Source organism: Exobacillus caeni (assembly GCF_005747095.1).
In the GTDB taxonomy this organism is placed as follows: domain Bacteria; phylum Bacillota; class Bacilli; order Bacillales; family Guptibacillaceae; genus Exobacillus; species Exobacillus caeni.
Genome location: NZ_SWLG01000001.1, coordinates 517,587 through 712,649 on the forward strand (window position 1 = coordinate 517,587; position 195,063 = coordinate 712,649).

Genomic DNA, 195,063 nt, shown 5'->3' on the forward strand with positions numbered 1-195,063 from the left:
TTAAAATTTTAGAAGGAACGACTGCAAGCGTTCCTCCACAGGGCGGACGTAAACACCCTCATCAAGAGTTTATTCAAATCGATACAACAAATATCCTGTTTATCTGTGGAGGTGCCTTTGACGGTATCGAACAGATCATTAAACGCCGCCTTGGTAAAAAGGTAATCGGTTTTGGAGCCGACGGTAAGCAGCAGGATCTTAAGCAGGGCGAGTATTTACAAAAGGTATTGCCGGAAGATTTACTTCGCTTTGGCTTGATCCCTGAGTTTATCGGACGTCTTCCTGTAATCGGAAGCCTTGAACCGCTTGATGAAGAAGCACTTGTTGAAATTCTTACCAAGCCGAAGAATGCGCTTGTTAAGCAATATCAAAAACTGCTTGAAATCGACAATGTTGAGCTTGAATTTGAAGATGGAGCACTTGTGGAAATTGCAAAACAGGCAATCGAGCGTAAAACTGGCGCGCGTGGTCTTCGTTCCATTATTGAAGGGATTATGCTGGATGTTATGTATGACCTTCCTTCAAGAGAAGATATTGAAAAATGTATTATCACCAGTGAAACGGTAACAGATAAAACCGCTCCTCGTCTTGTGATGAGCGATGGAACCGTTATTGAAGGAGAAAAGGACTCACCTAGAGAAAGTGCATAAGAAAGCAAAAGTCAATCATCTCTGTTGATGGTTGGCTTTTTGTTTTCACACTATAAGAAAGATAAGGTAAGATCGGCGAGGTAAAGATAGGGTTAAATATAAGATATTAATCCATGATATGGGCTTTAACCTGAGGATTCGCCAATCGGCATGATTTTTAAATGGGAAAATAAGCCGGTCCAAATCAAATTTTCCGTTTAGTCCATCCTGTGCTAGGAGATACTATGCCTAATTGACTTATTAGCTGCAGGAGGGACTTGTATGAACTGGACTGGTATAGCTTTAGTGGTTCAACTTTTTTTTGGAGTAGTAATCGGGCTTTACTTTTGGAATCTTCTTCGTAACCAAAGGACTCAAAAAGTCTCCATTGATAAAGAGTCACGCAAGGAAATGGAACAGCTTCGAAGACTTCGGAGCATCTCACTCAGTGAACCGCTGGCTGAAAGGGTTAGGCCTTCAAGCTTTGCGGATATTGTGGGTCAAAAGGATGGCATCCGTTCTTTGAGGGCTGCAATTTGCGGACCAAACCCACAGCATGTTATTATTTATGGCCCGCCTGGTGTAGGAAAAACAGCGGCTGCACGCCTCGTATTAGAAGAAGCGAAGCGGAACAAGAATACTCCTTTTAAAACCAGTGCCGTCTTTGTTGAACTGGATGCAACTACAGCCCGCTTTGATGAGAGAGGAATCGCCGATCCATTGATTGGTTCTGTCCATGATCCTATTTATCAAGGGGCAGGTGCAATGGGGCAGGCAGGAATTCCTCAACCGAAACAAGGTGCTGTAACAAACGCTCATGGCGGTGTATTGTTCATCGATGAAATCGGAGAACTTCATCCTATTCAAATGAATAAGCTTTTAAAAGTTTTGGAAGATCGTAAAGTTTTTTTGGAAAGTGCTTATTATAATGAAGAAAATACCAATATTCCTCCTCACATCCATGATATTTTTCAAAATGGATTGCCGGCAGATTTCCGGATGATCGGTGCAACAACAAGGACCCCGGAGGAAATCCCGCCTGCTATTCGTTCACGGTGCCTGGAAATCTTTTTTAGAGAATTAAATCAAGAAGAAATTGCTGCAATTGCGAATAGAGCCGCGGAAAAACTTAAGTTAAACATCGAGCCTAACGGAATCGATAAAATAACCAAATACGCTAAAAATGGAAGAGAAGCGGTTAACTTGATGCAGATCGCGGCCGGGCTAGCTATTACGGAAGATCGTGATTGCATACACCTGTCGGATGTGGAGTGGGTTATTCATTCGAGCCAGCTCTCTCCTCGGCCAGAACGCAAAATCCATCTTTATCCGGAAATTGGCCTTGTAAATGGATTAGCTGTATACGGACCAAACACCGGTTCTTTATTGGAAATTGAGGTTACGGCAACAAGGGCGAAAGAAAAAGGAAAAGTAACCATCACTGGAATCGTTGAAGAAGAAAGTATAGGAAACCAGAGCAAATCGGTACGAAGAAAGAGTCTTGCGAAATCTTCGGTCGAGAACGTTTTAACAGTGTTGGAAGGAATGGGTATACCGTCATTTGAGTATGATATCCATATTAATTTCCCAGGAGGTGCGCCGGTTGATGGGCCTTCTGCAGGTGTAGCGATCGCTACAGGAATATACTCTGCGATCAAAAGGGAAAAGATCGACAATCAACTCGCTATGACTGGTGAGATCAGCATTCATGCTAATGTAAAACCTGTAGGCGGTGTATTTGCTAAAGTGCTTGCCGCCAAACAAGCCGGTGCCAAAAGAGTTATCATACCAAAAGAAAATTACCAGGAAATTTTAAAAGAAATTAAAGAGATCGAAATTATACCGGTTGAGAGACTAGAGGAAGTGCTGGAAATCGCATTTCCAGGGGATGTGCTTCAAAACCAGGAAGTTATCCCTGCATCATCAGAATTAAAGGATTCCCCGCCAACAAAAATTTAATGGCGGGTACTCTTGTTTAAAAAGAAACGTATTAGAGAAATACATAAAACATAGGTATGGGAAATTAGACAAAGTCTGGAGATATAGGATAAAATTTATAAAAGCTCCTCTTTGTAATGCTGAGCAAATTTTTTGCGGTAATGAAGAGAAAGAGTGTTAAATGGATAAGTATATCCATGCCTTTTATATTACTGCAATCAGGTCGGTTTTAGAGAAACGTAGAGAATGTAAAAGTCAGTGTATTTGGAGGTGCCCCTGGAATGAATAATGAACTAAAAACGATTCCGCTTCTTCCCTTAAGAGGACTGCTTGTCTATCCTTCTATGGTGCTTCATCTTGATGTTGGACGGGAGAAGTCTGTACAAGCACTTGAAAAAGTGATGGTAGATGATCACCAAATTTTCTTATCTACACAAAAAGAAGTGGGAATTGAAGAACCAACGGAAGAAGATATTTATGAAGTAGGAACGATCGCAACCGTCAAACAAATGCTTAAGCTGCCGAACGGAACGATTCGAGTTCTTGTTGAAGGGTTACAGCGTGCAAAAATTGAGCGCTATACAGATAAAGAGGAATACTATGAAGTAGATGTACAGCTGGTAGATGAACGCGAAGAAGCTATGGCTGAAGAGATTGCTCTAATGCGAGCAGTTCTTGATGCTTTCGAACAATATATCAAAATTTCAAAAAAGGTAACAGCAGAAACGTTTGCTACCGTCGCTGATATCGAGGAACCAGGAAGGCTTGCAGATATCGTTGCTTCCCACCTATCGCTAAAAATTCGACAAAAGCAAGAAATCTTGCAAACATTCGATGCGAAAGAACGTCTCGAGAAGCTACTCGATATTTTAAACAATGAAAAAGAAGTTCTTGGCCTGGAAAAGAAAATCGGCCAGCGTGTTAAACGTTCGATGGAAAAAACGCAAAAGGAATATTACCTGCGTGAACAAATGAAGGCCATTCAGAAGGAGCTTGGTGAAAAAGAGGGCAAAACAGAGGAAGTATCGACACTTAAGGATCAGATCGATGAGTCCAATATGCCTGAAAATGTTAGAGAAGCTGCATTGAAAGAACTTGACCGCTATGAAAAAATCCCTCAAACCTCTGCTGAAAGTTCAGTGATACGAAACTATATTGACTGGCTGCTTCAACTGCCATGGTCCAAGGAAACAGAAGATAACCTGGATATCGACCATGCAGAGAAGATTCTTAATGAGGATCATTATGGGCTCGAGAAAGTGAAGGAGCGTGTGCTGGAGTATCTTGCTGTCCAACAGCTTACGAAATCTCTAAAAGGGCCAATTCTTTGCCTTGTAGGTCCTCCAGGTGTTGGTAAAACATCTCTGGCAAAATCGATTTCCCGGGCGGTAGGCAGGGAATTCGTAAGAATATCTCTTGGCGGTGTTAGAGACGAGGCAGAAATACGCGGCCACAGAAGGACTTATGTCGGAGCAATGCCGGGACGAATCATGCAAGGCATGAAAAAGGCAGGAACCATTAACCCGGTCTTCCTGTTAGATGAAATCGATAAGATGTCGAATGATTTTAGAGGAGATCCTTCCGCTGCTCTATTGGAAGTACTTGATCCGCAGCAAAACAATACATTCAGTGATCATTACATTGAAGAGCAATATGACCTTTCAAAGGTTATGTTTATTACGACAGCCAATACGATGACTACGATTCCGGAACCTTTGCTAGACCGGATGGAGGTTATTCGGATCGCAGGATATACTGAAATTGAAAAGCTTCATATTGCGAAACAATATCTGGTTCCGAGGCAGAGAGAAGACCATGGGCTGCAAAAGGGCCAGTTCCAGATCAGAGATGAGGCAATAGTGGAAGTGATCAGACATTATACAAGAGAAGCCGGTGTGCGAAATCTTGAACGGCAGATTGCAACACTTTGCCGAAAAGCAGCGAAAGTGCTTGTGTCCGGCGAAAAGAAAAAAGTTGTGCTTACTGACAAAGCGATCGAAGAGTACCTTGGCAAGCCGAAGTTTAAATACGGTGAGGCTGAAACAGAGGACCAGGTTGGAACTGCAACTGGTCTAGCATACACAACAGCTGGAGGAGACACGCTGTCTATCGAAGTCTCTATCTACCCTGGTAAGGGCAAACTGATCCTTACAGGGAAACTAGGCGATGTTATGAAAGAATCAGCTCAAGCTGCGTTTAGCTATATCCGTTCTCGCGCGAACGAATTGAAAGTGGATCCTGAGTTTCTTGAAAAAAATGATATTCACATCCACGTGCCAGAAGGAGCTACTCCGAAAGACGGCCCGTCAGCAGGTATAACGATAGCAACCGCATTAGTTTCAGCCTTGACCGGTAAAGCAGTCAGAAAAGAGGTAGGAATGACCGGTGAGATTACGTTACGTGGGCGAGTACTGCCGATCGGCGGCCTAAAAGAAAAATCTCTAAGTGCTCATCGTTCCGGCCTTACAAAAATCATTATGCCGAAGGATAATGAAAAAGATCTGGATGATATTCCGGAAAGCGTTCGCAAGGATTTGACCTTCGTCCCGGTTTCTCATCTTGATGAAGTCCTAAAACATGCTTTAGTAGGGGAGAAAAAATGAAAGTAACAAAATCGGATTTTATTATTAGTGCAGTTAAACCCGATCAGTATCCAGAGGACGATCTGCCGGAGATTGCACTGGCAGGGAGATCAAACGTTGGAAAATCTTCCTTGATCAACACACTGCTCAACCGAAAAAATCTAGCCAGAACTTCACAAAAACCCGGGAAAACCCAGACCTTAAATTTTTATTTGATCAATGAAGTACTGTACTTCGTTGATGTTCCGGGTTACGGTTTTGCGAAGGTATCTAAAAAAGAAAGAGAAGCCTGGGGCAAGATGATCGAAACCTATCTTGCAAATCGAGAGGACTTGCGTGCTGTCATTTTGATCGTTGACCTGAGGCATTCGCCATCGAATGATGATGTCGTAATGTACGATTGGCTGAAGCATTATGAGATTCCCGTTATTGTAGTTGCCACAAAAGCAGATAAGATTCCAAAAGGCAAGTGGCAAAAGCATCTTAAAGTTGTACGGGAAACGCTTAAAGTAGAACCGACCGACCAGCTCGTTGTATTTTCTGCTCAAACAGGAAAAGGAAAAGAAGAAGTTTGGAGTGCGATACAATCTACCATTTAAAAGAAGGCTATATGCGAATATCGCATATAGCCTTCTTTTTTTATCAGGTAAGACAGGGAGTTTCTTTGTGCAGCAGGATGAATGGTTATGCATTAAACCCCAACAATAGCAGCTGTTGTTAAACGCTTTTAATAAAAGAGGTTTAATAAAGATGAATAACGGGTAAAGAAAAATACACTTTTATAGCATTTTGGAGCAAACAGGGACAAGCAGGAGGTGAGAACGGATGAAGGCGAAATATTAAGCAATATAGTAAAATACGAAAATTGAAAAAATTTAGACTAGCTGGTAAGATAGGACCATGACACTTTACATAATGCGGTTAGCTAACTTCATTAGAAGTAAAAATAGAAGGGGGACAAACAACCAAATGATGAAGAAAAAAACATTATCAGTATTCACAATGATTCTTATGGTATTCGGTCTCGTCCTTGCTGCCTGCGGAGGAAATAACGGAGGCAACAACGCTGGAGGAGATGGGGGAAACGGTGAAGGCGGCGGAGAAGCAAGCGGCCTCGAGTTAACGGAAGAAGGAAAGTTTAAATATGTTGTATCTGGAGAATTCCCTCCGTTCAGTACGGTTGATGAAAATGGAGACCTGAGCGGTTATGATGTTGCTGTTGGTAAAGCGGTAGCTGAAAAGATCGGCCTTGAACCTGAAGTAGAAAAATTCAAGTTCGCCGGCATGATTTCAGCGATCAAATCAGGCAGATTCGATGCAGCGGTAGCGAGCCATACGATCACGCCTGAACGTGAAAAAGAAGTAAACTTCAGTGAACCGTATTACTATTCCGGCCCGGTTTTATTCGTTCAACCAGGAAGTGACATAAAGAGTGTAGAAGATTTAGATGGTAAAAATGTTGCGGTGTCAAAAGGTTCTACTTATGAAAAGTCAGCTCAAGAATACACAGACGATATCAGCCAGTATGATAGTGACCAAACAGCACTTCGCGCGCTAAGCGAAGGGAAGCATGATGCGGTTATCACTGATGACATCACTGGTAAGCAGGCGATCGAGAAAGATTTTAAAATCGAGAAAGTAGAACAGTTAGGTGTAAGTGAACAGGCGATCGCAGTAGCTAAAGATGATAAAAAGCTGCTCGAAGCAATTAACAAAGCACTGCAAGAATTAAAAGAAAGCGGAAAATTAGCTGAACTCAGTAAAGAATACATCGGTGCAGACATTACTCAACAACCAGAATAAAACCTGTAATGTGCGCATGTAACAGTGCGCACATTCCTTGCTTAAAAAGGAGATGAATAAACTTGCCAAGCATATCCCATTTACTTGAGACATTCGCTAATAGTTATCCAATTTTCTTAGAAGGAATGTGGCTGACACTTCGACTGACAGCTATTTCTATTCTGATCGCAGTATTTTTCGGACTATTTTTTTCACTTCTTAAGATATCCAATGTAAAGGTTCTAAATTGGATCGCAGATGTATACATCGGTGTTATTAGAGGAACTCCCCTGATCGTACAGATCTTTATCTTTTATTTCGGTCTTTCCAACCTCGGAATTTCCGCATTTTGGTCGGCAGCACTTGGACTTGCTCTTCATAACGGTGCTTATATCGCTGAAATATTCCGTGGATCGATTCAGTCGATCGAAAAAGGACAGATGGAAGCAGGACGTTCTCTTGGAATGAGTCACACGCTTACAATGAGAAGGATCATTTTGCCTCAGGCATTCCGCCGAGCTCTTCCTCCATTAGGTAACCAGTTTATCATTGGTTTAAAAGACTCCTCACTTGCTGCCTTTATTTCTTTATCAGAATTGTTCAGTATTGCAACAACACAGGGGGCAAGAACTTTTGATGAAATGACATATTTAATGATCGTTGCATTCTACTATTTAGTGCTTGTTCTTGCATTCACAGTTCTAGTAAATATGCTTGAAAGAAAACTAGCTGCCAGCGATTAACAGAGGGAGGAGGAATTTACATTGGCTGAAAAAAGAGAAATGATCAAGGTAGAAAAGCTTAACAAGTCTTTTGGAGACTTACACGTGTTAAAAGATGTGGATATGACAGTAAAAGAGAGCGACGTGGTCGTGCTGATAGGAGCCAGTGGTTCTGGTAAAAGTACATTGCTGCGCTGCTTGAACTTTTTAGAAATAAAAAATAGCGGAACGATAACGATCGAAGGAAAGCAGATCGAACCTGATAAAGATGACCTGAACAAGGTTCGCCAGACGGTCGGCATGGTGTTTCAGCACTTTAATCTTTTTCCTCATAAAACCGTACTTGAAAACGTTATTGAGGCACCGCTGATGGTGAAAAAGATGAAGAAAGATGAAGCGGTAAAAGAAGGCAAAGAGTTACTTGCAAAGGTCGGGCTGGCTGAAAAGGCAGATGTTTATCCTTCCAAATTATCAGGCGGACAAAAACAGCGTGTCGCAATCGCGCGCTCGCTTGCAATGAAGCCGGACATAATGCTGTTTGACGAACCGACATCTGCTCTTGATCCGGAACTTGTCGGAGAGGTGCTTTCCACGATGAAAGAGCTTGCAAGGGAAGGTATGACAATGGTAGTCGTTACCCACGAAATGGGCTTTGCACGTGAAGTAGCAGACTGGGTCTGTTATATGCATGGCGGCAGGATCGTCGAACGCGGGCATCCTGATGAGTTGTTTGATAATCCTACTGAACAGCGAACACAGGATTTCTTAAGTTCCATCCTTTAGGCGTTAAAACAAAAAAACCAGAGCGACTATCTTTCAATCGCTCTGGTTTTTTATTTCTTTTTGAACCAGATTAAATAAATGCCAAAAGCGATTAAAATTATCGGCCAGAGTTCGCCAATAAAATTAAAAGTAGTTTGAAGCCATAGTTGAAAGCCTGTGTAAAGCAACTCGAAAAGGGAAATGATAAGTAAGGCCATGCCTGTGAATAAGCCGCCTTTTTTTGTCTTATAATATGTAAATAAGAATGCAAGACTTACAATCAACGTATACATTCCCCAGGAGTTTGGCCAAAAAGGTAAAGAATTAAGCGCAAAAAAGTGGACTCCGAGACCGATAAGGATAATTCCCGGGAAAATATTTTGGTACTCCTTCACGAGAAAAGCCTGGAACAAAAAGGCGAACCCTATAATGATTAAAATTAAAGGCCAGCTGGCCAATTGATCCATATATGGTACATTAAAGTTTTCTAACAGAAAAAAAGAACCTATCCCGATTAATAGGATACCTAAGAAAACACCTTGCTTTTTCAAATCAAATCCCCCCGGTTATTGTCAGAAAAGTTCATCTTTTGATATATCCTGTTACTTCTGGTACATTAATAATGATGTGTTTTTCTTATTGAATTGCTATTTTATCATATCATAATGCTTCATACACTGTTCACATTTTTACGATATGTGAGAAATGTCACATGATATAATGACGTTAGATGGTAAGATTAAGATGATTTTGTTCGGTAATTGTAGTTAACAACCTGTTCGGTCAGGTTTTAAGAATATGTTGGGGGTGGGAAGATGCACATCCTTGTAGTCGGGTTGAACCATAAAACAGCCCCTGTAGAAATTCGTGAAAAGCTTTCGTTTAACGAAAATGATCTACCAGAGGCTCTAACAAAACTGAGGAATTCTAAAAGTATTTTAGAATGTGTTATTGTTTCAACTTGTAACCGTACAGAGGTCTATATTGTGGCAGACCAGTTGCATACAGGGAGATATTACACAAAGGCGTTTCTTTCCGATTGGTTTGAGATTGAGAAGGATGAGTTTTCTCCTTTCTTGGTTATCAGGGAGAACGAGGCGGCGATCGAACATTTATTCCGAGTAGCCTGTGGTTTAAATTCCATGGTACTTGGTGAAACACAAATCCTTGGCCAGGTTCGGGACAGCTTTTTACTTGCTCAGGAAAATAATACGACAGGCACTATTTTCAACCAGTTATTCAGGCAGGCTGTTACGCTGGCGAAACGCTCTCATTCGGAAACAGAAATTGGCGAGAACGCTGTTTCAGTAAGTTATGCTGCGGTAGAGCTGGCAAAGAAGATATTTGGCGGCCTTGAGCAGAAAAAAGTACTGATCGTTGGCGCCGGGAAAATGGGTGAGTTGACTGCGAAGCATTTGCAAAGTAATGGAGTGAAAGAGGTGACGGTAGTAAACCGTACACTTGAAAAGGCTCAGGAACTGGCAGAGAAATTCTTCGGACAGGCTAAGGCCATGAACTTGCTCCAGAGTGCGCTATCGGATGCAGATATCGTGATCAGTTCAACGGGTGCTACAGACTACGTTATTACGCCTGAACTCGTGAAACCGATTCTAAAGAAACGAAAAGGTCGCCCACTATTCATGGTCGATATCGCCGTGCCAAGGGACCTTGACCCTTCACTGTCAGACTTTGAATCCATTTTCCTTTATGATATAGACGATTTGGAAGGAATTGTGGAAACAAATCTTGAAGAACGCCAGAAGGAAGCAGAAAAGATCGAACTGATGATTGAAGCGGATCTTGTTGCTTTCCAGGAATGGTTAAATACACTTGGCGTTGTTCCGGTGATTTCTGCTCTTCGGACAAAAGCTCTGTCCGTCCAGGCCGAAACAATGAACAGCATAGAAAGAAAACTTCCTAACTTAACTGATAGAGAGAAAAAAGTTCTCAGCAAACACACAAAAAGCATCGTGAACCAGCTGTTAAGAGATCCGATTCTTCGGGCAAAAGAAATGGCAGCTGAACCGAATGCAGCTGAAGCTCTTGAAGCATTTGCGAAAACTTTTGCAATCGAAGAAGAAGTGAAACAGGAGATTGCAAAGCAAAGGGCGAAAGAGTATAACAAGACAGAAAAAGGTGAGACTTGGGAGTTATCTTCTGCCATTGAGGCAACGCAATTGCGCTCCTAGGAGAGGAGACATTACGGTGGCGAATGTCAAATGGATCTATGATTTAACAATTATCCTTTATGCACTCAGTGTCCTTGGATATTTTATCGATTTTTTACAAAACAACCGGAAGGCTAATCAGCTAGCTTTCTGGTTGCTTTCTATTGTTTGGGGATTGCAAACTATATTCCTTGTTATTCAGGTGATTAAGATTGGCGGTTTTCCAATCTTGACCCCATTTGAAGGCCTCTTTTTTTATGCCTGGGTCATTGTCACGTTATCTTTGTTAATCAACTGGTTTTTCCGTGTTGATTTTTTTGTTTTTTTTGCAAATGTCCTCGGATTTATCATTATGGCTATTAATTTGTTTGCAGCAAAAGGCGAGGCTTCTTTTGTTTTAAAGGAACAGCTCATGTCGGAGCTGTCTATTATTCATATCACGATGGCTTTCATTTCATATGGGGCATTTTCCCTCGCCTTTATTTTCTCGATCATGTATTTAATCCAGTACCAGATGCTGAAAGAAAAAAAGTGGGGAAAACGCCTGCAACGATTCGGGAATCTTTCATACCTGGAAAAAATGGCTTACTTGTGCAGTATGGTGGGGGTCCCTCTATTATTGCTAAGCTTAATACTGGGAGTCGTATGGGCATCGATAAAAGTTGCAGATTTCAGCTGGCTTGATGCCAAGGTAATCATCTCTTTCATTGTACTCCTGGCTTACAGCACTTATCTTTACCAGAAGGTAGGAAGAGGCATAGAAGGAAAATCTCTTGCACTATGGAACGTTGGCGCATTCCTTATCGTACTGATCAATGTCTTCCTTTCAGGGACGCTTTCAGATTTCCATTTCTGGTATGTGTAAGAGATTCGGTATAAAAAAGTAGAATTTGGAGGATCAATAATGAGAAAAATAGTAATCGGATCCAGAAGAAGTAATCTAGCGTTGACACAAACAAAGTGGGTTATTTCCCAGCTGGAAAAGTTAAACCTTCCATTTACATTTGAAATTAAGGAGTTCGTTACAAAAGGTGACCGTATCCTGGATGTAACCCTTTCAAAAGTAGGTGGAAAAGGATTGTTTGTAAAAGAGATCGAGCAGGCAATGCTTGACGGAGAGATCGATATGGCAGTCCACAGCATGAAGGATATGCCTTCCGTATTACCTGAAGGGTTAACGATCGGTTGCATACCGGAAAGGGAAGACCACCGCGATGCCATCATCGCAAAAGGGTATGATTCTTTTGAAGAATTGCCTGAAGGGGCAGTGGTCGGAACCAGCAGCCTGCGCAGACAAGCGCAAATCCAGGCAGCTCGTCCGGACTTAAAGGTTAAATGGATACGGGGAAACATCGATACAAGGCTTCGAAAGCTTGATGAAGAAGATTATGATGCGATTGTTCTTGCAGCTGCTGGTTTGCATCGAATGGGCTGGTCGAAGGATGTTGTAACGGAGTATCTGCCGCTGGATGTTTGTTTATCAGCAGTAGGGCAGGGAGCGCTGGGCATCGAATGCCGTGAAAGCGATAAAGAGCTGCTAGACCTATTAAGCCGGCTAAATGACGATTATACAAACCGTACTGTTATGGCGGAGAGAGCGTTTCTTCATTCCCTTGAAGGAGGATGCCAGGTGCCGATCGCCGGTTATGCAGAGGAACGTGAGGGTACCCTGATGCTGACAGGGCTTGTGGGAGAGCCTGATGGTTCTCGAATCATTAAAGAGAGTCTTAAGGGCGATGATCCGGTTGAGCTTGGGAAAACTCTCGCTAACAATTTAAAAGACAGAGGCGCGAAAGAACTGCTGGACCGTGTGAAGGATGAGCTTGATCAATGACCCTTCCTCTTGAAGGAAAACGAATCGTTGTGACGCGGTCCAAAGAGCAGGCCAGATCGTTTTCAAAAAAAATAAAGGACCTTGGGGGGATTCCTCTCGAGGTGCCTTTGATTGCATTTAAAGAGACTGCTTCCACTTCAAGGGAGGCAGATGGTTTTACATATGTTCAAGACTTTGATTGGGTTGTTTTTACAAGCACGAATGGGGTTCGTTTTTTCTTTGAAAGATACAAGGAATTGCCTGCCGGTGTGAGAGTGGCAGCTGTAGGCCCAAAAACTTCCCGTGCTTTAGAAAGGCGTGGCATCAAAGTAGACTTGCTTCCTGAGACCTTTGTAGCGGAAGGGTTGGTCGAGGCTGTTCAGCGAGAATTTTCCGGCGAAGAAAGGGTATTGCTTCCAAGAGGCAATCTTGCCAGAAAAGAACTCCCATTACAGTTAAAACAGATGGGGATAGAAGTGGAAGAACTTGTTGTCTATGAAACGGTCATAGAGAATACTTCTAAACCGCTTCTCGAGGATATGTTGCTAAATGAAAAAGCAGATATTCTTACTTTTACAAGCTCATCGACTGTTCATCACTTTGTTCAATTGGCAGATGATATACACTGGCGACCGCTAATTGCAGGGATGAAAGTAGCTAGTATTGGACCGATTACTGAAAATACGTTACGCTCTTATCAGATTGAACCAGAAATTATAGCCCAAAAATATAACATAGATGGCCTTATCGATGCGATAGTTGATTTTTATTCAACTAATTAGGAGGAAAAGACAATGGAAAAAGCATTTAATAGACACCGTCGCTTGCGCCGGACTGACAGCATCCGATCAATGGTGAGGGAAACATTTTTACGGAAAGAAGATTTAATCTATCCTATTTTTGCAGTTGAAGGCGAAGATATCAAAAGGGAAGTCCCTTCAATGCCGGGAGTTTTTCATTTTTCCATGGATCGTATAAATGAAGAAATGGACCAAGTTTATAAGCTGGGAATTCCATCGGTTATGGTTTTTGGAGTGCCGAAGGAAAAGGATGAGGTCGGTTCTCAGGCATACTGCGATACCGGAATTGTACAACAAGCGATCTCTCATATTAAAGAACGGTATCCAGATCTTACGGTTATTGCGGACACTTGTCTTTGCCAGTATACAGACCATGGGCACTGCGGTGTTGTTGAAGAAGGATATGTTAACAACGATAAGTCGCTTGAGTTGCTTGCTAAAACTGCTGTATCACAGGCAAAAGCGGGTGCTGATATCATTGCACCGTCTAACATGATGGACGGCTTTGTTGCTGCGATTCGAAAAGGGCTTGATGAAGCTGGCTTTGAAGATATTCCGGTAATGTCCTATGCAGTGAAGTATTCTTCAGCATTTTATGGCCCGTTCCGTGATGCTGCCCACAGCACTCCTCAGTTCGGAGACCGCAAAACATATCAAATGGACCCTGCGAACAGACTTGAAGCGATTCGCGAAGCAGAGTCTGATATTAAAGAGGGAGCAGACTTCTTAATGGTCAAACCGGCACTTTCTTATCTTGATATCATTCGCGAACTAAAAGACCGCTTCCCGCTTCCGATGGTTGCTTATAACGTTAGTGGAGAATATTCCATGATTAAAGCAGCGAGCCAGAACGGATGGCTAAATGAACAGGAAGTCGTTATGGAAAAGCTGACAAGCATGAAACGTGCAGGAGCAGACTTGATCATTACTTACTTTGCAAAAGATGTGGCGAAGTGGCTTAGCGAATAAAAAAGTACTTGTAGTCTAGTTCAGTTGAATTCAAAAAGGAGTGATTCGATGCGGAGTTACGATAAATCCAGAGAAGCATTCAGTAAAGCGAAGGAAGTTATGCCAGGCGGTGTTAACAGTCCGGTAAGAGCTTTTAAATCTGTAAACATGGACCCGGTATACATGGAAAAAGGAAAAGGGTCAAAAATTTATGACCTGGACGGCAACGAATACATTGATTACGTTCTGTCATGGGGACCACTCATTCTAGGGCATGCCAACGAACAGGTCGTATCCCGTCTTAAAGAAGTGGCTGAAAAGGGAACGAGTTTTGGAGCTCCACATGAACTTGAAACAAAACTTGCAGAACTTGTCATAGAGCGTGTGCCTTCTATCGAAATCGTCCGTATGGTTAACTCCGGAACAGAAGCGACAATGAGTGCGCTTCGTCTGGCAAGAGGCTATACCGGCAGAAATAAAATCATTAAGTTTGAAGGCTGCTACCATGGCCACGGCGATTCTCTTCTTATTAAAGCAGGTTCAGGGGTTGCAACGCTTGGTCTTCCTGACAGTCCGGGTGTTCCGGAGGGAGTTGCTCGAAATACGATTACAGTCCCATATAATGATCTTGAAAGCATCCGCTATGCTTTTAAAGAGTACGGGGATGATATTGCAGGCGTTATTGTTGAGCCTGTCGCAGGCAACATGGGAGTTGTTCCCCCGCAGGAAGGCTTCCTTGAAGGGCTTCGCGAAATTACGGAAGAACATGGTTCATTGCTAATTTTCGATGAAGTGATGACAGGATTCCGTGTAGGATATAACTGTGCTCAAGGCTATTACGGTGTAACTCCCGATCTAACTTGCCTCGGAAAAGTAATCGGAGGGGGACTGCCGGTCGGAGCTTATGGCGGCAAGAAAGAAATCATGGAGCAGATAGCACCGAGCGGTCCGATCTATCAGGCCGGTACGTTAAGCGGAAACCCGCTGGCAATGGCAGCAGGTTATGAAACACTTTCCCAATTAACTCCGGAATCTTATGAGGAATTTGAACATAAAGCTGAACGTCTCGCAGAAGGATTGTCACTTGCTGCAGAGAAGTACAATATTCCACACAGCATAAACCTGGCAGGATCTATGGTAGGCTTCTTCTTTAACGAGGAGCAAGTAACCAATTATGACAAAGCTGCTGCTTCTGATCTAACAATGTTTGCTGAGTACTTTAGAAATATGCTCGATGAAGGAATCTCACTGCCCCCTTCTCAATTTGAAGGCCTCTTCCTTTCTACTGAACATTCGGAGGAAGACATCAACAAAACGATCGAAGCTGCAGAAATTGCATTTTCTAAATTAAAGAAGTAAGGGGAAAACCGCTCTTTATGAGCGGTTTTTTTATGTTAGCGTGCATAACTGAACCTCTAATAAATCGCTATGAACGTCCATCAGATGGTTCTGAAACTCTAATATTGTGTTGTGAAGCTCCAATATAGAGTCTCCATGAAAAATACACCCTCTACTTCCCTTTTCATTAGTAGACCAGGTTAGACAAATTACTCCAGTCAAACAGCAACCTATCAAATTAAAATGCTGATACAACCCTTCCATGAACTTTTATACATAATCTTATTTCTCCGTTCATAAAAGTGTAATGTATGGATAAAGTCTGAAAGGAGGAGAAACGCATGTCCAATGAACAATCATCTCAATTGCATTTCTCCATAGAGGAGTCAGTATGGTTAAAGAGAGGACAGGAAGTAGAAGAAATCTTATCCATTTCCCTGGATCCTGACATTACAATACACGATTACGATGATTATGTTTCTGTAAAAGGAGCTCTCGTACTTTCAGGAGAGTTTTTGCCAAGGGAAGGAGATGAAGTGACAGAAGAAGATTATCAAAATCCCGCAGCTTATCGTTCGATCCAGGAGATTTCTTATTTAGATGAGGGAACAGCTGCCATTTCACATCGCTTTCCTGTAGATATTACAATACCTTCCAATCGTGTCGGAGATCGAGAACAAATTTTTGTAACAGTGGAATCATTCGATTATGCAGTTGAAGAAAACAATTGTATCAAGCTTGCTGCGGACGTTTCTATAAGCGGCATACAGGGGGATCGGCAGAAAGCTGCACAGTCGGAAGAAGACGAAGCGGAACTGCAGGCAGAAAATATGTTTGCTGAAGAACGTTCCTCTCTTAACCAGTGGGAAGTCGATGTGAAATTTGAAGAAGAAGAACAAGAAGAGCAAGAAAACGATTTGTTTGTTAGAGAACAAGAATCTCCCCATGTCGGAGTGAGTAGTCGAAATACGGAAGATGAGTATTACGAAGAAGTGCAGTACGGAGAAGAACAGCAATATGAAGAAGAGCAGTATGAAGAAGAACAGCAATATGAAGAAGAACAGCAATATGAAGAAGAACAGTATGAAAAAGAGCAATACGTAGAGCGGAAAGCCTATCAGAAACCGGAATACGAACAAAACGAGTCTTTAAAGGCATTAACAAGAATGTATGCGAGAGACGATTCTTATACTGTCCAGCAACATGAGGCGGACCCAGCATATCGAAAACCTGATGCGGCAAATTATGAGGAAAACATGCAGGCAGAAGAGAGACGGGAACAGGCGCAGGATGCTTACGAGGATACCGGGCAAGAGCCAGTTAGAGAAGAAAATGCACTGTATTTAACAAAAATGCTAACAAAAGAAGAAGAAAATTTTTCAAGAATGAAGATGTGTATCATCCAGGCAGGGGAATCTCTTACTGAAATCGCTGAACGCTATCGTCTTCTGCCAAGCCATCTTGCGAGAGTGAACCAAATGGATGATGAAGAGGAAGTACAGGAAGGGCAAATTTTATATATTCCTGTTAATAAATAAAGAACTTCACCCTATGAGAAGGGGTTATGGTATGAAGCTATTAGAGAAAATAGAAGCTGCTTACGGATTCAAGCATTGCCATTGGATTGAAGAACCGCATATATTCCAAACCAGTTCAGGGAAAAAGAGAGTGATGTATTGGGATGATCGGGAGTTAATGCAATGGCATATAGAATGGCGAGACCATATTGGATCTCGCTATCATGTTTTCATAGATCGGATGATAAAAACAGAAATAAATGAACGGTATTTTTCCTGGAATCAAAAATGGATCACGGTGCATGATGAAATAGAGGAACCGCTTGTCTTTTCGGTTGCGGTAGAACAATGGGGAGAAATGATTGCAGCGGTGCTTCAAGCAGGGGAATATGTACCGTGCAATACGAATCTGGTGCAGAAAAAGGAACTTGATTACACCAGCTATGTGAAAAAGCTTGGCCAAATAAAAAAAGAGAAACGCGAGAAGGCAAAACTACTTGTCTTTTTAATTCCAGATGTGAAAAAGCGGTATGTTAAATCACAGGAACTCTTTTCTAAAGTGCGGTCTCCTCTTCCGATTATTGACAACATTTCTTCACCTGAACTTGGAAAAGAAGTGTACTCAAATCTATATTTAAAAGGGACAAACGGTTACCCTATATCAGGAATTCTACCGATCAAAGCCTTTTTGCTTACATGCTGGAAAACTTACGGACCGAAAATAGTAGAAAAACTGTTAGAAGAAATTGAGAAGCATTGTTCTTTTAAAGAACAGTACGGCAAAATGCTTCTCGCAGAAGCGCTTTTGCCCCTGGAATGGATGGAATGCATCGAGACAATCGAAAAGGCAGAGAACGATGAGACCATCCAGCGCTCGTTAATTGCTCTAGAAGAAAAGTGGGAGCGAAGCAGAGAATTTTCCGCGTTTATCCTAAAATGGCTACAGCCTGTTGATGAGAAGGTGGCCTTATGAGTGAGAAGATTGATTCTAAAAAATATAGTTCGTTGTTGTTTCAATATGATCTTTATCCAGAAAGAGTTATCAAAAAAAAGAATGTCTTAAAAGTCTTTACTAAGAATGGGACCTATGCCTTAAAAAAGACCAAGTTGACCCGGTCGCAGGCTGAATGGCTGTTTCATGTACATGAAAGGCTAGCTTATATCGGATATAAATATTATATTCCGCTTTATCGTACAAAATATGGCGATCCGTTTGTGTTTGACCAGTATAACACTTATTATTTAATGCCATGGGTAGAAGATGACAGGCATTATGCAAATAGAGAAGCAATGATGATATCTAATTTAGCAGCCCTGCACAACCAGACTGTGAAAGAACAAGAATACTCAGAAGAAATCATCTCAAATTCTTATCAACAGTTGACAAAACGCTGGGAAGGCCGGCAGCTCGAGATGGAACGCTATATTGAATCCGTGGAAAAAAGGGTGTATCTCTCTCCTTTTGAGCAATCATTTGTAACCAATTTTCATCGGTTAATGCACATGACGGATAAGGCGAGAAACCATCTTTACCAGTGGCAACAGAAGGTAAAGGAAAAGAAAAGATACCGCTCCGTTCTTTGCCACGGAAGGGTGTCACCTGGCCATTTTATTATTCACCAGGGAAAAGGCTTCTTTATTAATTTTGATCATGCTGTCTTAGACACCCCAGTAAGAGATTTAGCTTACTTTTTAAGGTCTTCGATGAGAGCGGCTAACTGGAATGAGCGGAAAGCAAAAGACTGGTTCACTCAATACCAGGAACGGTTTCCATTATACGAAGAAGAAAAATCTTTGTTAGCAAGCTATTTGACATATCCTGAAATCGTTTTTAACTCCGTTGACCTTTATCGTTCCAACAGACAAAACTGGCCGCAAATCAAGCATGTAAATTATTTAGTTAAAAGAATCGAACAAATTGAAAAGGTCCACAAGGTCAATGAGATAATATTAGCAAGGGATGAGGAAGTAAACGAAGAGGACTAGTCGCTTTCAAGATTAATTGGAGGCGATTTTTTCCGATTAAAAAAGCAAGTCCTAACAAAAAGCAGCAAGCAGATTTAATACAAGGATTAAATCCACTCTAAATAAAAACAAATTTGTACGCAAACTAATATGATTAAAATCATGACATCGATCGTAGTTGGAAATAACAATGTCCGAATAAGCTGGAATACAATAAGCGGCGGGCAAAATTGAATGATAACCAACCTGAATTTATAAATAAAAGGTGGCAACCGAAACTTGTTATAGCCGAATTTCCGTTTCACTTGTTCTCCTCCTTTTCAGGGTTTTTCTCCTATTATAGGAAGTTTGGTATAATCATGTTATGTAAAGTCATGAAAAAGGTGAATGCAGAGGAACAAAACCGGCAATAATGAATAACATCATCGAGTTGCCTATTGACGATTCAATTTCAAAATTGTAAACTAATATATATTCCAAAATAGAAGAGAAAATGCAACGACAGGGAAGAGTACGATGTGATGCCTTTACAGAGAGAGAAATCAACTGGTGGAAGATTTCTCAGGACCAGCATTGGAATGTCGCCCTTGAGCAGCTTATTTGAACCTTCTTAAAGAAGAAGTAGAATAGGCCGGGAAAACCGTTATCGAGATGAGTGTACAGTTAGCATAAAACTTTTGCTGCTGTAAATGAAGGTGGTACCACGGAACTGAGCTTCTTTCGTCCTTTAGAGGATGAAAGGGGCTTTTTTATTTTTTTCTTTTGGAAATGAAAATGATGGAAGGAATGGTGAGGATGGAAAAAGAAATATCGATGCCAACGAAGTACGATCCGAAAGCCACGGAAGAAAAATGGTATCAATACTGGCTTGACGGTAAGTTTTTTGAAGCGACAGGAGACGAGAACAAGGAACCTTACACGATTGTAATCCCGCCTCCAAACGTAACAGGTAAACTCCACCTCGGCCATGCCTGGGATACAACGCTTCAGGATATTTTATCCCGTGCGAAACGGATGCAGGGCTATGATGTATTATGGCTTCCAGGAATGGACCATGCCGGTATCGCGACACAGGCAAAGGTAGAAGGAAAGCTTAAAGAACAGGGCACGAACCGTTACGAGCTTGGCCGAGAGAAATTCCTAGAAAAATCCTGGGAATGGAAAGAAGAATACGCAGACTTTATCCGCAACCAGTGGTCAAAGCTGGGGTTGTCACTCGACTACTCGAGAGAGCGTTTCACTCTTGACGAAGGTCTTTCCGACGCGGTTAAGAAAGTGTTCGTTGATCTATATGAAAAAGGCTTGATCTATCGCGGCGAATATATTATCAACTGGGACCCGCAAACAAAAACGGCTCTATCTGATATTGAAGTTATCCACGAAGACGTAAAAGGCGCTTTTTACCATATGCGCTATCCGCTTGTCGACGGAACAGGCAGCATCGAGATTGCGACTACCCGTCCGGAAACGATGCTTGGCGATACAGCGATTGCCGTTCATCCAGAAGATGAGCGTTACAAGCACCTCATCGGCAAGAAAGCAAAGCTTCCGATCGTTGGACGAGAAATCGAGATCGTTGCTGATGATTATGTAGACATGGAGTTTGGTTCAGGAGCGGTTAAGATCACGCCTGCCCACGACCCGAACGACTTTGAAATCGGAAACCGCCATAATCTTGAAAGAGTCCTCGTGATGAACGAAGACGGTACGATGAACGAAAATGCCGGCAAATACCAGGGCATGGACCGTTTTGAATGCCGTAAGCAAATCGTTAAGGACCTGCAGGAACAGGGCGTCCTCTTTGAAATCGAAGAGCACATGCATTCTGTTGGGCACTCAGAGCGTAGCGGCGCGGTAGTCGAGCCTTACCTTTCCACACAATGGTTCGTAAAAATGGAGCCACTTGCAAAACAGGCGATAGAGCTTCAAAAAACAGAAGGAAAAGTAAACTTCGTTCCTGACCGATTTGAAAAAACGTACCTGCGCTGGATCGAAAACATTCGCGACTGGTGTATTTCCCGTCAATTATGGTGGGGGCACCGCATCCCGGCCTGGTACCATAAAGAAACAGGTGAAATCTATGTTGGATTAAAAGCACCGGAAGATATCGAGAACTGGGAGCAGGACGACGACGTATTGGATACATGGTTCAGCTCAGCGCTATGGCCTTTCTCTACCATGGGGTGGCCTGATGAGGAATCAGCTGACTTCAAACGTTTCTACCCAACCGATGTTCTTGTAACTGGATATGATATCATCTTCTTCTGGGTTGCAAGAATGATCTTCCAGGGAGTTGAATTTACAGGCAAACGTCCGTTTAAAGATGTTCTGATCCACGGACTGGTTCGAGATTCAGAAGGCAGAAAGATGAGTAAGTCACTGGGGAATGGTGTCGATCCGATGGATGTTATCGATAAATATGGTGCAGACTCGCTTCGTTACTTCTTATCGACCGGCTCATCACCTGGCCACGATCTTCGCTTCTACTGGGAAAAGGTAGAATCTACCTGGAACTTTGCGAACAAGATCTGGAACGCTTCCCGTTTTGCGTTGATGAACATGGAAGGAATGACCTATGACGAACTGGATCTTTCAGGCGAAAAATCTACTGCAGACAAATGGATCTTAACCCGATTTAACGAAACGGCTGAAGCTGTAACTCGTTTGATCAACAACTACGAGTTCGGTGAAGTTGGCCGCCATCTTTACAACTTCATCTGGGATGACCTTTGTGACTGGTACATCGAAATGGCAAAGCTTCCTCTATACGGGGAAGACGAAGCAGCTAAGAAAACAACACGATCTGTTTTAGCTTATGTCCTTGATAACACGATGCGCCTGTTGCATCCGTTCATGCCATACCTGACAGAAGAAATCTGGCAGCACCTTCCTCATAAAGGGGAATCGATCACGGTAGCTGCATGGCCGGAGAAAAGGGGAGACCTGCATTTCCCAGAAGCTGCCAGGGAAATGGACCTATTAACGGAAATTATCCGTTCCGTCCGTAACACGAGAGCTGAAATGGATGTTGCGCCAAGCAAGGCGATCGAACTACAGATCAATGCAAAATCGGATGAGGTAAAGGACCAGCTTGTACGCAACCAGAACTATCTTGAAAAGTTCTGTAATCCAAGCAAGCTTGAGATCGGTACAGACCTTCAGGCTCCTGATAAATCGATGACATCCGTTCTAACCGGAGTTGAATTATTCCTTCCGTTAGAGGGATTGATCGACATCGACGAGGAAATCAAGCGTCTTGAAAAAGAAGCAGAACGCCTTGCATCAGAAGTTGATCGCGTTCATAAAAAACTCAGCAACGAGAACTTTGTTAAAAAAGCACCGCAAAAAGTTGTTGATGAAGAACGCGCCAAAGAAGCAGATTATATGGAAAAACGCAGCAAAGTGCTTGATCGCATTTTGGAATTGAAAAAATAGGATGCAAAAGGTGAACCCATCGTGGTTCGCCTTCTTCATTTGAAGAAAAGTGTCTTTATTTAAGAAATACGATTTTTAGAGTATGATAATAGTAAATAATGAAAATAAAACAGAAAAAGAACCGATATTATTAGGGGGTTAACATCATGTTTCATACATACGACGAAGCGGTAGAGTGGATTCACAGCCTTTTAAACCACGGGATCAAACCCGGTCTCCAACGGATGGAGTGGTTGCTGGAGCGAGTTGGAAACCCGGAAAGAAGATTAAAGTGCGTTCATGTCGGGGGAACCAATGGCAAGGGGTCGACGATCAGCTTGATGCGGCATATCCTTCAGGATGCTGGCTTTGTTACTGGTACTTTTACATCGCCGTATATCAAGACCTTCAACGAGCGGATTGCAGTAGACGGGGAACCGATACCAGATGAAGATTTGTTGGCGATCGTAAATGACATCTATCCACTAGTGAAAGAAGTGGAAGAAACAGATCTGGGCTCGCCGACCGAATTTGAGGTTATCACGTTGATCGGCCTGATTTATTTCGGGAAAGTGGCATACCCTGATATTGTCCTTATAGAGGTAGGGCTTGGCGGCCGCCTGGATTCTACGAATGTGATCTATCCCCTCGTTTCGGTCATTACGAATGTAAGCTACGATCACATGCATATCTTAGGCCATCGGATCGAAGAAATAGCATTTGAAAAGTCAGGGATCATCAAGTCTGGAGTTCCAGTTGTCACAACGATTGAAAAAGAAGAAGCACTCGAGATTGTAGAGGAAGCTGCAGTTTCAAAAAGTTCTAAAATGTATCGGCTTGGAAGCGAATTCAATTACAATAATGTCACTTATACTGATGAAGGAGAACATTTTGACTTTTCATCTCCATATAAAACATATGAACAGCTGCCATTAAAAATGAAAGGGCCCCATCAGGTGAAAAATGCAAGCGCTGCATTAATGGCACTTGAGTATTTAAGAACTTTCTATGGCGTTCACTATACGGAAGAAAACCTCCGAAAAGGATTAGAAAAGGCGAGCTGGGTTGGAAGGTTTGAAGAAATCTCTGAATCGCCAAAAATTATTCTGGACGGCGCGCATAATGTCGACGGCGTAAAAAGCCTTGCAGAAACGATCAGCCAATTTTATCCCGAAAAGAATGTAAAAGTCATTTTTGCTGCGTTAAAAGACAAAGACTTTGACAGCATGCTTCAACATTTATATCCCATTGTAAAAAGCATGACGTTTACGAGCTTTGACTTTCCAAGGGCTGCTAAAGCGGAAGAACTCTATGAAGCAGCAAAGTTTGAAAACAAAATGGCAGTTGAGAACTGGAGAGATGCCATAGGTCTTGAGTTGGATAATATCACTGAAAATGAGATGCTGATTGTGACAGGATCCCTATATTTTATCTCGGATGTAAGAAAATTTTTAAAAAATGAAAAAGAATTTTAAGATAATTTACACAAATTAATATTAATTTGCTAAAATATAGTAAATAGTGACAAAACTACTAGTTTTCAGTTGGGCAAGGAGGGCCAAATGATGACAAAAACTAAACAAAAAGCTTTATGGATAATATGGCTTATCATTTGGCCGCTTGCAATTGTTTTAACCTATCAGTTTACAGAGCATAATATCCAGGGAAATATTTTGGATATTTTAGCTCTTACAGTATTGATGGGGGTTGTCGCCCTTTTGCCGATTAACGTTAAGGGAACAAACCTCTTTTTTATCCAGGGCATCTCCATGGCTGTATTTTTCAGATACGGGCTTTTCATAGAATTGATCCTGACTCAGGTGTCCGTTTTAATTTTATTGTTAAACCTTCAAGTTTCAAGAAAAGAACATCATCGATATCCACTTAACTTCTTAATGTTTTTGTTTGTTTCCGTTGCTTCCGGGATCGTCTACTACCTTCTGGGAGGGGATACGGGAAGCATGAACCAGAACTCTTATCCTAATTTGATCCCGATGTTTGGATATGCGGTCAGTACCATTTTTTCAAACCAGATCTTCTTATATCTCTTGCAAAAATTCTTAAATAAAAATAAAAGTTATCGTTTCTTTGACAGAGGGCTATATTGGGAAGCTTTGACAAATGTTTTTATTCTACCAGTTGGATTAATCTTATACATGCTTCACTCTCTGATCGGAACACTGGCAATCATATATGTAGGTATTCCTTTTGTGCTCGTGGCTTTTATGCTTCGCTTATATTACTACACTCAGAAAGTAAACGATTTGCTGCAGAAAACGAGTGAGATCGGACAGCAGCTGACTCAGCGTCTTGAAACTGATGATGTGCTTGAACTGTTTCTTGAAAGTGTTACCAAAATGTTTCCGGTAGACTATGCTTACATCCTTGATGCAGAAGGTGTATCGAACCTGAAAATGGTTAAGAAGTTCGAACGGGAAGAAGGAACGTTGCCGCAAAAAGGATCATTCGCTTCGAACGAAGGCATTAGTGCGAGGGTATGGAGAAGCGGCAGGAGCCGGCTCTATGTAAAGCGCTCGCAATGGAGAAGCCTGTCAAAAGGATTACTTCCTTTATCTGCAAACTCTGTGATCTCTGTTCCAACAAAACGAAACAACGAGACAGTTGGAATCATCACACTAGCATCCAACAACGTGAGAGCTTATGAAAAACATCATTTAATGGTGCTGCAAATCCTGGCAAACTACCTGGGTGTAGCAAGAAATAACGCCAAAAACTATGAAGAGACAAAGAAACGGAGCGAACGCTGCCCACTGACGAATCTTTATAATTTCAGATATTTTCAAACGTTACTCGAACTAAAATATTCCCAGTATATCGGAACCCCGTTCTCTGTAATTTTGCTCGATCTTGACCATTTTAAAAAGGTTAACGATACATTCGGCCATCAGAGCGGAAATGATGTATTATGCCAGGTCGCAGATCGCCTTGCTAAAGAAGTTGGCGACAGAGGGACGGTGGCAAGGTACGGAGGGGAAGAATTTGTCATATTGCTGAACAATGCTAATCATATGATGGCAGTTGATATTGCCGAAGATATCCGTTGTTCGATCGCAGATCATTCGTTTGATATCTACAATGATTTGGAAAATGGGAAACGCCAGGTGATTTACGTTACAGCGAGTATCGGAGTCGCAACAGCACCTGATCAGGGTGAAGATCCTATCACATTGCTGAGGAATGCCGACAGGGCGATGTATACAGGGGCGAAGCAGCAGGGGCGGAATAAGGTAGCGAGTTATGTGGGATAGAAAGAGCAGCTCTTCCTTTTGGGAGAGCTGCTTTTATTTTTGGGATTTCCTATCATAGTAAACATTAATAACATAGTTGATCGGAGCATCTGAATTTGTAGGAACTTCATATACATCTAAATCTACTCCAGGGTAACCAAATTTTATCTCACTATGTTGAGGGTTCCCTTTGATTTGAACATTGCCATCCACGATTAATCCCTTTTTAAAATCCACATTAACTTTATCATTAATCGATATATCTCCATCAATAAAAACTATCTTGTTAAATACCATGTCTTCATCCAAATCAAAATTACCACTTATATAAACTGGAAAGTTACAAAAATTATTGGTACAATCCGCAAATAGCTCTTCTATATTATTTTCAGAGGTTCCATACATTTTCCCAATACCATACTCACCTGCTTTAAAGGCGTTATGTATATAATCAAAGGATAATGTAGGGACGAATTCTTGATCAAGATTTTCAGCCGGTATAGGAACTTTATCAGGTTCATTTTCACATTGATCGCAATTGTTATATTTTAATTTAATGCTATCTGATACAAGAATTTCCTTGTTCCCATTTCCTGGATTGAACGTTAAGTTGTTAGCAGCTCCGTTCCCATAAAAGAATGTGTTTCCCATTTTTACTTCAACAGTGCCATTGCTCCATAATGCATGTGACAAGGATACTGAATTATACTTAATTGTTGTAACAGCATTTATTGTTTTGGAGACTCCTTTGTTTCCACTATTACAAGTAAGCGTGTTATTTTCATATACGATAAAATCATTTGTAGGACAGCTTAAACCAGTACTTTTTATATTCCACTTTTGGTCATTTGAACTAGTTAAATTTAAAATAAAACCTTTATTTTTTTCAATACAACGAACACCCATTATTTGGTTAATATTTTGATTAAGATTTGTAGGAGATTCACAATTCTGTAAGTTAGTTGGACGGTTTAAAACAGTACTTTCTAACGAATTTAATGCTTGCTTTTTAAAACTTGCACTGAATTGCTTATAAAATAAGGCCATTCCCATCTCTGCTAAATCCGTTGCTTGAACAGACGCTTCTCGTACTTTCAGCTGCTTAGCATTATTTATGTTTGAACCAATTAATGAAAGCCCCAAAACAGTAAAAATAAGAATAGTTAGTAGAGTAACAAGCAAGGCTGCTCCTTTTTGGTTATGTATGTACTTCAATTTTCATCACCATCCCACTGATAAAGAAAAGTACTTGAAACGGATAGAGTGTGAGATGAACTATCCTTAACTACCAGGTTGACACTTAATCTTCGTAAATTGTGCTTAACTGTTTTTTTGCTTGAAAAAGGAATGTCACTATCGCTAAAATACTCCCCTTCGAAAGTAGATTTCTCGTAGGAAAAGTTTTCATTTGAGATTTTGGTTCCGTTCAACTTTACAATTCCGTTATTGATTTCCAGAAAGATTTCAGGATCGTATTCATTACGTGCTTTGTTTTTCTCTTCCTGGTAAAACGCATTAGAAATTTGCTCCATAACATAATCAGCATCTTGTCTGGCTAACACTTTTGTATTTTCTCTATCTAATCTTGTTAACCCATTAATAAAAACACTATAAATCATTGTTATAATTATTCCTGATATTGCAAGGGTCAGTAATAACTCAATTAGAGTAAAGCCTTTTGAATCCTTAAGAACCTTCAACTTAATCCCCCTTACTATGGAAAGTAATATCCATAAGTTTCAGCGATACTTGAATTATTATAATAGACTTTAACTGTCACTGGGTAACTTTGAACTAGGTCTCCATTTAATGAAGGGGGTGCTTCTTTAATATATCTCCATATCTTAAACTGAGAAAAAGACTCTGATAAATCTGTGCAATATGTATAACCTGTTTCTGGTGAACCTGAGCATTGGCTTAACAATTCTTTGTATCGGTCATAATAGTTCTGATCTATATTGTTGTTACTGTTGCTCATGGCATTTTTAAACTCTTCAATTTCCATTTCATCTATAGCCGTTGTTATTTCTAGATGCTTCCTCGCAAGATTAATCGCTTCAAGCTTTCTCTCATTTTTTTCTGAATAATTGCTCCCCTGTACAAATAATCCGGCAAAAGTTAGTAAAATAACAGTTAATAAAGTTAAGGATAATAATACCTCTACTAAAGTAATCCCATCATTCTTTAAAAAATTTGTCATGGATCTCCCTCTCGAAATCTTGTATTACCTTTTCTTTTAAGTAGCTTTATTATACAATATTCAACAAGAATATAGGTCGATTTTAGTAGATTTTGGTTTTAAAAGGAAAAGTTGGGGTGAAAATTGTTGAAGGTTGTTTTTATGATAATTAGTACTTTAATCTTAGTCCCTCTGCTTTTGTTGTTTCCATTTGGACAAGATAAAAAAGCCCGTTTGATTCTTGGAGGGTGCTCTGTTTTATTATCTGGTCTATTTTTAGCTCTCACAACCATTTATTCCGTTTGGATGTCTATTATTCTATTATTCGCAGCTGTTTTTTCCATTTCTTATCTCTATACTAAGCATTATAATTTCAATCATGCAGCTATTGCAGGTGAAGAGAATTCTTTGCTCGTTTATAAAACAGAAAACCATTTTTCGGAAAGTCGGAATGACATCTCTTCAAAAGAAGATGATGATCTGGCATACCACCAGAATGAGACTGGAAGTAGTGATTACCAGGAAGAAGATTTTGAGTACCGTAATGATAAAAGGGACCGTTCGCTTGAGTCTATTACACTAGAAGAACTTGAGGAATTGGAAGAACTCACATTAAATGACAGTCAAGAACTTGATTTAGAGGAGTCTGAGATTACTGAAAAAACACAAAAAGAAGATGGATATGATCTCACCGGCATAGAAGAAGGAGTTACAGTTTTTGAGACTGATGAAAAAGAAAAAGCAGATCCAGAAGAAATGACAAGAGAAGAAGTGATGAGGCTTTTGTTTGAAGAGAACGATAACTGGATTGTAGAAGAAGAAAAGGTTAATCATAAAGTAGATAAAAAAAGAACCGAACAAAGCAAACCGGTAGGAGAAATAGAGAAACTTGAGGAACTTTCATTTTAGAAAAATCGTTTTTCCTTAATTTTATTTCGTATCGCTTATAGGGGGCATGGAGATTTTGTCTCAATTCCATACAAGTATGCTGAAGAACTTTACTGTCATTATAGCCTGCACTTCTTTTATTTTGGGATTAACGTTTTCAGGTGCTACCGGTTATATATATGTTTTTGGAGAGGAAAAAATAGCGGAGAATACTACTGTTGGACCGGTGAATGTTGGAAACCTTACTTATGAAGAGGCCAGAGAAAGGTTAGCTGAAGAAGTGAGTGCATGGAAAGCAACAAACCAGGTTACACTTGTTTACCTGGAGAAAAAGATAGCCTTGAGCCCTAATTTATGGGTATTCGATTTTGAACAAAGCCTTCAGCTTTCGAATGGCAGAAGTAGTTCGCCATTCATTGTCACAGTAGATGAAGAAGAGTTGGCTCGTTTGATTAAAGAGGAACTGCAGTATACAGAAGCGCTGGATATCAAGGGGTTATCTATTGAGTTAATAGAAGCGGCCGCAGGTCTGGTAAGTGAGAAAAGAGACGTTAGTATTATGCCTTACGTTTCAGGCACGGAGGAATCCTCTCTGGTAGCAGAAGGAAAACTTAATGGCTTTACAACCGCTGTTTTACTTCCAGAGTTAGCAGAAACCTTAAATGGGAATGTTATAGATCCCAAAGAAACTTTTTCCTTGCTAACGTTTTTAAAAGAAAATCAGTATGAAGGAAAAGACTCCCAAAGTCTTTCATTATTGGCTTCTGGTTTATACCAGGCGGTGTTACAGACAAACTTCGATATTATAGAGCGACATGCACCTGAGAGAGAAGTGGATTTTGGAGAAATGGGCATGAATGCTGCTCTAGTGCCTGATCAACAGGATCTCGTGTTTCACAATCCTAACTATACAGCATATACGATAAAGGCAGAGGCAACTTCAAATTCGTTATCAATTAAAATTATGGGGTATCCGTTAGCTTATACATATGACATAAAGACAGAGAAAAAAGAACTTATGCCAAGAACGACCATTCGCTATTCTTCAGATCTTATGCCCGATCAAAAAGTGGTGGTTGATGAAGGGGAAAAAGGATATTCTGTTACCACTTATCGCTTGCTCTATGATAGTGTAAAGGATTTGATAGATAAGAGAATCGTTTCTGAAGATTATATTTCACCTGCTCCCCGTATTGAACGTCGCGGATACCCGATCGATGCTACTGAGGTCCCATCAGAGATGGAAGGAACGAGTAACACAGATTCCGGGAATGAAAACGATAACCTAAGTGACGAAAACAGTGGTACATATGAAACAGAAGAAATAACGGATACTGAAACAGATTACGAGCCAAACAACAACTCAGATAATAATGATGATCCTATTTTAGATGATAACGGAGAACCGATCAAAGGAATGGAGGACATGCTACCTGATGAGACAGACTCGTAAAAAACTCGGTGATTTGTTAGTCGAGATGGAGGTTATTACCCATGATCAGCTAAATGACGCACTAAAGGAAAAAGAAAGAGATCAGAAACTTGGTGATGTCCTAGTAAATCTGGGTTATGTAACAGAACAGCAGTTAATCGAGGTGTTGGAGTACCAGCTTGGAATTCCGCATGTGAGCTTATATAATTACCAAATTGATTCTTCAGTAACTAATATAGTCCCAATGGATATCGCTAAACGTTATAATCTTATGCCTTTAAAAATTGATCGGAGTAAATTACTCGTTGCGATGACGGACCCGATGGATTTTTTTGCAATTGAAGATCTGCGTCTTTCCACAGGATTTCAAATAGAGAGTGTAATCGCTACGAAAGATGATGTTATTAAGGCTATTAATAAGTATTATGAAATTGACGATAGCATGGATGAACTGATGAGTGAGATTCCGGAACGTTCTGTAAGTTTAGATGAAGGGCGAATAACAAACGAAGACTCTCCTGTAGTGAGGTTAGTTAATCAAATTATTCAAAACGCGGTCCAAAGCAGGGCAAGTGATATCCATTTTGATCCACAGGAAACTAAAATCAATATTCGTTACCGTATTGATGGCATGTTACGTACTGAGCGAACGCTTCCAAAGCATATGCAAAGCTTTTTAATCGCACGGGTTAAAATAATGGCCAACCTGAACATAACAGAAAAACGTGTTCCCCAGGATGGAAGGATCCAGGTTAACCTGGATTACCGTCCGGTTGACTTGCGAGTTTCAACCTTGCCTACGGTATACGGTGAAAAAATCGTATTGAGAATTCTAGATCTCGGAAATGCGATGAATCAAATAGAAAAACTTGATTTTAATAAAGTGAACTATACCCGCTTTTTAAAGATGATCGACAAGCCAAGTGGCATAGTATTAATTACAGGACCAACCGGTTCTGGAAAATCATCTACTTTGTACGCTTCGTTAAACAAATTGAACAGAGAAGAGACAAATATTATTACCATTGAGGATCCAGTAGAGTACCGTCTTGAGGGTATTAACCAGATTCAAATCAATCCGAATGTAGGGTTAACTTTTGCTTCTGGATTGCGTTCCATTCTTCGGCAAGATCCGGATGTAGTGATGGTTGGGGAAATTCGCGATAGTGAAACCGCTGAGATTGCTGTGAGGGCTTCATTAACTGGGCATCTTGTTTTAAGTACGTTACATACGAATGATTCGATTGCAACGATTGCAAGGTTAATAGATATGGGAGTCGAGCCTTTTCTTGTCGCTTCCTCATTATCAGGTATAGTTGCCCAGCGTTTGGTCCGCCGGGTATGCCGGGATTGCAGTAAGCAAGAGGAACCGACTGTAAGGGAAAAAGAGATCTTTAAAAAGAGAGGTATGGAAATTACCAGAGTAATTCGTGGAAAAGGGTGCGGAAATTGTAATATGACGGGTTACAAAGGCAGGATCGCCGTTCAAGAGGTATTATTGATCGATGACCATATACAGAAAATGATCATGAACAATGCTCCGATGAAGGAAATTCGACAATATGCTGTTTCATCCGGAACGCTCTTTTTAATAGATGACGGATTGCTGAAAGTGAAAAAAGGCTTAACAACAACAGAAGAAGTATTACGTGTATCAACACTAGAGTAGGTGACTGTGATGAAAGAGAAAATTGAAAGGCTACTTCAGGTTGCATATCAATCAAATGCTTCAGACATGCATTTAACAGTCGGTGTACCACCGATAGTACGTCTGAATGGAGACCTTAAACGATATGGAAAAGATCCTCTTTTACCTGAAGAAACAGAAGGGATGGCAAAAGCAATCATTCCTGAAGCATCGTGGGAGCAATTTTTAGAAAAAGGCGAGATCGATTTTTCTTATGGAATTCCCGGGGTATCACGATTCCGGATCAATGCCTACCATCAGCGGAATTGCATCGCGCTAGCCATTCGGGTCATCCCGAGCAAGATTCCCAGTTTGGAGGAGCTTCAACTGCCTGAGTCCCTATTAAAGTTTGCAAAAAAGCCACAGGGACTCGTTCTTGTTACTGGGCCGACTGGAAGCGGAAAATCAACTACACTTGCTTCGTTAATAAATTATATGAATGAAAACATGAGTAAGCATATTATTACTCTTGAAGATCCAATTGAGTATCTTCATAAACATCGACGCTGTATCATTGATCAGCGAGAAATTGGTTTTGATACGAATAATTTTGCAAATGGCTTAAGAGCAGCACTTCGCCAGGACCCTGATGTGATTCTGGTGGGTGAAATGCGTGACCTTGAAACGATCGCAACTGCTATCACTGCAGCAGAAACGGGACATCTTGTTCTGGGAACTTTACATACAAGCGACGCACCCTCAACGATCGACCGAATCATCGATGTTTTTCCGTCAAACCAGCAAACACAAATCCGAATCCAGCTTGCTTCTGTTCTAGTGGGAGTTGTTTCCCAACGATTATTTCCGACAAATGATCGCAAAGGAAGAAGAGCTGCAATTGAATTATTGGTCAACAATTCAGCAGTCGCAAACCTGATTCGAAATGAAAAAATTCACCAGATTAATAATGTGATGCAGACAAGCCGTTCAGAGGGGATGATGACCATGGAAATGTCGATCAAAGACTTGCTTAATAAGAAAGCAATCCTGACTGAAGCTGCCGAACCATACTTGAAAGAGGAGTACTAACATGCCTCAATTTCAATATTCAGGAAGAAGCAAAGCAGGTAGAATTCAACGGGGGAAATTGATTGGTGCATCTAAAAGAGAAATTGTTTTAAAGCTACGAGAAAAAGGGATAGTCGCTATTGATATTAAAGAAGTAGAACAAACGCTGCTAAACAAAGAAATTACATTTGGCAATCCTGTAAAGCTACAAGATTTTGTGATTTACTTGCGCCAGTTTTCAACACTTTTAAAAGCTGGAGTTACGGTTGTTAATTCCACCAACATACTTGCTAAGCAAACAGAAAGTAAAGCACTCTCAAACGCTTTAATAGCTATTGAAGAAGATCTCAGGGCTGGTAAGCCGTTATCCCACGCAGCAGCAAAACATAAAAAAATTTTCCCGCCAATGTTTGTCAATATGGTTCTGGCAGGGGAAGTAAGCGGTAGTCTGGACGAGTCTCTCGATCGTCTGGGTGAATTTTATGAAAAACAGCATAAAACTAGGCAAAAAGTTAAATCGGCGATGGCTTATCCAGCGATCATCGGCATCATGGCGATCGGAGTAGTCATCTTTTTGCTCACGAATGTAGTTCCAACCTTCGCATCGATGTTAGAAGATATGGGAGGAGAACTTCCGGCCCTTACAAAGTTCGTTTTATCATCAAGCGAATTTATGCAAAGCTACTGGTGGATGACTTTTTTACTAATTGTGACCTTTGCATTATTTTTGCACATTATCAGGCAAAAACCTTCTAGTAAATATTACTTAGACTATGCTATACTCAGAGTGCCAATATTCGGTAAAATTCTACAAAAAGCAGCGCTGGCAAGAATGACAAGAACATTAAGTTCTCTGTTTTCTAGCTCTGTACCGATATTACAGGCTATCGCCATCGTTGAAAAAGTTGTCGGAAATGAGGTGATTGCTAGAGTACTGCGCAACTCTAGACATTCATTAGAAATCGGTAAACGCCTCACAGAGCCAATGAAGGAACACTGGATCTTCCCGCCTCTCGTCACCCAGATGATCGCGATCGGTGAGGAAACGGGATCGCTAGATGCGATGCTAGCAAAAGTTGCAGACTTTTATGAAGATGAAGTAGAAAACGCAACCGACCAGCTTAAAACACTCATCGAACCCTTGCTGATCGTATTTCTTGCAGTTTTAGTTGGAACTATTGTGTTAGCTATTGTCGTGCCGATGTTTGAAATCTATAAAACTATTTAAGGGGGAGTACATAACCATGTTGAAACGCTTTTTGAAAAACGAAAAAGGGTTAACTCTTATTGAACTTTTAGTTGTTATTGTTATTATGGGTATTATTGCTGCAATTGCTGTGCCTGCTGTGGGAAATATAATTGATAAGACAGATGATAAGGCGGTTGCAACTGAAGCTTTAGAAATTTTAAATGCAGCTAAGATCGATTATACGGAAAATGGTACTACCAGCTGGAAGGGGAAAGATGATGATTTAAGCGATTACATTGAGAGTGTAGATGATAATAATTGGACAGCATCTTATGATTCCGTAAATAAAGTCTTTACGATATCAAGACATGAAGCAAATCAAATTTCTGAAATAAATACTAATAATGATAGTTCACTTACTTATAAAGAATTAACAGATTATTTAGAGAGATAGGATGGAGTGACATCTCTTACAGGAGCAATTTTAGTCTGCTCCTGTAAGATATTTTATTATGCTAAGGGATGACTCATATGGAAACACTTTTACATTTTAATTTGTTTATTTTAGGATTAATCCTGGGCTCTTTCTTCAATGTAGTAGGCCTTCGAATCCCAAACAAAGAATCAATCGCATTTCCAGCCTCACACTGCCCGAACTGTCAAAGAACACTCTCTCCACTTGAACTCATTCCTGTGTTCTCTTTTTTGTTTCAAGGCGGTAAATGCAAAGGTTGCAAACACAAGATTTCTCCATTATATCCATTCATTGAACTCGCTACAGCATCTCTTTTTACGATGTCACCACTTGTGGTGGGATGGTCAAAAGAATTGCTGCTTAGTTTTGCTTTGATTTCGTTACTAATGATAATTTTCGTTTCTGATATTACTTATATGATCATACCGGATAAAGTTTTGTTGTTTTTTGGGGTTTTAATTGCTGTTCTAAGAGTCATAGTTCCACTTACTTCCTGGTGGTCTCCGGTTGCAGGGGCTTTAATAGGCTTTGGTCTTCTATTGGTAATTGCGATAGTAAGCCGCGGCGGAATGGGTGGAGGAGATATAAAATTGTTTGCAGTAATTGGTATAGTGCTTGGATGGAAAGGAGTCCTTTTAGCTTTTTTCTTTTCAACGCTTTTCGGTTCACTGTTTGGTGTCACGGGGGTTATTATCGGAAAAGTAAAGCGCGGGCAGCCAATGCCATTCGGTCCGTATATTGTTTTAGGTGCCCTAACGGCTTATTTTGCAGGGGAAAAACTTTTAAACTGGTATATTGGTTTTTTGTAACAGCTTCTGAGGGGGATTAACATTGGGATTACTGACAGGGAGAAACAAAACGACATTTGCTTTAACGATTACTGACCATGTGATCCGTTTACTTGAAGTGAAGCAGCCTTCCCTGAACGGAGTTCGTTTCTTTCATGAGCGCTATCTTCCGGAAGGGATAGTAAGGGAAGGAAAAATAATTGAAGCGGAAACGCTAGAAATGATTTTACAAGAATGTGTATCTGAGTGGGGGCTGAAACGTAAGAAAGTTCATTTTATCGTGCCTGAATTTCTAGTTGTTCTTAGAAAGGAGTCAATTCCAAAAGAGGTTGCAGACAACGAGATCAAAGGCCACTTATATATGGAAATCGGTTCTTCCATCCACTTGCCCTTCGATGATCCGGTATTTGATTATGAAGTTCTTTACGGTCCGGATAGCGAGAGAAAAATCCTTTTGTTTGCGGCTCCAGAAGATGTTATCAACCAGTATGTTAGTATTCTGGATGAAGTTAATATAAAAGTGGCAAGCGCGGACGTTTCTGCGCTTGCCCTGTATCGGCTTCTTTATTTTCTTGATCTTGTTGAGCGAAAGGAATCCACTTTACTGATCCAATATAACCTTACTTCTGTAAATTTAAGTATTTTTACAAATCACTATCCTGAATTCATAAGACACGTTTTGCTGGACACTCCGTATTCTGATTGGAAAAAGGAATTAAAAGGTGGAGTAGAAGTCCTGACCTGGTCAGGAGAAATGGACCAGCTAATTGAAGAGATACAGGATAGTATCGTAGAGATTCAACGGGTTCTTGATTTTTATCGCTTTTCGATGAAACAGGGAAAAACTGGAGTGTCGAAAATCCTGTTGGTTGGAGATCATCCAAAGCTGAATCTTGCTGCTGAGGAATTAGAAAGAAAACTTCAAATTCCGTACAGCATTGTTCAGCAGCCTGAACTTGTAACCACAGACGGAGTAATGCTTCCCCATCATTTTTATCCTGTTTTAGGACTGGCATTAAAAGGGGTGGATCAGTTTGGTTGATATTAACCTGCTCCCTCAACGAGACCCAAAGCCTTTTGCAATTCTTTTGATAACTGGCTTATCAGCCATCATCATTTTGTTAGCGATCGGCTTTATGTACACTGATTATATGTTTACAAAGAAAACTGTAGCTGAAGTTAAACAGGAGATCGATCGGACGGTCGCTTTAAGAGAAGCTTCCCAGGCTGATGAAAGAATAGAAACAGGCGATTCTTTCAATCAACTTTTTAATAGGATAGAATCGATAAAAAAAATAAAGTATCCCTCCGTTCCGTTGCTGGATAACTTTACAGAACTGCTTCCAGAGCGCGGGTATTTTATGAATTACGGGTTTGAAGATGATGGCCTCGTAAAGCTTTCCGTTCAGTTCGATACGATAAGAGAGACTTCTCAATATCTTTATGCATTAAACCAATCACCGTTTGTAAAAGACGTACAGATAAAGAGCGTTATTACAGCAGATCTTGATTCGGATGAAATATCTACGGAATTAGAAGGTTACGAGCTTAATCTCGAGGAAAACAGTGAGGAAAAACGAACAAGCTTGATTTTACCGCGTTATCTAGCTGAATATGAAATCTCGATAGATAAGGTCGCTTTAAAAACAAAGGAGGCGACTGAATGATCAATTTTGACTGGACATCAAGAAGAGCCTTCCTTTTATATGGCGGTGTATTAGTTGTAATCCTGCTGTTTGTTTTTGCCTACTTAACATTTATCGCACCAATGAATGCAAAACTTGAAACTGTTCAGAAACAGTTAGAGATGGAGAAGAAGTTACTCTCCGCGGTTGAAAAGAAACAGCCTGAAGAGATAAATCCAGATATTCAAAGCTCCCGCGGTCTTCAACAGAGAGTTCCAGTAGCTCCTTTATCCGATCAGTTACTGCTTAGTTTTGAAAGAGCGGAGGTTCTATCCGATACCACAATTTTAACGATGACATTTGGGGATGAAACGCTTGATCCAGAAAACCTTTCTGTTATTGAGCTTGAAGCAGAGGGAGAACAGGAACAACAAGGCCAGCAATCAATTGAAGATGGGGAAACTGGAAGTAATGATGAAACAGAAAACATCGATCCTGCTCAACCCGAAGATAAAAGCTCTTTGCCCCAAGGGATTAACAGAATAAAAGTGAATATGTCTGTACGTACCTCTTCCTACGAAAATATGCATGCATTCATTAGCACGCTCGAGAATAATGAGCGAATTCTGAAGGTAGACAACATCTCCTTTTCGGGTAAGCATGAACTTGATGAAATGAGTGAAGATGACAAAAAAGAACTTCTTTTTACAATTCAAATTTCAGCCTTCTATGTGACCGGGCTTGATGAATTAAAAGATGAACTGCCTTACGTACAGTATCCTGAAGGAGCTGACAAAGAGAATCCTTTTTATCAGGAAGAAGAGAATGAAGAGAAAAATGACCAACAATAGGGTCACATTTTGCCGACAATCTCTCCGAACAAGATGACAAACATCTTGTTCTTTTTTTGTTCTCCTGTGGTAAGGTTTCTATAATCCTGCCAAAGTTTCTCTATTAAAACGTTCTATTAAATACCCTTCTGCATAGATATAAAGTACAAGCCTTTAGAAAGGAGCGTCCACATGGAGAAGAAGGATCGGCAAATTTCAATCAAGATAAACGGCGAGGAAAAGACGCTTGAAAAGGCAGCAAAACAGGAAGCGGCCGCTGCTGAAGAAGAAGAGTTTCAGTGGGTTTTGCCTGATGACGACCCGGACACAAAAGTGGTGAATTTTCAGGATTATCAAATGGAAAAACAAAAGGCTGTGACCGAATGGGAGAAGGCGGAAAGGCGCCCCCTGTTGCCGTTGAAGAGAAAAAAGAAGAGAAAGTTTGTTGGTGCTGGACAGGCCCCTGTTTTTTCTATTCATAAAAAGCTTTTTATTTCGATCGGTTCTGCAATCATTGTCGGTGCTATTTTTGGGTTTATGCTGTTAATGCTTTTTACAGGTGATGGAGAAGTGGCCCGAACAACAGAAACGCCACTGACTGACAAACCGGCCCCAGTGTCTGCTACTACTGCGGCTAACGTTTTTACACTGGATGTTCAGGTCGTCCAGGGCGGAGCATACACAAGCGACAAATCAGCGCAATCCTATGCAGACAGTTTTACGGTGCTCGGTTATCCAGCAATAATAGAAAACGCAGAAAAGAAATACTTGTTTGTAGCGCTCGCAAACTCTGTTGAAGAACGAAACGTACTGGTGAACCATTTTAAAAATAGCGGCAAAGATGCGTTTGGAAAAGAGTGGAGTGTTAAAGGCAACATTCAGCTGGCTAAAAAAGAAGACCAAAAGCTTTTAAAAGAAAGCAAAGGCCTTTTCCAGGAATTGATCGGCATGAACGTCCTGGGGTTAAGAGGGGAACCGTTAGAAAAACTGGGGGAAACAACCGGTGAGATTACAGCCTTAAAACAAAAAATTGAAACGGCAACGAAAGAATGGCCAGCGTCGTCATCAGAATCGATGGGAAAGTTTGTGGACGAGCTCGAGCAGGCAGCAGCAAACATGCAAAAATATGAGGAAACAAACGATGCATCACATCTCTGGAGCGGCCAGCAAAATCTCCTGAACGGATTAATCGAGATCGAAGCTGTCGTCCATGGTCTTGCAAAAAAATAAGCTGTTATAAAGGAGGCAGAGGAATCTGCTTCTTTGCTTTTTTGACTTTGGGCTCATTTTTTCTCGATACTAAAACTTAGAAATAGTTTCACCGTTTAACCTGATTAAGGCTGTGAACAATAAAAGGGTTACATTTCCAGCAAAATAACTTCCCAATAGGCGAAACAAAAAGCCTCCTGATCCGTCTTATTTAGAAGAGGATTTAAATGAATCCTAAAGGAGGAAACTCCAGCTGTCCCGCTTTATTTCATTGTAGTTCCCAAATGCCAGAGGATAACAAAATAAAAGATAGTTAACAGGTTTTAATTGCATTTTTTAATGAATACCAACTCTGGAATACACATAGGAATTAACTTAAAAGGATGGACTGACTATGAAGGGAAAATTAAAACAATCATACTTGCTTGCACTTTTTATCTTATCCCTAATTTCAATGGAACTCGTTTTCCGATTCGCGTCAGACCGGATCTTTGACGGTACGGGGCTGTTTATTTTATTGATTTTTTCCATCACTGCCGGCTCATTTCTTTACCTGTTGAGCAGTTTTTCAAAGTCGAAATCCTTCAACCGATTTTTATCGATAGCACTTCTTGGCTCCACCGCTTTTATGTTCTCTTCACAGTTAATTTACTTTAAAATATTCAGAACTTATTATTCACTTTATTCTGCACGGAATGCGGGACAGGTGGCTGAATTTTGGAGGGATGCGCTGACCACTTCCGTAAAAAACGGCATATGGATTCTGCTGTTTTTTCTGCCTGCCCTTCTTCTTGCTGTCTTTGGAAAAAGAGTGATTAATTTCAAAAAAATTTCCTGGTCGAACCGAACTGTGATCATTTGCTGCATGGTGATTGTACATGCAGCCGGCCTGTTGGCGGTTTATGGAAACGGCCGCGATCAGCTTTCGGCTTATGATCTTTACTTTAAAAACAGATCCCCCATTTATTCCGTGAAAAAATTAGGTGTGGTCACAACAATGAGACTCGACTTGCAGCGGCTCGCTACAGGTTGGTCCCCTGTGCTGGAAACATCACCCGAGTATTTGCGGCCCTCCCCGGATATGGCTGAAGATAAAGCGGTCGAGCAGCATGCTCCAGTTTACAATATGATGGATATCGATTTTGATAAGCTTATTTCAAAAGAAAGAAACACAAGGATCAGGGACATGCACAACTATTTTAAAAGTGTTCTGCCAACCCCCAAAAATAACTATACCGGTAAATATAAAGGATATAATCTCATTTTTATTACGGCAGAAGCTTTTTCCCCTTATGCAGTCGATAAAGACGTGACCCCTACTTTATATAAAATGGTGAATGAAGGGTTCCGGTTTACTAATTTTTATAATCCAATTTGGGGAGTGAGCACGAGCGACGGAGAATATGTCGCGTGCACAGGCCTTATTCCTAAAGAGGGTGTATGGAGTTTCTATAAGTCAGGAGACAACCGCCTCCCGTTTGTGATGGGCAACCAGTTGAAGAAACTCGGCTATAAAACGAACGCTTACCATAATCATTCGTACTCCTATTACAAAAGGCATATCTCCCATCCTAATATGGGCTATGACTATAAGGCCGTGGGAAAAGGGCTTGATATGAAAAAGACATGGCCGGAGTCGGACCTGGAAATGATTGAAAAGACCGTTCCCGAATATGTAAACAATCAGCCATTCCATGCCTACTATATGACCGTAAGCGGCCACATGCAATACAGTTTCAACGGTAATTTCATCGCCTGGAAAAACAGGAAGTATGTGCAGGCCCTGCCCTATTCTCAGGCGGGCAAGGCCTATATCGCGACCCAGGTGGAACTTGACCGTGCCCTCAAGCGGTTGAATGAAATGCTTGAGGAAGCGGGAGTAGCCAATAATACGCTGATCGCCTTAAGTGCCGACCATTATCCATATGGGCTCGAAAATAAAGTCATCGACGAACTGGCAGGACACCATGTCGAACGAAACTTTGAGCTGTACAAAAGCCCATTCATTCTCTATACGAAAGGAATGCAGCCAGTCATGATCGATAAACCGGCTTCAAGCCTTGATATCATTCCTACCCTTTCCAACCTGCTCGGCCTAGAATTTGATTCAAGGCTTCTTATGGGAAGAGATATCCTGTCAGATGCCGAACCGCTCGTCTTATTTAATAATAAAAGCTTTATTACCGATAAAGGACGTTATAACTCGGTAACTGGCACATTTACCCCTTCCAAAGGCGTTAGAGTAGAGAAAGACTATGTAAGGCGGATATCTGCCATCGTCGACAGCAAATTCTACTACGCGGCACGGATTCTGGAGCTGGATTATTATCGGGACGTTGTGCCAGAATAGCGGGAAGGAGGTTCCTGTTATTTCTGGCTATGGAGCTGCTTTCTGTGTAGGTAAAAGGAAATAAAAAATTTCAAAAAAAGTACAGACTATGCTCACACCTTGTAAATTGTTGACGAAAAATGTAAAGTAACAGGAGAAAGTCAATATTAGCATTGTCATTGTTTAAGGGATTTGATATGCTGAAATCAAGCCCTTTTTGTCATTTTTATACAATTTCTGAGAAAAGGGTGGTACGATGAAACGCCTCATATTGGCCTCCGGTTCACCTCGAAGAAAAGAACTTCTAAATCAAATTCATCTTTCATTCGACATTTCCGTAAGCAATTACGAAGAAATCATTTCAGAGTCAGATACTCCCCAACAGGTTGTTGAAAAACTCGCATTGGGCAAGGCGCAAAATGTGTTTGTGAACAATAAACAGAATGTGGTGATTGGCGCAGATACTGTTGTGACGTTTAACAACCAGATACTCGGCAAACCAAACGATAAAGAAGAAGCGCGACAGATGATCACGATGCTTTCCGGTCAAAAGCACGTGGTTTATTCAGGTGTGGCCATTATTTCTTCTGATCAACAAGTCGTGTTTCATCAAGGGACTGAAGTCGAGTTCTGGGAGTTGACAGATGAAGAGATCGAAGCGTATATCTCAAGCGAGGAACCTTATGATAAAGCAGGAGGTTATGGGATACAGGGGGCGGGTGCTGCCTTTGTAAAAGGAATCCGTGGAGATTATTACACCGTAGTAGGGCTTCCGTTGTCGCTTACTGTCCGTGAGTTAACTGCATTTGAAATTTATCCGGAAAACCAAAAGAGCTTCTCCAGTCAGTCAGACGAGGTTAATCTAGAGTAGAAACGTTGTCACTTACATAAAAGCTGGAACATTTTAGCGTTTTTCATCGTCTAAATGGTGGACACAAAAAAAACTGGGGCAGCGGCAGTGATTTCTCTCTAGGTTAACGCAGTTGAAAAATAAGGAGGAAGGCAAGTGGAAAAAGCACCACTTATGATTCGAGATTTTCCTCAAGATCAGCGACCTAGAGAGCGGTTAATGTTGGAAGGCCCAGAGTTTTTGTCAAACCAGGACTTAATTGCGATTCTGCTCAGGACCGGTACCAGGAATGAGTCTGTCATTCAGTTGTCTCATCGAATCGTCAGCCATTTTGAAGGCTTGCGAAGAATAAAAGAAGCTTCTATTGAAGAATTGACTGAAATAAGCGGTATCGGTCCAGCGAAGGCTGTTCAGCTTATGGCTGCGATTGAGCTTGGCCACCGGGTTTTTAAATTGCAAACTGGAAACCGATATACGATTCGCTCACCCGAAGACGGGGCAAAGTATGTGATGGATGATATGCGTTTTCTAAACCAGGAGCATTTTGTGTGCGTGTATTTAAATACGAAGAATCAGGTTATCCATCAGCAGACGGTTTTTATCGGGAGCTTAAATGCCTCAATCGTCCATCCGAGGGAAGTCTTTAAAGAAGCTTTTCGCCGTTCGGCCGCTTCGCTCATCTGCTTTCACAACCACCCGAGCGGAGACCCGTCACCGAGCCGTGAGGACATCGAAGTAACAAAACGCCTTGCAGAAACAGGCAGGGTCCTGGGCATCGAGTTACTCGATCACATTGTCATCGGAGACCAAAAATATGTTAGTTTAAAAGAAAAAGGGTATGTATAAAAATGGGGAAAATGAATTAACATCTTTGCTCTCCCAAAAAAATGGATGAAGAATCTATTTTGCCCTGAAGGATAAGAGCAACTAACTCCTCTGTCTTTGCCTAACGGCTCGTCAGTCGAAGAGTTTTCTTTACAAGAGCGCAGTGACAAGGCTAGTTTGATTCTCGGTAGCGTCATGCTCGTATGTAAGAATCCGAGAACAAAACTAGCCGCCAGGGAGAGCAAAAATGCCAAATTAAATTGAGCTAAAAGAATTTATGACAATCAAATGTAGGACTAATTAAACACTACCTTTTTAACGAGGTTTGAAGTATAATCATATTTATGAGTTTTGCTTGAATTGAAGGGAGATTTAACATAAATGTTTGGTGGATTTTCGAGAGATATGGGAATAGATTTAGGTACAGCGAATACGCTCGTCTATGTGAAAGGAAAAGGTGTTGTCGTTCGGGAGCCTTCTGTTGTTGCACTTAGAACGGATACTGGCTCCATCGAAGCGGTAGGTAATGCGGCAAAGAATATGATCGGAAGAACCCCTGGAAATATCGTTGCTGTCCGTCCGATGAAGGATGGCGTGATCGCTGATTTCGAAACAACAGCTACAATGATGAAATATTTTATCAAACAGGCACAGAAAAACCGTTCTGTTTTTGCTAGAAAGCCGAATGTAATGGTTTGTGTTCCGTCTGGCATTACGGCGGTTGAAAAAAGAGCGGTTGAGGATGCGACAAAGCAAGCGGGAGCACGTGAAGCATATACGATCGAAGAACCGTTTGCAGCTGCGATCGGCGCTGATCTCCCTGTATGGGAACCAACAGGTAGCATGGTAGTTGATATCGGTGGAGGAACAACGGAAGTAGCGATCATTTCTTTAGGTGGAATCGTTACGAGCCAATCCATTCGTATCGCCGGGGATGAAATGGACGAAGCAATCATCCAGTATATTAAGAAGACTTATAATTTGATGATCGGTGAACGTACCGCTGAAGCGTTGAAATTGGAAATCGGCTCAGCTGGTATACCTGAGGGTATCGAGGCGATGGACATCCGCGGAAGAGACCTTGTGACAGGATTGCCGAAAACGATCAATGTTTCCGCTGAAGAAATTGCCGGGGCGTTAAGCGATACAGTAACAAGCATTATCGAAGCTGTTAAAGTTACGCTTGAAAAAACGCCTCCAGAGCTTGCTGCAGATATCATGGACCGTGGTATCGTGCTTACAGGCGGAGGAGCATTACTTCGCAATCTTGATAAAGAAATCAGTGAAGAAACAAAGATGCCAGTAATCGTGGCAGAAAATCCGCTGGAATGTGTAGCGATCGGTACTGGACGAGCTCTGGAAAATCTTCATTTATTTAGATCAAAACAGGGAATCACGACTCGTTCAAAACAGAAGTAGTTAGAAGGTGTAATGCATGCCACAGTTTTTCTCGAATAAAAGATTGATCGTGCTTCTAGTTAGCATCATTGTTTTAGTGGCGCTTATTGGTTTTTCTATGAAAGAACGCGATGCGTTAACTTTGCCAGAACAGTTCTTTAAAGATTCAGTCGGCTGGATACAATCGATTTTCTATAAACCCGCTCAATCCGTAGCGGGTTTCTTTGAGAATGTCGGCGAAATGAAGGATATGTATGAAGAAAACAAGCTGCTTAAATCTCGCCTGCAGGAGTATGCGAAGCAATCCGAGGAGCTAAAGCTGGTTCGCTCTGAAAATGAACGCCTGCAGAAAGAGTTGGATATAATGGATACTCCAGAATTAAGGGATTATGAAGTTTACCATGCAAGCTTGATCGCCCGTTCGCCTGACCGCTGGAATGATTTCCTTACATTGAATAAAGGCAGCCAGGACGGCATCGAAACAAACATGGCGGTCATCACACCCGAGGGATTGATCGGGAAGATTAAGAACGTACAGCCGTTTTCGTCCACTGTCCAGCTCGTTAGCGATTTGGATAGGACAAACAGAATCGCGGCAATGGTACAAGATGAGAATGGAAAAGCACTTGAAAAAGTGTTCGGTACGATCGAAGGCTATGACCCGGAAAAGAAAGCGCTAATGTTTAATAAAATTCCGGTCGATGTTGATGTAAAAAAAGGGCAAACCGTTATCACGGCAGGAAACGGCGGAATATTTCCTCGAGGGCTTATCATTGGAAAAATCGTTGATGTAAAAACCGATGAAGTCGGTTTAATGCAAACCGCTTATGTAAAGCCTGCGGCAGATCTGTATGATGTATACCATGTCATGATAGTAGAACGATCAGCGCAAGAAGTGCAGAATGAACCAACAGATGAGGAGGGGGGAGAATGAGACAAGTTATTCTCCCTGCTTTGATGTTTTTGTTCTTTATTCTGGAAGGGACCGTGATGCAGGTGTTTGCGCCTGAACAATACGGGATGGAAATCTCTTTAATTCCGCGTTTTGCACTTGCTATTATTCTATTAGCTTCCATAGTAATTAGTCCTGGATATGGGGTGCTGTACGGAATTGTGTTCGGGCTATTAAATGATTTAGTATATTCTGATCTTATTGGCATTTATATGTTTTCGATGGGCCTGATTGCATACATAATCGGTTACATTTCGAAGATTTTCCATATTAATATCTTTGTCGCTCTTGTTTTATCACTTTTAGGAATATCAATGCTAGAATTCCTTGTTTACGAATTCTTTTTATTGCTTGATCGAACAACTCTGCCGTTTGATTCATTTTTGTACGACCGTTTTCTTCCTACTTTGGTCCTGAATGGTGTTTTTGTACTCCTCATCTATTATCCGATCAGAGGGTTATTATTCGAATTAAGTGATTATCAGAGACAAGAAAGTTAGGACAAAAAGAGGAGATTGCCGTGGCGACGTTGAAATAATCTTATGTTGAGGTGAACAAAATTGGCTATGGCACAAAAACAGCATTATGTAGTGATAAAAGGAACGAAAGAAGGCTTGAATCTTGTTCTGGATGACACCTGTTCATTTCAGGACTTGCTTGGAGAGATAAAAGAAAAGCTTTCCACACAGCATGTGAAAAACACAGACGGGCAGTCGATCACCGTTCATTTGAAGATAGGAAACCGTTATTTAACAGAAAGCCAGGAAAAACAAATCCGTTCTTTGATTCAGAATAATAAAAGCCTGGCTGTTGAGACGATCGAGTCAAATGTTATAACGAAAAAGCAGGCAGACGAAGAACGAAAAAATACACAGATTGTATCTGTTTCTAAAATAATTCGCTCTGGGCAGGTATTAGAAATCCAGGGAGATCTATTGTTAGTTGGAGATGTAAATCCAGGTGGAACAGTAAAAGCCACTGGAAACATTTTTATAATGGGATCTTTAAAAGGGATTGCCCATGCTGGTGCTAACGGAAACAGGGATGCAGTTGTTTCAGCCTCTGTTATGGAACCTTCCCAGCTCCGGATAGCAGATCTTGTAAGAAGAGCTCCGGACCAGCAGGTTTCACACAAAGAGGAAACGGAATGTGCTTTTATTGGGGAGAATCAAGAAGAAATTGTAGTAGATCGTGTGCAGGTTCTTACAAAGATAAGACCGAATTTGACAAGGTTGTAGGAGAAAGGGGAATGTAGTGTGGGAGATGCAATTGTAATTACTTCGGGGAAAGGTGGCGTTGGAAAGACAACGACCACTGCAAATATAGGAACAGCTCTTGCACTTTCTGGAAAAAAGGTTTGCCTGGTCGATACGGATATCGGCTTAAGGAATCTCGATGTTGTCATGGGGCTTGAAAACCGTATCATTTATGACCTGGTTGATGTTGTGGAAGGTCGCTGCCGCTTGAATCAAGCGCTTATAAAAGATAAACGGTTTGAATGCCTGTTTTTGCTGCCGGCAGCTCAAACCAAAGACAAGTCTGCAGTTCAACCGGATCAAATGAAGAAAATTATAACCGAGCTCAAGCAAGACTACGACTATGTTCTTATCGATTGTCCGGCGGGAATCGAGCAGGGCTTTAAAAACGCTGTTGCTGGTGCAGACAAATCGATCGTTGTTACAACTCCTGAAACATCCTCTGTAAGAGATGCCGACCGGATCATCGGACTTCTGGAACAGGAAGAAAGCATTGAATCTCCTAAACTAATCGTCAACCGTATCCGCAATCATATGGTGCAGAATGGGGAAATGCTTGATGTGGATGAAATTGTTTCTATTCTAGCGATCGATTTGCTGGGAATCGTAGGAGACGACGATAATGTTATCCGCGCTTCGAACAAAGGTGAGCCTATCGCTCTAGATCCGAGCACAAAATCATCGATCGCTTACCGCAACATTGCAAGAAGAATTTTGGGAGAATCGGTTCCATTGTTATCCCTCCAGGAGGACAGGGGAGTATTTAGCAAAGTAAAGAAGTTTTTCGGTATCCGTTCGTAGTAGTAATATGCTTTCCTGGACTATTCCGGGAAAGCTTTTTTTATTGGATTAGCATTCCGGCAGGTCCTTGCCCGGTTCAAAAAATACCTTCCGCCAATAAGCCTCAATCATCAAGGACTGCCAAAGCAGCAGTGCTTATAAAACATCGATAGGTAAAAATACTACCAAACTCTACTCTTAATGCTAGAAAAGTCACTAAAACTTATAACACCACATACATCCCCATTCCTCTCTCTCTATAAAAATTCGAATTCGTCATAACCGTTCCGGACAAGTCATAAGATGAATTAAAGAAATGAACGAAAAGGAAGGATGGCTTGCCGATGGGGAGAGGGATTGAGGATTATAGGAAACGGATATCGGAACGAAAGAAGCAGAAACGTTCTTCTGTGAGCGATTGGAGCGGAAAAAAATCATTGTCCAGTGCTTCGAAAAATAATGATAGAGAAGAGGATCTTTCGTTTTATTCCTTTGACGACGATAACAGGGAAAAGGATCATCCGCTATTTAATAAACAGGGGTTCTTGCTGCGTGCAATGGTGGCAGCTTGCTTGTTTTTAGTAGTTGGAATTTTGTTTAAGAATGACAATGGCATGTTCGATTCAGCAAAGGGATTTGTCACACATTCGATGCAAGAAGATTTTCAGTTTGCCACGGTTAAAAACTGGTATGAAGATCAGTTCGGAGAGCCACTTGCAATTTTTCCCACCAATTCCAATTCTGAAAAAGAGGTAGCAGAGGATGAAGGAGGCAATGGCCCGGCGTATGCTGTTCCGGCAAGCGGGAAGATAACAGAAAATTTTACGGTAAACGGCAAAGGAATCATGCTTGAGACTGGCAGTGATTCTGCGGTTGAAGCAATCGAAGATGGAATTGTAATGTATACGGCGGAAAAAGAAGGCCTCGGCAAGACCGTTGTCATACAGCATAACGATGGCAAGGAATCATGGTATGGCATGCTCGAATCGATCGATGTGAAGCTTTATGACTTTGTAAAACCGGGTGATAAAGTTGGAAAAGTAAGCAAATCGGATGATGGGACAAAAGGCACTTTTTATTTTGCGATCAAGCAAGGAGAGCAGTTTATAGACCCAGTTCAGGTCATTGAGTTTGATTGATATGGACCTAATACGAAAGGTAAAAGTTCATCCACTGCTGTGGATTATAGCGGGTCTTGGCATTGTAACAGGGCGTTTTCGGGAAATGCTCCTTTTGTTTTGCGTGATTTTTATCCATGAACTTGGCCATGCCATTACAGCGCATTATTTTTCCTGGAGAATCCGCAAGATCGAGCTGCTTCCGTTTGGAGGAGTAGCTTCAGTCGATGAACACGGCAACAGGCCATTTAGAGAGGAACTCCTTGTTATTCTTGCAGGGCCGGTTCAACACCTCTGGATGATAGCTGCGGCCCTTGTGGCAAACCATTTACAATTATGGGACGGGTATTATTACGAATTATTTATACTCCATAACTTCATGATCCTGTTGTTTAACCTTTTGCCGATCTGGCCCCTTGATGGGGGCAAGCTGTTTTTCTTGTTGTGCGCCTGGTACGTTCCCTTTAAACGGGCGTACACAACTTCGCTTTTATTTTCACTTGTTTTTTTAGCAGCCTTTTCATTTATTTCAACTTCTCTTTTCCCTAATCATTTGAACCTCTGGATTATCATATTGTTCCTGCTTTTCTGCCTTTATACAGAGTGGAAACAACGATCGATTGTTTTTTTGCGTTTTTTGCTAGAGCGATATAAAAAAGATACAAATTCACAGCGGAATAAGACGATCACGGTTTCCGGGGAAACAAGGCTAAAAGATGTTCTTGCCCTTTTTTATAAAGGATCAGATCATTATATAATCATACAAAAGGAAGAGCATCACCCGATCCCGGAAAAGAAACTATTGCGGGCTTTTTTTAAGGAACGCAAGCTATTATGTGCAGTTCAAACCCTTTTACGTTAAAATGGCATCAAGATTATATTACGAGAGGGTTTGGGTCATTGAAGAACCTTTATTTGAATTTTGCATTTCACGAGAAACGAGCTGCGATAGTGGAAGACGGAAAGCTCATGGAACTTTTTATAGATAATCCTTTTGACAGCTCAGGGACAGGCAATATCTTTTTCGGAAAGGTTGTTAAAGTGTTGCCTGGCCTTGGTGCGGTATTTGTTGATATCGGGTTATCAAAAAACGGTTATCTCGAACAGGGGGACATGCTTTCTGGACGCCGGGAAAGATTGCAGAATAACGAACCATTGCCGGAAGTGCTGCGGGTAGGAGAAACAATGCTTGTCCAGATTACAAAAGAAGGAAGTTCGACAAAGGGCCCGAGGCTAACAGAGTTGATCACACTTCCAGGCAGGCACATTGTATATATGCCAGGGTCAGGGTATATGGCCGTTTCAAAAAAAATACAGCCCGAAGAAACTAGAGAAGCCTTGCGAATGTTCGGAGAATGCCTGCTTCAAGGGAGCGAGGGTTTGATTCTAAGAACCGAATGCCAGACCGCTGCTAAATCTGTTATAAAAGAAGAGCTTGAGGGTCTTCGTAAGAAATGGGAGGGAATTCAAAAGTCGTTAACAGATGTTCCTTCCCTTGTTTACACTGACGCCACTCTTCTTGAAGAACTGCTTAGAAATAGAGTTTTAAACGAAGTAGATCGTATTGAAACAGATGAACTGGAATCTTTTAAAAACCTTGAACGCAATCCGGAATTTTCAGGAAAGGTATTTATGTACGATGGAAAAGAAAACATGTTTTCTAAATATGGGATTGAAAAGCAAATCAAAAAAGCATTGCAGCCTGTCGCCTGGTTAAAGAGCGGAGGTAACATTGTGGTTCAGGAAACAGAGGCGATGACCGTTATCGATGTTAACACCGGAAAAAATTCCAGTCGAATCAACAGGGAAAAGGCAGTCTTAAAAACAAACGATGAAGCTGCAGCGGAAATCGCAAGGCAGCTAAAGCTGCGAAATATTTCCGGGATCGTCATGATAGATTTTCTGAAGATGGACCAGGAGGAAGAAAAGGAATCTCTCCTATCTTCATTTACTAAAGCACTTGAAAAAGACCGGACAAGAACAAGCATCCTGGGGTTTACAAGTCTTGGATTGCTTGAGATGACAAGAAAAAAGACCAGTCTGCCTTTAAAAGACAGACTAGCTGAAAACTGTCCTGCATGCGGCGGAACGGGATTCGTCACATCCACCGAAACACTTGCTTACCGCATGGAACGGAAGCTATGGGAACACAGAAACGAAAACAAAAAGCTCAACATAAAAGTTTCCCCATCACTTTTCCATTATTTACACAAAACAAACCGCATTCAGGAACTTGAAGTAATGCTTAACATCAAGCTAGAATTAACCGTAGATGAGGGATTACTAAAAGAAGGATTTCGTATAGAAGATTTTAAATGAAAGCTTGAAGCGAACATGGTCTTTTGGGATTCGGGAATCATCTTGCTCGGATGTAAGAAGCTGGAAACCCAAAAGGCCTGCGGGGAGAGCAAAAACGCCATAGTAAAATTTACTGAATGACAATCTACGAGTATTATTGACAACAATAAATACCCTGTAGTATTATTATATAGTTAGTTCATTTGGAGCACCCAAAGAGCTACAACCGCTCAGATCAGGTATTCAAGCATAGCACCTGTGATGGCGAGTCTGAGTATATAGAGGAGGTGCACGGTATGTATGCAATCATTGAAACTGGTGGTAAACAAATCAAAGTTACTGAAGGCCAGGAAGTTTACGTTGAACTTCTTAACACAGAAGCAGGCGAAACAGTAACATTTGACAAAGTCCTTTTCGTCGGTGGTGACAACATCAAAGTTGGAAGCCCTGTAGTAGAAGGTGCCACTGTAACTGGAAAAGTTGAAAAGAATGGCCGCGGTAAGAAAATCATCGTTTATAAATACAAAGCGAAGAAAAACTACCGTCGTAAGCAAGGTCATCGTCAACCTTACACAAAAGTTGTAATTGACAAAATCAACGCGTAAGGAGAACACGTATGATACAGTTTAAGGTTCAACGCGGCGAGGAGCAGCAAGTCGAGGCTTTCTCGCTATCCGGACATGCTGATGCAGGCCCCCATGGACATGATATTGTCTGTGCCGGTGTTTCTGCTGTCTCATTTGGTGCGGTTAATGCGATTGAGTCCCTGTGCGGTGTTCAACTTGAGGTTGAGATGGAACAGGATGGCGGCTTTCTCCGCTGTGGGGTTCCGGGCGGTTTAGATCCGGAAACAGAAGAGAAAGTACAGCTATTGCTTGAGGGCATGCTTGTTTCGATCCAATCGATCGCGGAAGAATACGGGAAGTATATAAAAATTTCATACTCTTAGGAGGTGGAAACTATGTTGAAAATGAACCTTCAGTTCTTTGCATCCAAAAAGGGTGTAGGTAGTACAAAAAACGGTCGTGATTCAATCGCGAAACGTCTAGGCGCGAAACGTGCTGACGGTCAATTCGTATCCGGTGGATCAATCCTTTTCCGTCAACGCGGAACTAAAATCTACCCGGGTGAAAACGTTGGCCGTGGTGGTGACGACACATTGTACGCTAAGGTTGACGGCGTTGTGAAATTCGAGCGTTTCGGCCGTGACCGCAAAAAAGTTAGCGTATACCCAGTTGCTAAAGAAGCATAAGTAAACTAAACTCTAGCCGGCAGGCTAGAGTTTTTTTCTTCCCAAAGTAATCATCTGCTGGTGTCTGCGATTTTATAAACAGGGCGATGTTTCGTTTTATGGTGCTTGTTTGATATAATAGAGGAAATTGTTGGTACAGGAGTGCGTATATGACAAAAAAATGGGATGCACTTGATATCTTGCGCCATGCACGGCACGATTGGTTAAATCGGCTGCAGCTAATACAGGGAAACCTGGCGCTGGATCATGTAGATCGTGCAAAAGAGATTATTGATGAAATTGTTATCCAATCAAAGCAAGAAGCGAAGCTATCGAATCTGAATGCGCCAGAGCTCGGGGAATTTTTGCTAACGTTCAACTGGTGCCGCCATCCCTTTCAACTTGATTTTGAAATTATCGGGGACCAGGCAGATTTATCTAATGAACAGCAGGAATTGCTGCTTGTTTTAGAAACCTTTGTACAGGGCATCGAAGACCAGTTCGAAAAGTATGAAGAACAGCATCTGCTGATTACGATTCAACTTTTAAATAACGAAAAGCGTTTAATTTTAGATTATGATGGAAAATTAAAAAACAGGGAAGGCATTTCTCAAATGATACGTGAGCTTGACCTAATACATATTTCGTTTGATGAAAATGAAACAGTGGCAGAAGAAGAAGAGCTTGTCTTATCGTTTTCCATAAAATGAGGTGAAACAACATGTTTGTAGATCAGGTCAAAATTTATATTAAAGCTGGAGATGGCGGAAACGGCATGGTGGCGTTCCGTCGAGAAAAGTATGTTCCGAAAGGCGGACCGGCCGGAGGCGACGGCGGAAACGGCGCTGACGTGGTTTTTGAAGTGGAAGAGGGTCTGAGGACTCTAATGGATTTCAGGTATAACCGCCATTTTAAAGCACCGATGGGCGAACACGGCCGATCAAAAAATCAGCATGGTAAAAACGCAGACGATATGGTTGTAAAGGTTCCGCCGGGTACGATTGTGACGGATGTGGAGACTGGAGATATAATCGCTGATTTGACTGTACACGGACAGCGTGCAGTGATTGCGAAAGGGGGCAGGGGCGGAAGAGGGAATTCTCGTTTTGCCACTCCTGCTAACCCTGCGCCGCAGCTTTCTGAAAACGGCGAGCCAGGCCAGGAAAGAGAAGTGCAATTGGAGTTGAAGCTTCTTGCTGATGTAGGGCTTGTAGGTTTTCCGAGTGTAGGGAAGTCGACGCTGTTATCCGTTGTATCGGCAGCAAAGCCTAAAATTGCAGAGTACCATTTCACAACGATAGCTCCGAACCTTGGTGTTGTGGAAACAGGTGATGGCAGAAGCTTTGTCATGGCGGACCTTCCAGGATTAATCGAAGGCGCCCATGAAGGTGTAGGGCTTGGCCATCAATTTCTGCGACATATCGAGAGAACACGTGTTATTGTACACGTGGTCGATATGTCCGGTATGGAAGGAAGAGACCCATACGAGGATTATTTGAAAATTAACGAAGAACTTAAGCAGTATAATTTAAGGCTCACCGAACGGCCGCAGGTTATCGCAGCGAATAAAATGGATATTCCGCAGGCGGAACAAAACTTGAAAGAATTCAAGGAAAAGCTTGAAGAGGACTATCCGGTGTTTCCTATTTCTGCAGCTACGAGAGCAGGTATGCAAGAAATGCTTTTTGCGGTTGCAGACTTAATCGAGAAGACGCCAGAGTTTCCGCTTGAAGATGAAGAGCAGAAGGAGACCCGTGTCACCTATCGCCTGGAGTCGGATAAACCCCAATTTGATATTACAAGAGAACCAGACGGTACCTTTGTCGTGAGCGGCGCTAATCTCGAAAGATTGTTTAAGATGACGGACTTTTCTCGTGAGGATAATGTTCGCCGCTTCTCAAGGCAGCTTCGAGGCATGGGAATTGACGAAGCACTGAGAGAGCGCGGAGCAGAAGATGGGGATACAGTGAGAATTATGGACTTTGAATTTGAATTTATTGATTAAGTTAGAAATTAAGGGCTGCCCTGGGCAGTCCTCTTTTTATAGAATTTATCAAATTAAAATGCTTTTACTGCCATGATTATTGTCAAATGGAAATATTGCAATTATACTAAACAATAACTCTGAAGTTGGAGGAACGTAAATGAAGAAGAAAGAAAAGAAGTATTACCTTGTTAGGGAGGATGTATTATCTGAGTCGATGCAAAAGACGCTGCAAGCAAAAGAATTGCTCGAAAGCGGGAAGGCTGAGTCTGTGTTCGATGCCGTGAAGCAGGTGGACTTGAGCAGAAGTGCTTTTTACAAATATCGAGATGGCATCCTTCCGTTCCATACCATGATCATCGAACAAATCATCACCCTGTATATTAAGCTTGAAGACAGGTCCGGGGTACTGTCGGAAGTCCTGAAAACAGTGGCAGAAATCGGATGTAATGTACTTACGATAAACCAGACGATTCCGCTTCAGGGAAAGGCGACAGTCATTCTTACCGTCGAAACTGGCGAGCTGCAGGTTGAAGTCAATTCACTGCTGGAGAAAATCAGGAAAGTTAATTCTGTCCATCAGGTTGAAATAATAGGATCGGGTGCCTGATTCAGGGATTTGAAAAAGTTGTATGCAATTTTTTATTTTTATAAAACAATAGATAAAAAGAAGAGATTTTCTGGGAGAGGAGTTTACCATTGCCTGAAGAGATTGGTTACTTAGGACCGGAGGGAACATTCACGGAAATGGCCGTGATGGAATTGTTTCCAGGATCACAATTAAAACAATTTGCAACGATTTTTGATTGTCTTGAAGCAGTAGATGATAAAACGGTGGATTATGGAGTTGTTCCTCTTGAGAATACGATTGAGGGCTCAGTCAATATGACGCTCGATTATCTTTGCCATCAATCTTCTATTTCTATCGTAGGGGAGTTAACATTGCCGATCCGCCAGCATCTGTTAATACACCCCAACTATAAAGATCGATGGCATGAAATAGAAGAGGTTCATTCGCACCCCCATGCGATCGCGCAGGCACATGAATTTTTAAGAAGGAATCTGCCAGGAGCGAAGCTTGTACATACCACTTCCACGGGAAAGGCAGCAAAGCTGGTTAAAGAAACGGATGAACGAGTGATCGGCGCGATTGGCAACGAGTTAGCTGCAACTCATTATGGGCTGGCTATAGCAAGCAGTGATATTCATGACTACGAAAATAACCATACGAGGTTTGTTGTACTAACAAAGGAGGGGAAAACGCTTTCTAAGAAGGACGCGCTTGTTGGCCATAAAGTGACTTTGCAGATTACGCTGCCTTCTGATTATCCTGGTGCCCTTTATCAGGTTCTTGCTGCATTTGCCTGGAGAAAATTAAACTTATCTAAAATCGAATCCCGTCCAATGAAAACTGGACTTGGCAACTACTTTTTTATTATCGACATTTTGAGTGAACCTGACAATGTGCTGCTGCAAGGAGTAAAGAATGAATTAGAGGCGCTTGGAACAGCGGTAAAAGTGCTGGGGGAATACCCGTGCTATAGTGTAGAACATAAAGTGGAATAAAATGCAATGCGATCGATAAAAAAAGAACCGCAAATAAACGCCCGATTTCTATCCTGGTTGCCAGTAGAAACCGGGCGTTATAAAGTGGTTCGAATGCTTAATGTTTTCCTCTTAGTCATTTTGCCGAAGAAGAAAACCGGCCTCTTTCAGAGAATGGCATACCTCATCTAGCTGTTTTGGTTCATCTGCTTCTATCGTATGCAGATGAACTCCGTCGGTAAGCTCAGACAGAAGGCTCGCACTTGTCCGTTCCAAATTTTCAAGGAAGCGGTCCACGTCTCGCCTGTTGCTCAGCATAAGGGAAGCCGTCAAATCGCCGTAAATAGGATGTTCAACTATTACATTTTTAACAGTTGCACCGTTATCTACAATGGTGTATAACTCTTTTTTTGTCTCTGCCGGGTCGTGCTGACAGGCAATCACACGCTTATGCTTTTGTTTTTGATTCGGTTTGTTAACGATCAAGTATCCCTGGGCAGTTGCAATAATAGGTTCATTTCTCGCTTTCAAAAGAGAGATGTCCTGAACGATCACCTGCCTGCTGACATTGGTTCTTTTCGCTAGCGAAGTTCCAGTGAGGGGGACGTCGCTTTCTTGCAGCCATTTAAGAATAAGCGATCGTCTTTCTTCCCCAAGAATTTTTTTATCACTTATCACGAAATTGCCTCCTTTCCCTCTTTTGCTTTTTATAAAAGTTATCATAAATCCAGCGAAAGGACAAAGCCTTTATTATACTTTTGCTTTTTCAAAGTTCTGCATTAATTGGGTGAAGAACCGATTGGTCTTTTCCACATCTTCTTCGGTTGTAAATTTCCCGAATGTAATGCGGACAAGCTCTCTTGCTTCATCCTGGTCTCGTCCTATAGCAAGCAGGGTTTTGGAAGGGGACTGTTGACCTATGGAGCATGCGGAGCCTGTAGAAACGGCAAATCCGTGCCGATTGCATTCAAGCATAATGTATTGTCCTTCAATTCCTTTTACACGGAGCCCGATAATATGAGGCAAAGCCCGTTCCTGGTGACCTTCTATAACTATTCTGTCATGCTTGCAAACCTCAGAAGCGAACTTTTTACGGAGTTCTGCATAACGGTTTCTTTCCTTACACATGTTAGCTACTGCATCCTCGGCTGCAGTTACAAAGGCTGCGATACCCGGGACATTGACCGTTCCTGGTCGAAAGCCGTTTTCATGGGTGGTGCCGGGTATCACTTGCCCCCAGGAGACATGTGGAGCGATATAGCAAACTCCGACCCCCTTTGGTCCATAGATCTTATGGCCGGAAACACTGATGCTTGATAGGTTATTCTCCCTTACATCGAGCGGCAGTTTTCCAAAAGTCTGCACACAGTCACTGTGAAATAAAATATTGTGTTCAGCAAGTAGCTGCCCGATTTCTTTTAACTTCTGTACGGCACCGATTTCACTGTTAGCATGGGCGATAGAAACAAGAGCTGTTTCAGGTGTAAGGGAACCTTTCAAAGTTTTCATTTCTACTTCTCCATACTCGTTCACAGGTAAATAGGTTACCCTGTATCCTTCTTCTTCCAGTGTTTTAAATGTATTCAGCACGGATGAATGTTCTGTTGATGTTGTAATTAAATGATTTCCTTTCTTGCTCGCTTTAACAAGCGAACGAATGGCAAGGTCGTTTGCTTCAGAGCCACCTCCTGTAAAGTAGACTCCCTCTTCGCTTCCGTTAAAAAGCTCGGCGGTTTTTCTCCTCGAAGCTTCCAATAGCTGGCTAGCAGTTGTACCGATATCGTGCGAGCTTCTCGGGTTTCCAAAATAGTGACGTGCGGCCTCTGTATAAACTTCTAAGGCTTTATCTGACATTGGAGTGGTAGAAGCGTAATCCAAATAGATCATGTTTTTCACTACTTTCTATGTTTTAATAAAAAATTCTATTCAAGCAAAACAAATTAAAAAAGAAAACTCTTGTCATAAGTTTAAATATATGTAAATATATGTGTCAAGACAACTGTAAAATAAATTAACTGTGACTGTAAGGTGCGTTATATGGATTTTCATTTAAATCATCCACTTTATTATATGCATTTGCAAAAAATTGAAATTAATAAATAACATTTCTAACGTTAAGGGAGGCCAGATAATGAAGATTAGGCATACAGAGGTCTTGATTATCGGCAGCGGCATCGCTGGATTAATGGTTGCAGAGCTTCTTTCTATGGATAAGAATGTGACGATTTTCACAAAGTCAAAGATGGAAAACAGCAATTCTGCTCTGGCGCAGGGGGGCATAGCTTCGGTAACAACGGAGGATGATCACTGGTCGAACCATTTTTTTGATACGATTCGTGCAGGAGATTTTCATAACGTTGAGGCGGTAACGGAGCTGCTTATCAGAGAAGGTACGGAAATGGTGCAAAGGCTGATTGACCTTGGAGTGCCATTTGACAGGCATGCTGACGGAAGACTGGCGCTATGCAAAGAGGGAGCGCACAGCCATAACCGTATTCTTCATTCTGGCGGGGATGCAACAGGAAGAGCGATCATAGAAACATTGATCGAACGTGTGAAACAGTCTGCAGAAATTTTTGAGAATGAAATGGCTGTTGATCTGCTTGTAGCGGAAGGAAAATGCTTTGGAGCATGGTCTCTTGATGAAAATAGAGCAGAAGTAATCACCTTTGCTGACCATATTATTCTCGCCACGGGTGGAGCAGGAAAGTTATACAGTATTACGTCTAATGATGCATCTATTACAGGAGACGGGATCGCCATGGCGTACCGGGCAGGAGCAGTGCTTTCCGATCTGGAATTCATGCAGTTTCATCCGACGATGCTCGCCGTTAATGGCCGGGGATTTGGATTGATATCAGAGGCAGTCCGCGGTGAAGGAGCGATTCTCGTCGATGAAGCAGGTACCCCCATTATGAAAGGGATTCATGCGATGGAAGATCTTGCACCGAGAGATATTGTTTCAAGGGCGATATACGAGAGGATAAGAAAGAACGATGACGTGTATCTCGATGTGTCGATGATTTCTCATTTTGAAGAGCGTTTTCCGACGATAACAAAGACGTGCAGGCGTAATGGCGTCGATCCTCAACAGGGCATTTTGCCAGTCCAGCCCGGGGCGCATTTCTTGATGGGCGGAGTGCAGACAAACAGGAACGGCCAGACTTCGATCGAAGGTTTGTACGCGATCGGTGAGGTAGCGAATACAGGGGTCCACGGCGCGAATCGGTTGGCAAGTAATTCCCTCCTTGAAGGAATCGTTTTTGCAAACCGGACTGCAGCAACAATCAAATCGAGCAAATGGAGATCGGTTCCGTCAAGATATGAGGAACGATTTTTATCCAAAAAAGTGCCTCACTTGCCTTCCGTGAAGGAAATTCAGCAAACGATGGATGTGCATGTAGGTATTGTGAGAAGCGGACCGGAACTTTCAAAGGCAGTCGACTGGTTCGAAACTTACCGTTCAGGCAACGAATATCAGGGGGCCATCACACATGAGACGGTCGTTCGCTGGAATATGATGACGGCAGGCTGGCTTATGGCTAGTTCCGCCATGATGAGAACAGAAAGCCGTGGCGGGCATTTCCGTGAAGACTATCCGGTTCGAAATGATAAACAGTGGAAACAGAAACGAATTAAAAGAGGGAGAGAGTGGGATGAACCGATTACAGATCAAAAAAGATCTGCAGCAATTTTTTCTTGAAGATATCGGAATGAATGACCTATCGAGTAATTTGATTTTTTCTAACGATGAAGTCGGAACAGGGTTCTTTGTCGCAAAACAGGATGGCGTTCTATGCGGAGGACCGATTATTGAAGAAGGCTATCGATTGCTTGATCCTTCCGTTGAAGTGAACCTGATTATGAGCGAAGGCGAATACGTAAAGGCAGGAGAAAAGATAGCAAAAGTAAAAGGCCCGATCGCCGTGCTTCTGAATGGAGAAAGAGTCATTTTAAACTTGATCCAGAGGATGTCCGGGATTGCTACGTTGACAAGAAAAGCTGTAGAAACGCTAAACAGTGACCACACACGGATTTGCGATACGAGAAAGACAACCCCTGGATTGAGGATGTATGAAAAGTATGCAGTAAGATGCGGCGGAGGATTCAACCACAGGTTCCGTTTAGATGATGGCGTGATGATCAAAGATAACCATATTGCGTATATGGGGAGCATCACGAAGGCTGTTTCATCTGCCAGGAAACAAACCGGGCATATGACGAAAATAGAAGTTGAAACAGAAAGTGCTGAACAGGTTCAAGAAGCGGTGGATGCTGGAGCAGATATTATTATGTTTGATAACAGGACACCCGAAGAAATCAAAGAGTTGATAGAGCTTGTACCACAGCAGATCATTACGGAGGCTTCGGGAGGCATCAACCTTGAAAACCTTGCGGGCTATCAGGATACAGGGGTGGATTATATTTCACTCGGTTGCCTGACTCATTCTGTGACTGGCCTGGATATCAGCTTTGTAATCGAGGAGGAGAACTAAGATGAGCGTGTTAGAAATGATCAAACAAACGCCATTGTTGCCGGAAAGATATAAAACATTGACTGTGGAAGAAATGGAAAACAGGGTCAGAGAAATAAAAAAGGAACTCGGTGACCGGCTCTATATCCCTGGCCACCACTATCAAAAAGATGAAGTGATCCAGTTTGCGGATGATACGGGAGATTCCCTGCAGCTCGCCCAGCTCGCAGCAAAGAACAAACCAGCGGACTTTATCGTTTTTTGCGGTGTGCATTTTATGGCAGAGACAGCAGATATTTTGACAGATGACCATCAGATCGTTGTGTTGCCAGATATGAGAGCAGGATGTTCGATGGCAGACATGGCGAATATCCATCAAACGGAAAAGGCATGGAGCACGTTGCAATCAACGTTCGGAGATACTATTCTGCCTTTGACCTATGTTAACTCAACTGCGAGCATCAAATCTTTTGTAGGAAAAAACGGCGGAGCAACAGTTACTTCTTCCAATGCAAAAAGGATGCTGGAATGGGCATTTAGGCAAAAAGAAAGAATTCTTTTCCTGCCTGACCAGCACCTCGGAAGAAACACTGCCTATGATCATGGAGTACCGCTTGAAAAGATGGCCGTTTGGGATCCGATAAAAGAAAGGCTTGAATATGAAGGGGTCTATGAAGATGTGAAAGTTATTCTCTGGAAGGGTCATTGTTCTGTCCATGAGAAGTTCACCGTGCAAAATATCGCGTATATCCGTTCAAAGGACCTGGAAACAAAAATAATCGTCCATCCGGAATGCACTCATGAGGTTGTCCAGCAGGCAGATTTTGCGGGTTCTACAAAAAATATTATTGAAACGATCGAGGCTGCCCCTGCAGGAAGCAAATGGGCGATTGGTACAGAGATGAATCTTGTAAACAGAATAATAAAGACACATCCGGAACAGCAAATTGTTTCACTTAATCCAAACATGTGCCCTTGTTTAACCATGAATAGAATCGACCTTCCCCATTTATTGTGGTCGCTTGAAAATATAATGAATGGTCAAGTGGGCAACCAGATCAAAGTGGATGAAGAAACATCCATATATGCCTCACATGCTCTTCAACGTATGCTGGAACGAGCATAATCTGAAAAAAGTTGATTTTCTTTTTTATCAGGAAATCAACTTTTTTAGATAATCCAAAACGGCTTTATAAAGGTAATAACTCCCTGCTTCCGTGCATAAATTTTCCTTGAGTACGTCTTGCAAAAAAATGAAAAGGTAGCAATCTGCCCAATTAGACATATAATGTACTGAATTTTGTACAGGAGGGAGTTTTTCAGCTTGAAAATTCATGTTGTTCAAAAGGGAGATACGCTCTGGAAGATCTCAAAGAAATATGGAGTAGATTTTGAAAAGCTAAAAGCTATGAATACCCAGTTAAGCGATCCGGATTTGATTATGCCAGGAATGAAAATTAAAATTCCTTCAGAAGGAGTTCCGGTCAAGAAAAAGGAAATGCCTTTCAAAAAAGAAGCTCCGATTAAAAAAGAGGCACCTATTAAAAAAGAAGCACCAATCAAAAAAGAGATGCCTATGAAAGAAGAAGTTAAGGCAAAGGTGAAGATAAAGACAGAAATGAAGCAAAAAGAGGTATTACCTAAAGCGATGCCTGAAAAAAAGGTAGCGCCGAAGGCAGTAAAGCCAAAGGCAGTAAAGCCAAAAGCGATAATTGAGAAAAAAGTTGCACCGAAGGCCGAGAAGCCGGTGGCGCCAAAAGCGGCAGAAAAGCCGTTTGCTCCGTTAAAGGAAAAAGAGATTGCAAGCGAATATCAAGAAGCGGGCCCGATGAATGTACCGAACATGCCGAACATTGGCATGCCCAATTATGTAATGCCTGCCCAAAAGGAACCTAACTATATGCCGAATGTCGTGTCGCCGATGATGCAAAATAATTATGCAAACAAATCGATGATGCCTCAAGTGATGGGGGAAATGGAAGATTCCAGTGATCTATATGGCCCACCTTCTTATCCCCAGGCGATGGCGGGTTATGGAAAAGACGGTTACCCGGGAGCAGTAGCAGGAGCGCAGTCCCCTTATTATGGAGGTAAGGATGGCTTTCCAGGAGCAGTAGCTGGCGCCCAAATGCCGAATTATGGAATGCCGAATTATCCAGGAGAGGTAGCGGGAGCACAGATGCCGAATTACGGAATGCCCAATTATCCAGGAGAGGTAGCAGGAGCCATGGAAGCACCTGCAGGAAAAGATATGGTAGCTGGAGCGAACTATGGAATGCCGAATTATCCTGGTGCAGTAGCGGGAGCACAGATGCCGAATTATGGAATGCCGAATTATCCTGGTGCAGTAGCGGGAGCACAGATGCCGAATTATGGAATGCCCAATTATCCAGGAGAGGTAGCAGGAGCCATGGAGGCACCTGCAGGAAAAGATATGGTAGCTGGAGCGAACTATGGAATGCCGAATTATCCTGGTACAGTAGCGGGAGCACAGATGCCGAATTATGGAATGCCAGGTTATCCAGGAGCAGTAGCTGGAGCCCAATCACCATACTATGGCGGAAAAGATGGCTATCCTGGAGCTGTTGCAGGAATGATGGAATCACCGGAATCACTTGATTCTTCTTCGTATTATGGAGGGAAGGACGGTTATCCAGGCGCAGTAGCAGGAGCGCAGATGCCAAACTATGGAATGCCGAACTATCCGGGAGCAGTAGCAGGAGCACAGATGCCAAACTATGGAATGCCGAACTATCCGGGAGCAGTAGCAGGAGCGCAGATGCCAAATTACGGGATGCCGAACTATCCAGGCGCAGTAGCAGGAGCGCAGATGCCAAATTACGGGATGCCGAACTATCCGGGAGCAGTAGCAGGAGCGCAGATGCCAAATTACGGGATGCCGGAATATCCAGAAGCAGTAGCGGGGGCGCAATCCCCGTATTACGGCGGAAAGGATGGTTATCCAGAAGCATTAGCAGGAGCGCAGTATCCATACTATGGCGGAAAAGACGGGTATCGGGAAGCAGTCCCTGAAGTCCAAATGGCGAGTTATCAAATGGCCGAACCACAATACGGCATGCAGAATATGCAAGGTTATCCAGATATGGGAAGATACTATTACCAATCAGGAGATTGCGGCTGCGGTGGTAATGCTGTTTATTATTCAGCCCCTCAAGGTTATTATCCAACTTATCCAAATAACTATGCTCCGCAAATGTATGAGGAAACGGAACTTGAAAGCGATTATGCGGAGTCTCGATAATAAAGAATTGGAAAGAGGCGATTCGAACCAATTGGATCGTCTCTTTTTCCAGTATATTCAGGAAACAGGTTTAATTATAGACTCCTGCCATGTTCTGAAGAAAAATGTTGTTAAACTTCAAACGGAACAGGGTCCAAAAGTGTTGAAAGGATTTAAAAATAAGGAAAAATTACATGGCCAGTTGTTGTTGGGTTCGATTCTTGATGATCGAAATGAAAAAGTGGCTGCAAGCTTTGAACCTTTTCCTACAAAAGAATGGTTCTTTCATTATGATGGACTTTATTGGGCTTGCATGCCTGTTGAAGAAGGGACGCCTCTGGATTTTTCAAAAAGGGCAGATCGGCTATTGGGGCTCAGGCAAATAGCAAAATTTCACAAGGAGACAGGGAATTTAACGAAAGATGTGGCACCATTAAAGCTGTTTCAATTGAACGAAAAATGGCTTCGAAGGTATAACCGCTTCCAGCTCTCGTTAAACCAGGCACCCATCCAAAAAGAATTTGTTCCTCTGGCCAGTTCTGTCCAGAGGTGGGGAGAGTGGATCCTTGAAAGAATAAATAGGAAATTTCTGCAGCATTTGGAAGTGGAAGCACTGAACAACAGAAGCTTAATCCACGGAGATGTTGCGCACCATAATTTTTTGCGAAATAAGTTTGAAACTGTTTTGATCGACTTTGACCTTATTGCCTATGCACCGTTAGAATATGATTACTTGCAGTATATTAATCGCATTATGCCGTTTTTAAAATGGGATTTACAAGAAGTAAGGGACATACCGATCCCTGGATTAAAACATTGCCTGCAAAATCCTGACTTATATTTACTGCTAGCATTTCCAACTGACTTTTTTCGGGAATGGCTTTTTTTAATGCGGACAAATGAACAGAAATTGAACAACTATTTAGCATATGCAAGGCAAAAATTTCAAGAGAGGGAAAGGTTTTTCATTCAGGTCCAGAAAGCTTATTACAAGCGCATTACCTACAACTAACAGTTTAAATAAAACCTCCTGGCACATCATAAAGATGAAAGGAGGTTTTAAAAAATGAAAAAAACTTTTGCTGTATTATCAACTGCGTTAATTGCCAGCGGACTTGTTGGCTGTGGTGCAAATAATTACGACACGATGGACAGATATAATAACAATACCAGGCCAATCGGTTATTATTCCAACTACAATGATAATGGTGATTACCGTGAGGGCCCTATCACTGATATGGTGGACCGCAATGAAAAGAATGGTGCGAACAAGCCAGATATGGCTCAAGTTGACCGCCGAAACGGTTTAAACGGCCCTGGATATATGAGGAATGATAGAGATTATTCCATGTATGATAACACGCTATCCAAGAGGTTGGCAGATCGCATTGAAAAGCTTAACAATGTTGAAGATGCCCGCGTTATCGTTTATGGCGATCAAATAATGGTCGGTGTTGATACTAACGACTCTAACCAGGCCGAAGTTGAAAAAGATGTACGCAGAGAAGTCGGCAAAGTTACAAAACAGAAAAACCTGACTGTCTCCACTGATAAGGACATATTTGGACGTATGGATAAAGTTGATAACCGCCTTCGTAACGGAGATGGATTCAACGAGGTTCAGGGAGATGTAAACGCGATTCTTACTGACATTGCTGATATTGCAAAGCGCCCATTCCAAAACAATAGATAACCGTTCAAACTGGAGAACAGGCTTAAAGCCTGTTCTCCTTTCCTTTAACCGCCTTTCCAGCCATTTTGGATAAAAATCCCCTTTTATGGCGAAACTATCCATATAAATGGTCACGGTTGGAAGAGGTGAAATTATGTCAAAAAACAAAAAACAAGTCATGTTCTTTTTATGGACGGTAGGTTTGATGGGAGCGCTTTTGTTTTATATGGTGCAGCACGACCGCAGTGCAGAGGCGGAGCGACAGTCCGAAGCCAGTATCAATGAAGAAGTTTCAAAAGAGGTTTTTGAAGTTACAGGACCAAAGACAATTGATGTAGTATTAAAAACGGAATATATTGATGGGACAGTGGAACAAGAAGTCATATCTGAAACTATTTGGTCAATGGAAGACTTTTGGGCAGAATATAGCGATTGGCAATTGGTCGAACAGGATAAGGATAAAATGGTTTTTTACAAAAAAAGCAGGGACTTATCACCTGTATTAAAGGCTAATGGCTATTTTGGCGTAACAGAAAACGATGTATTATCTATCTTTGAAGGAAAACCGGAAGAAGAAAATGTGATCCAAACCTTCTTTCAAATAGACGTGGGAAAACTGGAGAGCAATTTAGAAAAACAAATAAAAATTGGCATCCCAATTCAATCAAGCGACCATTATGAAGAAGTGATGGCTTCTTTTCAAAAAGTAAAAATAAAATAACCATTTTATGCCGCCAATTCATTTGGCGGTTTTTTTGTACGGAAAAAATCAACATTTTTTGTCTGTTACAAAGAGAGCTGTGAAAGGATAAGGATGGTTTTTTAGAAAGACTATGGTAAAATGAAACATAGAAATACATGTTCGCATGTATGCAATACAAAAAAAGTATTTTTCATTAGCAAAGCAAAGTTGTCTTTAAGGAGCGGGAAGAGGTTTGATTGAGTTTGTAGTTGGCGAAATTGATTATATAGATACTGAATATATTGTAGTGGAATGCAACGGAATCGGATACCAGATTTACTGCGGGAACCCCTTTGAATACAGCAGGAGCAAGGGAACTTTAAAAGTCTTTACATATCAGCATGTTAGGGAAGACTTAATTGCACTGTACGGCTTTAAAAGCCGAGAAGAAAAAGCCCTGTTTACAAAACTGCTCAACGTGTCAGGGATTGGGCCTAAGGGTGCGCTTGCCATTCTCGCAAGCGGCGAGCACAAGCAGGTTGTATCGGCGATCGAAATGGAAGATGAAAAATTTCTTACAAAGTTTCCTGGTGTCGGGAAAAAAACAGCGAGGCAAATTATATTGGATTTAAAAGGAAAGTTAAAAGGGTTCGTTGGTCTGGACCAGACTGGCCTGTCTGCCGTTGAAGAGGAAGAAGAACAAGTTAGAGAATTAGATGAAGCGATTGAGGCACTTAAAGCACTAGGATACTCAGAAAGAGAAATAAACAAAGTTGTACCAGGACTCAGAGAAGAAAACCTTACAACAGATCAATATATTAAAAAAGCCCTTCAACGCTTATTACAGCAATAAGGGGAGAGTTTAATTGGAAGAGAGATTAATTTCGAGTGAATCTATCGGGGAAGAAGAAACTGCCGAGTATAGCTTAAGACCGCAATCCTTAAGTCAATATATTGGACAAACAAAAGTAAAGGAAAATTTAAGTATCTTTATCGAAGCGGCAAAGATGAGAAAAGAACCACTGGATCATGTTCTGCTTTACGGGCCACCCGGGCTTGGAAAAACCACTCTTTCTGCTATTATCGCAAATGAGATGGGGGTTAATTTAAGAACAACATCCGGTCCGGCGATTGAGCGTCCGGGGGACCTTGCTGCGATTTTGACCGCTCTTGAGCCTGGAGATGTTCTTTTCATCGATGAAATCCATCGATTGCATCGAAGTGTCGAAGAAGTTCTTTATCCGGCAATGGAGGATTTTTGTCTGGATATTGTCATCGGCAAAGGGGAAACGGCTAGATCTGTAAGGCTTGATCTGCCGCCGTTTACCCTCGTGGGTGCAACTACCAGGGCAGGAGCCCTTTCAGCGCCGTTACGCGACCGTTTTGGCGTGATGAGCAGGCTAGAATATTATAATGAACATGAGCTTGCGTTTATCGTCAAAAGGGCTTCGGAAATTTTGAATGTTGAAATGGAAGACAGTGCTTCGGTTGAACTGGCGAAGCGATCCAGAGGAACACCACGTATCGCAAACCGCCTGCTAAAGCGGGTCAGAGACTTCGCTCAAGTGCAGGGAGACGGGATCATCACACATATTCTTGCCGATAAAGCGTTAAAAATGCTGCAGGTTGACAGTCGGGGCCTGGATCATATCGACCATAAACTCCTTCTTGCCATCATAGAAAAGTTCAGGGGAGGACCGGTTGGACTTGATACTATTGCGGCAACCATCGGAGAGGAAAGGCATACGATCGAGGATGTGTATGAGCCTTATTTATTGCAAATTGGTTTTATTCAGAGGACGCCAAGGGGAAGAATAGTGACTGGTGAGGTTTACAGCTACTTTCAGTTGGAGGTGCCGGAATAACGTGGGGTTCTCAAAGGTTTTTATAACGATAGGAATCATCTTTTTAGCTATCGGGCTCCTATGGCAATTTATCGGAAAACTGCCAGGGGATATTGTAGTTAAAAAAGGAAATACTACTTTTTATTTTCCAATTGTAACATCGATTGTTGTCAGTATCGTTCTTTCCATTATTTTTTATATCATCGGAAGGTTTCGGTAGTAGATGTAATACTTTTCTCAAACACTAAGATGAACAGAGACTGAAAAAGAGAATTAGGTGAGTAAAGATGGAAGTTAATTTATTTGATTTTGATTTACCAGAGGAACTTATTGCGCAGACGCCTCTTCTAGACCGGGCAAGTTCTCGCTTAATGGTACTGGATCCGGAAAACGGCGAGGTGATGCATGAGAAGTTTTCCTCTATTATCGATTATTTAAAGCCAGGAGACTGCCTTGTATTAAACGATACAAAAGTTTTACCAGCAAGGCTGTTCGGCGTAAAAGAAGAGACTGGCGCAAAAGTGGAAGTTTTGCTTCTAAAACAAATCGAGGGAGATCGCTGGGAAACACTTTTAAAGCCTGCAAAACGTGTAAAGGACGGTACCATGCTTTCTTTCGGGGACGGAGTGCTGAAAGCGAAGTGTGTAAAGGAAATGGACCATGGCGGAAGAGAGTTAGAGTTTATTTATGATGGCGTTTTTTATGAAGTCCTTGAGCAATTAGGGGAAATGCCGTTGCCCCCGTATATTACAGAGACACTGGATGATCAGGATCGCTATCAGACGGTGTTTGCTAAAAACAGAGGGTCTGCGGCAGCACCTACTGCCGGCCTGCATTTTACAGAAGAACTATTGCAGAAGATCGAAGAAAAAGGGGTTCATATTGCGTTTATCACCCTTCATGTTGGACTTGGAACATTTCGTCCTGTATCCGTTGACAAGATTGAAGAGCATGTGATGCATGGAGAATTTTATCAACTTACAAAAGGAACCGCCGAACTTCTTAACAAAGTAAAAGAAGGTGGAGGCAGGATTGTATCAGTGGGCACAACTTCAACACGGACCCTTGAAACCGTAGCTTCAAAAAACAATGGGGAGTTTGAAGAAGCGTCCGGCTGGACTGATATTTTTATTTTCCCGGGATATGAATTCAAAGCAATAGACGGTTTGATCACTAACTTTCACTTGCCAAAATCAACCCTGTTAATGCTGGTAAGCGCTCTTGCTGGACGGGAGAATATATTAAATGCATATCACCAGGCAGTTGAGGAACGGTATCGCTTTTTTAGCTTTGGTGATGCGATGCTGATTTTAGAAGGGAGTTCGACTCGATGACGGCAATTCGATATGAACATATAAAGACTTGTAAACAGAGCGGCGCCCGGTTAGGAAAGCTGCATACGCCTCATGGTGTTGTGGAGACACCAATGTTCATGCCTGTTGGAACGCTTGCTACGGTTAAGACAATGAGCCCCGATGAATTAAAAGAAATGGGTGCGGGTGTTATTTTAAGTAACACCTACCACCTCTGGCTGCGGCCCGGTCACGATATTGTGAAAGAAGCTGGCGGCCTGCACAAATTTATGAATTGGGATGGGCCGATTTTAACAGATTCCGGAGGCTTTCAAGTGTTTAGTTTAAGTGACTTGAGGGAGATTTCGGAAGAAGGAGTACGCTTTCGCAACCATTTGAGCGGTGAAAAGCTATTCTTGTCTCCTGAAGGGGCAATGGAAATACAAAATGCCCTTGGTTCTGACATTATGATGGCTTTTGATGAGTGTCCGCCATATCCGGCTGAGTATGATTACATGAAAAGTTCTGTAGAAAGGACAAGCCGCTGGGCAGAAAGGTGCCTGAAAGCCCATCAGCGTCCGGAAGACCAGGGTCTCTTCGGCATTGTTCAGGGCGGAGAATATGAAGACCTTCGGAAGCAAAGTGCAAGGGACCTCGTCTCTTTAGATTTTCCGGGTTATGCAGTAGGCGGTCTTTCTGTTGGAGAGCCAAAAGATGTTATGAACAAAGTCTTAGAGTTCACCACTCCTCACCTGCCTGAAAATAAACCAAGATACTTGATGGGAGTAGGTTCGCCTGACTCTTTGATCGATGGGGCGATTCGTGGAATCGATATGTTTGATTGCGTGCTGCCGACCAGAATAGCACGGAATGGGACGCTGATGACGAGCAATGGAAGGCTTGTTGTAAGAAACGCAAAGTATGCGAGGGATTTCGGTCCGCTTGATGAAAACTGTGATTGCTACACTTGCAGGAATTATTCCCGAGCCTATATTCGCCATCTCGTAAAGAGCAACGAGACATTTGGTTTTCGATTAACTACTTACCATAATCTTTATTTTTTGTTAAACTTGATGAAGCAAGTTAGAGAAGCCATCATGGATGACAGATTACTGGACTTCCGTGAAGAATTTTTTGAAAGATACGGCTTTAATAAACCTAACGCAAAAAATTTCTAAGTACGCCAGAGGGAAAATACATAAGCGGTTTTTTTGTTTTTTATCCCGCGGTGTTCGCCGAAAGGCATTAGATTCTAAGGAAGGGGTGAATTCATTTGGATTTAGCAGCAAATATTTTGCCTTTGCTTCTAATGTTCGCTATTTTTTATTTCTTGTTGATCCGTCCACAGCAAAAGCGCCAGAAAAAGACAAGAGAAATGCAGTCGAACTTGCAAAAAGGCGATAAAGTGGTAACGATCGGCGGCATTCATGGAACGATTGACGTTATTGAGGAAGCAACTGTTGTGATTCGTTCTACTGACGGAAGCAAATTAACCTTTGACCGCGCAGCAATTCGAGATGTAACTACACAATAAGCAAAAAAAAGGGCGATTCCATTTAATGGGATCGTCCTTTTTCCTTTTATGCAATTACCGTGAACTTCGAAGATTTACGCCTATTATGCCACCAAGAATCGCAGATAGCAGATAGCCTCCGTGGTACATTATCTGCTGAGCATTAAATGTCATGCGATAGCCGAGGAATTGAATGAGAAACACTAGCAAGATGTATAAGAGCGCGGTGCCTCCTCCAACCATCCACCCCTTTTCGCCCTTTTTCCCTCCGGAAATAAAACCTCCCATAAAAAATGCAAGAACTGTTGCTGCCATTACTACCATGCCTACAGAATCTTCCGTAAGCGAAGAGAAGCGAAGAATTAAAGACAATACAAAGCTGACAGCAAAAACAATAATAACAATGGAAAGTAAGCCATAACCCATTGCAGTCAACATATTCCTTGTTTCCAACTGTATCTCCCCTTCCGATTAAAGTGTTATTACATTTTATTCGAATGTGGACAAATTAGAAGCAAAATCATTAAAGGACAGGTCGTGTCATAGGATTATAAAAAGGAACAACGGAAGGAGAACTCTGCATTGGAAACGATTGTAACAGCCTCTATTTTTGTATTTAGTTATATAGGCATTATCACAGAGAAAATCAATCGAGCTCTGGTTGCCTGTGCAGGCGGATTGCTTATGCTTTTGTTGGGGATCATCGACTTGAATAACATTTTCATAAAGCATATTGACTGGCATACCATATCGCTTTTGTTTTCAATGATGGTTTTAGTTTCCATAACGAGTCAGAACGGGATATTTGAATATATAGCGATTAAGGTTGCACAGCGTGTGGAAGGAAAACCGATCCCGCTCTTATTCATGATGGCTACGTTAACTGCTGCAGGTTCTGCGCTGCTGGATAATGTTACAACCGTTTTGCTTCTTGTGCCGATAATTCTAACATTAACAAGGATCTTGCAAGTACCGAGTGTTCCCTTTCTTGTCTCGACTATTTTGTTTTCTAACATTGGGGGAACAGCTACTTTAATCGGAGACCCTCCAAATATAATGATTGGCCAGGCTGTTGGCCATCTGGGATTCAACGACTTTTTATTCCACCTTGGTCCGGTCGTATTACTAATATTTGGCTCGATTATGGGTGGATTGTTATTATTTTATCGGAAAAAGCTTCATGTAACGGAACAATACAGACTCGAACTTCTTTCTATAAGAGCTAACACTTACTTGAAAAAAGGTCCCCTGTTATATAAGTCTCTGGCAGTTCTGGGAATGACTATTCTTGGCTTTTTGCTTCATCCGCTATTTCATGTCGAGATAACAAGCATTGCGATGGCCGGTGCACTGTTATTGTTGTTGATCACGCATGACGAGCATGAAACAGAAGAAGTATTTAAATCCGTGGAGTGGATAACGCTTTTCTTTTTTATTGGCCTATTCATGCTAATTGGAGGGCTGAAGGATGTCGGAATCATCGATGAGATAGCCCGTGGCATTCTGTATTATACTGAAGGTGACTTGCCAAAGACAGCGATCGTTATATTATGGGGATCTGGCATTTTCTCAGGATTTCTGGATAATATTCCTTTTGTAGCCGCGATGATTCCAGTGATAACCGAGTTTCAGGATTACGGTATGACAAATCTTGATCCATTATGGTGGTCCCTGGCGCTCGGCTCATGTCTTGGAGGAAATGCCACGTTAATCGGGGCTTCCGCTAATGTAGTTGTTGCCGGGCTTGCCTTAAAGGATAAACAACAGGTTAGTTTTCTGGAGTTTTTAAAGGTTGGTGTTCCGGTTGTGTTTGTTTCTCTTATAATCTCCACTATTTACATTTATTTTAGATATTTATTGCCATATTATTAAGCAGGCATATGGGTCTGCTTTTTGTTTTGCAAAAATAGTTAATAAAACAAGTACTTATGATTATTTTCCAATACATTCCCTTATTGTTTGGTTGTTTCAGGGTCAAACTAACAACAATGAACCTGAAAAGGAGGGGACGAGATTGGAATTTCTCACGATTATACTTAGAACAGTTGTCCTTTATTATGCCATAATCGTTATATTTCGATTGATGGGCAAAAGAGAAATCGGCCAATTGAGCATCCTTGACTTTGTGGTTTCCATCATGATTGCTGAACTTGCAGTACTTTCGATTGAAGATCCGAAAACACCGATGGTCAATACGCTTGTTCCGATGGGAATACTCGTACTGATCCAAATAGCGATGGCTTTTATTTCTTTAAAGAGCGAAAAAATGAGGGAGTTAATCGATGGAAAGCCTTCGGTGTTAATTGACAGAGGGAAAATCGATGAAGAGGAAATGAAGAAGCAAAGATATAACTTTGATGACTTATTGGCACAACTGCGGCAAAAAGATGTGGCGAGTGTTTCAGATGTTGAATTTGCAATTCTGGAGCCATCGGGAGATTTATCAGTTATAAAAAAAGAAAAAAATAATAAAGAAATAAAGGCAGAGGAACTTTTACCTCTTCCACTTATATTAGATGGGAAAGTCCAGGAGGAACATTTAAAAAAAATCAATAAGACTTCGCTATGGTTAAGGCAAGAACTGAAAAAATTGGGCCACAGGGACATCAAGCGAATCTCATTTTGTTCACTCCATCGAAACGGTACATTTTTTATCGATTTAAAAAACGAAAAATAAAAGGGTGATCAAGGCTCCGAAGGTGGAGAAACTGGATCAACCCTTTTTAATGTGTTTAAAAAAGTGAACCGAAAAATGGAATTCTTCTTAAATCATCCCGTCTTATCAAGTTTAACAAAAGGAGCACTATAACATAGACAAGGCAGGAGAGACTGATGGCTAGAACAGTGCCAGGCAAAATATTGCCGACCCCGATGAACTTTCCGTAAAAGTAGTGGGCTGCAAAAGCCCCAAGCAGAATTCCGGTTACTCCTTTTGTGAAATCTTTTATGACAATCGTAAATCCGATCGCTTTTGCAAGGGTCGCAAAGTGAAGCAGTGTTACTAGTACGATTCCGGTAACGATGGCTAATGCTACTCCCATTATGCCTAGCTCGGGCCGGGTGGCGAGAACGAAGATTAAAGCGATCTTTGCCACAGCTCCGATCAAACTGTTTATCATGGCAGCCTTTGCGAGATCTAAAGCTTGCAGGGCTGCAGCAAGCGGGCCCTGAAAGTAATAAAAGAAGAAAAATGGAGCCATGACTTTTACATAAATGGCAACAGAAGGAGCATCATACATAAGATCCATTAACGGAACAGCAAAGATGTAAGTAATAATAACAGAAATTCCTCCTGAGACCATCGAAAGGCGCATTGCTTCGCTCAGCCGATGCTGAATAAGCTTATACTGTTTCTGGGCATGCGCTTCACTTATTGCCGGTACAAGTGATACCTGCAGGGAGTAGGTAATAAATGTCGGCAAGAATAAAAGCGGGATAGCGAGTCCTGAAAGACTACCGTACTGTCTTGTAGCCACCTCTGTGGCAACACCAGCGATGAGCAGGCTCTGGGCTACAACGATAGGCTCAAAGAAATAAGAAACCGAGCCAATGAGCTGGCTTCCTGTTGTCGGAAGAGAAATGCTCATCAAATCTTTCAAGGTACCGTTTCCGTCCTTCAAGTAGCTCCAAAATCCTTTGCGTATCCGTATTCTCTTCTTAAGCTTAAACATCGAAAACATGTACAACAAGGAAGCAAGCTCCCCCATGATAACAGACAACATTGCCCCGGCGGCCGCAAATTCCACTCCATAAGGCAAAAACATTTTAGTTAACAGAGCAACAAGGCAAATTCTCACAAATTGTTCAATAACCTGTGAATATGCCGAGGGGCGCATGTTTTGCAGTCCCTGAAAGTACCCTCTTAGAATAGAAGACAACGCAACGATAGGTACGACAGGGGTAATGGCGATCAGCGGGTAAAAAGTTCTGCCATCGGTGAAGAATTTCTGTGATAAAATAGGAGCAGCCAGAACCATTGCAGTGGTGAAAATAATGCTGAGAAGGCCAGTTATCGCCAGTGAAACAACTAAGATTCTTTTGATCTTTTTCCGATCGCCTTTTGCGTCTGCTTCTGCTACCATTTTTGAAATCGCAACCGGCAGTCCCATTCGAGTCAGGGTTATCGTAAGAATTAGCGTCGGTACTGCCATCATATATAATCCGACGCCTTCTTCTCCCATGACTCTTGCCATTACAATCCGGTTGATGAACCCGAGAATTTTTGTGATCAACCCTGCAATGATTAAGACAAGTGTCCCTCTTAAAAAGGTTTGCTTTGACATATAGACCCTACTTTCTATGAAAGTACAAAAAAACAGTCTTGCTCAAAAAACGGTAGCCATTTTTAGTGTTGTAAGATAGTATTAATTTGGATTCCAGTTTTTTAGGAAGCCGTTCCTTTGTATGCCAACCGGCGACCGAAGGATTTTCTTTTACCATCATGTATATGCTTGATAGGGGACAAAGCATGACAAGGATATAGGAGTGTTTTAATGAAAGAACAAATAAGAGACTTTTTAGTGGAGAACTTAAGCTTTCTTCCGCCGGAATTAATTGTGGTAATTGTGTCTGCAATGCCGATCTTAGAGCTCAGGGGAGGTATTCCAGTAGCATACACCTTTGGATTTGGTTTTACCGAGTCATTTTTGTTAAGCATTATTGGGAATGCCCTGCCGATTGTGCCGTTACTGTTATTGTTTAAGCCTGTCAGCAACTGGCTGATGCGCTTTACCTGGTACAAAAAGCTTTATGACTGGCTTCACCACCGCACAGTGAAAAAAAGCGGAAATGTCGAGAAATATGGTGCTCTCGGATTAATCCTGTTCACAGCAGTACCCCTGCCGACAACTGGGGCTTACAGTGCCTGTGTGGCGGCGGCGATTTTTGGAATTCGGTTTCAATATGCATTCTTTGCAATTCTTACTGGTGTGGTCGTAGCTGGTCTGGGTGTAGGGATAGCGATGTATTCTATTTTCTAAATTCATATTATTGGAAGGGGCCTTTATGATGGTAGAACAATGGAAAGACACGGTATGGCCGGCGTTAGAAAGCAAAAAGGATGAGTTTCATTTACTGGGTTATGACCGCGCAACAACAGAAGAAATCTGGAAGTGCATCACAGCACGTTTGAAACGGAATAAAGACGAATTGCAGCTTCATCAGTTTGTTAACCAAATAATGAGGTTGTCTGCAAACGAATATATGAACTGGTTGACCATCAGTGCTTACCAGGGACCAGACTGGTTCAGTGAAAATGAAATTTTGGACTTGAAATAAATCCGAAAAAATGTCAAATTGACAGAAAAATTCATTAATCGCTATAATAGGATTATTGGTCTAATATAGTTACATATTTCATTGTCGTTTTTTATCATAGGGAGGAGTTTTTTAGATGGTGAAAAAAGGTCGGATCGTAACGTTTTTTATAATAGTCATCGCGCTTGCTTCGTTAATTGCGTTTACGATCAAAGACATCACAAGCGATATTAAGCTTGGGCTTGATTTGCAGGGAGGCTTCGAAGTTTTATATGACGTTGAACCTGCTCAGGAAGGCCAGGAAATCAACAAAGAGCTTTTGAACAGCACGGTGAGTGCCCTTTATGAACGGATCAATGTTCTAGGTGTATCCGAGCCGAGCGTGACGATCGAAGGTAACGATCGGATCAGGGTGCAGTTGGCGGGAGTCAAAGACCAGAACCAGGCACGTGACATCTTATCGACTCAGGCGGAGCTTTCTTTCCGTACAACTGATGATAAGAAACAGATGGATGGGACTGACTTAAAAGAAGGTGCCTCAAAAGTTGTTTTTGAAAAGAACCAACCGGTTGTTCAGGTTACATTAAAACATCCTGAAGAATTCGCTAATATAACAAGAAAAATAAAGGACATGCCTTTTCCTGAAAACCGCCTTGTCATCTGGCTGGATTATGAAAAAGGGGATTCCTATAAAGAAGAATTAAAAAAGCCTGAAGGAGAGCGGAAATTTATTTCTGATCCGCAGGTTACCCAGGTCTTGAGCCAAAATCAGGTTATTATTACTGGCCCGCCGTTTAAGGTTGAAGAGGCGCAAAACCTTGCTGACCTTTTGAACGCAGGTTCATTGCCAGTTAAATTGAAAGAAATTTATTCTACTTCCGTTGGGGCACAGTTCGGTGAGCAGGCCCTTGATAAAACGGTTGTTGCCGGATATATCGGCATTGGCCTCATCTTCTTGTTCATGATGCTTTATTATCGATTCCCTGGCGTGATCGCAGTCATTACGCTTAGCGTATATATTTACCTTATCCTGCTAGTATTTGATTGGATGAATGCAGTACTGACGCTTCCAGGTATCGCTGCCCTGGTGCTAGGAGTCGGAATGGCAGTTGATGCCAATATTATTACCTACGAACGCATAAAAGAAGAAATACGGACAGGGAAGTCGATGCTGTCTGCATTTAAAGCTGGAAGCCGTCGCTCTTTTGCTACGATTCTGGATGCGAATATTACGACCGTTATCGCCGGAGGAGTCCTGTTTATTTACGGGACAAGCGCTGTTAAAGGCTTTGCGGTTATGTTGATCACTAGTATCCTCGTCAGCTTTATCACTGCGGTATGGGGATCCCGTTTATTGCTCGGTTTATGGGTTAAGAGCCGCGCCTTAAACAAAAAACCGGGATATTTTGGTGTAAAGGAGAGTGAAATTGATGAACTTTAACACAAGAGACATCGACTTTGACTTTGTAAAACACCGTAAAAAGTTTTTCATGTTCTCCTTAATCTTGTTTGTCCTTGGAGCTATTGTTTTAGGTGTTTTCGGCCTTAATCTCGGAATCGATTTTTCGAGTGGTACCCGTGTGGATGTTCAAGCAGGGCAATCCTTAACAGTGGAGGAAGTTAACAACGAGTTCGAAGAACTAGGACTTGATCCTGAAGAAGTTACATTAGCTGGAGACAACAATGAGATCGGCGTTGCCAGATTTATTGGTGTGCTTTCTAAAGATGAGATCGCAGAGGTGAAATCATATTTCAACGAAAAATATGGCTCAGAGCCAAACATAAGCACTGTTTCTCCTCAAGTTGGTAAAGAGCTTGCGAAAAATGCTTTCATTGCAGTTGTGATCGCTTCGATCGGAATCATCATTTATGTGGCGATCCGATTTGAGTGGCTTCAGGGGCTGGCTGCGATTGTAGCACTTTTTCATGACGCGTTCTTGATCATCGCCGTGTTCAGTATTTTGCAGTTGGAAGTAAACATTACGTTTATCGCTGCTGTGTTGACAATCGTTGGTTATTCAATCAACGATACGATCGTCACGTTCGACCGTATCCGGGAAAACATGAAGTTTGAGAAGAAAGTAAAGACCTTTGAAGATATTGCCCGTATCGTAAACGCTAGTCTGGTTCAAACGCTTGCTCGTTCCATTAACACTGTGTTGACGGTAATATTCGCTGCAGCGGCGTTAATGATTTTCGGCGGTGAAGCGATCAGAACGTTTTCTATCGCATTACTGATCGGGCTTGTGGCAGGAACCTATTCTTCCCTTTTCATTGCTTCACAGCTCTGGGCTGTATGGAAAGGAAAACAATTGGAAAAGAAACGTTTCAAACCGGCAGAAAATGAAGGATAATATCAAATCCATGGGACCATTCCGTCCTGTGGGTTTTTTATGTTTTACTTCCTTACTAACAGAGGAAAGATAATGACATACCGATAATATGATATTCATTCATAGAACGGTTTTTAATAGCCAATTCTAAACAGTATAAGAGTAATAGGTGAAAAGAGGTGAAAGGTTGGAGAAAGAAGAGCGTTTCCGTAAGGCGGAATTTGCCGCGCTTGTTGGAGTAGTTGGCAATATTTTTCTGGCATTGGTAAAAGGGATAATCGGATACATAGCAAACAGTCGGGCGCTTATTGCTGATGCTGCACACTCCGGTTCAGATGTGGCAGGATCCTTCGCTGTATATATTGGCCTTAAAGCTGCAAAAAGGCCTCCTGATGAAGACCATCCGTATGGGCACGGGAAAGCAGAATCGATTGCGGCGATTATTGTTGCGGTTTTACTGCTGCTCGTCGGGTTTGAAATAGGATTAAGTTCTGCAAAAGCTTTATTTCAAGAAATCGAAGCACCGGGAACTCTAGCGATGTATGCAGCAATTGTTTCGATTATTTTAAAAGAAGCGATGTTTCGATACAAGTATTCTTTGGGAAAAAAGATAAAGAGTGATGCATTAATCGTTAATGCTTATGAACATCGATCAGATGTATATTCTTCGATTGCAGTATTAGCTGGAATCGGAGGCGCGATTATTGGCCAGAATTTTGGCATATACTGGTTGGTTTATGCAGATCCGGTCGCCGGGCTTTTAGTTGCGATTTTAATACTTAAAATGGCGATTAAACTAGGATATGAATCAATCCATAATACTCTGGATCATGTTTTGCATGAGGAAGATACTCATACTTACCGAAAGATTATAGAAGATGTCCCAGGCGTTTTGAATATCGATGAATTTTTTGCAAGGGAACATGGCCACTATCTGATTATTGACCTTAAGCTAGGTGTAGACCCCGATATTTCCGTGGAAGAAGGCCATCAGATCGGCAAGGAAGTGAAGAAGCGCTTATTAGAGGACAAAGACGTTCAAGATGTTTTGGTTCATATCAATCCTTATGAACCTAAAGGTAGTCAATGGTATGATTGACCTAAGAGAGCTGGGAGGAGAATGGGATGAAAAAACAATGGGGACTAATTATTGCGCTAATATTTGCACTTGTTATTGCAGTATTTGCCGTTATCAATGTTGATCCGGTTGAGGTTAATTACTTGTTTGGAACTTCTGAATGGCCGCTTGTTCTTGTGATACTGGGTTCAGTTCTTATGGGAGGATTACTGGTACTCGGTGTCGGCCTTGTTCGCTATTATAAATTGCTTCATGAGATAAGGTCTCTAAAAAAAGAGAACGGCAAGTTACAAGAAGAGCTTGAATCTACACAAGGTCCAACTGAAAATCATGAACCAGAATTGGATAGCTTAAATGAGGAAGAAGAAAATTTCGAATCGAACGGAAACCGGCAATAACCTGGCATAATTGGCCGGGTTTTTTATTTGCAGTGTGGAAAAGTTTTAACGCAAAATTCAATGGATGAAAACTTGTAGGATGGTAGACTTAAGGATTGCCGCACGTCGAGTTATCTTTTGATTTCCATTTGATTAGGCAGATTGGACATGTGCCAACCACTGGTCAAACCTCTAATTTCTTTATATAATGAGTAGGTTAAGAGGTGATAGCATGTTGCAACCTAAAACACGATGGAACGTCGTTGAAACTGACCTGGAGGCATCGAAACGATTGCAAAGCGAACTCGGTGTATCTTCTATTGCTGCTACTTTGTTAGTTAATCGCGGAATTACTAGCGTAAAGGAAGCAGAACGATTTTTATACAAAAAAGATCTTAGCTTTCACGATCCATTTTTAATGGATGGAATGGAAGAGGCTGTTCATAGAATTCATCGTGCAATAGAGAATAATGAAAAAATACTAATCTATGGAGACTATGATGCGGATGGCGTAAGCAGTACAAGCGTGATGGTCTATACGCTAAAAGAATTAAATGCAACTTTTGATTATTATATTCCTAACCGTTTTACAGAAGGGTACGGTCCCAATGAACAGGCGTTCCGCTGGGCGAAAGAAGAGGGCTTTTCTTTAATCATTACGGTGGATACAGGCATATCAGGCGTCCATGAAGCAGAAGTCGCTAAAGAGCTTGAAATCGATTTGATTATCACAGACCACCATGAACCCCCGCCGGTTCTTCCAGATGCATATGCAACAATAAATCCTAAGAAACCAGGGTGTACATATCCGTTTAAAGGATTGGCAGGGGTAGGAGTTGCGTTCAAACTTTCTCATGCATTGTTAGGAAAAGCTCCCTATCACTTGCTTGAAATCGCAGCCATGGGCACTATTGCAGATCTTGTGCCTCTGATTGATGAAAACCGCCTGATTGCTGATGAAGGAATCAAATCACTCGGCAGGTCTACTAAAAAGGGAGTCAAAGCGCTACTTGCCCAATGTGGCATTGAAGATCAGGAAATCAATGCCGATCATATTGGATTTGCCATCGGACCGAGGCTCAATGCTGCAGGAAGGCTTGATAGTGCTGTTCCAGCTGTACAGCTTTTAACAACAGAAGATGCCGACGAAGCAAAGTATATCGCTGAAGAAATCGATACGATGAATAAAGAACGAAAGCAGCTAGTTAATGAGATGACGAAGGAAGCAATCGAAGAGGTGGAAAATTTCTATCCGCCAGGGGACAACAATCGGGTACTTGTTATTGCGAAAGAAGGTTGGAATCCTGGAGTGATCGGAATCGTTGCCTCAAGGCTGGTTGAACGTTTCTATCGGCCGACGATTGTTTTGAGTATCGATAACGAAAAAGGGACAGCAAAGGGCTCTGCAAGAAGCATAGAAGGATTTGACATGTTTGAAAACCTTTCCATATGCCGGGACATCCTGCCCCATTTTGGCGGGCATCCTATGGCAGCAGGAATGACGTTAAACGTGGATGACCTTGATGACCTGCGCGAGAGATTAAACGGATTGGCAAAGGAAAAGCTAACCGATAATGATCTTATTCCATTGACTCGTGTGGACCTTGAATGCAAGGTGGAAGATGTGACTCTTGAATCGATCGAGGAGCTAAACATGCTTGCGCCTTTTGGAGTAAGCAATCCTAAACCGGTCGTTTTGCTCAAAGATGTCAATATGACCCAGTTGAAACGGATAGGCAGTGAAGCAAACCATCTAAAGATAGCCCTCGGAAACCAGAGCTGGGCTCTTGATGGGGTCGGATTCCATTTTGGATATGTGTTCGAGGAAGTTACACCCCAGTCAAAGGTATCCGTGATCGGGGAGCTTTCTATTAATGAATGGAACGGCCACCGCAAACCGCAAATCTTTGTTCAGGATATCGCAGTTGACGAATGGCAGCTTTTCGATTATCGTGGTATTCGTGATTTAAAAAAACGGCTGGAAATGATTCCTAAAGACAAGCTTTCCATCGTTGCATTTCGTGAAAATACGATTAAAAAATTCGATTTGCAGGATTGGGAAACGAACCTTATCGAAATAAATGATGACAATAGGAATACAAAAACGGATCTTTCGAATCAGTATGTATTGTTTTTAGATTTACCTTACCATGAAGACCAAATCAAAACGTTCTTAGGGACCGGGGTTCCAGAGCGAGCATATGTTGTGTTTCATCACGAAGAAGACCATTTCTTTACTACAATTCCATCAAGGGACCATTTCAAATGGTATTATGCCTTTTTATTAAAAAGGAAGCGGTTTGACTTAAAACAGTCTGAACAGCTTGCAAAGCATAAAGGCTGGTCAAAGGAAACCATTCACTTTATGTCAAAAGTGTTTTTGGAGTTAGAGTTTGTTACAATTGAAAATGGACAAGTTTCAGTTAATCCAAACGTCGCGAAACGAGACTTAACAAAGTCAGAAACATACAGGAGAAAGCAAGACCAGGCCAGATTGGAAAATGACCTTTGCTATTCTTCCTACCACACGCTTAAAGAGTGGTTTGATCAAATAATAAATTGTTCCACTAGTATTGAGGAGGCCTTGAAGTAAATGGATTATAAGAATTACATTACGGTTGTAGAAAATTACCCAAAAGAGGGAATCAGATTCAAAGATATTACAACCCTTATGCAAGATGGAGAAGTATATAAGAAGGCGATTAACGATATAGCAGATTTTGCAAAAGACAAAGATGTAGATATTATCGTTGGTCCTGAAGCAAGAGGCTTTATCGTTGGATGTCCAGTTGCGTATTCTCTTGGATTAGGTTTCGTTCCAGTAAGGAAAGAAGGAAAACTTCCTCGTGAAGTGGTTAAAGTTGATTATGGATTGGAATACGGCAAAGATGTGTTGACCATTCACAAAGATGCGATTAAGCCTGGCCAGAAGGTACTGATCACTGATGATTTGCTAGCAACCGGCGGAACGATAAACGCAACCATCGAGCTAGTTGAAAAGCTAGGAGGAGAAGTAGTAGGCCTTGCGTTCATGATCGAACTAACCTACCTCGATGGCCGCGAAAAACTAAATGATCACGAAATCTTTACACTTATGCAATACTAAAGCTATCTAATAAAGAGTACTCTTTAACAGGGTAACGGGTTCCGTTTTGAAGTGCAAAAGTTAAAGTGACAATGAAAATGGCGTACCGACTGACATTCAGTTTGGTACGCCTAATTTTGATTTTTAACAGCAAATTGACATAGTATCTTTTTCAGTCGCTGTTAAAGTAAAGCAACCCGTTACTCTAGTTGCATAAAAATAACCAGAGAGTTCACTTTCCTAATGCCGTGTAAATGTCTTCGGGATTTATATATTTAATACTTGTGACTTTACCCTCTTCGTTAGTTTGTGCGTGTCCTTTAACATTCAATATTTCACTTTCGTCACTTTGTTTATTTGTGTAGGATACGTTCACATTGAATTCGTAATAGCTTTTGCCTTCTTCAATCTTTATGTCCTTAACCTTAAAAACATAATCAGGAGGGGCAAAACCCACGGTCATAAATGCCCCGTTGGTTCTAACGAAATCTTCATAAAAACGTTCGCTTAAATAGGGTTTGAAATTTTCTTGATGATACTCAGAGAGCATTTCTGATTTCTTTTCCATATCATCCACAGAATACAACATTTCCTCCTGTTCTTCGGTAGGTCCAGTAAATACATTTTTCAAAACGGTTTGAAGGTTTTGTTTACTTGTATTTTGTACTTCGTTTTCTTCTCCTGAGGCATCGGAGTTCGTGCAACCAACAGCTAATAGTAGAATTCCCAGCAACATCAAAGACATAAAGTATTTCTTCAATTTTCCCAAAAAAAATCACTCCTACAATTGTTATTGATCACTACATACGAATAAGCGTTCTTAAAAGTTTCAAAAGTCATTTTTACTGTCATTTACTGTTTTGCATCTAAAACGGAACCCGTTAATTAATAGGGTGCTCTTTTTGTTTTTGGTAAAAATAAGGGCCAGGAAGCTAAACTTCTTTGCTCTCCCATAAAAAATAGATGACTTAGATCTATTTTATAAGAGAGCCGCCAGGGAGAGCAAAGCCGTTTTTTTGTTTAAATGAGCCTGTGAAAAGATTGGATACTTCCCCCAGGTGACCCTTTCCTTTTTATATGTTATGTTTTTAAGTAAATACTTTAATAAAGATTATCCGACAATTATTTCGTTTTACTTTACACAGAGGCCAAATTTAAAGATAATAGAAGCAATATACCAAAGAGGCTTAAGGTGATTTCATGACTATTGAAGAGGTTATGCAGAGAGCTAAGAAATATCTTTCAGAAGAAGATCTTTCTTATATATATAGGGCATACGAGTTTGCCAGAGACGCCCACGAAGGTCAGTACCGCAAATCTGGTGAACCTTATATTATCCATCCGATAGAAGTAGCGGGGATCTTAGTGAACCTGGAAGTTGATCCTGTTACTGTTGCTGGCGGGTTTCTTCATGATGTAGTAGAAGATACAAGCGTCACGCTCGATGAACTGAAAGAAGAGTTTAGCGAAGAACTGGCAATGCTGGTGGATGGCGTTACAAAACTGAAAAAAATTCAATTTAAATCAAAGGAAGAACAGCAGGCGGAAAATCACAGGAAGATGATCGTAGCGATGGCCCAGGATATTCGCTGTATCTTGATCAAGCTTGCCGACAGACTCCACAACATGCGCACGCTGAAACACATGCCAAAAGAAAAACAATTGCAAAAAGCGAACGAAACCTTAGAGATTTTCGCACCGCTTGCTCACCGGCTCGGAATTTCAACTATAAAATGGGAACTAGAAGACACAGCCCTCCGTTATTTAAATCCGCAGCAATATTATCGAATCGTCAACTTGATGCAAAAAAAGCGGGCAGAGCGTGAGGGTTTTATTGATGAAGTGATCGATGAGATCCGCGAACGAATGGATGAAGTAAATATTAAAGCGGAGATATCGGGAAGACCAAAGCATATCTACAGCATTTACAAGAAGATGGCCAAACAGCATAAACAATTTAATGAGATCTATGATCTTCTTGCTGTAAGGATCATGGTTAATAGCATTAAAGATTGTTACGCGGTACTTGGAATTATTCATACATGTTGGAAACCGATGCCCGGCAGGTTCAAAGATTATATTGCGATGCCGAAAGCAAACATGTACCAATCGCTGCATACAACGGTAATAGGACCAAAAGGGGATCCCCTTGAAGTACAGATTCGTACACACGAGATGCATAAGATAGCAGAGTACGGGATTGCTGCTCACTGGGCATATAAAGAGGGCAGTCCGAGTGAAGTAGTAAATACGACGTTTGAGAAAAAGCTATCCTGGTTCAGGCAAATCCTTGAATGGCAAAATGATGTGACGAATGCCGAAGAATTTATGGAATCACTAAAGATCGACCTTTTCAGCGATATGGTCTTCGTGTTTACACCTAAAGGAGACGTAATTGAACTTCCGGCAGGCTCTGTACCGATCGATTTTGCTTACCGAATCCATACGGAAATCGGAAACAAATGCATCGGCGCAAAAGTGAACGGAAAAATGGTTCCGCTTGATTACAGGTTAAAAACTGGGGACATTGTAGAAGTGTTAACTTCTAAACATTCCTATGGGCCGAGCAAAGATTGGCTGAAGATCAGCCAGAGCTCCCATGCGAAGAATAAGATTAAGCAATGGTTTAAGAAAGAAAAAAGGGAAGAGAACGTTTCAAAAGGGAAAGAGCTTGTGGAAAAGGAAATCCAGAAACATGGCTTTGAACTAAAAGAAGTTCTTAACTCTGAAAATGTCCAGAATGTATCGAAAAAGTTTAACTTCACGAATGAAGAAGATATGTATGCCGCAGTCGGGTATAACGGTATCACGGCAGCTCAAATCGCCACAAGGTTAACAGACAAGGTGCGAAAAGAAAAAGATAAACAACAGCAGGAAGAAGAACTGGTAAAAACTATTAATGAAGTACGTTCTTTCCCTAAAAAGAGCACGGATTCTGGAGTGCGTGTCAAAGGGATCGATAACTTGCTGATCCGCCTTTCAAAATGTTGTAATCCTGTACCGGGCGATAATATTGTCGGTTATATCACAAAAGGAAGAGGCGTTTCCATTCACCGTGAAGATTGCCCAAATGTAGTAGACGCTGATGAAAGACTTCTTCCGGTTGAATGGGAAGGCGATACGAAAAAAACGAAAAATTACAATGTGGATATTGAGATAAGCGGTTTTGACCGCAGAGGGTTGTTAAATGAAGTTTTACATGCCGTGGCAGAAACCAAAACAGACATAACATCTGTTTCCGGAAAGTCTGACCGTAATCGCATGGCAACGATCAGTATGACTGTATCCATCCATAACATCAACCACCTTCAGAAGGTTGTGGAACGTGTAAAACGGATACCTGATATTTATGCTGTGCGGAGAATAATGCAATAACCAGGCGATAAAAGGAGTTAATCGATATGAAAGCGGTAGTACAGCGTTCCGGTCTTGCATCTGTGACTGTCGAAGGCAAGACTGTTGGCCAAATTGACCATGGTTTAGTTGTCCTGGTTGGCGTAACCCATGAAGATTCCATGACAGATGCAAAATACCTGGCCGAAAAAATCGCCAATCTCCGTATTTTTGAAGATGATTCTCAAAAGATGAACCTTTCTGTGAAAGATGCGGGCGGCGCAATTCTTTCGATTTCCCAATTCACCCTTTATGGCGATTGCCGAAAGGGAAGGCGTCCGAACTTTATGGAGGCAGCCAAACCCGATATTGCAAATGAACTTTACGAAAAGTTTAACCGGGCATTAGAAGAACAGGGACTTACGGTTGAAACTGGCGTATTCGGTGCGATGATGGATGTACAGCTTACAAACCAGGGGCCAGTAACATTAATAATAGAGAGCCAAAAATGAGGAGCCGATCGGGCTTCTTTTTTTTGCTGTATAAGAAAATTTAACTTTTTCGCAAAGGAGAGGCTCGACAATCGGCGAGTTTACTTTAGTTCCTTCGTTCTTTTAAACAGGAGGGATGTAATACAAAAATCTTTTCAGAGGAAAGCTTTCTTTTGTCATAACGGTAATAAAGAGTTTATGAATTATTAAGAGCAGGGAATGATAGTACTATCAAACAATGTTCGAGTATAAATCGAAGTAAAGGATGATAAGATGATTGAACTTTTAAAAAGAGGCAATGTTTCATCTGGCTTAGCCGCACTGGGGAATGCCATAATCGCAATTGTAAAGGGAGTTGCAGCTGTGTTGAGCGGAAGCGGCGCAATGCTTGCGACAACCTTCCATTCTGTTGCAGACACATTGAACCAGTTGTTTGTGTTTGTGGGTAGTATCGTCGCAGAAAAAGAACCGACTAAAAAATTTCCGACTGGATTTGGAAGGGCGATCAACCTTTTCGTTCTGATTGCAGTGATCATCATTTCTATCCTTGCATATGAAACTATTATAGAAGGATGGCACATCATCCAGCATCCAGAAGAGACTTCAAATCTGATCTTAAATGTTTTCATTCTGGCTTTTGGAATTTTGTTGGACGGAGCTATCTTAATAAAAGCGATGAAAGAAATTATTAAAGAAGCGAGGGTGGAAAACGCAGACGGCTTAAAATTTATCCCTCTCTCTTATAAAAACGTTAAATACGCAGCACCTCCGACAAGGCTAGTGTTTTACGAAGATAATATCGCCACTTTCGGCACTACGCTTGCATTGATATTTATTTTGCTATCTGATATTACAGGGAACTATATTTTCGATGGAATAGGTTCTCTTGTTATTGGGCTTCTATTGATTATCATCGCCTTAAAGATCGGATATGAAAATACGATCGGATTAATTGGTGTTGCTGCGCCAAAGATTGTGGAAGAGAGACTAGTAAAAATTATTCTTGGGGATAAGGACGTTGTGGACATTCACACCCTGCGTATTTTACAAGAAGGAAGAAGATACCATGTTGAGAGCTATCTTGAATTGAAAAAAGGCTTGATGCTGGCGGACGCAGACGACGTTAAGTTCCGGGTACGGGACAAATTGTTAGAGGACCAGGACGTAGCAGATGTTACGCTGGGAATAATCGAGTCCGATGATAAGCAAAACTGGACGTTAGAGCAATATGAAACAGAACCTGAAGAATAGTAGGAAGCGAGCACAATCGGTGCTCGCTTCTTCGATGTTAATAAGAATTGAAATAGTCCACGAGTCCATTGAAAATTGCATTTGATGCTTTGATTTGATAGGAGGTAGTGTTTAAAATGGTTTCTTCCCACGGATTCGACAAATATCCTAACTCGAACAAAACAGAAGGCGCAGCGTTTGTTCGTAAAACATGGTAGTTGCCATATCTGACTTTCCGGTCCCTTAGACCGGTATTTTTAATCAGTTGTTTATGTATATCTTTCGCCAGCTGTTTGTCTGATTCGGAATAGTAATAACTGGTTATCCCGTTTGCACCAATAAAATTTGAACTATCAAAGTGGATACTGATGAAGGCATCCGCTTTTTGCCTGTGTGAAATGGATACACGATCGCTTAGTGCGATATAAGTATCACCTGTACGCGTCATGACAGTCTTTGCTCCGGCTTTCTTTAATAGCTCATTTAGAAGGTTTGCAGTCCTTAAAGTGAGATCTTTCTCAAAGGAGTGGAAACTGGTTCCCTTCGTTCCGCTATCATATCCCCCATGGCCGGGATCAATTACAATCGTTTTGCCGTGTAGTCCATTCTTTAATCCTGGATGGATGATAGATGGAGTAGAGGGAGAGGTTGAGACAATCCAACTGGCCACATAAGCTTGTTTACCGGAAGGAAGGCTGACCTTTAGCCATTCCCCTTCACGGCCGATAAGCTGGAATTGGTCTCCTTTATTTCCCAGGCCGATCGCTTTATAATTTATTCCCGGCCCTGCCCGAAGGTTGCTTCCGTTATATAGGAGAACGACGTTATCACTAGAAACTTTTTTTCCTTTCACAAGATATTTAGAAGCAGTCCATCCTTTTTCTCCTGTTTCTAGCTCGATATAGCTCCAATCCTTTTTAGTCTCAATCACTCTGACTCCAGTCTCTTTTTGAAGTTTCCTTAGTACCGGTTGGTCTAGAGAGGGGCCTTTTCTCAAGTTTAAATCGGTTGCATTTACTGTTGCGTTGTATCCAGGGGGAATTTTTTTTCTTTCAGGAATGTCCCCGGAAAAAGAAACCAGCCAACCTGCGACCCATGCATCCCTGCCCTTATAAGAGATTTTCACCCAGGAATCAGTGGAGGTGATGACAGAGTATTTGTCATTGGGCTGTATCTTACCAAGTAACCCATAATTCGTCCCCGGTCCCTTACGAACATTCAAGTTCTTAATCTTTGGTGTAACGGTATCCTGTTCGCTAGTAGAATTTTCAGTTAACCACCCTGCAATCCATCCGTTTCTACCGGACTTTAGTTTAATTTTAATCCAATCCTTTTGCCTGTCTATGACAGAAAATGTTTCATTTTTATCGACTTTTCCTATCACATCATAGCTAAGGCCGGGGCCGCTCCTCACCTGCAGGTTACTAACGGAAACGTTCACTTCCCCATTTTCAGCTGCAAATACAACGAGATGGACAGGAGAAAAAAGCAATAAAACACTGAGACAAAGGAAGATGTACCTTCTCAACGAGTCAACTCCTTTCCCTTTGAAAATAGGTTTCTTTTTACATTTCGGTGTTAAATAGAAAATTCCTTTTTCGGTTGTAAGAAGTTCTATATTTGGAAAAACTAATAAAAGTAAAGGAAAGGGAGATGAAATTTGAGGTACAACAATAAGGGTTTTATGGCCAAACAAAAGGAACAACCGGAGTTCGGGGTAGACTTCCACGATTTTTTGCAAAAGGAACAAAGCTTATCAAGTATGGAACTCGCTGAGGAATTTGGTATACCACTAAAAAGCGTCAAGGTTTTAAAACAAAAAATGAAACGGTAAAGTTACATAAAACTGCTTGACATTTTAGCTCATCATTCGTATGATTATAAACAATTCCTAAAACAAAACAGATTGAATCGATAAAACCCGTGACGGAGAAAAGTAAAAAAGAAACAGGTTCAAAGAGAAGAGATGCCCCGGGCTGAAAGCATTTCTGAATACTGCCTTTTTGAAAGACACTCCCCAGGTTTCTCTCTGAAAAAAATTTTTAGTAAGGGAGAACGTATACAGGCGTTAACTGTTCGAGCGGAAAGAAGATATTAGTTTCTTTTCACTGGGGTGGCACCGCGGGTAAACTCTCGTCCCTGAACATTGTTCAGGACGGGAGTTTTTTTATTTTGCTTGCTAAATAATGACATATTTGAAATAGATGAAGGAGGATATAGACATGGGCTTTAAGATTCCAAGAGGCACACAGGATATTTTACCTGGAAAGGTAGAGTTATGGCAGTACATTGAAGAAAAAGCCAGAGAGCTCTGTAAAAGATATAACTATTTAGAAATCAGAACTCCGATTTTTGAGCAAACGGAGTTATTTCAACGAGGTGTAGGTGATACAACAGACATCGTTCAAAAGGAAATGTATACCTTTGAAGACAGAGGTGGCAGGAGCTTAACTTTAAGGCCAGAAGGTACAGCTTCAACCGTCAGGTCTTATGTAGAAAACAAAATGTTCGGTCAGCCTGAACAGCCAGTAAAGCTTTACTATATTGGACCAATGTTTCGTTATGAAAGGCCTCAGTCAGGCCGCATGAGGCAATTTGTCCAGTTTGGAGTAGAAGCGCTCGGCAGTAATGATCCAGCGGTCGATGCAGAAGTGATCGCACTTGCGATGGACTTTTATAAGGAACTTGGCTTAAAAAGCCTAAAGCTTTATATTAATAGTCTTGGAGATAAAGAAAGCAGAGAAGCACATCGCCAGGCGTTGATCGAGCACTTTAAGCCACGGATCGGCGAGTTTTGCTCGGACTGCCAGAACCGGCTGGATAAAAATCCTCTCCGGATCCTTGATTGCAAGAAGGATAGAGATCACGAACTCATGCAAAATGCTCCATCTATTCTTGATTATTTAAATGAGGAATCAGAGGCTTTCTTTAACAAGGTGAAACAGAACCTGGATACGATGGGAATTGATTATGTTGTAGATGACCGCCTTGTCCGGGGATTAGATTATTACAACCATACTGCCTTCGAAATCATGAGCGAAGCAGAAGGCTTCGGTGCGATAACAACGTTGAGCGGCGGCGGAAGGTATAACGGACTTGTAGAAGAAATTGGAGGACCGGCTACTCCTGGAATCGGCTTTGCCCTTAGCATTGAAAGGCTAATTATGGCTCTTGAAGCAGAACAAGTAACATTGCCATTTGAAACGGGAATCGACTGTTACCTTGTTTCAATGGGGGACGCTGCAAAACAAAAAGCAACCGGATTGCTCTATGAGCTTAGAAAAGCAGAAATTACAGCTGATACAGATTATCTTGACCGCAAGCTTAAGACACAATTTAAAGCAGCAGACCGATTGGATGCTAAATATGTTGCTATCCTTGGCGAGAATGAGCTTGATAACAACGTCATTAACGTAAAAGACATGGAGAAAGGCGAACAACAGGAAGTTCCGATAGATGAATTTATTGACTATATGAAACAGAAAACAAGGGAGGCGTAACGAATGATCGGAAGAACTCATAAATGCGGAGAAATTAGGGAAAGCGACATTGGAACAGAAGTCCAGCTTAAAGGCTGGGTTCAAAAAAGACGTGATCTTGGAGGATTGATCTTCATCGATTTAAGGGACCGTTCCGGCATTGTCCAGGTAGTCTTTAATCCGGAGGTTTCCAGGGAAGCATTGGAGTTAGCTGAAAAAGTTAGAAGTGAGTATGTGCTTGATATAAAAGGAGAAGTGGTTGGAAGGGATCAGAGTACTGTCAACCCCAACCTTCCTACCGGGGAAATTGAGATCCGTGCGACCCATTTAGAAATATTAAATGCTGCGAAAAACCCGCCGATCTCCATTTCGAATGATATTGATGTTTCAGAAGAGCTTCGTTTAAAATACCGTTATCTGGACCTGCGCAGGCCGGTCATGCAGGAAACGTTCAAAATGCGTCACCGTGTTACAAAGCTTATTCGCGACTTCCTGGATCAAGAAGAGTTTCTGGAAATTGAAACGCCGATGCTCACAAAAAGCACTCCAGAAGGTGCGAGAGACTATCTAGTACCAAGCCGTGTTCATCCTGGTTCATTTTACGCTCTACCTCAGTCGCCGCAAATTTTTAAGCAGCTTTTAATGGCATCAGGATTTGAGCGTTATTATCAGGTTGTTCGTTGCTTTAGGGATGAAGACCTCCGTGCAGACAGGCAGCCGGAATTTACGCAAGTGGATATCGAAACATCCTTCTTAGATAAAGAAGATTTAATTGCCATGATGGAAAGCATGATGGCGAACGTATTGAAGGAAGCAAAAGGAGAGACTGCAGAAACACCGTTCCCTCGTATGACTTACCAGGAAGCGATGGACCGCTATGGTTCTGATAAGCCTGATACACGGTTTGGAATGGAATTTGTAGATGTTTCAGAGCTTGTTAAAGAATCGGACTTTAAAGTCTTTTCAGGAGCTGTTGCTAACGGAGGAGCCGTTAAAGGGATCAACGCAAAGGGAGCGGCAGGCAACTACTCAAGAAAAGATATCGATGCTCTAACTGATTTTGTTAAAACTTATAAAGCGAAGGGTCTTGCATGGCTTAAAGTAGAGGAAGAAGGCTTAAAAGGACCGATAGCAAAATTCTTTAACGATGAATTAGCAGGTTCTTTAAAAACAGCATTTAATGCTGAGGCCGGTGACTTGCTTCTGTTTGTTGCTGACAGCAAACCAGTTGTAGCTGACAGCCTTGGTACCTTAAGGTTAAAGCTTGGTAAGGAACTTGGAGTTATTGATGAAAGCAAGTTCAACTTCCTGTGGGTAATGGACTTCCCTCTTATGTCTTACGATGAAGAGGTCGGCCGTTATTTCGCAGAGCATCATCCGTTCACTTCACCACTAAAAGAGGACATGCATCTATTAGAATCAGATCCGGGAAGTGTTCGAGCAAATGCTTATGACCTTGTATTGAACGGTTATGAATTGGGTGGTGGTTCACAGCGTATTTACCAGCGTGAGATCCAGGAAAAGATGTTCAAAGCATTAGGCTTTACGGAAGAACAGGCTAAAGAAGAGTTCGGTTTCTTGATGGAAGCTTTTGAGTATGGAACACCGCCACATGGAGGAATTGCATTTGGACTTGATCGCTTAGTAATGCTGCTTGCAGGCAGAACGAACTTAAGAGACACGATTGCATTCCCTAAAACTGCAAGTGCCAGCGATTTACTAACAGAAGCACCGTCAGCAGTAAGCCAGGAACAACTCAAAGAACTTCACCTGGAAGTTACAAAGAAACCAGAAAAAGCTGATACGAAAGCATAATAAAAAGCCCGCTATTCCAATTTTGGAATAGCGGGCTTTTTCACCCTTTTGTGATCTGGAGGTTATAATGAAATGAGCAGGGAGAGCAGAAAATAAACAATTTGTACTAAGCCGGAAACCTTGAAATAAGGAATGCTATTTGCTATAATTCAATTAACAGCAAGAAGGAGTCCTGAAGTGTTCGTGGATTACCATAAAGTTTTGAGCCAACATTTTTACAACGGGAGCCTGCCGGTTTCCATTTGGCGTGCAAGCCTCCAATGGAGTGGACGTACAAAGAATGGAACAGGGCACCCACCTGCCGAGAGCAGGTTCAAAACTATGGTGTTTAAACGGCACAGTTGGGGCTCCATTATTATTTTTTGAAAAAATGATTCTACATACAGATAAAAGGAGCAGCTGTGCTGCTCCTTTTATGATTTCTGTCTATTTTGCCATCTTTTCTAGATTTCCGTTCTTGTCCATTTTAAACGAAGAGTTTGAGTATTCTTCTTCCTGGAATAAGACCATTCTCCGGGCACGATCCATGATTTGAATCAGGGATTGATAATCTTCCTGTACAATCTGGTACTCTTTTTCAAGTTTTTGGAGCTTTCTTTCCATCTCTTTATTCTTGTCTTCTAGTTCTTTTTTCTCATATTCTAGTTTTTCTACATGTGATTGTAAATGACTCGTATTCGAGTGAGATCTCTTTAATTGGCTTAAAAAAGAAATGACTTCATCTAGAGAAAGATCTGAGCTCTGTACAGGCATTCTTTGAAAGGATGGCGCCTGATATTCACGGGTTGTTTCTCTTTCAGTTGTTTCGTAACCTGGAGCTTCCGAAGTTGGAGCTTCAGCTCTCACTGGTTCGGAACTCGGAATCTTCCCGGCTCTTTTAAACTCTTTTCTTTGTTTTTTTGCAATTTTGAGGGCTTGTTCATAACGCTGTCTAACAATAGCATTCCATCGGAAACCGACTGCAGCTGAAGTTCTATTTAATTTGTCTCCGACTTCATCAAAAGCTTTTAATTGGGTGCTGCCTTCACGGACATGCCGCAATACCGTTTCTGCAAGCAGAAGGTCGTCTTCATGGGACCAGGCATCCTGTCTTACTTTCATCATCTATTCACTCCTTAAACACTGGTTTCTTCAAAGTATTTATATCTTTGCCAGAATAAGGTTTTTTAATACTATAAATGATAAATTGATAGTTTATGCCTGTTAAACCTATCATTGATGTTTCTGAAACATAGCTGATTTCATAAATTTTTACTGCAAAAAGAAGGGGGAGTCGTACGCTCCACTTCATTCAACTTCCTTAGGAGCAATTTCTTTTAACGATTAATATCTTTTAAAAAGAGTTTGAGAATAGTAAAAACAGCGGCCTATTGAGCCGCTGTTTTCACTATTCTCCCTTTTGAATACGTTCCATAAAATAATCTAGCCTTCTAGAAACGGTCTTTTCATAACCCCTGTCACTTGGCTGATAGAAAGTCTTTTTTTGTAAATGGTCGGGCAGGTATTGCTGTGGAACGTAACCTCCGGGATAGTCGTGTGGATATTTATATTCTTTCCCGTGCCCCAGCTCCTTTGCGCCTTTATAGTGGGCATCTCTTAAATGGATAGGAACCTGACCGCTTTTGTCATTTTTTACTGCAGCTAGTGCTGAATCGATTCCTTTTATGACAGCATTGCTCTTAGGAGCAGTTGCAAGATAGAGTACTGCTTCCGCAAGAGGAATCCGCGCTTCTGGCATCCCGATGAAATCAACAGCGTGGCTTGCGGCCTGGGCAATAAGAAGGGCATTGGGATCTGCAAGGCCAACATCTTCGGCAGCATGGACAAATAGCCTTCTGGCAATAAAACGGGGATCTTCCCCGGCATAAACCATCTTCGCAAACCAGTATAGCGCTGCATCCGGATCAGATCCCCGGATACTCTTGATGAAGGCAGAAACAGTATCATAATGGTTGTCTCCGGATTTATCATATTGCAACACACGCTGTTGGATCGATTCTTCCGCTGTCTCAAGATTGATGACGATGTTTCCGTCTTTGTTCGGATCTGTCGTAAGCACGGCAAGCTCGACAGCGTTTAACGCGGTTCGGGCATCCCCGTTAGCAACTTCGACAATGTGATTGAGCGCATCTTCTTCTATTGAAACATTATATTTTCCGTAGCCTTTATTTGGATCATGAACAGCAGTTAGAATCACTTTTTTTACCTGTTCATCATTTAAGTGTTCAAAGCGAAACAAGCGGGAACGGGACAGGAGCGCGGCATTTATTTCAAACATCGGGCTCTCTGTTGTGGCTCCGATCAGAACGATAGTGCCGTCTTCCACATAAGGAAGAAGTGCATCCTGCTGGGATTTGTTGAAACGGTGAATTTCGTCAATGAATAAAACAGTTCTTTCGTTTTCTAAAGCAAGGCGCTCTTTAGCCTCACCGGTAAGCCTCCGAATGTCCCCCACTCCCGAAGTAACGGCGTTGAGCTGTTCAAAATGAGCAGAAGTAGTATTTGCAATAATCCTTGCAAGCGTAGTTTTACCCGTACCTGGAGGGCCGAAGAAAATCATCGGTGTTAACTGATCTGCCATAATCGCACGCCTTAGCAGCTTTCCTTCTCCTATGATATGATCCTGGCCGATGAATTCATCTATTGTTTTGGGGCGCATTCTGCTAGCTAGTGGACCGGTTTGCACTTTTTTTTCCTGTGCTGAATAATCGAATAAGTCCAAAGTAAGCTCGTCCTTTCTTTTTCTAAAAGATTGTGCTTTTTATTGTCTGTAATATAGAAAATAGCCACTTCCATATTAACAACGTTAGTCTAAAAACATATTCAGTAATATAATCCGGCTCTCTAATAGTTGAACGATACTACAGGGTTATTGGAAATGCAAGAATAAGCTATTTCATGCTATAATGACTAAGGTTTATGTGTAATTGGAAGAAATGGAATAATGGAAACGACATTTTGGATAAGAGGCAGGGAACCGAGATGAGAAGAGATAAGCTAAGAGAACCGGCAAATGAATTCTTTATTCGCTGGGGAGTTTTTGTAGTGGGTCTGCTGGTGATGTCATTTGGAATCTCCTTAATGATCAGAGCAGAGGCAGGTAGTGCTCCATGGGATGTTTTTCATATTGGGTTATATAATCAGTTCGGCCTTACGATAGGAACCTGGTCGATTATAGCTGGTATTGCGATATTGGCCATAACAGCTGTTTTACAACATGAATTGCCTAAAGCAGGGGCCTTTTTGAACATGCTTTTAGTGGGCGTGTTTATAGATATGTACTTGTTTTTGCCGATTTTACACACGCCCGGCCATACTTTTGGAAAGGGGCTTATGCTCATAGCAGGCATCCTGATTATGGGGTATGGTATTGGATTGTATATTGCTGCGGACAGAGGAGCGGGCCCGAGAGACAGTTTGATGCTTGTGCTAACGGAAAAAACCGGTTGGAAAGTGCAGCATATTCGTCTATCGATGGAAATCATCGTATTGTTTCTTGGATGGATGTTAAAAGGGCCAATCTTTATCGGAACGTTAATTTTTTGCCTTAGCATCGGAGCAATAGTTGGTTTTTCGTTACCACAGTGTCGAAATTTAGTTGATCGTTTGGTAGAAAGAGGTGGACAGAGTGAAAATATCTACAAAAGGAAGATACGGGCTAACGATTATGATGGCCTTAGCAAAAAAGCACGGTGAAGGGCCAACTTCCCTCAAATCGATTGCTAGAGAACATGATTTATCGGAACACTATTTGGAACAGTTGATCGCACCACTAAGAAATGCAGGATTAGTAAAAAGCATCAGGGGTGCATACGGTGGGTATATTCTGGCTGATGAGCCGAAGGACATTACGGCTGGCGACATCATTCGTATTTTAGAAGGCCCGATAAGCCCTGTAGAAGTAATGGATGATGAAGAACCGGCAAAAAGGGATCTCTGGATGAAGATTAGAGATGCAGTAAAAGATGTTCTTGATAATACGACCCTTGAAGACCTGGCGACTTATGAAGGTGAAGGGGAACAGGATAGCTATATGTTCTATATCTAGGTTCAAAAAAATTGGAATGGGCAATCTTACTAATGGAGCCAATAGAATAGACAGCACTTCCGAGTCGTATGAAAAATGTTTAAAGAAGGTGAAATCGTGGAGGCAATATATCTGGATCATGCTGCAACTTCACCGGTTCATCCGGATGTTGTAGAGGTGATGATTCCTTCCCTGAAAGAAAATTTCGGCAACCCGTCAAGCATACATCGGTTCGGGAGGTCTAACCGGCATGTTCTTGATGAAGCAAGAAGCACAATAGCGAGTAGCGTCGGTGCACATCCGAAGGAAATCGTTTTTACAAGCGGCGGAACAGAAGCGGATAATATGGCGATCATAGGAACAGCGATGGCCAATAAAGATAAAGGCAAGCACATTATAACTTCTCAAGTAGAACATCATGCTGTATTACATGCATGTGAACATCTCGAAACGCTGGGTTATGAAGTTACGTATCTCCCTGTAAATAAAGAAGGCCGCGTATCAGTTGAAGAACTGAAAGCAGCCCTCCGGGAGGATACGGTTCTCGTAACTGTGATGTATGGAAATAACGAGGTGGGGACGGTTCAACCGATCAAAGAAATCGGAGAGCTTCTACAAGAGAGAAATATCACGTTCCATACAGATGCAGTCCAGGCTTATGGACTGCTGGATATTGATGTAACGGAGCTTTCTGTTGATCTAATGTCTGTATCTGCCCATAAAATCAACGGACCAAAAGGCATCGGATTTCTGTATGTGAAAGAAAAAACAAACCTTGCGCCGTTTCTTTACGGCGGAGAGCAGGAACGAAAGCGCCGCGCTGGGACAGAAAATGTTGCCGGCATCGTCGGCTTTGAAAAAGCAGTTCAGATTATGCAGGCAGAAAAACAAAAAAAAACAGAACTTTACTTATCGTTCCAAAAAGAGATGCTGGCGGTCTTTGGCCGTGAAGGGATCGATTATAAAGTGAACGGCGATCCTGAGCACTATCTGCCTCATATATTAAATGTCAGCTTTCCGGGAGTCAGTGTGGAATCGTTATTAACCAACCTTGATCTTGCTGGTATTGCTGTTTCGAGCGGATCGGCCTGTACAGCGGGATCTTTAGAGCCTTCCCATGTATTGACAGCTATGCATGGCGAAACAGATCGGGCATTTTCAGCTGTGCGATTTAGCTTTGGACTTGGAAATACAACAGAGCAGGTAACAAAAGCTGCAGAAGAAACCGTTAAAGTTGTCAAACGGTTAAAAGCGTTGTAAACTATTCCATAATTGTTTTGTACAAGCTTACTTATACTAAGCAAGAACATAGTTTATTAGGCTGTTTTCACAAAAAATAACACGTGCAAAATTATAGGACATTCATTCCGCTATTTGTATGAAAATAGCTAGTTTTTCAGGGCTAAAGGACATCTGTTCCGCTATTTCATTGAAAACAGGAAGAAAATGCTCTGAAAAACCCAAATAAAGGATCATATGTCCTATAAAGAGTGAATTCAAGCAGTATTCCTTTATTTAACGGAACATATGTCCTTTAATGGAGTATTGCGCATATAAAAGATGAACAGCAACAGCAAGAACGGGCAGGAGGTGTAAATATGGCAGGAAAAACACCGGAAGAAACACGAGTTATCGTAGGTATGTCAGGGGGAGTTGATTCCTCTGTGGCCGCATATTTGTTAAAAGAACAGGGCTATGATGTTATCGGCATCTTCATGAAAAACTGGGATGATACAGATGAGAATGGTGTTTGCACAGCTACTGAAGACTATAACGATGTCATTCGGGTATGCAATCAAATCGGAATACCTTACTATGCCGTTAACTTTGAGAAGCAGTATTGGGACAAGGTGTTCACATACTTTCTTGACGAATACCGTGCAGGAAGGACGCCGAACCCGGATGTAATGTGCAATAAAGAAATAAAATTTAAAGCCTTTCTTGATCATGCAGTCAGCTTAGGGGCAGATTACCTCGCAACAGGGCATTATGCACAGGTCGAAACCCGTGATGGAGAAGTGAAAATGCTTCGCGGAGTAGACGAGAACAAAGACCAGACTTATTTTCTCAATCAATTGACACAGGAGCAGCTCTCAAAAGTAATGTTCCCTCTCGGTCATATTGAAAAGCCTGAAGTAAGAAAAATCGCAGAAAAAGCAGATCTTGCTACAGCAAAGAAAAAAGACAGCACTGGTATTTGTTTTATCGGAGAAAGAAATTTTAAAGAGTTCTTAAGCAATTATTTGCCGGCACAGCCTGGTAAAATGAAAACGCTGGAAGGCGAAGTCAAAGGAACCCACGATGGTTTGATGTACTATACGATCGGGCAGCGGCATGGACTTGGAATCGGCGGTGATGGGGAACCGTGGTTTGTTATAGGAAAGAACCTTGAGGAAAATGTGCTGTATGTGGACCAGGGATTCCATAATGACCGCCTTTACTCTGATTCGTTGGTAGCAACCGACATTAGCTGGGTTTCAGACAAAGCGCCGGAAGATGGTTTTAAGTGCACGGCAAAGTTTCGATATCGCCAGCCGGACCGCAGTGTAACGGTTCGTTATCTTGATGAGAACCGCATTAAAGTTATCTTTGATGAGCCTCAGAGAGCGATTACACCTGGACAGGCGGTTGTGTTTTACAACGGGGATGAATGTCTCGGCGGAGCTACGATAGACGAAGTGTACAAGAATGATGAAGAGCTAACGTATGTGTGATGGTTGCCTCAATTCCATGTGGAGTTGAGGTTTCTTTTCATTCTTTGGGGAAGGCATCAGTTTTGCTCTCCCTCGGCTCTTTTGTGCTAAAGGCTTCTTACATGCCAGCATGACGCTGCCTTTAGCATAAAAGAGCTTTATCGCTTACGCTCCTAAAAAAAGATTTTTCAATCTTTTTTAGGGGAGAGCAAAGGAGTGTCGCTTTGTGGTCTTATTTTTTTAGTTTCTTTTCAGCGCGAGCCCGCGGAAAGCGTAATGTATTTTCGTAGCGGTCAACAATAAATTATGTTTGATTAGAGCTCGCTCAGTGGATAATTCTGATTGAGCATCGTTTCTGTTATACTTATAAGAGGTTAATAACGTGTTTTGGAGTGAAGGAAATGACAGATAAAAATAAACAGGCAATCGAACTTATGAAGGAAGGCAAAATAGAAGAAGCGGTTAAGATTTTATATGAAGCGATTGAAGACGAGCCTTCTAATCCGGTTCCATATACGAACGTTGGGAACTTATTGACGGAAGCGGGTGACCTGGAGAAAGCGATCTTATTTTATGAAAAAGCGATAGAGCTGGATGGTACGCAGGCGACAGCGTTTTATGGTGCTGGAAACGCATTTTATAAGCTGGGCCAATATAAAGATGCGGTGGATATGTACAACAAAGCAATCAATAATGGTCTTGATGAAAGTGATTCTTACTTTATGCTCGGCATGTGCTATATTCAGCAGGATGCACATCGCTACGCACTTCCTTATTTCCAGCGTGCCGTCGAGCTAAATCCAGCAGATGTAGATGCCCGCTTTCAGTTTGGCTTGTGCCTTGCAAAGCTGGAACAGATCGACGAAGCATTAAAACAGTTCACGACTGTAACGGAGCAGGATGCCAATCATGCGGACGCTTATTTTAATCTGGGAGTCGCCCACGCTTATAAAGAACAATCCGGAAAGGCAATAGAAATGTTTGATAAAGCTTTGGAGATTCAGCCTGACCATCTTCTAGCAGGCCATGGGAAAAAGACGATGGAGAAGCTGCTGTCAGAAAAGGAAAAATGATTTAGGAGAGAGTAGCAGTGTCTGAAACGATTGAGCAAAAGAAGTTTATAAAAGGCAAACTGATTCACATGATTTATTACAATGAAGATAGCATGTATGGTGTGGCAAGAATCCGTATAAAAGAAACAAACGAAATCACGGATGAAAAAGAAGTGGTTATTACGGGTTTATTTCCAATGCTTCATGAAGACGAATTGTACATTTTCTACGGAGGATTCACCGAACATCCGAAGTATGGACGCCAATACCAGGTGGAAACCTTTCAGAGGCATGTGCCTAAAACAAGAGATGGGTTGGTCCAATATCTTTCAAGCGACCTGTTTTCTGGAATCGGAAAGAAAATAGCGGAAAGTATCGTGGATAGTCTTGGCGAGAATGCCATTAATAAAGTAATGAAGGATCCTGCCTGCCTTGAAGGGATTCCGAAGCTTTCTGAAGCAAAGGCTAAGAAGCTCCATGAGAGTCTTCTCGAACATCAGGGGCTTGAACAGGTAATGATCCGGCTATCTGAGTTTGGCTTCGGACCGCAGTTATCAATGAAAATATATAAGACCTATCAGCAAGAAACATTGGATATCATCGAAACGAACCCATATCAAATGATTCACGATATCGAAGGCATTGGGTTTAGAAGAGCTGATGAACTCGGAAAGTCGATCGGCCTTGAAGGAAAGCATCCAGAGCGTATACGGGCTGCATGCTTATTTTGCTTGCAGGAGCTCTCGTTGCAGGAGGGGCATGTTTATTTAGAGTACGATGTTCTTATCAATCATGTTCAAGAACTTCTAAATGACCGCCAAATAATTGATGAAGCTGACATTTCAAGAGAGTTGATCGCCTTATATGAAGAGGATAAACTTATTCTCGATCGCGAACGGATTTATCTTCATTCTCTTTATTTTGCTGAAAAAGGCCTTGTCACGAATATTAAGCGAATTCTCGCACAGACCGAATACAATGATTCCTTTTCAGTTGATGCATTTTATAAAGCGCTTGGAGATCTTGAAGAGCGTCTTGAGATCGAGTATGCCACTTCCCAAAAAGAAGCGATCCAAAAAGCATTGTCCTCCCCATTGATGGTTTTAACAGGAGGACCGGGTACAGGAAAAACAACGGTTACAAAAGGTATCGTTGAGTTATATGCTGAGTTAAACGGCGTTTCATTGAACGTTAAAGATTATTCAAAAGAAAACCCTTTTCCGATCATGCTGGCGGCACCGACTGGAAGGGCTGCTAAACGAATGAGCGAAGCGACCGGTCTTCCGGCTTTCACTATCCACCGGCTTCTTGGCTGGAAGGGAGAGGGAGGATTTGAAAAGGATGAGGACAATCCGATAAAGGCGAAACTGCTGATAGTAGATGAAGTTTCTATGGTGGATGTCTGGCTGGCCAATCAGTTGTTTAAGTCATTGCCAGATCACATACAAGTGGTACTGGTTGGAGATGAAGACCAGCTGCCTTCAGTTGGTCCCGGCCAAGTGTTAAAGGATCTTATCGATTCCAATGTAATCCCGTTAACCCAGCTTGTCGATATTTACCGCCAGGCCGAAGGTTCGGCGATTATCCAGCTCGCCCACTCCATCAAAGCAGGTGAAACACCTGAAAACTTAACAGACCCTACCTCGGATACGAGGTTCTTTCCCTGCAGCCAGGCCCAAATACAAAAAGTTGTAAAACAGGTCTGTGAAAATGCTCTGAAAAAAGGATATACGCAGAAGGATATTCAAGTACTGGCTCCGATTTATCGTGGCAGTGCAGGGATCGAACAATTAAATAAAGACCTTCAGGAACTTTTTAATCCTAAAAATGAGCAAAGAAGACAGCTTGCCCATGGCGAAGTGATCTACAGGACCGGGGATAAAGTGCTGCAGCTTGTAAACAATCCTGATGAAAATGTCTTTAACGGAGATATTGGGGAGATTGTTTCGATTTTTTATGCGAAGGAAAATACCGAAAAAGAAGATCAGCTTGTCGTGTCATTTGAAGGCCAGGAGGTTGTCTACTATCGGCAGGACTTTAATCAGATCACACATGCGTATTGCACTTCGATCCATAAGGCACAGGGTTCAGAATTTCCTATCGTTGTTTTGCCCGTTGTAAGAGGATACTACCGTATGCTTAGAAGAAATTTAATCTATACTGCTATAACTCGAAGCAGGGATTATTTAATCATGTGCGGAGAGAAACCGGCTTTTCATTTGGCAGTTGAAAAGAAGGTTGACACAAACCGAAACACAATGCTTAAACAAAAGCTCCAGCAGGAATTATTGGAAACATTGCCTCCGTATGAAGGAGAAGAAAATATAGCAAAATAAAAATGTTCGGGAAAGGTGTGATTCTTTTGCGGACATTTTCTGCTTTAAAAGGCCTGCCGGTATATGAAAAGAATGCGGCGGGGCAAATCGGAAAAGTAATCGATTTAATTATTGCAAATCAGACTATCCACGGTTTGCTGGTTGATTGGAAAGGTTTTCTAAGAGGCCATCAGATCATTCCGATCGAAGCGATTTGCAGCATCGGCGAAGATGGGATCATCCTCCATCAGGCGGAGCCGTGTGTCCCGTTCTTTCATCGAAAAAAAGATTGGAATACGATGTGCCACAGGCAATGTGCAATTAAAGGAAAGCCTCTCTTAAAACAGAACGGCCAAAAAATGGGCCTTGTCGAAGACGTATATTTTGAAGAAGAATCGGGCAGGATGTTAGGGATTATCGTAACCGACGGATGGTTCTCTGATATTACAGAGGGCCAAAAACAAATCGATGTAACAACAAACCTAACGATCGGAAAGGATGCTTTGCTCGTAGAATAAACGTTTTCTGACAGGGTTGTTACTTTTCTGGGGAGGAGAAACTGATGCATTGCCCGAATTGCAAAAGCAAAAATATTGGCAAAATCGGAGCTAACCAATACTATTGCTGGAGTTGCTTTATTGAGATGACCATGTCTAATGGAAGCTTATCCCTTCATCAAGTTGAAGAAGACGGCACACTCACCTCGCTTGATGACCTTTTTGAAGCTGAAGATTTACAAGCAGAAATGTAGTTCTTTTGAAGCCTGTCTCACTATGAGGCAGGCTGTTTGCGTTTAAAACATTATAGAACGAAATTGTAATAAAGTACTGTAAATGAAACAAACTATCGTTATGGAGGGATCCATAATGAAAAAAGAATGGAACCTTAACTGGCTCATTAGGATAACAACAATACTATTGCTTTTTCTATGCGGATATTTATTTTTAAAGCTTGCTCCGATTTGGGAACCGGTCCTTGCCCTGTTGCTGACGATTGCTGTTCCGGTACTAACCGCCGCGTTGATCACTTACTTGCTACACCCGATTGTTGAAAAAATTCATGAAGAGGGCCTGCCGCGTGCCTTAGCCATTTTAATAATTTACTTTCTTTTCTTTGGTGGAATCGGCTATGCTGCCTTTAAGGGAACACCATATGCCATCAAGCAAACACAGGAGCTTGCAGATAACCTGCCACAGTTAGTAGAAACATATCGGGTCTGGATAAATGAACTTTATCGAAGTACTTCAAATTTCCCACCCGCTTTTCAAACAAGAATCGATGAAACACTCCATAGCGTTGAAGTATATGTCAATGAGATGCTTAACGCTGTATTGGAGATATTTAAGAAGTTGATCGGTTCACTTTTTCTTCTTTTCATAACGCCTTTCTTAGTGTTTTATTTCTTAAAAGACTTTGAAGACATTAAAAAAGCTGTCTGGTACATAACACCTAAAAAGTGGAGAACGCCAGGAAAGCAACTTTTAAACGAAATCGATGAATCCCTGGGTAATTATATAAGGGGCCAATTTTTAGTCATCAGTGCCCTTGTTGTGCTAGGAATTATCGGATTCTGGATAATCGGTATGCCTTATCCGATCCTGCTCGGCGTTATCGTAGGTATTACTGATTTAATCCCTTATTTTGGTCCGATTATTGGAGCGTTCCCGGCGTTGGTCATCGCTATGACTGTATCGATGAAAATGCTGATTTATGTAGTGGGTTTAATTTTAATTCTGCAATTTATCGAGAGCAATATCCTTTCCCCTTATATTGTTGGAAGAAGCTTGCATATCCACCCGGTCATCATCATCTTCGGTCTTTTGATCGGAGGGGAAGTCGGCGGAATCCCAGGATTGATTCTAGCTGTGCCGATACTGGCGGTTCTTAAAGTAGTGATAAAGCATGTCGCATTTACTGCAAAACGTTGACAAAAAATAAAGCATTGACTATAATCATGCCATAACGAATGAAAACGGATAAAGAAATTTGATGACGGATCGAGTACGTTAACACTGGCCTCAGGAAGCTATGCTTTCGCAGAGAGGGATTTCACGGCTGAGAGAATCCCAGGCAGCAGGTTATCGGAACGCTAGTCCTGAGAGCGGGTTAATCCCTGCCGTCCAGCCGCGTTAAGGTTGATGAGGTGGTGAACAAAATATTTTGTTCATAACCAGGGTGGTACCGCGTGAATTACTCTCGTCCCTGTTTTTACAGGGATGAGAGTTTTTTTGTTTTCTTTCATACACTACTGCCTGAATTCCAACTCTTTCGCAGCTGTTTTTCAACTATCGTTTTCACATTTAGGAGGGTAACATAATGAAAAGTTTAACTTCAGCAGACGTTAGGCAAATGTTTCTTGATTTTTTCAAAGAAAAAGGACACTCTGTAGAACCAAGTGCTTCACTCGTTCCGCATGAAGACCCTACACTTCTCTGGATTAACAGTGGGGTCGCTACATTAAAAAAGTATTTTGATGGACGAGTCATACCGGAAAATCCAAGAATCGTTAATGCACAAAAATCAATTCGGACAAACGATATTGAAAACGTCGGAAAAACTGCAAGGCACCATACATTTTTTGAAATGCTAGGAAATTTTTCAATCGGTGACTATTTTAAAGAAGAAGCGATTCTCTGGGCATGGGAGTTTCTAACGAGCGAAAAGTGGATTGGCTTCGATCCAGAAAAGCTATCTGTTACAATCCATCCAGAAGATGATGAAGCTTACACCTTATGGAGAGAGAAAGTTGGCATTCCAAAAGAAAGAATCATCCGTCTGGAAGGAAACTTCTGGGATATTGGAGAAGGACCAAGCGGACCAAATACGGAGATTTTCTATGATCGTGGAGAAGATTACGGGAACGACGGAAATGATCCTGAACTATATCCAGGCGGAGAGAACGAACGCTATCTTGAGATCTGGAACCTTGTGTTTTCCCAATTTAATCACAATCCTGACGGGTCTTATACGCCGCTTCCGAAGAAAAACATCGATACAGGAATGGGCTTAGAGCGAATGGTTTCTGTTATACAGGATGCAAGAACTAACTATGATACTGATTTGTTTATGCCGATTATCAAAGAAACAGAAAAAATTGCTGGCGAAAAATATGGAGAAGAGAAAGGGAAAGATACTGCGTTCAAAGTGATCGCTGACCACATCCGTACTGTTGCATTTGCAATCACAGATGGAGCATTGCCTTCTAATGAGGGAAGAGGCTATGTACTTCGAAGATTGCTTCGCCGTGCTGTTCGCTTTGCAAAACAAATCAATATCAACAGACCATTTATGTATGAGTTGGTTCCGGTTGTAGCAGATATCATGGTGGACTTTTATCCGGAAGTTAAGGAAAAAGCGGACTTTGTCCAAAAGGTGATCAAAACAGAAGAAGAACGTTTCCATGAGACGATTAACGAAGGCCTGGCTATTCTTTCACAGATTGTTAAGAAAGAAAAAGAAAACGGAAGCAATGTTATTTCCGGTAAAGATGCGTTCCGTTTGTATGATACGTACGGCTTCCCATATGAATTAACACAGGAATACGCAGAAGAAGAAAACATGAGTGTGGATGAAAAAGGCTTTGAAAATGAAATGGAAATGCAGCGCCAGAGGGCACGTGAGGCTCGCCAGGATGTAGGTTCCATGCAGGTTCAGGGAGGCGCTCTCGGCGATCTTAAGATAGATAGTGATTTTATCGGATATGAAAACCTTTCAGGCAAAACGGAAATCGCTGCTATTTTAAAAGACAGCGAACTCGTGGACATGGCAGCTGAAGGGGAAGAAGTTCAGCTGATCTTAACCAATACACCTTTTTATGCAGAGAGCGGAGGGCAGGTTGCTGATAAAGGAGTAATCTTCGGCAATGGTGTTAAGGTCATTATCAAAGACGTTCAAAAAGCTCCAAACGGACAGCATCTTCATACAGGGAAAGTTGAAGCTGGGCCTATTCAGAATGGCATGGAAGTTACAGCTGAAATCCATTTGGCAGAGCGGACCGATATATTGAAAAACCATACGGCGACTCACTTGCTTCACCAGGCATTGAAGGATGTACTTGGTGAACATGTCAATCAGGCAGGTTCCCTCGTTGAGCCAAAACGACTTCGTTTTGACTTTTCGCATTTTGGCCAAATCACACAGGCCGAGCTTGAAAAAATCGAGTCGATCGTCAATGAGAAAATTTGGGATAACATACCTGTAAATGTTATGATTAAACCGCTTGAGGAAGCAAAACAAATGGGAGCGATGGCTTTATTTGGCGAAAAGTATGGAAAAGAAGTACGGGTGGTTCAAGTTGGAGATTACAGCCTGGAGCTTTGCGGCGGTACCCATGTCCGTAACACGGCAGAAATAGGATTGTTTAAAATCGTGGCTGAGACCGGAATCGGTGCAGGAACACGACGCATCGAAGCTGTGACAGGAAAAGCTGCATACAACGCGTTAAACGACCTTGTTGGATTGCTTAAAAATTCTGCTTCTCTTCTAAAATCCAATTTTAAAGAAGTACCTTCCAGAATTGAAGGGTTACAAAGTCAACTCCGTGAGCTGCAAAGGCAAAATGATTCTTTGTCAGCGAAACTATCTAATCTAGAGGCGAAAAGTGTGCTAGAGGACGTTGAAGAAGTAGATGGAATAAAAGTTATTGCAAAACGCATGGACGTTTCAGATATGAATAATCTTCGTTCTGTAGTCGACGGATTAAAAAAGGACCTCGGCTCCGGTATTGTTGTACTTGGAAGTGGCAATGATGGAAAGGTACAGCTCGTAGCCGGTGTTACGGATGACTTGATAAAGCAAGGCTATCATGCAGGAAAGCTAATTAAAGAAGTGGCATCCCGATGTGGGGGCGGCGGCGGCGGCCGTCCAGATATGGCGCAGGCTGGCGGAAAAGAGCCAGAAAAGCTAAATGATGCTCTTGCTTATGTTACAGAATGGGTTAAAACGGTTTCCTAATTCATAAGCAGTAGTGTACAATGAAAGAAGACAAGGCTGTTAGAACTTATTGGAACTGAGAAAGAGGTGTAAGCAATGGGCTCGATGGACAAGACTATGAAGTTTAATTTCCCTGAAGATTCCTACAACCAGAACGTAAAAGAAGTATTGCTCACGGTTTACAGTGCTCTTCAAGAAAAAGGCTATAATCCGATCAACCAAATCGTAGGTTACCTTCTTTCCGGTGATCCTGCATACATTCCAAGACATAACGATGCCAGAAGCCTAATTAGAAAATTGGAACGTGATGAGTTGATTGAAGAGCTGGTTAAATCGTACTTAAATCACCATCAACAGGATTAACGGCATGAGAATTTTAGGGCTGGACGTGGGATCTAAGACAATCGGCGTCGCCGTTAGTGACGAAATGGGCTGGACTGCCCAGGGGATTGAGACCGTAAAAAGAAACCCCCACCACGGCGATGTACTTCCCGAGAGGCTAAAAGAAATTATTAAATCTTATGAACTGGATAAGATAGTCGTCGGTTTGCCGAAGAATATGGATGGTTCAATTGGGCCGAGCGGGAAAATATGTATGGAATTTGCAGAACAGCTACGGGAATCCTATGAAGTGCCGGTTATGATGTGGGATGAAAGGTTGACTACCATGGCCGCTGAACGGATGCTTATTTCTGCAGATGTAAGCCGCAAGAAAAGGAAAAAAGTCATTGATAAAATGGCAGCTGTCATGATTCTTCAGGGCTATCTGGACAGCAATCAACGATAATGAGGTGATAAAATGAGCAAAGAAGAAAGAGAACGAATCATCATTCCGGACGAAAACGGCGAAGAACATTTATTTGAAGTTCTATTTACTTTCGATGTAGATACGACTGGGAATTCATACATGGCCGTCATCCCGGTAGATTCCGAAACGGATGAAGAGGAAGAAGTAGAAGTATTTGCGTTCCGATTCGAAGAAAAAGGCGAAAAAGACGACGATCTTGAACTATACCCAATCGAATCAGACGAAGAATGGGAAATGGTCGAAGAAATGCTAAATACATTCTCTGAAAACGAAGACGAAGAATAACCAGAAAAAGGCGGAAACCCCGCCTTTTCTTTTTTTGTTCTAGAAATAAACTTCTCTTATTTAGGTATGAAAACGAAGACCACAAAGCGACACATCTTCGCTCTCCCTAAAAAAAGATGGATAATCTTTTTTGATAGAGCGCCAGCGACCGGCTCATATGTGTACCCGGCTGCGTCATGCTCGCATGTAAGAAGCCGGGTATGCATATGAGCCGCCAGGAGAGCAAAATGCTCTGTTCAAACGAAAATCAGGAAAACCCTTCCAACAACTAGCCAACAAAGGGTATAATCAGAAATAGATGAATTTATGACAAACTTCGTCTCTAATGATGAAATTTTGTCGGATTATAGTATAATAGAACAGGTGAAAGGGGGAGGACGGGTTTGACAGAAAAGAAAGATGCCTACCTGAACAATCTTTATCAGCGGCAAGAGGAGAATAGAACCGTGCGAAGAATCGTTATCATCATTTTATCATTGCTATTAATCACTTTTGCAGCTGTAATAGTTGGAGGGTATTTCTATATAAAAAACACCTTAGAACCTGTTAATCCAGAGAACGATAAAAAGGTACAGGTCTCCATTCCGATCGGTTCTTCAACGACTTCGATTGGAAAAATCTTAGAAGAAGAAAACATTATAAAGGACGCGACTGCGTTTCGCTATTATGTTAAATATAAAAACGAGACTGATTTTCAGGCTGGGGACTATGAGTTTTCTCCATCCATGTCCCTCGACCAGATAATCGCGAAATTAAAAAATGGAAAAGTGATGAAAGAAGTTGTAGCTAAAATTACCGTTCCAGAGGGTATCTGGGTTCCGGATGTTGCAAAGCGGATTGCAAAAGCGACCGATAGTACTCAAGAAGAGGTAATGGCTAAATTGAATGACAAGGAATACGTTAAATCCTTGATAAATACGTATCCGTTCTTGACAGAAGAAATCATGAAAGAGGACATAAAGTACCCGCTCGAAGGTTATTTATTCCCGGCAACCTATGAATTCTCGGAAGAGCCTACGATCGAAAAAGCAGTTCAAACCATGCTGAAGAAAACGCAAAGTGTGCTTGGCAAGTATCAAGACCAAATTGACGGGAAGAACTATAACATTCATGAAATTATGACACTCGCTTCCTTGATTGAAGAAGAAGCAACTCAAAAAGCCGACAGAGAAAAAATATCAAGTGTTTTCTATAATCGGATTGAACAGGAGATGCCTCTTCAAACTGACCCGACGATTCTCTATGCATTAGGAAGGCACAGTGCTTCTATCAGTAAGAAGGATCTTGGAATTGATTCTCCTTACAGCACGTATAAAAACCGTGGATTACCTATCGGACCGATCGCCAATCCCGGGGAAGCTTCGATCAAGGCTGCCGTTAGTCCGGCAGATACAGATTACCTGTACTTCTATGCTCGTCCTACAGGCGAGGTATACTTCTCAAAAACAAATGCAGAACATAACAAAATCAGGGCAAAATACGATGGTGAATGGGAAGAATACCGAAAGAAGCAAAAAGAAAAAAACAATTAATAAGAGACTGGCAAAAATTATTGTTCGGGGGGAATCGGGTACATGCTCGCATTCCCCTTTTTGTTATGGTAAAATAATGCGGGTTAAGGAGGCAGTATGATGATATCGGATTCAATTGAACAATACCTCGAATCATTACGGAATAATAGGGAAGGATTAGTAAAAGAAATGGAAGAGTATGCAAATATCCATCATGTTCCGATAATGGAACAGACAAGCCTGGATGTAATGCTGCAAATCCTCTCCTTTAAACAGCCGAAAAAAATTCTGGAGATCGGAACAGCGATCGGGTACTCTGCCCTTAGAATGGCAAAAACGGTTCCGGATGTTCATATAGTCACAGTAGAAAAAGACGAAGCTCGATATAAGAAAGCGGTCGATTTTCTTGAACATGCAGAAGAAAGAAATCGAATAGAGGTATTGTTTGGCGATGCTCTAGAATTAGCCGAAGATATCAAAGCGAAGGCACCTTATCAGGCGGTATTCATCGATGCAGCAAAAGGCCAGTATCAAAAGTTTTTCGATGAGTACGCACCCCTTGTTGAAAAAGATGGTATCGTTATTTCGGATAATATCCTGTTTCGGGGAATGGTTGCTGAAGAAGGGGTAACAGAAAAACGATTCAAAACGATGGTAAAGAAACTTCGTTCATATAACCAGTATTTAATGGAACATCCTGATTTTCAATCGACAGTTTATCCGATTGGGGATGGAGTCATTATTAGCGAGAAGCAATGAGTTTGGAAAAACACAGGCTATGGTAAATAGAGAGTATAGCATATGTTCTTATTGAGATGGGAAGGGTAGATTTATGGTAGATAGACCTATAGTAATTGGAGTTGCCGGCGGTTCCGGTTCAGGAAAAACCACCGTAACTAAAGAAATTTATAAGCAGTTTAAAGATAAGTCAGTTTTAATTTTAGAGCAGGATGCTTATTATAAAGACCAGAGTGAAAAATCGATGGAAGAAAGGCTTCAAACAAACTATGACCATCCGCTGGCTTTTGACAATGACCTGATCATCAAGCATGTTAAACAGTTGATGCGGTACGAGCCTATTGAAAAACCAGTGTACGACTATACAGTTCATACAAGATCTGATAAAATTATTCCTATCGAACCAAAAGATGTCATTATTTTGGAAGGTATTTTAATACTTGAAGACGAACGACTTAGAGATCTGATGGCCATTAAAGTGTTCGTGGATACGGATGCAGATATTCGAATTTTGAGACGGCTTACTCGCGATATACGTGACAGGGGCCGGACTTTGGATTCAGTAGTCGATCAGTACACATCTGTTGTCAGGCCGATGCACCTTCAGTTTGTTGAACCGACGAAACGGTATGCCGATATCATTATCCCTGAAGGCGGTCAAAACCGGGTAGCAATTGATTTGATGGTTACAAAAATAAAAACCATTCTTCAAGAAAAATCAATGCTTTAACACCTTAGAATCTTCAAGTAGATGCTTTCTCATGAAATTGAGGTATAAATACCTCTTTTTTTCATACAGTTTAAGTTGATAAGATGCCCTAATACATGAAGGAGTTGAATGGTATGGTAGAAGATAAGAAGTATTATATGACCCAGGAAGGAAAGGAGAAGCTAGAGCAGGAGCTTGAATACTTAAAAATAGAAAAAAGAAAAGAAGTTGTAGAACGAATTAAAGTTGCTCGCAGCTTTGGCGACCTTTCTGAGAACTCAGAATATGACGCAGCAAAAGATGAGCAAGCATTTGTTGAATCCCGTATTCAATCTGTGGAAAAAATGATTCGTAATGCAGTTATTATAGAGGAAACAGATACAGCTTCAAATGAAGTTTCTATCGGTAAATCTGTTAAGTTTATCGAGCTTCCAGATGGGGACGAAGAAACTTATACAATTGTAGGTAGTGCGGAAGCCGATCCCTTTGAAGGTAAAATTTCAAACGATTCTCCTATGGCTAGAAGCTTAATGGGGAAAAAAATCGGCGATAAAGTAACAGTTCAAACACCCGGCGGTGACATGGAAGTAGAAATATTAGAAGTCAATTAAGGAAAACGGTCTGCATTCAGCAGACCGTTTTTTAAAAGGTTCTTTTCTAAAGATGTGAAAACATTTTCAAGTAGCCGACTGCCCTCGGATCCAATTTACGTTTTTCAAAGATATGGAACGTCAAAGCACAGCTCAGCGCGAGCCCGCGGAAAGCGTAATGTATTTCTGCAGCGGTCATCCATCCTTTACGTCGCAGTTCATCTCCAATGTGAAACATATTAAGCAACAAAGGATAGCTGGAAGAAGCCCACAGGCGGAAAACATGGATAAACTTTTTAAAACCTTAAGCGATCAGTTTTAAAACCTCTTTCAACGGGTGAAACTGTTTGAGAGGTGAAAGAGATGAGAAAGCGTAAACGGGTTTACCATGTTCTGGTTTTATTTGTTATTGGGATATTGATAATGATTGGTCGATTAATCCAACTTCAATTGCTTTCTACTGAATCCTTTTCTAAGCATGAGATAAATTTAATAGAAGCCAGTGTCAACCAGCGTACACAAACGTATACCATCAACGACGGCAGAGGAAATATCGTTGCCAGAAACGGAGAATTCCTGGATGGCAATACACAGCGGTCACTGGTACTGTTTCCCTTTTTAAAAGAAAGGGACTGGCCTATTAATGAATTAGCACAAATTATTGATATATCTTCAGGTGAGATAAAAAAAGAACTTCAAAAACATGAGAAACCATTTTCATTTACTAATGATCTCTCTGCTGAGCAGGTCGAGGCCGTTAATAATCTTAAAATTCCCGGTGTGTATGCAGTTCTGGAAAATGTAGAACAGGAGACAGCGTTCGCGCAGCATTTAATAGGTAGTACACGCTTGAATCCCGATGAAGTGAAACGGCGCTATCCTGAAAAGTATGAAAAGGGAGCTGTAACAAAAAATACGAAAGTAGGAATAACGGGATTGCAAAAAGCATTTGATCCGTTTCTAATTTCAGAAGGGGAAAGCAAGCTACTTTATCACGCAGACCGACAGGGTAATCCGCTATTTGGAATGGAAGTGAAATATTTTAGTCCATCTGATCCATTCTTCCCTGTAAAAGTAAAAACAACGATAGATAAAACGATTCAGCAAATGGCAGAAGACGCTGTTGATCGTACGGGTATGAAGCACGGCGGACTGGTATTGTTAGATGCGAAAACAAACGATTTGCTGGCGATGGTCAGCAGGCCAACTTTTGATGAAGATTCCCCTCTGGGAGTGGGCTCTGCCAATGAAATGGTTAAAGGCCACTTTCCCGGATCGGTTTTTAAGACGCTTGTTGCAGCAGGAGCATTAGAAAACAATCTTCTGGATGAAAATAGAAAATTCGATTGTAACCAGGGAGTTTACAGGCAGAAGGAAGGAAACAGGAAACTCGGGGAACTGAACGGAAAAGCAAGTTTTGCGCAGAGCTGTAATGCTGCCTTTACCGAGCTTGGGGAGGAATTAGTTAAGAAGAATCCAGATGCATTTGAAGAACTGGCTCAAATGCTGGGGATAGAAGGCCTGGTAGGATGGCATAGCCCCGTTTACCATTATTCGAACTTTGAACAGTTGCCAGATGAAGAGCAGGCAGTTATTTTTAAAAATGAACAGGATAAACAAGTGATTAAAGCGATTGACCAGACCTCGATAGGGCAATTAAATGTTAAATTATCTCCACTTTCCATTGCTAACATGATGGCAACGATTGCCCGCAGCGGAGAAAGAAAACAGGTGAGGGTTGTGTCAGACATTTTATATGAAAACAATGCTTCGTTTATATCTTTTCCTGAAAAAGATATCCGCGGGAAAAACTTATCTCCACTTACTTACGCAAAGCTTCAGGAATTTCTGCGAGAAGTAGTAAAATCGGGGACTGGGAGGTCTCTGGCAAGCCTTCCTTATCAGGTTGCAGGGAAATCAGGCACTGCCCAGCATAGCGGTGAATCAAATATTTATAACCAATGGTTTGCCGGCTATTTTCCGGCAGATAATCCACGATATGTAATGGTTGTCGTAGACCTGAAACAAGAAGAATCGGATCGCCGGGCATATCAAATCTATGAAGAGATGGTTAAGGGTTTATATTCTTTTAATGTGGGAACATAAATATTACTAGGTGGGGAGCTTTCCAATAAGCTCTCTGCCTTTTTATTGTATTAAGATTTTATATAAGAAACATGAAGTTGAATTTTTTCAATAAAGTAATGTTTAGTAAAATAGAAGAGGTATAAGTTAGGATTTTTAGGACTTCATTCGAGAGGATAACAATGATAAAATAAGGCATATTATCCTATTATTTTTTACTGAAATTGGGGGAGGACTGTATGAGTTCAAGATATAGGGCACGAAATCAAAAAAGAAAGCAAAACATTGTTTTAAACAGTTTGATCGGAATTGTTATTGTGTTTATTTTAATTCTGGGTGCGAGCTTACTCCTTAACAATAATGAGGAAGCAGCAACTACTGACGAACAGGCAGACAGTGGCCAGGTAAGTAAAGATTCGAGTGATGATTCCAGCAATGATACAAAGCAAGATGAAGAAGGAAACAGTATTGAAACGGATGAGCCGGATTCCCAGGAATCAGAGGAAACAACGGATGAGGGAGATTCAGCTGCTAATGACGATAAATCTGCTGAAACCGATGAAGACAAAGAAAAGGCTGATGAAGAAGATTCACAAGACTCAGACGGAGTGTATAAAGAAAATGAAAGTGGAGAAGCAAAGCTAGAAGGTCCGTGGGAACCGATCGGCACGAAGCAAACTGGGGAGCACGTGTCAAGCTATGAAAAAGGTTCAGTAGACTGGAATGAAAAGGTAAAAGCTGCCCAATATGCGACTGGACTAAGTGATGATATGACTGTAGTATGGATAGGCGGTAACGGCGGGCCACAACTTTCCTATGTAGATGTTAATCCAGCCGGAGTAAGCGATTGGATATACAGGGTAGAAATGGAATGGATTGATGGGCAGGGCTGGAAACCAGTTAGTGTGAATAAAATGGACCGTTCTCAATCAAAGGGATAGACAGTGAAACTAAGGAGACAATTGAAAACTAATTATCAAAAGTGCCCTGCGGAACGCAGGGCACTTTTCTTATGGAGAATTATTTCGCCTTAAAATGAACAACAGCCGTAAAGTAACGCCTTCCCGCTTTCTCATCAGTTTGAAACTGATGGGAAACCAGTTTGAAACTGATGGGAAACGTGATGGACCGTAAGCAATAAAGCTTTGTTAACTTCAATCTGGTCATTAATCTTTTTCTCAAGCTCTGGCAGAGAAGAAGCTTCAAAAAACTCTACTTTATCCTCGATTCTTTCTAAACTAAATTCCATCTTGATCTTCCTCCACATATAAAATTCATATCTAATTTTAAAGGCAAAGGCAATAGTTTTCCACAAAGAATAATGTTTTTGATTGAATATTAATTTTAGGTATGCTAAGTTATAACCATTAAACCATACTATTCATACCATAATACTATGAATTAAAATTCCGAAGACGGAGTGGATAAAAAGTGGGTAGAGAATTTATTGATCTATTTGAAAGATGGGCAGATTCATATGATCAAACGGTTACTGGGCACGATGAGGAATATAAAGCTGTATTCGAAGGATATCAAGAAATTTTAAAAAAGGTGGCAGAAGAAGCGACAGGGAATGTGCTCGAATTCGGTGTTGGTACCGGAAATCTGACAGAAAAGCTGCTTGAAAAGGGAAGAACTGTTGTCGGTGTTGAGCCTTCAGCGGCAATGCGTAAAAAATTCAATGAAAAATTCCCGCAAGTTCCAATTTATGATGGCGATTTTCTTGATTTTCCATCCATTGATTCCGTTAACTCCATTGTTAGCACTTATGCTTTTCACCATTTAACCGACGATGAAAAAGAGCGCGCTATTCAAAACTATGGTCAGATTCTGTCCCTAAATGATAGAATTGTATTTGCAGATACAGTTTTCGTGAACGAGGAAGCACGTAAGAAAATCTTAAAGGAAACGGAAGAAATTGGGTACTATAACTTACTGGAGGATTTAAAAACAGAATATTACACGACGGTTGATGTACTTAAGAGTATGTTAACGAAATATTCTTTTAAAGTCAGGTTTACTCAGATGAACGAATTTGTCTGGTTGATTCATGCTGTAAAACAAGAATGAAAAGGAGATGCTTTATGAGAATTGGGGTTATCGGAGCAATGGATGAAGAAGTAGAAATCTTATTAGACAAACTAGAGGGCCGGGAAGATAAAGCTATAGCAGGCTGTGAATTCTCTACAGGAACTTATGATGGGCAGGATGTTATCCTTTTAAAATCCGGCATTGGAAAAGTGAATGCAGCAATGTCGACAACACTGTTGAACCAAATTTATAAGCCCGATTATGTGATTAATACTGGTTCTGCCGGCGGATTTCACAAAGATTTACAGGTAGGCGATACAGTAATTTCAACAGAGGTACGTCACCATGATGTTGATGCGACAGTATTTGGTTATGAATACGGGCAGGTCCCGCAAATGCCTGCTTCTTTCACTCCTGACCCTTTCCTGGTTAAAGTGGCTGAGAAGTGTGCTGAAGAAATTTCTGAACATAAAGTTGTAAAAGGGTTAATCGCAACGGGAGATTCTTTTATGAGTGACCCGGAAAGGGTTGATTTTGTCAGATCAAAATTTGACAACCTGTATGCAGCTGAAATGGAAGCGGCTGCGATAGCGCAGGTATGCCAGCAATTTGAGATACCCTTTGTTATTATCCGCGCGTTATCTGACATTGCAGGAAAAGAATCGAATGTTTCTTTCGAGCAATTCCTTGAAACAGCAGCTGTAAATTCTGCTGACCTTGTTTTAAAAATCGTAAAGGAGCTGAAAAGTAATGGCTAAAAAAATGAATGTAGAAAGTTTTAATCTGGATCACACGAAGGTAGTTGCACCATATGTCCGCCTGGTGGGGGTGACGAAAGGACACCACGGGGACGAGATTTATAAATATGACATTCGCTTTAAGCAGCCGAATAAGGCCCACATGGAAATGGCCGGCCTTCATAGCATCGAACATTTAATGGCAGAAAACATCCGAAATCATCTGGATAATGTGGTGGATATCGGTCCGATGGGTTGCCAGACAGGTTTTTATCTGGCAGTGTTGAACCACTCTGACTTTGATGAAATATTAAATGTACTTGAAAAGACGCTTAATGACGTACTGGTAGCGGATGAAGTGCCTGCGTGCAATGAAGTCCAGTGTGGCTGGGCGGCGAACCATAGCCTGGAAGGTGCGAAAGAAATTGCAAGAGAAATGCTGGAGCATAAAGATGAATGGCACATTGTGTTTCCGGAAGATGCCAAATAAGAGGCGGCTATTATGGAAACATTCAAAAGTATAAAAGGGCTCATTGGGAATACACCAATAGTCGAAATCACTAATTTCGAGCTTCCTGAGCAGGTAAGGTTGTTTGCAAAACTGGAGTTTTATAATCCTGGTGGGAGCATAAAAGACCGGCTGGGGATCGAGCTTCTAGAAGATGCAATCCGAGCAGGAAAACTAAAAGAAGGCGGAACGATCATCGAGGCAACTGCCGGAAACACGGGGATCGGCCTTGCGTTAGCAGTTTTAAATAGAGGGTATTCTCTTATCGTTGTTGTTCCTGAAAAATTTAGCATCGAGAAGCAGGAGTTAATGAAAGCGCTTGGAGCTAAGATTGTCCATACGCCGACTGAAAAGGGAATGAAAGGCGCCATTGAAAAGGCAAAAGCGCTGGGAAAAGAAATAGCAAATTCCTATATTCCGCAGCAGTTTGGCAATCCGGCGAATCCCGAAACTTATTACAAAACGTTAGGACCGGAACTTTGGAGGCAAATGGACGGCAATGTTTCTACGTTTATAGCTGGTGCCGGTACAGGCGGAACATTTATGGGAACTGCCCGTTATTTGAAAGAGCAAAATAAGCAGGTTAGGACCGTAATTGTTGAACCCGAAGGCTCCATTCTAAACGGTGGAGAATCCGGCCCTCATAAGACAGAGGGAATCGGGATGGAGTTTCTTCCAGACTATATGGATCCGTCCTATTTTGATGCAATACACACAATAACGGATAGGGTTGCATTTTTGCGTGTGAAAGAGCTTGCAAAAAAGGAAGGCTTGCTAGTTGGAAGTTCTTCAGGAGCAGCTCTTGAGGCAGCTCTCCTGGAAGCAAAGCAGGCAACTCCGGGAACGAATATTGTTACTATTTTTCCGGATAGCAGTGAGCGGTACCTGAGCAAAAAGATATACCAGGGAGGCATTTGAATGAAACCAAAAACGAAACTGATACACGGGGGCATAAACGGCGATCCGCAAACTGGAGCTGTTTCTGTTCCGATTTATCAAGTTAGTACCTATAAGCAGGAAGAAGTAGGAAAACACAGCGGATACGAGTATTCGAGAACTGGAAATCCAACTCGACATGCTCTTGAAGAATTGATTACAGATCTTGAGAACGGTAAAGCTGGATTTGCTTTCGGTTCAGGGATGGCTGCTATTTCTTCTGTTATGATGCTGTTTAACTCCGGCGACCATGTTATCCTGACTGATGATGTATACGGCGGAACCTACCGGGTAATGACGAAAGTACTTAACAGACTTGGAATTGAATCTACTTTTGTAGACACGACTGATATTGCAAATATTGAAAAAGAAATCAAAGAAAATACAAAAGCGATCTATATCGAAACGCCAACAAATCCATTGTTAAAGATAACAGACATCAAAAGCGTCTCAAAGTTTGCCAGAGAGAAAAACTTGCTGCTTATTGTAGATAATACGTTTAATACGCCATACTGGCAAAATCCTATTGATTTTGGTGCAGATGTTGTTCTCCATAGTGCAACAAAGTATATCGGAGGGCATAGTGATGTTGTTGCAGGGCTTGTTGTTGTCAATTCTGAGAAGTTGGCTGAAGAGATGCACTTTATTCAAAATTCTGTTGGGGCGGTGCTTGGGCCGCAGGATTCATGGCTATTAATGAGAGGCTTAAAAACACTCGGGGTACGAATGGAAGAGCATGAGAAAAACACCGCAAAAATTGTGCAGTTTCTTCAAGGCCACCCGGCAGTAGAAAAGATTTTTTACCCTGGGATTCCTTCCCATCCGGGTAATGACATAGCAGTAGAGCAATCGCGTGGATTTGGCGGCATGCTTTCATTCGACGTTGGCAGCGGAGAAAAAGCAGATGAGCTTTTAAAAAAGGTAAAATACTTTACGCTGGCAGAGAGCCTTGGTGCAGTAGAAAGCTTAATATCCGTTCCTGCTAGAATGACGCATGCATCGATACCAAAAGACAGAAGAGAAGAGCTCGGGATCACAGAAGGCCTTATTCGGATATCCGTCGGCCTTGAAGATGCAGACGATTTGATCGAAGATTTAGAGAACGCCCTATCCTAAAGAAGTTAAGAAGCCCCGCAGCTGCTGGGCTTCTTTTACGTGAAACTTTTAGCAGTAGAGTGTGAAAATGTAGTATTTTAAGGCATTGATTAGTTACACTGGATACATTTACATGCCCGATTTTGAAAAGGTATATGATAGAATGATAGCCAGAGAGGGTGATTCTGTGAACAACAAGAAAAACAAAATCTTAAAAGATAAAATCACAGACTATACTCGTTTTGGCTTTATACTGCTTTCCCTGAGCGCGTTTTTATATATTGGGTCTTTACTGCCTGTAGAAGACGCATCCAATGCTAAATCGTTAATTTTGATCGGTACGAGTCTAGTAGCGGTAGGCTTCGCTGGTCTCTTTTATGTTAAAGCGGTATCGATAAAAAAGAAGCTCCATCAGGATGAAGCGAACAGGATGTAAAGAAACCGAATCCACTGGGACTCGGTTTTTTTGTTACCGTAAGGAAAATATAACTTTTTAGCAAAGAAGAATGCCCGGCGTTGTTGAAAAATATAGCACTATTGATAAGCACAACTGCGCCTCCGACTTTCCCCTAAACGCTTGGAGGCCAACCTTAAGTTTTCTTTATAGCTAATTAGCGGAAATAATATTTTTTAATCTGTCCTGCCACTTTTCATCATCCAGGATGATTTGAAAAGAAATACGGCGGTTTTTCTGATAGGCTTCTTGTGTTTGTTCTTCCGTCACAGGTTTGAATTCTGAGTACCCAGTTGCTGCAAAATACTGGGCATAGTTTTTTTGAGAAAGCGTTGGGTTTGTTTTCATTAAATATTTTACTACTGCAACGGCCCGTTCGGTTGATAATGTCCAGTTATCATAGGGAACCGCGTCTGTGTGTCCTTCCACCAGTATAATATACAAATAGTTGCTAATATCTTTCTGGTCGATAATATCCGTAAACACGCCGGCGAGATGGTCCAGTACTTTTTTTCCTTCATCACTGATCTCGGCACTTCCAGTGTCAAATAAAATATCGCCTTCAACCGAAATGGTATTGTTTGGCCCCCTTATAATCTTATCCTTCCCGACGTTTTCTTCCAGTTGTTTTTCAATTAATTCAGAAATATGCTTTTTAACATCTGCGACTTTAGCAAGTTCCTGTTTCATGACGGTTTGGTCATAAGCATCATAGATCATTTGTACGAATGCTAAAATTGCAATAAACAGAATGACTAAAACGATCATCGCCATCATATCCGTGAAGCTCGGCCAGTAATGCTCTTCGAAGTGTTCGTTTTCAAAACGCCTTTTTCGGAATCTCATGATGATCACCTATCCGTTAATTGGGATGGAATTGGCTTCTGGCCAGTAATGGAAACAGATGTCCGCGCTCTTTCTTCATACATGCGATGCATAAGATGATATACTTCTCCAAGATAATGCTGAATATCCTTGAACTCCCTGGACAGTCCCTGGTAAAGGGAATCCAGTGAATGGGATAGATTGCGAAATTCATGCTGCAAATGATTATCCTTTGGCTCTCTTTCCATTTTGTAAAACATAGGATCGAATGTTTCTCTTTTAAGCTTATCGATGGCTGTATACCAGGCTTTTTCAAGGCGGTTGACCGATTCGGAAAAGTCCTCGGATGCTCTGCCATAATGGTTTTGCTTTTCTTGATACCTGTAGAACCATTCATCCTGTTGTTGCTGGTTGCGGCGTTCATGCTCATCGAACGATTGTTGATAACGCTGCATTTGTTCCTCCAGGCCTCTCAGGAAGAGCTGGCTTAATTCTTCGGTTTTCTTCTGGGTTTCTTTTAAAAGTCCGTCTGAACGCTGGATAAACTGCTCGAACCGACGGTAACCATTCTCCGATTTATCAGATGATTGCTTGAGCTGCTGCTCAAGTTGTTTTATCTTATTGCCAAGTTCCATAAGGCTGGCATTGGTTTTTTGTTGGATATGATCCATAGTTTCAAATGTTTTTTTAAAATTTTCGCCGAATCCCAGTAATTCATTTGTGCTTGTTGAAAATTGGTCACTGAATATCCGTTGTGTTTCCAATATATTTTGGACTTCTTCCATTGCCTGTTTTAACTGATCCGTAAAGGACACCATATCTCTTCCAAAATCACCAATCGTTAACTGAAAGCTTTCCTGGATTTTTGAGACTAGTCGGTCAAGCAATTTTTCAAGGGAATCTCTCGGTTTTTGATTTTCCAGCTCAGCGTTCACTTTAAAATCGAGCAACGTTTCAAAATCAGTCATCATTTTTTCCTGGTAGTATGCGATTGTCCTTCCTCCGGTTAAAAAACCTGATTGCAGCATCGTTAGGAATAGTGCGTTGCCTATTCCGGCAATGCTTGTTACAAAAGCTACACTCATTCCTTTAAAAGGGGCAGATATAGCAGTGATTACCGCCGGCAGTGATAGAGCGGCCGATTGGTCTCCGAGCAGCAGTAACGTTTCCTGCATAGAAGTAATTGCTAGTGTGAGACCGATAAAAGTCCCAAGGATCCCCATTACGATCGATGCGGGTGGAAGCTGTTGTATTAAACGCAAAACGCTTCCTACAGGAATACGGAAGAAGCCAAACAGGGGAACACGTTCCCGGAAAAAATACTTTTCAACAAGAGCCTGCGTGTTGATAGGGGAAATTCCAGCCAGGTGATAGTTTCGATAATCTTCCAACACTTGCTGGATCCACGGATACCTAAAGCTCTTTTCTTCCAAAGCACCACTCACTCTTTCGAGCTCATTTAGCCAGCTTTTCATTTGAAGTGTTACTTGAAGGTGTCCGATAAAGCCAAATAATGCAATGGCACCTATAATACACAAAACAACAAAGGTCGTATAACTCACTCTCCCCACCTCCTGCTTATTTCTATACTTATGTCCAAACCTTGCTTTCTTTCGCTTTAATTTTCTTGCCTAAAAGAGCAGGAGTTTTTCTTTTAGTAAAAGGACAATAAACGGTGAGAAGCTCAATGAAACAGGGACTGTATTATTGAAATGAGGCCGAAGTTCCTGTGGCGACCATACATGATTATTTAGAAGACAGCGTGTAATAGGAATTTAATGGGATCAAAGAACCTTTTTATATCTTCCTGCATAAATTATCAAGCTGAAACATATTATTGAGAGTGTGCAGAAAAAAGCGATTTAAAAAACTTTTTCGTTAATTTAGTAAAAAAGGTTTACAAACATTGTGAGAATGGATATACTTACCTGTGAAAAGAAAAATTAACTTTTAAAGGAGGTCGAACACGATGCAAAAATGCAAACTAACAGCTCAACCAATTCAATACCAACTAAAATTTGTTCGACCTGAACGAGCAGTATAGCATTTTTTTGTCTGCAATTTATTTCTGATAAAAAATGCCGCAGGTCGAATGATAGCCTGCGGCTTTATTATGCCTTTTTTTGGCATGCCGCGGGTTATCAAACCTGCGGCATTTTTTTATAGAAAAATACAGGGAAGGGGGCGATTGCGATGATTCAGTGCAAAAAGAAAAAATGGATTACAAAGGAAAAGGGTTTGACCTGAACGTTTAAAAGGAAGGAGGGATTAGCATGCTGCCATTTCACATTTTCATCATTACAAAGGTAACGGACTGGATGACAAAAACGAGCAACCATCATCGTCAAGTAAAGCAAATCGTTGAAGAACACCAGCTTAAACAATACCAGCATCCATTCCTTTAATGGAAACCATGCTAAAAACTCAAAAGAAAGAAGGATAAATTATGTTCACCTTAAACTTATTTTTTTGCAGAGTGAGTATTTCTGTTAAACAAAATGAACGATCCATCCACACCGATGAAAATAACCTGAGGGTTAGGAAGTTGATTGAAAACAACGTGTTAAAAGTAAACCAGCATTACATGTTTTAAGCTTTATTAAAAAAGGAGGAATATAAAATGTTTAAACCAAACGGCATACTTGAAAAGTTAATCTGGCTCACAGTAGAGAAAGATATGACCTGAAACGTAAAGGAAGAAAGGAGGAAAAGATTATGACTCTTAATTTACTTTTCTTCACAGTAAACGTAACTGTAAAAAGAAATGAAACAACTTTAGAAGATGAAAAGAACAACCTTCGAGTAAAAAAGTTAATGGAAAATAGAGAATTGAAGCTCTACAATGAGCATTTGCTTTAATTTTTAGAAATAAAAGGAGGAATGAAAAATGGGTAAAACGATTGGAACTATGGAATTTTTAAACTGGCTGGCAATAGAGAAAGGCTTCACCTGAAAGGACACGGAACGAAAGGAGGGTTCTGGAATGCTTACATTAAATCTGTTTTTTGTAACGATCCAGATTTCCGTAAAGACGAATCGCACAGAATCGGAACGTGCGTCAAACAATCTTCGCGTGAAACAGCTGGTAGAAGAAACAACTATGAAACGATATGACCAATATATTCTGTAATTCAAACAAAGGGCGCCTGGACGGTATAGGTGCCCTTTGTTTATAGTAAAACTGAAGCCTGTTCTATTGCTGTTATGCTTTGTTTTTCTTTACCCTGATATGGTAAAGTGTTTTTAGTTAATCGTTTTTCGGGTAATAATTTTACGTACCCAAAATGAAATTAGTAACAGCAAAAGGAGTGTTTGGATGAGCGATCTGCAGAAGCACATTATAGAACAATTGAAAGTAAAACCTTCCATCGATCCTAAACAAGAAGTCAGAACACGGATTGACTTTCTAAAAGATTACTTAAAGGAAACTGGGATGAATGGATACGTGCTCGGAATCTCCGGCGGACAAGATTCTACACTTGCTGGAAGACTTGCACAGATTGCAGTAGAGGAGCTGCGCGAAGAAACGGAAAAGGAATATAGCTTTATTGGAGTTCGCCTTCCATATGGAGTTCAGCAAGATGAAGAAGATGCTCAAAAAGCGCTGAAGTTTGTTAACCCGGATAAAATCGTGACGATTAATATTAAACCAGCGGTTGACGCATCAACAAAGTCTTATATTGAAGCAACTGGAAAGCCGTTAACAGACTTCACAAAAGGAAATAACAAAGCGCGTGAACGTATGGTCGCACAATATGACATTGCTGGAGACGAAAAAATGCTGGTTATTGGAACTGACCATGCTGCAGAAGCAGTAACGGGTTTCTTTACAAAGCATGGTGATGGCGCATGTGATATCGTTCCATTATTCGGCCTGAACAAAAGACAGGGAAAAGAATTGCTAAAAGAATTACAATCCCCTGAACATCTTTATATGAAAGTCCCAACAGCAGACTTAGAAGACAATAAACCTGGCCTGCCTGACGAGGATGCGCTTGGAATAACTTATAATCAGATCGACGACTATTTAGAAGGAAAGGAAATTGAAGAGAAAGCAGCCAAAAAAATTGAAACGTACTTCTTAAGGTCAAGGCACAAACGCCTGGGGGCAGTTTCAATTTTTGACGATTGGTGGAAATAAAAAAGAGGCTAACGCCTCTTTTTTTTTCGGCTTTTTTTAGTGCGTCATGATAATGTCGGATTTTCTCGAAAATAATAGAAAACTTACATAGTAAAACATTACTATTTTTATAAAAAAAGGTTTTATTTTAACATACCGCTGAGTATAATGATAAAACATTCAATAGAGTAAAGGGGTTACAACTAAAGAATGCTAAATACAGAGAGAATTAAGGGAATCATCGGGGAATTGTTGAAAGCTTCAGGACGTAACATCGATGTGTTTATTGAGGGGAATTTTCCTGACAATCGTATGGTTGGGGGAAAATATGCGATTGACTCAGATTCTATCACGATTTATACAGAAGAGATTAAAAAGCAATGTAAGCTGATTTTTTCTTCCTTGGCACGTTTTGAAGACTATTTAAAAATTGTCTTTGCGCATGAGTTAGGGCATGCACAGGATAAAGAACTGGAAAAATTGATTAATAAAAGGAAAAATGCAAAAAATAGTTATGAAAAAGACCAACTTTCATTAAAAATTGAACAAAATGCCTGGGATTATGCAAAATCGATTTTGCCGTTTATGGACGATGCATTTTTTAACAAAATTGTAGATGTTTCTTTAGAGGCATATCGTAATAAAATATCCCGGACAGCAAGTTAAGACGCAGAAATGCGTCTTTTTTTGTTTCCACAGAAAGCTTCTTTATTAAATTGTACAGGCTAAGCTTATTTTCACGAGCCATTTTGACGATTATAGAAAATAGAAACGGATCTCTTTCTCGTTGAATAGAGTAGAAAAAAAGAGGAGTGTTCTCTTTTATGGATATACTTCATGTTCTATTTGTTAGTGGAGTTGTCACCTTTTTATTTTTTGTCAGGTTTAAGTATGGGAGAAGAAGGTTTACTTCGTTGGACCGTGCTGAATTCATAAATAGAAAATCTCTTGAAAAGAACTGGGAAACCCCAGAAAACAATGAAACAAAATATTTTGATTGACTGGTCCTTCCTGATGATGGACCTATTTTGATATTTACCTGCTAATCATTTTAAAACGATTAAACTACTTATATACCCTGTAATCGGAAAACGAAAACAAAAAATTCTGCTGGTAAATTTTCTTATGGTGTACAGACACAACCATGCATGAGCACTCATAGAGATAGTAATAGGTTTAAGCCCATCATCGGGAGGTGAGTGCGTGTCTATCCTGGCAGCAGTAGCCTATATGTTAAAAGAGGTACTGTTTTTCGTCTCTTATGTAAAGAACAACGCTTTTCCACAGCCGCTGTCTCGAAAAGAAGAGAAAAAGTACTTAAAGTTAATGGCACAGGGGGATGAAGACGCTAGAAATCGCTTGATTGAACATAACCTAAGACTTGTTGCTCATATTGTGAAAAAATTTGAAAACACGGGGGAAGATGCAGAAGATCTCATTTCCATCGGTACGATTGGGTTGATCAAGGCAATCGAGAGCTATTCGACCGGAAAGGGAACAAAGCTTGCAACGTATGCAGCAAGGTGTATTGAAAACGAAATACTAATGCATCTCAGAGCCCTTAAAAAGACAAAAAAAGATGTGTCTCTTCATGACCCGATCGGTCAGGATAAAGAGGGCAATGAAATCACTTTGATCGATGTGCTTAAAGCAGAAAATGACGATATTGTAGAGTTGATTCAATTAAGCATGGAAAAGAAGAAAATTTATGAATATATTCATATTCTTGACGAGCGCGAGAAAGAAGTCATTATCGGAAGGTTCGGCTTAAACCTGGAGAAAGAGCTCACACAGCGTGAGATAGCAAAGCAATTGGGCATTTCCAGAAGCTATGTGTCCAGAATCGAAAAGAGAGCCTTGATGAAGCTGTTTCATGAGTTTTACAAAAACAGGAACGAATCTGAGGGAAGATAACGAGAAAACCGCTGAAAAGCGGTTTTTATTCGTTTAATAGCATGTTCTATTGTTTACCGAAAAATGTTTCGTGATATTGAACATAGAATATAACTTTTTTCAGGAGGCGAATAAATTTGGCGTTAAAAGCAACAATTTTGAATTGTACATTGAAAAAAAGCCCGAAAGAATCTAACACAAGAGCGTTAATCGATGAGGTTGTTAAAATCTTCGATGAAGAAGAAGTTAAATCTGAAACGATAAGGCTGGCAGATTATAACATTCCTTATGGGATTACAGTTGATGTAGGGGAAGGCGATGAATGGCCCGGAATATTTGAAAAAATATTAGACAGCGATATTCTTGTGATTGGAAGTCCGATCTGGCTTGGAGAAAAAAGCAGCCTGGCAAAAAATGCGATCGAACGTTTGTATGGTGCAAGCAGTATGACGAACGAAAATGGCCAGTATATATACTACAACAAAGTTGGCGGAGTTGTGGTGACAGGGAATGAGGATGGTGCAAAGAATGTTGCCAGTTCTATTTTGTACGGACTCTCCCATATAGGGTTTACAATTCCGCCTAATGTCGATACGTATTGGGTCGGTAAAGCGGGACCAGGGCCATCATATATTAAGGCGGACGGAAGCGAGAATGATTTCACGATGCAGCATGCTAAGATCATGGCTTATAATCTCATTCACTTTGCACGGCTTCTTAAAGAAAACCCAATTCCTGCAGAAGGTAACGTTATAAAACAAAAGTAACCTGCATATGGGAGCATTTCATCAAGAATAAACGGTAAACAAAAGGGTCTGACAACTTGTCAGACCTTTGAGTTATTGTTTTACATAGGCATTCACTGTTTCTTTCCAGATTTTATATCCTTTTCCGTTTAAGTGAAGGCCATCATACGTTAAGTCAGGGTTAAGCTGGCCGTTTTCCAAAAATTTCGGGTAAAGATTTATAAAAGGGATGTCGTGTAACGATGCAAGCGTTTCTAAGCGCCTGTTGAAGAGATAGATAGCATCATTTTGTACATAATTGCCATGGAGTTTTTGATTAACAGGCAGTACACTCTGGATATAAACATTCGTTTCAGGAGACTGTTTTCGAATCGTGTTCACTATTTCTTTATAATTTGTTTCAATTGTATCGAGCTCCTGCTGTGCGAGCATGTCGTTAATCCCGATCATAATAAAAAGTTTTTTTGGCTGCGCCTGAATAACTTCATCGATTCGATTTAAAACTCCAAAAGTGGTGTCACCGCTAATTCCCCTGTTTATTATCCTTTCATTTCTAAAAGATTCTCCCCACTCATAATAATCTGTCATACTGTCCCCGAGGAAGATGATTTCATTTGGCCGATGCTGATATGAGTCAAAGATGTTTTTCTTAGTCTGATAATACTTTGTATAAATCGTAATATTCTTTTGTTTCTTTTTCTTTAAGTAAGGGTCCATATTATTGTCATTTTTAAATAGAGAAGAGGCGGCTGCCTCGATCAGAGCCCCTTTTTTCCAGTCAGAAATCATAAACGTCGAAAAAATAAGTACAATGTTCAACACAAGTGATATAACCAGGATGATTTTCATTTTAGGTCTCATACTTTCCTCCCTGCAAATACGTTAACCAATACCTAGTAGAAGAATACACGAATCAGTAAAGGAAGCGAAACGTTATTTTTTATATTAAGCAAAAATAAGAGATTATTACTAGTGGATGGAGTGGCGCCTGCTCCGGTTCGACTCAGGGACAGACGTCTATACAGTGGAAATAATCGGCTCATAAAATGAGATAGGAGCCCTATTATAAGAGAGAGGAGAATGGTTATGAACTACGGATATAAATATGGGTACCCTGCTCCAGGTTACTATGGACCTCTATATCCGCCTTATCCATACGGATACTATGGAGCAAGAAACTTTGCCCTGGTCATTGTTGTAGTTGTTCTATTTTTAATTATTGGCGGAGCATACTATTACTATTCAAACTTTTATCGAGCTTAATGGTTTCAAAAAGAAAAACCTATCTTGACGATAGGTTTTAATACTTCTTTATAGATATTGTGCTGATCATTAAAAAGGATAGGATGATGATAAAGAACATGTAGAAATAGTGAGGCAAATGATTGGTAAAGAGTGCACTGAATGTTATAAACACCCCAGCTGCTGTAATTGGCAATCCAACAAAGCTCCCGCTAAATTCAATAACATTGAAACGAGCAAGCCTGATCGCTCCGCACATGATGAACAAAATGGTAAAAACAACTGCGGGGGTTCCAAATTCAAACAGTGTTTTCTGGTATATTAAAAATGCAGGTGCGACACCGAATGAAATAAGATCGCATAATGAGTCCAATTGTTTACCAAACTCGGAGGTGATGTTTAACTTTCTGGCAATTTTTCCATCGAACCAATCAAAGAAAGCAGCAAGAAAAATAAGCAATAACGTAATGTGAAGCTGCCCTTTCATGGCATAAAATATTGCCAGTGCTCCCATGCCGAGATTTGCGAGCGTTAACAAATTTGCTAATTGCCCTTTTGTCTTTTTAATTGTATGATCAATCTTATGAGCAATAAACATTAGATCACTCCCGGAAATACACTTTAGAATATATATATATTATACATTATAAGTTATTCCGTAAAGCATTATTTGTTAAATTTTTGTAGTGATTTTGGAGGGTAGTCGTGATTAAAATTTTTTTCCGAAGTTTTGTAGAATTAACAGGTCATCCTTTTTCTTCCATGTTATTAAAGAAATATACAAAATCAAGATGGAGCAAAGGCCTTGTCAAGCCGTTTGCGAGGGCTTATAACATTAACGAGCAAGAAATGGAAAAGCCTCTCCAAGAATTTCTTTCTTTGCATGAGCTGTTTACAAGGAAGCTAAAGGAAGGGGCGCGTTTGGTCTCCCAGGATGAGCAAGAGCTAATCAGTCCTGTTGACGGAAAGATTGAATTGTTTGGAGAGATTACGAATGATTGCCGGTTCCATGTTAAGGGGCAGGAATATTCAATTGAGGAAATGCTGGGATCGAAGGAAAAGGCCAAAAAGTATGAGCGCGGAGTGTTCTTTATCTTATACCTGAGCCCCAGCCATTATCATCGAATACACAGTCCAGCAGGAGGAATGATAAAAAATTCCTGGAAGCTTGGTGGAAAGTCTTTTCCAGTAAACAGGCTAGGTTTGAAATACGGTGAACGGCCGCTTTCAACCAACTTCAGGCTAATAACGGAACTGGAACGGAGTAGTAAAAGTATAGCTGTAGTAAAGGTCGGTGCGTTAAATGTAAATAGCATATGTACCACTTACACAGAAACCAGCCTTAAAAAAGGAGAAGAAATCGGATATTTCTCATTTGGATCGACAGTTGTCCTGTTGATTGAAAAAGATACGATACAAGTTAACAATGGCCTTCAGCCAGGGCAGGACATTCGAGTTGGAAACTGCCTCGGAACATTTTTGGATGAAGATTGATAGTCTCTTATGAAAAAGAACAGCTAAAGCGCATAGACGCTCAGCTGTTCTTTTTCACTGTTTATAATTTTTAGCAGAAGAGAAGGTCCCTCTCAGTCTTCATATCAAGGGGCGTGAATCGGTAAGTTTGCTTTATCTGTTAAGGGGGCTTTTTTCACCTTTTGCTTCATGTTCTTCAATTTCATCTTTAAACGTATTTTTCCATAGGGGAACATTAGAGTTGTAAGCTGCTCGGGAAATCATATGGCCGCCGACTGGAGCGGTTAATAGAATAAAAATAATACCCAAAAGCAGTTTACCGCTAATAATTTGCTCTTCGAATATAAAGAAAAGAAAAGCTGCAATAAGTACTCCTGCTACACCAAGAGTCGAACTTTTGGAGGCAGCATGGATTCTCGTATATACATCCGGGAACCTCAAAATACCCAGGGCACCGGAAAATATGAAAAAGGTACCTATGATCAACAAAATACTAATCACGACTTCTTTCAATGATAACACCCTTTTCTAAAAACTTTGCTAAAGCTACCGTTCCGATAAAGGCCAGTATACCAATTAATAAAATAACATCATTAAAGAATGTCGTCTTTAATTTGATCGCAAGTATACCGGTAATTGCCATAAGATTAACGCCAATCGTATCAAGCGCAACTGCTCTATCTGGATTTGATGGTCCCTTAATCGCACGGTAAAGCAAAAACAGGGTAGAAACAGCGATGACAGTTAAACAAACGGTAGAGACAATAGAAAGCAGCTGAATCATCTTGTCACCTCCATTATCGCCTTTTCGAACGAATCTTTTATTTGGGTAACAGTTTCATCTATATCAGGAACATCCATCGCATGGATATAAATAAAATTATAATCCAGGGATACGGAGACAGATAGCGTTCCAGGCGTTAACGTAATCAAGTTAGCGAGAATAGTAATTTCCCAATTCGTTTTTAAGTCGATGGGAATCGCTATAATGCCGGGTTTCATGTCTAGTTTTGGTTTATAAGCCCATTTTACAACATCAATATTGGCAAGAATCAATTCTTTTAGAAACAAACCGATCAGCTTGATAATCGCCCAGACTCGAAACAGATAGAAGCGGTCTGGTATGAATCGTTCTAGAATTAACAGAAGAAAAATACCGAACAAATAGCCGATAAAAAATGTGCTGAAATTATATGCTTCAAAAAGAAACATCCAGAGGACTGCGATCGTTAGGTTAATGATAATCTGTAATGCCATCCAATCACTCCTTTATTACCGCATCAATATATATTGATGGGTCCACCAGGCTATCTGCGATTCCCTGTATGCCAGGATAAAAGAATTCAGCTCCGAGGCCTAACGCAATCGTAAAGATAAGTAATAATGCGACTGGAAACAACCTGCCATTTTCTGATGCTTTTTCTTGTTCTGGAGCCAATCTAGCTTCGCCCCAGAATCCGTTAAGGAAAATTTTTATTATCGATAAAAGGATGAGTAAGCTTCCTATCAACCCAACTGCAACAATCCCATAATGGTCTTCCTCAACAGCTCCTTTTAACAATAAGAACTTTCCAATAAAGCCGCTGAAAGGAGGCAATCCAGCAAGAGCCAGGGCAGCGATAAAAAACATCCATCCCAGTAGCGGGTGGTGCTTGATCAAACCACCCATTTTTCGGAGATCGTAGGTTCCGGATATCGCTGCCATTGTTCCTACTAAGAAGAATAAAGCAGCTTTGATAATCATGTCATGCACGAGGTAATAGATTGTTCCGGCGAGCGCTGTTGCCGAGAAAACACCGATTCCCGCCATCATAAAACCAACTGCAGGAATGATGTTATACGCAACAATCAACTTTACGTTGTTTGTCGAGAGAGCCCCGATAACACCGAACAAAATCGTGAAGCCAGCCATATAGATGAAGAACTGGTGGGTAAATTCGAGCTTGTAAATGAATATCAAGGAAAATACCCTTAAAATCGAATAAACGCCGACTTTTGTAAGCAACGCCCCGAAAAGAGCAGAAATAACGGTTGGGGGAGCGCTATATGATCTGGGAAGCCAGAAGTATAATGGAAACAATGCCCCTTTGGTTGCAAATACAAGGAACAAAAGGATCGCAATGGTCGTTAATATCCCCTGTTGTTCAACGTCTGCAACCCTTTCAGCGAGCTGAGCCATATTCACCGTACCAACTACGGAATACAGAAAAGCAACGGTTGTTACAAACAAAATAGAAGAAAACAAGTTGATCAAAATATACTTTAGCGACTCCCTCAATTGTTCTTTCGTTCCTCCAAGAACAATCAAACCATAGGAAGCCATTAGTAACACTTCAAAAAATACAAACAGGTTAAACAAGTCCCCTGTTAAAAAAGCGCCGCTCACGCCTGCAATCAACAATTGAAACAGTGCATAAAAGTAATAGCGTTCTCTTTGTTCATCGAGCGAACGAAAGGCATAAAAAGCAGAGGCTACTGCAATAAGGTTTGTTGTGATGACAAGAACCATTGCCAGTTGGTCTGCTACGATCACGATTCCAAAAGGTGCGGGCCAATCACCGGCTTCAAGGACAAGCGGTCCTTCTTGAAAAACCACTGAGCCGATCCAGCTCACGACCGCCAGATTGACGAATACCATTATTCCGGTGATCACTTTGACCAGTGTCTTTTGTTTATTGATAAATACGAGCATAATTCCGGTTAATAACGGAAGGAGTATAGGTAGTATTGCTAAATTACTCATGATTGTTTCCCCTCAGTTTTTCCATATTATCCGTTCCATTCTTTTGATAAGCTCTGTAAGCAAGAACTAACAAAAAGGAAGTAACACCAAAACTGATGACGATCGAAGTCAAAATCAGCGCCTGTGGCAAAGGATCGACATATTTGGTAACCCCTTCTGATAATATCGGGGGTCCTCCCCTGTTTAATTTTCCCATCGTGATGATCAACAGATGAGCTCCATGGGAAAGAAGGGCAGTGCCGATAATGATACGCAGGATTTGCTTTTGAAGCAGCATGTAGACGCCAGTTGAGAATAAAAGTCCGGCAAGGATTGCCATGAGAAGCTCCATTATTCATTCTCCCCTTTCTTTCCCTTAAGTTTAATCATGGAATAGATTCCTATAGCTGCTAGACCCAGGACAAGTATTTCGAGCATCGTATCAAGTCCCCGAAAATCAACCAGAATCACATTGACGATGTTGTCTCCGCCGCCAAGCTCATAGGAATTCTCAATAAAGTAGTCAGAGATCGGTTCAAATAACTTAGTGCTGTGGGAAGAGATCGCAACCAGAGTGACTATAACTCCCACACTAACGGAAATGACAAGATTTACAACCTTTTTACGTGCGGATTGATACTCTTTTTTCAAATCAGGCAAATGGTAAAAGCAAAGCAAAAACAATGCTACCGTTACAGTTTCAACAATGAGTTGGGTTAAAGCCAGGTCTGGCGCCCGGAAGAATACAAACAACAGCGACAGGCCATACCCTACAATTCCGAGAACCAGTATAGCTGCGATCCGATTTTTCATAAGAACCGTTCCAATCGCAGCAGCAGCCATTATTACAGCGATTGAGAATTCTGGAACTGCCAGTGGTGCGAGATCCTCTAACGACATTGCAAAACCATCTGTCACTGTCATCGTAACCGAAATAAGAATGATGAAAAATACAAGAATGTAGGCCATATAACTTCTTATGGAACCTGTCATATACGCTCTAGTAAGACTCGTAGACCCTTTAAAAATACCATTCACGATAGCATCATAGCTTTTAGCTGCTGAGAGTTTTCCCGGCAAAATTTGATAGAAGCTTTCCCACTTCGTTCTTATCAAATAAAGAAAAGTTCCGACAGCAAGAACTATAAGAGACATGTACAATGCGGGGTTTCCCCACCCATGCCAAAACTTTATATGCGATTCAAAATGTTCGCCGTTGATTGCAGCCACCGCCGGAGCAAGGAGTCGCTCGTTAAAGAAATTCGGTAGCAAAGCGATGATAACGATTAAGCTGACAAGAATAAGCGGTGAGACCAGCATGCCAAATGGAGCTTCGTGCGGTTTCTTTTCAAGGGTGTCGCGTTGCTTGCCTGCAAATGTCCTGAAGAACAGCATCACAGAATACACAAACGTAAATATGCTCCCTAAAACCGCCAGCACCGGCAATACCGGCGCTACTGTTTCCACTAAAGGAGAGGCATGTTCAAAGTGCCTGCTTGATTCGAAAAACATCTCCTTACTCAAAAAGCCATTGAAAATTGGAAGCGGAAATCCAGCCATCGAAAAAGTGCCGAAGAAAGCCAGGGTCGCTGTAATAGGCATAAAGGTAAACAAGCCCCCGAGCCTTCTAATGTCCCGGGTTCCTGTTTCATGGTCAACAATACCAGCGACCATAAAAAGACTTCCTTTAAAGGTTGCATGGTTAAGAATATGGAAGACAGCTGCAAGGATCGCTACGCCTGTTCCAAATCCGAGCATAGCCATAATCATGCCGAGCTGGCTTATAGTGGAATATGCAAGAATAGCCTTCAGATCTGTCTGGCGGACAGCCATGTAAGACCCCCAGCAAAGCGTAAGCAATCCAAACCCGGTTACGAGAATGAAAAACAGGTCATTTCCTGCAAACAATAGTGAAAGTCTTGCGACAAGATAGAGCCCGGCTTTTACCATCGTTGCGGAATGAAGGAACGCACTGACTGGTGTAGGTGCCTCCATCGCATCAGGCAGCCATGTATGGAATGGAAACTGGGCTGATTTTGTAAACGCCCCGAGTAAGATCAAAATCAAAATCCAGGGAAACGCCGTATCATTCAAAACAAGATCTGATCGTTCAATAATTTCTCTAATGCTTGGCGTACCGGTGACCGTATAAAGTAATAAAAAGCCACCAAGCATAGACAGGCCGCCAAAAACGGTAATAAGCATTGATTTTAATGCACCGTATTTTGAACCCTCACGGTAATACCAGTATCCGATAAGCAAAAAGGAAGAAATACTTGTCAACTCCCAAAATGTGTAGAGGATGAACAAGTTGTCAGATAAGACGACTCCCAGCATAGCTCCCATAAATAAAAGAAGGTACACATAGAAGTGACCGAGCTTTTCGGTAATATGTAAGTAATAAATCGAGTAGAGCACAACAAGCGTTCCGATTCCAGTAATCAATAAAGCAAAGAATAAACTAAGCCCATCGATATACAAACTGAAATTTATTCCAAGAGATGGAATCCAATCTAACGTATAAACATTATGTACGCCTCTCCAGACATCTTTAAAATAAGTTGATAGAAATAAAAACAGTAGAAGAGGAACGGGTAGGACGAACCACCCTGTATGGATTTTTCTCAATGCTTTATAAAAAAATGGAATAAGAACAGCTGCCAGAAACGGGGCAAGGACAGCGAGATGTAACATATGTATTAGACCCTCCTGTGATAGGAATAAAAAATAAGTTCACATGAACCTGTATTGCAATATCTCAATTGTAATCAAAAACACTTACTTTTATCAACATATAACTCAGCATTCCCTGTATAAGTTCCCCAATCTTCGACCATTCTATTTGCGAAAGGTGGGAGAAAAATGCGAAATGTACTTATAATAGTTTCTATTGTTTTTATTGCAGGGTGCAGCAGTTTTTCCGATTCCATTTATAATTTTGATGAGGCGCTTCCGTTTAGTTCAAGAGAATATTATCGTACGGTTACGGAAAGGAACGAGATAGGGATTGCGAGTTCAGAGTCTATTCAATCTGAAGCACTCTACAAAGAAATCAAGCAGGAATTGTTGAGGAACGGATACATAAAAGATGTAATCTTTTTGTCTCATGGAGAACAGACGGTGCTGGCACTATCTTCAGGTGCCTATTTCCAAACAGAACTGGCAGACAATCAGGAGCAAATAAAAGCTTTATTATCAGAAAAAGGGCTTTCCGCTAAAATTGTCACACATCCCGGCCATGTAAGAATAGCTAAAAATCTTAAAACACATTCAGGAAACAGGAATGAAGAGTGGATTGAAAAATGGGAGGAATTGATAGGAAGGCAAAGCTAGATTAATTCCAAAAAATAAAACAGCCAACCTTACCGGGTTGGCTTTAAGCGAGAGTTATGCAGATGTAAGTTCGACATGGAGGGAACGGCGGTCAATCTCATGTTCGATTAAATTGATAAACTCCTGGCTAAGGTGTAATTCACGCGCTTTTAAATAGGATTCGATCAACAGGTCATCAGATAATTTTTCCATAGGCCTGGCCAATAGCTTGGCTCTACACCTCCCTATATAATAATGGCATGTTCCTTGCTTTTTAGGCATATCATGTAAGTTAGTCTGTTATTTTTTTATAGCTTACCATGTACAAAAATCAAGAACAACCGTTCTGTTATCCACAGTTAAAAGTGGATAAATTGTGGGTATGTTGTTTATAAACTATATAAAATGACGAAGAAACAGTGTGTGTTATGTGCATAAAGTTATCCACAGGAAAAAAATACACCCGATTTTGTCGAAAAGTTTTTTTAAAATGATCAAAAAGCAGTTAGTAGGTTAGAAAAAAGGCGTTATTTGTCCATACTGAGCAATTTTTCTGTCAGGATGTGAAACTAATGAGTTTATTGTTGTAGGATTTAAATTTATTGATACAATAGGAATGTCATTAAAGTGTAGGGGTGTTATATATTGTTGAAAAAGTTTTTTTTGCCGGACGAACATGTGAAAAGCGTGTTTCATATTAAACCAGAGAAGTTGAAAGAAAAAGGAATAAAGGCTATTATTACAGACCTGGATAATACTCTAGTAGAATGGGACCGTCCCGATGCGACGCCTGAATTGATGGAATGGTTCAGGGATATGCGCGAACATGGCATATTGGTCACGATCGTTTCTAACAATAACCAAAAAAGAGTCGAGGATTTTGCCAGTCCAGTAGACGTACCATTTATATATGAAGCTAAAAAACCAATGACAAAGGCTTTTAAGAAAGCAATCGAAGATATGAAAGTAAGAAATGAACAAATCGTCGTTATTGGAGACCAAATCTTTACAGATGTATTAGGGGCAAATCGGCTTGGCTTGCACACGATTTTAGTTGTCCCGGTAGCGAGCACTGATGGTTTTGTAACAAAGTTTAACAGAAAGATGGAAAGGTTACTGTTAGCATGGATGAAGAAAAGAGGAATGATTCATTGGGAGGAATAGAATTGAAGGACGATAATATAATCTGCGCTGGATGCGGTGTTGCCATTCAAACCGAGAATAAAGAAGAACTGGGGTACACGCCTTCATCAGCACTTGAAAGAGATGTGATTATTTGCCAGCGTTGCTTTCGCCTGAAACATTATAACGAAATACAGGATGTATCCCTGACGGATGACGATTTCCTTAAAATTTTAAATGAAATCGGAAGCAAAGATGCTCTTATTGTGATGATAGTTGATATTTTTGATTTCAATGGAAGCTGGCTGCCCGGGATTCCACGCTTTGCGGGTAAAAACCCGGTACTTCTTGTCGGGAATAAAGTAGACTTACTGCCAAAGTCAGTTAATGAAAGCAGATTGATTAACTGGATGAAAGAGACATCCAAAGAGCTTGGATTAAAGCCGGCAGACGTGATGCTGATGAGTGCGGAAAAAGGCCACCGAGTCATGGAGGTCGCTGCACAGATCGATCAATCGCGAGAAGGCAAGGATGTTTATATTATAGGATGCACGAATGTGGGGAAATCCACGTTTGTGAACCGATTGATCAAAGAGTTTGGCGGCGATGAAGAACAGCTGATCACAACAAGCCAGTTCCCTGGCACTACCTTGAATTTAATCGATATTCCGCTTGACGATGGCAGAACGATGTATGATACACCTGGCATAATCAACCATCATCAAATGGCACACTACATTAATAAAAATGAATTAAGAACAATCACACCTAAAAAAGAAATTAAACCGAAAGTATATCAGTTAAATGAAGAACAAACGTTATTTTTTGGAGGTCTGGCAAGGTTTGACTTTGTAAGCGGTGAACGGCAGTCCTTTGTTTGCTATGTGTCTAATGAAATTAACATCCATCGAACAAAGCTTTCAAGGGCTGATGAGCTCTATCAAACCCAGCTTGGGGATATCCTTCAGCCACCTGGAGATAAAACTAAGGAAGGCTTTCCTCGTCTAGTTCCGCATGAATTTATGATTAAAGAAGATAAAGTTGATGTTGTTTTTTCTGGCCTGGGGTGGATAACCGTCAGTAAAAAAGGGACAAAACTAGTTGCGCATGCACCCGAGGGTGTTGGAGTTTCGGTTAGAAAGTCGCTAATATAAGCAGGTGATTATATGGAAAATCTCTATGGACTAATCGGCTATCCAATCGGGCATTCTATGTCTCCTCTAATGCATAATAAAGAATTTAAGGAGCTTGGCCTAAACGACACGTATCACGCCTTCGAAGTTAAGCCTGAAAATCTGCAGCAAGCTGTTGAAGGTATTAGGGCTCTCGGTATATGTGGGTTTAATGTCACAATACCCCATAAAGTGGCAATCATGGATCATGTTGATGAAATAACGGAAGAAGCTGCTGAAATAGGTGCGGTCAATACAGTTGTTAATAAAAATGGGAAATTAATCGCCTATAACACAGATGGACCAGGTTATCTTGAGTCACTGCTTGGAATCATTCCTAGAAATCGTCTGAACGAACAATCTGTTTTAATTATAGGAGCAGGAGGAGCGGCACGTGCCATCGCGGTGTCGCTTGCAAGGTTTGGAGTAATGGATTTGACCGTTGGAAACCGTACATTGGAACGGGCAAGAAAGTTAGCAGACGATTGTTCCGTTCATAGCAAGACAGAAGCGGTTTCGTTAGAAAAAGCCGAACGCCTTTTAGACAAATATGACGTTATTATAAATACAACTTCAGTTGGGATGTCACCTAACGTCAACTGTATGCCGATTGATTTAAATAACTTAAGAAGTGGAACAGTAATAAGTGACCTGATTTATAATCCGCTTGAAACGATGTTTTTAAAGGAAGGTGCATCGAGAGGCGCAAAAGCACTCAATGGCCTGGAGATGTTTGTGAATCAAGGAGCACTTGCGTTTGAATTGTGGACAGGTATTAAACCTGATCGCAAACGAATGAAAGAGAATGTCTTGAAACAATTAGGAGGAAATCAATAAATGCTAACAGGAAAACAAAAAAGATTTTTGCGTTCAAAAGCACATCATTTATCGCCGATTTTCCAGGTAGGAAAAGGCGGGGTCAATGAAAATATGGTAAAACAGATTAATGAAGCTCTTGAAGCGAGAGAATTGATCAAAGTCAGTGTTCTGCAAAACTGTGAGTATGACCGAAAAGAAGTTGCAGAAGAATTGGCAGTCAAGTCTGGAGCGGAGCTAGTCCAGGTAATTGGAAATACAATTGTTTTATATAAAGAATCTGAGGAAAACAAAGAAATTGTTTTGCCGTAAGAAAACAAAGAAGGGGAAATGGAGGGGGTAATGATGAAAATAGGAATTTTTGGCGGAACATTCGATCCTCCTCATTATGGACACCTCATGGTTGCACAGGAAGTACTTGAATCCTGCCAGCTTGATAAGATCTGGTTTCTTCCAAGCCACAGGCCTCCCCATAAAACGGAAAGAAGCATAAGTACTGACGAGCAAAGAAAAGATATGGTTAATCTGGCGATCGAAAGAAATCAGGACTTTGAAATGTCGTTAGTTGAGTTTGGCCGTAAAGGCCTTTCCTATACGTATGATACTGTCCGCTATTTAACAGAAATGCATCCGGAACATCGTTTTTCTTTTATTATCGGCGCGGATATGATCAATGATCTCCCAAACTGGCATAAAATCGATGAACTAATAAAGCTCATTTCATTTGTAGGAGTTGCAAGGCCAGGATTTGAATTCGATATATCTAACCCATATCACACCGAAATCCGAATTGTGGAAGCGCCGCAGTTTGAAATCTCTTCAAGTTTTTTGCGGAAAAGATTCAGGGAAAAAGGAAATACGCGTTATTTTATTCCTGATGATGTCAGAAACTATATAGAGGAGAAGGGATTATATGAATAGGGAAGAAGCGTTGAAAATCGTGAAGCCCCATTTGACCGACCACCGTTATGAACATACGATTGGTGTTACTGATACAGCAGTAAAACTGGCTGAAAAATACGGCGCTGACACCTATAAAGCCGAAATCGCAGGGGTTTTCCACGATTATGCCAAGTTCAGGCAAAAGGAAGAGATGAAAACGATAATTGTTGAGAGAGGAATGCCGGAAAGTTTACTGACGCATTCTTCAGAGTTATGGCATGCACCGGTTGGAGCGCATCTGGTTGAGAAAGAAGTTGGAATTGAGGACCTTGAAATTCTTGAGGCAATCCGAAACCATACTACAGGAAAACCTGGTATGCCTTTGTTAGACAAAGTTATATTTCTTGCCGACTATATTGAACCTGGAAGACAATTTCCGGGGGTAGAGGAAGTGCGCGAGCTTGCGAACGAAAATTTAGATCGTGCCGTTTTGAAAGCCATTCAGAATACGATAATCTTTCTTATGAAGCAGAAACAGCTGATCTATCCTCAAACGGTGGATACCTATAATGATTTGCTTGCAAGCATAAAAGAAAAAGGAAAATAAGGAGGAATGAAAGTGGAAGAAAAAACATTAGTATCAATGGTTGCGAATGCAGCAGATGATAAGAGGGCTGAAGATATCGTTATTCTTAACATGAAAGGCATTTCCCTGATCGCTGACTATTTTGTTATTTGCCACGGGAACTCTGAAAAGCAAGTACAGGCCATTGCCAGAGAAATTAAAGATCAAGCCCAGGAACAAGGCATTGACGTAAAACGTCTCGAGGGGTTTGACCAGGCACGCTGGGTTCTGGTTGACCTTGGATCTGTCATTGCCCATGTCTTTCATAAGGAAGAAAGATCTTACTATAATCTTGAAAAACTCTGGGGAGACGCTCCTCATCTACAGCTAGAAGAACTACAGGCTTAAGGATGATTAGATGAGCTCTTATCACCATTTTGCTTATTTTTATGATAGTTTGATGGAAGATGCCCCTTATGATGAATGGGCTGAGTATGTTTTAAGCGCAGCCAGGAAATACGGAGTCCAGGGAAAGGAACTTCTTGACCTTGGAATTGGTACCGGTACACTTGCACTACATTTATATCAGGACGGCTGGGATGTTACAGGAATAGATCTCTCAGAAGAAATGCTCGCGGTCGCACAGGAGAAAGCACAGAGCCGGGGAGCGAACTTAAAGCTTTTTAATCAGGATATGTCTTTGTTCGAGACTGGAAAACAATATGACGTCTCAGTTATCTTTTGCGATTCCTTAAATTATCTGCCGGACGAAGCTGCTGTTAAGCGAACATTTAACCGTGTATTCGATCATTTGAAAGAGGATGGGCTCTTTTTATTCGATGTCCATTCTTGCCGCAAGATCAATGAAGAATTTATTGGCAATACTTTTGGAAGCGGGGATCCGGAGGTAAGTTATATCTGGCAATCTTTTCAAGGTGAACATGATAATAGCGTTGAACACGAATTAAGCTTTTTCACCGCTCGTCAGGATGGAGCTTATGAACGTTACGATGAAGTTCACTTTCAACGGACGTTTCCAGTAGAAGTTTATAAAAACTGGCTTGAACAATCAGGATTTACGATTTTATCAATTTCGGCAGATTTTAGCGAAAATGCTCCGGAACCAGATTCAGAAAGGATCTTTTTTGCAGCAAAAAAATAAATAATAGAATGAAAAAGAGGTTGACTCAATAGGCGCTCAGTTTTCTCCGTTACAGGGAGTGGCTGGACCTTTTTCTTGAGTCACCCTCTTTTTTTGCAGGAATATTATCATGCAGTCAAGAATAGTTAGGGTGGAGTTTATTAATCCTTTCTCCTCATTCTTTTTTTTACGCTTCTAAATGAAATTGTTCTGATACTTTTTCTCTATCCTCGTCGTATTTTAAATGTGTTTTTTGGAACAAATGATTAAAAAGATCTCCTATTTCTTCTTCAAGAACACTGAGTCCTTCTCCTGTAACTCCGCCTTTAACGTGTACTTTTTCCTGAAGTGTAGCCAGGGAATAAAATTCTTTCTCCAATAATTTTCCCATTCCGATTAACATTTCACTCGCGAGAACCGTTGCTTGTTCACGTGATATCTCTGTTTCTTCTACTGCTCCGTCAATAAATCTTTGTACAATGTAACTGAAGAAAGCCGGACCGCAGCTTGTGATGTCGGAAGATACTCGTGTCACATTTTCCTCAATCTTTATCGGAGTAGAAACATGTGCCATTAAATCCAGAAGACTGTTCCGCTGTCTTTGCGTACAGGATGAACCAAATGTAATGAGCGATGCTCCCGAAAGAGCGCGGTTTGTAATGCTTGGGATTACTCTTGCTACATTGCAAGACAAAACGCTCTCAAGTTCTGAGACGGTCACAGGACTTGTAATGGATACCACCAGTTGATGATCTTTTATCTGGCTTTTCAATCCCTCGAGCAATGAGTGGAATTCCAGCGGTTTTACACAGATGAATATTATATCTGAGCCTTGAACAACATCATTGCTGTTTGTGGTTACTTCAAGATCAGGGTACAACTTTTTTAAGTTATATGCCTTGTCGATAGTCCTGTTCGTTATTTTCAGCTGGGAAGGTTTTACAGCGAGTGAGTCTATAAAAGAAGCGATTAAAATGCTCCCCATATTCCCTGTCCCTATAACTCCAACTTTCACTCTTTTTCCCTCCTTTGCAAAAAGAGCTTATCATTCTCTCCTAAAATTTATGTTAATGAACCGGTAATTATGTATCAGATAAAAAAACAAAAAAATGAAAGAAGGGATCAATATTGAAGTGGACTATGCGTGAAAAGGTTCTGGCTGGAGCTGTGGCATGCTTTTCCTTTTTTTTAATGGGTGACAAATTTTTAATGGACGGAACTGGCGCTGATAACAGCATAGTAGAAAATTACACAGATGCAAACATAGACCAGACAAATGAAGTAACACAGCAAGAAGATATAAAAAAGCAAGCGTCAGGAATGATTAAGATCGATATAAAAGGAGCGGTGAAAAAGCCGGGGGTATACGAAATCAGTTCTGAAAAAAGAGTGATAGATGCCATTGAAACGGCCGGCGGCTATGGAGATGGAGCTGATATAAGCAACCTAAACCTGGCGGGAAAGCTGTCGGATGAAATGGTTGTGTATGTTCCAGCTGAAGGAGAAGAAATAACAGGATTTGAAGGACTGGCAGGGAATCAATCCGAGTCTGAAGGAGACAAAGTTTCATTGAATCATGGAACCTCCGAGCAATTGCAAACTTTACCGGGGATAGGACCTTCAAAAGCAGAGGCGATCGTAACTTACCGGGAAGAACACGGAGGTTTTCAAACGATAGAGGAACTAAAACAGGTAGGAGGAATAGGAGATAAGACATTCGAAAAGTTAGAAAAGCAACTAAAGTTAAATTAGTGTCATTGACGGCAAGTAAACTTTGTCGATAAACTAATGAATAAAGTGAATTCAGGAGGCAGATGATGAAACGAATTTCATGGGATCAATATTTTATGGCGCAAAGCCATTTACTGGCATTAAGAAGCACCTGCACTCGTCTGGCAGTTGGAGCAACAATCGTAAGGGATAACCGCATTATTGCTGGAGGTTATAATGGCTCCGTTTCAGGAGGGGTCCATTGTATCGATGAAGGATGTTACGTCATTGATGGACATTGTGTACGAACCATTCACGCTGAAATGAATGCTGTTATTCAATGTGCTAAATTCGGCATCCCGACAAATGGAGCAGAAATCTATGTCACCCATTTCCCTTGCTTGAATTGCTGCAAAGGGCTCATCCAGAGCGGGATCAAAAAAGTATATTATGCAGAAGATTATAAAAATCATCCGTATGCGCTTGAATTGTTTGAAAACGCAGGTGTCCAGGTAGAACAGGTTGAGCTCGAAGAAATGATTCTGGATTTTAACAGCCAGGAAAAACTCGATTTAACAGCAGAACTTTTAAGGAAACTTTCGACATCAGGATTGGAAGAAGCAGAGTTGCGCCCCCTTTATGAAAAAGCATCTAAGCTTTTTGCCGGACTTAAATGACAGATGCCTTAAACAGGTCTGCCGTATTGGCAGTATTGGGTATAGCCGCTCATAAAAGCGTTATTTTTACTTTCATATTGATGGTTATCGTTTTGTATCTAGTTTTAAAGAAAGTGAAATTTTCGAGAGTGGCTTGCCTGGTGCTTGTTTATTTGTTTTTTTATACTTATTTTGCTCTGATCGATCAAGCGAACCATTCGATTGTTCTGTCTGGAGAAAAAGCATTTAGTGGAAAAATTAGAACGATTCCTGAAATAGATGGAGATCGGTTATCTTTTGTTTTTCAAACATCGAAAGAAAAGATGGCTTTTTCCTACCGAATTCCGGATATAATCTCCAAAGAACAGTTAGAGGACCTTAAGCCGGGGATGGTTTGCCGGTTTCAGGGCACCCTTCAAACTCCCTCTGAAAAAAGCGTACCCAACCTTTTCGATTATCGCGAATACCTTCGCGATCGTAAAATCCACTGGATCCTCACACCTGATTCTTTTTCTTTTAGAAGTTGCAAAAATTCATCCTATACATTAGTCGATAGGATACAACAATACCGCCAAATGTTGATTCAAAAAACTTCACAAGTATTTCCAGCAGAACTAAACGGCCTTGCTGCTGCCCTTCTATTGGGGGAGAGGCAACAGATTGGACAAAGGATTTTAAATGCTTACCAATCGCTTGGTCTCACTCATTTGCTTGCTGTTTCCGGCCTGCATGTGGGTATAATAGTCGCGCTCATTTTTTACTTGTTTATCCGTGCAGGACTTACAAGAGAAAGAAGTTATGAAGTGCTCCTATTCATGCTGCCTGTTTATGCTATACTGACTGGTGCTGCTCCTTCGGTTATTAGAGCAGTATGTATGGCGATGATCGTTATTGGAACCCTTCGCTTCAAATTAAGGCTCCAGCCAGGAACTGCGATTTCTGCAGCTTTATTAGGTATGATTGTCTATAACCCGTACTTCGTTTTTCAACCCGGGTTTCAGCTCTCTTATATTGTTAGCTTCGGCCTGGTTTTATCTGCGCCAGCTGTGATGAACAAGCTAAATCATCCGCTGTTCCGCCTCCTTGCGATGTCAACAGTTGCCCAGCTGTTATCTCTTCCGGTAGTATTGTTTCACTTTTATGAACTGTCCTTGCTTAGTTTGCCGTTAAATTTATTGTTTGTTCCTTTTATTTCGGTTGTAGTTCTTCCTCTGTTTCTCCTTGTTTTCGTGCTTTCGTTTCTATCAGTGGATGTAAGCATGCTTCTTGCTCGCCTTGCAACTCCTCCAGTATCTCTTGCACACCAACTGTTTGAAATACTTGATCAACATAACGCCGGCCAGATTGTTTTTGGCAGACCGGGCATGCTCATGATTCTTCTCATGTATGCTGCAACCCTCTTCTTATTTATTAGGCTGGAAGGTATCGTAACGAAAAGAAAAATCAGTCTTGCAGTCGGTATCCTCCTTTTTGTTTACATCATTCAATGGTGCTTGCCCTACTTGAATCCATTGGGAAAAGTAACATTTCTTGATGTAGGCCAGGGGGACAGTACGCTGATTGAATTGCCTTTTAACAGAGGGACTTATTTGATCGATACCGGCGGTACCTTAACGTTTAACAAAGAACCATGGAAGAGGAAAAAAGATCCTTTTGAAGTTGGCAAGGATATCACGGTTCCTTTCTTAAAATCAAAGGGAATAAAAAAACTTGATTATTTAATTTTAACACACGGAGATTTGGATCATATTGGCGGGGCCGATGCTGTACTTAGTGAGATGAAAATCAAGCATTTATTATACGGGAAAGGGCCATTGGAAGGAGAGCTTGAGAAAAGCCTCTTAAAAAAGGCAGCTAAGAAGGATGTTCCTGTCTCGTTTGTTCAAGCGGGGAACGGATGGAAAACACAGGGGGAGAGCTTTGCCGTTTTATCCCCTATAGGGAATGAACAAGAAAAAAACAATCGGTCGATCGTCCTGTTAGCTGAAATGGGAGGGCTTTCCTGGCTTTTTACAGGTGATCTCGAATTGGCTGGAGAAATTAGCTTGCTCGAACGCTTTCCTAATATAAAGATAAATGTGTTAAAAGCAGGGCACCATGGCAGCAACTCATCCACAAGTCCTCTATTTGTGAAAAGTTTAGCCCCTGATATCGCTGTTATTTCGGTTGGAGCGAAGAACCGCTTTGGGCACCCGAATCCACAGGTCCTGGACACGTTAAAGAAAAACCGGGTAACCGTTTTTCGGACAGATAAAGATGGAACCATACAATATCGATTTTTTAGGGAGCACGGGCAATTCTCGAATATAAAAAGATAAAGTTAAAAGCATCCGCCGGGTGACGGATGCTTATCTTGTTCTAAGTATTAAAAATCAGCCGATTAGTTAACTGCTTTAATGATAACGGCTACAAAGAAAATGATTGAAAAGAATAGGAAGGACCAAACAAATCCAGCTCCTGACTCTAATGCATCGTTTCCTTTGCTTTGAACGTCCTTTTCAAATTCGTTCATAAAAGCACCCCTCCTGTTACATTTGTTAGTATAAGGGAATTTCTGAAAAAAATCCATCTGCTTTATGTAACAGAGACAAACTTGCAACGGTCTGCTGCCTCCGTTTCATTACCTTTAGCTATTGTATCATTCTTTACCCGTTGTTTGCTATAGCCACTCCCGGCATCTTGTGACTTTTTTGTCAAATTTCGCCCAACTCATAAGTAATTTTTCAAAACATACAAGTTCCTATCAATACTGTAAAGAGTTGTCACCTATACTTTAAAGCTGCATAGGATATCCTAACAAATACAATCGAACATCGTTATCGAGAGGGAGTCCTAGGCCTCTCACGATAACGTTCAAATAAATGGGGGCCGGTTTTCAGGATGCTGGTTCCCCTTTACACTTGTCAAAAATCCCAAACTGAGAGTAGGATAGTAAAAGGAGAAATTGACAAGGATGTGAAGTCATGTTGTCTATAGCAGACGTAAAAAAAAATCTTAAGCAGGGAAAAATTAATGGCATTTATGTAGTATATGGAACGGAATCATTTTTAAGCGATGAAATTCAAAAAGAAATTGTAAAAAAAGTGTTAAGCGATGATGAAAAGGAGTTTAACCTTTCTGTTTATGATCTTAACGAGGTACCTATCGATATTGCGGTAGAAGATGCTGAAACGCTTCCCTTTATGGGAGAGAAACGTGTTGTGATTTTAAGGAATCCTGTTTTTTTAACAGGATTAAAAGATAAGAGTAAAGTAGAACATGACTTACATATATTTGAACGTTATGTGCAAAACCCATCAGAAAGTTCCGTAATGATCATAAATGCCCCATACGAAAAGCTGGATGAACGGAAGAAAATCGTAAAACTTTTAAAAAAGAACGCTGCATATGTAGAAGCTGCCGGACTGAATAATTCCTCGATAGAAGGATGGCTCGATCAGAGAGCGAAGGAACTTGGTGTAGAGATAACAGGGGATGGAAAAGGAAAACTGTTGCAGCTTTCCGGTTCTAACATGATGATTTTGAACAGCGAAATCGATAAAATGGCTTTGTACGTAGGAGATCAGGGGATCATAGATGAAGAGGTTGTCACGTTACTTGTGGCGAGAACACTTGAAAATGATATTTTCACACTGGTTGATAAAATTGTCCGGCGTGAAATGGATGATGCGTTTCGGATTCTATATGACTTGCTCAAAGTTAATGAAGAACCGATTAAGATACTGGCATTGATAGGAAGGCAGTTTCGGATTATTTACCAGGTGAAGGAGCTATCACGAAGAGGCTATGGACAAAAACAAATTGCTTCTGCTTTAAAACTTCATCCGTACGCAGTCAAGATTGCCATGCAGCAAAGCAGCTCATTTGAAGAGAATACATTATTAACTATTCAGGAAAAGATCGCAGATGCGGATTATGAAATGAAAACCGGGGCGATGGATAAACGGTTGCTTCTGGAACTGTTGTTAACAAGGATTAAATCGTAAAGTAACTTTTTTAAAAGTAAAAAAAGGGTGTCGAATTCGGTTCGACGCCCTTTTTATTCGTTACGCAGAAACCTCGTTTAGTTTTTTAGCAAGACGAGATTTTTGACGTGCAACAGCATTTTTATGGATGATTCCTTTGTCAGCTGCTTTGTCGATACGTTTATTAGCTTCTTGAAGAGCTTGTTTAGCTCCTTCAACATCTTTGTTTTCAAGCTTAGTTTCAAACGTTTTAACGGCAGAACGCATTGCGGATTTAATCGCGTTATTGTGAGCGCGGCGGTCACTTTGTGTTCTTACACGCTTAACTGCAGATTTAATGTTTGGCATTCCTTTCACCTCCTCTAAAGGTGTTTTTCTCCTATGTCGTTTCAAATATTTTTATGCATAGAACAAAGAGTATTCTATCAAAGTCACCCTCTAAATGCAATAAGGAATGAAAAGGATTTTAGCCGGTTAACCTATAGATAATACAAATTACCGGGGGTGTGCAAATATGGATAATGAACTAAAAGCATATCAAGTCCGTACAGATCTTGCGATTGAAGCTAGAGAAATGGTTCAGGAAGAAAAAGCAAAGAAAAAAGAACAAACCGGGGAACTAAACGGTGTAATTGTAAAAGAAAGAGATGAGGAAGGAATAAAGATAACAGCAGTAGAGATTACAAAGGACGGAGAAAAAGAAATCGGCAAAAAAGCGGGTCATTACCTGACCTTTGAAGCACAGGGTATTAGGAGGCAGGATTCTGCTTTGCAGCAAAAAGTGCAGGACGTATTCTCCCACGAGTTCGCAAAGTTCCTTGATGTTCACAAGATCAGTAAAGATGCGACTTGCCTTGTTGTGGGACTTGGAAACTGGAACGTAACCCCTGATGCACTCGGTCCGCTAGTAGTTGAAAATTTATTGGTTACAAGGCATCTATTTAAGCTTGCGCCAGAAAACGTGGAAGAAGGATTTCGGCCGGTCAGCGCGATTACTCCTGGGGTAATGGGGCTGACAGGGATAGAAACAAGCGATATTATCCATGGCGTCATCGAAAAGACGAAGCCTGACTTTGTGATTGCGATCGATGCCCTTGCATCCCGGTCTGTTGAACGTGTGAACACGACGATTCAAATTTCAGATACAGGCATTCATCCGGGTTCAGGAGTAGGCAATAAACGAAAAGAATTAAGTCAGGATGTACTGGGAATACCTGTTATTGCTATCGGTATTCCTACTGTTGTTGATGCAGTTTCCATAACAAGCGATACAATCGATTTTATTCTAAAGCATTTTGGGCGGGAAATTTCTGAACAGGGAAAGCCATCAAAAGCACTCGCTCCATCTGGAATGACTTTCGGAGAAAGAAAAGTATTAACAGAAGAGGATATGCCTGGTGAAGAACAGCGCCAGCAATTTATGGGAATGGTGGGAACCCTTCCGGACGAAGAAAAAAGAAGCTTGATCCGTGAAGTCCTTGCTCCACTTGGCCATAATTTAATGGTAACTCCAAAAGAGGTCGATGTTTTTATCGAAGAAATGGCTAATGTAATTTCAGGAGGCTTAAACGCTGCCCTTCATGGAGAAGTAAATCAAGATAACAGCGGGTCTTATACCCATTAAGGAAATGTCATAAGCCATCCTTCTTCTGCATAATATGGTAAAACATTCGATATGATGATGGACAAGCTAAACGGCAAAGAAAGGTGTGGATCATACAGATGGCTTCGTTTTTTATAAAATGCACGCTTTTAACCGGCCTGTTGTTTTTTGGGGTATTGCTAGGGATGCAGCAAGCAAATAAAGGAATGATCGAAATGCAAGGAAATAACGAAGCTTCCGGAGCATTTTATATAGGAGCATCCCAAGATGGGAAATTAGAAGCAGAGGTGATGGGCAGTAAGGTCACAAGCCATGACCTTGCAGAAAAACAGAAAAAGATGGAGGATACAAGAGCGTTTAATGTATTATCTTCACTTGGAAAAACAATAAGCGCGATGATTGTAGCTATCGTCCAGAATGCCGCTTCACTATTGATCGAACTCTTTAAAGGATTGCTTAGCCTATTTGGATAGCCACCTCATAGCGGGTGGCTTTTCACTTTCTAATTGAATAGTAATGGGTGTATTGCTATAATCAATCCTAGTGTAGTCTCGTCTTAGGAGTGATAACATGAATCGAGAAGAAAAGTTAAAGAGACAATCGAGAATACGGAACTTTTCCATAATTGCCCATATAGATCACGGAAAATCCACACTGGCAGACCGGATTCTGGAAAAAACAAGTGCGCTGTCACAGCGTGAAATGAAAGAGCAAATGCTTGATGCAATGGACCTTGAAAGAGAAAGAGGAATAACCATCAAGCTTAATGCCGTTCAGTTAACTTACAAGGCAAAAGATGGAGAAGAATATATTTTCCACTTGATCGATACACCGGGACACGTAGATTTCACTTATGAAGTTTCCCGGAGCCTTGCAGCATGCGAAGGTGCCTTGCTGATAGTAGATGCGGCACAGGGAATCGAAGCCCAAACACTTGCGAATGTATATCTAGCATTAGATAACGATCTTGAGATTCTTCCTGTTATTAATAAAATCGACCTTCCAAGTGCAGAACCAGAACGTGTTAGACAAGAAGTGGAAGATGTAATCGGACTGGACGCTTCAGAAGCCGTACTCGCTTCTGCCAAAGCCGGAATTGGAATCGAAGAGATTCTTGAACAAATCGTTGAAAAGGTTCCTGCCCCTCAGGGAGATCCGGAAGGCCCTCTAAAAGCGTTGATCTTTGACTCGCTGTATGATTCGTATAGAGGCGTTGTTGCTTATATTCGAATCGTAGAGGGTTCTGTTAAAGTCGGAGATAAAGTACGAATGATGGCAACCGGCAAAGAGTTCGAAGTAACGGAACTTGGTGTATTCACACCTAAACCAGTTGCAAAAGAGGAACTGACAGTTGGAGATGTTGCTTTCTTAACGGCTTCCATCAAAAATGTTGGCGACACAAGAGTCGGTGATACGATTACTTCTGTCAAAAACCCGGCTGATGAACCGCTCCCTGGATACAGAAGAATGAACCCTATGGTGTTTTGCGGTCTGTATCCTGTCGATTCTGCGCAATACAATGATTTAAGAGAAGCGCTCGAAAGACTTGAACTGAACGATTCTTCTCTTCAATATGAAGCAGAGACATCCCAGGCACTTGGCTTTGGTTTTCGATGCGGATTTCTTGGACTTCTCCACATGGAAATTATCCAGGAAAGAATTGAGCGAGAATTTGACATTGACCTGATTACAACTGCTCCGAGTGTTATTTACAAAGTAAAATTGACGGACGGCGAAGAAGTGCAGGTTGATAATCCGGCGAACATGCCCGATGCACAAAGCATCGACGAAGTCCAGGAACCATATGTAAAAGCGACGATTATGGCCCCGAACGATTACGTGGGCGCGATAATGGAGCTTTGCCAGGGGAAACGTGGAGACTTCATCGACATGCAGTATTTGGATGAGAATCGGGTAAATATCGTTTATCATATCCCGTTGTCTGAAATAGTCTATGACTTCTTCGATCAGCTTAAGTCCAGCACAAAAGGGTACGCTTCATTTGACTATGAGCTGATGGGATATAAAGCATCGAAATTGGTTAAAATGGATATATTGCTTAATGGCGAAAAAATCGATGCGTTATCCTTAATTGTCCATAGAGATTTTGCGTTTGATCGTGGTAAAGAAATTACAGATACCTTAAAAGAACTGATACCAAGACAGCAGTTTGAAGTTCCGGTCCAGGCTGCGATCGGCCAGAAAATCGTAGCACGTTCTACCATCAAGGCAATCCGCAAGAACGTTCTTGCGAAGTGTTACGGCGGAGACATTTCCCGTAAACGTAAGCTTCTTGAAAAGCAAAAAGAAGGTAAGAAGCGTATGAAGATGGTCGGAAAAGTAGAAGTGCCTCAAGAAGCATTTATGGCTGTATTAAAACAGGACAATACAAATAAAAATAAATAAAGGCTCTTTTCGCATACTTTGTTGCTTAATATTTGAGGTAAACTGCGACGTAATTGTAGCATTGCTTTCCGCTTCGTGCAGTCGCTTTCCGTAGCGGTCTGCGATATGTTTTGTCGCATTATATAGTTCTTGTGCAAAAACAACAATTTTTTAGAAAACAGTCTAAATAAAAGATCTAACGGAAATCATTTCCTCGAGGTTCTTTTACAATGAAGTTGAAGGCCGCAGATTGTTCTGCGGTCTTTCTCTCATCATGCGATAGAAGATTAAAAATGAAGAAAGCTGTGATTGAAATGCCGAAAGCTGTTTATTTGCATATCCCTTTTTGTGATTATATATGCCACTATTGCGATTTTAATAAGGTTTTCATGAAAGGACAGCCTGTGGAAGAATACCTTGATCACATGGCTGTTGAAATGAAAAATACGGTAAAGAAGTTTCCTTACGATCATATCGAAACCATTTTCATTGGAGGCGGAACGCCAACCGCACTATCGGCCAGCCAGCTGGATGTTTTACTAGAGTCAGTCAACGATACATTTCATCCGGGATCCCACATTGAATATACAGTGGAAGCCAATCCGGGAAGTGTAGATGAAGAAAAGCTCTCGGTATTGAAAAATGCCGGAGTTAACCGTCTCAGTATAGGTGCGCAGGCCTTTCAAAATGACCTGTTGAAAAGGCTCGGGCGCGGACATGATGAACAAGAGGTCGTAGAAATTGTCAAGCTTGCCCAAAGAATGGGATTTGACAATCTATCACTTGATCTTATGTTCGGTCTGCCGGACCAAACGATGGACATGTTTAGAGAGTCGATCGAGAGGACGATTCAATTGGATATTCCTCATGTTTCGTCCTACTCCCTCCAGGTAGAGAAGAAAACTGTTTTTTATAATCTGTTCCGAAAAGACCAGCTTCCCCTCCCTACTCAGGAAGAAGAAGCCGACATGTTTGAACTTTTAATCAGCAAGCTTGAGAAAGCAGGATTACAACAGTATGAAATCAGTAATTTCGCAAGGCCGGGATTTGAAAGCAAACACAATATGATGTACTGGAAAAATGAACATTACTATGGGGTCGGGGCCGGGGCGCATAGTTACATGAACGGTGTTAGAAGAATTAATGCAGGGCCTCTAAAGAAATATATCCAGCTGGTAGACGAAAATGGTTTTCCTTATACAGAAGAAAATGAATTAACAACAGCAGAGAAAATGGAAGAAGAGATGTTCATGGGGTTAAGAATGAAAAAGGGCGTATCCGTCGAACGTTTCCAGGAGAAATTCAATATCCCATTGATGACTGTTTTTGGAAGCCAAATCGACCAGTTACATGATAAAGGTTTGATCAACTTAAACAAAGGAAATATCTCATTGACAGAAAAAGGCCTCTTCCTCGGCAATGAAGTTTTCTCCGAATTCCTCGGAGTAGTGGAAGAATAAGTTTAGGTTTTTATGTGTTGATTAATAAGGGCCACGAAGTGATATTTCTTTGCTCTCCTTCAAAAAATGATGAATCTTTTGAAAGGGTCGCCGGGAGAAGAAAAAAGCTTTTTTTACAGGCGATTATTATATAATCATTTCTTTAGACCTTAACCGTTGACAAAATTAATAGGATTTTGGTAACTTATAAATTAGATTTAGCACTCATTCACAGAGAGTGCTAACAGAGGTGATAAAGGAATGTTGACAGAGCGTCAATTATTTATACTTCAATTGTTGATCGATGACTATATTCGCTCTGCAGAGCCTGTAGGTTCCCGTGCCTTATCAAAACGGGAAGATGTTACATTCAGCTCTGCCACAATCCGAAATGAACTGGCTGATCTAGAAGAAATGGGTTTCCTTGAAAAGACCCACAGTTCTTCAGGAAGAATTCCATCGGAAAAAGGCTATCGTTTTTATGTGGATCATTTAATGATGCCGCCGGTCATCTCGAAGGAAGAAATTTATAACATCAAAGATCTCTTTGCTGAAAAAATGTATGAGGTGGAACGCGTCATACAGCAATCTGCTAAAATTTTGTCTGAACTGACAAACTACACAGCCATTATCTTAGGCCCAGAGATTTTTGATACCAGGTTAAAGCACCTTCAGATTGTTCCGATTTCTAAAGATACTGCGGTTGTCATTCTTGTAGCAAATACAGGACATGTTGAAAATCGCACGATCACACTTCCGGATGGGATGAAACTATCCGATATCGAGAAGATGATCAATATACTCAACGAGCGGTTAAAAGATATACCACTCGTCGAATTAAAATCAAAGATCTTTAAGGAAATCGCAAATGTTCTAAAACAGCATATCGAAAACTACCACCAGATGGATCAGATTCTTGAAAGCATTTTTAATACGAATCAATCCGAGAAAGTATTTTATGGCGGGAAGACAAATATTCTAACCCAGCCGGAATTCAAGGATATTAATAAAGTACGTTCCATCTTAAACACCTTTGAGCAGGAAGACATCATTTATCGTTTGTTGCGCAGCGAAAAGGATGGAATCGATGTGAAGATAGGCCAGGAAAATAATCTTGAAGCAATAAAGAATTGCAGTGTGATTACTGCCAGTTATTCGATAGGCGGTAAACATATGGGTTCAATTGCTGTTCTTGGTCCAACAAGGATGCAGTATCATCGAGCCATCAGCTTGCTCGATTACCTTTCGAAGGATTTGTCAAACGCCCTTACGAAACGGTATCAAACTTTAAATGATTGGTAATAGTGAAAAGTGGTGGGAGAATTCCTCTTCCATCCTTTCTTATGGTTAAATTGGGATTATTCAGGAGCAGAAGTAAGACTGCATTACTGTGTCTCCCTTATAAAAGCAAAGGATAATTTTAGGGAGGTGAAACCTATGGAAACAAATCACAACAAGTATGAAGAGAATGTGGGAAACGAAACTGAAGAAACGGTTGGCCAGCCGAAAGAAGAACAAGAAGAGCAAGATCAGCAGCTGGAAACTTCTGAAGAGGAAGGTCAATCCGAAGATAATATTACTCCTGAGCAGGAGGAAATCGCTCATCTTACTGAACAGTTGAATGAGCTGGAAAATCGTATGGTCCGCACCCAGGCTGATTATGATAACTTTAGACGTAGAACGCGTGAAGAAAAGGCTGCATCAGCTAAGTACCGTTCACAAAGCCTTGTAGAAGAAATCCTTCCTGTTTTGGATAACTTTGAAAGAGCGTTTGCAGTTCAGGGTGAGGGCGAAAGCTACAATTCTCTTCTGCAGGGAATGGAAATGGTGTACCGCCAGTTGAAAGATGCTCTTCTAAAAGAAGGCGTGGAAGAAATCGACGCAGTTGGGCAACCATTCGATCCGCATAAGCATCAAGCTGTAATGCAAGTTGAAACTAATGAGTATGAGTCCGATGTTGTAGCAGAAGTGCTGCAAAAAGGTTACATGCTGAAAGACAAAGTAATCAGACCTGCGATGGTTAAAGTAAGTTCATAAACTACATATGGAAATATAGGAGGTAAAAGTAATGAGCAAGATTATTGGTATTGACTTAGGTACAACAAACTCATGTATTGCCGTTATGGAAGGCGGAGAAGCAACTGTAATTCCTAATCCGGAAGGAAGCCGAACTACTCCTTCAGTAGTTGCATTTAAAGATGGAGAACGTCTAGTAGGCGAGGTTGCTAAGCGCCAGGCGATCACTAACCCTAACACGATTCAATCAATTAAACGCCATATGGGCACTGACCATAAAGTAGAAGCAGAAGGCAAGGAATTTACGCCTCAAGAAATCTCTGCGATTATTCTTCAAAAATTAAAGTCATATGCGGAAGACTATCTTGGCGAGTCTGTTGAAAAAGCTGTTATCACAGTCCCGGCATATTTTAATGATGCAGAGCGCCAGGCTACAAAGGACGCTGGTAAAATTGCAGGCCTTGAAGTAGAGCGTATCGTTAACGAACCGACTGCTGCTGCTCTCGCATACGGCCTTGATAAAGGTGACGAAGACCAGACGATTCTTGTATTCGACCTTGGTGGCGGTACGTTTGACGTTTCCATCCTTGAGCTTGGTGGCGGAGTTTTCGAAGTAAGAGCGACTGCCGGTGACAACCGTCTTGGCGGGGATGATTTCGACCAGGTGATCATCGACTATTTAGTTGAGCAATTCAAAAAGGACAATGGCATTGACCTTTCTCAAGATAAAATGGCACTTCAACGTTTGAAAGATGCTGCTGAAAAGGCGAAAAAAGACCTTTCTGGCGTAACGCAAACACAGATTTCCCTGCCGTTTATCACAGCTGATTCTTCAGGGCCAAAACACCTTGAAGTATCATTGACACGCGCGAAGTTTGAAGAGCTTTCTGCAAACCTTGTTGAGCGTACAATGGGACCTACTCGCCAGGCGCTTAAAGATGCTGGAATGTCTCCAAGTGAAATCGACAAAGTAATCCTTGTTGGTGGATCCACTCGTATTCCTGCTGTACAGGAAGCGATCAAAAAAGAAACAGGCAAAGACCCGCACAAGGGGGTTAACCCTGATGAGGTAGTAGCACTTGGTGCGGCTATCCAGGCAGGTGTTATCGCTGGGGATGTTAAAGACGTTGTTCTTCTTGACGTAACTCCGCTTTCTCTTGGTATCGAAACAATGGGCGGCGTATTTACGAAGTTGATCGAACGTAATACAACGATCCCGACAAGCAAGTCCCAGGTGTTCTCAACTGCTGCTGACAACCAGCCATCCGTTGATATCCACGTGCTTCAGGGTGAACGCGAAATGGCGCAGTATAACAAAACGCTTGGCCGTTTCCAATTAACAGATATTCCTCCGGCACCGCGCGGAGTGCCTCAAATCGAAGTGACATTTGATATCGATAAGAACGGTATCGTAAATGTTAAAGCAAAAGATCTTGGCACAAACAAAGAACAGTCCATTACAATCAAGTCTTCATCAGGCCTATCTGACGAAGAAATTGAAAAAATGGTAAAAGACGCGGAAGCTAATGCAGAAGAAGATAAAAAACGCCGCGAAGAAGTAGAACTTAAAAACGAAGCAGACCAACTCGTATTCACAACAGAAAAAACATTGAAAGAGCTTGAAGGCAAAGTAGACGAAGGCGAAGTTAAAAAAGCGAACGACGCAAAAGACAAAGTGAAAGCAGCGCTAGAAAAGGGCGATATAGAAGAAATCCGCTCTGCTAAAGACGAGCTGCAGGAAATTGTTCAAGCCCTAACTACTAAGCTTTATGAACAAGCTCAGCAACAAGCCCAGGCCCAGCAGGAGTCACAGGGCGGTGCAGGTGATGCCCAGCAAGACGATAATGTGGTGGACGCTGAATACGAAGAAGTAGATGACGACGATAAAAAGTAAGAGGCTATAGAGGAAAAAGTCAAAGTCAGGCGTATCTCGGCTTTGACTTTTTTCTTGCACAGGGAAAACCTTTGCTTTTACTATCGGGGGAATAAACATCCATGAAGTTGCAATAAAAGTAACTTCGATGATAAGATAAACTTTATGTGAAGAGAAGCGGGAGTGAATACAATGAGTAAACGGGACTATTATGAGGTCTTGGGGGTTAGCAAGGACGCTTCTGAAGCTGAAATTAAAAAAGCCTATCGGAGGCTTGCAAAACAATACCACCCGGATATAAATAAAGAAGCTGATGCTGATGAAAAGTTTAAAGAAGTAAAGGAAGCTTACGAAGTTCTTAGCGATTCGCAGAAAAAAGCGCATTATGACCAATTCGGACATACTGATCCAAACCAAGGCTTCGGCGGAGCAGGAGGAGCTGACTTTGGAGGTTTCGGTGACATTTTCGATATGTTCTTTGGCGGCGGCGGTGGCCGCAGGAACCCGAATGCTCCAAGACAGGGTGCAGATCTACAGTATACGATGAACATTGACTTTGAGGAAGCTGCTTTCGGTAAAGAGACAGACATTTATATTCCAAAAGAAGAAGAATGTAACACGTGTGAAGGAACCGGGGCAAAGCCTGGAACAACGCCTGAAACTTGTTCGCATTGCGGCGGTTCAGGACAAATGAACGTAGAGCAAAACACGCCGTTTGGGAGAATCGTCAATCGCCGTGTCTGCCATTATTGTGAAGGTACAGGAAAAATCATTAAAGAAAAGTGTAAGACATGCCACGGAAAAGGTACAGTCAAAATTCGCAAGAAAATCCACGTTAAAATTCCAGCAGGTATCGATGATGGCCAGCAGATCAGGCTTGCAGGAAAAGGGGAACCCGGCGTGAATGGAGGCCCTCCCGGGGATCTGTTCGTAGTCTTTTACGTTAACAAGCATGAGTTTTATGAGCGCCGAGGAGACGACATCTATGTCAAAATGCCGATTACATTCGCACAGGCTGCACTTGGGGATGAAATCGAGGTTCCGACTCTCCATGGGAAAGTTAAGCTGAAAGTGCCTGCCGGAACACAGAGTGGCACAAATTTCAGACTCCGAGACAAAGGGGTTCAGAACGTCCGTGGATATGGCCAGGGCGACCAGCATGTCAAGATCCAGGTTGTTACACCGAAGAAACTGACTGAACGGCAAAAAGAGCTTTTAAGAGAGTTTAGTGAAATCAGCGGTGATATGCCTGATGAACAACACGATAACTTTTTTTCAAAAGTAAAAAGAGCATTTAAAGGTGAATAAAAAACAGTTTTTTCTGGCAATTTAAGGGATTAAAGGAGCTGGTAGGGATGAAATGGTCTGAAATAAGCATTCATACGACACAAGAGGCAATAGAACCAGTGTCTAACATTTTACACGAAGCAGGTGCGAGCGGAGTTGTAATAGAAGACCCGCAGGATCTTGTGAAAGTTTGGGATACGTCGCTTGGAGAACTCTACCAGCTTAATCCCGATGATTACCCGAGTGAAGGGGTAATCATCAAAGCTTATCTTTCTGTTACCAGTTTTCTTGGTGAAACGATTGAGCAAATTAAAGAAGCGATTAACGGCTTGCTGCTTTATGACATAGACATCGGCCATAACAAGGTAACGATCAGTGAGGTCAATGAAGAAGAATGGGCTACAGCCTGGAAGAAGTATTATAAACCTGTTAAGATTTCTGAACATATCACGATAACACCAACCTGGGAGGATTACCAGCCGGTCAACACAGATGAAATCATCATAGAGCTCGATCCAGGTATGGCCTTTGGAACAGGAACCCATCCAACAACTGTCATGTGCATCCAGGCGCTGGAAAAGACGATAGACGAAGGGAATAAAGTTATGGATGTAGGGACTGGCTCTGGAGTTCTTAGTATTGCAGCTGCTAAGCTGGGAGCTTCCCATGTTGATGCGCTGGACCTCGATGAAATTGCTGTAAAAAGCGCCAGACTCAATATCAAGCTGAACAAAGCCCAGGAAAATGTGAGTGTCCGGCAAAACAACCTTCTGGATAACGTTACGGAAAACTACGATGTTGTCGTGGCAAACTTGCTTTCTGAAATAATCGTACGGTTTACAGACCGAGTTGCGGAAGTGCTGAATCCGGGCGGTGTTTTTATCACTTCCGGAATCATTAATGCGAAGAAAAAAGAAGTAAGACAATCTATCACCGCGAATGGGATGGAAATAATAGAGACATTGCAAATGGAAGATTGGGTTGCATTTATTGCAAAAAAAGCTTGATGGCGGGTGCGTTTAATGCAGAGGTACTTTGTTGATCCTGATGCTGTGAAGGGAAATTCTATAACGATAACCGGAGACGATGTAAAGCATATTGGCAAAGTGATGAGAATGTCCTCCGGAGACAAAGTGATTTGTTGTGATTCTACAGGCCGTTCGGCATTATGCGAAATAGAAGAGGTTTCGAAGGAAGACGTTACTTGCACTGTTGTAGAATGGATGGATGAAAATACGGAACTTCCTGTTAACGTAACAATTGTTCAGGGACTGCCTAAATCAGATAAGCTGGAACTTGTTGTACAAAAGGGCACAGAACTTGGAGCTTCCTGTTTTTACCCTTTTAAAGCAGCTAGATCTGTTGTAAAATGGGATAGGTCCAAAAGCGAGAAAAAACTTGATAGGCTTCGTAAAATTGCGAAAGAAGCTGCAGAACAATCACACCGAACAGCCATTCCTGAAGTGGAAGCCCCTCTTTCACTTCAAGAAGTTATCGATATGGAGCCAGAGTATGATCTCAAACTGGTTGCTTATGAAGAAGAGGCAAAACAGGGAGAGAGTTCGAACTTGTCTCAAGCGCTTCACCAGGCAAACAGGGGGCAGCGTGTTTTGCTGGTCATCGGCCCGGAAGGCGGTTTAACAGAAGAAGAAATAAGTGACTTAACAGATGCTGGTTTTCTGCTATGCGGACTCGGCCCACGAATTTTAAGGACAGAAACAGCAGCCCTTTATTTTCTTGCAGCTGTTTCTTATCATTTTGAATTAATGAGGTGAATGCTATGCCTTCAGTTGCTTTCCACACACTTGGATGTAAAGTAAACCATTATGAAACGGAAGCGATCTGGCAGTTATTTAAAGAGCAGGGGTATGAACGATCTGAATTCGAAGATACCTCTGATGTATATGTAATAAACACTTGCACAGTGACAAACACAGGTGATAAAAAGAGCCGTCAAGTTATCCGAAGGGCCATCCGTAAAAACCCTAATGCAGTGATCTGTGTTACGGGGTGTTACGCGCAAACATCCCCTGCTGAAATCATGGCTATTCCTGGAGTGGATGTTGTGGTTGGAACACAGGATCGTGCAAAAATGCTTGATTATATCGAGCAGTACAAGAATGAAAGACAGCCGATCAATGGCGTTAGTAATATTATGAAAGCCAAGGTTTATGAAGAGCTTGAAGTACCTGCCTTCACCGACCGCACACGTGCTTCACTAAAGATACAGGAAGGCTGTAATAACTTCTGTACATTTTGTATCATTCCCTGGGCCCGCGGATTGCTGCGTTCTCGTGATCCAGAAGCGGTGGTCAAACAAGCTCAGCAGTTAGTCGATGCAGGATATAAGGAAATCGTGCTTACCGGAATCCATACGGCAGGTTACGGAGAGGACTTAAAAGATTATAACTTTGCCCAATTGTTGTCTGATCTTGACGAAAAGGTTAAAGGATTAAAAAGGATTCGTATCTCATCTATTGAGGCGAGCCAGGTAACAGATGAAGTGATCGACGTGTTGAACCGTTCCGATAAAATCGTTCGCCATCTTCATATTCCGCTTCAGTCCGGCTCTGATTCTGTTCTAAAAAGAATGAGAAGGAAATATAGCATGGACATGTTTGCCGAAAAACTGGAAAAGCTCAAAAAAGCTCTTCCAGGACTTGCGATTACCTCCGACGTTATCGTAGGATTCCCTGGAGAAACGGAAGAAGAGTTCCAGGAAACGTATGACTTTGTTGCAAAGCATAAGTTTTCTGAGCTTCATGTATTTCCGTTTTCTAAGAGAACAGGTACACCGGCAGCTCGAATGGAAGACCAGGTTGATGAAGATGTCAAGAATGAGCGAGTACACCGTTTGATTGAACTTTCCAATCAGCTTGCAAAGCAATACGCTTCGGATTATGAAAACGAGGTACTTGAAGTAATTCCCGAAGAGCAATACAAAGAAGATCCGGACAGCGGCCTATATGTAGGATATACGGATAACTACATGAAAGTGAAGTTCCAGGCTACGGAAGATATGATTGGAAAAATTGTAAAAGTAAAGATTACAAAAGCAGGTTACCCATATAGTGAAGGGCAGTTTGTCAGGGTTATGGGAGATACTATTGAGAATGAGGCAATCGTTTCTTAAACCAGCTCTCGATCTTATATTGAAAAATATCGCCCGGGTATTTCCCGGGCTGTTTTCATCTGATGCATAATTCCCTTTTAGGGATAGGACAATTTACATAGAGTCTTATGGATACCTATGGCTAATGGTACAATAATGATGGTTTGAAAAGAAAGGATGATCGATATGAACGAAAAGTTAGCTGGAATGATTGATCACACTGCATTAAAACCCGATACTACAAAAGAGCAAATCGATAAGTTATGCAGCGAAGCAAAGGAATATAAGTTTGCGTCTGTTTGTATTAATCCTACATGGGTTAATTATTCAAGCAAACAATTGGAAGGTTCCGAGGTAAAGGTGTGTACTGTTATCGGATTTCCTCTTGGTGCGACTACTACTGAAGTGAAAGCTTTTGAAACGAATGATGTTATCGAAAAAGGTGCAACTGAAGTAGATATGGTGATTAACATCGGCGCTTTAAAAGACGGAAACCATAGCCTTGTAGAGGAAGACATTAAAGCGGTAGTCGATGCTGCCAGAGGAAATGCACTTGTTAAAGTTATTATCGAAACATCCCTTTTAACAGATGACGAGAAAGTCAAGGCATGTGAATTAGCAGTAAGTGCAGGAGCAGATTATGTGAAAACTTCAACAGGCTTTTCTGGTGGAGGCGCTACTGTGGAAGATATCAAATTGATGAGAAAAACAGTAGGGCCGGACATCGGTGTCAAAGCTTCGGGAGGAGTAAGAGACTTAAAATCTGCTGAAGATTTAATTGAAGCAGGTGCCACGAGAATCGGCGCAAGCTCTGGAGTTTCAATCGTCCAGGGAGAACAATCGAATACTGATTACTAAAATAATCAAAAAGGAGAATGAGCAAATAATTGTTCATTCTCTTTTTATTTAAATAAGAGATAAAATTGCATTTAATTATGACATTATCCTGTTGGTTTTGACTTTCCATGTAGTTTAAGCACGAACGCAGCAAAGAGTCCTGCAAAAGGAAGAACCAACAGAGAGGATAGAACGTTAAACAAGACGGAAACATGAGCTAACTGAAGGTCTGGCAAGCTGGTTACGAGGGAAGAAATATTGCCAAGCGTACTGATCAATGGGAAAAAGAAGATGACACCAAAAATATTAAGCCATATATGTGCATAGGCGACGAGTTTTGCTTCTTTTGTCGTTCCGATCGACGCGATGAAAGCAGTAATACAGGTACCTATGTTTGCCCCGAATAGAATAGCGATCGCAGAGTCGATGCTTAACAAACTCTGGTTGATAAAACTCATTGCGATGCCGGTAGTTGCAGAGCTTGATTGGATAAGGGCGGTAAAGACAGTTCCAAGGCCCACACCATAAAGTAAGTTTTTATTTGAGTTTTCGAGTAACGTGTGAATAGGAGCAACCTTGGATAACGGAATCGCAAGAGATTCAAAACCATTCATGGCTACGAATAAACACCCGAGGCCAAACAAGACACAACCAATACAAAAATAGAGTTGGCGAGAAAATTGAATCAAAATAAATCCTGCGACAAGAAGCGGCAAAATGAACTGTGAAGGATCGAGTGTTATGATTTCTGCAGTAATGGTCGTCCCTATGTTTGTTCCAAGTATGACTCCGATTGACTGTTTAAACGATAAAATGCCTACCGAGACCAGGCCTACGGTGATAACCATTACCGCTGAACTGCTTTGCATGATGCAGGTTAATAGCGCTCCTGCGAGCATCCCTTTCCAGGTAGTATTGGTCATTTTAGATAAAGTCGCTTTTAACCTTATAGGCGAGAACGATCCGAGGCCAACTCGCAGGACCGTCATCCCAAATACGAAAATCATAATAAAAATGATAAAAAAAGTGATATATTCGCTCATTTTCTCACCTCTGTCCCTTCTCTTCCAGTATATGGACAGGGGTCTGTTGAAATGAGCATTTTTTATTCAAAATACCGTTCGGAGTTTTTCTAGTTGATAAACCGCAAACCTTATATTATAATTGCACATGACATGTCTTTTTGATTTGATATGTTTTGAATGATTGTTGAATGTTTGGAGGGAGGGATATAGATGGCGGAAACTCGTGTTCGCAAAAATGAATCCATCGAGGATGCTCTTCGTCGCTTCAAGAGAACGGTTTCTAAAGAAGGCACATTGGCTGAAGTTAGAAAGCGTAAGCACTATGAAAAGCCAAGTGTAAAGCGTAAAAAGAAATCTGAGGCAGCAAGGAAAAAGCGTAAGTTTTAAGAGAGGGTGTTTGGTCGATGAGTCTATCTGACCGTTTAACGGAAGATATGAAACTAGCGATGAAGAACAAAGAGAAGAAAAAAGTTTCAGTAATTCGTATGGTGAAGTCTGCGATGCAGAACGAATCCATTAAACTTGGTCATGAGCTCACTGAAGATGAAGAGCTAACCGTTCTAACTCGTGAAGTGAAGCAAAGAAAAGACTCCCTCCTAGAGTTTGAAAAAGCTGGTCGAGATGATCTGGTGCAGGAGTTACAAGCCGAGTTGAAAGTTTTAGAAGTATACCTTCCAGAACAGCTTTCTGAAGAGGAAGTTGATGCGATTGTTGAAGAAACAATTGCAGAAGTTGGGGCGACTTCTAAAGCCGATATGGGCAAAGTAATGGGGACGCTTATGCCTAAAGTAAAAGGCAAGGCTGACGGCAGTATGGTCAATCGATTGGTTCAAAAACATTTATCATAGATAAGATGATTTGTTTTAAAACACGCCCTGTGTTATCGGGGTGTGTTTTTATTTTGCAGCAAGCTATTGCTATGCATTTCCATGATAATATAGTAATATGATGGGAATTTTGACATACTAAGCTTTAGGGGAAAGCGCAACTTCTTTTTAAATATTTTATGAAACCTTTTTATCCTGGCACCGTATATAAGTTTGAGGGAGGAGGGAGCGAGTGAGAAGAGGTCAATTTTTAGTGTTTCTTTTTATGGCTGCTTTGCTGCTTGTGCCTGCTTTGCATACGCAGACAGCTTTTGGGCAGGGCAAGGGAAAACTTGTTTATTTTATTCCGGTCGAACAAGAGGTAGAAAGAGGGCTAGAAGCTTTTTTGAATAGATCAATTTCTGAAGCGGAAGATGCAGGAGCCGATCACATCGTTTTAGAACTGGATACACCGGGTGGAGCGGTTGTCGCTGCCGGGAATATAGCCGAAATCTTGCAAAACAGCAAAGTTCCTATCACAGCGTATGTTAAGCATAAAGCCCTTTCCGCAGGAGCATACATAGCACTGAACGCAGACCAAATCGTGATGAAGCCCGGTTCTTTGATGGGTTCTGCAGCCATTATCGACCAACAGGGAAATACCGCAGGGAAAAAAGCAGAATCCTATTGGCATGCTGCAATGCAGTCGGCGGCTGAGCTCAACGATCGGGATCCAAAAATTGCCCTTGCGATGGCAGACCCAGATGTCGATTTGCCGGAATACGGAGCAGGAAAAGGGAAGCTGCTTACCTTGAAGGCAAATCAAGCGCTGAAAGCAGGATATGCTGAAAAAATTGTCGAAGATAGAACAGAACTGCTTGAATATCTTAATTTAAGCGATGCTAAAGTAAAAGACATGGAAGTGTCGATTTCAGAAAAAATTGCAAGGTTCGTCACCCATCCTGTCATTGTTCCTATTTTGCTTTCAATCGGGAGCCTTGGCTTAGTTCTTGAACTTTATTCTCCGGGCTTTGGCATTCCAGGAGCGATGGGAGCATCAGCTCTATTTCTATTCTTTTTCGGTCACTTGATTGCCGGGTTCGCAGGATGGGAAACGTTTATTCTGCTTGGAGCAGGTATTTTGCTTATTGTAATTGAAATATTTGTGCCTGGTTTTGGAATATTTGGTATTATTGGTTCCATCTCTCTGGTTACCAGTATCGTTTTGGCATCAGGGAATACGTTTCAACATATTTTGTTTTCGATATTGATAGCCATTTTGATAACGTTCTTTGGATCTTTCTTGTTCATTAAATTTTTCGGTTATCGTGGCTTTTTACGAAAACTTATTCTCTTTGACTCCACTCAAACCGAGCAGGGTTACGTGTCGAATGTTACGAGAAGAGAGCTTGAAGGAGCGAGTGGTATAACGTTGACACAATTGCGGCCTTCAGGAGTAGCTTTGTTTAATGATGAACGGTTAGATGTGGTTTCTGAAGGAGGCTTTATACCGAGAGAGGCACAAGTGAAAATCGTTAAGGTTACAGGTTCAAGAATAGTTGTTAGAGAATTTAAAAGAGAAACTAATGAAGTAATAAGGGAGGATTAAGATGGACGCAGGAACGTTGAGTATGTTAGTTATTGTAGGTTTAGTCATTATTGCGTTAGCTATTCTTTTTACTTTTGTACCGATTATGCTATGGATTTCAGCATTAGCAGCAGGAGTAAAAGTTGGGATCTTTACACTGGTTGGAATGAGGCTTCGACGCGTTATACCTTCCAGGGTTGTTAACCCGTTGATTAAGGCGGTTAAAGCGGGACTGGATTTAAATACGAACCAGCTTGAAAGCCATTATCTTGCTGGGGGAAACGTAGACAGGGTGGTCAATGCGCTGATTGCAGCCCACCGAGCTAATATTGAGTTGAGTTTTGAGCGTTGTGCAGCGATCGACCTCGCGGGGCGAGATGTCCTTGATGCAGTACAGATGAGTGTTAATCCTAAAGTAATCGAAACACCATTTATCGCTGGTGTTGCAATGGATGGAATTGAAGTGAAGGCAAAAGCGAGGATCACTGTTCGCGCCAACATCGACAGGCTTGTCGGTGGCGCCGGTGAAGATACCGTTATAGCGAGAGTAGGGGAAGGAATCGTCTCGACGATCGGTTCTTCAGATAATCATAAAAAGGTCCTCGAAAATCCGGATTTAATTTCGCAGACAGTACTCGCGAAGGGATTGGATGCCGGAACAGCATTCGAAATTCTCTCTATCGATATTGCCGATATCGACATCGGCAAAAACATTGGAGCAGAGCTTCAAACAGACCAGGCCGAAGCCGATAAAAACATTGCACAGGCAAAAGCGGAAGAACGCCGTGCGATGGCTGTTGCCCATGAACAGGAAATGCGCGCGAAAGTACAAGAAATGCATGCTAAAGTTGTCGAAGCTGAGGCAGAGGTTCCAATGGCGATGGCTGAAGCTCTCCGTTCAGGAAACATCGGTGTAATGGATTATATGAACTTAAAGAACATCCAGGCAGACACCGACATGCGAGAAATGATCGGAAAGCCTGATAAGGATGAAGAAGACGAACGGTAATGGATTTTGATTATCGTCAAGGAGGTGTCTGGCGATGAATATAGGAGATTTGTTTGATTTCCTAATGAGCAATATCTTTATCCTCATTTTTGTAATCGGAGGAATTATAAGCTTTTTAAAGCGAATGGGGGAAGAGCAACAACAGAAGCCAGTAAGAAGAACCCCCGAGGCCAGCAGACCTGATAAAGAAATGAGGATTCCGTCCAGCTCTGAAATAGAAATCGAAGAGGACGAGTACGAGCCGGCTCAAAAGCATTATGATGTCCCTTATCCGGAATATGATGCTGCTGAAACCGAAAAACCATACCACAGAGAAACGTTAAGTCCGTATGAACGGGAAACGGGAAAGCCTTATAAGCGTCAATCGAAAAAGCCTTATAAACGTAAGGTGTCTCATTCTCTTTATAAAAGTCCTACCAGAAAACAAGTACGTGAAGGAGTCATCTGGGCAGAGATTATTGGAAGGCCCAGATCTCAAAACCCTCACCGAACTGTTATATATCGAGATCCAAAAGGCTGAGTGAAATACTCAGCCTTTTTTTCGTGCACAAAAGTGATAGATTGGATGAGTTAAACATAAAGATGAGATGAGAGGGGGATTCATTTATGGCAAAGTGGGGTCAAAGAGTAAAGAGATGGATGACAAAGAGGCTGGATCTTCCGGCTGATGCTGTAATGGATCTGCCTAGAATTACAATGGTTGGCCAGCTGCACATTTACATAGAAAATCATCAAGGAGTTCTGCGGTTTTCTAATGAGGAACTCCGTTTGTTGTTGAAGCAAGGACAGTTGTTAGTAAAAGGAAAGGACTTTGTCCTAAAAAACATACTTCCAGAGGAAATATTACTCGAAGGTAAAATTGAACAAGTACTATATCTTGATCGGCCGACAACGGATGATGCTAAGCCAAAATCTTTTACACTCGGCCCGTAGAGGCAACTTTTTAAAACGAATAAAATGGACAGGATTCTCTTCCAGATTAAATATAAAGGTCAGCTGAACTGGCAAGGAGGAACGGGATGAATAACTTTTGGAAAGAGCCGTTTTATGGTTATGTTCGAGTGAAGATTTCCGGAAAATACGTAGAGCTGTTTATGAACAGGTGCATTCAGTATCATATCCAAATCTGGGAAATTATACGAGTGGATAATGATACAATCATACTTTCAATGTATGTAAAGGATATTAAACGTATAAGACCCCATTTGAAGAAAACAAACTGTAAACTCAGGTTTCATGAAAAAAAAGGGTTTCCCTTTCTGCTAAAGCGGATATTACATTCTAGAGGATTCCTTTCGGGGGCTCTTGGATTTTTATTAGTCATTTTCGTTTTATCTAATATGGTCTGGTCAATTGACGTGAACGGTGCTTCACCTGAGGTGGAACATAAAATTAGAAAAGCTATTGATGATATAGGCGTAAAAAGAGGGAAGTTCATTTTCCGGCTTCCAAGTACACAGCAAATCCAACAAGAAATAACAGAGAGATTTAAAGAGATTACCTGGGTTGGTGTAAAGCTTCAGGGAACGAGCTACCATTTTGAAGTTGTGCAAAAGCAACTCCCAGAAAAAACCCCACCGCTTAGCCCAAGGCATTTAGTCGCTAAAAAGAAAGCGATGATAACACGGGTGTTTGTTGAACAGGGACAACCCGTTGTAAAGGAAAACCAATTTGTTCAAAAAGGGGACTTGCTTGTGTCGGGGTTTATAGGAAAAGAAGAGAACAGCAAGCTTGTAGCCGCTAAGGGAGAGATTCTGGGGGAAACCTGGCATGTAACAGAGGTCGAGATCCCGCTTAAAACAAAGTTCGTAACGAATACAGGAGATAGAATGGATAAGTTAAGCCTCTCTCTCTTCAAACTGGATATTCCGATATGGGGATTTGGAAAAATAAAATATAAAGACTATGAGATACTACTGAATAAGAATAAGTTACACTTCCTGAAATGGGAGCTGCCAATATCGATCGAAAGGGCACATTACTTAGAAACGGAAGAAATTTCAAGGGAACTTACGACGGAAGAGGCAGTGAAGTTAGCGAAAGATATGGCAAAGCATAATCTTGAAAAACAAATCGATGAAAGCGCTAAAATTAAAAATCAAAAGGTTTTGCGCCAGGAAGTGGAGAATGGTAAAGTTAAGTTAACAATCCATTATGATGTGATAGAAGACATTGGAGTTGAAAAACCAATTATTCAAGGAGACTGAGGACTATTGCCTGAACGAAATAATGAACTAAAGCTGCAAATTGAAGATTCTTCTGAAGCGGTAATCCTGTTTGGCCCAGGAGATTCCCATCTTAAAGTCATCGAGGAGGGTCTTGATGTTTCTCTCGTTACCCGTGGAGAAGGTGTAACCGTAGCGGGGAGCCAGGAAGCCGTTCAAATGGTCGAAGACGTGATCAGAACCCTTCAAACGCTAATAAGAAGAGGAACGAGTATTTCAGGGCGAGATGTTGCATATGCTGTTCAGCTGGCGAAGAAAGACATGCTTGAAGAATTGCTCGAGCTGTACCAGGAAGAAATTACAACCAATGCAAAAGGAAAGCCTATACGAGTAAAAACACTTGGACAAAGGCACTATGTTTCCGCGATGAAACAAAATGAACTTGTATTTGGGATCGGCCCAGCAGGAACAGGGAAGACCTACCTTGCTGTTGTGATGGCGGTAGCAGCCTTAAAAGATAACAAGATAAAAAAAATTGTGTTAACACGTCCTGCTGTTGAGGCGGGAGAAAGTCTAGGGTTTTTACCTGGTGATTTAAAGGAAAAGGTAGACCCCTATTTAAGGCCGCTCTATGATGCGTTACATGACGTCTTGGGCGTTGAGCATACCCAGAGGCTCATTGAGAGAGGTACGATTGAAATCGCGCCCCTCGCGTATATGAGAGGGCGGACGCTCGATGACAGTTATGTCATTCTTGATGAAGCACAGAATACGACAGCGCAACAGATGAAAATGTTCCTAACCCGGTTGGGTTTTGGGTCTAAAATGGTTATTACAGGGGATATTACCCAGGTTGACCTACCTAAAGGCAAGGAGTCTGGGTTACAGACTGCGCAGAGAATTTTGAAAAATGTCAGGGACATCTCGTTTATCCACTTGCAGCAAACGGATGTTGTACGTCACCCGCTTGTTCAACGGATTATTGAAGCGTACGAGAAAGCAGAATAAAATTTCTAAAGACCCACTGAGCGGGGTCTTTTTATTTCTTGTGGAAGCAATAATTATTGCGTTGATAGATGGGGTCATATATCAAAAGTCCCAGATGACCGGCTAAAACACCTCTGAAGTATAAATGGGAATAAGTTACAATATATACCTAAGATTTTTTCCCTTTTAAGAAGGTATTTTGTTAAAATGAATAAAACAGAAATATTTTCGGGATGGCTCATCATAAGGATGTAAATGTCATTTAAAAGAGGTGGACAGTTTTGAAGCAGCAGGCGCGTCGAAAGCAATTTGGGGCAAAGTGGAAACAACTTAATAATGCCCGATTAGTAAAAGTTTCGCTGTTCGGGTTATTAGCTGTTGTAATGTACATATCGATGTTGTCTAACATTATGCCGGAATCATTTGATGTTTCGTTATATACCCCAGCAGAAAAGGATGTTCTTTCTCCGATTACTATAGAAGATAAGCAGGCCACAGAGGAAGAGCGGGCAAAAGCTGCTCAAGTTGAAGCTAAGTACGAATACAAAGAAGAGACAGTTCAAAACCAGGTAGAAAAAGTAAATGAAATATTCAGCTCTATACAGGAGGTCAATGCAAAGGCGGGGGAAAGGGCAGAAGAGAATGATGTCGATACAGCGGCCGGGCTTTCTTCAGAAGAAAAAGTAAAACAGCTTAAACCCTTGATTTCACAGTCTGCTGAAGAAGAATTATCGTTTGATACTTTAGTTACGCTTGTTTCTGCAACACCTTCTCAGTTAAATATTGCAAAGGAAGTTATTTTGCGTGCAGTAATGGATGCCATGAAAACGAATGTTTCCATCGATGAGCTTGATAATACTAAAGAGCAGGCGAAAAAGAAGTTGCTTTCTGCTTCAGTACCGCCTGAACTCCGTGAAGCTATGATTCAATTGACCGATTTCTATATTGTTCCTAACTATTTTCTTGACCCGGAAAAAACGAGACAGGCTCGCCAGGAAGCAATGGAAGCGGTTAAACCTGTTATGATTCGGGAAGGGCAGGTTCTGGTAAGAGAAGGACAAACCATAACGCCTAAAGTGGTCGATCAAATGGATATTGTTGGATTGCTGGATAAAGGGTTCGATCCAGTACCGTTTGCAGGTCTTGGATTACTTGTAATCGCGCTTACCGGCATTTTGGTATATTATTTAAAAGATCTTCCATCAGGAGTCCGATCAGCAAACATCAATCTTTTGATGTATTGTATCATTTTTCTTTGTACAGTTGTCATTATGAAGCTTTCAAGCCTGCTACAAGCTGTTGATTATTATGGAATCGAATATTTGATTCCCGCGGCAGTTGGTACAATGTTATTAATGTTATTAACGAATGAAAGAATCGCACTGGTCTCCAGTATTGTCTTCTCCCTGTGCGCTGCGGTTTTTTTCAATGCGGAAACAATCGGCCCGATGAATGCGCCTTTTGGTTTTTATGTGCTTATGAATTTACTGGCGGGAATTTTCTTTCTTGGACAAAAGAATCTTCGCTCTAACATTTTAAAAGCCGGGCTCGGTGTATCTTTCATAAATGTTTTCACTGTGGCAATATTATTAATGTTGAAGAATGGCCAATACAGCGGATGGCAAATCGGTTCGGAAATTGGTTTTGCGTTCCTTTCAGGTTTTCTGGCTGCTGTGTTAACACTTGGTTTAATGCCGTTTTTTGAAGCTGCATTCAGGATATTGTCTACTACAAGGTTGATTGAGCTGTCGAATCCTAATCATCCGCTTTTAAGGAAAATACTGATGGAAACACCGGGAACATATCATCACAGTGTGATTGTAGCAAACCTTGCGGAAGGGGCCTGTGAAGCGGTTGGAGCAAACGGCTTGCTTGCCAGAGTCGGTGCATACTACCACGATATAGGGAAAACGAAACGGCCTCACTTTTTTATCGAAAACCAGATGAACATGGAGAATCCACATAATAAGATTGCTCCACAGTTAAGTAAAACAATTATTATCGCCCATGCTTATGATGGTGCAGAAATACTTCGTAAATATAAGCTGCCAAAAGAAATTGTAGATATCGCAGAACAGCATCATGGGACTACATTGCTTAAATTCTTCTACCATAAGGCAAACGAGAATAGCGAAAAAGAAATACCTGAATCTGAATTCAGGTACCCCGGTCCTAAAGCCCAAACAAAAGAAGCGGCTATAGTAGGGATCGCGGATTGTATGGAAGCAGCAGTAAGGTCACTCTCCAAACCAACACCAAATAAGATTGAGACATTAGTTAGAAAAATTATTACGGACCGGTTGGAAGATGGACAGTTTGATGAATGCGATCTTTCTTTAAAAGAGCTGGATTTGATTGCGCGTTCCATTTGTGAAACACTACAGGGAATCTTCCATTCAAGAATTGAATACCCTGAAGAAATAAAGAAGAAGGTGACTTAAATGTCTTTGCATATCGATTTTTTAGACGAAACAAATAAGCTATCCGATAAGGAAATCCAGGAGATTGAAGGATTGCTAAATTTGGCCTGCAAGATGGAAAAAGTTGAAAGCGATTCAGAATTATCGGTAACATTCGTAAATAATGAAAAAATCCAGGAAATAAATCGGGAATACAGAGAGAAAGATTCAGTCACAGATGTCATCTCCTTTGCACTGGAGGAACAGGGAGAAGGAGAGTTAGAGGTTATAGGAGATAATATCCCTCGTTTGCTTGGAGATATTATTATCTCGATTCCGAAGGCACAAGAGCAAGCGGAATCTTATAATCATTCTTTTATGAGAGAGCTTGGCTTCTTAACGGTTCATGGCTTTTTACACCTTCTTGGATATGACCATATGACAGAGGAAGACGAAAAAGAAATGTTTACAAGACAAAAAGAAATTTTGGAAGAATATGGACTTTCGAGATAGAGAGTACTCGCGAATAAAAAGATTTGTGCTTAGCTTTCGGTTTGCGTTTGAAGGCATCGTCTACCTTTTAAAAAAGGAACAGAACTTCAGAATTCACCTTCTAGTTGGGACTGCAGTATTAATTCTTGGTTTCTTACTCGGGTTGTCTGCTGTTAAAATGGCGATCTTATTTCTTGTGATAGGAATTGTGTTAAGCCTTGAAGCGATGAATACAGGGATTGAACGGGTGGTTGATCTTGTGACTGAGGAATACCATCCGCTTGCTAAAAAAGCAAAGGATGTGAGTGCTGCAGCAGTATTAATTTTCTCCTTTGCTGCTGCAGGAATAGGTTTCCTCTTCTTTTTTTGGCCACTGGTGAATCTTTTGTTCTAAGGATGGAGATGTGTAACTGAATTCTCGCTTCTAACATTGGCGACGAAGAGGTTTAACGGATGGATACAATCGTTGAAAGGATGTTTGTAATGGATAAAAAACAACTAATTGAAGAAGCAATCTCAGCAAGGGAATATGCTTATGTTCCATATTCAAAATTCAAGGTGGGCGCAGCGCTGTTGACAGATGAAGGTGAAGTTTTCAAAGGATGTAACATCGAAAATGCGGCTTACAGCATGTGTAACTGCGCGGAAAGAACCGCACTGTTTAAAGCGTATTCAGAAGGGTATAAAAACTATAAAGCATTAGCAGTCGTGGCAGATACAGAACGGCCTGTTCCGCCATGTGGAGCATGCAGACAGGTTATTTCGGAGCTTTGTGGACCGGATATGAAGGTTTTTTTAACTAATTTAAAAGGAGATATTCAGGAGATTTCTGTAAGCGAATTGCTGCCAGGAGCTTTCTCACCGGAGGATTTACATGAATAATAATGGATTTAAATCAGGATTTGTATCAATTATTGGTCGGCCGAATGTTGGGAAATCAACTTTGTTGAATTATGTGATCGGACAAAAAATTGCGATAATGAGTGATAAACCGCAAACAACAAGGAACAAAGTTCAGGGAGTCTATACATCGAATGATGCACAGGTGATATTCATTGATACGCCTGGTATACACAAACCGAAACATAAACTGGGTGATTTTATGACAAAGATCGCTCAGAACACATTGAATGAAGTTGACCTGATCTTATTTGTTATCAATGCAGAAGAGGGATATGGCAGGGGAGACCAGTTTATTATCGACAGGCTTAAGCAAACGAAGCGTCCTGTCTTTCTGGTGATAAATAAAATCGATAAAGTTCATCCTGATGAACTTTTTCCTTTGATTAATTTCTATAAGGACAAGCTTGAATTTAAGGAAATAATCCCTATTTCTGCACTTGAAGGCAACAATGTCAATACGCTTTTAAATCAAATAACAGAGTACTTAGAAGAAGGCCCTCAGTATTATCCTGCGGATCATGTAACAGACCATCCTGAACGCTTTATTGTTTCGGAATTGGTTAGAGAAAAAGTGTTGCATTTAACTAGAGAAGAAATTCCCCATTCGGTCACTGTTGTAACAGAGCAGATGAAGAAAAGGGAAGATTCAAATATTATCGATATACATGCAACGATCATTGTGGAAAGATCTTCACAAAAAGGGATTATAATCGGCAAACAAGGGAAAATGTTAAAGGAGGTCGGGCAGCGTGCCCGGCAAGATATCGAAGCACTGCTTGGTTCAAAAGTTTTTTTAGAACTATGGGTGAAAGTCCAAAAAGATTGGCGCAATAAGATGTCTTCTTTACGTGATTTTGGTTATCGTGAAGATGAGTATTAATATAGCGAGTAGAAATTGACAAAAATTCCATAACATATTGAATGAAATCAAGGTCAAGCTAAAGGAAAGCACGTTCTTATCAAAAGAAAGGTGGGATCTATGTTGGAACATTTTGCCTGGAAAGTATTCTGTATGACAGGAGACGTTGACACCTATCTTTTAATGAAAGAAATGGAAGAAAATGAAGTTGAGATTCCTCCACAACTGGGCGAAGAACAACTGGAACTGGATCCTCCGATTACTTGACCCATTACTAGTACAAGTATAAAGTTGGTGGATTGTATGATGCATAAGGCAGAAGCAATTGTCATTAGAACGGTAGATTATGGAGAATCGAATAAGATTCTAACTTTGTTCACTAGAGAGGCGGGAAAGATTGGCGTGATGGCACGAGGAGCTAAAAAGCCAAAAAGCCGCCTCTCTGCTATTTCACAATTGTTTACTTACGGTCAGTATTTATTTCAGCAATCATCAGGATTAGGTACTTTAAATCAAGGGGAAATATTAACATCCTTTCGGAACATAAGGAACGATTTATTTTCAACTTCGTATGCTGCGTATATAGTAGAATTACTCGATAAGCTGACGGAAGAAAAACGTCCTAACCCTTTTTTATTTGAACTGCTATTCCAGTCTCTAAACGCACTGAATGAAGGGAAAGACCCGGAAGTTATCCGGTTTATATTTGAACTTAAGATGCTGCCTGTAGCAGGCATCACCCCAGAAATCAACCGGTGTGTTAAGTGTAAAAGCACGGAAGGGAAATATGAGTTCTCAGTGAAAGAGGGCGGTTTCCTGTGCCATCGCTGCCTTGTAAATGATCCTTACCATATCCCTATAAAGAAAAAGACAGCAGAATTGATCCGCCTGTTCTATCATTTTGATCTGCAGCGTCTCGGTAACATTTCTTTAAAACAAGAAACAAAAGAAGAAATCAAAAAGGTTTTAGACGAATATTATGAAGCATACTCGGGAGTTTATCTAAAATCGAAACGCTTTTTAAATCAGCTAGAGAAATTTAATCCTTAATTTGCGTGCGCCCAGCAATTGGCGGGCGCATTTATTATTTCTCTGGTTGTTTCCACGAGCGGTGTTGCTAACTGCTTAGTTGAGATAAACTGCGACATAACGGATGGATGACCGCTGCGGAAAGCGAAATGCCCGGAGTGGAAATCAATGCTGCAATTGCGTCGCAGTTCATCGCTTTTGTGCAAAAACCAATAACTATCTTTTTGGAATAGCGCTTCTTTATTTTAAAGTCGTTGTTGTTTTTAAACATGTTTGAAGGATACAAATGAAAGCAATTTGCTGTATAACCCAATTATTGATTGATATAATTTTAAGAGTATGCTACATTTTCAAATATTATTAAATAGTATATAATAATTTAATAAATAGTATAACGCTTCTTTTTATGGATAAGGTGGTGAGTAAAATCGAATTAAATGAACGTCAGGAAACGATTTTACAAATTGTAAAAAATGAAGGTCCAATCACAGGAGAACATATCGCAGATAAGCTAAGCTTGACACGTGCTACCTTAAGACCAGACTTAGCGATATTAACGATGGCTGGATACCTTGATGCAAGGCCAAGAGTCGGGTATTTTTACACTGGTAAGACCGGTTCTCAATTATTAACAGAGAAGATCAAAAAAATCCAGGTGGATGATTATAAATCTATACCTGTTGTGGTACAGGAAAACACTAGTGTATATGATGCAATATGTACTATGTTTTTAGAAGATGTAGGTACATTATTCGTAGTGAATAAGAATACTCATCTTGTTGGGGTGTTATCCCGTAAAGATTTATTAAGGGCAAGCCTTGGAAGACAGGATTTGGCAGAAATTCCAGTAAATATCATTATGACAAGAATGCCAAACATAACAGTTTGTTCGAATGATGACTTACTAATTGAAGTTGCAAACAAGCTGATTGAGAAACAAATCGATGCCCTTCCCGTAGTAAAAGAAGAAGGCGAGGGTCTGGAAGTAATCGGTCGGATAACAAAAACAAACATTACAAAAGTACTTGTAGATCTGGCTAAGAATGAGGTTATATAGCACATCAAGAAAAACTTATGATAAACTTTATAGGAAACAATATTTTGAATCATAACAAGTTGGATACCTTATATCCTCCTTTTATACAAGGAAATAAGCCTAAGGAGGTTGGCATGAGAGATAACATGAATAAAGCACTCGTTTATGTGATTTCTGATTCAGTAGGTGAAACTGCTGAATTAGTAGTGAAAGCTGCAGCAAGCCAGTTCAACCATTCTGATGTGGAAATGAGGCGGGTTCCTTATGTGGAAGATAAAGAGACACTCGATGAAGTAGTGACCCTTGCACAGGAATCCAATGCGATCCTCGCATTCACACTCGTTGTGCCGGAGATGAGGAACTACTTACTGAAAATTGCCAGCGAAGCAAACGTTCAGGTAATTGATATTATCGGTCCAATGATCAACCATATGAAAGATGCTATAGGAAAAACACCAAGGCATGAACCGGGACTAGTCCATAAGTTAGATGAAGACTATTTCCGGCGCGTTGAAGCTATTGAATTCGCGGTTAAATATGATGATGGCCGGGATCCAAGGGGGATATTACTTGCAGATATTGTTTTGATAGGTGTTTCCAGAACATCCAAAACGCCATTATCCCAATATTTAGCACATAAACGGTTAAAAGTTGCAAATGTCCCCATCGTCCCAGAGGTTGATCCTCCAGAAGAACTTTTCAAGGTGCCGCCGAATAAATGTTTCGCATTGAAAATCAGCCCTGAAAAGCTAAATGATATTCGAAAAGAACGCTTGATAGCATTGGGTTTAAATGCAGAAGCAAGTTATGCGAACATGGAACGGATAAAAGAAGAACTGGAATACTTTAATAAGCTCGTAAATAAAATGAATTGCCAGGTTATCGATGTCTCAAACAAAGCAGTTGAAGAAACAGCGAATTTAATCTTGAGCATTTACCAGGGAAAACGGTTTAATTAGAATGCGGGTTAAAAATTCAAAATAGCATGCACCAAAGGATTATAAAATATTTTCTGTTTGGTGCAATGCTTTTTTCTTTTTGTATCTGTTCAAATTGGTTTTTTTAGTATATAATCAAATATTGTCGATAAAAATTGTTATTAATGGGAAACAAAGATTGAAAAACCTTAAAATGGTTAAGATAGTGAAGTAGAGGACGACAAAATTCTGAAAGTTAAAACATAAGATTTAAAAGAAGGATAACAATAGGAGATGTAGAATAGAGGAATATGGCGAAAAATAGTAAAGTTGTTTTGGTGGATGCAGACGCATGTCCAGTTCCTGTGAAAGAAGACATCATAGACCTGACTAAGAAATATCAGTGGGAAGTAATTTTCGTTGCATCATTCGCTCACTTTTCAAGCAATGCCTCCCACGGACAGTGGGTACTGGTAGACTCTGAAAAAGAAGAAGTAGATCTCTATATTGTCAATCATGTGGTATCCGGGAATGTTGTGGTAACACAGGACTATGGCCTTGCAAGTTTGCTTTTGCCGAGAGGAGTTTATGTCATGTCCCCTCGTGGTATGGTCTACAAGGAAGAAAAGATTGGTGATATTTTGCATGCCAGATACCTATCTGCCAAAAACAGACGAGCTGGCAAGCGAGTAAAAGGCCCCAAAAAGTTTACCGAGGCAGATAGACAAAGTTTCAGGACTTCATTTGAAGAAAAAATGTCGATTTATGAAGGAAAATCTTAAGCTTCATAGAATAGGGTAATTACGGTGATGCGTTATGGCAGGAAAAATCCCTGAAGAAACGATTGAGAAAATCCGTGGTACAGCAGATATCGTAGAGGTGATCAGTGACTACGTTCAGCTAAAGAAACAGGGAAGGAACTATTTTGGCCTATGTCCGTTCCATGGGGAAAAGACACCTTCCTTTTCGGTTGCACCAGACAAACAAATCTTTCATTGCTTTGGTTGTGGCGCAGGAGGAAACGTGTTTTCGTTTCTGATGGATATGGAAGGCTTTAGCTTTATAGAAACGATTCAGCATCTTTCCCAAAAGACCGGGATCGAATTGCCTGAGACAGTGGGAGAACATAAGGGGAATCAAGGTTCCCGGGATAAAGAAGTTATGTTCAAGGCCCATGACTTTTTGGCTAAACTGTATCACCATAGTTTAATAAATACCCGACAGGGTGAAAAAGCGCTCGAATATTTAAAGCAAAGAGGTTTCACAGAGGAAATCATAAAGACATTCCAAATCGGGTTTGCCCCCGATTCCTGGGATTTTGCAACGGGATTTTTGCAAAAACGAAATTTCCCACTGGATAAAGCAGCCTCAGCAGGACTCCTTTCAAGCAGAGATTTTGATGGGAAATATTTTGACCGTTTCCGTAACAGGGTAATGTTTCCGATCTGGGATCATAAAGGCCAGGTGATTGCTTTTGGTGGGCGGATTCTTGGTGAAGGTGAACCAAAGTACTTAAACAGCCCTGAAACGAAAATTTTTCATAAAGGAAAATTTCTGTACGGATTTCACATGGCACGCTCACATATCAGGAAAAAACAGCAGTTGGTCCTATTAGAAGGCTATGTTGATGTTACTGCTGCCCATGGTGCTGGAATCCAAAATGCCGTTGCAAGTCTTGGGACAGCATTGACCCGGGACCAGGCAGAATTAATTAGAAGGCATGTAGAATCAGTTGTCATTTGCTACGACTCTGACAAGGCAGGGCTAAATGCCGCCATGAAAGCCTCTGAGGAACTGGGAAAAGCCGGATGTTATGTAAAAATAGCCAGAATGCCTGATAAGATGGATCCCGATGACTACATTCAGAAATACGGAGCAGAACGTTTTAAATCTGATGTAATAGGGTCTGCACAAACAGTCATGGCATTTAAAATGGATACTCTTCGAAAAGGAAAAAATCTTTCTGATGAAGGAGAACGCATCAAGTATATCGAAGAAGTACTCAGGGAAATCAGCAGTTTAGAAAAAGCTGTGGAGCGTGATCATTACCTCAGGCAGCTTGCTGATGAATTTTCCCTTTCGCTTAGTGCGCTCAAGCAGCAACAGTTTCAGTTTTATAAACAGCAAAAGAAAAGGGATAATGCTTCCAAGACAAGGGATAATAATTCTAGGAAAAAAATATATACTTCGAAGAGGTTGCTTCCTGCATTCCACAATGCCGAGAAAATTCTTCTTGCCCATATGATGCGCGATCTTGATATTGCCCAACAGGTACAGGAGGAGATCGGAGGGGCTTTTAACATCGATGAATACAGTGCGCTTGCTGCGTATCTTTATAGCTATTATGCAGAAGGAAATCAGCCTGATGCAGGAATGTTCATCGAGAAGCTCAATGACTCGACCCTGGTAAAAGCAGCATCTGAAATTGCGATGATGAATGTTAACCAGGATATTTCAGAACGAGAACTAAAAGATTATATCAAACAGGTTCTGAGTTATCCGAAACGGTTGCAGATAGAAGAAAAGGAAATTGAAAAAAAGGAAGCTGAGCAGAGGCAGGACTTTGTTCTTGCTGCTAAAATTGCTATGGAAATACTCGAAATGAAGAAGAACTTAAAGAGTTCTTAGTTTGTTGATTGTTGTAGAAGTATGGAAGGAGGGGATCGAATGGCTGAGAAACCTGCTCGCCAGCCGGCAGAAGGTGAATTGACCATCGATCAAGTCAAAGAGCAATTAGTTGATCTTGCAAAAAAGACTGGAATCATTACGTATTCCACAATCGTTGAACGTTTAGCGCCGTTTGAACAGGATTCTGATCAAATGGATGAGTTCTTCGAATACCTTGAGGATCAAGGAATTGAAGTGATCGAGGATAATGACAATCCAAGCGTCCAGGACGTAGAAAAAGAAGAGGAATTTGATTTGAATGATCTTAGCGTCCCTCCGGGCGTGAAAATCAATGACCCTGTTCGTATGTATTTAAAAGAAATCGGAAGGGTTGACCTTCTCTCTGCTGAAGAAGAGATCAACCTTGCTAAAAGAATAGAAGATGGGGACGAAGAAGCAAAAAGGCGTCTTGCAGAAGCAAACTTGCGTCTAGTTGTAAGTATTGCCAAGCGCTATGTCGGCCGCGGAATGCTTTTCCTTGATCTGATTCAGGAAGGTAACATGGGATTAATAAAAGCGGTAGAAAAGTTTGACTACCGAAAAGGGTATAAATTCAGTACTTATGCTACCTGGTGGATTCGCCAGGCAATTACAAGAGCGATCGCAGACCAGGCTCGTACGATTCGTATCCCTGTGCATATGGTTGAAACCATCAATAAACTTATCAGGGTTCAACGTCAGCTGCTTCAAGACTTAGGCCGTGAACCAAGTCCTGAAGAAATCGGTAAAGAAATGGAGTTATCCCCAGATAAAGTTCGTGAAATCCTTAAAATTGCCCAGGAGCCCGTTTCTCTTGAAACGCCAATCGGTGAAGAGGACGATTCCCATCTTGGTGACTTTATTGAGGACCAGGACGCACTTGCACCATCTGACGCTGCCGCTTATGAGCTTTTAAAGGAACAACTAGAAGATGTTCTTGATACCTTAACCGATCGAGAAGAAAATGTTTTGAGACTTCGTTTTGGTCTTGACGATGGACGTACGAGAACACTTGAAGAAGTGGGCCGAGTGTTCGGAGTGACTCGTGAACGAATTCGCCAAATTGAAGCAAAAGCTTTGCGTAAGTTGCGTCATCCAAGCCGCAGCAAACGCTTAAAAGACTTTTTAGAATAAATAACGGCAATACCAGGTTTACTTCTTTTAGAAGTAAACTTTTCTTTTTGTCACCATTATCTTGTCATTTATTTTACTGATTTTTCTTTCGTTTTGCAAACTGCCTCGCAGGAAAAAAATTGAAAATACCTTAAGAATGACTATAACAATAAAGGATTTTAAGCGTTTTAATAAAATTTTAAAAGCGAACATTTTATAGTCCCGACTGTAGGCAAAGTCTATCGGTCGGCTTTTTTCTTTGCGAAAACTTTTTAAAATATTGAAAAAGTTAAACAACTCAGCCATAATATTATGTAAGCGTATACACATCGCTTGGAAGAAACAGATTTTGGAAGGTGGGAGAGTATGAATTTTGATTTAACAGATGAACAACGCATGATACAGAAAATGATGCGTGAGTTTTCAGATGAAGTGGTGGCTCCCGGAGCCGAACAAAGAGATAAAGAAAAAAAATTCCCGGTAGAAATCTTTAAAAAACTTGGTGAGCTTGGAATCATGGGACTTCCTTTCCCTGAAGAATACGGAGGAGGAGGGGCAGATACAACTAGTTTTGCGATCGTTGTAGAAGAACTGAGCAGAGGATGCGGTTCTACAGGTATCACTTATTCTGCTCACGTTTCTTTAGGCGGAGCTCCCATTAACTTATTTGGAACAAAAGAACAAAAGGAAAAATATTTAACACCCATTTGTACAGGTGAATCATTAGGTGCGTTTGGACTGACTGAACCTGGAGCCGGATCCGATGCTGGAGGAACGGAGACAGAAGCAAAAGAAGAAAATGGAGAATGGGTTATTAACGGGAGCAAGTGTTACATAACGAATGCTTCTTATGCAAACCACCTGGCGTTAACAGCTATCACAGGTAGAGAGAATGGCAAAAAAGAAATCAGCGCTATTATCGCTCCAACAGATGCTAAAGGCTTCAAAGTGATCGATAACTATGAAAAAATGGGTCTTCATGCTTCAAATACGACTGAGTTAGTCATGGAAGATGTTCGTGTTCCCCAAGAAAATTTACTTGGCAAAAAAGGCCATGGTTTCAGGCAATTCCTTGTAACACTTGATGGAGGAAGAATAGGAATCGGTGCCATGGCGGTTGGAATCGCTCAGGCTGCATATGAAAAAGCACTTTCATATGCAAAGGAACGTAAACAGTTCGGACAATCAATCTCAAACTTCCAGGCAATCCAGTTTAAACTAGCAGATATGGCAATGAAAATAGAACTGGCCCGAAATATGGTGTACAAAGCTGCATGGGTAAAAGACCAGGGTAGAAGCTTTACAAAAGAGGCTTCCATGGCAAAACTATACGCTTCAGAAATATGTATGGAGGTTTGTAACCAGGCGGTCCAAATCCATGGGGGGAATGGATATATGAGAGATTATCACGTAGAACGCTACTTCAGGGATGCTAAACTTCTTGAAATTGGGGAAGGTACTTCCGAGGTGCAACGGATGATTATCGCAAGGGAAATCGGATGCTAAACTGAACGAGCGCTCGTTTTACAGGGGATCTAATATTTTGAAAGGAGGTGAAAACTCGTCTAACTACTAAATAAGACGGGGTGAAATGATGGAAACGCTCTTAAAGCAAACGATTGGCCAAATGTTAGAAGAAAAAGCAAAACAATACGGTGACCAGGAAGCAATCGTATATCCGGAACGTAATTTAAGGTATACTTACCAGCATTTTTTTGATGAAACGACAAAAGTGGCAAAAGCTTTGCTTTCTCTGGGTGTGAAAAAAGGAGAGCATGTCGCGGTATGGGCAACGAATGTTCCGGAATGGCTCACATTGCAATTTGCAACAGCAAGGATCGGGGCGGTTCTTGTTACTGTCAACACGAACTACCAATCAAGTGAACTAGAGTACCTCTTAAAACAATCTGATTCCACCACTTTATTTTTGATTGACGGCTTTAAAGGCACCTCATATGTGGACACGGTAAAGAGTCTGGTCAAGGCTGCAGATTGGATATCGGAAGGAAAATCCCATATTGAAAGGCTTCCTTTCTTAAAACATCTGATTTTTATCGGTGAAAATCCGCAGGATGAGCTGATGTCCTGGGAAGAGTTTATCAGCCTTTCAGCAGATTCAACAGATGACGAGCTTAAAGAAACCGAAATTTCACTAGATCCTCATGAAGTGATAAACATGCAGTATACTTCAGGAACAACAGGTTTCCCAAAAGGAGTAATGCTGACACATTCTAATATTTTAAATAACGGAAACATGATTGCACATGCGATGAAGTTAACTAATGAAGATCGCTTATGTATCCCGGTCCCATTCTTCCACTGTTTTGGATGCGTACTTGGAACACTTGCGGCTTTCTCGGTTGGGGCAACGATAGTGCCACTTGTTGAGTTTAACCCTGAAGCAGTGTTAAAGGTTGTTGAAACAGAAAAATGTACTGCTTTACACGGTGTTCCAACGATGTTCATCGCAGAATTAAATTTAAGCAACTTTAAAGAATATGATTTATCTACTTTAAGAACTGGTATTATGGCCGGGTCTCCGTGCCCGATCGAAGTGATGAAAAAAGTAATGAATGAAATGGGCATGGATGAAATCACTATTGCTTATGGGCAGACTGAATCGTCTCCAGTTATTACCCAGACTCGCACAGATGATCCGATCGAGCGTAAAGTGAATACAGTTGGTAAGTCGCTTCCAGAAGTTGAAGTTAAAATTACCGACCCGATAACAGGAAAAGAAGTACCACGGAACAATCCTGGCGAGCTTTGCACCCGGGGATATCATGTTATGAAAGGCTATTACAAGATGCCTGATGCCACAAATGAGGCCATCGATGAAGATGGATGGTTACATACTGGAGATCTGGCTATGATGGATGAAGAAGGTTATGTTCAGATCACAGGCCGCCTTAAAGATATGATTATAAGGGGTGGAGAGAACGTTTATCCTAGAGAGATAGAAGAGTTTCTATATACCCATCCAGATGTTCTTGATGTACAGGTTATCGGGGTACCGGATGAAAAATATGGTGAAAGAGTAGCAGCTTGCATTCAGAAAAAAGAAGGTTCCACCTTAACTGAAGAAGAATTGCTTTCCTACTGCAAAGGGAAAATAGCTAAATATAAAATTCCTGAATATATTTTCTTTGTAGATGAATATCCGATGACAGCTTCAGGAAAAATCCAGAAGTATAAGCTGAGGAAGCAGGCAGAGAGCTGGTTGGAAGAAAAACAAAAGACAGTTAATTAAGCATCAGTATATCCTGGTGTTTTCTTTTTGCTATCTTTTACTTTGGCTGTTTTTTTTAAAAAAAATAGTTTTTGCGCAAGAGCAATAAACTGCGATGAATTGCAGCATTGATTTTTACTCCGGGCAGTTCGCTTTCCGCGGGCAACAGGCGTTTTGTGCAATTGAGGAGGCTCAGCGCGAGCTCACGGAAAGCGTAGTGTATTTCCGAATCGGCCATCCATCCGTTATTAACTTTAAATTGGTTGTAACTTGCCTGGAGCTGCAAATTAAGGGTTGGATATTTAAATTTTTATAATACGATAAACTTTGTTAAGATAGGAATAAGGTTTAATGGTTAAATTCGTGACAATTATGGTAATTGTTATGGAAACCCTTTTCTTTCAATGTTTTTTAAAGTAAAATAAGTAATGATTTGTTTACTCGTACATATCCGGGGAAAACTAAACAACAGCTTAAGCAGGTGTACAAGGAGGAAAAGATATGAAAAAGAATCCGATCTTGCCATACGTTTGGACCGCTGTAATAGGAATTATCTTGATTATTAGTCTATCCTTTTACGGTTTATCTCAAGGAGAAGAGGCTGCTGGGGAGAAAGACCAGAACAAGGCTGCGGCTAACCCTGAGGAAATTTTTTCTCAGAACTGTGCTTCTTGTCATGGCCAAAATCTTGAAGGAGTTGTTGGTCCAGCTCTTAATAAAATCGGAGGGAAATATTCCCAAGATGAAATTCGCAGCATCATTGCTGAAGGTAAAGGAAGTGCGATGCCGGCAGGTCTGATTGAAGGCGAAGCGGCAGACAAAGTTGCAGCATGGCTTGCAGAGAAGAAATAATAGCATAACAAACAAAAAGCTTTCTGTTTATTAGACAGGAAGCTTTTGCTGTTTATGTGAAGTTTCTTTTGTTTTTGTTTACAATAGAGGAAAGAAACTATAAAACGATAAGGTGAAAACGATGAACGAAAAATTACTTTCAAAAAGACTTCAGGCTGTAGCATCGTACATACCGAAAGGATCAGTTCTAGCTGACATAGGTTCAGACCATGCCTATCTGCCGTGTTATGCTATTTTAAATGGGTTAAGTAAAGAAGCGGTGGCAGGGGAAGTGAACGAAGGACCATTTCGTTCAGCTGTCCAACAAGTTAAAAAGAGCGGGCTACAGGAAGAGATCTCGGTGAGAAAAGGAAACGGGTTAGAAGTTATTTCTCCTAACGAAGTTAATGTAATTACGATTGCTGGGATGGGCGGCCAGTTAATAAGAGACATTTTAAAGGAAGACCAGACAAAGCTTGAAGGGGTAGAAAGGCTTATTCTGCAGCCAAATGTAGCTGCACATCTTTTAAGGGAATGGCTATGGAAGAACGGCTGGAGATTAATCGCTGAAGTGATTCTTGAAGAAGATGGAAAGATTTATGAAATTTTAGTCTCAGAAAAGGGACAGAGCGATTCCCTCTATACAGAAGATACACAAGCCAATTTAATTTTCGGCCCATATTTAAAAAGTGAAAGGAACGAAGCCTTTCAACGAAAGTGGACTTATGAACATAATAAGCGCAAGCACGTTTTAAATGAAATGAAAAAAGGATCTAAGTATGAAAATAATGAGAAGATCCAAGATTTATTAAAAGAAATTAAACTGATCGAGGAGGTTTTAAATTGGCAAGATTAGCAAATGCACAGTCGATTATACAGTATTTTGAGTCCTGGTCGCCAAAAAAACTCGCTCAGGAAGGAGATCCGATAGGCCTGCAGATCGGAACGTTGAACAAGCCAGTCAAAAAAATAATGGTGGCACTGGATGTTTTAACGAATGTAGTGGATGAAGCTGTTCAAGAGGGAGTAGATTTAATCATTGCCCATCATCCTATCCTCTATAAACCGTTAAAAAACATTAATCTGGACACCCCACAGGGTAAGATGATTGAAAAATTGATTAAAAATGACATTACTGTTTATGCTGCCCATACAAATCTTGATGTTGCCAGGGGAGGCGTAAATGATCTGCTGGCAGAAGCGCTAGAATTGGAAAACACTGAGGTTCTTGTACCAACTTATAAAACAATCTATAAAAAGATTGCGGTGTTTACCCCGGTTGATCATGCAGATGCTGTCCGTGAAGCGCTTGGGAACGCAGGAGCGGGTCACATTGGCAACTATAGCCATTGTACTTTTAATACAGATGGCCAGGGAACCTTTAAACCCCAAGATGGAGCAGACCCTTACATCGGTGAACAGGGAAAACTGGAAAAAGTAAACGAAGTCAAAATAGAAAGCATTTTCCCCGCAGAGTTGGAATCAAGGGTGCTTAAAGCTGTAATCAAGGCCCATCCTTATGAAGAAGTTGCATATGACCTGGTGCCAATGGATAACGAAGGAGAAGAGCTAGGTTTAGGGAAGCTTGGAAAACTAAAACAAGCGATGAAGCTAAATGAATTTGCGGCGTATGTGAAAGAAAAATTGGATGTGGATGGTGTGCGTGTTGTTGGTGATCTTTCTTCAACTGTGCAAAGAGTAGCGGTTCTTGGCGGAGACGGAAATAAGTTTGTATCTACTGCTAAGTTTCGAGGAGCCGATGTATTTGTTTCAGGGGATATTTATTACCATGTAGCACATGATGCCATGCTAGAAGGATTGCCTATTGTAGATCCAGGCCACAATGTTGAAAAAGTGATGAAGGCCGGCGTTATGAATAAATTGCAAACATATTTAGAGTCTAATAAATATGAAACAACTGTGATCACATCAAAAGAGCATACGGACCCTTTTCAATTTCTATAAAATGAAAAGCAACAACCTTTTTGTAGAAGGTTGTTGCTTTTTCTCTATTTCTTTACTTTTACTTTCGGCAATATTTTATTGGAAGGAACATTTCTCGATCTTTCCCACGTAGATGGGTCGTTTTTATCGTATTGATTAAGAAACTTTATAACCTCTTTGGTAATCGGGGTCGGAGTAGAAGCTCCTGCGGTTATACCGACTACCTCTACGCCCTCCAGCCACTCTAGCTTTATCTCAGAAACATCAGCGATTCGGTAAGCAGGTGTGCCGGCGATATCTTTTGAAACCTGAGCAAGCCGGTTTGAGTTATTGCTTCTTGGGTCTCCAACGACTAACAAGAGATCCGTTTCACCAGCTTGTTCTGCGACAGCTTCCTGCCTTACCTGTGTCGCATTGCAAATCTCGTTATGAACTTCAGCACCCGGGTACTTTTCCAGTGCTTTATCAATGATGTGGCGAACATCCCACTGGCTCATTGTTGTTTGATTCGTAATTAAGATATTGTCGCTTGAAATAGTTAAGGCATTTATTTCTTCCGCTTTTTCTACAAGGTGTACGATCGAAGGGGCTATTCCCATGGCGCCTTCAGGCTCCGGATGGCCTTTTTTGCCAATATAGATAACTTCATATCCTTCTTTTTCTTTCTCGCGGATTAAGTCATGTGTTACCGTTACGTCAGGACAAGTTGCATCAAGAACAGTTAATCCTTTTTCTTCTGCAAGCTCTCTCACCTCTGGTGAAACGCCATGAGCAGTGAATATAACAGTTCCCTTGTCAACCTTTTTAAGTATTTCCATTCGGTTAGGACCATCGAGCGTAATAATTCCTTCTTCTTCAAAAGCATCTGTTACATGCTTGTTATGAACAATCATACCGAGTATAAAGATTGGCCGGGGAAGGGATTTATCTAGAGCGGCATTTCGAGCGATGACCATCGCATCGACAACACCATAACAATAACCACGCGGTGAAATTTTTACTACTTTCATTGAGAACCTCCTCAATTGGATTTCCAGGGTCTATAATTGTATATCATTTAATATCTGTTCGATAAGGTTTCTTCCCCCATTATAATGGAGACCAGTTTATAACTCAATGAAAGTATATTGATAACGGAAAGTAACCATAAAGAAAGCCCGCCAGTCGGCGAGCGTGAGGAAGAATGACAAAAGCATATGTTTTTCATTTGTGAGATCTCTGAACGATCGCTGTGTTGAACTGTTGGTTCCTGCTTTTTTTGAGTAAAACTTTTTGTAACAAAACCGTTTGATAAAAGAAACACTCTTAAATATATAACTTTGGCTTTGAACTTTTTACTTTTATTTTTTCTTTAGCTTCTTTTTTTTCTTTATTTTTGGATGTACTGGACTTATTATTTTTGCTGTTTCCCTGTTTGTTCTTTGTTGAAGCCGTGTTTGACTTTGAACTTTGTTTCTTTTTTTCCTCTTGGGAACTATTATTTTCGGCAGTGTCTTCCAGGCTTTCTTCATTCTCATCATCAAAGTTATCCTCATCATCAATATCATCGCTGTTGTAATTGCTAAATTCTTTTAGGGCTGACATCATCTGAGGTAGGTTTTTGACCATAGGACCGTATTGCTGGACCATTGGTTTAACGGTATCAGCCAGTTGCATTACTTTTTGTGCATTTTGTATCATCGCCATGATATCCATACCGCCGCCCTGGGCGGCGCCTGGTAAAAACTTTGATATTAAACCGCCGGCTCCTGTCTGGGCTTGAGGCATTACACCGGGTGGAAGTGCTGAGGTAATGTTTCCCGGGTTGCCTCCGCCTCCTGAAAGTAAATTAGAAAGAAATCCTCCAGGCCTTGCAGCATTTTGAGCAGCCTGGGATGTCAATTGTTGTGGACCAAACGACTGAGGGCCAAATGATTGTGGCATACCAAAGGGTGTTTGGCCAAATGAAGAGCCTGTGAACGGGAAGCCTGTGCCAGCACCGGTTGCTTGTTGAGCGGATGGGAATCTGTTCAAACCAATCCCTCCTTTCTCTGCTATAGAGATTTACCGTTAGTATAAAGATATGCGGATAAGTCTCTTAAGTGTTTAAATCGGTGAAATTGGGCAAAGGTAAAGTAAAGGAAACATGGCGATTTTTACAGAGTTAGTCTATAATACAAAGGTAGCTGTACGAATTGGAGGAAATACCATGAATATGAAGCAATTTGAAAGGTTGGAACTAAAACCTTTTTTAATAGAAGCTTTAAAAAGACAACGCTTTGAAAGACCAACAGAAATCCAGGAACGTTTAATCCCCGGGATAAAAAATGGGCAAAGTGCGATCGGCCAGTCACAAACAGGTTCTGGAAAAACACTTGCTTATTTGCTGCCTGTATTGAATCGCATTAATCCTGGACAGAGTACTCTGCAGGCGATTATTACTGCCCCTACCAGGGAACTTGCCGACCAAATCCACCAGGAAGTAGAGAAACTCCTAACAGAGCAACCTGAAGAAGGTGCTATTACTTCTAAGACAGCAGTTGGTGGAACTGATCGCAAACGAATGATCAGTAAAATGAGAAACACACCTCATCTTCTTGTAGGGACTCCGGGTAGGATTAAGGATTTAGTCGAGGAACAGGCGATCGATGTCCATACCGCACATATGCTCGTTGTGGATGAAGCAGACCAGATGTGGGATATGGGATTTATCGAAGATGTGGACTATGTCGCCGCACGAATGCAAGAGGAACTGCAAATGCTTGTATTCTCTGCAACGATACCTGAAAGCTTACAGCCATTTTTAAAAAAATATATGAGCAATCCAAAGTTTGTACAAGTAAATCCTGAAGAAGGAACTGCCGAGAAAGTGGAAAACGTTTTGATCCCCTTACGGCACCGCAATAAGAAAGAAATGCTCGGAAATATAGTGGGAAGCATTAATCCGTTCCTTGCTCTGATCTTCGCTAATACAAAGCAAACAGCAGATGAGGTAGCAGACTATTTAATTGAGCAGGGAATCGATGTTGACAGGCTTCACGGCGATGTACCGCCAAGGCAGCGAAAGCAGATAATGAAAAAGATCCGTTCAGCAGAAAGCCAGTTTGTTGTCGCGACTGACCTTGCTTCAAGGGGAATCGACATCAAAGGCGTCACCCATATTATCAACTATGAAATGCCAGCAGATTTAGACTTTTATGTTCACCGTGTAGGGCGTACCGCACGTGCAGGAGCTGAAGGAGTCGCTTATACATTAGTGGAGGCAGAGGATCAAAACGCTGTTCAAAAATTGTCTAAGAGAGGCATAGAGTTCGCTTACAAAGATGTAAAAGATGGAGAATTTGTAGAAGCGAAGCCACTGGTGACACGAAGGAAGAAACCTGATCTTACAAAAGGAATCCATGTTCCGAAACCTAAAAAAGTAAAGCCTGGTTACAAGAAAAAGATGCGCAGAGAAAAGGAAGACATTTTAAATAAAAGAAGACGAAAGAAGTAACGGACCGCTCCAGAGATGGAGCGGTTTTCTATATATTTAAAGTGCCGTTTCCTTCCCCAATTATTCTTGCTGTGCTATGATAATGGAGGTAAAGGAGAGTGTGTAACAATGCTTAAGATAGGTTCACATGTTTCGATGAGTGGAGACAAAATGCTGCTGGCTTCAAGTGAGGAAGCAGTTTCTTATGGAGCGAATACATTTATGATTTATACAGGAGCTCCTCAAAATACACGAAGAAAAGCAATCGAAAAACTAAACATTGAAGCTGGACGGGCGCATATGTCTGAAAACGGAATCGATGAGATTGTCGTTCATGCCCCATATATTATTAACATTGGAAACACAACAAAGCCGGAAACATTCCAGCTAGGTGTTGATTTTCTCAGGTCAGAAGTTGAACGGACAGAAGCATTAGGGGCAAAGCAAATTGTTCTGCATCCAGGAGCACATGTTGGAGCAGGCGCTGACAAAGGAATCCCAAAGATTATAGAAGGTCTTAATGAAGTTTTAACAAGTGATCAACCTGTTCAAATAGCACTTGAGACAATGGCTGGTAAAGGATCAGAAATGGGGAGGACATTTGAAGAACTTGCACAGATAATAGAGGGTGTGACCCATAATGAAAAGTTATCTGTTTGTTTTGATACATGTCATACTCATGATGCCGGCTATGACATTGTCAATGATTTTGATGGTGTTCTGGAACAGTTTGATAAAACGATCGGTTTGGAACGGTTAAAGGTTTTGCATATTAATGACAGCAAAAATGAAAGAGGCGCAGCAAAAGACCGCCATGAAAACATAGGATTTGGACATATCGGGTTTGATGCATTGAATTATGTAATCCATCATCCACAGCTTGCAGAAGTACCAAAGATCCTTGAAACTCCTTATGTTGGCACTGATAAGAAAAACAAAAAAGCGCCTTATAAGCTTGAAATTGAGATGCTGCATGGCAAAAAGTTTGATGAGAAATTAAAAGAAAAGTTAGAAGTTTGAGCTGAAAAGGGGCTGACTCACAAGTGTCTGGCTCTCTCCGTTAGCACCATATCTAGATGAACAGTGGGATCTGGATAAAGTGTTGGAGGTGCCTGACACTTTGATTTGAGTCAACCCTCTTTTTAATTTTCAAGCCTTTTATTGCAGTACTGTTTCAATTAACTTGTTTACTTTGGATGCTAACTGCGGATTAACTTGTTTGCTTATTTTTTGCAGGATTTTCTTCCGTTGTTTTACGTTAGAAACATCGATCGTTTCCTGCCTTAGTATGGCTATAATTTGTTTTGCTTCCTGTTGGGATATCTTGATACCATATTGATTGGAAAGCTGTATCAGTTCGGAAGGAGTAATATTGTTTAACTTATAGTTCACTAGCTGTAATTGGATCATGTTCATCCGTGAAACCTCCTTTTGCTCGTAATAGTCTATGTAGGAAGCAGACCTATGTGTCTGTCAGTAAGGTTTCTCGATGTTAGATTCTACATTTTTTATAAAATCTTTTATATAATGAAGAAAAAAAGGGAATAGAGATATCTGTAAAGACAGAGGAGGTTTGAATGGAGAAAAAACAACACAGGAAAGAAAGTGCAACACATCTTATTTACCGTTTAATTCTTATCTTAATTGGGGCTTCGTTAGCTGCGGTTTCGATTGAACTTTTTCTAATACCAAACCATATTATAGATGGTGGGATCATTGGAATTTCCCTTATTTTAGATTATTTAACACCACTGAATTTCGCTATATTGGTTATCGTTTTAAATCTGCCTTTTATGTATTATGGATATAAACAAATAGGGAAAACGTTTGTGATGTCTTCCCTAGTCGGTATCGTCGGACTTGCTGCGATTGAGACTGCGCTACATCATATGGAACCTTTTACAAATGAACCGATTTTAGGAACCGTTTTTGGCGGATTAATATTGGGAATCGGAGTAGGTCTTGTTATCCGCCACGGCGGTTCAATGGACGGGACCGAAATTTTAGGAATACTAATGACAAAAAAGCTCCCTTTTTCTATTGGTGAGTTCGTCATGTTTCTCAATATATTCATTTTCAGCTGGGCAGGTTTTGTGTTTGGCTGGGAACAGGCGATGTACTCGGTGATGGCTTACTATATCGCATTTAAAACGATAGATACTGTTATTCAGGGGCTTGATGAGACAAAAGCCGTCCTAATTGTTTCGGAGCAATACGAGGAAGTTTCTGACGCAATTCTTGACCGGCTTGGCAGGGGGACGACCAAGCTTTCTGGAAGAGGAGGATACACTGACGCAGAAAAGGATGTCATTTATGTTGTTATCACCAGACTTGAGGTAACAAAACTAAAGAACATCATATACGAAATCGACACTAACGCATTTATTACCATAATGAATACCCAGGAAACCAAGGGAGCCAAGTTCAAGTCTCCAATCCATTAAAACTGCACTTACCCGTGCAGTTTTTTTATTTGTGGTCATATTTGTAATTTAAAGCTCACTGTTTTTTTCTTTCTTAATTGCTGGTAAAAAATTCTTATAAACTAATATGTTTAAGAAGAAAATATGAGGGAAAAAGACTATGGATGGAATGAATAACCCGATAGAACTGCTTTGCATGAATGAAAAATAATACATATGTAAAGGAGTGTATCAAATTTTAACATGGAACTTTTAAAAAAACGAAAGTATCTTATAGGAATGAGTTTGGCTGCTTTATGCTTATTAGGCATCGTTACATACTTGACTTTCGAAAATTTCTCTTTAAAGCAACAAATTGATACGGCGAATAAGGAGAAGGAGAACTTAAAAGCTAACGTTCAAGAAATCAAAACAGCAATGCAAAAAGAACTTGTGTTAATCGAGCAAGTTTCAGCTAAAAATCAAGAAAAGCAGGTATCGGGGCATTATCAAACGTGGATGGAAGCAGGAACCTATGCTGAGGATTTTTACAACGACAGCAACAGGAGGTTTAAAAAGGATTGGGGCCGTTTTCTTGCAAAGCAGGCTATGGAACAAGAAATCGATCCATATATCGTTTACGAATTGCTAAAGGTTGAAACAGGGAATACTTTTGACCCTAACCTTGTTGGACCGGAAACAAAATATGGACATGCATACGGAATGGGACAATTTATGAAAAATACTGCACCATGGATTGCTAAAATGGCAGGTGTAGAATACAAAGAAGAAAAGTTATTCGACCCATACTACTCGATACTATTGTCCGTTACATATCTTGATTACCTGCATCAAAAGTATAAAAACTGGGACAAGGCTTTAACTGCTTATCATCGAGGTATGGGAGGGCTTCAGGAATTTATTAAAGATAACGGTCATGCCAACAGCTGGTATTCTGAGGAAATTACAACCAGAGCAAAGGAACATAAGAATAATGAGGTGGCACTTGCTGGCAACTAAGGGGCTGACCCAAAACATCGATAAAGCGGTGTTTGGGCAGCCCCCTTTTCTATTCAAAAGATAAATGAATCTCTATTTTAAGAGAAAAAAC

The 195,063-nt window shown here is 41.2% G+C and carries 193 protein-coding genes, 1 other RNA gene, 2 pseudogenes and 3 other annotated features (1 of these 199 cut by a window edge); of the genes and pseudogenes, 164 read left to right on the plus strand and 32 right to left on the minus strand.

Features of this window, described 5'->3' with window-relative positions; genetic code table 11:
- The 7 genes from clpX to FCL54_RS02585 all read left to right on the plus strand — a co-directional run.
- Positions 1–650: the 3' portion of an ATP-dependent protease ATP-binding subunit ClpX gene (gene clpX, locus FCL54_RS02555; RefSeq protein ID WP_138122828.1), read on the plus strand. 625 nt of this gene lie to the left of the window's left edge; 650 of the gene's 1,275 nt are visible here — the last part of the coding sequence; its start codon lies off the left edge, out of view; the stop codon is at positions 648–650.
- 261 nt (positions 651–911) lie between these two features.
- Complete coding sequence (gene lonB, locus FCL54_RS02560; protein ID WP_138122830.1) at positions 912–2,588, plus strand: ATP-dependent protease LonB; 1,677 nt, start codon at positions 912–914, stop codon at positions 2,586–2,588.
- Positions 2,589–2,848: 260 nt separating this feature from the next.
- Positions 2,849–5,170, plus strand: coding sequence for an endopeptidase La (gene lon / locus FCL54_RS02565; protein ID WP_138122832.1), 2,322 nt, complete (start codon positions 2,849–2,851; stop codon positions 5,168–5,170).
- A complete protein-coding gene (yihA, locus tag FCL54_RS02570) occupies positions 5,167–5,748 on the plus strand; it encodes a ribosome biogenesis GTP-binding protein YihA/YsxC (RefSeq protein WP_138122834.1) in 582 nt (193 codons plus the stop codon). Before lon ends, yihA begins: the two co-directional genes overlap by 4 nt.
- A 373-nt stretch (positions 5,749–6,121) precedes the next feature.
- Complete coding sequence (locus FCL54_RS02575) at positions 6,122–6,952, plus strand: transporter substrate-binding domain-containing protein (RefSeq protein WP_138123241.1); 831 nt, start codon at positions 6,122–6,124, stop codon at positions 6,950–6,952.
- 62 nt (positions 6,953–7,014) lie between these two features.
- A complete protein-coding gene (locus FCL54_RS02580; protein WP_138122836.1) occupies positions 7,015–7,674 on the plus strand; it encodes an amino acid ABC transporter permease in 660 nt (219 codons plus the stop codon).
- 39 nt (positions 7,675–7,713) lie between these two features.
- On the plus strand, positions 7,714–8,436 hold the full coding sequence (locus FCL54_RS02585; protein WP_138123243.1) for an amino acid ABC transporter ATP-binding protein: 723 nt from the start codon (positions 7,714–7,716) through the stop codon (positions 8,434–8,436).
- 50 nt (positions 8,437–8,486) lie between these two features.
- Here the strand turns inward: FCL54_RS02585 and FCL54_RS02590 are convergent, their stop codons facing one another.
- Positions 8,487–8,966, minus strand: coding sequence for a LiaI-LiaF-like domain-containing protein (locus FCL54_RS02590; RefSeq protein ID WP_138122838.1), 480 nt, complete (start codon positions 8,964–8,966; stop codon positions 8,487–8,489).
- A 264-nt stretch (positions 8,967–9,230) separates the two neighbouring features.
- Here FCL54_RS02590 and hemA point away from each other — a divergent pair, with 264 nt between their 5' ends.
- From hemA to ysxE, 9 genes are all read left to right on the plus strand, one after another.
- Positions 9,231–10,604 (plus strand): glutamyl-tRNA reductase, encoded by a 1,374-nt coding sequence (hemA, locus tag FCL54_RS02595; RefSeq protein WP_138122840.1) that lies wholly within the window; start codon positions 9,231–9,233, stop codon positions 10,602–10,604.
- A 10-nt stretch (positions 10,605–10,614) separates the two neighbouring features.
- Entirely contained in the window at positions 10,615–11,448 is an 834-nt protein-coding gene (locus tag FCL54_RS02600; RefSeq protein ID WP_138123246.1) for a cytochrome c biogenesis protein, read from the plus strand.
- Positions 11,449–11,487: 39 nt separating this feature from the next.
- A complete protein-coding gene (gene hemC, locus FCL54_RS02605) occupies positions 11,488–12,417 on the plus strand; it encodes a hydroxymethylbilane synthase (protein ID WP_138122842.1) in 930 nt (309 codons plus the stop codon).
- A complete protein-coding gene (locus tag FCL54_RS02610) occupies positions 12,414–13,178 on the plus strand; it encodes a uroporphyrinogen-III synthase (protein ID WP_138122844.1) in 765 nt (254 codons plus the stop codon). Before hemC ends, FCL54_RS02610 begins: the two co-directional genes overlap by 4 nt.
- Positions 13,179–13,190: 12 nt before the next feature.
- A complete protein-coding gene (hemB, locus tag FCL54_RS02615; RefSeq protein WP_138122846.1) occupies positions 13,191–14,165 on the plus strand; it encodes a porphobilinogen synthase in 975 nt (324 codons plus the stop codon).
- Positions 14,166–14,213: 48 nt separating this feature from the next.
- Positions 14,214–15,503, plus strand: a complete 1,290-nt coding sequence (gene hemL / locus FCL54_RS02620; protein ID WP_138122848.1) for a glutamate-1-semialdehyde 2,1-aminomutase — start codon at positions 14,214–14,216, stop codon at positions 15,501–15,503.
- Between the two features lie 320 nt (positions 15,504–15,823).
- Positions 15,824–17,020, plus strand: a complete 1,197-nt coding sequence (gene spoVID, locus FCL54_RS02625) for a stage VI sporulation protein D (protein WP_138122850.1) — start codon at positions 15,824–15,826, stop codon at positions 17,018–17,020.
- A 31-nt stretch (positions 17,021–17,051) separates the two neighbouring features.
- On the plus strand, positions 17,052–17,972 hold the full coding sequence (locus FCL54_RS02630; protein WP_138122852.1) for a hypothetical protein: 921 nt from the start codon (positions 17,052–17,054) through the stop codon (positions 17,970–17,972).
- Positions 17,969–18,985: a spore coat protein YsxE gene (gene ysxE / locus FCL54_RS02635; RefSeq protein ID WP_138122854.1), complete on the plus strand. Its 1,017-nt coding sequence runs from the start codon at positions 17,969–17,971 to the stop codon at positions 18,983–18,985. The genes FCL54_RS02630 and ysxE overlap by 4 nt, the downstream gene beginning before the upstream one ends.
- A gap of 86 nt (positions 18,986–19,071) precedes the next feature.
- On the opposite strand, the gene FCL54_RS02640 is transcribed toward ysxE, so the two are convergent.
- Positions 19,072–19,269: a hypothetical protein gene (locus FCL54_RS02640; RefSeq protein WP_138122856.1), complete on the minus strand. Its 198-nt coding sequence runs from the start codon at positions 19,267–19,269 to the stop codon at positions 19,072–19,074.
- A gap of 184 nt (positions 19,270–19,453) precedes the next feature.
- Positions 19,454–19,695, plus strand: a binding site (T-box leader).
- A gap of 64 nt (positions 19,696–19,759) precedes the next feature.
- On the opposite strand from FCL54_RS02640, the gene FCL54_RS02645 reads away from it, so the two are divergent.
- From FCL54_RS02645 to FCL54_RS02655, 3 genes are all read left to right on the plus strand, one after another.
- Complete coding sequence (locus FCL54_RS02645; RefSeq protein WP_171016640.1) at positions 19,760–22,399, plus strand: valine--tRNA ligase; 2,640 nt, start codon at positions 19,760–19,762, stop codon at positions 22,397–22,399.
- Between the two features lie 146 nt (positions 22,400–22,545).
- Positions 22,546–23,853 carry a bifunctional folylpolyglutamate synthase/dihydrofolate synthase gene (locus FCL54_RS02650; RefSeq protein WP_138122858.1) on the plus strand — a complete coding sequence of 436 codons (1,308 nt, stop codon included), beginning with the start codon at positions 22,546–22,548 and terminating at the stop codon, positions 23,851–23,853.
- A gap of 90 nt (positions 23,854–23,943) precedes the next feature.
- Complete coding sequence (locus FCL54_RS02655; RefSeq protein ID WP_171016641.1) at positions 23,944–25,647, plus strand: sensor domain-containing diguanylate cyclase; 1,704 nt, start codon at positions 23,944–23,946, stop codon at positions 25,645–25,647.
- A 33-nt stretch (positions 25,648–25,680) separates the two neighbouring features.
- Here the strand turns inward: FCL54_RS02655 and FCL54_RS02660 are convergent, their stop codons facing one another.
- From FCL54_RS02660 to FCL54_RS02670, 3 genes are read right to left on the minus strand one after another with little or no spacing between them, the layout of a single operon-like run.
- Positions 25,681–26,841 (minus strand): hypothetical protein, encoded by a 1,161-nt coding sequence (locus FCL54_RS02660; RefSeq protein WP_138122862.1) that lies wholly within the window; start codon positions 26,839–26,841, stop codon positions 25,681–25,683.
- A complete protein-coding gene (locus FCL54_RS02665; protein WP_171016642.1) occupies positions 26,838–27,326 on the minus strand; it encodes a PilW family protein in 489 nt (162 codons plus the stop codon). Before FCL54_RS02665 ends, FCL54_RS02660 begins: the two co-directional genes overlap by 4 nt.
- 14 nt (positions 27,327–27,340) lie before the next feature.
- Complete coding sequence (locus FCL54_RS02670) at positions 27,341–27,826, minus strand: hypothetical protein (protein WP_138122866.1); 486 nt, start codon at positions 27,824–27,826, stop codon at positions 27,341–27,343.
- Between the two features lie 141 nt (positions 27,827–27,967).
- Between FCL54_RS02670 and FCL54_RS02675 the strand changes: the two genes are divergently transcribed.
- The 29 genes from FCL54_RS02675 to pheA all read left to right on the plus strand — a co-directional run bounded on the left by FCL54_RS02675 (position 27,968) and on the right by pheA (position 55,523).
- On the plus strand, positions 27,968–28,714 hold the full coding sequence (locus FCL54_RS02675) for a hypothetical protein (RefSeq protein ID WP_138122868.1): 747 nt from the start codon (positions 27,968–27,970) through the stop codon (positions 28,712–28,714).
- A gap of 55 nt (positions 28,715–28,769) precedes the next feature.
- Positions 28,770–30,146 carry a VanW family protein gene (locus tag FCL54_RS02680; RefSeq protein ID WP_171016643.1) on the plus strand — a complete coding sequence of 459 codons (1,377 nt, stop codon included), beginning with the start codon at positions 28,770–28,772 and terminating at the stop codon, positions 30,144–30,146.
- Positions 30,130–31,794, plus strand: coding sequence for a GspE/PulE family protein (locus tag FCL54_RS02685; protein WP_138122872.1), 1,665 nt, complete (start codon positions 30,130–30,132; stop codon positions 31,792–31,794). The genes FCL54_RS02680 and FCL54_RS02685 overlap by 17 nt, the downstream gene beginning before the upstream one ends.
- A gap of 9 nt (positions 31,795–31,803) precedes the next feature.
- A complete protein-coding gene (locus FCL54_RS02690; protein WP_138122874.1) occupies positions 31,804–32,841 on the plus strand; it encodes a type IV pilus twitching motility protein PilT in 1,038 nt (345 codons plus the stop codon).
- A 1-nt stretch (position 32,842) separates the two neighbouring features.
- Complete coding sequence (locus FCL54_RS02695) at positions 32,843–34,048, plus strand: type II secretion system F family protein (RefSeq protein WP_138122876.1); 1,206 nt, start codon at positions 32,843–32,845, stop codon at positions 34,046–34,048.
- Between the two features lie 16 nt (positions 34,049–34,064).
- On the plus strand, positions 34,065–34,463 hold the full coding sequence (locus FCL54_RS02700) for a type II secretion system protein (protein WP_138122878.1): 399 nt from the start codon (positions 34,065–34,067) through the stop codon (positions 34,461–34,463).
- 77 nt (positions 34,464–34,540) lie between these two features.
- On the plus strand, positions 34,541–35,293 hold the full coding sequence (locus tag FCL54_RS02705; protein ID WP_138122880.1) for a prepilin peptidase: 753 nt from the start codon (positions 34,541–34,543) through the stop codon (positions 35,291–35,293).
- A 22-nt stretch (positions 35,294–35,315) separates the two neighbouring features.
- Complete coding sequence (pilM, locus tag FCL54_RS02710) at positions 35,316–36,314, plus strand: type IV pilus biogenesis protein PilM (protein ID WP_138122882.1); 999 nt, start codon at positions 35,316–35,318, stop codon at positions 36,312–36,314.
- Entirely contained in the window at positions 36,307–36,939 is a 633-nt protein-coding gene (locus tag FCL54_RS02715; protein ID WP_138122884.1) for a PilN domain-containing protein, read from the plus strand. Before pilM ends, FCL54_RS02715 begins: the two co-directional genes overlap by 8 nt.
- Positions 36,936–37,748 carry a GspMb/PilO family protein gene (locus FCL54_RS02720; protein ID WP_138122886.1) on the plus strand — a complete coding sequence of 271 codons (813 nt, stop codon included), beginning with the start codon at positions 36,936–36,938 and terminating at the stop codon, positions 37,746–37,748. Before FCL54_RS02715 ends, FCL54_RS02720 begins: the two co-directional genes overlap by 4 nt.
- Before the next feature lie 171 nt (positions 37,749–37,919).
- A complete protein-coding gene (locus FCL54_RS02725) occupies positions 37,920–38,957 on the plus strand; it encodes a hypothetical protein (RefSeq protein WP_138122888.1) in 1,038 nt (345 codons plus the stop codon).
- A 373-nt stretch (positions 38,958–39,330) separates the two neighbouring features.
- Positions 39,331–41,286 carry an LTA synthase family protein gene (locus tag FCL54_RS02730; protein WP_138122890.1) on the plus strand — a complete coding sequence of 652 codons (1,956 nt, stop codon included), beginning with the start codon at positions 39,331–39,333 and terminating at the stop codon, positions 41,284–41,286.
- Between the two features lie 235 nt (positions 41,287–41,521).
- Positions 41,522–42,136 carry a Maf family protein gene (locus FCL54_RS02735; protein ID WP_138122892.1) on the plus strand — a complete coding sequence of 205 codons (615 nt, stop codon included), beginning with the start codon at positions 41,522–41,524 and terminating at the stop codon, positions 42,134–42,136.
- Positions 42,137–42,289: 153 nt separating this feature from the next.
- The gene (gene radC / locus FCL54_RS02740) at positions 42,290–42,961 is read left to right on the plus strand and encodes a RadC family protein (RefSeq protein WP_138123250.1); all 672 of its coding nucleotides are present in this window, start codon (positions 42,290–42,292) and stop codon (positions 42,959–42,961) included.
- Positions 42,962–43,321: 360 nt separating this feature from the next.
- Positions 43,322–44,359, plus strand: a complete 1,038-nt coding sequence (locus tag FCL54_RS02745; protein WP_138122894.1) for a rod shape-determining protein — start codon at positions 43,322–43,324, stop codon at positions 44,357–44,359.
- A gap of 16 nt (positions 44,360–44,375) precedes the next feature.
- On the plus strand, positions 44,376–45,272 hold the full coding sequence (gene mreC, locus FCL54_RS02750; RefSeq protein WP_138122896.1) for a rod shape-determining protein MreC: 897 nt from the start codon (positions 44,376–44,378) through the stop codon (positions 45,270–45,272).
- A complete protein-coding gene (mreD, locus tag FCL54_RS02755) occupies positions 45,269–45,790 on the plus strand; it encodes a rod shape-determining protein MreD (protein WP_138122898.1) in 522 nt (173 codons plus the stop codon). Before mreC ends, mreD begins: the two co-directional genes overlap by 4 nt.
- A 66-nt stretch (positions 45,791–45,856) precedes the next feature.
- A complete protein-coding gene (minC, locus tag FCL54_RS02760; protein WP_138123252.1) occupies positions 45,857–46,528 on the plus strand; it encodes a septum site-determining protein MinC in 672 nt (223 codons plus the stop codon).
- An 18-nt stretch (positions 46,529–46,546) separates the two neighbouring features.
- Positions 46,547–47,347, plus strand: coding sequence for a septum site-determining protein MinD (minD, locus tag FCL54_RS02765; protein WP_138122900.1), 801 nt, complete (start codon positions 46,547–46,549; stop codon positions 47,345–47,347).
- 323 nt (positions 47,348–47,670) lie between these two features.
- Positions 47,671–48,465, plus strand: coding sequence for a M23 family metallopeptidase (locus FCL54_RS02770; protein ID WP_138122902.1), 795 nt, complete (start codon positions 47,671–47,673; stop codon positions 48,463–48,465).
- Between the two features lies 1 nt (position 48,466).
- The gene (locus FCL54_RS02775; protein WP_138123254.1) at positions 48,467–49,306 is read left to right on the plus strand and encodes a M50 family metallopeptidase; all 840 of its coding nucleotides are present in this window, start codon (positions 48,467–48,469) and stop codon (positions 49,304–49,306) included.
- Between the two features lie 38 nt (positions 49,307–49,344).
- Positions 49,345–50,763: an Rne/Rng family ribonuclease gene (locus FCL54_RS02780; protein ID WP_171016644.1), complete on the plus strand. Its 1,419-nt coding sequence runs from the start codon at positions 49,345–49,347 to the stop codon at positions 50,761–50,763.
- A 193-nt stretch (positions 50,764–50,956) separates the two neighbouring features.
- Positions 50,957–51,024, plus strand: a sequence feature (ribosomal protein L21 leader region).
- Between the two features lie 14 nt (positions 51,025–51,038).
- Positions 51,039–51,347 carry a 50S ribosomal protein L21 gene (gene rplU, locus FCL54_RS02785; protein WP_138122906.1) on the plus strand — a complete coding sequence of 103 codons (309 nt, stop codon included), beginning with the start codon at positions 51,039–51,041 and terminating at the stop codon, positions 51,345–51,347.
- Between the two features lie 11 nt (positions 51,348–51,358).
- Positions 51,359–51,691 (plus strand): ribosomal-processing cysteine protease Prp, encoded by a 333-nt coding sequence (locus FCL54_RS02790; RefSeq protein WP_138122908.1) that lies wholly within the window; start codon positions 51,359–51,361, stop codon positions 51,689–51,691.
- A gap of 12 nt (positions 51,692–51,703) precedes the next feature.
- Complete coding sequence (gene rpmA / locus FCL54_RS02795) at positions 51,704–51,994, plus strand: 50S ribosomal protein L27 (protein ID WP_138122910.1); 291 nt, start codon at positions 51,704–51,706, stop codon at positions 51,992–51,994.
- Between the two features lie 149 nt (positions 51,995–52,143).
- On the plus strand, positions 52,144–52,683 hold the full coding sequence (locus FCL54_RS02800; protein WP_138122912.1) for a Spo0B C-terminal domain-containing protein: 540 nt from the start codon (positions 52,144–52,146) through the stop codon (positions 52,681–52,683).
- An 11-nt stretch (positions 52,684–52,694) separates the two neighbouring features.
- Positions 52,695–53,978 (plus strand): GTPase ObgE, encoded by a 1,284-nt coding sequence (gene obgE / locus FCL54_RS02805; protein WP_138122914.1) that lies wholly within the window; start codon positions 52,695–52,697, stop codon positions 53,976–53,978.
- Between the two features lie 139 nt (positions 53,979–54,117).
- Complete coding sequence (locus FCL54_RS02810) at positions 54,118–54,567, plus strand: ACT domain-containing protein (protein ID WP_138122916.1); 450 nt, start codon at positions 54,118–54,120, stop codon at positions 54,565–54,567.
- Positions 54,568–54,656: 89 nt separating this feature from the next.
- Positions 54,657–55,523: a prephenate dehydratase gene (gene pheA / locus FCL54_RS02815; RefSeq protein WP_138122918.1), complete on the plus strand. Its 867-nt coding sequence runs from the start codon at positions 54,657–54,659 to the stop codon at positions 55,521–55,523.
- A gap of 111 nt (positions 55,524–55,634) precedes the next feature.
- Here pheA and FCL54_RS02820 read toward each other — a convergent pair whose 3' ends face one another.
- Together FCL54_RS02820 and FCL54_RS02825 are read right to left on the minus strand one after the other, a co-directional pair.
- Positions 55,635–56,180 (minus strand): transcription repressor NadR, encoded by a 546-nt coding sequence (locus tag FCL54_RS02820; RefSeq protein WP_138122920.1) that lies wholly within the window; start codon positions 56,178–56,180, stop codon positions 55,635–55,637.
- Between the two features lie 72 nt (positions 56,181–56,252).
- Positions 56,253–57,389 (minus strand): IscS subfamily cysteine desulfurase, encoded by a 1,137-nt coding sequence (locus FCL54_RS02825; RefSeq protein WP_138122922.1) that lies wholly within the window; start codon positions 57,387–57,389, stop codon positions 56,253–56,255.
- 244 nt (positions 57,390–57,633) lie between these two features.
- Here FCL54_RS02825 and nadB point away from each other — a divergent pair, with 244 nt between their 5' ends.
- The 13 genes from nadB to yajC all read left to right on the plus strand — a co-directional run bounded on the left by nadB (position 57,634) and on the right by yajC (position 70,242).
- Positions 57,634–59,205: an L-aspartate oxidase gene (nadB, locus tag FCL54_RS02830; RefSeq protein WP_138122924.1), complete on the plus strand. Its 1,572-nt coding sequence runs from the start codon at positions 57,634–57,636 to the stop codon at positions 59,203–59,205.
- Positions 59,159–59,998 carry a carboxylating nicotinate-nucleotide diphosphorylase gene (gene nadC / locus FCL54_RS02835; protein ID WP_138122926.1) on the plus strand — a complete coding sequence of 280 codons (840 nt, stop codon included), beginning with the start codon at positions 59,159–59,161 and terminating at the stop codon, positions 59,996–59,998. The genes nadB and nadC overlap by 47 nt, the downstream gene beginning before the upstream one ends.
- 1 nt (position 59,999) lies before the next feature.
- Positions 60,000–61,103 carry a quinolinate synthase NadA gene (nadA, locus tag FCL54_RS02840; protein WP_138122928.1) on the plus strand — a complete coding sequence of 368 codons (1,104 nt, stop codon included), beginning with the start codon at positions 60,000–60,002 and terminating at the stop codon, positions 61,101–61,103.
- Between the two features lie 198 nt (positions 61,104–61,301).
- Positions 61,302–63,239, plus strand: a complete 1,938-nt coding sequence (gene safA, locus FCL54_RS02845) for a SafA/ExsA family spore coat assembly protein (RefSeq protein ID WP_138122930.1) — start codon at positions 61,302–61,304, stop codon at positions 63,237–63,239.
- Positions 63,211–64,230: a phosphotransferase gene (locus tag FCL54_RS02850; protein WP_171016646.1), complete on the plus strand. Its 1,020-nt coding sequence runs from the start codon at positions 63,211–63,213 to the stop codon at positions 64,228–64,230. The genes safA and FCL54_RS02850 overlap by 29 nt, the downstream gene beginning before the upstream one ends.
- 54 nt (positions 64,231–64,284) lie before the next feature.
- Complete coding sequence (locus tag FCL54_RS02855; protein WP_138122934.1) at positions 64,285–64,911, plus strand: YhcN/YlaJ family sporulation lipoprotein; 627 nt, start codon at positions 64,285–64,287, stop codon at positions 64,909–64,911.
- 133 nt (positions 64,912–65,044) lie between these two features.
- Positions 65,045–65,611, plus strand: a complete 567-nt coding sequence (locus FCL54_RS02860) for a BofC C-terminal domain-containing protein (RefSeq protein WP_171016647.1) — start codon at positions 65,045–65,047, stop codon at positions 65,609–65,611.
- Positions 65,612–65,825: 214 nt separating this feature from the next.
- A complete protein-coding gene (gene ruvA / locus FCL54_RS02865; protein WP_138122938.1) occupies positions 65,826–66,425 on the plus strand; it encodes a Holliday junction branch migration protein RuvA in 600 nt (199 codons plus the stop codon).
- Between the two features lie 13 nt (positions 66,426–66,438).
- The gene (ruvB, locus tag FCL54_RS02870; RefSeq protein ID WP_138122940.1) at positions 66,439–67,437 is read left to right on the plus strand and encodes a Holliday junction branch migration DNA helicase RuvB; all 999 of its coding nucleotides are present in this window, start codon (positions 66,439–66,441) and stop codon (positions 67,435–67,437) included.
- A 1-nt stretch (position 67,438) separates the two neighbouring features.
- Positions 67,439–67,636, plus strand: a complete 198-nt coding sequence (locus FCL54_RS02875; protein ID WP_138122942.1) for a DUF2905 domain-containing protein — start codon at positions 67,439–67,441, stop codon at positions 67,634–67,636.
- A 67-nt stretch (positions 67,637–67,703) separates the two neighbouring features.
- A complete protein-coding gene (gene queA / locus FCL54_RS02880; RefSeq protein WP_138122944.1) occupies positions 67,704–68,750 on the plus strand; it encodes a tRNA preQ1(34) S-adenosylmethionine ribosyltransferase-isomerase QueA in 1,047 nt (348 codons plus the stop codon).
- Positions 68,747–69,886, plus strand: a complete 1,140-nt coding sequence (gene tgt, locus FCL54_RS02885) for a tRNA guanosine(34) transglycosylase Tgt (protein WP_138122946.1) — start codon at positions 68,747–68,749, stop codon at positions 69,884–69,886. The genes queA and tgt overlap by 4 nt, the downstream gene beginning before the upstream one ends.
- 95 nt (positions 69,887–69,981) lie before the next feature.
- On the plus strand, positions 69,982–70,242 hold the full coding sequence (gene yajC / locus FCL54_RS02890) for a preprotein translocase subunit YajC (protein WP_138122948.1): 261 nt from the start codon (positions 69,982–69,984) through the stop codon (positions 70,240–70,242).
- A 54-nt stretch (positions 70,243–70,296) separates the two neighbouring features.
- Here yajC and FCL54_RS02895 read toward each other — a convergent pair whose 3' ends face one another.
- Positions 70,297–70,674 carry a TIGR04086 family membrane protein gene (locus FCL54_RS02895; protein ID WP_246055108.1) on the minus strand — a complete coding sequence of 126 codons (378 nt, stop codon included), beginning with the start codon at positions 70,672–70,674 and terminating at the stop codon, positions 70,297–70,299.
- 129 nt (positions 70,675–70,803) lie between these two features.
- Here FCL54_RS02895 and FCL54_RS02900 point away from each other — a divergent pair, with 129 nt between their 5' ends.
- Positions 70,804–72,093, plus strand: coding sequence for an ArsB/NhaD family transporter (locus FCL54_RS02900; RefSeq protein ID WP_138122950.1), 1,290 nt, complete (start codon positions 70,804–70,806; stop codon positions 72,091–72,093).
- Positions 72,094–72,235: 142 nt separating this feature from the next.
- The gene (locus FCL54_RS02905; RefSeq protein ID WP_138122952.1) at positions 72,236–72,898 is read left to right on the plus strand and encodes a DUF421 domain-containing protein; all 663 of its coding nucleotides are present in this window, start codon (positions 72,236–72,238) and stop codon (positions 72,896–72,898) included.
- A gap of 55 nt (positions 72,899–72,953) precedes the next feature.
- Here the strand turns inward: FCL54_RS02905 and spoVB are convergent, their stop codons facing one another.
- Positions 72,954–74,504, minus strand: a complete 1,551-nt coding sequence (gene spoVB, locus FCL54_RS02910; RefSeq protein WP_138122954.1) for a stage V sporulation protein B — start codon at positions 74,502–74,504, stop codon at positions 72,954–72,956.
- A 210-nt stretch (positions 74,505–74,714) separates the two neighbouring features.
- Here spoVB and FCL54_RS02915 point away from each other — a divergent pair, with 210 nt between their 5' ends.
- The 7 genes and pseudogenes from FCL54_RS02915 to FCL54_RS02945 all read left to right on the plus strand — a co-directional run bounded on the left by FCL54_RS02915 (position 74,715) and on the right by FCL54_RS02945 (position 82,371).
- Entirely contained in the window at positions 74,715–75,200 is a 486-nt protein-coding gene (locus tag FCL54_RS02915; RefSeq protein ID WP_246055109.1) for a COG2426 family protein, read from the plus strand.
- Between the two features lie 28 nt (positions 75,201–75,228).
- Entirely contained in the window at positions 75,229–75,498 is a 270-nt protein-coding gene (locus FCL54_RS02920) for a post-transcriptional regulator (RefSeq protein WP_246055110.1), read from the plus strand.
- A gap of 115 nt (positions 75,499–75,613) precedes the next feature.
- Positions 75,614–77,831, plus strand: a pseudogene (secDF, locus tag FCL54_RS24740) (protein translocase subunit SecDF).
- Between the two features lie 166 nt (positions 77,832–77,997).
- Positions 77,998–78,909, plus strand: coding sequence for a cation diffusion facilitator family transporter (locus tag FCL54_RS02930; RefSeq protein WP_138122958.1), 912 nt, complete (start codon positions 77,998–78,000; stop codon positions 78,907–78,909).
- A 26-nt stretch (positions 78,910–78,935) separates the two neighbouring features.
- Positions 78,936–79,286: a LapA family protein gene (locus FCL54_RS02935; RefSeq protein ID WP_138122960.1), complete on the plus strand. Its 351-nt coding sequence runs from the start codon at positions 78,936–78,938 to the stop codon at positions 79,284–79,286.
- Between the two features lie 211 nt (positions 79,287–79,497).
- Positions 79,498–81,858 carry a single-stranded-DNA-specific exonuclease RecJ gene (gene recJ / locus FCL54_RS02940; RefSeq protein ID WP_138122962.1) on the plus strand — a complete coding sequence of 787 codons (2,361 nt, stop codon included), beginning with the start codon at positions 79,498–79,500 and terminating at the stop codon, positions 81,856–81,858.
- Positions 81,859–82,371 (plus strand): adenine phosphoribosyltransferase, encoded by a 513-nt coding sequence (locus FCL54_RS02945; protein WP_138122964.1) that lies wholly within the window; start codon positions 81,859–81,861, stop codon positions 82,369–82,371.
- A 211-nt stretch (positions 82,372–82,582) separates the two neighbouring features.
- Here FCL54_RS02945 and FCL54_RS02950 read toward each other — a convergent pair whose 3' ends face one another.
- Positions 82,583–83,119 carry a hypothetical protein gene (locus FCL54_RS02950; RefSeq protein ID WP_138122966.1) on the minus strand — a complete coding sequence of 179 codons (537 nt, stop codon included), beginning with the start codon at positions 83,117–83,119 and terminating at the stop codon, positions 82,583–82,585.
- A gap of 431 nt (positions 83,120–83,550) precedes the next feature.
- On the opposite strand from FCL54_RS02950, the gene FCL54_RS02955 reads away from it, so the two are divergent.
- From FCL54_RS02955 to FCL54_RS02965, 3 genes are all read left to right on the plus strand, one after another.
- Complete coding sequence (locus FCL54_RS02955) at positions 83,551–85,725, plus strand: RelA/SpoT family protein (RefSeq protein ID WP_138122968.1); 2,175 nt, start codon at positions 83,551–83,553, stop codon at positions 85,723–85,725.
- 26 nt (positions 85,726–85,751) lie between these two features.
- Positions 85,752–86,195 (plus strand): D-aminoacyl-tRNA deacylase, encoded by a 444-nt coding sequence (gene dtd, locus FCL54_RS02960; RefSeq protein ID WP_138122970.1) that lies wholly within the window; start codon positions 85,752–85,754, stop codon positions 86,193–86,195.
- 252 nt (positions 86,196–86,447) lie between these two features.
- Complete coding sequence (locus FCL54_RS02965; RefSeq protein ID WP_138122972.1) at positions 86,448–87,425, plus strand: cation diffusion facilitator family transporter; 978 nt, start codon at positions 86,448–86,450, stop codon at positions 87,423–87,425.
- 37 nt (positions 87,426–87,462) lie between these two features.
- Here FCL54_RS02965 and FCL54_RS02970 read toward each other — a convergent pair whose 3' ends face one another.
- Positions 87,463–88,932, minus strand: coding sequence for an N-acetylmuramoyl-L-alanine amidase family protein (locus FCL54_RS02970; RefSeq protein WP_171016648.1), 1,470 nt, complete (start codon positions 88,930–88,932; stop codon positions 87,463–87,465).
- 386 nt (positions 88,933–89,318) lie between these two features.
- Positions 89,319–89,548: a binding site (T-box leader), on the plus strand.
- A 78-nt stretch (positions 89,549–89,626) separates the two neighbouring features.
- Here FCL54_RS02970 and hisS point away from each other — a divergent pair.
- From hisS to ssrS, 3 genes are all read left to right on the plus strand, one after another.
- The gene (hisS, locus tag FCL54_RS02975; RefSeq protein WP_138122976.1) at positions 89,627–90,904 is read left to right on the plus strand and encodes a histidine--tRNA ligase; all 1,278 of its coding nucleotides are present in this window, start codon (positions 89,627–89,629) and stop codon (positions 90,902–90,904) included.
- A 3-nt stretch (positions 90,905–90,907) separates the two neighbouring features.
- Positions 90,908–92,698 carry an aspartate--tRNA ligase gene (gene aspS, locus FCL54_RS02980; RefSeq protein WP_138122978.1) on the plus strand — a complete coding sequence of 597 codons (1,791 nt, stop codon included), beginning with the start codon at positions 90,908–90,910 and terminating at the stop codon, positions 92,696–92,698.
- A gap of 166 nt (positions 92,699–92,864) precedes the next feature.
- Positions 92,865–93,050, plus strand: a non-coding RNA gene (gene ssrS, locus FCL54_RS02985) — 6S RNA.
- Between the two features lie 74 nt (positions 93,051–93,124).
- On the opposite strand, the gene FCL54_RS02990 is transcribed toward ssrS, so the two are convergent.
- Together FCL54_RS02990 and FCL54_RS02995 are read right to left on the minus strand one after the other, a co-directional pair.
- Positions 93,125–93,802: an RsfA family transcriptional regulator gene (locus FCL54_RS02990; RefSeq protein WP_246055113.1), complete on the minus strand. Its 678-nt coding sequence runs from the start codon at positions 93,800–93,802 to the stop codon at positions 93,125–93,127.
- Between the two features lie 283 nt (positions 93,803–94,085).
- Positions 94,086–95,420, minus strand: coding sequence for an AAA family ATPase (locus tag FCL54_RS02995; RefSeq protein WP_138122980.1), 1,335 nt, complete (start codon positions 95,418–95,420; stop codon positions 94,086–94,088).
- A 260-nt stretch (positions 95,421–95,680) separates the two neighbouring features.
- Between FCL54_RS02995 and FCL54_RS03000 the strand changes: the two genes are divergently transcribed.
- The 19 genes from FCL54_RS03000 to FCL54_RS03090 all read left to right on the plus strand — a co-directional run bounded on the left by FCL54_RS03000 (position 95,681) and on the right by FCL54_RS03090 (position 115,384).
- Positions 95,681–96,394, plus strand: a complete 714-nt coding sequence (locus tag FCL54_RS03000) for a YczE/YyaS/YitT family protein (protein ID WP_138122982.1) — start codon at positions 95,681–95,683, stop codon at positions 96,392–96,394.
- Positions 96,327–96,746 carry a cysteine metabolism transcriptional regulator CymR gene (gene cymR, locus FCL54_RS03005; RefSeq protein ID WP_138122984.1) on the plus strand — a complete coding sequence of 140 codons (420 nt, stop codon included), beginning with the start codon at positions 96,327–96,329 and terminating at the stop codon, positions 96,744–96,746. The genes FCL54_RS03000 and cymR overlap by 68 nt, the downstream gene beginning before the upstream one ends.
- 96 nt (positions 96,747–96,842) lie before the next feature.
- On the plus strand, positions 96,843–97,985 hold the full coding sequence (locus FCL54_RS03010) for a cysteine desulfurase family protein (protein WP_138122986.1): 1,143 nt from the start codon (positions 96,843–96,845) through the stop codon (positions 97,983–97,985).
- Positions 97,986–98,323: 338 nt separating this feature from the next.
- Entirely contained in the window at positions 98,324–99,439 is a 1,116-nt protein-coding gene (gene mnmA / locus FCL54_RS03015; protein WP_138122988.1) for a tRNA 2-thiouridine(34) synthase MnmA, read from the plus strand.
- A gap of 380 nt (positions 99,440–99,819) precedes the next feature.
- A complete protein-coding gene (locus FCL54_RS03020) occupies positions 99,820–100,491 on the plus strand; it encodes a tetratricopeptide repeat protein (protein WP_138122990.1) in 672 nt (223 codons plus the stop codon).
- 17 nt (positions 100,492–100,508) lie between these two features.
- Positions 100,509–102,806 carry an SF1B family DNA helicase RecD2 gene (gene recD2, locus FCL54_RS03025; protein WP_281281343.1) on the plus strand — a complete coding sequence of 766 codons (2,298 nt, stop codon included), beginning with the start codon at positions 100,509–100,511 and terminating at the stop codon, positions 102,804–102,806.
- Positions 102,807–102,832: 26 nt separating this feature from the next.
- Positions 102,833–103,303, plus strand: a complete 471-nt coding sequence (locus tag FCL54_RS03030; protein WP_171016649.1) for a PRC-barrel domain-containing protein — start codon at positions 102,833–102,835, stop codon at positions 103,301–103,303.
- 44 nt (positions 103,304–103,347) lie between these two features.
- The gene (locus FCL54_RS03035) at positions 103,348–103,536 is read left to right on the plus strand and encodes a hypothetical protein (RefSeq protein ID WP_425467091.1); all 189 of its coding nucleotides are present in this window, start codon (positions 103,348–103,350) and stop codon (positions 103,534–103,536) included.
- 115 nt (positions 103,537–103,651) lie between these two features.
- The gene (locus tag FCL54_RS03040; protein ID WP_138122996.1) at positions 103,652–104,713 is read left to right on the plus strand and encodes an AI-2E family transporter; all 1,062 of its coding nucleotides are present in this window, start codon (positions 103,652–103,654) and stop codon (positions 104,711–104,713) included.
- 388 nt (positions 104,714–105,101) lie between these two features.
- Entirely contained in the window at positions 105,102–107,738 is a 2,637-nt protein-coding gene (alaS, locus tag FCL54_RS03045; RefSeq protein WP_138122998.1) for an alanine--tRNA ligase, read from the plus strand.
- 75 nt (positions 107,739–107,813) lie between these two features.
- Positions 107,814–108,080 carry an IreB family regulatory phosphoprotein gene (locus tag FCL54_RS03050; RefSeq protein ID WP_138123000.1) on the plus strand — a complete coding sequence of 89 codons (267 nt, stop codon included), beginning with the start codon at positions 107,814–107,816 and terminating at the stop codon, positions 108,078–108,080.
- Between the two features lie 4 nt (positions 108,081–108,084).
- Entirely contained in the window at positions 108,085–108,504 is a 420-nt protein-coding gene (gene ruvX, locus FCL54_RS03055) for a Holliday junction resolvase RuvX (RefSeq protein WP_138123002.1), read from the plus strand.
- A gap of 12 nt (positions 108,505–108,516) precedes the next feature.
- Entirely contained in the window at positions 108,517–108,810 is a 294-nt protein-coding gene (locus FCL54_RS03060; RefSeq protein ID WP_138123004.1) for a DUF1292 domain-containing protein, read from the plus strand.
- Positions 108,811–109,193: 383 nt separating this feature from the next.
- Positions 109,194–110,342, plus strand: coding sequence for an endolytic transglycosylase MltG (gene mltG, locus FCL54_RS03065; RefSeq protein ID WP_138123006.1), 1,149 nt, complete (start codon positions 109,194–109,196; stop codon positions 110,340–110,342).
- A gap of 99 nt (positions 110,343–110,441) precedes the next feature.
- Positions 110,442–111,080 (plus strand): O-methyltransferase, encoded by a 639-nt coding sequence (locus FCL54_RS03070; RefSeq protein WP_138123008.1) that lies wholly within the window; start codon positions 110,442–110,444, stop codon positions 111,078–111,080.
- Between the two features lie 73 nt (positions 111,081–111,153).
- Positions 111,154–111,789: a uridine kinase gene (udk, locus tag FCL54_RS03075; protein WP_138123010.1), complete on the plus strand. Its 636-nt coding sequence runs from the start codon at positions 111,154–111,156 to the stop codon at positions 111,787–111,789.
- Between the two features lie 113 nt (positions 111,790–111,902).
- Entirely contained in the window at positions 111,903–112,379 is a 477-nt protein-coding gene (gene greA / locus FCL54_RS03080) for a transcription elongation factor GreA (RefSeq protein ID WP_138123012.1), read from the plus strand.
- Between the two features lie 342 nt (positions 112,380–112,721).
- On the plus strand, positions 112,722–114,464 hold the full coding sequence (locus FCL54_RS03085; RefSeq protein ID WP_138123014.1) for a peptidoglycan D,D-transpeptidase FtsI family protein: 1,743 nt from the start codon (positions 112,722–112,724) through the stop codon (positions 114,462–114,464).
- 218 nt (positions 114,465–114,682) lie between these two features.
- The gene (locus tag FCL54_RS03090; protein WP_138123016.1) at positions 114,683–115,384 is read left to right on the plus strand and encodes a YrrS family protein; all 702 of its coding nucleotides are present in this window, start codon (positions 114,683–114,685) and stop codon (positions 115,382–115,384) included.
- A gap of 79 nt (positions 115,385–115,463) precedes the next feature.
- Here FCL54_RS03090 and FCL54_RS03100 read toward each other — a convergent pair.
- Positions 115,464–115,692 (minus strand): annotated as a pseudogene (locus FCL54_RS03100) (DUF2536 family protein).
- A 182-nt stretch (positions 115,693–115,874) separates the two neighbouring features.
- Here FCL54_RS03100 and FCL54_RS03105 point away from each other — a divergent pair.
- The 6 genes from FCL54_RS03105 to FCL54_RS03130 all read left to right on the plus strand — a co-directional run bounded on the left by FCL54_RS03105 (position 115,875) and on the right by FCL54_RS03130 (position 120,186).
- Positions 115,875–116,513 carry a class I SAM-dependent DNA methyltransferase gene (locus tag FCL54_RS03105; RefSeq protein ID WP_138123022.1) on the plus strand — a complete coding sequence of 213 codons (639 nt, stop codon included), beginning with the start codon at positions 115,875–115,877 and terminating at the stop codon, positions 116,511–116,513.
- Between the two features lie 14 nt (positions 116,514–116,527).
- Complete coding sequence (mtnN, locus tag FCL54_RS03110; RefSeq protein WP_138123024.1) at positions 116,528–117,232, plus strand: 5'-methylthioadenosine/S-adenosylhomocysteine nucleosidase; 705 nt, start codon at positions 116,528–116,530, stop codon at positions 117,230–117,232.
- A complete protein-coding gene (locus tag FCL54_RS03115) occupies positions 117,225–117,701 on the plus strand; it encodes an S-ribosylhomocysteine lyase (RefSeq protein WP_138123026.1) in 477 nt (158 codons plus the stop codon). The genes mtnN and FCL54_RS03115 overlap by 8 nt, the downstream gene beginning before the upstream one ends.
- Before the next feature lie 12 nt (positions 117,702–117,713).
- On the plus strand, positions 117,714–118,637 hold the full coding sequence (locus FCL54_RS03120) for a PLP-dependent cysteine synthase family protein (RefSeq protein WP_138123028.1): 924 nt from the start codon (positions 117,714–117,716) through the stop codon (positions 118,635–118,637).
- Positions 118,638–119,771, plus strand: a complete 1,134-nt coding sequence (locus FCL54_RS03125; RefSeq protein ID WP_138123030.1) for a bifunctional cystathionine gamma-lyase/homocysteine desulfhydrase — start codon at positions 118,638–118,640, stop codon at positions 119,769–119,771.
- Between the two features lie 112 nt (positions 119,772–119,883).
- On the plus strand, positions 119,884–120,186 hold the full coding sequence (locus tag FCL54_RS03130) for a YrhC family protein (RefSeq protein ID WP_138123032.1): 303 nt from the start codon (positions 119,884–119,886) through the stop codon (positions 120,184–120,186).
- A gap of 171 nt (positions 120,187–120,357) precedes the next feature.
- Here FCL54_RS03130 and FCL54_RS03135 read toward each other — a convergent pair whose 3' ends face one another.
- Together FCL54_RS03135 and FCL54_RS03140 are read right to left on the minus strand one after the other, a co-directional pair.
- Positions 120,358–121,050 carry an OmpA/MotB family protein gene (locus tag FCL54_RS03135; RefSeq protein ID WP_138123034.1) on the minus strand — a complete coding sequence of 231 codons (693 nt, stop codon included), beginning with the start codon at positions 121,048–121,050 and terminating at the stop codon, positions 120,358–120,360.
- A gap of 5 nt (positions 121,051–121,055) precedes the next feature.
- Entirely contained in the window at positions 121,056–122,591 is a 1,536-nt protein-coding gene (locus FCL54_RS03140) for a hypothetical protein (protein ID WP_138123036.1), read from the minus strand.
- A 711-nt stretch (positions 122,592–123,302) separates the two neighbouring features.
- On the opposite strand from FCL54_RS03140, the gene FCL54_RS24545 reads away from it, so the two are divergent.
- The 7 genes from FCL54_RS24545 (at position 123,303) to FCL54_RS03165 (ending at position 127,809) form a co-directional block, all read left to right on the plus strand.
- On the plus strand, positions 123,303–123,434 hold the full coding sequence (locus FCL54_RS24545) for a hypothetical protein (RefSeq protein ID WP_281281344.1): 132 nt from the start codon (positions 123,303–123,305) through the stop codon (positions 123,432–123,434).
- Positions 123,435–123,744: 310 nt separating this feature from the next.
- Entirely contained in the window at positions 123,745–123,888 is a 144-nt protein-coding gene (locus FCL54_RS03145; protein WP_138123038.1) for a YrzI family small protein, read from the plus strand.
- 124 nt (positions 123,889–124,012) lie between these two features.
- Positions 124,013–124,159, plus strand: a complete 147-nt coding sequence (locus FCL54_RS23780; RefSeq protein ID WP_171016650.1) for a hypothetical protein — start codon at positions 124,013–124,015, stop codon at positions 124,157–124,159.
- Positions 124,160–124,354: 195 nt separating this feature from the next.
- Positions 124,355–125,170, plus strand: coding sequence for an ammonia-dependent NAD(+) synthetase (gene nadE / locus FCL54_RS03150; RefSeq protein ID WP_138123262.1), 816 nt, complete (start codon positions 124,355–124,357; stop codon positions 125,168–125,170).
- 231 nt (positions 125,171–125,401) lie between these two features.
- Positions 125,402–125,815 (plus strand): hypothetical protein, encoded by a 414-nt coding sequence (locus tag FCL54_RS03155; RefSeq protein WP_171016651.1) that lies wholly within the window; start codon positions 125,402–125,404, stop codon positions 125,813–125,815.
- A gap of 537 nt (positions 125,816–126,352) precedes the next feature.
- The gene (sigK, locus tag FCL54_RS03160) at positions 126,353–127,063 is read left to right on the plus strand and encodes an RNA polymerase sporulation sigma factor SigK (RefSeq protein WP_138123041.1); all 711 of its coding nucleotides are present in this window, start codon (positions 126,353–126,355) and stop codon (positions 127,061–127,063) included.
- 116 nt (positions 127,064–127,179) lie between these two features.
- Positions 127,180–127,809, plus strand: a complete 630-nt coding sequence (locus FCL54_RS03165; protein WP_138123043.1) for a flavodoxin family protein — start codon at positions 127,180–127,182, stop codon at positions 127,807–127,809.
- 72 nt (positions 127,810–127,881) lie between these two features.
- On the opposite strand, the gene FCL54_RS03170 is transcribed toward FCL54_RS03165, so the two are convergent.
- Positions 127,882–128,649 (minus strand): GDSL-type esterase/lipase family protein, encoded by a 768-nt coding sequence (locus FCL54_RS03170; protein ID WP_138123045.1) that lies wholly within the window; start codon positions 128,647–128,649, stop codon positions 127,882–127,884.
- 225 nt (positions 128,650–128,874) lie between these two features.
- Between FCL54_RS03170 and FCL54_RS23785 the strand changes: the two genes are divergently transcribed.
- Complete coding sequence (locus FCL54_RS23785) at positions 128,875–129,051, plus strand: hypothetical protein (RefSeq protein ID WP_171016652.1); 177 nt, start codon at positions 128,875–128,877, stop codon at positions 129,049–129,051.
- Between the two features lie 37 nt (positions 129,052–129,088).
- Here FCL54_RS23785 and pssA read toward each other — a convergent pair whose 3' ends face one another.
- The gene (pssA, locus tag FCL54_RS03175; protein ID WP_138123047.1) at positions 129,089–129,628 is read right to left on the minus strand and encodes a CDP-diacylglycerol--serine O-phosphatidyltransferase; all 540 of its coding nucleotides are present in this window, start codon (positions 129,626–129,628) and stop codon (positions 129,089–129,091) included.
- Between the two features lie 107 nt (positions 129,629–129,735).
- On the opposite strand from pssA, the gene FCL54_RS03180 reads away from it, so the two are divergent.
- Positions 129,736–130,524, plus strand: coding sequence for a phosphatidylserine decarboxylase (locus tag FCL54_RS03180; RefSeq protein ID WP_138123049.1), 789 nt, complete (start codon positions 129,736–129,738; stop codon positions 130,522–130,524).
- A 132-nt stretch (positions 130,525–130,656) separates the two neighbouring features.
- Here the strand turns inward: FCL54_RS03180 and mnhG are convergent, their stop codons facing one another.
- Genes mnhG through FCL54_RS03210 form a run of 6 tightly spaced genes read right to left on the minus strand, consistent with a single transcriptional unit; the run spans position 130,657 to position 135,919 of the window.
- Entirely contained in the window at positions 130,657–131,025 is a 369-nt protein-coding gene (gene mnhG / locus FCL54_RS03185; RefSeq protein ID WP_342773850.1) for a monovalent cation/H(+) antiporter subunit G, read from the minus strand.
- Complete coding sequence (locus tag FCL54_RS03190; protein ID WP_138123053.1) at positions 130,997–131,287, minus strand: Na(+)/H(+) antiporter subunit F1; 291 nt, start codon at positions 131,285–131,287, stop codon at positions 130,997–130,999. The genes mnhG and FCL54_RS03190 overlap by 29 nt, the downstream gene beginning before the upstream one ends.
- On the minus strand, positions 131,284–131,760 hold the full coding sequence (locus tag FCL54_RS03195) for a Na+/H+ antiporter subunit E (RefSeq protein WP_138123055.1): 477 nt from the start codon (positions 131,758–131,760) through the stop codon (positions 131,284–131,286). Before FCL54_RS03195 ends, FCL54_RS03190 begins: the two co-directional genes overlap by 4 nt.
- Before the next feature lie 4 nt (positions 131,761–131,764).
- Positions 131,765–133,246 carry a Na+/H+ antiporter subunit D gene (locus tag FCL54_RS03200; protein WP_138123057.1) on the minus strand — a complete coding sequence of 494 codons (1,482 nt, stop codon included), beginning with the start codon at positions 133,244–133,246 and terminating at the stop codon, positions 131,765–131,767.
- On the minus strand, positions 133,239–133,577 hold the full coding sequence (locus FCL54_RS03205; protein ID WP_138123059.1) for a Na(+)/H(+) antiporter subunit C: 339 nt from the start codon (positions 133,575–133,577) through the stop codon (positions 133,239–133,241). The genes FCL54_RS03200 and FCL54_RS03205 overlap by 8 nt, the downstream gene beginning before the upstream one ends.
- On the minus strand, positions 133,577–135,919 hold the full coding sequence (locus tag FCL54_RS03210) for a Na+/H+ antiporter subunit A (RefSeq protein WP_138123061.1): 2,343 nt from the start codon (positions 135,917–135,919) through the stop codon (positions 133,577–133,579). The genes FCL54_RS03205 and FCL54_RS03210 overlap by 1 nt, the downstream gene beginning before the upstream one ends.
- A 168-nt stretch (positions 135,920–136,087) precedes the next feature.
- Between FCL54_RS03210 and FCL54_RS03215 the strand changes: the two genes are divergently transcribed.
- The gene (locus FCL54_RS03215; RefSeq protein ID WP_138123063.1) at positions 136,088–136,558 is read left to right on the plus strand and encodes a hypothetical protein; all 471 of its coding nucleotides are present in this window, start codon (positions 136,088–136,090) and stop codon (positions 136,556–136,558) included.
- A 54-nt stretch (positions 136,559–136,612) separates the two neighbouring features.
- On the opposite strand, the gene sda is transcribed toward FCL54_RS03215, so the two are convergent.
- Positions 136,613–136,750, minus strand: a complete 138-nt coding sequence (gene sda / locus FCL54_RS03220) for a sporulation histidine kinase inhibitor Sda (RefSeq protein ID WP_138123065.1) — start codon at positions 136,748–136,750, stop codon at positions 136,613–136,615.
- Between the two features lie 432 nt (positions 136,751–137,182).
- On the opposite strand from sda, the gene FCL54_RS03225 reads away from it, so the two are divergent.
- From FCL54_RS03225 to FCL54_RS03260, 8 genes are read left to right on the plus strand one after another with little or no spacing between them, the layout of a single operon-like run.
- A complete protein-coding gene (locus tag FCL54_RS03225) occupies positions 137,183–137,701 on the plus strand; it encodes a YqeG family HAD IIIA-type phosphatase (RefSeq protein ID WP_138123067.1) in 519 nt (172 codons plus the stop codon).
- A 2-nt stretch (positions 137,702–137,703) separates the two neighbouring features.
- Positions 137,704–138,813, plus strand: coding sequence for a ribosome biogenesis GTPase YqeH (yqeH, locus tag FCL54_RS03230; RefSeq protein WP_138123069.1), 1,110 nt, complete (start codon positions 137,704–137,706; stop codon positions 138,811–138,813).
- A gap of 12 nt (positions 138,814–138,825) precedes the next feature.
- Positions 138,826–139,668 carry a shikimate dehydrogenase gene (gene aroE, locus FCL54_RS03235; RefSeq protein WP_138123071.1) on the plus strand — a complete coding sequence of 281 codons (843 nt, stop codon included), beginning with the start codon at positions 138,826–138,828 and terminating at the stop codon, positions 139,666–139,668.
- Positions 139,669–139,959 carry a ribosome assembly RNA-binding protein YhbY gene (gene yhbY / locus FCL54_RS03240; RefSeq protein WP_138123073.1) on the plus strand — a complete coding sequence of 97 codons (291 nt, stop codon included), beginning with the start codon at positions 139,669–139,671 and terminating at the stop codon, positions 139,957–139,959.
- A gap of 30 nt (positions 139,960–139,989) precedes the next feature.
- On the plus strand, positions 139,990–140,568 hold the full coding sequence (locus FCL54_RS03245; protein WP_138123075.1) for a nicotinate-nucleotide adenylyltransferase: 579 nt from the start codon (positions 139,990–139,992) through the stop codon (positions 140,566–140,568).
- Positions 140,561–141,136, plus strand: a complete 576-nt coding sequence (gene yqeK, locus FCL54_RS03250; RefSeq protein ID WP_138123077.1) for a bis(5'-nucleosyl)-tetraphosphatase (symmetrical) YqeK — start codon at positions 140,561–140,563, stop codon at positions 141,134–141,136. The genes FCL54_RS03245 and yqeK overlap by 8 nt, the downstream gene beginning before the upstream one ends.
- A gap of 36 nt (positions 141,137–141,172) precedes the next feature.
- Positions 141,173–141,502, plus strand: a complete 330-nt coding sequence (gene rsfS / locus FCL54_RS03255; protein WP_425467093.1) for a ribosome silencing factor — start codon at positions 141,173–141,175, stop codon at positions 141,500–141,502.
- A 10-nt stretch (positions 141,503–141,512) separates the two neighbouring features.
- The gene (locus FCL54_RS03260; RefSeq protein ID WP_138123081.1) at positions 141,513–142,256 is read left to right on the plus strand and encodes a class I SAM-dependent DNA methyltransferase; all 744 of its coding nucleotides are present in this window, start codon (positions 141,513–141,515) and stop codon (positions 142,254–142,256) included.
- A gap of 166 nt (positions 142,257–142,422) precedes the next feature.
- Here the strand turns inward: FCL54_RS03260 and comER are convergent, their stop codons facing one another.
- On the minus strand, positions 142,423–143,250 hold the full coding sequence (gene comER / locus FCL54_RS03265; RefSeq protein ID WP_138123083.1) for a late competence protein ComER: 828 nt from the start codon (positions 143,248–143,250) through the stop codon (positions 142,423–142,425).
- Between the two features lie 113 nt (positions 143,251–143,363).
- On the opposite strand from comER, the gene FCL54_RS03270 reads away from it, so the two are divergent.
- The 3 genes from FCL54_RS03270 to FCL54_RS03280 all read left to right on the plus strand — a co-directional run bounded on the left by FCL54_RS03270 (position 143,364) and on the right by FCL54_RS03280 (position 146,919).
- Positions 143,364–143,987: a helix-hairpin-helix domain-containing protein gene (locus FCL54_RS03270; RefSeq protein WP_138123085.1), complete on the plus strand. Its 624-nt coding sequence runs from the start codon at positions 143,364–143,366 to the stop codon at positions 143,985–143,987.
- Positions 143,988–144,052: 65 nt separating this feature from the next.
- Positions 144,053–144,622, plus strand: a complete 570-nt coding sequence (locus FCL54_RS03275) for a ComE operon protein 2 (protein WP_138123087.1) — start codon at positions 144,053–144,055, stop codon at positions 144,620–144,622.
- Entirely contained in the window at positions 144,619–146,919 is a 2,301-nt protein-coding gene (locus FCL54_RS03280; RefSeq protein WP_138123089.1) for a DNA internalization-related competence protein ComEC/Rec2, read from the plus strand. Before FCL54_RS03275 ends, FCL54_RS03280 begins: the two co-directional genes overlap by 4 nt.
- A 62-nt stretch (positions 146,920–146,981) precedes the next feature.
- Here FCL54_RS03280 and FCL54_RS03285 read toward each other — a convergent pair whose 3' ends face one another.
- Positions 146,982–147,113 carry a YqzM family protein gene (locus tag FCL54_RS03285; RefSeq protein WP_138123091.1) on the minus strand — a complete coding sequence of 44 codons (132 nt, stop codon included), beginning with the start codon at positions 147,111–147,113 and terminating at the stop codon, positions 146,982–146,984.
- 451 nt (positions 147,114–147,564) lie between these two features.
- Here FCL54_RS03285 and holA point away from each other — a divergent pair, with 451 nt between their 5' ends.
- Positions 147,565–148,587: a DNA polymerase III subunit delta gene (gene holA, locus FCL54_RS03290; protein WP_138123093.1), complete on the plus strand. Its 1,023-nt coding sequence runs from the start codon at positions 147,565–147,567 to the stop codon at positions 148,585–148,587.
- Between the two features lie 60 nt (positions 148,588–148,647).
- Here holA and rpsT read toward each other — a convergent pair whose 3' ends face one another.
- A complete protein-coding gene (gene rpsT / locus FCL54_RS03295; protein WP_138123095.1) occupies positions 148,648–148,914 on the minus strand; it encodes a 30S ribosomal protein S20 in 267 nt (88 codons plus the stop codon).
- 166 nt (positions 148,915–149,080) lie between these two features.
- Between rpsT and gpr the strand changes: the two genes are divergently transcribed.
- The 12 genes from gpr (at position 149,081) to deoC (ending at position 163,139) form a co-directional block, all read left to right on the plus strand.
- Positions 149,081–150,190 (plus strand): GPR endopeptidase, encoded by a 1,110-nt coding sequence (gpr, locus tag FCL54_RS03300; protein WP_138123097.1) that lies wholly within the window; start codon positions 149,081–149,083, stop codon positions 150,188–150,190.
- A gap of 98 nt (positions 150,191–150,288) precedes the next feature.
- On the plus strand, positions 150,289–150,642 hold the full coding sequence (locus FCL54_RS03305) for a DUF3679 domain-containing protein (RefSeq protein ID WP_138123099.1): 354 nt from the start codon (positions 150,289–150,291) through the stop codon (positions 150,640–150,642).
- Positions 150,643–150,739: 97 nt separating this feature from the next.
- Positions 150,740–152,575 carry a translation elongation factor 4 gene (lepA, locus tag FCL54_RS03310; protein WP_138123101.1) on the plus strand — a complete coding sequence of 612 codons (1,836 nt, stop codon included), beginning with the start codon at positions 150,740–150,742 and terminating at the stop codon, positions 152,573–152,575.
- A gap of 293 nt (positions 152,576–152,868) precedes the next feature.
- A complete protein-coding gene (hemW, locus tag FCL54_RS03315; protein WP_138123264.1) occupies positions 152,869–154,014 on the plus strand; it encodes a radical SAM family heme chaperone HemW in 1,146 nt (381 codons plus the stop codon).
- Positions 154,015–154,254: 240 nt separating this feature from the next.
- Positions 154,255–155,295, plus strand: coding sequence for a heat-inducible transcriptional repressor HrcA (gene hrcA, locus FCL54_RS03320; RefSeq protein WP_138123103.1), 1,041 nt, complete (start codon positions 154,255–154,257; stop codon positions 155,293–155,295).
- A 135-nt stretch (positions 155,296–155,430) separates the two neighbouring features.
- Positions 155,431–156,030, plus strand: a complete 600-nt coding sequence (gene grpE, locus FCL54_RS03325) for a nucleotide exchange factor GrpE (RefSeq protein WP_138123105.1) — start codon at positions 155,431–155,433, stop codon at positions 156,028–156,030.
- 31 nt (positions 156,031–156,061) lie between these two features.
- Entirely contained in the window at positions 156,062–157,903 is a 1,842-nt protein-coding gene (dnaK, locus tag FCL54_RS03330; protein WP_138123107.1) for a molecular chaperone DnaK, read from the plus strand.
- Between the two features lie 171 nt (positions 157,904–158,074).
- Positions 158,075–159,190, plus strand: a complete 1,116-nt coding sequence (gene dnaJ / locus FCL54_RS03335; RefSeq protein WP_138123109.1) for a molecular chaperone DnaJ — start codon at positions 158,075–158,077, stop codon at positions 159,188–159,190.
- A 47-nt stretch (positions 159,191–159,237) separates the two neighbouring features.
- Positions 159,238–160,176: a 50S ribosomal protein L11 methyltransferase gene (gene prmA, locus FCL54_RS03340; protein ID WP_138123111.1), complete on the plus strand. Its 939-nt coding sequence runs from the start codon at positions 159,238–159,240 to the stop codon at positions 160,174–160,176.
- A gap of 15 nt (positions 160,177–160,191) precedes the next feature.
- Positions 160,192–160,944, plus strand: coding sequence for a 16S rRNA (uracil(1498)-N(3))-methyltransferase (locus FCL54_RS03345; RefSeq protein ID WP_138123113.1), 753 nt, complete (start codon positions 160,192–160,194; stop codon positions 160,942–160,944).
- A gap of 5 nt (positions 160,945–160,949) precedes the next feature.
- On the plus strand, positions 160,950–162,302 hold the full coding sequence (gene mtaB, locus FCL54_RS03350; RefSeq protein WP_138123115.1) for a tRNA (N(6)-L-threonylcarbamoyladenosine(37)-C(2))-methylthiotransferase MtaB: 1,353 nt from the start codon (positions 160,950–160,952) through the stop codon (positions 162,300–162,302).
- A gap of 165 nt (positions 162,303–162,467) precedes the next feature.
- Positions 162,468–163,139: a deoxyribose-phosphate aldolase gene (deoC, locus tag FCL54_RS03355; protein WP_138123117.1), complete on the plus strand. Its 672-nt coding sequence runs from the start codon at positions 162,468–162,470 to the stop codon at positions 163,137–163,139.
- A gap of 83 nt (positions 163,140–163,222) precedes the next feature.
- On the opposite strand, the gene FCL54_RS03360 is transcribed toward deoC, so the two are convergent.
- A complete protein-coding gene (locus tag FCL54_RS03360) occupies positions 163,223–164,161 on the minus strand; it encodes a Na/Pi symporter (RefSeq protein ID WP_138123119.1) in 939 nt (312 codons plus the stop codon).
- Between the two features lie 192 nt (positions 164,162–164,353).
- Here FCL54_RS03360 and rpsU point away from each other — a divergent pair, with 192 nt between their 5' ends.
- The 25 genes from rpsU to FCL54_RS03485 all read left to right on the plus strand — a co-directional run bounded on the left by rpsU (position 164,354) and on the right by FCL54_RS03485 (position 188,117).
- Entirely contained in the window at positions 164,354–164,530 is a 177-nt protein-coding gene (gene rpsU, locus FCL54_RS03365) for a 30S ribosomal protein S21 (RefSeq protein ID WP_138123121.1), read from the plus strand.
- A 17-nt stretch (positions 164,531–164,547) separates the two neighbouring features.
- Positions 164,548–164,991: a GatB/YqeY domain-containing protein gene (locus FCL54_RS03370; protein WP_138123123.1), complete on the plus strand. Its 444-nt coding sequence runs from the start codon at positions 164,548–164,550 to the stop codon at positions 164,989–164,991.
- A gap of 244 nt (positions 164,992–165,235) precedes the next feature.
- Positions 165,236–166,558, plus strand: a complete 1,323-nt coding sequence (locus tag FCL54_RS03375; RefSeq protein ID WP_138123266.1) for an NfeD family protein — start codon at positions 165,236–165,238, stop codon at positions 166,556–166,558.
- Position 166,559: 1 nt separating this feature from the next.
- Positions 166,560–167,546 carry a flotillin-like protein FloA gene (gene floA, locus FCL54_RS03380; RefSeq protein ID WP_138123125.1) on the plus strand — a complete coding sequence of 329 codons (987 nt, stop codon included), beginning with the start codon at positions 166,560–166,562 and terminating at the stop codon, positions 167,544–167,546.
- 34 nt (positions 167,547–167,580) lie between these two features.
- Positions 167,581–168,066: a hypothetical protein gene (locus FCL54_RS03385; protein ID WP_138123127.1), complete on the plus strand. Its 486-nt coding sequence runs from the start codon at positions 167,581–167,583 to the stop codon at positions 168,064–168,066.
- Positions 168,067–168,152: 86 nt separating this feature from the next.
- Entirely contained in the window at positions 168,153–168,479 is a 327-nt protein-coding gene (gene yqfC, locus FCL54_RS03390) for a sporulation protein YqfC (protein WP_138123129.1), read from the plus strand.
- Positions 168,480–168,565: 86 nt separating this feature from the next.
- Positions 168,566–169,753: a sporulation protein YqfD gene (gene yqfD / locus FCL54_RS03395; protein ID WP_138123131.1), complete on the plus strand. Its 1,188-nt coding sequence runs from the start codon at positions 168,566–168,568 to the stop codon at positions 169,751–169,753.
- A 6-nt stretch (positions 169,754–169,759) separates the two neighbouring features.
- A complete protein-coding gene (locus FCL54_RS03400; protein WP_138123133.1) occupies positions 169,760–170,719 on the plus strand; it encodes a PhoH family protein in 960 nt (319 codons plus the stop codon).
- 260 nt (positions 170,720–170,979) lie between these two features.
- Positions 170,980–173,139 (plus strand): HD family phosphohydrolase, encoded by a 2,160-nt coding sequence (locus tag FCL54_RS03405; RefSeq protein WP_246055115.1) that lies wholly within the window; start codon positions 170,980–170,982, stop codon positions 173,137–173,139.
- Complete coding sequence (gene ybeY, locus FCL54_RS03410; RefSeq protein ID WP_138123135.1) at positions 173,140–173,610, plus strand: rRNA maturation RNase YbeY; 471 nt, start codon at positions 173,140–173,142, stop codon at positions 173,608–173,610.
- The gene (locus FCL54_RS03415; RefSeq protein ID WP_138123137.1) at positions 173,594–173,983 is read left to right on the plus strand and encodes a diacylglycerol kinase family protein; all 390 of its coding nucleotides are present in this window, start codon (positions 173,594–173,596) and stop codon (positions 173,981–173,983) included. Before ybeY ends, FCL54_RS03415 begins: the two co-directional genes overlap by 17 nt.
- A gap of 89 nt (positions 173,984–174,072) precedes the next feature.
- Positions 174,073–174,471 (plus strand): cytidine deaminase, encoded by a 399-nt coding sequence (locus FCL54_RS03420; RefSeq protein ID WP_138123270.1) that lies wholly within the window; start codon positions 174,073–174,075, stop codon positions 174,469–174,471.
- Positions 174,464–175,372, plus strand: coding sequence for a GTPase Era (era, locus tag FCL54_RS03425; protein WP_138123139.1), 909 nt, complete (start codon positions 174,464–174,466; stop codon positions 175,370–175,372). Before FCL54_RS03420 ends, era begins: the two co-directional genes overlap by 8 nt.
- A 99-nt stretch (positions 175,373–175,471) precedes the next feature.
- Entirely contained in the window at positions 175,472–175,618 is a 147-nt protein-coding gene (locus FCL54_RS03430) for a YqzL family protein (RefSeq protein WP_138123141.1), read from the plus strand.
- Between the two features lie 36 nt (positions 175,619–175,654).
- Positions 175,655–176,401 carry a DNA repair protein RecO gene (recO, locus tag FCL54_RS03435; RefSeq protein ID WP_138123143.1) on the plus strand — a complete coding sequence of 249 codons (747 nt, stop codon included), beginning with the start codon at positions 175,655–175,657 and terminating at the stop codon, positions 176,399–176,401.
- 394 nt (positions 176,402–176,795) lie between these two features.
- Positions 176,796–177,437 (plus strand): transcriptional regulator CcpN, encoded by a 642-nt coding sequence (gene ccpN, locus FCL54_RS03440; protein WP_138123272.1) that lies wholly within the window; start codon positions 176,796–176,798, stop codon positions 177,435–177,437.
- Between the two features lie 125 nt (positions 177,438–177,562).
- Positions 177,563–178,375: a pyruvate, water dikinase regulatory protein gene (locus FCL54_RS03445; protein WP_138123274.1), complete on the plus strand. Its 813-nt coding sequence runs from the start codon at positions 177,563–177,565 to the stop codon at positions 178,373–178,375.
- A gap of 269 nt (positions 178,376–178,644) precedes the next feature.
- On the plus strand, positions 178,645–179,115 hold the full coding sequence (locus FCL54_RS03450) for a YaiI/YqxD family protein (RefSeq protein ID WP_138123145.1): 471 nt from the start codon (positions 178,645–178,647) through the stop codon (positions 179,113–179,115).
- A 34-nt stretch (positions 179,116–179,149) separates the two neighbouring features.
- Entirely contained in the window at positions 179,150–180,961 is a 1,812-nt protein-coding gene (gene dnaG / locus FCL54_RS03455; protein ID WP_138123147.1) for a DNA primase, read from the plus strand.
- Between the two features lie 39 nt (positions 180,962–181,000).
- The gene (rpoD, locus tag FCL54_RS03460; protein ID WP_138123149.1) at positions 181,001–182,113 is read left to right on the plus strand and encodes an RNA polymerase sigma factor RpoD; all 1,113 of its coding nucleotides are present in this window, start codon (positions 181,001–181,003) and stop codon (positions 182,111–182,113) included.
- A 345-nt stretch (positions 182,114–182,458) separates the two neighbouring features.
- Positions 182,459–183,598 (plus strand): acyl-CoA dehydrogenase family protein, encoded by a 1,140-nt coding sequence (locus tag FCL54_RS03465; protein ID WP_138123151.1) that lies wholly within the window; start codon positions 182,459–182,461, stop codon positions 183,596–183,598.
- A gap of 88 nt (positions 183,599–183,686) precedes the next feature.
- Entirely contained in the window at positions 183,687–185,342 is a 1,656-nt protein-coding gene (locus tag FCL54_RS03470) for an AMP-binding protein (RefSeq protein ID WP_138123153.1), read from the plus strand.
- Positions 185,343–185,822: 480 nt separating this feature from the next.
- On the plus strand, positions 185,823–186,173 hold the full coding sequence (cccA, locus tag FCL54_RS03475; protein ID WP_138123155.1) for a cytochrome c550: 351 nt from the start codon (positions 185,823–185,825) through the stop codon (positions 186,171–186,173).
- 121 nt (positions 186,174–186,294) lie between these two features.
- Positions 186,295–187,008, plus strand: a complete 714-nt coding sequence (locus FCL54_RS03480) for a tRNA (adenine(22)-N(1))-methyltransferase (protein WP_138123157.1) — start codon at positions 186,295–186,297, stop codon at positions 187,006–187,008.
- Positions 186,996–188,117, plus strand: coding sequence for a Nif3-like dinuclear metal center hexameric protein (locus FCL54_RS03485; protein WP_138123159.1), 1,122 nt, complete (start codon positions 186,996–186,998; stop codon positions 188,115–188,117). Before FCL54_RS03480 ends, FCL54_RS03485 begins: the two co-directional genes overlap by 13 nt.
- A 44-nt stretch (positions 188,118–188,161) precedes the next feature.
- Here the strand turns inward: FCL54_RS03485 and FCL54_RS03490 are convergent, their stop codons facing one another.
- Positions 188,162–189,106 (minus strand): 4-hydroxy-3-methylbut-2-enyl diphosphate reductase, encoded by a 945-nt coding sequence (locus FCL54_RS03490; protein WP_138123161.1) that lies wholly within the window; start codon positions 189,104–189,106, stop codon positions 188,162–188,164.
- A gap of 295 nt (positions 189,107–189,401) precedes the next feature.
- Positions 189,402–190,109 carry a VrrA/YqfQ family protein gene (gene vrrA, locus FCL54_RS03495; RefSeq protein ID WP_138123163.1) on the minus strand — a complete coding sequence of 236 codons (708 nt, stop codon included), beginning with the start codon at positions 190,107–190,109 and terminating at the stop codon, positions 189,402–189,404.
- A 175-nt stretch (positions 190,110–190,284) separates the two neighbouring features.
- Between vrrA and FCL54_RS03500 the strand changes: the two genes are divergently transcribed.
- Positions 190,285–191,571, plus strand: coding sequence for a DEAD/DEAH box helicase (locus FCL54_RS03500; RefSeq protein ID WP_138123165.1), 1,287 nt, complete (start codon positions 190,285–190,287; stop codon positions 191,569–191,571).
- A gap of 108 nt (positions 191,572–191,679) precedes the next feature.
- On the plus strand, positions 191,680–192,570 hold the full coding sequence (locus tag FCL54_RS03505) for a deoxyribonuclease IV (RefSeq protein WP_138123167.1): 891 nt from the start codon (positions 191,680–191,682) through the stop codon (positions 192,568–192,570).
- Between the two features lie 138 nt (positions 192,571–192,708).
- On the opposite strand, the gene FCL54_RS03510 is transcribed toward FCL54_RS03505, so the two are convergent.
- Positions 192,709–192,966 carry a DUF2624 family protein gene (locus tag FCL54_RS03510; protein WP_138123169.1) on the minus strand — a complete coding sequence of 86 codons (258 nt, stop codon included), beginning with the start codon at positions 192,964–192,966 and terminating at the stop codon, positions 192,709–192,711.
- A gap of 161 nt (positions 192,967–193,127) precedes the next feature.
- On the opposite strand from FCL54_RS03510, the gene FCL54_RS03515 reads away from it, so the two are divergent.
- Together FCL54_RS03515 and FCL54_RS03520 are read left to right on the plus strand one after the other, a co-directional pair.
- Complete coding sequence (locus FCL54_RS03515) at positions 193,128–193,994, plus strand: YitT family protein (RefSeq protein WP_138123171.1); 867 nt, start codon at positions 193,128–193,130, stop codon at positions 193,992–193,994.
- Positions 193,995–194,252: 258 nt separating this feature from the next.
- Positions 194,253–194,972, plus strand: coding sequence for a lytic transglycosylase domain-containing protein (locus FCL54_RS03520; protein WP_138123276.1), 720 nt, complete (start codon positions 194,253–194,255; stop codon positions 194,970–194,972).
- The last annotated feature ends 91 nt before the right edge of the window (positions 194,973–195,063 follow it).

What these genes read in the sequence shown, in the direction of transcription:
- recO (WP_138123143.1), top strand. Translation starts at nt 175,655, where the DNA reads ATGATGCATAAGGCAGAAGCAATTGTCATTAGAACGGTAGATTATGGA.
- FCL54_RS03420 (WP_138123270.1), top strand. Translation starts at nt 174,073, where the DNA reads ATGGATAAAAAACAACTAATTGAAGAAGCAATCTCAGCAAGGGAATAT.
- FCL54_RS03090 (WP_138123016.1), top strand. Translation starts at nt 114,683, where the DNA reads ATGAGTTCAAGATATAGGGCACGAAATCAAAAAAGAAAGCAAAACATT.
- rsfS (WP_425467093.1), top strand. Translation starts at nt 141,173, where the DNA reads ATGGTTGCGAATGCAGCAGATGATAAGAGGGCTGAAGATATCGTTATT.
- lonB (WP_138122830.1), top strand. Translation starts at nt 912, where the DNA reads ATGAACTGGACTGGTATAGCTTTAGTGGTTCAACTTTTTTTTGGAGTA.
- FCL54_RS02700 (WP_138122878.1), top strand. Translation starts at nt 34,065, where the DNA reads ATGTTGAAACGCTTTTTGAAAAACGAAAAAGGGTTAACTCTTATTGAA.
- yqfC (WP_138123129.1), top strand. Translation starts at nt 168,153, where the DNA reads ATGGCAAAGTGGGGTCAAAGAGTAAAGAGATGGATGACAAAGAGGCTG.
- hemA (WP_138122840.1), top strand. Translation starts at nt 9,231, where the DNA reads ATGCACATCCTTGTAGTCGGGTTGAACCATAAAACAGCCCCTGTAGAA.
- FCL54_RS03275 (WP_138123087.1), top strand. Translation starts at nt 144,053, where the DNA reads ATGAAACGAATTTCATGGGATCAATATTTTATGGCGCAAAGCCATTTA.
- FCL54_RS03000 (WP_138122982.1), top strand. Translation starts at nt 95,681, where the DNA reads ATGAGAAGAGATAAGCTAAGAGAACCGGCAAATGAATTCTTTATTCGC.
- mreC (WP_138122896.1), top strand. Translation starts at nt 44,376, where the DNA reads ATGCCACAGTTTTTCTCGAATAAAAGATTGATCGTGCTTCTAGTTAGC.
- sda (WP_138123065.1), bottom strand. Translation starts at nt 136,750, where the DNA reads ATGGAAAAATTATCTGATGACCTGTTGATCGAATCCTATTTAAAAGCG.
- spoVID (WP_138122850.1), top strand. Translation starts at nt 15,824, where the DNA reads ATGTCCAATGAACAATCATCTCAATTGCATTTCTCCATAGAGGAGTCA.
- FCL54_RS02725 (WP_138122888.1), top strand. Translation starts at nt 37,920, where the DNA reads ATGGAGAAGAAGGATCGGCAAATTTCAATCAAGATAAACGGCGAGGAA.
- FCL54_RS03210 (WP_138123061.1), bottom strand. Translation starts at nt 135,919, where the DNA reads ATGTTACATCTCGCTGTCCTTGCCCCGTTTCTGGCAGCTGTTCTTATT.
- FCL54_RS02650 (WP_138122858.1), top strand. Translation starts at nt 22,546, where the DNA reads ATGTTTCATACATACGACGAAGCGGTAGAGTGGATTCACAGCCTTTTA.
- FCL54_RS23785 (WP_171016652.1), top strand. Translation starts at nt 128,875, where the DNA reads ATGAACTACGGATATAAATATGGGTACCCTGCTCCAGGTTACTATGGA.
- mtnN (WP_138123024.1), top strand. Translation starts at nt 116,528, where the DNA reads ATGAGAATTGGGGTTATCGGAGCAATGGATGAAGAAGTAGAAATCTTA.
- FCL54_RS02690 (WP_138122874.1), top strand. Translation starts at nt 31,804, where the DNA reads ATGAAAGAGAAAATTGAAAGGCTACTTCAGGTTGCATATCAATCAAAT.
- hemC (WP_138122842.1), top strand. Translation starts at nt 11,488, where the DNA reads ATGAGAAAAATAGTAATCGGATCCAGAAGAAGTAATCTAGCGTTGACA.
- FCL54_RS03060 (WP_138123004.1), top strand. Translation starts at nt 108,517, where the DNA reads ATGAGCAAAGAAGAAAGAGAACGAATCATCATTCCGGACGAAAACGGC.
- mnmA (WP_138122988.1), top strand. Translation starts at nt 98,324, where the DNA reads ATGGCAGGAAAAACACCGGAAGAAACACGAGTTATCGTAGGTATGTCA.
- FCL54_RS03040 (WP_138122996.1), top strand. Translation starts at nt 103,652, where the DNA reads ATGAAAAAAGAATGGAACCTTAACTGGCTCATTAGGATAACAACAATA.
- FCL54_RS03280 (WP_138123089.1), top strand. Translation starts at nt 144,619, where the DNA reads ATGACAGATGCCTTAAACAGGTCTGCCGTATTGGCAGTATTGGGTATA.
- FCL54_RS03515 (WP_138123171.1), top strand. Translation starts at nt 193,128, where the DNA reads ATGGAGAAAAAACAACACAGGAAAGAAAGTGCAACACATCTTATTTAC.
- FCL54_RS03205 (WP_138123059.1), bottom strand. Translation starts at nt 133,577, where the DNA reads ATGGAGCTTCTCATGGCAATCCTTGCCGGACTTTTATTCTCAACTGGC.
- prmA (WP_138123111.1), top strand. Translation starts at nt 159,238, where the DNA reads ATGAAATGGTCTGAAATAAGCATTCATACGACACAAGAGGCAATAGAA.
- rpmA (WP_138122910.1), top strand. Translation starts at nt 51,704, where the DNA reads ATGTTGAAAATGAACCTTCAGTTCTTTGCATCCAAAAAGGGTGTAGGT.
- FCL54_RS03505 (WP_138123167.1), top strand. Translation starts at nt 191,680, where the DNA reads ATGCTTAAGATAGGTTCACATGTTTCGATGAGTGGAGACAAAATGCTG.
- FCL54_RS03215 (WP_138123063.1), top strand. Translation starts at nt 136,088, where the DNA reads ATGCGAAATGTACTTATAATAGTTTCTATTGTTTTTATTGCAGGGTGC.
- FCL54_RS02855 (WP_138122934.1), top strand. Translation starts at nt 64,285, where the DNA reads ATGAAAAAAACTTTTGCTGTATTATCAACTGCGTTAATTGCCAGCGGA.
- FCL54_RS03375 (WP_138123266.1), top strand. Translation starts at nt 165,236, where the DNA reads ATGGCTGCTTTGCTGCTTGTGCCTGCTTTGCATACGCAGACAGCTTTT.
- FCL54_RS02705 (WP_138122880.1), top strand. Translation starts at nt 34,541, where the DNA reads ATGGAAACACTTTTACATTTTAATTTGTTTATTTTAGGATTAATCCTG.
- FCL54_RS02675 (WP_138122868.1), top strand. Translation starts at nt 27,968, where the DNA reads ATGATAATTAGTACTTTAATCTTAGTCCCTCTGCTTTTGTTGTTTCCA.
- FCL54_RS03195 (WP_138123055.1), bottom strand. Translation starts at nt 131,760, where the DNA reads ATGGCATTACAGATTATCATTAACCTAACGATCGCAGTCCTCTGGATG.
- yhbY (WP_138123073.1), top strand. Translation starts at nt 139,669, where the DNA reads ATGCTAACAGGAAAACAAAAAAGATTTTTGCGTTCAAAAGCACATCAT.
- FCL54_RS02735 (WP_138122892.1), top strand. Translation starts at nt 41,522, where the DNA reads ATGAAACGCCTCATATTGGCCTCCGGTTCACCTCGAAGAAAAGAACTT.
- aroE (WP_138123071.1), top strand. Translation starts at nt 138,826, where the DNA reads ATGGAAAATCTCTATGGACTAATCGGCTATCCAATCGGGCATTCTATG.
- FCL54_RS02825 (WP_138122922.1), bottom strand. Translation starts at nt 57,389, where the DNA reads ATGATCTATTTGGATTACGCTTCTACCACTCCAATGTCAGATAAAGCC.
- FCL54_RS02645 (WP_171016640.1), top strand. Translation starts at nt 19,760, where the DNA reads ATGGAAAAAGAAATATCGATGCCAACGAAGTACGATCCGAAAGCCACG.
- hisS (WP_138122976.1), top strand. Translation starts at nt 89,627, where the DNA reads ATGGGCTTTAAGATTCCAAGAGGCACACAGGATATTTTACCTGGAAAG.
- udk (WP_138123010.1), top strand. Translation starts at nt 111,154, where the DNA reads ATGGTAGATAGACCTATAGTAATTGGAGTTGCCGGCGGTTCCGGTTCA.
- yihA (WP_138122834.1), top strand. Translation starts at nt 5,167, where the DNA reads ATGAAAGTAACAAAATCGGATTTTATTATTAGTGCAGTTAAACCCGAT.
- FCL54_RS03470 (WP_138123153.1), top strand. Translation starts at nt 183,687, where the DNA reads ATGGAAACGCTCTTAAAGCAAACGATTGGCCAAATGTTAGAAGAAAAA.
- FCL54_RS03125 (WP_138123030.1), top strand. Translation starts at nt 118,638, where the DNA reads ATGAAACCAAAAACGAAACTGATACACGGGGGCATAAACGGCGATCCG.
- FCL54_RS03385 (WP_138123127.1), top strand. Translation starts at nt 167,581, where the DNA reads ATGAATATAGGAGATTTGTTTGATTTCCTAATGAGCAATATCTTTATC.
- holA (WP_138123093.1), top strand. Translation starts at nt 147,565, where the DNA reads ATGTTGTCTATAGCAGACGTAAAAAAAAATCTTAAGCAGGGAAAAATT.
- FCL54_RS03035 (WP_425467091.1), top strand. Translation starts at nt 103,348, where the DNA reads ATGCATTGCCCGAATTGCAAAAGCAAAAATATTGGCAAAATCGGAGCT.
- rpsU (WP_138123121.1), top strand. Translation starts at nt 164,354, where the DNA reads ATGGCGGAAACTCGTGTTCGCAAAAATGAATCCATCGAGGATGCTCTT.
- FCL54_RS02670 (WP_138122866.1), bottom strand. Translation starts at nt 27,826, where the DNA reads ATGACAAATTTTTTAAAGAATGATGGGATTACTTTAGTAGAGGTATTA.
- FCL54_RS02770 (WP_138122902.1), top strand. Translation starts at nt 47,671, where the DNA reads ATGGGGAGAGGGATTGAGGATTATAGGAAACGGATATCGGAACGAAAG.
- tgt (WP_138122946.1), top strand. Translation starts at nt 68,747, where the DNA reads ATGACGGCAATTCGATATGAACATATAAAGACTTGTAAACAGAGCGGC.
- FCL54_RS03450 (WP_138123145.1), top strand. Translation starts at nt 178,645, where the DNA reads ATGGCGAAAAATAGTAAAGTTGTTTTGGTGGATGCAGACGCATGTCCA.
- FCL54_RS02575 (WP_138123241.1), top strand. Translation starts at nt 6,122, where the DNA reads ATGAAGAAAAAAACATTATCAGTATTCACAATGATTCTTATGGTATTC.
- FCL54_RS02610 (WP_138122844.1), top strand. Translation starts at nt 12,414, where the DNA reads ATGACCCTTCCTCTTGAAGGAAAACGAATCGTTGTGACGCGGTCCAAA.
- FCL54_RS03305 (WP_138123099.1), top strand. Translation starts at nt 150,289, where the DNA reads ATGGCTTCGTTTTTTATAAAATGCACGCTTTTAACCGGCCTGTTGTTT.
- FCL54_RS03085 (WP_138123014.1), top strand. Translation starts at nt 112,722, where the DNA reads ATGAGAAAGCGTAAACGGGTTTACCATGTTCTGGTTTTATTTGTTATT.
- dnaK (WP_138123107.1), top strand. Translation starts at nt 156,062, where the DNA reads ATGAGCAAGATTATTGGTATTGACTTAGGTACAACAAACTCATGTATT.
- FCL54_RS03415 (WP_138123137.1), top strand. Translation starts at nt 173,594, where the DNA reads ATGGACTTTCGAGATAGAGAGTACTCGCGAATAAAAAGATTTGTGCTT.
- FCL54_RS03500 (WP_138123165.1), top strand. Translation starts at nt 190,285, where the DNA reads ATGAATATGAAGCAATTTGAAAGGTTGGAACTAAAACCTTTTTTAATA.
- FCL54_RS03050 (WP_138123000.1), top strand. Translation starts at nt 107,814, where the DNA reads ATGGGCTCGATGGACAAGACTATGAAGTTTAATTTCCCTGAAGATTCC.
- hrcA (WP_138123103.1), top strand. Translation starts at nt 154,255, where the DNA reads ATGTTGACAGAGCGTCAATTATTTATACTTCAATTGTTGATCGATGAC.
- obgE (WP_138122914.1), top strand. Translation starts at nt 52,695, where the DNA reads ATGTTTGTAGATCAGGTCAAAATTTATATTAAAGCTGGAGATGGCGGA.
- ybeY (WP_138123135.1), top strand. Translation starts at nt 173,140, where the DNA reads ATGTCTTTGCATATCGATTTTTTAGACGAAACAAATAAGCTATCCGAT.
- FCL54_RS03260 (WP_138123081.1), top strand. Translation starts at nt 141,513, where the DNA reads ATGAGCTCTTATCACCATTTTGCTTATTTTTATGATAGTTTGATGGAA.
- dnaJ (WP_138123109.1), top strand. Translation starts at nt 158,075, where the DNA reads ATGAGTAAACGGGACTATTATGAGGTCTTGGGGGTTAGCAAGGACGCT.
- FCL54_RS03170 (WP_138123045.1), bottom strand. Translation starts at nt 128,649, where the DNA reads ATGAGACCTAAAATGAAAATCATCCTGGTTATATCACTTGTGTTGAAC.
- FCL54_RS03510 (WP_138123169.1), bottom strand. Translation starts at nt 192,966, where the DNA reads ATGAACATGATCCAATTACAGCTAGTGAACTATAAGTTAAACAATATT.
- FCL54_RS02965 (WP_138122972.1), top strand. Translation starts at nt 86,448, where the DNA reads ATGATTGAACTTTTAAAAAGAGGCAATGTTTCATCTGGCTTAGCCGCA.
- FCL54_RS02695 (WP_138122876.1), top strand. Translation starts at nt 32,843, where the DNA reads ATGCCTCAATTTCAATATTCAGGAAGAAGCAAAGCAGGTAGAATTCAA.
- greA (WP_138123012.1), top strand. Translation starts at nt 111,903, where the DNA reads ATGGTAGAAGATAAGAAGTATTATATGACCCAGGAAGGAAAGGAGAAG.
- FCL54_RS23780 (WP_171016650.1), top strand. Translation starts at nt 124,013, where the DNA reads ATGCTTACATTAAATCTGTTTTTTGTAACGATCCAGATTTCCGTAAAG.
- FCL54_RS02790 (WP_138122908.1), top strand. Translation starts at nt 51,359, where the DNA reads ATGATACAGTTTAAGGTTCAACGCGGCGAGGAGCAGCAAGTCGAGGCT.
- FCL54_RS02860 (WP_171016647.1), top strand. Translation starts at nt 65,045, where the DNA reads ATGTCAAAAAACAAAAAACAAGTCATGTTCTTTTTATGGACGGTAGGT.
- minC (WP_138123252.1), top strand. Translation starts at nt 45,857, where the DNA reads ATGGCACAAAAACAGCATTATGTAGTGATAAAAGGAACGAAAGAAGGC.
- queA (WP_138122944.1), top strand. Translation starts at nt 67,704, where the DNA reads ATGGAAGTTAATTTATTTGATTTTGATTTACCAGAGGAACTTATTGCG.
- mreD (WP_138122898.1), top strand. Translation starts at nt 45,269, where the DNA reads ATGAGACAAGTTATTCTCCCTGCTTTGATGTTTTTGTTCTTTATTCTG.
- rplU (WP_138122906.1), top strand. Translation starts at nt 51,039, where the DNA reads ATGTATGCAATCATTGAAACTGGTGGTAAACAAATCAAAGTTACTGAA.
- rpsT (WP_138123095.1), bottom strand. Translation starts at nt 148,914, where the DNA reads ATGCCAAACATTAAATCTGCAGTTAAGCGTGTAAGAACACAAAGTGAC.
- FCL54_RS03115 (WP_138123026.1), top strand. Translation starts at nt 117,225, where the DNA reads ATGGCTAAAAAAATGAATGTAGAAAGTTTTAATCTGGATCACACGAAG.
- FCL54_RS03135 (WP_138123034.1), bottom strand. Translation starts at nt 121,050, where the DNA reads ATGAGATTCCGAAAAAGGCGTTTTGAAAACGAACACTTCGAAGAGCAT.
- lepA (WP_138123101.1), top strand. Translation starts at nt 150,740, where the DNA reads ATGAATCGAGAAGAAAAGTTAAAGAGACAATCGAGAATACGGAACTTT.
- FCL54_RS02920 (WP_246055110.1), top strand. Translation starts at nt 75,229, where the DNA reads ATGGTAGAACAATGGAAAGACACGGTATGGCCGGCGTTAGAAAGCAAA.
- rpoD (WP_138123149.1), top strand. Translation starts at nt 181,001, where the DNA reads ATGGCTGAGAAACCTGCTCGCCAGCCGGCAGAAGGTGAATTGACCATC.
- FCL54_RS03430 (WP_138123141.1), top strand. Translation starts at nt 175,472, where the DNA reads ATGTTGGAACATTTTGCCTGGAAAGTATTCTGTATGACAGGAGACGTT.
- FCL54_RS03345 (WP_138123113.1), top strand. Translation starts at nt 160,192, where the DNA reads ATGCAGAGGTACTTTGTTGATCCTGATGCTGTGAAGGGAAATTCTATA.
- FCL54_RS02800 (WP_138122912.1), top strand. Translation starts at nt 52,144, where the DNA reads ATGACAAAAAAATGGGATGCACTTGATATCTTGCGCCATGCACGGCAC.
- FCL54_RS03360 (WP_138123119.1), bottom strand. Translation starts at nt 164,161, where the DNA reads ATGAGCGAATATATCACTTTTTTTATCATTTTTATTATGATTTTCGTA.
- spoVB (WP_138122954.1), bottom strand. Translation starts at nt 74,504, where the DNA reads ATGTCAAAGCAAACCTTTTTAAGAGGGACACTTGTCTTAATCATTGCA.
- deoC (WP_138123117.1), top strand. Translation starts at nt 162,468, where the DNA reads ATGAACGAAAAGTTAGCTGGAATGATTGATCACACTGCATTAAAACCC.
- yqfD (WP_138123131.1), top strand. Translation starts at nt 168,566, where the DNA reads ATGAATAACTTTTGGAAAGAGCCGTTTTATGGTTATGTTCGAGTGAAG.
- grpE (WP_138123105.1), top strand. Translation starts at nt 155,431, where the DNA reads ATGGAAACAAATCACAACAAGTATGAAGAGAATGTGGGAAACGAAACT.
- FCL54_RS02730 (WP_138122890.1), top strand. Translation starts at nt 39,331, where the DNA reads ATGAAGGGAAAATTAAAACAATCATACTTGCTTGCACTTTTTATCTTA.
- dtd (WP_138122970.1), top strand. Translation starts at nt 85,752, where the DNA reads ATGAAAGCGGTAGTACAGCGTTCCGGTCTTGCATCTGTGACTGTCGAA.
- FCL54_RS02935 (WP_138122960.1), top strand. Translation starts at nt 78,936, where the DNA reads ATGAAAAAACAATGGGGACTAATTATTGCGCTAATATTTGCACTTGTT.
- dnaG (WP_138123147.1), top strand. Translation starts at nt 179,150, where the DNA reads ATGGCAGGAAAAATCCCTGAAGAAACGATTGAGAAAATCCGTGGTACA.
- FCL54_RS03445 (WP_138123274.1), top strand. Translation starts at nt 177,563, where the DNA reads ATGAATAAAGCACTCGTTTATGTGATTTCTGATTCAGTAGGTGAAACT.
- FCL54_RS03245 (WP_138123075.1), top strand. Translation starts at nt 139,990, where the DNA reads ATGATGAAAATAGGAATTTTTGGCGGAACATTCGATCCTCCTCATTAT.
- era (WP_138123139.1), top strand. Translation starts at nt 174,464, where the DNA reads ATGAATAATAATGGATTTAAATCAGGATTTGTATCAATTATTGGTCGG.
- FCL54_RS02810 (WP_138122916.1), top strand. Translation starts at nt 54,118, where the DNA reads ATGAAGAAGAAAGAAAAGAAGTATTACCTTGTTAGGGAGGATGTATTA.
- nadB (WP_138122924.1), top strand. Translation starts at nt 57,634, where the DNA reads ATGAAGATTAGGCATACAGAGGTCTTGATTATCGGCAGCGGCATCGCT.
- pssA (WP_138123047.1), bottom strand. Translation starts at nt 129,628, where the DNA reads ATGTTTATTGCTCATAAGATTGATCATACAATTAAAAAGACAAAAGGG.
- FCL54_RS02775 (WP_138123254.1), top strand. Translation starts at nt 48,467, where the DNA reads ATGGACCTAATACGAAAGGTAAAAGTTCATCCACTGCTGTGGATTATA.
- FCL54_RS02745 (WP_138122894.1), top strand. Translation starts at nt 43,322, where the DNA reads ATGTTTGGTGGATTTTCGAGAGATATGGGAATAGATTTAGGTACAGCG.
- nadC (WP_138122926.1), top strand. Translation starts at nt 59,159, where the DNA reads ATGAACCGATTACAGATCAAAAAAGATCTGCAGCAATTTTTTCTTGAA.
- FCL54_RS02655 (WP_171016641.1), top strand. Translation starts at nt 23,944, where the DNA reads ATGACAAAAACTAAACAAAAAGCTTTATGGATAATATGGCTTATCATT.
- FCL54_RS02630 (WP_138122852.1), top strand. Translation starts at nt 17,052, where the DNA reads ATGAAGCTATTAGAGAAAATAGAAGCTGCTTACGGATTCAAGCATTGC.
- FCL54_RS02955 (WP_138122968.1), top strand. Translation starts at nt 83,551, where the DNA reads ATGACTATTGAAGAGGTTATGCAGAGAGCTAAGAAATATCTTTCAGAA.
- FCL54_RS02915 (WP_246055109.1), top strand. Translation starts at nt 74,715, where the DNA reads ATGAAAGAACAAATAAGAGACTTTTTAGTGGAGAACTTAAGCTTTCTT.
- hemB (WP_138122846.1), top strand. Translation starts at nt 13,191, where the DNA reads ATGGAAAAAGCATTTAATAGACACCGTCGCTTGCGCCGGACTGACAGC.
- FCL54_RS03465 (WP_138123151.1), top strand. Translation starts at nt 182,459, where the DNA reads ATGAATTTTGATTTAACAGATGAACAACGCATGATACAGAAAATGATG.
- FCL54_RS02720 (WP_138122886.1), top strand. Translation starts at nt 36,936, where the DNA reads ATGATCAATTTTGACTGGACATCAAGAAGAGCCTTCCTTTTATATGGC.
- FCL54_RS03520 (WP_138123276.1), top strand. Translation starts at nt 194,253, where the DNA reads ATGAGTTTGGCTGCTTTATGCTTATTAGGCATCGTTACATACTTGACT.
- cccA (WP_138123155.1), top strand. Translation starts at nt 185,823, where the DNA reads ATGAAAAAGAATCCGATCTTGCCATACGTTTGGACCGCTGTAATAGGA.
- floA (WP_138123125.1), top strand. Translation starts at nt 166,560, where the DNA reads ATGGACGCAGGAACGTTGAGTATGTTAGTTATTGTAGGTTTAGTCATT.
- FCL54_RS03200 (WP_138123057.1), bottom strand. Translation starts at nt 133,246, where the DNA reads ATGAGTAATTTAGCAATACTACCTATACTCCTTCCGTTATTAACCGGA.
- FCL54_RS03070 (WP_138123008.1), top strand. Translation starts at nt 110,442, where the DNA reads ATGATATCGGATTCAATTGAACAATACCTCGAATCATTACGGAATAAT.
- FCL54_RS02685 (WP_138122872.1), top strand. Translation starts at nt 30,130, where the DNA reads ATGAGACAGACTCGTAAAAAACTCGGTGATTTGTTAGTCGAGATGGAG.
- yqeK (WP_138123077.1), top strand. Translation starts at nt 140,561, where the DNA reads ATGAATAGGGAAGAAGCGTTGAAAATCGTGAAGCCCCATTTGACCGAC.
- ruvX (WP_138123002.1), top strand. Translation starts at nt 108,085, where the DNA reads ATGAGAATTTTAGGGCTGGACGTGGGATCTAAGACAATCGGCGTCGCC.
- ysxE (WP_138122854.1), top strand. Translation starts at nt 17,969, where the DNA reads ATGAGTGAGAAGATTGATTCTAAAAAATATAGTTCGTTGTTGTTTCAA.
- FCL54_RS24545 (WP_281281344.1), top strand. Translation starts at nt 123,303, where the DNA reads ATGCTGCCATTTCACATTTTCATCATTACAAAGGTAACGGACTGGATG.
- FCL54_RS02945 (WP_138122964.1), top strand. Translation starts at nt 81,859, where the DNA reads ATGGATTATAAGAATTACATTACGGTTGTAGAAAATTACCCAAAAGAG.
- FCL54_RS03490 (WP_138123161.1), bottom strand. Translation starts at nt 189,106, where the DNA reads ATGAAAGTAGTAAAAATTTCACCGCGTGGTTATTGTTATGGTGTTGTC.
- FCL54_RS03120 (WP_138123028.1), top strand. Translation starts at nt 117,714, where the DNA reads ATGGAAACATTCAAAAGTATAAAAGGGCTCATTGGGAATACACCAATA.
- nadA (WP_138122928.1), top strand. Translation starts at nt 60,000, where the DNA reads ATGAGCGTGTTAGAAATGATCAAACAAACGCCATTGTTGCCGGAAAGA.
- mtaB (WP_138123115.1), top strand. Translation starts at nt 160,950, where the DNA reads ATGCCTTCAGTTGCTTTCCACACACTTGGATGTAAAGTAAACCATTAT.
- alaS (WP_138122998.1), top strand. Translation starts at nt 105,102, where the DNA reads ATGAAAAGTTTAACTTCAGCAGACGTTAGGCAAATGTTTCTTGATTTT.
- FCL54_RS03190 (WP_138123053.1), bottom strand. Translation starts at nt 131,287, where the DNA reads ATGATTCAGCTGCTTTCTATTGTCTCTACCGTTTGTTTAACTGTCATC.
- hemW (WP_138123264.1), top strand. Translation starts at nt 152,869, where the DNA reads ATGCCGAAAGCTGTTTATTTGCATATCCCTTTTTGTGATTATATATGC.
- lon (WP_138122832.1), top strand. Translation starts at nt 2,849, where the DNA reads ATGAATAATGAACTAAAAACGATTCCGCTTCTTCCCTTAAGAGGACTG.
- FCL54_RS03370 (WP_138123123.1), top strand. Translation starts at nt 164,548, where the DNA reads ATGAGTCTATCTGACCGTTTAACGGAAGATATGAAACTAGCGATGAAG.
- hemL (WP_138122848.1), top strand. Translation starts at nt 14,214, where the DNA reads ATGCGGAGTTACGATAAATCCAGAGAAGCATTCAGTAAAGCGAAGGAA.
- FCL54_RS03285 (WP_138123091.1), bottom strand. Translation starts at nt 147,113, where the DNA reads ATGAACGAATTTGAAAAGGACGTTCAAAGCAAAGGAAACGATGCATTA.
- radC (WP_138123250.1), top strand. Translation starts at nt 42,290, where the DNA reads ATGATTCGAGATTTTCCTCAAGATCAGCGACCTAGAGAGCGGTTAATG.
- FCL54_RS02990 (WP_246055113.1), bottom strand. Translation starts at nt 93,802, where the DNA reads ATGATGAAAGTAAGACAGGATGCCTGGTCCCATGAAGACGACCTTCTG.
- FCL54_RS02585 (WP_138123243.1), top strand. Translation starts at nt 7,714, where the DNA reads ATGATCAAGGTAGAAAAGCTTAACAAGTCTTTTGGAGACTTACACGTG.
- FCL54_RS03145 (WP_138123038.1), top strand. Translation starts at nt 123,745, where the DNA reads ATGACTCTTAATTTACTTTTCTTCACAGTAAACGTAACTGTAAAAAGA.
- FCL54_RS03020 (WP_138122990.1), top strand. Translation starts at nt 99,820, where the DNA reads ATGACAGATAAAAATAAACAGGCAATCGAACTTATGAAGGAAGGCAAA.
- FCL54_RS03130 (WP_138123032.1), top strand. Translation starts at nt 119,884, where the DNA reads ATGCCCGATTTTGAAAAGGTATATGATAGAATGATAGCCAGAGAGGGT.
- aspS (WP_138122978.1), top strand. Translation starts at nt 90,908, where the DNA reads ATGATCGGAAGAACTCATAAATGCGGAGAAATTAGGGAAAGCGACATT.
- recJ (WP_138122962.1), top strand. Translation starts at nt 79,498, where the DNA reads ATGTTGCAACCTAAAACACGATGGAACGTCGTTGAAACTGACCTGGAG.
- gpr (WP_138123097.1), top strand. Translation starts at nt 149,081, where the DNA reads ATGGATAATGAACTAAAAGCATATCAAGTCCGTACAGATCTTGCGATT.
- FCL54_RS03480 (WP_138123157.1), top strand. Translation starts at nt 186,295, where the DNA reads ATGAACGAAAAATTACTTTCAAAAAGACTTCAGGCTGTAGCATCGTAC.